The 230686-nt window shown below is 41.5% G+C and carries 180 protein-coding genes and 4 tRNA genes (2 of these 184 only partly in view); 92 read left to right on the top strand and 92 right to left on the bottom strand.

Features of this window, described 5'->3' with window-relative positions; translation table 11 throughout:
- The 5 genes from purB to H5123_RS04365 form a co-directional block, all read right to left on the bottom strand.
- On the bottom strand, positions 1 to 29 hold the 5' end (the start) of the coding sequence (purB, locus tag H5123_RS04345) for an adenylosuccinate lyase (protein ID WP_124015866.1). It extends 1342 nt beyond the left edge of the window; only the first 29 of its 1371 coding nucleotides appear in the window; the start codon lies at positions 27 to 29; its stop codon lies beyond the left edge, outside the window.
- A gap of 39 nt (positions 30 to 68) precedes the next feature.
- Positions 69 to 701, bottom strand: coding sequence for a high frequency lysogenization protein HflD (hflD, locus tag H5123_RS04350; protein ID WP_273057104.1), 633 nt, complete (start codon positions 699 to 701; stop codon positions 69 to 71).
- A gap of 3 nt (positions 702 to 704) precedes the next feature.
- A complete protein-coding gene (gene mnmA, locus H5123_RS04355; protein WP_182697141.1) occupies positions 705 to 1823 on the bottom strand; it encodes a tRNA 2-thiouridine(34) synthase MnmA in 1119 nt (372 codons plus the stop codon).
- 235 nt (positions 1824 to 2058) lie between these two features.
- On the bottom strand, positions 2059 to 2532 hold the full coding sequence (locus H5123_RS04360) for an NUDIX hydrolase (protein WP_182697142.1): 474 nt from the start codon (positions 2530 to 2532) through the stop codon (positions 2059 to 2061).
- 32 nt (positions 2533 to 2564) lie between these two features.
- On the bottom strand, positions 2565 to 3176 hold the full coding sequence (locus H5123_RS04365) for a pseudouridine synthase (protein ID WP_259395263.1): 612 nt from the start codon (positions 3174 to 3176) through the stop codon (positions 2565 to 2567).
- A gap of 437 nt (positions 3177 to 3613) precedes the next feature.
- On the opposite strand from H5123_RS04365, the gene H5123_RS04370 reads away from it, so the two are divergent.
- Positions 3614 to 5839 (top strand): NADP-dependent isocitrate dehydrogenase, encoded by a 2226-nt coding sequence (locus H5123_RS04370; protein WP_182697144.1) that lies wholly within the window; start codon positions 3614 to 3616, stop codon positions 5837 to 5839.
- 145 nt (positions 5840 to 5984) lie between these two features.
- On the opposite strand, the gene cspD is transcribed toward H5123_RS04370, so the two are convergent.
- On the bottom strand, positions 5985 to 6191 hold the full coding sequence (gene cspD / locus H5123_RS04375; RefSeq protein ID WP_011637711.1) for a cold shock domain-containing protein CspD: 207 nt from the start codon (positions 6189 to 6191) through the stop codon (positions 5985 to 5987).
- Between the two features lie 196 nt (positions 6192 to 6387).
- On the opposite strand from cspD, the gene clpS reads away from it, so the two are divergent.
- Both clpS and clpA read left to right on the top strand, forming a co-directional pair.
- Entirely contained in the window at positions 6388 to 6696 is a 309-nt protein-coding gene (gene clpS, locus H5123_RS04380; RefSeq protein ID WP_124015871.1) for an ATP-dependent Clp protease adapter ClpS, read from the top strand.
- Positions 6697 to 6738: 42 nt separating this feature from the next.
- Complete coding sequence (gene clpA, locus H5123_RS04385; protein WP_182697145.1) at positions 6739 to 8997, top strand: ATP-dependent Clp protease ATP-binding subunit ClpA; 2259 nt, start codon at positions 6739 to 6741, stop codon at positions 8995 to 8997.
- Between the two features lie 395 nt (positions 8998 to 9392).
- Here the strand turns inward: clpA and infA are convergent, their stop codons facing one another.
- The 3 genes from infA to aat all read right to left on the bottom strand — a co-directional run bounded on the left by infA (position 9393) and on the right by aat (position 11107).
- The gene (infA, locus tag H5123_RS04390; protein WP_011496276.1) at positions 9393 to 9611 is read right to left on the bottom strand and encodes a translation initiation factor IF-1; all 219 of its coding nucleotides are present in this window, start codon (positions 9609 to 9611) and stop codon (positions 9393 to 9395) included.
- A 79-nt stretch (positions 9612 to 9690) separates the two neighbouring features.
- Entirely contained in the window at positions 9691 to 10410 is a 720-nt protein-coding gene (locus tag H5123_RS04395; RefSeq protein ID WP_124015873.1) for an arginyltransferase, read from the bottom strand.
- Positions 10400 to 11107 (bottom strand): leucyl/phenylalanyl-tRNA--protein transferase, encoded by a 708-nt coding sequence (aat, locus tag H5123_RS04400; protein WP_182697251.1) that lies wholly within the window; start codon positions 11105 to 11107, stop codon positions 10400 to 10402. Before aat ends, H5123_RS04395 begins: the two co-directional genes overlap by 11 nt.
- A gap of 105 nt (positions 11108 to 11212) precedes the next feature.
- On the opposite strand from aat, the gene H5123_RS04405 reads away from it, so the two are divergent.
- Positions 11213 to 11647 (top strand): glycine zipper 2TM domain-containing protein, encoded by a 435-nt coding sequence (locus tag H5123_RS04405; RefSeq protein WP_182697252.1) that lies wholly within the window; start codon positions 11213 to 11215, stop codon positions 11645 to 11647.
- A gap of 100 nt (positions 11648 to 11747) precedes the next feature.
- Here the strand turns inward: H5123_RS04405 and H5123_RS04410 are convergent, their stop codons facing one another.
- Entirely contained in the window at positions 11748 to 12116 is a 369-nt protein-coding gene (locus H5123_RS04410; protein WP_182697146.1) for a hypothetical protein, read from the bottom strand.
- Between the two features lie 425 nt (positions 12117 to 12541).
- Here H5123_RS04410 and H5123_RS04415 point away from each other — a divergent pair, with 425 nt between their 5' ends.
- Positions 12542 to 13321: a Nif3-like dinuclear metal center hexameric protein gene (locus H5123_RS04415; RefSeq protein ID WP_182697147.1), complete on the top strand. Its 780-nt coding sequence runs from the start codon at positions 12542 to 12544 to the stop codon at positions 13319 to 13321.
- Positions 13322 to 13514: 193 nt separating this feature from the next.
- A complete protein-coding gene (locus H5123_RS04420; protein WP_182697148.1) occupies positions 13515 to 15440 on the top strand; it encodes a monovalent cation:proton antiporter-2 (CPA2) family protein in 1926 nt (641 codons plus the stop codon).
- Positions 15441 to 15576: 136 nt separating this feature from the next.
- On the opposite strand, the gene metG is transcribed toward H5123_RS04420, so the two are convergent.
- Entirely contained in the window at positions 15577 to 17628 is a 2052-nt protein-coding gene (gene metG, locus H5123_RS04425) for a methionine--tRNA ligase (RefSeq protein WP_182697149.1), read from the bottom strand.
- A gap of 156 nt (positions 17629 to 17784) precedes the next feature.
- On the opposite strand from metG, the gene apbC reads away from it, so the two are divergent.
- Genes apbC through H5123_RS04470 form a run of 9 tightly spaced genes read left to right on the top strand, consistent with a single transcriptional unit; the run spans position 17785 to position 24867 of the window.
- Complete coding sequence (gene apbC, locus H5123_RS04430; RefSeq protein ID WP_182697150.1) at positions 17785 to 18900, top strand: iron-sulfur cluster carrier protein ApbC; 1116 nt, start codon at positions 17785 to 17787, stop codon at positions 18898 to 18900.
- A gap of 9 nt (positions 18901 to 18909) precedes the next feature.
- Positions 18910 to 19548 carry a uridine kinase gene (gene udk / locus H5123_RS04435; RefSeq protein ID WP_124015879.1) on the top strand — a complete coding sequence of 213 codons (639 nt, stop codon included), beginning with the start codon at positions 18910 to 18912 and terminating at the stop codon, positions 19546 to 19548.
- Between the two features lie 21 nt (positions 19549 to 19569).
- Positions 19570 to 20154, top strand: a complete 585-nt coding sequence (gene dcd, locus H5123_RS04440; RefSeq protein ID WP_124015880.1) for a dCTP deaminase — start codon at positions 19570 to 19572, stop codon at positions 20152 to 20154.
- A complete protein-coding gene (gene pabC / locus H5123_RS04445; RefSeq protein WP_182697151.1) occupies positions 20154 to 20981 on the top strand; it encodes an aminodeoxychorismate lyase in 828 nt (275 codons plus the stop codon). Before dcd ends, pabC begins: the two co-directional genes overlap by 1 nt.
- Positions 20982 to 20985: 4 nt before the next feature.
- Entirely contained in the window at positions 20986 to 21996 is a 1011-nt protein-coding gene (gene mltG, locus H5123_RS04450) for an endolytic transglycosylase MltG (protein WP_404948298.1), read from the top strand.
- On the top strand, positions 21993 to 22640 hold the full coding sequence (gene tmk, locus H5123_RS04455) for a dTMP kinase (RefSeq protein ID WP_182697152.1): 648 nt from the start codon (positions 21993 to 21995) through the stop codon (positions 22638 to 22640). The genes mltG and tmk overlap by 4 nt, the downstream gene beginning before the upstream one ends.
- 28 nt (positions 22641 to 22668) lie before the next feature.
- Complete coding sequence (holB, locus tag H5123_RS04460) at positions 22669 to 23643, top strand: DNA polymerase III subunit delta' (protein ID WP_182697153.1); 975 nt, start codon at positions 22669 to 22671, stop codon at positions 23641 to 23643.
- Positions 23644 to 23697: 54 nt separating this feature from the next.
- Positions 23698 to 24024 carry a PilZ domain-containing protein gene (locus H5123_RS04465; RefSeq protein WP_124015885.1) on the top strand — a complete coding sequence of 109 codons (327 nt, stop codon included), beginning with the start codon at positions 23698 to 23700 and terminating at the stop codon, positions 24022 to 24024.
- Between the two features lie 54 nt (positions 24025 to 24078).
- Positions 24079 to 24867: a TatD family hydrolase gene (locus H5123_RS04470; RefSeq protein WP_124015886.1), complete on the top strand. Its 789-nt coding sequence runs from the start codon at positions 24079 to 24081 to the stop codon at positions 24865 to 24867.
- A gap of 363 nt (positions 24868 to 25230) precedes the next feature.
- Here H5123_RS04470 and rsmF read toward each other — a convergent pair whose 3' ends face one another.
- Positions 25231 to 26685 carry a 16S rRNA (cytosine(1407)-C(5))-methyltransferase RsmF gene (rsmF, locus tag H5123_RS04475; protein ID WP_182697154.1) on the bottom strand — a complete coding sequence of 485 codons (1455 nt, stop codon included), beginning with the start codon at positions 26683 to 26685 and terminating at the stop codon, positions 25231 to 25233.
- A 124-nt stretch (positions 26686 to 26809) separates the two neighbouring features.
- Between rsmF and H5123_RS04480 the strand changes: the two genes are divergently transcribed.
- Entirely contained in the window at positions 26810 to 28036 is a 1227-nt protein-coding gene (locus H5123_RS04480) for a nucleoside recognition domain-containing protein (RefSeq protein ID WP_182697155.1), read from the top strand.
- Positions 28037 to 28139: 103 nt separating this feature from the next.
- Here the strand turns inward: H5123_RS04480 and H5123_RS04485 are convergent, their stop codons facing one another.
- From H5123_RS04485 to H5123_RS04495, 3 genes are read right to left on the bottom strand one after another with little or no spacing between them, the layout of a single operon-like run.
- Entirely contained in the window at positions 28140 to 30785 is a 2646-nt protein-coding gene (locus tag H5123_RS04485) for a PqiB family protein (RefSeq protein ID WP_182697156.1), read from the bottom strand.
- The gene (locus tag H5123_RS04490) at positions 30772 to 31485 is read right to left on the bottom strand and encodes a paraquat-inducible protein A (RefSeq protein WP_259395264.1); all 714 of its coding nucleotides are present in this window, start codon (positions 31483 to 31485) and stop codon (positions 30772 to 30774) included. The genes H5123_RS04485 and H5123_RS04490 overlap by 14 nt, the downstream gene beginning before the upstream one ends.
- Positions 31478 to 32104 carry a paraquat-inducible protein A gene (locus H5123_RS04495; RefSeq protein WP_124015890.1) on the bottom strand — a complete coding sequence of 209 codons (627 nt, stop codon included), beginning with the start codon at positions 32102 to 32104 and terminating at the stop codon, positions 31478 to 31480. Before H5123_RS04495 ends, H5123_RS04490 begins: the two co-directional genes overlap by 8 nt.
- Positions 32105 to 32317: 213 nt before the next feature.
- Here H5123_RS04495 and H5123_RS04500 point away from each other — a divergent pair, with 213 nt between their 5' ends.
- The 13 genes from H5123_RS04500 (at position 32318) to H5123_RS04560 (ending at position 53385) form a co-directional block, all read left to right on the top strand.
- Positions 32318 to 32611: a YebG family protein gene (locus H5123_RS04500; RefSeq protein ID WP_124015891.1), complete on the top strand. Its 294-nt coding sequence runs from the start codon at positions 32318 to 32320 to the stop codon at positions 32609 to 32611.
- A 45-nt stretch (positions 32612 to 32656) separates the two neighbouring features.
- On the top strand, positions 32657 to 33115 hold the full coding sequence (locus tag H5123_RS04505; protein ID WP_124015892.1) for a GAF domain-containing protein: 459 nt from the start codon (positions 32657 to 32659) through the stop codon (positions 33113 to 33115).
- A gap of 276 nt (positions 33116 to 33391) precedes the next feature.
- Complete coding sequence (gene proQ, locus H5123_RS04510) at positions 33392 to 34003, top strand: RNA chaperone ProQ (protein ID WP_124015893.1); 612 nt, start codon at positions 33392 to 33394, stop codon at positions 34001 to 34003.
- A 21-nt stretch (positions 34004 to 34024) separates the two neighbouring features.
- The gene (prc, locus tag H5123_RS04515; RefSeq protein ID WP_165870072.1) at positions 34025 to 36076 is read left to right on the top strand and encodes a carboxy terminal-processing peptidase; all 2052 of its coding nucleotides are present in this window, start codon (positions 34025 to 34027) and stop codon (positions 36074 to 36076) included.
- Positions 36077 to 36394: 318 nt separating this feature from the next.
- Positions 36395 to 38956, top strand: a complete 2562-nt coding sequence (pepN, locus tag H5123_RS04520) for an aminopeptidase N (protein WP_182697157.1) — start codon at positions 36395 to 36397, stop codon at positions 38954 to 38956.
- 90 nt (positions 38957 to 39046) lie between these two features.
- Positions 39047 to 39262 (top strand): DUF2835 domain-containing protein, encoded by a 216-nt coding sequence (locus tag H5123_RS04525; protein WP_124015896.1) that lies wholly within the window; start codon positions 39047 to 39049, stop codon positions 39260 to 39262.
- 315 nt (positions 39263 to 39577) lie between these two features.
- Positions 39578 to 41626, top strand: a complete 2049-nt coding sequence (locus H5123_RS04530) for a DUF1302 domain-containing protein (protein WP_124015897.1) — start codon at positions 39578 to 39580, stop codon at positions 41624 to 41626.
- A gap of 13 nt (positions 41627 to 41639) precedes the next feature.
- Positions 41640 to 43004 (top strand): DUF1329 domain-containing protein, encoded by a 1365-nt coding sequence (locus H5123_RS04535; protein ID WP_124015898.1) that lies wholly within the window; start codon positions 41640 to 41642, stop codon positions 43002 to 43004.
- 55 nt (positions 43005 to 43059) lie between these two features.
- Complete coding sequence (locus H5123_RS04540; protein ID WP_182697158.1) at positions 43060 to 44070, top strand: YCF48-related protein; 1011 nt, start codon at positions 43060 to 43062, stop codon at positions 44068 to 44070.
- A gap of 49 nt (positions 44071 to 44119) precedes the next feature.
- Positions 44120 to 46426, top strand: a complete 2307-nt coding sequence (locus H5123_RS04545; protein ID WP_182697159.1) for an RND family transporter — start codon at positions 44120 to 44122, stop codon at positions 46424 to 46426.
- Between the two features lie 328 nt (positions 46427 to 46754).
- Positions 46755 to 51602: an NAD-glutamate dehydrogenase gene (locus H5123_RS04550; RefSeq protein WP_182697160.1), complete on the top strand. Its 4848-nt coding sequence runs from the start codon at positions 46755 to 46757 to the stop codon at positions 51600 to 51602.
- 61 nt (positions 51603 to 51663) lie between these two features.
- The gene (pyrD, locus tag H5123_RS04555) at positions 51664 to 52683 is read left to right on the top strand and encodes a quinone-dependent dihydroorotate dehydrogenase (RefSeq protein ID WP_124015902.1); all 1020 of its coding nucleotides are present in this window, start codon (positions 51664 to 51666) and stop codon (positions 52681 to 52683) included.
- Between the two features lie 168 nt (positions 52684 to 52851).
- Positions 52852 to 53385 (top strand): cell division protein ZapC, encoded by a 534-nt coding sequence (locus H5123_RS04560; protein WP_124015903.1) that lies wholly within the window; start codon positions 52852 to 52854, stop codon positions 53383 to 53385.
- A 268-nt stretch (positions 53386 to 53653) separates the two neighbouring features.
- On the opposite strand, the gene dsbB is transcribed toward H5123_RS04560, so the two are convergent.
- Both dsbB and nhaB read right to left on the bottom strand, forming a co-directional pair.
- Positions 53654 to 54172, bottom strand: coding sequence for a disulfide bond formation protein DsbB (dsbB, locus tag H5123_RS04565; protein ID WP_182697161.1), 519 nt, complete (start codon positions 54170 to 54172; stop codon positions 53654 to 53656).
- Between the two features lie 114 nt (positions 54173 to 54286).
- Positions 54287 to 55879 (bottom strand): sodium/proton antiporter NhaB, encoded by a 1593-nt coding sequence (nhaB, locus tag H5123_RS04570; RefSeq protein WP_182697162.1) that lies wholly within the window; start codon positions 55877 to 55879, stop codon positions 54287 to 54289.
- 590 nt (positions 55880 to 56469) lie between these two features.
- Between nhaB and fadR the strand changes: the two genes are divergently transcribed.
- A complete protein-coding gene (gene fadR / locus H5123_RS04575) occupies positions 56470 to 57189 on the top strand; it encodes a fatty acid metabolism transcriptional regulator FadR (RefSeq protein ID WP_124015906.1) in 720 nt (239 codons plus the stop codon).
- A 105-nt stretch (positions 57190 to 57294) separates the two neighbouring features.
- On the opposite strand, the gene H5123_RS04580 is transcribed toward fadR, so the two are convergent.
- From H5123_RS04580 to sodB, 4 genes are all read right to left on the bottom strand, one after another.
- Entirely contained in the window at positions 57295 to 58806 is a 1512-nt protein-coding gene (locus tag H5123_RS04580; RefSeq protein ID WP_182697163.1) for a SpoVR family protein, read from the bottom strand.
- A gap of 9 nt (positions 58807 to 58815) precedes the next feature.
- Positions 58816 to 60081: a YeaH/YhbH family protein gene (locus tag H5123_RS04585; RefSeq protein WP_182697164.1), complete on the bottom strand. Its 1266-nt coding sequence runs from the start codon at positions 60079 to 60081 to the stop codon at positions 58816 to 58818.
- Between the two features lie 63 nt (positions 60082 to 60144).
- Positions 60145 to 62079 carry a PrkA family serine protein kinase gene (locus H5123_RS04590; protein WP_124015909.1) on the bottom strand — a complete coding sequence of 645 codons (1935 nt, stop codon included), beginning with the start codon at positions 62077 to 62079 and terminating at the stop codon, positions 60145 to 60147.
- Between the two features lie 298 nt (positions 62080 to 62377).
- Positions 62378 to 62962, bottom strand: a complete 585-nt coding sequence (gene sodB, locus H5123_RS04595; RefSeq protein WP_124015910.1) for a superoxide dismutase [Fe] — start codon at positions 62960 to 62962, stop codon at positions 62378 to 62380.
- Positions 62963 to 63194: 232 nt separating this feature from the next.
- Here sodB and grxD point away from each other — a divergent pair, with 232 nt between their 5' ends.
- The gene (grxD, locus tag H5123_RS04600; protein WP_011637214.1) at positions 63195 to 63536 is read left to right on the top strand and encodes a Grx4 family monothiol glutaredoxin; all 342 of its coding nucleotides are present in this window, start codon (positions 63195 to 63197) and stop codon (positions 63534 to 63536) included.
- Between the two features lie 110 nt (positions 63537 to 63646).
- Here grxD and H5123_RS04605 read toward each other — a convergent pair whose 3' ends face one another.
- Positions 63647 to 64876 (bottom strand): uracil-xanthine permease family protein, encoded by a 1230-nt coding sequence (locus H5123_RS04605; protein ID WP_124015911.1) that lies wholly within the window; start codon positions 64874 to 64876, stop codon positions 63647 to 63649.
- A 238-nt stretch (positions 64877 to 65114) separates the two neighbouring features.
- Here H5123_RS04605 and H5123_RS04610 point away from each other — a divergent pair, with 238 nt between their 5' ends.
- Both H5123_RS04610 and hda read left to right on the top strand, forming a co-directional pair.
- Positions 65115 to 66212, top strand: coding sequence for a DUF2066 domain-containing protein (locus H5123_RS04610; protein WP_182697165.1), 1098 nt, complete (start codon positions 65115 to 65117; stop codon positions 66210 to 66212).
- Positions 66213 to 66366: 154 nt separating this feature from the next.
- On the top strand, positions 66367 to 67077 hold the full coding sequence (hda, locus tag H5123_RS04615; protein ID WP_124015913.1) for a DnaA inactivator Hda: 711 nt from the start codon (positions 66367 to 66369) through the stop codon (positions 67075 to 67077).
- A gap of 95 nt (positions 67078 to 67172) precedes the next feature.
- Here hda and H5123_RS04620 read toward each other — a convergent pair whose 3' ends face one another.
- The 4 genes from H5123_RS04620 to H5123_RS04635 form a co-directional block, all read right to left on the bottom strand.
- A complete protein-coding gene (locus H5123_RS04620; RefSeq protein ID WP_182697166.1) occupies positions 67173 to 69122 on the bottom strand; it encodes a hypothetical protein in 1950 nt (649 codons plus the stop codon).
- Positions 69123 to 69271: 149 nt separating this feature from the next.
- Complete coding sequence (locus tag H5123_RS04625; protein ID WP_124015915.1) at positions 69272 to 69649, bottom strand: DUF2069 domain-containing protein; 378 nt, start codon at positions 69647 to 69649, stop codon at positions 69272 to 69274.
- An 11-nt stretch (positions 69650 to 69660) separates the two neighbouring features.
- A complete protein-coding gene (gene arsC, locus H5123_RS04630) occupies positions 69661 to 70017 on the bottom strand; it encodes an arsenate reductase (glutaredoxin) (protein ID WP_182697167.1) in 357 nt (118 codons plus the stop codon).
- A 97-nt stretch (positions 70018 to 70114) separates the two neighbouring features.
- Positions 70115 to 71548 (bottom strand): M48 family metalloprotease, encoded by a 1434-nt coding sequence (locus tag H5123_RS04635; protein ID WP_259395590.1) that lies wholly within the window; start codon positions 71546 to 71548, stop codon positions 70115 to 70117.
- Between the two features lie 163 nt (positions 71549 to 71711).
- On the opposite strand from H5123_RS04635, the gene H5123_RS04640 reads away from it, so the two are divergent.
- Both H5123_RS04640 and H5123_RS04645 read left to right on the top strand, forming a co-directional pair.
- Entirely contained in the window at positions 71712 to 71933 is a 222-nt protein-coding gene (locus H5123_RS04640) for a sulfurtransferase TusA family protein (protein ID WP_124015918.1), read from the top strand.
- A gap of 23 nt (positions 71934 to 71956) precedes the next feature.
- A complete protein-coding gene (locus H5123_RS04645) occupies positions 71957 to 73039 on the top strand; it encodes an AI-2E family transporter (protein ID WP_124015919.1) in 1083 nt (360 codons plus the stop codon).
- Positions 73040 to 73190: 151 nt separating this feature from the next.
- Here H5123_RS04645 and H5123_RS04650 read toward each other — a convergent pair whose 3' ends face one another.
- From H5123_RS04650 to H5123_RS04710, 13 genes are all read right to left on the bottom strand, one after another.
- Positions 73191 to 73424 carry a DUF2897 family protein gene (locus H5123_RS04650; RefSeq protein WP_182697169.1) on the bottom strand — a complete coding sequence of 78 codons (234 nt, stop codon included), beginning with the start codon at positions 73422 to 73424 and terminating at the stop codon, positions 73191 to 73193.
- Between the two features lie 73 nt (positions 73425 to 73497).
- Positions 73498 to 74235, bottom strand: coding sequence for an 8-amino-3,8-dideoxy-manno-octulosonate cytidylyltransferase KdsB (gene kdsB / locus H5123_RS04655; RefSeq protein ID WP_182697170.1), 738 nt, complete (start codon positions 74233 to 74235; stop codon positions 73498 to 73500).
- Between the two features lie 87 nt (positions 74236 to 74322).
- Positions 74323 to 75393, bottom strand: a complete 1071-nt coding sequence (gene kdnB, locus H5123_RS04660) for a 3-deoxy-alpha-D-manno-octulosonate 8-oxidase KdnB (RefSeq protein WP_182697171.1) — start codon at positions 75391 to 75393, stop codon at positions 74323 to 74325.
- A gap of 71 nt (positions 75394 to 75464) precedes the next feature.
- Positions 75465 to 76649, bottom strand: a complete 1185-nt coding sequence (gene kdnA, locus H5123_RS04665; protein WP_124015923.1) for an 8-amino-3,8-dideoxy-alpha-D-manno-octulosonate transaminase KdnA — start codon at positions 76647 to 76649, stop codon at positions 75465 to 75467.
- Between the two features lie 169 nt (positions 76650 to 76818).
- On the bottom strand, positions 76819 to 77445 hold the full coding sequence (gene can / locus H5123_RS04670) for a carbonate dehydratase (RefSeq protein WP_124015924.1): 627 nt from the start codon (positions 77443 to 77445) through the stop codon (positions 76819 to 76821).
- 110 nt (positions 77446 to 77555) lie between these two features.
- Entirely contained in the window at positions 77556 to 78404 is an 849-nt protein-coding gene (locus H5123_RS04675) for an alpha/beta fold hydrolase (RefSeq protein ID WP_182697172.1), read from the bottom strand.
- Positions 78405 to 78438: 34 nt separating this feature from the next.
- The gene (locus H5123_RS04680) at positions 78439 to 79149 is read right to left on the bottom strand and encodes a M15 family metallopeptidase (RefSeq protein WP_310736133.1); all 711 of its coding nucleotides are present in this window, start codon (positions 79147 to 79149) and stop codon (positions 78439 to 78441) included.
- On the bottom strand, positions 79140 to 80273 hold the full coding sequence (gene dapE, locus H5123_RS04685) for a succinyl-diaminopimelate desuccinylase (protein WP_182697173.1): 1134 nt from the start codon (positions 80271 to 80273) through the stop codon (positions 79140 to 79142). Before dapE ends, H5123_RS04680 begins: the two co-directional genes overlap by 10 nt.
- On the bottom strand, positions 80273 to 80614 hold the full coding sequence (locus tag H5123_RS04690) for an ArsC family reductase (protein WP_182697174.1): 342 nt from the start codon (positions 80612 to 80614) through the stop codon (positions 80273 to 80275). Before H5123_RS04690 ends, dapE begins: the two co-directional genes overlap by 1 nt.
- 263 nt (positions 80615 to 80877) lie before the next feature.
- Complete coding sequence (crr, locus tag H5123_RS04695; RefSeq protein ID WP_124015928.1) at positions 80878 to 81387, bottom strand: PTS glucose transporter subunit IIA; 510 nt, start codon at positions 81385 to 81387, stop codon at positions 80878 to 80880.
- Between the two features lie 81 nt (positions 81388 to 81468).
- Entirely contained in the window at positions 81469 to 83190 is a 1722-nt protein-coding gene (ptsP, locus tag H5123_RS04700; RefSeq protein ID WP_124015929.1) for a phosphoenolpyruvate--protein phosphotransferase, read from the bottom strand.
- Between the two features lie 13 nt (positions 83191 to 83203).
- The gene (locus H5123_RS04705; RefSeq protein ID WP_124015930.1) at positions 83204 to 83461 is read right to left on the bottom strand and encodes an HPr family phosphocarrier protein; all 258 of its coding nucleotides are present in this window, start codon (positions 83459 to 83461) and stop codon (positions 83204 to 83206) included.
- A 277-nt stretch (positions 83462 to 83738) separates the two neighbouring features.
- Positions 83739 to 85355: a methyl-accepting chemotaxis protein gene (locus H5123_RS04710; protein ID WP_182697175.1), complete on the bottom strand. Its 1617-nt coding sequence runs from the start codon at positions 85353 to 85355 to the stop codon at positions 83739 to 83741.
- A 275-nt stretch (positions 85356 to 85630) separates the two neighbouring features.
- On the opposite strand from H5123_RS04710, the gene H5123_RS04715 reads away from it, so the two are divergent.
- The 3 genes from H5123_RS04715 to H5123_RS04725 all read left to right on the top strand — a co-directional run bounded on the left by H5123_RS04715 (position 85631) and on the right by H5123_RS04725 (position 88498).
- Positions 85631 to 86338 carry a DUF3334 family protein gene (locus tag H5123_RS04715; RefSeq protein WP_124015932.1) on the top strand — a complete coding sequence of 236 codons (708 nt, stop codon included), beginning with the start codon at positions 85631 to 85633 and terminating at the stop codon, positions 86336 to 86338.
- A 92-nt stretch (positions 86339 to 86430) separates the two neighbouring features.
- Positions 86431 to 87468 (top strand): LacI family DNA-binding transcriptional regulator, encoded by a 1038-nt coding sequence (locus H5123_RS04720; RefSeq protein ID WP_124015933.1) that lies wholly within the window; start codon positions 86431 to 86433, stop codon positions 87466 to 87468.
- A gap of 97 nt (positions 87469 to 87565) precedes the next feature.
- A complete protein-coding gene (locus tag H5123_RS04725; RefSeq protein WP_182697176.1) occupies positions 87566 to 88498 on the top strand; it encodes a DUF808 domain-containing protein in 933 nt (310 codons plus the stop codon).
- A gap of 103 nt (positions 88499 to 88601) precedes the next feature.
- Here the strand turns inward: H5123_RS04725 and H5123_RS04730 are convergent, their stop codons facing one another.
- From H5123_RS04730 to H5123_RS04780, 11 genes are all read right to left on the bottom strand, one after another.
- A complete protein-coding gene (locus H5123_RS04730; protein ID WP_182697177.1) occupies positions 88602 to 88997 on the bottom strand; it encodes a DUF805 domain-containing protein in 396 nt (131 codons plus the stop codon).
- A 149-nt stretch (positions 88998 to 89146) separates the two neighbouring features.
- Positions 89147 to 91618 carry a glucan 1,4-alpha-glucosidase gene (locus tag H5123_RS04735; protein ID WP_182697178.1) on the bottom strand — a complete coding sequence of 824 codons (2472 nt, stop codon included), beginning with the start codon at positions 91616 to 91618 and terminating at the stop codon, positions 89147 to 89149.
- Positions 91619 to 91695: 77 nt separating this feature from the next.
- Positions 91696 to 93246 carry an MFS transporter gene (locus tag H5123_RS04740; protein WP_124015937.1) on the bottom strand — a complete coding sequence of 517 codons (1551 nt, stop codon included), beginning with the start codon at positions 93244 to 93246 and terminating at the stop codon, positions 91696 to 91698.
- A 456-nt stretch (positions 93247 to 93702) separates the two neighbouring features.
- Positions 93703 to 95703, bottom strand: coding sequence for a glycoside hydrolase family 97 protein (locus H5123_RS04745; protein WP_259395591.1), 2001 nt, complete (start codon positions 95701 to 95703; stop codon positions 93703 to 93705).
- 817 nt (positions 95704 to 96520) lie between these two features.
- Positions 96521 to 96718: a CPXCG motif-containing cysteine-rich protein gene (locus H5123_RS04750; protein WP_124015939.1), complete on the bottom strand. Its 198-nt coding sequence runs from the start codon at positions 96716 to 96718 to the stop codon at positions 96521 to 96523.
- Positions 96719 to 97151: 433 nt separating this feature from the next.
- On the bottom strand, positions 97152 to 97748 hold the full coding sequence (gene trmY / locus H5123_RS04755; RefSeq protein ID WP_182697180.1) for a tRNA (pseudouridine(54)-N(1))-methyltransferase TrmY: 597 nt from the start codon (positions 97746 to 97748) through the stop codon (positions 97152 to 97154).
- Positions 97749 to 98123: 375 nt separating this feature from the next.
- The gene (locus tag H5123_RS04760) at positions 98124 to 98987 is read right to left on the bottom strand and encodes a delta-class carbonic anhydrase (RefSeq protein WP_182697181.1); all 864 of its coding nucleotides are present in this window, start codon (positions 98985 to 98987) and stop codon (positions 98124 to 98126) included.
- A 294-nt stretch (positions 98988 to 99281) separates the two neighbouring features.
- Positions 99282 to 101270, bottom strand: a complete 1989-nt coding sequence (locus tag H5123_RS04765; RefSeq protein WP_259395588.1) for an alpha-amylase family protein — start codon at positions 101268 to 101270, stop codon at positions 99282 to 99284.
- A gap of 97 nt (positions 101271 to 101367) precedes the next feature.
- Positions 101368 to 103287, bottom strand: a complete 1920-nt coding sequence (locus tag H5123_RS04770; protein ID WP_182697182.1) for a glycoside hydrolase family 13 protein — start codon at positions 103285 to 103287, stop codon at positions 101368 to 101370.
- A gap of 85 nt (positions 103288 to 103372) precedes the next feature.
- Positions 103373 to 104911 carry a tryptophan halogenase family protein gene (locus tag H5123_RS04775; RefSeq protein ID WP_182697183.1) on the bottom strand — a complete coding sequence of 513 codons (1539 nt, stop codon included), beginning with the start codon at positions 104909 to 104911 and terminating at the stop codon, positions 103373 to 103375.
- Positions 104912 to 105026: 115 nt separating this feature from the next.
- Positions 105027 to 107747, bottom strand: coding sequence for a TonB-dependent receptor (locus H5123_RS04780; protein WP_182697184.1), 2721 nt, complete (start codon positions 107745 to 107747; stop codon positions 105027 to 105029).
- Positions 107748 to 108254: 507 nt separating this feature from the next.
- On the opposite strand from H5123_RS04780, the gene H5123_RS04785 reads away from it, so the two are divergent.
- The 4 genes from H5123_RS04785 (at position 108255) to H5123_RS04800 (ending at position 115306) form a co-directional block, all read left to right on the top strand.
- Positions 108255 to 109886: an alpha-glucosidase gene (locus tag H5123_RS04785; RefSeq protein WP_182697185.1), complete on the top strand. Its 1632-nt coding sequence runs from the start codon at positions 108255 to 108257 to the stop codon at positions 109884 to 109886.
- Positions 109887 to 110056: 170 nt separating this feature from the next.
- Positions 110057 to 111322 (top strand): sugar MFS transporter, encoded by a 1266-nt coding sequence (locus tag H5123_RS04790; RefSeq protein ID WP_182697186.1) that lies wholly within the window; start codon positions 110057 to 110059, stop codon positions 111320 to 111322.
- Positions 111323 to 111603: 281 nt separating this feature from the next.
- Complete coding sequence (locus H5123_RS04795) at positions 111604 to 112818, top strand: RsmB/NOP family class I SAM-dependent RNA methyltransferase (protein WP_124015948.1); 1215 nt, start codon at positions 111604 to 111606, stop codon at positions 112816 to 112818.
- 220 nt (positions 112819 to 113038) lie between these two features.
- Positions 113039 to 115306, top strand: coding sequence for an EAL domain-containing protein (locus tag H5123_RS04800; RefSeq protein ID WP_182697187.1), 2268 nt, complete (start codon positions 113039 to 113041; stop codon positions 115304 to 115306).
- A 173-nt stretch (positions 115307 to 115479) separates the two neighbouring features.
- Here the strand turns inward: H5123_RS04800 and ald are convergent, their stop codons facing one another.
- A complete protein-coding gene (ald, locus tag H5123_RS04805; protein WP_124015950.1) occupies positions 115480 to 116595 on the bottom strand; it encodes an alanine dehydrogenase in 1116 nt (371 codons plus the stop codon).
- A 178-nt stretch (positions 116596 to 116773) separates the two neighbouring features.
- Here ald and lrp point away from each other — a divergent pair, with 178 nt between their 5' ends.
- The 6 genes from lrp to serS all read left to right on the top strand — a co-directional run bounded on the left by lrp (position 116774) and on the right by serS (position 123859).
- Positions 116774 to 117271 (top strand): leucine-responsive transcriptional regulator Lrp, encoded by a 498-nt coding sequence (lrp, locus tag H5123_RS04810; protein ID WP_124015951.1) that lies wholly within the window; start codon positions 116774 to 116776, stop codon positions 117269 to 117271.
- A gap of 272 nt (positions 117272 to 117543) precedes the next feature.
- Positions 117544 to 120192, top strand: a complete 2649-nt coding sequence (locus tag H5123_RS04815; protein WP_182697188.1) for a DNA translocase FtsK — start codon at positions 117544 to 117546, stop codon at positions 120190 to 120192.
- 11 nt (positions 120193 to 120203) lie between these two features.
- Positions 120204 to 120848, top strand: a complete 645-nt coding sequence (lolA, locus tag H5123_RS04820) for an outer membrane lipoprotein chaperone LolA (protein WP_124015953.1) — start codon at positions 120204 to 120206, stop codon at positions 120846 to 120848.
- 7 nt (positions 120849 to 120855) lie between these two features.
- Entirely contained in the window at positions 120856 to 122187 is a 1332-nt protein-coding gene (locus H5123_RS04825) for a replication-associated recombination protein A (protein WP_124015954.1), read from the top strand.
- On the top strand, positions 122180 to 122554 hold the full coding sequence (crcB, locus tag H5123_RS04830) for a fluoride efflux transporter CrcB (protein WP_124015955.1): 375 nt from the start codon (positions 122180 to 122182) through the stop codon (positions 122552 to 122554). The genes H5123_RS04825 and crcB overlap by 8 nt, the downstream gene beginning before the upstream one ends.
- Before the next feature lie 18 nt (positions 122555 to 122572).
- Positions 122573 to 123859 carry a serine--tRNA ligase gene (gene serS, locus H5123_RS04835; protein WP_182697189.1) on the top strand — a complete coding sequence of 429 codons (1287 nt, stop codon included), beginning with the start codon at positions 122573 to 122575 and terminating at the stop codon, positions 123857 to 123859.
- Positions 123860 to 124201: 342 nt separating this feature from the next.
- Here the strand turns inward: serS and H5123_RS04840 are convergent, their stop codons facing one another.
- The 6 genes from H5123_RS04840 to punR form a co-directional block, all read right to left on the bottom strand.
- The gene (locus tag H5123_RS04840) at positions 124202 to 124540 is read right to left on the bottom strand and encodes a TusE/DsrC/DsvC family sulfur relay protein (protein WP_124015957.1); all 339 of its coding nucleotides are present in this window, start codon (positions 124538 to 124540) and stop codon (positions 124202 to 124204) included.
- A complete protein-coding gene (gene tusB, locus H5123_RS04845) occupies positions 124534 to 124842 on the bottom strand; it encodes a sulfurtransferase complex subunit TusB (protein WP_182697190.1) in 309 nt (102 codons plus the stop codon). Before tusB ends, H5123_RS04840 begins: the two co-directional genes overlap by 7 nt.
- A complete protein-coding gene (gene tusC, locus H5123_RS04850; protein WP_124015959.1) occupies positions 124839 to 125195 on the bottom strand; it encodes a sulfurtransferase complex subunit TusC in 357 nt (118 codons plus the stop codon). Before tusC ends, tusB begins: the two co-directional genes overlap by 4 nt.
- Positions 125196 to 125214: 19 nt before the next feature.
- On the bottom strand, positions 125215 to 125604 hold the full coding sequence (gene tusD, locus H5123_RS04855; protein WP_124015960.1) for a sulfurtransferase complex subunit TusD: 390 nt from the start codon (positions 125602 to 125604) through the stop codon (positions 125215 to 125217).
- A gap of 65 nt (positions 125605 to 125669) precedes the next feature.
- On the bottom strand, positions 125670 to 126329 hold the full coding sequence (locus tag H5123_RS04860; RefSeq protein ID WP_124015961.1) for a Bax inhibitor-1/YccA family protein: 660 nt from the start codon (positions 126327 to 126329) through the stop codon (positions 125670 to 125672).
- Positions 126330 to 126533: 204 nt separating this feature from the next.
- Positions 126534 to 127436 carry a DNA-binding transcriptional activator PunR gene (punR, locus tag H5123_RS04865; RefSeq protein WP_182697191.1) on the bottom strand — a complete coding sequence of 301 codons (903 nt, stop codon included), beginning with the start codon at positions 127434 to 127436 and terminating at the stop codon, positions 126534 to 126536.
- 328 nt (positions 127437 to 127764) lie between these two features.
- On the opposite strand from punR, the gene H5123_RS04870 reads away from it, so the two are divergent.
- Together H5123_RS04870 and H5123_RS04875 are read left to right on the top strand one after the other, a co-directional pair.
- A tRNA-Ser gene (locus H5123_RS04870) sits at positions 127765 to 127854 on the top strand.
- A gap of 1110 nt (positions 127855 to 128964) precedes the next feature.
- The gene (locus tag H5123_RS04875; protein WP_182697192.1) at positions 128965 to 131523 is read left to right on the top strand and encodes an excinuclease ABC subunit UvrA; all 2559 of its coding nucleotides are present in this window, start codon (positions 128965 to 128967) and stop codon (positions 131521 to 131523) included.
- Positions 131524 to 132026: 503 nt separating this feature from the next.
- Here H5123_RS04875 and H5123_RS04880 read toward each other — a convergent pair.
- A complete protein-coding gene (locus H5123_RS04880; RefSeq protein WP_124015963.1) occupies positions 132027 to 133103 on the bottom strand; it encodes a PotD/PotF family extracellular solute-binding protein in 1077 nt (358 codons plus the stop codon).
- A gap of 506 nt (positions 133104 to 133609) precedes the next feature.
- Here H5123_RS04880 and H5123_RS04885 point away from each other — a divergent pair.
- From H5123_RS04885 to H5123_RS04895, 3 genes are all read left to right on the top strand, one after another.
- Complete coding sequence (locus H5123_RS04885; protein WP_182697193.1) at positions 133610 to 135763, top strand: M3 family metallopeptidase; 2154 nt, start codon at positions 133610 to 133612, stop codon at positions 135761 to 135763.
- A gap of 268 nt (positions 135764 to 136031) precedes the next feature.
- A complete protein-coding gene (locus tag H5123_RS04890) occupies positions 136032 to 136994 on the top strand; it encodes a DnaJ C-terminal domain-containing protein (protein ID WP_182697194.1) in 963 nt (320 codons plus the stop codon).
- 2 nt (positions 136995 to 136996) lie between these two features.
- Positions 136997 to 137314, top strand: coding sequence for a chaperone modulator CbpM (locus tag H5123_RS04895; protein ID WP_182697195.1), 318 nt, complete (start codon positions 136997 to 136999; stop codon positions 137312 to 137314).
- A 101-nt stretch (positions 137315 to 137415) separates the two neighbouring features.
- Here H5123_RS04895 and H5123_RS04900 read toward each other — a convergent pair whose 3' ends face one another.
- From H5123_RS04900 to H5123_RS04915, 4 genes are read right to left on the bottom strand one after another with little or no spacing between them, the layout of a single operon-like run.
- Complete coding sequence (locus H5123_RS04900) at positions 137416 to 138543, bottom strand: ABC transporter permease (protein ID WP_182697196.1); 1128 nt, start codon at positions 138541 to 138543, stop codon at positions 137416 to 137418.
- Complete coding sequence (locus H5123_RS04905; protein ID WP_182697197.1) at positions 138533 to 139450, bottom strand: ABC transporter ATP-binding protein; 918 nt, start codon at positions 139448 to 139450, stop codon at positions 138533 to 138535. The genes H5123_RS04900 and H5123_RS04905 overlap by 11 nt, the downstream gene beginning before the upstream one ends.
- A complete protein-coding gene (locus H5123_RS04910) occupies positions 139447 to 140388 on the bottom strand; it encodes an HlyD family secretion protein (protein ID WP_182697198.1) in 942 nt (313 codons plus the stop codon). The genes H5123_RS04905 and H5123_RS04910 overlap by 4 nt, the downstream gene beginning before the upstream one ends.
- Positions 140385 to 141041 (bottom strand): TetR/AcrR family transcriptional regulator, encoded by a 657-nt coding sequence (locus H5123_RS04915; RefSeq protein WP_124015970.1) that lies wholly within the window; start codon positions 141039 to 141041, stop codon positions 140385 to 140387. The genes H5123_RS04910 and H5123_RS04915 overlap by 4 nt, the downstream gene beginning before the upstream one ends.
- A 613-nt stretch (positions 141042 to 141654) precedes the next feature.
- On the opposite strand from H5123_RS04915, the gene H5123_RS04920 reads away from it, so the two are divergent.
- Positions 141655 to 143235 (top strand): BCCT family transporter, encoded by a 1581-nt coding sequence (locus H5123_RS04920; protein WP_182697199.1) that lies wholly within the window; start codon positions 141655 to 141657, stop codon positions 143233 to 143235.
- 70 nt (positions 143236 to 143305) lie between these two features.
- Here H5123_RS04920 and H5123_RS04925 read toward each other — a convergent pair whose 3' ends face one another.
- From H5123_RS04925 to H5123_RS04945, 5 genes are all read right to left on the bottom strand, one after another.
- Entirely contained in the window at positions 143306 to 144022 is a 717-nt protein-coding gene (locus H5123_RS04925) for a 3'-5' exonuclease (protein WP_182697200.1), read from the bottom strand.
- Positions 144023 to 144031: 9 nt separating this feature from the next.
- The gene (locus H5123_RS04930) at positions 144032 to 145906 is read right to left on the bottom strand and encodes a putative nucleotidyltransferase substrate binding domain-containing protein (RefSeq protein ID WP_124015973.1); all 1875 of its coding nucleotides are present in this window, start codon (positions 145904 to 145906) and stop codon (positions 144032 to 144034) included.
- A 488-nt stretch (positions 145907 to 146394) separates the two neighbouring features.
- On the bottom strand, positions 146395 to 147558 hold the full coding sequence (iadA, locus tag H5123_RS04935; RefSeq protein WP_182697201.1) for a beta-aspartyl-peptidase: 1164 nt from the start codon (positions 147556 to 147558) through the stop codon (positions 146395 to 146397).
- Between the two features lie 8 nt (positions 147559 to 147566).
- A complete protein-coding gene (yfcC, locus tag H5123_RS04940; RefSeq protein WP_182697202.1) occupies positions 147567 to 149039 on the bottom strand; it encodes a putative basic amino acid antiporter YfcC in 1473 nt (490 codons plus the stop codon).
- Positions 149040 to 149109: 70 nt separating this feature from the next.
- Positions 149110 to 151704 carry a TonB-dependent receptor gene (locus tag H5123_RS04945; protein WP_182697203.1) on the bottom strand — a complete coding sequence of 865 codons (2595 nt, stop codon included), beginning with the start codon at positions 151702 to 151704 and terminating at the stop codon, positions 149110 to 149112.
- 344 nt (positions 151705 to 152048) lie between these two features.
- Here H5123_RS04945 and H5123_RS04950 point away from each other — a divergent pair, with 344 nt between their 5' ends.
- The 4 genes from H5123_RS04950 to proX all read left to right on the top strand — a co-directional run bounded on the left by H5123_RS04950 (position 152049) and on the right by proX (position 157671).
- On the top strand, positions 152049 to 153782 hold the full coding sequence (locus tag H5123_RS04950) for a cyanophycinase (RefSeq protein ID WP_182697204.1): 1734 nt from the start codon (positions 152049 to 152051) through the stop codon (positions 153780 to 153782).
- Positions 153783 to 154536: 754 nt separating this feature from the next.
- Complete coding sequence (gene proV / locus H5123_RS04955) at positions 154537 to 155763, top strand: glycine betaine/L-proline ABC transporter ATP-binding protein ProV (RefSeq protein ID WP_182697205.1); 1227 nt, start codon at positions 154537 to 154539, stop codon at positions 155761 to 155763.
- 26 nt (positions 155764 to 155789) lie between these two features.
- On the top strand, positions 155790 to 156635 hold the full coding sequence (locus H5123_RS04960) for a proline/glycine betaine ABC transporter permease (RefSeq protein WP_182697206.1): 846 nt from the start codon (positions 155790 to 155792) through the stop codon (positions 156633 to 156635).
- Between the two features lies 1 nt (position 156636).
- Positions 156637 to 157671: a glycine betaine/L-proline ABC transporter substrate-binding protein ProX gene (gene proX / locus H5123_RS04965; RefSeq protein WP_182697207.1), complete on the top strand. Its 1035-nt coding sequence runs from the start codon at positions 156637 to 156639 to the stop codon at positions 157669 to 157671.
- Between the two features lie 98 nt (positions 157672 to 157769).
- Here proX and H5123_RS04970 read toward each other — a convergent pair whose 3' ends face one another.
- The 3 genes from H5123_RS04970 to H5123_RS04980 all read right to left on the bottom strand — a co-directional run bounded on the left by H5123_RS04970 (position 157770) and on the right by H5123_RS04980 (position 161746).
- Entirely contained in the window at positions 157770 to 158879 is a 1110-nt protein-coding gene (locus tag H5123_RS04970) for an NAD(P)H-hydrate dehydratase (protein WP_182697208.1), read from the bottom strand.
- A 218-nt stretch (positions 158880 to 159097) separates the two neighbouring features.
- The gene (locus H5123_RS04975) at positions 159098 to 160315 is read right to left on the bottom strand and encodes an HD-GYP domain-containing protein (protein WP_182697209.1); all 1218 of its coding nucleotides are present in this window, start codon (positions 160313 to 160315) and stop codon (positions 159098 to 159100) included.
- A gap of 549 nt (positions 160316 to 160864) precedes the next feature.
- Positions 160865 to 161746 carry a LysR family transcriptional regulator gene (locus H5123_RS04980; RefSeq protein WP_182697210.1) on the bottom strand — a complete coding sequence of 294 codons (882 nt, stop codon included), beginning with the start codon at positions 161744 to 161746 and terminating at the stop codon, positions 160865 to 160867.
- Positions 161747 to 161831: 85 nt separating this feature from the next.
- Between H5123_RS04980 and H5123_RS04985 the strand changes: the two genes are divergently transcribed.
- The 6 genes from H5123_RS04985 to H5123_RS05010 all read left to right on the top strand — a co-directional run bounded on the left by H5123_RS04985 (position 161832) and on the right by H5123_RS05010 (position 167658).
- Positions 161832 to 162257 (top strand): PACE efflux transporter, encoded by a 426-nt coding sequence (locus H5123_RS04985; RefSeq protein WP_124015984.1) that lies wholly within the window; start codon positions 161832 to 161834, stop codon positions 162255 to 162257.
- 761 nt (positions 162258 to 163018) lie between these two features.
- Positions 163019 to 164122 carry a flavin reductase family protein gene (locus H5123_RS04990; protein ID WP_182697211.1) on the top strand — a complete coding sequence of 368 codons (1104 nt, stop codon included), beginning with the start codon at positions 163019 to 163021 and terminating at the stop codon, positions 164120 to 164122.
- A 4-nt stretch (positions 164123 to 164126) separates the two neighbouring features.
- Positions 164127 to 165182: an acyl-CoA desaturase gene (locus tag H5123_RS04995; protein ID WP_124015986.1), complete on the top strand. Its 1056-nt coding sequence runs from the start codon at positions 164127 to 164129 to the stop codon at positions 165180 to 165182.
- Positions 165183 to 165305: 123 nt separating this feature from the next.
- Entirely contained in the window at positions 165306 to 165764 is a 459-nt protein-coding gene (locus H5123_RS05000) for a DUF2127 domain-containing protein (protein ID WP_182697212.1), read from the top strand.
- Positions 165765 to 166217: 453 nt separating this feature from the next.
- On the top strand, positions 166218 to 166688 hold the full coding sequence (locus H5123_RS05005; protein WP_011637305.1) for a Dps family protein: 471 nt from the start codon (positions 166218 to 166220) through the stop codon (positions 166686 to 166688).
- A 187-nt stretch (positions 166689 to 166875) separates the two neighbouring features.
- Positions 166876 to 167658 (top strand): hypothetical protein, encoded by a 783-nt coding sequence (locus H5123_RS05010; protein ID WP_182697213.1) that lies wholly within the window; start codon positions 166876 to 166878, stop codon positions 167656 to 167658.
- 94 nt (positions 167659 to 167752) lie between these two features.
- On the opposite strand, the gene H5123_RS05015 is transcribed toward H5123_RS05010, so the two are convergent.
- Positions 167753 to 168337 (bottom strand): TetR/AcrR family transcriptional regulator, encoded by a 585-nt coding sequence (locus tag H5123_RS05015; RefSeq protein WP_182697214.1) that lies wholly within the window; start codon positions 168335 to 168337, stop codon positions 167753 to 167755.
- Between the two features lie 455 nt (positions 168338 to 168792).
- Between H5123_RS05015 and H5123_RS05020 the strand changes: the two genes are divergently transcribed.
- From H5123_RS05020 to H5123_RS05030, 3 genes are all read left to right on the top strand, one after another.
- Positions 168793 to 170127, top strand: a complete 1335-nt coding sequence (locus H5123_RS05020) for a sensor histidine kinase KdpD (RefSeq protein WP_182697215.1) — start codon at positions 168793 to 168795, stop codon at positions 170125 to 170127.
- Positions 170128 to 170200: 73 nt separating this feature from the next.
- Positions 170201 to 170740 carry a response regulator transcription factor gene (locus H5123_RS05025; RefSeq protein ID WP_182697216.1) on the top strand — a complete coding sequence of 180 codons (540 nt, stop codon included), beginning with the start codon at positions 170201 to 170203 and terminating at the stop codon, positions 170738 to 170740.
- Positions 170741 to 171597: 857 nt separating this feature from the next.
- A complete protein-coding gene (locus H5123_RS05030) occupies positions 171598 to 172608 on the top strand; it encodes a substrate-binding domain-containing protein (protein ID WP_124015019.1) in 1011 nt (336 codons plus the stop codon).
- A 497-nt stretch (positions 172609 to 173105) separates the two neighbouring features.
- Here H5123_RS05030 and H5123_RS05035 read toward each other — a convergent pair whose 3' ends face one another.
- A complete protein-coding gene (locus tag H5123_RS05035; protein ID WP_182697217.1) occupies positions 173106 to 174167 on the bottom strand; it encodes a helix-turn-helix domain-containing protein in 1062 nt (353 codons plus the stop codon).
- A gap of 569 nt (positions 174168 to 174736) precedes the next feature.
- The gene (locus H5123_RS05040) at positions 174737 to 176524 is read right to left on the bottom strand and encodes a DUF4209 domain-containing protein (RefSeq protein WP_182697218.1); all 1788 of its coding nucleotides are present in this window, start codon (positions 176522 to 176524) and stop codon (positions 174737 to 174739) included.
- A gap of 1304 nt (positions 176525 to 177828) precedes the next feature.
- Between H5123_RS05040 and H5123_RS05045 the strand changes: the two genes are divergently transcribed.
- From H5123_RS05045 to H5123_RS05060, 4 genes are all read left to right on the top strand, one after another.
- Positions 177829 to 179592: a YdiU family protein gene (locus H5123_RS05045; RefSeq protein ID WP_182697219.1), complete on the top strand. Its 1764-nt coding sequence runs from the start codon at positions 177829 to 177831 to the stop codon at positions 179590 to 179592.
- Positions 179593 to 180378: 786 nt separating this feature from the next.
- Positions 180379 to 181125, top strand: coding sequence for a (Fe-S)-binding protein (locus tag H5123_RS05050; RefSeq protein ID WP_124015015.1), 747 nt, complete (start codon positions 180379 to 180381; stop codon positions 181123 to 181125).
- 8 nt (positions 181126 to 181133) lie between these two features.
- Positions 181134 to 182522 carry a lactate utilization protein B gene (locus H5123_RS05055; protein WP_182697220.1) on the top strand — a complete coding sequence of 463 codons (1389 nt, stop codon included), beginning with the start codon at positions 181134 to 181136 and terminating at the stop codon, positions 182520 to 182522.
- 1 nt (position 182523) lies between these two features.
- Positions 182524 to 183087: an LUD domain-containing protein gene (locus tag H5123_RS05060; RefSeq protein WP_182697221.1), complete on the top strand. Its 564-nt coding sequence runs from the start codon at positions 182524 to 182526 to the stop codon at positions 183085 to 183087.
- A gap of 229 nt (positions 183088 to 183316) precedes the next feature.
- On the opposite strand, the gene H5123_RS05065 is transcribed toward H5123_RS05060, so the two are convergent.
- Positions 183317 to 184216 carry a LysR family transcriptional regulator gene (locus H5123_RS05065; protein WP_124015012.1) on the bottom strand — a complete coding sequence of 300 codons (900 nt, stop codon included), beginning with the start codon at positions 184214 to 184216 and terminating at the stop codon, positions 183317 to 183319.
- Between the two features lie 302 nt (positions 184217 to 184518).
- Between H5123_RS05065 and H5123_RS05070 the strand changes: the two genes are divergently transcribed.
- The 6 genes from H5123_RS05070 (at position 184519) to H5123_RS05095 (ending at position 193887) form a co-directional block, all read left to right on the top strand.
- Positions 184519 to 185163: a GntR family transcriptional regulator gene (locus H5123_RS05070; protein ID WP_371698450.1), complete on the top strand. Its 645-nt coding sequence runs from the start codon at positions 184519 to 184521 to the stop codon at positions 185161 to 185163.
- Between the two features lie 55 nt (positions 185164 to 185218).
- Positions 185219 to 186097 (top strand): methylisocitrate lyase, encoded by an 879-nt coding sequence (gene prpB / locus H5123_RS05075; RefSeq protein WP_182697222.1) that lies wholly within the window; start codon positions 185219 to 185221, stop codon positions 186095 to 186097.
- A 105-nt stretch (positions 186098 to 186202) separates the two neighbouring features.
- Positions 186203 to 187327 carry a 2-methylcitrate synthase gene (gene prpC / locus H5123_RS05080; RefSeq protein WP_182697223.1) on the top strand — a complete coding sequence of 375 codons (1125 nt, stop codon included), beginning with the start codon at positions 186203 to 186205 and terminating at the stop codon, positions 187325 to 187327.
- Positions 187328 to 187456: 129 nt separating this feature from the next.
- Positions 187457 to 190051: a Fe/S-dependent 2-methylisocitrate dehydratase AcnD gene (gene acnD / locus H5123_RS05085; RefSeq protein ID WP_182697224.1), complete on the top strand. Its 2595-nt coding sequence runs from the start codon at positions 187457 to 187459 to the stop codon at positions 190049 to 190051.
- A 78-nt stretch (positions 190052 to 190129) separates the two neighbouring features.
- Positions 190130 to 191299: a 2-methylaconitate cis-trans isomerase PrpF gene (prpF, locus tag H5123_RS05090; protein ID WP_124015007.1), complete on the top strand. Its 1170-nt coding sequence runs from the start codon at positions 190130 to 190132 to the stop codon at positions 191297 to 191299.
- A 434-nt stretch (positions 191300 to 191733) separates the two neighbouring features.
- Positions 191734 to 193887 (top strand): sodium:proton antiporter, encoded by a 2154-nt coding sequence (locus H5123_RS05095; RefSeq protein WP_182697225.1) that lies wholly within the window; start codon positions 191734 to 191736, stop codon positions 193885 to 193887.
- A gap of 133 nt (positions 193888 to 194020) precedes the next feature.
- Here the strand turns inward: H5123_RS05095 and bcp are convergent, their stop codons facing one another.
- Together bcp and H5123_RS05105 are read right to left on the bottom strand one after the other, a co-directional pair.
- Positions 194021 to 194488, bottom strand: coding sequence for a thioredoxin-dependent thiol peroxidase (gene bcp, locus H5123_RS05100; protein WP_182697226.1), 468 nt, complete (start codon positions 194486 to 194488; stop codon positions 194021 to 194023).
- An 83-nt stretch (positions 194489 to 194571) separates the two neighbouring features.
- The gene (locus H5123_RS05105) at positions 194572 to 195108 is read right to left on the bottom strand and encodes a glycine cleavage system protein R (protein WP_182697227.1); all 537 of its coding nucleotides are present in this window, start codon (positions 195106 to 195108) and stop codon (positions 194572 to 194574) included.
- Positions 195109 to 195390: 282 nt separating this feature from the next.
- Between H5123_RS05105 and dapA the strand changes: the two genes are divergently transcribed.
- The 4 genes from dapA to H5123_RS05125 all read left to right on the top strand — a co-directional run bounded on the left by dapA (position 195391) and on the right by H5123_RS05125 (position 201994).
- Positions 195391 to 196275, top strand: a complete 885-nt coding sequence (gene dapA / locus H5123_RS05110; RefSeq protein ID WP_124015003.1) for a 4-hydroxy-tetrahydrodipicolinate synthase — start codon at positions 195391 to 195393, stop codon at positions 196273 to 196275.
- Positions 196276 to 196279: 4 nt separating this feature from the next.
- On the top strand, positions 196280 to 197377 hold the full coding sequence (gene bamC, locus H5123_RS05115) for an outer membrane protein assembly factor BamC (protein WP_182697228.1): 1098 nt from the start codon (positions 196280 to 196282) through the stop codon (positions 197375 to 197377).
- A gap of 442 nt (positions 197378 to 197819) precedes the next feature.
- Positions 197820 to 198902: an efflux RND transporter periplasmic adaptor subunit gene (locus tag H5123_RS05120; protein ID WP_182697229.1), complete on the top strand. Its 1083-nt coding sequence runs from the start codon at positions 197820 to 197822 to the stop codon at positions 198900 to 198902.
- Positions 198899 to 201994, top strand: coding sequence for an efflux RND transporter permease subunit (locus H5123_RS05125; RefSeq protein WP_182697230.1), 3096 nt, complete (start codon positions 198899 to 198901; stop codon positions 201992 to 201994). The genes H5123_RS05120 and H5123_RS05125 overlap by 4 nt, the downstream gene beginning before the upstream one ends.
- Positions 201995 to 202301: 307 nt before the next feature.
- Here H5123_RS05125 and H5123_RS05130 read toward each other — a convergent pair whose 3' ends face one another.
- Positions 202302 to 202733, bottom strand: a complete 432-nt coding sequence (locus H5123_RS05130; protein ID WP_124014998.1) for a PaaI family thioesterase — start codon at positions 202731 to 202733, stop codon at positions 202302 to 202304.
- 93 nt (positions 202734 to 202826) lie between these two features.
- Positions 202827 to 205274 carry an acyl-CoA dehydrogenase FadE gene (fadE, locus tag H5123_RS05135; protein WP_124014997.1) on the bottom strand — a complete coding sequence of 816 codons (2448 nt, stop codon included), beginning with the start codon at positions 205272 to 205274 and terminating at the stop codon, positions 202827 to 202829.
- 247 nt (positions 205275 to 205521) lie between these two features.
- Here fadE and H5123_RS05140 point away from each other — a divergent pair, with 247 nt between their 5' ends.
- The gene (locus tag H5123_RS05140) at positions 205522 to 206298 is read left to right on the top strand and encodes a class II glutamine amidotransferase (protein ID WP_124014996.1); all 777 of its coding nucleotides are present in this window, start codon (positions 205522 to 205524) and stop codon (positions 206296 to 206298) included.
- Here the strand turns inward: H5123_RS05140 and H5123_RS05145 are convergent.
- The 3 genes from H5123_RS05145 to H5123_RS05155 form a co-directional block, all read right to left on the bottom strand.
- Positions 206284 to 207090 carry a DUF3108 domain-containing protein gene (locus H5123_RS05145; RefSeq protein ID WP_182697256.1) on the bottom strand — a complete coding sequence of 269 codons (807 nt, stop codon included), beginning with the start codon at positions 207088 to 207090 and terminating at the stop codon, positions 206284 to 206286. The two genes, H5123_RS05140 and H5123_RS05145, sit on opposite strands and share 15 nt — an antisense overlap.
- A 229-nt stretch (positions 207091 to 207319) precedes the next feature.
- A complete protein-coding gene (locus tag H5123_RS05150) occupies positions 207320 to 207664 on the bottom strand; it encodes an MGMT family protein (protein ID WP_182697231.1) in 345 nt (114 codons plus the stop codon).
- A 147-nt stretch (positions 207665 to 207811) separates the two neighbouring features.
- Positions 207812 to 208495 carry a hemolysin III family protein gene (locus tag H5123_RS05155; RefSeq protein ID WP_124014994.1) on the bottom strand — a complete coding sequence of 228 codons (684 nt, stop codon included), beginning with the start codon at positions 208493 to 208495 and terminating at the stop codon, positions 207812 to 207814.
- Between the two features lie 254 nt (positions 208496 to 208749).
- Between H5123_RS05155 and H5123_RS05160 the strand changes: the two genes are divergently transcribed.
- Positions 208750 to 209364, top strand: a complete 615-nt coding sequence (locus H5123_RS05160; protein ID WP_182697232.1) for a hypothetical protein — start codon at positions 208750 to 208752, stop codon at positions 209362 to 209364.
- A 131-nt stretch (positions 209365 to 209495) separates the two neighbouring features.
- Here H5123_RS05160 and rrtA read toward each other — a convergent pair whose 3' ends face one another.
- Together rrtA and queC are read right to left on the bottom strand one after the other, a co-directional pair.
- The gene (rrtA, locus tag H5123_RS05165; protein ID WP_182697233.1) at positions 209496 to 210125 is read right to left on the bottom strand and encodes a rhombosortase; all 630 of its coding nucleotides are present in this window, start codon (positions 210123 to 210125) and stop codon (positions 209496 to 209498) included.
- Positions 210126 to 210307: 182 nt separating this feature from the next.
- The gene (gene queC, locus H5123_RS05170) at positions 210308 to 211015 is read right to left on the bottom strand and encodes a 7-cyano-7-deazaguanine synthase QueC (RefSeq protein WP_182697234.1); all 708 of its coding nucleotides are present in this window, start codon (positions 211013 to 211015) and stop codon (positions 210308 to 210310) included.
- 210 nt (positions 211016 to 211225) lie between these two features.
- Between queC and queE the strand changes: the two genes are divergently transcribed.
- Positions 211226 to 211894, top strand: coding sequence for a 7-carboxy-7-deazaguanine synthase QueE (gene queE / locus H5123_RS05175; protein WP_124014990.1), 669 nt, complete (start codon positions 211226 to 211228; stop codon positions 211892 to 211894).
- A gap of 85 nt (positions 211895 to 211979) precedes the next feature.
- Here the strand turns inward: queE and H5123_RS05180 are convergent, their stop codons facing one another.
- From H5123_RS05180 to H5123_RS05195, 4 genes are all read right to left on the bottom strand, one after another.
- Positions 211980 to 213041 (bottom strand): PLP-dependent cysteine synthase family protein, encoded by a 1062-nt coding sequence (locus H5123_RS05180; protein WP_182697235.1) that lies wholly within the window; start codon positions 213039 to 213041, stop codon positions 211980 to 211982.
- 337 nt (positions 213042 to 213378) lie between these two features.
- Positions 213379 to 213463, bottom strand: a tRNA-Tyr gene (locus H5123_RS05185).
- A 29-nt stretch (positions 213464 to 213492) separates the two neighbouring features.
- Positions 213493 to 213577: transfer RNA gene (locus H5123_RS05190), tRNA-Tyr, on the bottom strand.
- A gap of 88 nt (positions 213578 to 213665) precedes the next feature.
- Positions 213666 to 213750 (bottom strand) — tRNA-Tyr (locus tag H5123_RS05195).
- 125 nt (positions 213751 to 213875) lie between these two features.
- On the opposite strand from H5123_RS05195, the gene H5123_RS05200 reads away from it, so the two are divergent.
- The 3 genes from H5123_RS05200 to H5123_RS05210 all read left to right on the top strand — a co-directional run bounded on the left by H5123_RS05200 (position 213876) and on the right by H5123_RS05210 (position 217361).
- Positions 213876 to 214373 (top strand): VC2046/SO_2500 family protein, encoded by a 498-nt coding sequence (locus tag H5123_RS05200; RefSeq protein ID WP_124014988.1) that lies wholly within the window; start codon positions 213876 to 213878, stop codon positions 214371 to 214373.
- A 128-nt stretch (positions 214374 to 214501) separates the two neighbouring features.
- Positions 214502 to 214789 (top strand): DUF406 family protein, encoded by a 288-nt coding sequence (locus H5123_RS05205; RefSeq protein WP_124014987.1) that lies wholly within the window; start codon positions 214502 to 214504, stop codon positions 214787 to 214789.
- 340 nt (positions 214790 to 215129) lie between these two features.
- Positions 215130 to 217361: an EAL domain-containing protein gene (locus H5123_RS05210; protein ID WP_182697236.1), complete on the top strand. Its 2232-nt coding sequence runs from the start codon at positions 215130 to 215132 to the stop codon at positions 217359 to 217361.
- 208 nt (positions 217362 to 217569) lie between these two features.
- Here the strand turns inward: H5123_RS05210 and H5123_RS05215 are convergent, their stop codons facing one another.
- From H5123_RS05215 to H5123_RS05225, 3 genes are all read right to left on the bottom strand, one after another.
- The gene (locus H5123_RS05215; RefSeq protein WP_182697237.1) at positions 217570 to 219285 is read right to left on the bottom strand and encodes a methyl-accepting chemotaxis protein; all 1716 of its coding nucleotides are present in this window, start codon (positions 219283 to 219285) and stop codon (positions 217570 to 217572) included.
- A gap of 353 nt (positions 219286 to 219638) precedes the next feature.
- Positions 219639 to 220130 (bottom strand): YchJ family protein, encoded by a 492-nt coding sequence (locus H5123_RS05220; protein WP_182697238.1) that lies wholly within the window; start codon positions 220128 to 220130, stop codon positions 219639 to 219641.
- Between the two features lie 5 nt (positions 220131 to 220135).
- Positions 220136 to 220696 (bottom strand): DUF4440 domain-containing protein, encoded by a 561-nt coding sequence (locus tag H5123_RS05225; protein ID WP_182697239.1) that lies wholly within the window; start codon positions 220694 to 220696, stop codon positions 220136 to 220138.
- Between the two features lie 146 nt (positions 220697 to 220842).
- Here H5123_RS05225 and smrA point away from each other — a divergent pair, with 146 nt between their 5' ends.
- The 3 genes from smrA (at position 220843) to H5123_RS05240 (ending at position 225454) form a co-directional block, all read left to right on the top strand.
- On the top strand, positions 220843 to 221445 hold the full coding sequence (gene smrA / locus H5123_RS05230; RefSeq protein WP_182697240.1) for a DNA endonuclease SmrA: 603 nt from the start codon (positions 220843 to 220845) through the stop codon (positions 221443 to 221445).
- 1079 nt (positions 221446 to 222524) lie between these two features.
- A complete protein-coding gene (locus tag H5123_RS05235) occupies positions 222525 to 223166 on the top strand; it encodes a TetR/AcrR family transcriptional regulator (protein WP_124014981.1) in 642 nt (213 codons plus the stop codon).
- Positions 223167 to 223177: 11 nt separating this feature from the next.
- Complete coding sequence (locus H5123_RS05240) at positions 223178 to 225454, top strand: acyl-CoA dehydrogenase (RefSeq protein ID WP_182697241.1); 2277 nt, start codon at positions 223178 to 223180, stop codon at positions 225452 to 225454.
- 252 nt (positions 225455 to 225706) lie between these two features.
- On the opposite strand, the gene pyk is transcribed toward H5123_RS05240, so the two are convergent.
- The gene (pyk, locus tag H5123_RS05245) at positions 225707 to 227146 is read right to left on the bottom strand and encodes a pyruvate kinase (RefSeq protein ID WP_124014979.1); all 1440 of its coding nucleotides are present in this window, start codon (positions 227144 to 227146) and stop codon (positions 225707 to 225709) included.
- Positions 227147 to 227551: 405 nt separating this feature from the next.
- Complete coding sequence (locus H5123_RS05250) at positions 227552 to 228406, bottom strand: MurR/RpiR family transcriptional regulator (protein WP_124014978.1); 855 nt, start codon at positions 228404 to 228406, stop codon at positions 227552 to 227554.
- A 338-nt stretch (positions 228407 to 228744) separates the two neighbouring features.
- On the opposite strand from H5123_RS05250, the gene zwf reads away from it, so the two are divergent.
- Together zwf and pgl are read left to right on the top strand one after the other, a co-directional pair.
- Positions 228745 to 230214 (top strand): glucose-6-phosphate dehydrogenase, encoded by a 1470-nt coding sequence (gene zwf, locus H5123_RS05255; protein ID WP_182697242.1) that lies wholly within the window; start codon positions 228745 to 228747, stop codon positions 230212 to 230214.
- 9 nt (positions 230215 to 230223) lie between these two features.
- Positions 230224 to 230686 carry the 5' portion of a 6-phosphogluconolactonase gene (gene pgl, locus H5123_RS05260; protein WP_182697243.1) on the top strand. 236 nt of this gene lie beyond the right edge of the window, so only the first 463 of its 699 coding nucleotides appear in the window; the start codon lies at positions 230224 to 230226; its stop codon lies off the right edge, out of view.

Consider the following 230686-nt stretch of genomic DNA (forward strand, 5'->3'; position numbering starts at 1 on the left):
GAGATAGCAGTTAGTGCGGAAAGATCCATTTGAAGCTCCTTGATGAACTTGGTTGTAGGGTGATTCGATTAATTGTTATTTTGGCTTTGTTTTGCTGTGTCAAATATTGCCTTGCGAGCAAACACCAGATGGCGGCGTTTGCCACCTAATTGACGCCATAATACTGCACTGCGCATTGCTGCAAGCAGCAAAGCACGAATTTTATGTTGCACCTGAGGTTGCTTTAGGCAATCGGGATTACCCGATATTTGTAATTTAGGCCCTAATTCGCTGATGACATCACTATAAATACTGGCAAAATTGGCCAGGACTTGTTCATCGGTAATGGCAAAGTGTGCTAATTGGCGATGCACTTGATTGATGCGTTCAGCAAGCATGCCCAAACCATTTGGTGAGCGTGCAAGCTTTCGTTCCAGGGTTAACACGCCAACAAGGTAACGAGTGGTTTCGACATCTTTGTTGCTGCCATCCCCAAGCTGATTTTGGATCAATTGGTAACCATTATCTAAAATGGTTTTATCCTGATACACATCTGCCGTGGATTCTGGTTCGGTGACTAAAATAGTGTTAAGAGTTGCCGCTAAGGCGTCTTTGTCACTTTCACCGTGGCGGGCTAAATACTGCACTTGACCGATAGCTTGTAAAATACCGGCAAAAGCCATAGTGCGTTCAAACAAGATGTTGTCTGGAGTTTGGCTCACGGATTATCCTCGGATTAAGGTATCGATTATGCCGCCACCTAAACAGATGTCACAATCATAAAATACTGCTGATTGCCCTGGGGTCACTGCGGCAACGGGTTCATCAAACATCACGGTAATGTTTTCGGCGTCATCATAAGAGAGTGTGCAGCCGACATCACGTTGACGATAACGAGTTTTAACCGTGATATGGCAATGATTGGCGGGACCTTTTCGATCGACCCAATGCAGTTGATTAACTGTCATACCGTTGGACATAAGGCGAGGGTGATTACTCCCTTGCGCTACAATCAACACATTACGGACTAAATCTTTTTCAACCACATACCATGGGTCTTCATTACTGTTTTTAAGTCCACCAATACCAAGACCTTTGCGTTGTCCAAGCGTGTGGTACATCAAACCTTGGTGAGTTCCAATGACTTCGCCTTCAGAGGTTTCAATATCACCAGGCTGTGCAGGTAAATAGGTGGCTAAAAAGTCGGTAAATTTGCGTTCACCGATAAAGCATATGCCAGTGCTGTCTTTTTTGTCGTGAGTAATTAATCCCAGTTTTTGGGCTATTTCGCGAACTTGATGCTTTTCAAGTTCACCAACCGGGAATAAGCTGCGACTGACTTGTTCATGACTTAAGGTGTATAAAAAATAGCTCTGATCTTTATTACCATCAACACCGCGGAGCATTTCAACGCTGCCATCACTGTTATCTCGACGGCGGACATAATGGCCCATGGCGATGTAATCGGCGTCTAAAATGTCGTCGGCAAATTCAAGAAAGGCTTTAAATTTGATTTCTTTATTGCACATAATGTCAGGGTTCGGTGTGCGGCCCGCTTTGTATTCTGCTAAAAAGTATTCAAATACATTGTCCCAGTATTCTGCAGCAAAATTAACGGTATGCATTTTAATCCCGAGCTTATCACATACCGATTGTGCATCTTTTAAATCATCGGCCGCTGCGCAATATTCATCAGTGTCGTCTTCTTCCCAGTTTTTCATAAACAGACCTTCAACCTCGTAGCCTTGCTGCATTAACAAGTAAGCTGATACTGAAGAGTCTACGCCGCCGGACATACCGACAATGACTTTTTTACCGTTTGATGCTGGGTTGATTGATGTCATAAATCCTAAAAACCTTGAAGATAGATAGTGTGTATATGGTGCCGCAATGCCAATGTTTCAAGGCAATTGCACTCGATTTTTGTTGGTCGAGATGTTGGATATTGTTGCTTGCACGTATTGAACCGATTGATTCCGATAATGCTGAGTAAACATGACATTTGTGCGGCGCATATTCTATCACGCATTCGCTTAATGGGCTATCTTGAGGTGCAGGCAAATTGCCTGACACCAGTCATTAAAAGTAATCGACATTCAGCAGTGACAGAGGGGTGTGCTGTGATGGGTGGTTTTTATCGGCTTGCTGCACAAAGTCTGCAATACTTTTTACCACTAGCGGGCTACGAAGCTGGCTGCCAAGGGCAATGATTTCAGCTAGGCTTAGCCAGTGCGTGGTTATAATGGCACTGTCCAGAGGAAGCGCTTGGCGTTGCTCAGACAGTTCGATACAAAATGTATAGCGCACAAAGGCTAACTCGTCCGAGGCGCTAAATTGGTAGATGCCGACAATGGCTTGAGGTGATAACGCGAGTCCGGTTTCCTCGACTATTTCACGAGCACATGCTTCAATTATCGATTCATTTGCCTCTAAATGCCCAGCCGGTTGATTAAATTTAATGGCACCGTTAATGCGTTCTTCAACCAATAAAAATTTACCTTGGCAGTGGATCACGCAAGCGACAGTGGTATTAGGTTTATAACGTTCAGTCATCTTGTCCTCTTGTATACAGTGTCTGCCAGCGATTACTTTGCTGTGTTGATCAGTTTATATTCACCATTTGGTAAATCATCTAGACACCATTGGCCTATTTTATAACGGATTAGTCTTAAGGTTGGATGGCCGACATGTGCCGTCATGCGCCTAACTTGGCGATTTCGACCTTCACAAATTTGTACTTCTAGCCAGCTTGTTGGAATGGCTTTGCGCTCACGCACTGGTGGGTTTCTGGGCCAAACCGCGGGTGAGTCCATTAGACTGACTTTTGCAGGTAAGGTCATACCATCTTTTAATTCTACGCCATTACAAAGTGCGTTAATGGTGTCAATTGACGGCTCACCTTCAACTTGGACCCAATAGGTTTTGAAGGTTTTTTTAGCTGGATGAGTCAACTTTGCCTGCAATTGCCCGTCGTTGGTGAGTAACAGTAAACCTTCACTGTCGCGGTCTAAACGCCCGGCAGCATAAACATCTGCAACTGGAATAAAGTCTTTTAATGTTTGCCGGCCTGCTTCATCGGTAAATTGGCACAACACATCAAAAGGTTTATTAAATAACACAATGAGTGGATTTTCAGGTCGAGGTTTTTGCGGCGGACGCGATTTCACCCTGCTGCGATTGCCAGCTTTTGTCGACATGTCTGCTTTGTAGGGAGATGTTTTTTTGAATGGACTCAATTTACCGATTTTTGCCATAAAGGTATGGTTAACATCCTTTGCTAATACGAGTGAGTGATAAGTAAGCGAATATAAATCAATTTATGTTAGTTTACTGCGTATTCGCCCTTAGTGGAATTTGAAAATTATTAAGAATGATCTATGATGTCCGCCTAAAAATTGTGATCTGTGCCTAATTTATCATTCTGAGCTGGCGAATTTAACCGTCAAATCTCAGAGGTTTGAGAACAAAATATAATAAAAAATGGGATAGGGGATTTCACATACTTGGCTGATAACAAGTGGACCTAGATCGCTGATCTTGGCTTACTTATGCGAGTGTTATCCATCAAAGCCCGTCAAATGCTTACGCAATTTATTCTAATAAATTATTAATTTACAATAATGTAGGAAATAAAATGAAAGATAACACTCCAACGATCATATACACAGAAACTGATGAAGCGCCGGCACTTGCTACGCTATCTTTATTGCCTATTATCCGTACTTTTACTGACGCAGCAGGTGTGAAAGTTGAAACGCGTGATATTTCTTTGTCGGGTCGTGTTATTGCTAACTTCCCTGAAAAATTAACCGCAGAGCAAAAAATTGCCGATGCGTTAACAGAATTAGGTGAATTGGCTAACAAGCCAGAAGCCAACATCATTAAGTTACCTAACATCAGTGCGTCAGTGCCTCAGTTAAAAGCATGTATTGCTGAACTTCAAGCAAAAGGCTATGACATTCCTAATTATACTGATGAGCCTAAAAATGACGCTGAAGTTGAAGCGCAGTCACGTTACGACAAAATTAAAGGCAGTGCAGTAAACCCAGTATTACGTGAAGGTAACTCTGACCGTCGTGCACCAACCTCAGTGAAAAACTACGCCAAGAAAAACCCTCATTCAATGGGTAAATGGGCCAGTGATTCTAAGTCTCATGTTGCTCATATGAGCGAAGGTGACTTCTACGGTAGCGAACAGTCTGTAACCTTAGCAACTGCAGATAAAGTCAATATCGTATTGACTCAGCAAGACGGTAAAGACGTTGTTCTGAAAAGTGGTTTAGCACTATTGGCTGACGAAGTGATTGATTCTTCAGTGATGAGTAAAAAAGCCCTTGTAGAATTTTATACTCGTGAAATTGAAGCGGCAAAATCTGAAGATATATTATTATCTTTACACCTTAAAGCCACCATGATGAAAGTGTCTGACCCAATATTATTCGGTTTGGCAGTGAAAGTGTTCTTTAAAGATGTATTTGATAAGCATGGCGCATTATTTGCTGAGCTCGGCGTAGATGTAAACAATGGTTTTGGTGATGTCTATGCCAAAATTAGTACTTTACCAGAAGCTAAGCGCAACGAAATTGAAGCTGATATTGCTGCTGTTTATGCTGCTCGTCCAGCACTTGCAATGGTAGATTCAGACAAAGGTATCACCAACTTACACGTACCAAGCGACATCATTATTGATGCTTCAATGCCAGCAGCGATTCGCTCTTCTGGTAAAATGTGGGGCCCAGATGGCCAGTTGCAAGACACCAAAGCAATGATCCCAGATCGTAGTTACGCCGGTGTTTATCAAGAAACTATTTCGTTCTGTAAAAAGCACGGTGCATTTGACCCGACCACTATGGGCAGCGTGCCTAACGTGGGCTTAATGGCTCAAAAAGCAGAAGAGTACGGTAGTCATGATAAAACGTTTGAAATTAAAGCAGCAGGTACGGTTAATGTAATTAATCAAGCTGGCGATGTATTAATGAGTCATAACGTTGAAGCTGGCGATATTTACCGTATGTGCCAAGTGAAAGATGCGCCTATTCGCGACTGGGTTAAGCTAGCCGTTAAGCGCTCGCGTTTAAGCAACACACCTGCAGTATTCTGGTTGGACAGCAATCGTGCTCACGATGCTGAGTTAATTAAGAAAGTGACTGTATATCTTGCCGAGCAAGATACCGCTGGTTTAGACATCCAAATCATGACCCCAGAAGATGCGACTCGTTTTACTTTAGAGCGCATTATTAAAGGTGAAGATACTATTTCTGTAACGGGTAACGTATTACGTGACTACTTAACAGACTTATTCCCAATTCTTGAGCTGGGTACCAGTGCAAAGATGTTGTCTATCGTTCCATTGATGAGTGGCGGTGGCTTATTTGAAACAGGTGCCGGTGGTTCAGCGCCTAAGCACGTGCAACAAGTCGAAAAAGAAGGTCACTTACGTTGGGATTCATTAGGTGAGTTTTTGGCACTAGCGGCTTCTTTAGAGCACTTAAGCCAAACAACAAACAATGCTAAAGCGCAAGTGCTAGCAGATACCTTAGATGTGGCTATTGGCGTGTTCCTTGACACCAATAAATCACCTTCTCGTCGCGTAGGCGAACTCGATAACCGTGGTAGTCACTTCTACCTAGCGATGTATTGGGCACAAGCATTAACAGAGCAAACTGAGGATGCAGAGCTGGCAGCGCATTTTGCTCCACTCGCCCAATCATTGGCTATAAATGAAACGGTTATCCTTGCTGAGTTGAATGGTTCACAAGGTCCTGCAGTTGATTTAGGTGGTTATTACCGTTTAGATGCAACTAAAGCCGAACATGCCATGCGTCCTAGTGCAACATTAAACCAATTTGTTATTGGTTAAGGGCATAACCGCTCACTAAACGTGATTTTTGTTTAATGAATCCATCTTGGTATCAAGGTGTTAAATTGATAAATTTGACGTTTTTTAGATAATAAAAAAAGACAGGGATTAAAATCCCTGTCTTTTTGTTTTATAGTCTCACCAATTAAATTGTTGGCGAGATGGCTGAAGCATGCATTCCTTTAGGGCCTTCTTCAACTTCGAAGCATACAGGTTGACCTGCTTTTAAGGTACGATAACCTTCCATTTCGATAGTTGAATAGTGCGCAAATACATCTTCACCACCCTGATCAGGGCAAATAAACCCGAATCCTTTGGCGTTGTTGAACCATTTAACAGTTCCGTTTGCCATACTTCCACTTCCTTCTGTTGTCTACTTACCAGTAAGATAGTAAAACTTATTATCCAGCGGTCTAGTATTCGCCGCCTAGCAAACAGAATGAAATTTGTACGAAAAGAAGTCAAGAGCTAATTAACAAAAAGGCAACATTTAATTAATTTAACAATATCAAGTGGTCGGGAACCAAACGAGAGGCTAGTATTAAACAATGGCTAAATTAGGCAACGTAGAACATATTGCGGAAAAGGTTGAATCTGAACTACAACCGCCCAATATGTATAAAGTGGTGTTAAATAATGATGATTACACCCCAATGGATTTTGTGGTAGAAGTATTACAACGATTCTTTGAGAAAAATGAACAGCAAGCTGTTGATATAATGTTAGCTATTCATAATCAAGGTAAAGGATTGTGTGGTGTATTTCCATTTGGAATAGCAGAAACAAAAGTTTTTCAAGTAAATCAGTTTGCAAGAGAAAACCAACATCCGTTACTGTGTACGTTAGAGAAAGCATAATATCGATTTCTCATAGTCTGTGGTTAAATTTAAGAGGTGCTTATGCTGAACAAAGACCTGGAAGTCACCTTGAACCTAGCGTTTCAGCAAGCTAGAGATTCACGTCATGAATACATGACGGTAGAACATTTATTATTAGCGCTGATCGACAATCCCTCTGCCTACGAAGCATTAATTGCTTGTGGTGCGGATGTGAATCGTTTACGTGAAGAAGTGGCTAATTTCATTCAACAAACCACGCCGATTATTGCTGAATCGACTGAAGAACGTGAAACTCAACCCACCTTGGGATTTCAACGTGTTCTGCAGCGTGCGGTGTTCCATGTGCAATCATCTGGTCGCAACGAAGTCTCCGGTGCCAATGTACTGGTGGCTATTTTTAGTGAGCAAGAATCACAAGCGGTTTATTTGCTGCGCCGCTGTGATATTACTCGCCTAGATGTAGTGAATTTTATTTCTCATGGCATGGCTAAAGAAGATGATTCTGGTGAATCACCAGATGAAGAACGTGTTGAAGACCAATCTGAAACTGCCGAAGATCGTAGCATGTTGGCGCAATTTGCCGCCAATTTAAACCAACTTGCGCAAGACGGTATTATCGATCCACTTATTGGGCGTGATGCTGAAATTGAGCGTGCAATTCAAACCCTGTGTCGTCGCCGTAAGAATAATCCCTTGCTTGTGGGTGAAGCTGGCGTCGGTAAGACGGCTATTGCAGAAGGTTTGGCTTATCGGATTGTCAATAAACAAGTGCCAGATGTGATGGCTAATGCCACCGTGTACTCGCTAGATTTAGGCTCGTTATTAGCGGGCACTAAATATCGTGGTGATTTTGAAAAGCGTTTTAAAAGCTTGTTGAAAGAATTGGCTGCCGATGAACATGCGATTTTATTTATTGATGAAATCCATACCATTATTGGTGCTGGCGCCGCGTCTGGTGGTGTCATGGATGCCTCTAACTTACTCAAGCCATTATTGTCTAGTGGTAAGTTACGCTGCATGGGATCTACTACATTCCAAGAGTATCAAAGTATTTTTGAGAAAGACCGCGCTTTAGCTCGTCGCTTCCAAAAAATTGATATCAATGAGCCTTCTGTGGCCGAAACCACCAAAATATTGATGGGGCTTAAATCCAAGTACGAAGAATATCATGGTGTGCGTTATACCCAAGCTGCTATCAGCAGTGCGGCTATTTTGTCGGCGAAACACATCAACGATCGTCATTTACCTGACAAAGCGATTGATGTGATTGATGAAGCCGGTGCTCGTATGGTGATGATGCCGCAAAGCAAACGTAAAAAGACCATTGGCCAAGCTGAAATTGAAGCCATCATTGCTAAGTTAGCCCGTATTCCTGAGAAGTCGGTATCGTCGACTGACAAGGATATGCTGCGCAACCTTGAACGTAACCTTAAGATGGTTGTATTTGGTCAAGACAAAGCGATTGAGAGCCTCAGCGCTGCCATACGCTTATCGCGCAGTGGTTTAGGTTCTGAGAAAAAGCCAGTAGGAAGCTTTATGTTTGCAGGCCCAACAGGGGTAGGTAAAACAGAAGTGACCAATCAATTGGCCAATTGTCTTAACCTCAAGCTGATCCGCTTTGATATGTCTGAGTACATGGAACGTCATACCGTGTCACGCTTAATCGGTGCGCCTCCTGGCTACGTTGGTTATGATCAAGGTGGCATGCTCACCGATGCTGTGATTAAAAATCCGCATTGTGTGGTGTTGCTTGATGAGATTGAAAAGGCACACCCTGATGTATTCAATTTACTATTGCAAGTCATGGATCACGGGACATTGACCGACAACAACGGTCGCAAAGCTGATTTTAGAAATGTCACCTTAGTGATGACCACCAATGCTGGTGTACAAGAAACTATTCGTAAATCGATTGGTTTTAGACAGCAAGATCACACCCAAGATGCGTTAGCTGAAATCAATAAGATGTTTTCACCTGAGTTCCGTAACCGTTTAGATTCAATCGTCTGGTTTAACCATTTAGACATGACAGTTATTGCCAAAGTGGTGGATAAGTTCTTAGTGGAATTGCAGGCACAGCTAGATGATAAACGTGTCACCCTGGATGTCAGTGATGAAGCGCGAACCTTGCTGGCTGAGAAGGGCTATGATAAATCAATGGGTGCGCGCCCAATGTCACGTGTGGTGACAGAATTGATTAAACGTCCGTTAGCCGATGAAATCTTGTTCGGTGTGCTTGAACGAGGTGGTATTGCGCATATTGACGTCAAAGATGGTGAGATCAACATCGATTGCGAGTCGTTGGAAAAAGTCTCGTAATAATCAATTTGATTCACAATATGCTATTAAAAAAGATGACCCATGGGTCATCTTTTTTTATGCGTGTTAATTGCGCCTATTACCGTTGCTTCAATAAATCAGTCATCAAGGTAAAGCATTTCTTACTGTTCAATTCAATGGGTATTGATAACAAAATGGGTGTCCCCTTTTAAATCAATAAACATAGCAGTGGATCGTATGAGGTGCTTCTGCAAAACGGATTACAACCATCGCGATGCTTGGTTGAATGTCTGATAAAAGGGTTACCCATTACGTTGAACATTCGTCTTGTTTGATGCGTGTTGCGTTACGTTGAATACACTGTATTTATGCAGTTTGGTATAACAACAAAAAAACCGACAGGCAGTCGGTTTTTACATTGTTGAGGCTAGCGATTAACGTGCGCGGAAGACGATACGACCTTTAGATAAGTCATAAGGTGTCAACTGTACAGTGACTTTGTCACCCGTTAAAATACGGATGTAGTTTTTGCGCATTTTGCCAGAGATGTGGGCTATCACCACATGTCCATTTTCAAGCTCTACGCGGAACATTGTATTTGGCAAGGTCTCAAGGATAGTGCCCTGCATTTCAATGTTGTCTTCTTTCGCCATTAATTAGTTATCCCATTAGCCTTCAAATATGAAAAAATCGGGCGTATCATGCCCCAAAAACGCCGAACTGTAAAGGCCGTTAACAAGAAAGAGGCGTAAGATTTTCGCCAACTTGCCAACCAAGAGCCGTTAAAATTTGATATGGACGATATTGGCGTTTGTAACTCATTTTTCTATTTTGATCAATTTGATAGCCCAAATACAAAAATCGTTTACCTAATGACTTAGCCAATTGGCATTGAATTAAAATCATCAACGAACCCAGTGATCGTTCTGCGTAGTCTGGGTCGAAATAGCTGTATATGGCCGAGAAACTTTGCGCCATCTCATCGGTCACCGCCACGCCAATTAATTGGTCTTTATCAAACAGTTCAATAAACATTGGCGGTAACCAATCTGATAGTAAAAAATCATCATATTGAGCTTGTGATGCCGGGTACATAGGGCCATCACTATGGCGTTCATTGATATAGCGTTGGTATAAGTCATAGTGCTCTGGCCGTGATGTATGACTGATTTTCCAATGCAAGTCTCGGTTGTTTTTTAAGGTTCTTTTTTGGCGTTTGGACAACACAAAATCATTCACATTCAGTCGAATAGATTGGCAAGATTGGCAACTCGGGCAGCGTGGTTTATAAATTGCGTTACCGTTGCGACGAAACCCCATCGCAAGAAGTTGTTCAAACAGCGATGGGTCTATTTGTGGTTCTTGGATCACCAATAATTGCTCTTTATTGCCTTCAATATAGTTGCAATCAAAAGGTTGGCTTATGCCGACACTAACCGATTTAGAATTCAATAAACACCTCTTGTTTGATCCATATGGATGCTGACTTTGTTTGATCTCGGCCGCAGTGAAGTATGGATAAAAACTCACTTCTTGGTATCGCCTTAGCCCCAAGACTTAATAAATGTGGATTCATTACTTGCGCGTCAATTAGTTGAAAATCATGTTTCACCAAGTGTTGATTCAGTATAGCAAATGCAGCTTTTGATGCATTAGTTTGCCGATGAAACATCGATTCACCGCAAAAAACATTGCCCACTGGAATACCGTAAAGCCCACCCACTAAATCGTCGCCATCCCAGACTTCAACAGAATGCGCAAGACCTTGCAGATGAAGTTCATAATAAGCCATTTGGATTTCGGCAGAAATCCACGTGCCATCCTGTGAACTTCGTGGCTGAGCACAACCGGCTAAGACATCTAAAAATGCATGATTGATAGTGTATCGCCAGGTGGATTTTTTAAGAAACCTAATCAAGCTTTTGCTGCCAAATGGATGACGAGGTTCAAATACCGCTCGAGGATCTGGTGACCACCATAAAATGGGATCACTGACATTAAACCAAGGGAAAATACCTTGATAATAGGCTTCTGCTAAGCGCTCTGGACGTAAATCTCCCCCAATGGCTAATAAGCCATTGGGATCGATAAGCGCCAGCTCTGGTGGCGGGAAGTCGATGGATTGATTTAAATAAGACAGTGAGTTCAAAATGAGTATATTATTTGGCATACCTTATCGTTAACTTAGCGGATATTGATCATGTTTAAAATCATAACTGTCAATGTGAAGAGTATTTTTGTAGTTTTACTGACTATGTGCTTGTTTTGTGGTCAAAGCCAAGCTGCTTATGAGCGAAATCAAGCCGTACCCGTGGAAAAAGTCATCTATGGTCAGATTGAATCGGTCAAAAACATCACTGAAAAACAGCTCGTTGAAGACAGCCATAGCGGCTGGAAAACTTTTGGTGGCGCCTTAGTCGGTGGAGTTATAGGACATCAGTTCGGTGGCGGTTCAGGCCAAGATGTTGCTACCGTTTTAGGGGCATTAATTGGTGGCGGTATAGGCAGTCAGCATGGAAACCAACAGTATTATCTTGAAACTAAATTAGTTGAACTCATGATAAAACAAGAAGATGGAAGCCAAGTTATGGTTATCCAAGATGCAGATCCGGGGATGCGTTTTACTGCCGGTGATGAAGTGAGAGTGGTTTATTTAAGCGGTTATGTCAGGATTGATTTGGCGATGTAATAGCATACGCAATAAAACAAAAAGGAGCCTAGGCTCCTTTTGTGTATTACAAGGGCAAAATCCATTTGCAACAGTACATTGGCTACTTTGCTAAAGGTGATTAAAACCCACGAGGTAATGTTTGCTTACCTGAAGTGTGCTCGAGCTTTTGACGCCATAACTGCTTAGGCGTTAAACCGCCTGAAGTTATTTGAGCTTGGCGATTGGGTGATTTTTTTGCTGCCGCATTGTTGATTGGCATGGCTGCAGGTTTAGCGATAGGTTTGTGCATCTCTGCCACAGGCTGTTTATTTGTCGTAGAGGCAGTAAGTTGTGCAAGCATTGTTTCAAGTTCGCTAAAGCGCACAGATTTCTGGCCGTCAATTTTGTACCAACTGCCTGCTTGCTCAATTGATACTGTGTTACCAGATTGTCGTTCTAGTGCCGTTTGTAGTTGGCTGATGACCTCTTCTTTAGTCAATGTTGTCATAGTAAATAACCTATTGGTTGTCATGTTAAATTAAGGTTGTCACTAATTTTAAAGTGTTAATGCATCAAAAGTCCAATTGAGCTATAAATTGGCGGATTTTCCATCCGAAAGTTGATTTTATCAGCGGGTAGAGTGATATTTTCTGCATCATTAGGTTTCGATTTAATCTGGATTGAATTTGACAATCGACTGTACTTATTGGCGGCTCAAGTCTAATTTTTTTGGTGGTTATTTTTGTTTTTTTAAATTAATTTTTAGCTTGGATATTCTTCGCGAGAGCGACAGTATTCGGTTAAACTGATGATATCGCCATGGCGTACAGTATGGATCGCTATCGTCTGAGTGAATATCGGTTAAGTCCGCATGGTTTATACGAATAAGTTTATATTTTTGTTGCTTAAGATTAGTTAATTTCTAGGGGTTTTATGTCCACACATCATCAGACATCAGTTGTTTCTCGCCAAGCATTAGCGTCTTATCTTGATAGTTTTTTAAATGTCTCTGCCTTTAAAGACTACGCACCAAATGGGTTACAGGTCGAAGGCAAGTCGGATATTCGCACCATTGTCACCGGTGTCACTGCATGCCAAGCATTAATTGATGCGGCGATAAAGGTCAACGCTGATGCTATTTTGGTTCATCATGGTTTTTTTTGGAAAAATGAGCCCGAAGTGATCATCGGCATGAAATATCGACGGATCAAGGCCTTAATAGAAAATGATATCAGTTTATTTGGTTATCACTTACCGTTAGATGCTCATCATGGTGTTGGTAACAATGCTCAGTTAGCCCAACAGTTAGGCATTATTAGTCCAAGAGTTTATGAGCAGGTGGCTCAAGATTTATTATGGCATGGTCATTTGGAACACCCAATGACGGTTGCAGAGTTTAGCGAGTTACTTAATACAGTATTAAACCGTAAACCTTTGCACATCGGGGATGAAACCAAAATGATTTCGACCTTGGCTTGGTGTACTGGCGGCGCGCAAGACTATATTGATTATGCTGCACAAATGGGCGTTGATGCGTTTATTAGCGGCGAAGTATCAGAGCGCACATTTCACACCGCAATCGAGCAAGGTTTACATTATTTTGCTGCTGGTCACCATGCGACTGAGTTATTTGGCATTCAAGCTTTAGGTGATCATTTAGCGGAAAAATACAATATTGAGCATCATTTTATTGATATTGTAAATCCGGTATAGCTGGATTAATAACTTGGCGCTTAGCGGTGTTGACTGTGTTCTGCATGTTTTTTAAAGACTTTGCTATCGTGTAGATAACAAATGGTTGTAGCGACGCTCTGGCAAGGTTACTGGGTCATTGATATTGAATGTGGCCGGTATCATTGATGATAGAGCGTGTGCGGATGATATTGCTTTCATTGAGATTGGGTAAATGACCGAGTATTTTTTACAAGCCTTTATTTATTTAACCGCTGCCGTTATCGCCGTCCCTTTAGCAAATAAATTGGGATTGGGTTCGGTACTCGGCTACCTCATTGCTGGGGTTGTTATTGGACCTATTATTGGTTTAGTAGGCAGTGAAACCAACACTATCCAACATTTTGCTGAATTTGGTGTTGTGATGATGCTATTTTTGGTCGGTTTAGAACTTGAACCGAAAATGTTGTGGGCGATGCGAAATCGTTTACTCGGACTGGGTGGTCTGCAAGTTGTGGGTTCGGTTGTGGCGGTTATGGCCTGTGCCATTTATGCTGGCTATCAATTGAGTATTGCATTAACTATCGGGTTAATTTTTTCTCTGTCTTCTACCGCAATTGTATTACAAACGTTATCTGAAAAACGTCTCAATAAGACTCATGCAGGTAAAAATGCCTTTTCGGTATTGTTGTTTCAAGATATTGCCGTTATTCCCATGTTGGCCTTTATTCCGTTATTGGCTTTACCCGAATTAGTTGAGCAAGCCCAAGCTGCTGTAAGCAGTATGAGTGAACAACACGAGCAGCTAAGCTTAGTGGCATCTTTACCTGGGTGGGCGTATGCGATTGTATTGTTGTTAGCCATTAGTGTCGTGGTGTTGGGCGGCCATTATTTAAGCCGACCTTTATTTAAAATCGTTGCTGAGTCTGGTGCGCGTGAAATATCAACAGCTGCAGCACTTATGTTAGTGATAGGCATTGCCGCATTAATGAGTTTGGTGGGGATCTCGCCTGCATTAGGTACCTTTTTAGCGGGCGTGGTGCTGGCAAACAGTGAGTTTAAGCATGAGCTTGAAGCAAATATAGGTCCGTTTAAAGGCTTGTTGTTAGGCTTGTTTTTTATCACCGTGGGTGCCGGGATAGATTTTTCGGTGTTGTTTGCTGATTTTGCTGAAATCATTGCCATCACCTTAAGTGTGATGTTGATAAAAGCGATGGTGTTGTACGTGCTAGCGTTGATTTTCAGGATTAAAGGCAGCGATCGTTGGTTATTCACCTTATGTCTAGCTCAAGCGGGTGAGTTTGGCTTTGTATTGCTAAATTTTAGTGTGCAACAACATGTTATTCCAACTGACTTAGCTCAGACCTTGTCTATCGTAGTAGCACTATCGATGTTTTTAACCCCTGGACTATTCATTTTATTTGATAAAGTCATTTACCCGCGCTTTCAAGTGAAAACCAATCAACGTGAGCAAGATAATATCGATGATGAGGGCACTGTGATTATTGCGGGTATTGGCCGTTTTGGCCAAGTGGTCAATCGTTTTTTAATATCAAATAATATTAAAACTGTCGTGCTCGATTATCAGGTATCGCAAGTGGACACTATTAGGCGTATTAATACCAAAGCCTATTATGGTGACGCCACTCGACCTGACTTATTAAAAACAGCAGGTATAGAACAAGCATCGCTTTTTGTGGTGGCTATCGATAATCGCGAAAGCAGCGTCGAATTAGTCAAATATTTGCATCAAACTTACCCAAAACTGAAAATTGTCGCCAGAGCCTTCGATCGAGGCCATGGTCATTTGTTAAAAGATGCTGGTGCTGACATCGTCGAATCAGAAACCCATCATTCAGCACTTGAACTGAGCGTGTCCTCGTTACAGTTACTTGGTAACAGTGAAGAATATGTTTTAAGACGAAAGGCAACCTATAAGCGTGTTGAAAAAGAAGCCTCAAAACGTTTATATGATTTTTGGTTGAAAGAATCAGCAGGTGAGCGCTACAGTAACGATTTTATTAAACTGTTTATGTTGTATGAAGAGCGATTGAAACAAGCAATGGATGAAGATAATGCCGCTCATCATGCTGATGTTGATCTTCAGCATGCTATTAAGCTAACCCAAAAATCTGACGGTGATGTTAGCGTTAATGATTAATGGATGATTTTATTATTGTCGCTGAACCTGCTAACTAGCTGCAATGGCTTTGATAATTAATAATTGCTTATTGATTTGATGAACGTGCAAACTAAAAAAAAGACCGCCGCAGCGGTCTTTTTTATGAAGTTAAGTGTTATTTAACTCGCATACCTGGCTGCGCACCTTCATGAGGTTCAAGTATAAATAAATCTTTACCACCTGGGCCAGCCGCTAATACCATACCTTCTGAATCACCAAACTTCATCGTGCGTGGGGCAAGGTTTGCCACCATTACGGTGAGTTTACCCACTAAGTCTTCAGGCGCATAAGCCGATTTTATACCCGCAAATACTTGCTTAGTTTCGCCGCCTAAATCTAATTCTAGACGCAGTAGTTTATTGGCTTTCTCGATATGTTCCGCTTTGCTGATACGAGCAATTCGTAAATCAATTTTTGCAAAATCTTCAAAGCTTATTTCTGGGCTGATAGGATCTTGCTCTAATTGATTAACGGCTTGTGTCGGCGCATCGGTGTTAGGAGCGTCCGTATTAGTGGCTTGCAAGTTTTCTTTAGAGGCATCGATGATAGCTTCAATACTCTTAGGTTCGATACGTTGCATTAAGGCTTTAAATGGTGCAATTTCATGGCCTGATAAATCTTGGGCCAAATTATCCCATGTTAAGGTTAACTGTAAAAATCCTTCAACATTTTCGGCAAGCTTAGGTAATACAGGCTTAAGATAAGTCACCAAAATTCTGAACAGATTTAATGCATTACTGCAAACCTGATGTGCTTCTTGTTGTTTATCTTCATGCTTAACTAATTGCCAAGGTGCGGCGTCAGCAACATAAGCATTAGCAATATCTGCTAGCGCCATGATTTCACGCATCGCTTTACCAAATTCGCGGGTTTCATATAATTCAGCAATAATCTCGCTTTTGGCTAAGAATATGTCGCTTAGGCTGCTGTCAGTAACCTTGGCTAATTTACCGTCAAAACGTTTACTGATAAAACCAGCGGTACGAGAGGCAAGGTTAACTAATTTTCCGACCAAGTCAGAGTTAACGCGTTGGGCAAAATCTTCTAAGTTTAAATCTAAATCATCAATACGGCTGTTTAATTTAGCGGCGTAATAATAACGTAGGTATTCAGGATCCAAATTGTCTAGATAAGTGCGCGCTTTGATAAACGTGCCTTTTGATTTCGACATTTTTGAACCATTAACCGTGACATAGCCGTGAGCATACACGCTAGTCGGTTTACGAATACCAGCGCCTTCAAGCATGGCAGGCCAGAATAAACTGTGGAAATAGACAATGTCTTTACCGATGAAGTGATACACCTCTGCCGTTGAGTCTAGGCCCCAAAAATCGTCAAAGTTTAAGTCATCACGCTTATTACATAAGTTTTTAAATGACCCCATATAACCAATAGGTGCATCTAACCAGACATAGAAAAACTTACCTGGAGCGTCAGGAATTTCAAATCCAAAGTAAGGTGCATCACGGGAGATATCCCATTGCTTTAGGCCTTGATCAAACCATTCATTAAGCTTGTTGGCCATTTCTTGTTGCAAGGAACCTGATTGGATCCACTCTTTTAACATACCTTCAAATGCAGGCAGGTCAAAAAAGAAATGTTCGGTGTCTTTCATTATCGGTGTTGCGCCAGATACGGCTGACTTAGGATTGATTAAATCCGTAGTGCTGTAGGTTGCGCCACAATTATCACAGTTATCGCCGTATTGATCTTCAGACTTACATTTTGGGCAGGTGCCTTTAACAAAACGGTCTGGTAAGAACATTAATTTTTCAGGGTCATATAATTGTGAAATGGTTTTGGTTTTGATGTAACCACCATCACGCAGTTTTAGGTAAATATCACAGGCTAAGGCGCGATTTTCTTCGCTATGAGTGCTGTGGAAATTATCAAACTGGATATTGAAGTCGGCGAAATCTTGCTGATGTTCCTTTTGAACCTGAGCAATCATTTCTTCTGGTGTAATACCCATTTGCTGCGCTTTGAGCATGATCGGTGTGCCGTGAGCATCGTCGGCGCAAATGTAGTGGCATTCATGACCACGTAATTTTTGAAAACGTGACCAGATATCCGTTTGGATGTACTCAAGCATGTGGCCTAGGTGGATCGGGCCATTGGCATAAGGTAGGGCACTTGTGACCAGTATTTTACGCTGTGATTTTGTCATTTTGTCTCGATATCAAATTACACCAAAAATATTGCCTGATACTAACTGATTTGCAGACTTTTTTCACCAAAACATGACTTAAAAAAGCTTAATAGTCGCTATTTTTTTACCAAGTTCTGATACACTTGAGCAAATTTCTACTTCGGAGTTGCCGTTTTGGTCAATACACATACAAATTATCAATTAAGTGATGAATTATTGTCACCAGTGTTAGATATTTTAGAAGCATTTGAAGACCCTTATTTGCGTAAAGGCTTAGTGAGTGCAGGATGTGTAACCGCACTGTCGATAGAAGGAAAACGCCTACAATTAGGCTTAGTTTATCCTTATCCGTGCATGACACAATATCGCGATACTGTGATGGCTGTGACCAATAAATTGGCTGTACTTGACGCGATTGATGAAGTGGAGTGTGAAATTGATTTTCAGCCTCGAGTTTATTCAGCACTGCCTGCTATTCCACCTATTCCTAACGTAAAGCAAGTTATTGCCGTGGCATCAGGTAAAGGTGGTGTGGGTAAATCAACTACCGCAGTGAATCTTGCATTAGCTTTAAAAGCTGAAGGCGCTGAAGTGGGTATTTTGGATGCCGACATTTATGGCCCGTCTATTCCATTGATGTTAGGTATTCCTAATTTTCGTCCACAATCGCCAGATGGCAAGCACATGACGCCCGCGCTAGTTCATGGTATTTCTGCGCAATCAATTGGTTTTATGTTAAGTGGTGATGAAGCCGCGGTATGGCGTGGTCCTATGGCAGCGGGTGCATTAGCACAGTTACTCAATGAAACCCAATGGCCTGAATTAGACTATTTGATTATCGATATGCCACCTGGAACCGGTGACATTCAATTAACCTTGTCGCAAAAAGTGCCAGTAAGCGGTGCCGTCATTGTTACCACGCCACAAGACATTGCCTTAGCGGATGCTAAAAAAGGCATTACCATGTTTAACAAGGTCAATATCCCAGTACTTGGGATTATCGAGAACATGAGTTTCCATCTTTGTCCTGAATGTGGTCATAAAGAACACCCATTTGGTACTCATGGTGGTAGTGAAATAGCTAAACGCTATAACGTGCCGTTGTTAGGCGCACTGCCACTGCATATCAATATTCGTGAATCAATGGACAATGGTACGCCGAGCGTAATGAGCGAACCAGAAAGTGAAGTGTCAGGGATATATCGCGAAATTGCCCGCAAGCTTGGGGCTGAGTTATCACTTCAACAAGTACAATCAACCGTAAAAATTAGCATATCAGAAGACGAGTAAGGTTAAGAGATGAATTCTCAGCAGTGTGTCATTATTGGGATTGCCGGTGCGTCGGCTTCAGGTAAAAGTTTAATTGCTAAAACAATTTTTGAAGAATTGTGTCGTGATTTAGGAACCAATCAGATTGGTGTGATCAATGAGGATGCCTATTATCGGGATCAAAGTCATTTGACCATGGAAGATCGAGTCAAAACCAATTACGATCATCCAAAAGCATTGGATCATCAATTATTAGCGACTCATTTAACTCAGCTAAAACGAGGTGAAGCCGTTAGTATTCCTTGTTATAGCTATACTGAGCATACGCGTACCAGTGAAACGCTTAATATGCAGCCTAAAAAAGTCATTATCCTTGAAGGTATTTTGTTATTAACCGACCCTAAGCTGCGTGAGTTAATGGATGCCAGTGTGTTTATGGACACGCCATTAGACATTTGTTTTTTACGTCGGTTAACCCGCGATGTTGCTGAGCGCGGCCGCACAATGGAAACCGTTATTGCGCAATATAAACGAACAGTACGTCCAATGTTTTTACAGTTTATCGAACCGTCAAAGCAATATGCCGATATTATCGTTCCTCGTGGTGGTAAAAACCGCATCGCAACGGATATTTTAAAAACTAGAATTCAGCATTTATTGGCTAGATAGCCTTATTTAAGAGAGTGCCGCATGCGTTTAACCGATATAGAAATTGAGCAATGTTTAGATAATGGTAGCATTATCATCGATCCTCGTCCTGGTATAGAAGCCATTTCTGGTGTCAGTGTCGATGTCCGTTTAGGCAGCCAATTTCGGGTATTTAAAGACCATACGGCACCTTTTATTGATTTAAGTGGCCCCAGTGCAGAAATGCAAATAGCCCTTGATCGAATTATGAGCGATAAAATTGAAATCGCTGACGACCAAGCTTTTTTCCTCCATCCTGGCGAGTTAGCTTTGGCTGTGACCTATGAAAGTGTCACTTTACCTGCCGACGTTGTCGGCTGGTTAGATGGTCGCTCATCGCTTGCGCGCTTAGGTTTAATGGTGCATGTGACTGCGCATCGTATTGATCCTGGTTGGCAAGGGAAAATCGTGCTTGAGTTCTTTAACAGTGGCAAGTTGCCATTAGCATTACGCCCAGGCATGACCATCGGCGCGCTTAATTTTGAGCGCTTAAGTTCAGCGGTCGCTCGCCCTTATAACACTCGTAAAAGTTCCAAATATAAAGATCAACAAGAGGCTGTCGCAAGCCGGATCAGCCAGGATAAATAATGGCGCCAGTTTGGGTTAATCATCACGAGAACGGCACGATAAATCCATTTGATCGTGCTGTTGCTTATGGTGATGGTGTGTTTGCAACTATGCGCACCGCAGCAGCTGATATGCCGGCAGGGATTTTATTCCTTGATGGTCATATTTGTCGTTTGCAGCAGGGCTGTGAACGCTTGGGTATTGAGTGGCATGCCAGTGATTTATTAATAGAGCAACTGCAGCAACTCGCAAGGCAATACCCACAACATTGTATTAAGCTTTTGCTCACGCGCGGAGTCGGCGGCCGTGGTTATCAAGCACCGTCAAGCTCAAACGTGACTGAAGTCGTGTCAGTTAATGCCATTCCAGATCATTATCTGGATTGGCAGCAAAGTGGCATTTCGTTAGCATCATCATCGATATGTCTAGGCAGACAACCACTTTTAGCGGGCATAAAACATCTTAATCGGTTGGAACAGGTGCTAATTAAGTCTCAAGCTCTAGTTGACACTTATCAAGATTGGTTGGTGTTTGATTGTGATGGTTATGTGATTGAGTCATCAATGGCTAATCTTTTTATCGTCAGAAATAATCAAGTACTTACTCCTGCAATAACGCATGCGGGCGTCAGCGGCGTGATGCGCGAAATCATCATTGATACGCTGCTTTGTCATGGTATTGCTGTGATGGCAACACGACTTACGTTAAGCGATGTTCAAGCTGCTGAGCATATATTTATAACCAATAGTTTATTTGGCATGATTGATGTTACCGCCATTGACGATTTTCAATTTAGCCGTTGGACGCAAACACCGCGACTCAGGCAAATTCTAAGTGTGAATTTATAATATGATTAAAAAAATAAAAACATTTATATTAGCTAGTTTAATTCCTTTATTCACCTTGACTTGTATTGGTGGCTATTGGCTAGTATCTGGCCTAATGACTTATCAAAAACAGCCATTGCAGTTAACTGAAAGCCAGACGCTGACAGTAGAGCCTGGCACATCGGTGATTAAGCTTGCGCAACAGCTTGAGCAACAATCATTGATTACTGATAGTTGGAAAGTTAAATACCTGGTTAAACTTGAACCAAAGTTTGCCAATATTAAGACGGGCTTATACCAATTGATCCCCGGCGATACATTAGAAGCATTATTAAAACGTTTGTATTTAGGCCAACAAGTGGTTTTCAGTGTGACTCTAATCGAAGGCAAAACCATTGCTGAGTGGCAACAAACTCTGGCAACGACTGAACATTTAGCAAAAAACGCAGATGACTTTAACCAAGTGTTATTACAACATGGTGATACATCTGGCTTGCCTGAAGGTAAGTTTTATCCGGAAACATTCCATTATCATGCGGATGATAATTTACAGACCATATTAAATCGTAGTTACAACATGATGCAGGAGAGCTTAGCCCAAGCATGGGAAGGACGTGATCCTGATTTAGCTTTATCGTCACCCTATGAGCTATTGATTATTGCTTCTATTATTGAAAAAGAAACTGGTAAACCTGAAGAACGTGATTGGGTTTCAGCAGTGTTTAATAATCGACTCAAAAAAGGCATGCGCTTGCAAACCGACCCGACGGTTATTTATGGTATGGGTGAGCGTTATAAAGGCAATATTACCCGTAAAGATTTACGCCAAGCGACTGCATTTAATACTTATACTATTGATGGTTTACCACCAACGCCAATTGCTGCCCCTAGCCGAGCATCACTCTTTGCAGCGGCCAATCCTGCTAACGTAAATTATTTATATTTTGTGTCACGTAATGATGGTAGCCATGTGTTTTCATCCACGTTAAAAGCACATAACAATGCCGTAAATGAATTTCAGAGAAAAAGAAAATGAGTCAACAGCAAGGCAAGTTTATTGTCATTGAAGGATTAGAAGGTGCGGGTAAATCAAGCGCGATAGCCCTGGTTAATGATATTATTCAGCGCCATATTGGTCAGGCTCCTGTGTGTACCCGTGAGCCAGGCGGCACACCATTAGCAGAAAAAATGCGCGATTTAGTTAAAATTGCTGATGAGACTGACCCCTTATGTGACGAAGCAGAGTGTTTGCTTATTTATGCTGCCCGATCACAGTTAATCGCTAATGTTATCAAACCGGCATTAGCTGCAGGTAAGTGGGTGCTGGGTGATAGGCATAACTTATCTTCACTGGCTTACCAAGGTGGTGGCCGAGGATTAATGCCCTTAGTCAAAGCGGTCAGTGATGCTTGTTTGAGAGGCTTTAAACCTGATCTCACCTTGTATTTAGATATCGATCCAACACTCGGCTTAAGTCGTGCGGCAAGTCGCGGCAAACTTGATAGAATTGAGCAGCAAGCGATTGATTTTTTCGAACGAGCCAGGCGTACCTACTTACAATTAGCCCATGAGGATGACAGCATAGTGGTTATCGATGCTAGTCAATCTATGGCGCAGGTTCATCATGATATACAGATGCAATTGCAACATCATTTGCCCGTTCTTATGGCAGAGCTGTGATTGTTATAAAAAAGGATAATGTGGCGATATGAGTGATTATCAGATTGACCAATTACCTTGGTTAGCCGAGCCGCATCAGCGCTTTGTTGATCAACATTATCGCGGTAAAACTAGCCATGCCCACTTGTTCAATATTGATAAAGCGCTTGGGGGGGATAAGCTCGCTAAAGCTGCGGCACAAACAATACTTTGCCAACAACTGACCCCAGTTGGTGCTTGTGGTCAATGTAAAAGCTGTTTGCTATTGGCTGCTGGTAATCATCCAGATCTGTATATTATTGAGCCAGATGGCAACCAAATTAAAGTTGATCAAATTCGTCAGCTATGTCAAAAATTAACGCAAACGGCTCAACAAGGTGGGGCGCGCGTGGCGATAATCGTTGATGCTGAGCGCTTAAATTTAGCCGCAGCAAACGCATTACTCAAAACACTTGAAGAACCTGGTGATGATGTTGTGCTCATTTTGCAAACCAATACATCAGCTCAGTTACTCGCGACTATTACTAGCCGTTGCCAAACTCTTAAATTTATTGGACCGACTAAGTTAGATATCCAACACTGGCTAGCTGCGCAGCAGCTGTTGCCTGCAGCCAATGCCGAGGGTAAAACTCACGATGTGACTTGGTGTCTTAGTGTTGTGGGTGGTCCTTTGGCGTTAGCAAACAGTTTAACCAGTCAGCATTATCAACAATTGCTAACATTTCGCCAAGATTGGGCTCACAGTTTAAAAACGGGCCATTTAAGTGCTAGTTTACTCAAGGTGTCGGAACAACAAATTGTTGATGCACTTAATGTTTTGTATTTGTACTTACGTCAATATGTGTTAAAAAGTAGTAAAGTAAAAGCGGATCGTCAGCCATTAAATCCGTTAGTTCAAGCTAAAGTGATTGATCTTGGCGGGCAAGTGATGAAGATGTGTCATAAGCTTGAAACTATGCCCAGCGTGAATACTCAAGCATTGTGTCAACAATATGTTCTCGCATTTAGGAAGCTAACCAATTAACGCTATTTGGTTATACTAACATCTAACCTATTTATGGAATGAAAATAATTACTTATGGTCGATCTTGTTGTTCACTACGATACATTACATAAACTCTATCGTGCTTATATGCCGTTTATTAAGCCTGCTGGTTTATTTATTGCGACTACAGAAAGTCATTTTTTAGGCCAAGAGCTTACGATTGCTTATCGATTACCTGATGCAACCCAGGCCACAGAATTTAAAGGCACTGTGGTATGGATTAATCCATTAGGGGCATCCGGTGGGCGTCCTGCTGGTATTGGGGTTAAAATTAAAACGGATGTTGAAAGCCATAAACACCATATCGAAAAGTTATTATCGAGCGAACTTTCCTCTAGCGATTTGACCTGCACTATGTAGCTAGGTATTCTTGCGCATCTGTTTTATTTTTAATGTAGTTGCGAAAGAATTCCCATGCTAATTGATTCACATTGCCACCTTGACCGTTTAAAAGCGGCCCCAGACTCAGCCAGTTTACAATCTATTATGGACAATGCCAAAACTCAAGGTGTTGACTATTTATTGTGCGTCAATGTCCGCCAACAAGGCTTTGAAGCCATGCGCGACAAGGTGTCAGCCTTTGATAATGTTTTCTTGTCTTCTGGTGTACATCCTCTCGATGTGCAAGAAGGCTTGAATATTGAAGACATTAAACGTTTTGCTGACGATCCTCGCGTAGTGGCTATTGGCGAAACGGGTTTGGATTACTTCTATTCAAATGATACTAAAACCTTGCAACAACAGTGTTTTGAACAACAAATTGCTTTAGCTGTAGAGGTGAATAAACCATTAATTGTTCATACTCGTGATGCCCGAGAAGATACCATTAATATGCTTAAAGCTGGAGGCGCTGACAAAGTCGGCGGCGTATTGCATTGCTTTACTGAAAACTGGGAAATGGCTAAAGCGGCCATCGATTTAGGTTTTTATATTTCTGTTTCAGGTATTGTGACCTTCAAAAACGCGGGTGATCTTCGCAGTGTAATTCGTCAAGTGCCTAAAGACAGATTACTGGTAGAAACTGATTCTCCTTATTTAGCGCCGGTGCCACATCGTGGCCAAGAGAATCAGCCAGCCTATGTTCGAGATGTAGCTGAGTTTGTTGCAGAATTACGCGGTGAAAAATTTGAAGCGTTAGCGCAGTACACCACCGATAACTTTTTTAATTTATTCAAAGATGCTGCTAAGTTGATCGGTCGCTAACTAGATTCTGGCAATAATAATCCATTTCCCATATTAAATGACTTTTAAATCAATATAATGGGGTAATGGATTGCTGCTTGTTGATTGGAAAATAAGATAAAAAAAGACCCAAAACTATCCAATTGTTCTGGGTCTAGGGAAAGGGCTCGATTAAGAGCCTTGCGCTACTGTCGTGGCTGCTTAAGATTGCTTAAGCAGCCAAATAGTGAATCAAACATTGATTAACTATAGTCAGGTCGATTGGTTTTTGCATGAAATTTAATCAAATAAATCACTATTAATTTGATATTAAATTCATCTTTACATCAAGCCACTGATTATAGGGTTTATCGTCATGATTAAAAATGACTTGGTTACAAGTCGTTATAGGCTTAGATTGACGTTATCGCGGACTAACTCTCGCGGTAAATTGTTTTTCAGTCTATGGCCTAAATGCTTTACTACGCCTAATACTGCGTGATGATAACTGACTAACATTTCGCCTTGTGTCGTGATAGCCAAACGTTGTTGTATGGCATCATCAAAGCTGTTGCTGGCAATATCGCGTCCCATCAAAAAGTCTTTAGCTTGTGATGCTGTCAACTCAATGGTTCTTGGGGCGTCGTATGTTGATGCTGATAAGGCAATGATGGCTTCATGTTTCGCTTTGTAGCCCTTCTTCATTGCGTCTGCGAGTTTCAGTCCAATACGCTGAAAACGCATTTTACCAATAAAAGGCATAAACTGAGCTGGGAATAACCAGTACTCGTCATCCCGTAACATAATGATGTCGTCGGCGGGGATATTGATTGAAAAACTTTCTTTAAAATAATGCCTTAACTCTATTTGTTGTTTATCGTTTGCGACCGTAAAAGGGAAGTTTTTTTGCAACTTAGGCTGTTTTTTTCGACGTTCAACCGAGGCTGTTTTGCGGATTTTGGCGACAAAGAATCCTTCACTGTCGTAAATTTGCGGCCAAACATGTAGAAAACCTTCTTCTGTACATGCTTTGTCTGCGCCATCAAATAACTGCGCCAATGAGATAAACTCAACTGCATCAGGAAAGGTTTGTTGTAAATGTTGGCAAATATGCTGGTTTTCTAACTGGCTCAGAGTACAGGTTGAATACACTAAGGTCCCGCCGGGTTTTAGCGCTAAAAATGCCGATTCGATCAAATCTTTTTGAGTTTCGCCTATGGCGGTAACATCCTCAATATCCCAATGTTTTAAGGCCAATGGATCTTTACGAACCGTACCTTCACCGCCGCAAGGTGCATCAAGTAAAATGGCGTCAAATGCTTCAAATAAATACTCGCCAAAGACTCTGCCATCAAAATGGGTTAGAGCCGTGTGGCTAGCGCCCATACGGAGCACGTTGGCGTGTAATACCTTTACTCGGCTGGCAGAATATTCATTGGCCACTAACAAGCCACTGTTATTCATTAAGGCTGCGATTTGAGTGGTTTTAGAGCCGGGGGCAGAAGCCACATCTAAAACAATTTCAGGGTTGGCTTTACTTGAAAACAATGCCGTCGGTGGCAACATAGAACTGGCTTCTTGAATATAAAACAAGCCTTGGATATGTTCTATGGCATTACCTAGTTGAACATCGTCTTTACCTTCAATCCAAAATCCATCTTCACACCAAGGGATCGGCGATAGCAGCCAACCTGCTTGGCTCATGATATTGACGAACTGTGCGGTGCTAATTTTTAGTGTATTCACCCGAATAGATTTACGAAGCGGTTTGTCGCAATAGGCGATAAACTCTTCTAAAGATAAGTGAGTTGGTAACTCTTTCTCAATATGATTGATAAAGTTTGTATTTAATTGGGCCATAATAATAAACGATAAATTATTTTTGCAGTCATTGCAGCGATCATATCACGGAATTGTGCGCCCTGATCGGCAATGATTACTGTATATTGACGTTAGTAAAACTGACTAGATGATGGAGATATGCGTGTTAAATAGAGTGTGGTTATTATTTTTTATCATTGCAGCCTTGTCTATCGTAATCCAATTAGTGAATGGCAACGTCAATATATTAAGTGAGTCGGTTACGGCATTGTTTGCCAGTGCTAAATTAGCCGCTGACATTTCAATCGGGTTAATTGGCGTATTAGCCTTGTGGATGGGCTTGATGCAAGTAGGCGAAAAGGCCGGTGTTGTCGGTTTGTTTGCGCGGATATTCGAGCCATTGCTGTCTAAGTTGATGCCAGAGGTGCCTCGTGGTCATGTCGCTTATGGCAGTATTAGCATGAATTTGACTGCCAATATGCTGGGGCTAGATAATGCCGCTACGCCTCTTGGCTTAAAAGCTATGCACGATCTACAAACCCTTAACCCTGTCAAATCAGTTGCAACCAACGCCCAAATTTTATTTTTAGTGTTAAACACCTCGTCAGTCACCTTAGTACCCGTCACCGTATTTCTATATCGTGCCCAACAAGGGGCGGCCAATCCTGCAGATATCTTTCTACCAATCTTATTGGCCACGAGTGTCTCTACTGTAGTGGGGCTATTGGTTGTTGCCTTAGTGCAACGGATTTCGTTATTTAACAGTGTTATTTTAGCGTATGCAGCTGTCATTATGAGTGTATTCATGGCAGCAATAGCTTATTTGGTAACATTGTCGGCAGATGCAATAGGGCAAGTGTCTATGGTGTTAGGCAATGGCATATTGTTGTTACTGATTTTAAGTTTTATTTTGGTTGCAGGCTATCGCAAAATTGCTGTTTATGATGAGTTTGTCGACGGCGCTAAGCAAGGCTTTGGCCAAGCCATTCAGCTGATTCCGTATTTGTTGGCAATGTTATTAGCCATTGGCTTTCTTAGAGCCTCTGGCGCACTAGATTATGCGTTACACTTGTTGGCAAGTGGCGTTAGTGCATTGGGCGCAGATACGCGCTTTATTGATGCAATGCCAACTGCATTGATGAAACCCTTTAGCGGCTCTGGCGCGCGTGCCATGATGTTAGAAACCATGAGTCATCATGGGGTTGATTCGTTTGCGGGTCGTCTAGCGGCTATTTTACAAGGCAGCACTGAAACGACGTTTTATGTCCTTGCTGTGTACTTTGGTTCTGTTGGTATTCGTAATGGTCGCCATGCGCTAGGTTGTGGATTAGCAGCCGACTTTGCCGGTATTACTGCGGCAATTGCTGTGTGTTATTGGTTTTATGGTTAATGATTAACATTACCTCCTGATACTTAAGAGTGTTAAACATCAAAAGGCCGATACATATATCGGCCTTTTGATCTTGCTATATCGCGAGTATTTCGAGATAAGACTACTTAGTTTGTAAAGGTTGCCATTGTATCCATTCATCTTGCATATTTTTATGCAATGGAAAACGGCTCGATGCATCAATACCATTGCTGTCAGAGGTTGTATCACGCGTTGCAAATGCAATGCCGCCAGCCAGTATGGTTTCTAGTGAGCCCGTTTCTAACTGTGCGCCAGAAAATAAACCGATATCTAACTTGATCCCAGAAGCATCCCAAAATTGGCTGCTTTGGTTTATCAAGTGGCTGTATTCAGCATTGACATGAGCAAACAGGGTAATTTCAATGCCTGATTTATCTAGTTGATAACCATCAATTTGACCAACCTTAATACCGCGGAAAAACAGCGGAGTGCCAACCTTAATAGAGCCTAACTGATCATCAACCAATTGGAATGATAAAGAATCTTTAGGCACCGAAGCCTCAAAGTTGGCGTGAGGTTGAGCAACAAAGCTATCGATCAATTCCAAACTATTACCAGGGATTACCCCAATGTAAGGCCCAGTGAGTAGCGTTTCTGGAGCATTAATACCGGCTAAAGAAATTTGCGCATCAACAATAAAATATTCACTGTCACTGGCACTAAAATGGTTTGCATATTGGCCATAAATATACGCTTGCGCATTAATTGTGGTTAAATCTTGGTTTAGCTTCACATGTGATATTTCACCAATTTTATGACCTTGATAGCGAATAGCGGCTTTCTCAGCCACTTTAGAACTCACAGGCAAGATAAGGTTAATCACCTTAGCCTGCATCAGGGCGAGTGACTTGGTCTCATATAAACGCAGATTAGGTTGTGTGATCTGCGGATTCGCGGTCTCGTCAATGTGTCCAAGGGCAATACTGCCATTGATTGCACCTTTTAGAGGCGCCACATTAATATCGACACCGGCTAAACTGGCATTGATGGCGACAGCATCATTGCGCCAAAAAACAGTATTGGCTTTGACCAGAGCAACAAATTTATTGTCGATACTAATATCAATATTAAATTTATCTGTCTTAGCAAACCAATTGATTTTATTGACCGAACCTATTTGCATTTTCTTATAATAAATCGGTGACCCTTCAGTTAAATCGGCGCCATCAATACTGGTCAAGGTAAAGTTTGTCATCTGTTGCTGGGCGTAAAGCACCTGTGCTGACTCGATTGATTCATGTAAGGGTAAGGTGCTGTTAGGTGCAATCAAGGTAGCGCTATTACTTGGAATTAAGCTAATCGCACCTTCAAGCATAGTGGTCACGTCGCGAGTCTTAACCTTAATCCCGGCTAATGAAGCGTCAACGGCTAAGGCGCTTTCTGGAATAAAGAAACTCCCCTTTGTGAGTAAGTTTTTAAATTCCGGGAGAATTTCAATTTGATACTCAACGGTTGAAAAGTCTTTGCTTAAATTAATACTGGTAATTTGCCCAATAGGGAGTTGCTTATATCTAACTTGCGCGCCATTACTGACTCCCGTATGCGTATTGGCCACTACGGTGAGCTTAAGCTTAGCTTGAGTGAGTAAATCTGGGGCCTCAGAGGCTAACTCAAATTGCATTGCTTTATCAGATGCTTGAGTACCAGGTAACACATTAATTACACTACCAGTGACCAGTCGACTGAGGTTTTTAATGCCTTTTAATGATAAGTCAGCTCCACTTAACCAAAATTGACTATCGCTGGTGATCAGCCCTTGGTATTGATGCTCAACTCGAGCGCTAAACTGCACTCCAGTGTCGGTCAAACTCACTTTTTCTATTTCACCAATAGCAATACCGCGGTAGATGATAGACGTGCCTTCATTTACACCATCGTTGTCGGTCGCGGTTAAACTAAAATGTACCCCTCCAATAGCAGAAAGCTCATCTTGGTAAAGAATATAAGCATCACCATTTTGCGCTTTTTCAGTATAGCTTCCGGTATCAAAGCTGATCCCGCCAGCCAAAATAGATGCAATACTCTCAGTACTGACTTTAATACCCGCTAAAGAGGCATCAATCTTCAGCCCAGATACATTCCAAAAGTGTGAGTCTTTGTTAACTAAATGGGCATATTGTTCTTGAACAAAAGCGCTGATAATAATTTGCTTATTACCATCTAAGCGATAGCTGACAACGCTGCCAACGGGTGCTTGACGGAAAAAGACTGGTGAACCTACATCAATAGAACCCAGTTTAGGCGATTTAAGCTCGATCATTATGCCTTCACTGCCGGGGAGAATTGCGGGTGCTTCGCGCTGTGCTTCAAATTCAGTTGCCGAACGGCCATCTCCGGGCTGGATGGCAATATAATTACCCGAAAATAGCGTATCTAAGCCTTCGACTCCGGTAATACTGGCTTTGGGTTTGACTAACCAAAACAAGGTGTTTTTATTCAAAAATGGGTCGGCGCGATAATCCATTACCACTTTGACATTAACACCTTTAAGGTCATCATCAATACCAATATCGGTGACTTTACCGACCGATAAACCTTGGTATTTTACTAATGTTTTACCAATATCAATGCCTGCGGCACTGGGAAAGTGGATTAAAATTTCAATGCCTGACTCTTTAATGCTTTTTACCCCTAACCAAGCACCCAATATTAAGGCGACAATAGGCAATAACCATATTGGCGAGAATAATTTTTTCTTAACAATTTTCGGTGATTCAATTTGTGTCATCGGTGTTTTCCAAGCGGTCCCAGAGTAAACGAGTATCTAACACTTTTGCCGCAAGTTGTGTCAGTAAGATCACTAACGCAAATGCAGTTGCAGCAGGTGCAGGTTTAGCATCTAACAGTTGTCCCATATTCACTAAAGCAACGGTTAATGAGATAACGAATAAGTCGAGCATCGACCAACGGCCAATCCATTCAATAATGTGAAAACCAACCATTAATTTTCTTTTTGATACCGGCAAGTTAAAACTGATGGCGGTTAAATAAGTGGCTAAGCCAAAAATCTTAAGCCAAGGTACTAAAATACTGGCAGTAAAAACAATTACCGCTATCGGCAACATGCCTGTTTGCACTAAATGGCTAATACCACTAAAAATAGTATCCTTAGTGACCACCCCGCGGTTTGTCAGGAGGGTGATAGGGTAGATGTTAGCGACGATAAGTAAAATAGTGGCTGTAATCAATAAAGCCCAACTCTGCTGGATACTGGCATAATTACGATTGCTCAATTGGCTAAAACAGCGCTGGCAATGATTTTTGCTGGTTAAATTCAGCTTGCGACAGACAGGGCATAAACATAAGCCTAACTTTTGCCCTTGCAAAGAGGCTTGAGCTTTTTTTGGGGCTTCCTGGTTAATATTTACATGAGGCTCTTCACTTGCTGAGGATAGCTCATTAGCGGGATTCATTGGAGTTTTAGGCATCAACATAACTCCACATGTGCTCAAGTTTATATTCACGTTGTAAAAAAAGAATGATGACAAACAGCATGGTAAAACTGAATGTCCCCATACCAAAATAGACATCAGAAAAATCAGATAGTTGGAATGCAGATACCAAGAAGCTGATGACATAAATTTCTAGCATGGTCATTTGTGATATCAAACCATGATTTTTTAGCAATGTCGTATAAGTTCTTTGCCAAAATGAGCTGTGCAATTCTAATTTGACAATAACAACTTGCGCCAGTATCGACAATATTAATAATCCAGGGGCGATAACAGCCGCAACCATTACCGCTAAGCCTACGACCCAATATCCTTCGGCCCAAACCGTCATAGCAGCCTGCATTACGGTCGTGGTTCTGACACTGCCAAGAAAGTGAATTTCGAGTACTGGTAACAAATTAGCGGGAATGAAAATAATTAACGCGGCAACGCATAGCGCCAACATACCATTGATAGAGCAGTACGGTGAATCATAGAGAACAGTATGACAACGCGGACAAATAGCGCGAGAACTAGAGGGTAACGCTCGTTTTCTCACTGCCAAATCACATGATCGGCATAGTATTATAGAATCATGATCATCAAATTCATTCATGAAAAATTAATCTAATCCATAGTGAAAATCATTATCGGGTAGCTAAGAGGTAAACCTCTCAACTTTGCCTCATATTGGCAAATAAATGTGTCATTTGTTAAAAGAAACTCATTAATGTGTATTTGATAATATCAGAATAATCAGAACACTTGCATCATAAGTTAACTATGTGAGATTCTATGCACTGTATATAAAAACAGTGAGGATTACATCATGGCAGTGATAACCCAATTTGTCGTGGTCAGAGAAGGGGTGGAAAAGATGACATTTATATCGAAAAAAGAGGCTGATGCCTACGATAAGATGCTCGATATTTCCGATAACCTAGTGCCTTTTCTTATAAAGGCAGATCTTGGACTCGATGAAAATAAGTGCGAACAGTTGGCATTTTATCTCGCAAACAATAAAGATGAGCTTTCTAACTTGCTAAAAGGCGTAGTACAGGTTAAAAACGCTCCTGCAGTTAAAACCAAAAAGACTACGGCTAAAAATACCGCTGCAGAATAGCCGTATTTCAAACTTTTGAAGTAGATACCAGCTTAAGGAATGGAAATGAAAACCGAATTTTACCAAACATTAAATCGTCAAGCTCAAGCGTTACTTGAAGGCGAAGATGATTTGATTGCGGCAATGGCAAATTTTTCAGCGTTGTTAAATGACAACCTTGAGGATCTCAACTGGGCTGGTTTTTACATCAAGCGTGGTGAACAGCTCGTCCTTGGTCCTTTCCAAGGTAAAGTTGCGTGCACTCGAATTGATATGGGCAAAGGTGTTTGTGGCACCGCTGCTGCAGAAAATATCACCCAACGCATCGCCGACGTGCATCAATTTGATGGTCATATAGCATGCGATTCTGCCAGTAATTCCGAAATAGTCATTCCTGTAAGGCAGGGCAATGAAGTGGTGGCAGTGTTAGATATTGACAGTCCATTACTCAATCGTTTCGATCAAGATGATCAAATTGGCTTAGAAAACATGGTAAAAAGTTTCGAAACTTGCCTATTTGGTTAAATAGCGAACAAAATAGATTAAATCATGGTCGCATTCGCTGTCGCGGGCTTTATAATATGCCGCTAAACGCATTTGTGCTGGATTTACTGATGAGCGATGATTAAGCTGAGAGTAAGTTTGGTTAAATTGTTAAGGTTTGTTTCAATGACTTTAGCAAACTGGCGGATAGTGATATTTTGTACGTTGAGCCTTAACGGTAAGGTTTAACGAAAGATGAACGACTGCATGGCAAATTTCTGCCGCATAATCAGTCCCTTTATTAACGTGGAAGTAAAAATGGAATCAACAGACAAGTTGACCGACACCAACGCAATTTTAGCGTATTTATATGAAACCTTTCCTTTATGCTTTATTGCAGAAGGTGAAACTAAGCCATTAAAAATTGGTCTGTTTCAAGATTTGGCTGAACGGTTAGCTGATGATTCTAAAGTCAGTAAAACACAACTACGTGTAGCGCTTCGTCGTTACACCAGCAGCTGGCGCTATTTGAAAGGCGTTAAAGCGGGCGCTAAACGTATTGATCTTGACGGTAATGAATGTGCTGAATTAGAGCAAGAGCATATTGACCATGCTATTTTGACGCTCAAAGAGAGCCAAGATAAAGCCAAAGCAAAACGTCAAGCTTTAGCACCCAAAAAGCCGGCTAAGAAAGTGGCACCTAAACGCGCTCCAGCTGTCAAAAAAGAACGTCCAGCGCCAGTCGTTGCTCCTGTGATTCAACTTGTGCCAGCTAAGCTTGAAGATTTAAAACAAAAACAACGCGTTAATGTTAAGTTAGGTGCTACCCCAGTACCAGGTGTTGTGACTGATATTAATAAAGAAGATGTGCATGTTCAGTTAGATTCTGGCTTGTCCATCAAAGTACGTGCAGAGCACATACTATTATAGAAATTTAAGGAGTACTTGTTGATGCGAAAACTTACCTTGGCCGCGTCAATTGCCAGTTTATTTGTCGGCTTTTCGGCATGGGCAATTTCACCAACGATTCAAATCAGCGAGTTACCTAAACTAGCACAAGAGCCACAACATAAAGTGGCTAGCAAGCGAGTGACAACATTGTTCACTCGCTCGCATTATCATCGCTTTAATCTTGATAATGCATTTTCTGAACAAATATATTCCCGCTTTCTTGAGCAGCTTGATTATCGTCGAAATGTACTAACTGCGGCAGATATTGCGAGCTTTAGTCAGTATAAAGAACAGTTTGATAATATGGTCGAGTCTGGCGATATTAGCCCCGCCTTTGCTATGTATGAAGTTGTGCAACAACGTCGCTACGAACGTTTTGCTTATGCTTTATCTTTGCTCGATAAAGAGTTTGACTTTACCCAAGCAGGCGATGCTTATGAATTTGATCGCAAAGATGCACAATGGCCAAAAGATGAAGCTGAAGTTAATGAGCTTTGGCGTCAGCGGGTTAAGTATGATGCATTAAATCTCAAGTTGACTGGTAAAAAATGGCCTGAAATTGTTGAAGTGCTCGAGAAACGTTACAACAATGCCATTAAACGTTTAAGCCAAACCCAAAGCGAAGACGTATTTCAAACCGTAATGAATGCGTTTGCTCGCAGCGTTGAACCTCACACCAGTTACTTATCTCCACGTAATGCTGAACGTTTCCAAATGGAAATGAACCTAAGCTTAGAGGGCATTGGTGCTGTGTTGCAAATGGATGATGATTACACTGTTATCAAAAGTTTAGTGGCAGGAGGCCCTGCTGCCAACAGTGATAAATTATCGCCAGAAGATAAAATTGTTGGTGTTGGTCAAAAAGACGGTGGCATTGTTGATGTTATTGGCTGGCGTTTAGATGATGTGGTTGATTTGATCAAAGGTCCAAAGGGTAGCGAAGTTGTATTACAAATTTTACCCAAAAAAGGTGGCGCAAATGCTAAACCTTTTGAAGTGGTCATTACCCGTGACAAAATTCGTTTAGAAGATCGCGCAGCTACCTCAAAAGTAATTGAACCTAAAGAAGGTCAGTACGCCAATCGTAAAGTCGGTGTGATTCAAATCCCTGGATTTTACATGAATCTGTCGCAAGACGTGGCTAAAGAAATCGCTAAACTTGAAAAAGACAATGTTGAAGGCATTATTATTGACCTTCGTGGTAATGGTGGTGGGGCGTTAACTGAAGCCACATTATTGACCGGATTGTTTATTGATCAAGGGCCTGTTGTGCAAATTCGTGACGCCAATGGTGGTATTAATCAAAATCGTGATAATGATGGTATTAGTGCATACAGTGGTCCACTGACTGTGATGGTAGATCGTTACAGTGCATCTGCATCAGAGATTTTTGCTGCGGCTTTACAAGACTATGATCGCGCTTTGATTGTGGGTGAATCGACTTATGGTAAAGGCACGGTTCAGCAGCATAAAAGTTTAGGTCGAATTTATGACATGTATGAAAAACCAATTGGTCATGTTCAGTATACCATTGCCAAGTTTTACCGTATCAATGGTGGCAGCACACAACGTAAGGGTGTTACCCCAGATGTGCGCTTGCCTACTGCTTTAGAAGCGGGTGAATATGGTGAATCGGAAGAGAAAAATGCGCTTCCGTGGGATAAAGTTCCTGCTGCTCAATACACTACATTAGGCAATATTACACCTATGTTGATAAGTTCTCTTGATGTTAAACATCAAGCGCGGATCAGCAATGACGAAGAGTTTAGTTATATTTATCAAGATATAGCTGAATTCAAAAAGCATCACAATGACAAAACCATCTCGCTTGTTGAAAGTGAACGTCTTGCTTCTCGTGAAGATGATGACAAGCGTGCACTCGATCGAGAAAATGCCCGAAGAGAGCACGATGGTTTAGCAATTGTTAAGTCACTAGATGATATAGAAAAGACCGATGACAGTAAGTTACCGGATGCCTTTTTAGATGAAACGGCTTATATCACGCTTGATATGGCGGATGCAGAGAAATTGGCAAAAACAAACTCAAAGTGATTTTGTGTGACAGTTAACAAACGCGCTTAGGCGCGTTTTTTCTTAATAATAACAACCTCAGCTCTGGATATAAACGGTTGCAAACAGTCCTTCGCATCTCTAACTGCGTTGTGTCGACTTGCAGTAGGTTAACTGCGGTCGATTCGGCTTGTTAGTAAAATGACCTTTTTGAGGTGGAATAGGCAGCATATTGATATTTTATCCCATTTATCCAATCACTTAACCACGGCTGAAGTGAAATAAAAACAATACCAATTCGATAACGTTCCCACACAAGTTTAATCATATTGGCATGAGTACCATTGAAAAGGATCCTGTATGAACCAAGCGCAAGAGAAACACCTCAAAGATTATACTAAGCCTGCATTTACCATTTCTCATGTAGATTTAAACGTTATTCTTGATGGCAAGAATACCAAAGTAACGGCTGTTAGTAAGGTGATCCGTAATGGCCAACATCAGCATGATTTAGTGCTTGATGGTGAACAACTCTCTCTGAGCTCAGTCAAGCTTAATGGTACAACGGCAAACTATCGTCAACACGAAAGCCAATTAACGATCACCACTGAGCTAAATGAGTTTGAATTAGAGGTGGTTACTTTACTTGACCCTGAGGCAAATTCGAGTCTTGAAGGTCTTTACATGTCTGATGGTGCTTATTGCACGCAATGTGAAGCCGAAGGATTTCGTCGCATTACTTACTTTTTAGACAGACCCGATGTTTTGGCTATTTATACCGTACGTATTGAAGCCGATAAACATGCTTTTCCTTTTTTGTTAAGTAACGGTAATTTAATTGATAAAGGCGAGATGCCACGTTCTGGACGTCACTTTGTTAAGTGGCATGATCCATTTCCAAAACCAAGTTACTTATTTGCAGTTGTCGCTGGTGACTTTGATTTGCTTAATGACAGCTATACCACTCAGTCTGGTCGAGAGGTGACACTGCAAGTTTTTGTTGATAAAGGTAATTTACATAAAGCCGATCACGCGATGGCGTCATTGAAAAAATCGATGAAATGGGATGAAACCCGTTTTGGTCTTGAGTACGATCTCGACATCTATATGATTGTGGCAGTTGATTTTTTCAATATGGGAGCGATGGAAAATAAAGGTTTGAATGTGTTTAATACTAAATACGTTCTTGCTGATAAAGCCAGTGCTACTGACGAAGATTATCACGGCATTGAGTCAGTTGTTGGTCATGAGTACTTTCACAACTGGACGGGTAACCGAGTAACCTGTCGTGATTGGTTTCAACTGAGTTTAAAAGAAGGCTTAACCGTTTTTCGCGATCAAGAATTTAGTTCTGATGTGGGGTCTCGCGCTGTTAATCGTATCCAAGCCATTCGCGTGATGAAAAATCAACAGTTTGCTGAAGACACCGGTCCTATGTCTCATCCTATTCGTCCTGAAAGTGTGATTGAAATGAACAATTTCTACACAGTGACGGTTTATAACAAGGGTGCTGAAGTGATCCGCATGATGCACACTATTCTAGGTGAGGCCGGTTTTCAAGCGGGGATGAAGTGCTATTTCGAACGTCATGATGGTCAAGCTGTAACTTGCGATGATTTTGTTAATGCCATGCAAGATGCCAGCGGTAAAGACTTAACCTTATTCCGTCGTTGGTACAGCCAAGCGGGTACACCAGTCGTCACGGTCAAAGATCATTTCGATGCAGACAAGGGCGAATATCATTTAACTGTTACTCAGCAGGTGGTATCACAAGGTGTAAAGGGCCAAACACTGCATATACCTTTTAGTGTGGAGTTATTGGACCGAGCGGGACAGTCCATTGTCAATAAAGTACTTGATGTGACACAAGCCAGCCAAACATTTGTGTTTGATGGACTGGACAGTGCGCCTACAGCCTCCTTGCTTCAAGATTTTTCTGCACCGGTGAAACTCGTTTACGATTTTAGCATTGACCAGCTTGTTCATCTTATGCGCCATGCATCGAGTGAAGTTGCACGCTGGGAAGCATCGGTGCAATTAATCAGTCAAACCATCTGGGATAACGTTGCACAATTACAACAGCAACAAGTGATGATGATTGACACCAGGGTGATAGAAGCCTTTAGAGGTGTTATTTTAGATGCTAATCTTGATCAAGCTTTAGTCGCTGAAATTTTGTCTATCCCGAGTGCTTCAGCACTTATTGAGCAGGTAGATCATGTTGATTTAGATGCATTGGCAAAAGCCAGAGAATTTGTTGTTGAAGAACTCGCCTCTGCTTGCGAAGATGAGCTGTTAGTGTGTTATCGAGCGCTGATATTAATCGATAATCCAGCTGCCAGAGCATTTAAAAATATTGCCTTGTCATTATTATGCCAAGTCTCCGATACCCATGAATCGTTAGTTGAAAAACAATACTATTCAGCCAGAAATATGACCGACAGTTTAGGTGCTTTGAAAGCGGCCGCGATGGCAAAGTTAGCGTGTTTGCCTATGCTATTAAGTGACTTTGAGTCCACATGGAAATCAACCCCACTAGTAATGGATAAGTGGCTTACTTTACAAGCTTTAGTTAACAGTGACGATGTGATTGAACAGATTAAGACACTTACTAAACATAGCAGCTTTAGTTTCTCTAATCCTAATCGCATTCGGTCATTGATTGGAGCTTTTGCTGCGGCAAACACTTACCAATTTCATCGTGCTGATGGAGAAGGTTACCGTTATTTAACTAAAATTTTAGTTAAATTGAATAAATCTAATCCACAAGTTGCTTCGCGAATGATTACCCCATTAATTCAGTTTGCTAAATTTGACCAAGAACGTCAGCAATTAATGAAACAGTGTTTGGTCGAGTTAAAATCATTACCAGATTTGTCGAACGATTTATATGAGAAAGTGACTAAATCATTAGCTGAATAAAGTCTTAAATTACTATTTATCCAGTAGGATTAATCAGTCTGTTTAGTGTGTTAAAAAGGAGAGCTTGCTCTCCTTTTTATGGAGTGATTTATGGAGTTATTTTTTTCTCTTAACGTAAGTTATGAAGCTTTTTTGCCATATTACCAAGGGGTTGCAGAAAAAGTGCAAGTAAGGGACCACAAAGGTCGTGTATTGCACATCAATGGTAAGTATTTTAGACCTTATTTAACCCCTAATGGCATCCATGGCGAGTTTAAATTAGTCCTTTGCCCTGACGGGAATTTCAAATCCCTTAATAAATTATAGAGCATTTACTTCAAACGTTTGATTGATTAATCATGTGTGAAGTAGCAAGCTGTTAACATTTATAAGTACATGAAAATAAACTTTTTTCGTTAGTGGTTAAATGATTGTATTTTTATCGCCTGTGTTAATTCAAATATAGGCAGGTTTTATTTAGCCATTTTTACCCCGACATCGTTAATTTTCTTAAACATTTTCTTTTTTTTGACCTTGCTCAATATAGTTAAATGCTGTAACAATGGTGTTGCCTGTGGGCTAACAAGATGTTGGTTAAATTCCTATAACAACTAATCCAACAGGTTACGGAGATGAACTAAAATGAATATTGTTAAAAAAAGATTTAACAAGTCGGCTCTCGCTTTGGGGGTGGTGTCGGCATTATGTTTGGGAATGAGCACTTCAGCCTCAGCTGCTTCTTTTCAATGGGGTGATGTACGAGGTACGTTTGACTCTACTTGGACCGCAGGTGCCAGTTGGCGTGTGTCAGATAGAGACTGGAGTGGTCAAATTGGTAAGGTGAATCAGCCACAATTTGATTGGTCAGGTTACTCAGCATTTGGTGGCGCATTTGGTTCAACCAAATATACGTCAGCCGAAATTTGGGCTCAGCCTGGCTCATATTCAAGCAACAATGACTTAAGTAACTTATTGTATGCAAAAGGTGATACGACTTCAGAGATCGTTAAAGGTCTTCATGAGTTATCACTTAAGTATGAAAACTACGGTTTGTTTTTACGTGGTATGTATTTTTATGATCGCAAACTCAATGATGGTGACTATGGATTTAATGACCCATTAACCGGTAAAGAGTTCGATCCTTGTGCAGACAGCAAAGCATCAGAAGTGCAATGTAAAGACATTCGCTTATTGGATGCATTTGTCTATGCCAACTGGGATTTAAACGACGGCGCGAATCCATTAAGCGTTCGTGTCGGTAATCAAGTGGTTTCTTGGGGGGAAAGTACCCTAATTTCTCATGGTATTGCTGAAATCAATGCTGTTGACTTAAACATTCTCAATGCGCCAGGTGCTGAACTTAAAGAAGCATTCCGTCCACAAGGGATGGTTTGGGCATCGTTAGGGTTATCTGAAAACTTAAACCTAGAAGCTTTTTATCAATATGATTGGCAGCCTATTTGGGTACCAACGCCCGGTTCAAACTTTGCGACCAATGATTTTGCGGGTTTTGGCGGATACAACCAGAATGCGCAGTTAGGTTTCAACTCTAATCCAGATATGAACCAAGATTTCCTTATTTCTGAATACACACGTCTATACGAAGCTGCCGCAGCCAGTGGATTTAATTCTGCTTATGCCGCTTATATGACAGCGTATTCAACTAAAGCTGCCTTAGTTCAGGATGCTGCAGACCCAAGTAATGATGGCCAATTTGGTGTTAAGTTAGGATATTACTCTCCAGAACTTGGCGAAACTGAGTTTGGTTTTTATTACATGAATTACCATAGTCGTCGCCCACTTATCAGTGGAACAGCGTCTAATTTCACCACAGAGGCCATTGGTCGTGATTATGGTCGTTTAGCACAAAGCGGTGGCGTGATTGACCGTGATTTATTGCTGAGCATGGAAACCTTTACCAAGTCGCAAATTGTTTATCCTGAAGACATTCAGTTATATGGCTTCAGTTTTAACACTTTAGTGGGTGATACATCTGTTGCCGGTGAAATTTCTCACCGTGTAGATGAGCCATTACAAATTGATGATGTTGAATTACTTTTCTTAGCTATGCCTCAACAGCTAGCAAATGCAGGCATTCGTCCTGACTTAGATGGTATTTCACAAATGGATAATGTGGCGCCTGGCGAAACAGTTGATGGGTATATACTTACCGATACGACTCAAGCACAGATGACATTTACTCACCTATTTGGTCCAACACTTGGTTTAGACAACTTAACTATGCTTGCTGAAGTGGGTGGTGTGTGGATCCATGACATGCCTGGTTTTGACGAATTACGCTTAAATGGTCCAGGTACTGCGCGTTCTGGTGGCAATCCAGATATGCCTGGCATTATTGAAGCATTACATAATGGTCCAGAAACCAATCCATTCCCGACTGATTTTGCTTGGGGTTATCGTTTAGTGGCCAAAGCTGACTTTAACAACGTGTTTGCTGGTGTGAACATGTATCCAAGAGTAATTTTCTCTCATGACGTTGATGGCATTACGCCTGATCCAATGTTCCTGTTCACTGAAGGCAGAAAGTCTGTTGCTTTGGGTGTCAATTTTGATTATCAAAGTCGCTGGGGCGCAGATATTTCTTACAACAGCTTCTTTGGTGGTGTAGGAACAACAAATGCGATGACAGACAGAGATTATATTTCTTTCAACGTCAAGTATTCGATCTAAAAGGATAATTATAATGAAGAAACTGACGATATTATCGGCAGCAGTGATGATCGCACTAAGTGCACCTGCTGCGCTGGCGAAAGTATCACAAGCTGATGCAGATAAATTGGGTACAACATTAACCCCTCAAGGTGCAGAAAAAGCGGCAAATGCAGATGGTTCAATTCCTGCTTGGACTGGTGGTATCACCAAGCCTATCGCTGGTTACACCAAGGGTATGCATCATCCAGATCCGTTCCCAGATGACAAAAGCTTATTTACCATAACCAATGCAAATAAAGCCCAATATGCTGAGTTTTTAACTCCGGGTCAAAACAAACTATTTGAAGTCTATCCAGATACTTACAAAATGAATGTTTATCAGACTCGCCGTACAGCGGCTGTGCCTCAATATGTTTATGATGCAACTAAAGTCAATGCTGTTGGTGCTGAGTTAATTTCTGATGGTAATGGTATTAAAGGGGCCACAATTGGCGTTCCGTTTCCTATTCCTGCTAATGGCCTAGAAGTCATTTGGAATCATATCCTGCGTTTTCGCGGTGTAGATGTCGAAACGTATCGTAGCCAAGCTGCACCTATGGCGAATGGTTCTTATACTCTAGTTGAAAACTCTGAGGAAATTCGTTTCGAATATTCGCGTCCTGAAGTGACTTTAGAGAAACTTAAAGAAACCAACACCTTGTTTTACTTTAAGCAAGTTGTGACTCAACCAGCACGATTAGCCGGTACTGCATTGCTGGTTAAAGAAACCATGGACCAAGAGGCGCTTCCACGTCAAGCTTGGACCTATAACACAGGGCAACGTCGCGTTCGTAAAGCACCTAACGTCGCGTTTGATACTCCAGGTACTGTTTCTGATGGTCTAAGAACAACCGATGATTTCGATATGTTTAACGGTTCTCCAATGCGTTATAACTGGGAACTCGTAGGCAAAAAAGAAATTTATATTCCGTACAACGACTATCGATTACATTCAGACAAACTTAAGTATGACCAAATTTTAAAACCGGGTCATATCAACCCTGAATTTGTTCGCTATGAAAAACATCGTGTATGGGAAGTGAAGGCAACATTAAAAGAGGGCATGCGTCATACTTATAAAACTCGCGTGTTTTATATTGATGAAGATTCATGGCAAGTGGCAGTAACGGATATATATGACAACCGCGACGAGCTTTATCGTGTTGGTGTTGCTCATCTTATCAATTACTACGAAGTGCCTACGTTGTGGAGTACCTTAGAAGTATTCCATGACCTTCAATCACGCCGTTATTTAGCGATGGGTTTAGATAACGAAGGTCGTATGTATAATTTTGATGCATCACTTTCTGAAGCTAACTTCACACCAGACGCATTAAGACGTGCCGGTATTCGTTAATAGCCATAATAAAATGGGGCGCCTAGCGCCCCTATAAATTTTAAAGGAAGTTTGTATGACGTTTAGCATGCTTCGCAGTATTGTGGCGATTGGGATTAGTGCATGTTTATATACTGCTTCAGTAGATGCCCAACTCGATCCGCTTTCAGTTCAAATTCAACCCTTAGCTCAATCCTCTTTATTACTTGATATTGCCAATGCGGGCGACAAACTTGTTGCCGTCGGTCAACGTGGCAATGTGTTGATATTGGAAAATAATCAATGGCATCAAGTCGCCACTCCCGTTTTGTCCCAGTTAACCAAAGTGTTTTTTTTCGATGACAAACAAGGTTGGGCTGTCGGTCATGATGCCACGATTATTCACACACAAGATGGTGGTGAGACCTGGTCAGTGCAGATGCAATCAGCTGAAATTGAGAAGCCATTTTTAGATGTACGCTTCTACACTCCTGAAGATGGTATTGCGGTTGGGGCGTATGGATTATTTTATCGCACCGCTGATGGCGGTAAAACTTGGCAAGATGAGTTTCACCAAGAATTGCTCTTTGAAGATGATGTTGCTTATTTAAATGACCTTAAAGCAGAAGATGAAGCCTTGTATTTATCGGAGCGTGCGTCTTTATTACCTCACTTTAACCGTTTGATTCGTCTTGAAGATAAACGCTTATTATTGGTCGGTGAGCTTGGTATGGTGGCGGTATCTGATGATAATGGCCATACATTTACTAAAACCAATTTTGACTATGATGGCTCGATGTTCAATGCCATTTCGGTTGGTGATGATGTTTATGTAATGGGACTTCGTGGTCATGTATTTAAGTCAGATTTAAGTTTATCTGCATGGGAAGAAGTAGAACTACCGGTCCAATCATCAATCAATGGTGCACTTGTTACATCTAATAATGACCTATACCTAGTTGGTAATGCTGGAATTGTATTATCAGTTGATGATGGTAGAGCAACTATTGTTGCTAGGCGTCAAGGTGAAAACATTGTGGCTATTGCTAAAGACAGTAAAGGCCAATTATGGTTTGCCGGTTCTAAGGGACTGTTTCAGCTTGATTAACCTTTTGGTTAAATTGGACAATTAAAACAACAATAATAAGGCCGAAAAGATGTTAGAAAAACTGGTCAATGGATTTGAATCTCATTTATTTCGTAATCGAAAATGGGTCATAATTTCATTTATTTTTATTACTATTTTTTTAGGTTACCAAGCCAGCCAACTAAAAATGGATGCGGCTTTCAGTAAAAATATTCCTCTTAATCACTCTTATATGCAAACCTATACCAAGCATCAGAAAGACTTTGGTGGTGCCAACAGCATTATGGTTGCAGTTGAAGATACGAGCGGCAATATATTTAATCCGGAATTTTTTGATGCACTGAAAAATGTCCACGATCAATTATTCTTTATTCCTGGGGTAGAGCGTTCACAGGTTAAGTCACTTTTTTCGCCTTCAACGCGTTTTACCGAAGTCGTTGAAGATGGTTTTGCTGGCGGCCCAGTTATCCCTGCTGATTTCAGCAACGATGAGTATGGCCTTAAAGTGGTACGAGATAATATCGAAAAGGCTGGCATCGTAGGTCGTCTTATCGGTAATGATTATACTTCTGCCATGGTATCGGCCCAATTGATGGAGTTTGATCCGCAAACGGGTGAAGCCATTGATACAATTGCATTTGCCAATCAACTTGAGCAAGAGCTTCGCGGTAAGTTTGAAACCGATAAGATTAAAATTCATATCATTGGCTTTGCTAAAATGGCTGGTGATGTAGCAGAAGGCGCCAAAGGCGTACTGTTGTTTTTCTTAATCGCCATAGCCATTACTGCAGTGATGGTGTATCTATTTTCAAAATCGATAGTGCTGACTATTTTACCATTGATGTGTAGTTTGGTTGCGGTATTTTGGCAATTAGGCTTATTGACGGTTATCGGATTTGGCTTAGACCCAATGTCGATTTTGGTGCCATTTTTGGTATTTGCCATTGGTGTCAGTCACGGGGTACAGATGATCAATGCTGTGCGTCGTCGCGTGCTAGATGGCCAGACGACGAAAGCGGCATCTGCATCGGCTTTTCGCAGCTTGTTAGTGCCGGGCGGCGTTGCGTTACTATCTGATACAGTGGGTTTTTTAACCTTACTTTCGATTGATATTGGTATTATTCGAGAGCTGGCAATTTCTGCATCATTAGGTGTTGCAGTGATTATTCTCACTAATCTTATTTTGCTTCCTTTAGTGATTTCATATTTCGAATTGCCAACTAAGCAAGATAACCCACAGAAACGTCAACAAATAGAAAATATTTGGCGTTGGCTGTCTAAGTTTGCCACTCCGAAATATGCTGTAGTGGTATTGATTTCAACAGCAATCCTTTATGCCGTTGGTTTTCAGCAAGCGTCAAAAATGCAAATTGGTGATTTACAGGGTGGGGCGCCAGCGCTGCATCAGGACTCTCGCTATAACCAAGATACTTTCTTCATTACCAAACATTTCTCTATAACAACCGACGTTATGTCTGTGATTGTAGAAGCCACTCCTGAAGCTTGTACATATCATTCTGTGTTATCGCAGATAGATCAGTTTGAGTGGATGATGGCTAATACACCTGGGGTTGAGTCAACCGCGAGTTTGGCATCGATTGCCAAAAAAGTGAATGCCGGTTTTAACGAAGGTAACCCTAAGTGGGAGATTTTACCGCGCACCACAGCCAGTCTAGTTCAAGCCGTGGGTCAAGTTCCAACCACATCGGGTTTATTAAATAGCAACTGTTCTGTTATGCCGGTTTACTTGTTCTTAAAAGACCATAAAGCAGAAACCATTGAGGTGGTTGTTGATAAAGTTAAAGCTGTTGCTGCTGAGCTTAACTCCGACACGTTACAATTTAAGCTAGCTTCGGGTCCGGTTGGCGTTATGGCTGCAACCAATGAAGCTGTAAGTGAAGCTCAGCTGCCAATGATGTTGTACGTTTACGGTGCAGTGTTTGTCTTATGTTTAATTAGCTTTAAGTCACTCAAGGCAACGATAGCAGTGATTATCCCACTTTATGTGGTATCGACGTTAGCACAAGCCTTAATGACTTTGCTCGATATTGGTCTAGCAGTCAGTACCTTACCTGTTATCGCCTTAGGGGTGGGTATTGGTGTTGATTACGGGATTTATATCTTATCGACCATGTCCAACAAGCTCAGTAATGGCATGCCTGTGCAACAAGCGTATTTCGAAGCATTGGTTGAGCGTGGCAGTGCGGTGATATTTACCGGGCTAACTTTAGCGATTGGAGTGAGTACTTGGTTCTTCTCCGACCTGAAATTCCAAATGGATATGGGAATTTTGCTGACTTTCATGTTTTTAGTGAATATGTTGGGGGCAATTATTATTCTTCCCGCACTTTCAGCTATGTTTTGGAGAAAAAAGTAACTAAAACATGCAATTAAACAAAAAAGGGAGCTTAGCTCCCTTTTTTGTTTTGCATAGTTACTCTATGCAAACGACTTAAATGTCATTTTAAGTACCAATCTATGCTGTCGAGTGGATTTATAGAGGATGTACCACTAAAATTTTCCTCGATATAGCAGCAATTTAGTAATAAACTTTGCATCAGATCTCAATTATGAGTTTCTTTTGTTAAACTAAAAACAGTTATTTACGTGATACACACAAAATGACTCGGACCTACAGAATCAACAAGCCGAAGCATCCATATAATGATAAGAGCGCTGCCATAGACGCTTAAGGAATCTGCAACATGGCCTTGAAAGATGCAATGCCTTCAGTACTACTGGAAAATGTAGTCAATTTAATTCACACAAAAATCCCTCATTCTCAAGCCAAACAAGTTGAGCAATTTGCTAATTGCCTCTACGCCCATATGTCAAAAGACGATCTCAATGCTCGTAATGACAGTGATTTATATGGTGCCGTATTGAGCCTTTGGAATGCGCTGAATAAAACCGCGCAGGACGAAACTCACATCCGAGTGTTTAATCCTAGCCAAGCAAAACATGGCTGGCAGTCAACTCACAGCATTATTGAGATTATTCAACTTGATATGCCTTTTTTGGTTGACTCGCTCTCAATGGCGTTAAATCGAATGGGCATTACCGCTCATGTGATGTTGCATACGCCATTAGCGGTCGTGCGTGCTGCTAACAACAATGTCACTGATGTGTCATTTGTTAATGAAGCTACAGAAGGCAGCAATAATGTTGCGGTTTTCTTAGTCGAAATTGACAAGCAAAATAGTGATGCCGACATCAAGGCGATTGAGAAAGAGATTCAATCTGTCTTAGCGGATGTATCAGCATCGGTCAATGATTGGCAATTAATGTCAGACACATTAACCGATACCATTAAACAGTTACCTTCACGGCCATTTCCTGGTGAAAAAGCGGAACTTCAAGAGTCTGTTGATTTCTTAAACTACTTGAACAACCACCATTTCACTTTGCTCGGTTATCGCTATTATGATTTAAAACGCGTTGAAGGTGATGTTGAGCTTGTCCCTAATATTGAATCTAGCTTAGGACTAATGAACCGTTCAAAAACCTCACACAGTGAGCGCGGTTTGTTACTTTCAAGTTTATCTGATTCTGCCCGCAAAGAGGCATTAGATGAAAGCTTACTTGTTCTGACCAAAAGCTCTGCCAAAAGCCGTGTGCATCGTCCAGCTTACGTAGATTATATTGGCGTTAAACGCTTTGACAAAAAAGGCAACGTAATTGGTGAAGATCGCTTCATCGGTTTATATGCTTCTAATCTTTATAACCGTAGTCCACGCGAGATCCCATTGTTGGGTGAAAAAGTTCAGCGCATTCTTGATAACTCAGGTCTAGCGCCGCGCTCTCATGACTATAAAGCGTTAATGAACATCCTTGAAAACTTACCTCGTGATGAGCTAATCCAAGCTAAAGACCATGAGCTGTCTAATATCGCTTATGGCATATTGGAAATGCAAGATCGCGATAAGTTAAAGTTGTTTGTTCGTAAAGATGGCTATGGCCGCTTCTTATCGTGTTTAGTGTATGTGTCTAAAGACCGTTATAACACTAAGTTACGCCAAGATACTCAACGCATTCTAGCGCAACACTTCAAGAGCAATGAAGATGTTGAGTTCACAACGTATTTTTCTGAGTCTACTCTGGCTCGAACTCATTATATTATCAAAGTTGATAATAACAATATGGATGTTGATGTGGCCGCTATTGAAAAAAATCTTATCGAAGCCGCTCGTTCGTGGGATGATAAATTGCACACAGCGTTAAATAATACTGTCGGTGAACAAGCTGGTACAGGACTGACAAAACGTTATTTAAATGCTTTCCCACCTAGCTATAAAGATGATGTTCTTCCAAGCTCAGCTGTAGTTGATATGCAGCATCTAGAAGCATTGGATGATGAACATAAGTTAGGCATGTTATTTTATCAGCCACAAGAAACAGCATTAAACGACAATAAAGTGCGTTTAAAATTGTTCCATAAAGATGAGCCAATTCACTTGTCTGACGTATTACCAATGCTAGAAAACTTTGGTTTACGTGTGATCAACGAACGCCCATATGAAGTGAAAACTAATGATGGTGCTACGTTCTGGATCTTAGACTTCTTAATGACAGTGCAAGGCGCAGCGACAGAAAACCTTGCTGATAGTCAAGATCGTTTCCAAACAGCCTTATTACAAGTGTGGCAAAAGAAGTTAGAAGACGATGGCTTCAACCGTATGGTACTTTCAACGGGCTTAAGTGGCCGTGAAGTGTCTATTTTACGTGCATATGCTAAGTACATGCGCCAAATTGACGCTACATTCAGTCAGTCTTACATTGAAGAAACCTTTAGCCGCTATCCAAAACTTGCGGATTTATTGGTTAAGATGTTCATTCGTAAGTTCAATCCTAAGCTAAAGACACGCACCTTGAGTAAATTCCTCGAGCAAGTGAATATTCAGCTTGATGACGTTTCAAGTTTAGATGATGACCGAATTATTCGACGTTATTTAGATTTAATTAATGCCACGTTGCGTACTAACTTCTATCAAACTGCGATTGGCGGCAAATCAAAGGATTATATCTCGTTTAAATTTGCACCGAGCTTAATTCCAGAAATGCCTAAGCCGATGCCTAAGTTTGAGATCTTTGTGTATTCACCTCGTGTTGAAGGTGTCCATCTACGTGGCGGTAAAGTGGCTCGTGGTGGTTTACGCTGGTCAGATCGTCGTGAAGATTTCCGTACTGAAGTGTTAGGCTTAGTAAAAGCACAACAAGTTAAAAACACCGTGATTGTGCCTGTAGGTGCAAAAGGTGGATTTGTGTGTAAGCAACTGCCAACAGAGGGTGGTCGTGAGGCTTTATTCACCGAAGGGCAAGAGTGTTACCGTATCTTTATTCGCGCATTATTAGACATTTCTGACAATATAATTAACGGTGAAGTTGTTCCGCCTGCAGATGTTGTCCGTCATGATGAAGACGATCCTTATTTAGTGGTTGCAGCCGACAAAGGCACCGCGACTTTCTCAGATATCGCTAACGCAATTGCGATCGAATACAACTTCTGGTTAGGCGATGCGTTTGCCTCTGGTGGTAGTAATGGTTATGACCACAAGAAAATGGGGATTACCGCACGTGGTGCTTGGGAATCGGTTAAACGCCATTTCCGTGAAATTGGTGTAGATTGCCAAACCACTCCATTTAGCTGTGTGGCGATTGGTGATATGGCGGGTGATGTATTTGGTAACGGTATGTTGTTATCTGAGCAAACTCAATTGGTTGCTGCATTTAACCATATGCATATCTTTATCGACCCAACGCCAAAAATTGCCGAAAGCTATGCTGAACGTCAGCGTTTGTTTGTCTTGCCACGCTCAAGCTGGGAAGATTATAACGCGAAACTGATTTCTAAAGGCGGCGGGATCTTCTTACGCTCTGCCAAGTCAATTAAATTGACCCCAGAAATTAAGCAGATGTTAGCGACTGATAAAGACACCATGAACCCAACCGAACTGATGAAAGAACTACTGAAAATGCCAGTAGACTTGATTTGGAATGGTGGTATCGGGACTTATGTTAAGTCGAGCAAAGAATCTCATGCTGAAGTTGGCGATCGTGCTAATGACACTTTACGCGTTAACGGTAAAGAAATTCGCGCCAAAATTATTGGTGAAGGCGGTAACTTAGGTTGTACCCAATTAGGCCGTATTGAATACTGCGCTAATGGTGGCCGTATGAACACCGACTTTGTTGATAACGTTGGTGGTGTTGATTGCTCAGACAACGAAGTTAACATTAAAATTTTCTTGAATACCTTGGTGGCAGAAGGCGAGTTAACGGTTAAACAACGTAACCGTCTACTTGAAGACATGACAGACCAAGTTAGCGAGATTGTCATTCAAGACTGTAAAGATCAGACTCGTACTATCTCTGTGACTCAAGTCGATGGCGTGTCGCAGTTGAAAGAGCAGATTCGTTTTATTCAATATCTTGAAAAAGACGGCAAGCTTGATCGCGCGCTTGAGTTTTTACCTACTGATGACGATTTAGCTGAACGGTTAGCCAATGGACGAGCGTTAACTCGCCCTGAAATATCGGTATTAGTTGCGTACGCTAAAATGGTATTGAAAGAGCAATTAGTGACCCCTGAAATCACTGAAGATGCATTTTTAAGTAAATTGCTAGTGGCTTATTTCCCTAAAAAGCTTCAAGCAAAATATGCTAGTAAAATGACCGCTCATCCTCTTCGCGGTGAAATTATTGCTACATCATTGGCCAATGAATTAGTTAATGATATGGGCTTTAATTTTGTACAACGTATGCAAGATGAGACCGGTGCAACAGTTGCTGAAGCCGCCATTTGTTACACTATGGCCCGAGAAATCTTTGGCCTTGATGACTTAACCACTTCAATTACTGATTTAAGTGGCGTCATCCCTGCAGTGGTGCAGGGTGAAATGTTGCATCAATTACGTCGCAGTATGCGTCGCGCGTGTCGTTGGTTTATCCGCCATCGTAATCGTGCTCATGATATTGACCAAACTATTGCGTTCTTTAAGCCAGTGTTTGAACAGCTTAAAGCCAATGTTGACCAATACATGATCGATGCTGAAGTGAAAGTAATTTCTGCTGAGATTGCTGCGCTAACCACCGAAAATGTTCCTCAAGCTGTTGCACAAGTTGTGGCTAAAATGAGTACATTATTCTCAGCGTTAGACATTGCACAAATTGCTCAAATCGAGAACAAGTCAGTTGAACTGGTATCTGAAACTTACTTTAAACTCGGTGCCAAAGTTGAGTTACATTGGTTCTTAGAACAAATCAGTGCTCAACCTGTTGCTAACCATTGGCAAGCACTTGCCCGTGCAGCATTCAGAGAAGAACTTGATTGGCAGCAACGTGCATTAAGTTCTGCTGTATTACGTACTTGTACCGAGACTTGTGATGCAGATAGTGTGATTAATCAGTGGATTGAACAAAATAAGCCTTTACTCGAAAGATGGTATCACATGCTAGCGGATTTCAAGGTTTCTCAAACCCATGAATTTGCGAAGTTCTCAGTCGCCTTACGAGAACTGAACTTACTGATTTTACATTGCGTAGGTCAGAAGTAGTTTTTATAATGTGAATAAGCCCTGGCGATTGCTGGGGCTTTTTTTAGGTCTAGGAGAAAACATGTTTTACAAACTTGCACAGAAAGTAATGTTTCAGATGGACCCTGAGTTAGCTCATAATCTAGCGATTGGTAGCTTGAAAATTACCGGAAATAACCCATTAAACTGTTTCTATCGTCAACAGGTTAAATCCGCTCCTGTAACCTGTATGGGTCTGACGTTTCCTAATCCTGTTGGCTTAGCAGCGGGATTAGATAAAGACGGCGAGTCAATTGATGCTTTTCATGCGATGGGGTTTGGCCATGTTGAAGTCGGAACCGTAACACCACGCCCGCAACCGGGTAACGATCAACCAAGATTGTTTCGATTAAAACCTGCTAAAGGGATTATTAATCGGATGGGTTTTAACAATAAAGGTGTGGATAATCTGGTTCGTAATTTAATGGCCAAAAAGTCTGACATTATGGTTGGTGTGAATATAGGTAAAAACAAAGATACTCCAGTAGAGCAGGGTAAGGATGACTACTTGATCTGCATGGATAAAGTGTACCCATACGCCAGTTATATTGCGGTGAATATCTCTTCACCAAACACCCCAGGTTTACGTTCAATGCAATACGGTGAGTTACTTGACGACTTACTCAGTTCAATTAAAGCGAAACAAACAGAATTAACCGCTAAACACGGCAAATATGTCCCGGTTGCGCTCAAGATTGCGCCTGATTTAAGTTCAGACGAGATTAAAGCGATTGCGGATTCGTTACTGAGTAATCAGTTTGATGGTGTGATTGCGACTAATACAACATTAAGCCGAGATACTGTTACTGGTTTAAAACATGCCGAAGAAATGGGCGGTTTAAGCGGTAAGCCTTTGACTGATTTATCGACTCAAGTGATCAAACAATTAGCGATCTGTTTGCAAGGTAAGATCCCGATCATTGGTGTTGGTGGGATCAATAGTGCCGCAGATGCGATAGCTAAGTTTGATGCAGGCTCAACTATGGTGCAGATATACTCAGGTTTTATTTATCAAGGACCTAAATTAGTTGATCAGATCGCAAAGGCATATTGTTCAAAATAGCGCCTAAAACAGCTTTGTATTGATCAAAAATCATGCCGCGATCGAAGTTTTGATCGTTCGATCGCGCTAACACTCTGAAATTTATGTTATAATTTATAATTAAATTTTGATATTGAGTGAAAAATCATCTAATATATACGCGTGTTCAATATTTAGGTGTAAATAGTCATGTTATTAATGCCAAATAAGGACTGGCATTGGGAATACAATGAAAGCTTGAAGCAATTAAGTATTTCGTTGGGTTCTGAGATGGAGTTCTTAACGCCATATAAGACAAAATTGTTAATTCCAGATGCTCTTAAGGCAGCTGAATTTAACCTTGAACACGCCAAATTTTACATTAAAATGCTCGAAACCCTTCCTAAAGTGTTGCATATCTCCGATGCAGGTATTGTACAAACTGCACTGAACGCAACTGCCGCGCATTTTTTATTACAATCACAAATGCCTAAATCTTGGTTTTTTGACGTCAGTGATGAGTGTGTTTATTGTGATGTGGGTAAGTTGTTTCAGCTCAACTGCGGTTACTCTAAAGTATTGGCATTAGTTATTGCAAATGGCTTACAAGCAGCAACTGTGATGATTTTGTCACAATACTGTCAGCTATCTGAAAATAAATCATTAGCACAATTTGATATCATAAAAGTGATGCATAATCGTTTACATCCACTGCGTAAAGCTAAGCAAGTTGTCGCTGCATAAAAGAGTTGAATAGATAAGACACTCGAATCAATTTGTTCACTAGCTAGCATGTGCGGTTAGCGTATAAAAATAGTTCGAGTCTACTTCTATTGATAAACTTGCTAAAGTTTAATCCGCATGTATTATTCAAATCGCTATTTTATCAGGCGCGTCCGCCTCAATATTAAGCATTCATCGCTTATTCAGCCCTTTATTTGGCCTGTTATTCGAGCCGATTTTTAATCAACAATACTTAATCTAGTGCAATGGAATGACTCTAAGGCATAAATTACTGACTCTTATTAGTCGGTTTAAGTGCTGGTAACAAGACGATTAACCAAATCAAACCGTAAACAGCAAATCCAACCATCATCCACTGCGCCATACTGACAGACAACCATGACCAAGGTGAGTCGCTACACATGCCTGTCGGTGAAAAGACGGAAGGTAACCAAGTGTCTAACGGCATAAAGCTTGGGAACTCAGGATAAAAGGAACACGTTTCAAATGGTGATGGATTAACTTGCATCTGGTTTAGCTCATATGCTAATTTAAATCCCCAAATAGCTGATACTCCCCAGCTAACGATTCCGACCAAACGTAAAAACCACACTTTGGGTTGTAGTATACCCACAAGCCCAGTCAATATAAGACCCAATACCGCTACACGAATGTAAATACACATCACACACGGAGCGAGATCCATTCCATATTGAAAAAAGAGTGCCGCCAACTCTAGTCCTATGGCGGAGAATAACAATAAACCCCAAGAAAGACGGCTATGACTAAACTGCTGTAATGGTGACAATGTCGGATTCCTAAGTGTGCGAAGAGATAAAAAAACACCCTCAAATGAGGGTGTTTAAACAAACTATAGTGACTTTAAAATAATTTATCAGCTAAGTCCATTAAGCTGATGTAATTAATGTCCCATTGCCGCGCCACTTAAGTCTTTAGCTGAGTGGTGAATAATTAATTGGCTCTCATATAATGTGTTAGTCATGTCGGTTAAGAAACCTGCCTCAATCGCCATTACCCCCACAATCGATAGCACGATAGTATAGGGTAGTGCCATCCACACCATGCGGCCATAAGACAAGCGAATAAGTGGCGCAATAGCAGATGTTAACAAGAATAAGAATGCCGCTTGACCGTTTGGTGTCGCAACCGAAGGTAGGTTAGTACCGGTATTAATTGCTACAGCTAGTAAGTCAAATTGGTCTCGAGTAATTTGGCCACTCATTAACGCAGATTTTACTTCATTAATGTAGACTGTACCCACAAACACGTTATCACTCACCATAGACAGTAAGCCGTTAGCAATGTAGAAAATAACTAACTGCATATTGCCTTCATAACTCAATGCCCATTGGATCACTGGAGCGAATAAATCTTGATCAATGATGACACCTACGATGGCAAAAAATACAGCAAGTAACGCAGTGAAAGGCAACGCTTCTTCGAATGCTTTACCTAATGAATGTTCGTCTGTGATGCCATTAAATGCTGTAGCTAAGATGATGACAGATAATCCAATCAAGCCAACAGAAGCTAAATGAAGTGCTAAACCGGCAATTAACCACACACCAATAAGAGCCTGAACGACGAGTTTCATTTTATCTTGGTTGGTTCTGTGTGAGTCTTCATGAGCAGCGTAATCAGATAAGATCCTATGAACCGCATCTGGTAATTGGGCTCCATAACCAAATACTTTGAATTTCTCGACAAGAAAACACGTTAATATACCAGCAATCAATACTGGCATAGTCACTGGTGCCATACGTAAGAAAAACTCACCAAATTGCCAATGGGCCTGCGCCGCAATGATTAAGTTTTGCGGTTCACCCACCATAGTACATACGCCACCCAGTGCAGTACCGATACCTGAGTGCATTAATAAATTACGTAAAAATGCCCGAAACGATTCTAATTCGTCATCATTTAATTGTCCGCTAGACTCAGACGTATGGTCGTGACCGTTACTATCACTAAAACTCTTACCCGATGCGACTTTGTGGTAGATAGAGTAAAAACCGACGGCAACAGCAATGATCACCGCAATCACGGTTAAGGCATCTAAGAAGGCTGATAAAAAAGCTGATGCAGTACAAAACATCAAAGACACGATAATTTTTGAGCGTACTTTAGTGATCATTTTGGTAAATACAAACAGCAATAGCTGTTTCATAAAGTAAATACCAGCGACCATAAATACCAATAAGAGCAATACTTCTAAATTAGCTTCTATTTCATGTAGCACTTGTGAGGGCGAAGTCATTCCTATGATGACGGCTTGAATGGCTAAAAGACCACCCGGTTGCAGTGGATAACATTTTAATGCCATAGCTAAAGTGAAAATAAATTCCACCACTAGCACCCATCCAGCGACAAAAGGATTTACATAGAAAAAGAGCAGGGGGTTGATGACTAAAAATGCCAAAATTGCGTATTTGTACCATTTAGGTGAATTACCTAAAAAGTTAACAAACAGCGCCTGACTTTTGGTTGCCTGCATAGCAGCCTCTCCGATATTGTGATTGTTACAGTATTGGTACCATTTTTGATGCTAGCAACACATTATTATTTTCAACAGAACTGGGAGAATAGAAGCAACTTCATATTAAAAACTTGATGGATATCAACTTTTCATTAATTTGCGCCAAATAACCTATCGAGGCAAATTGAACATTACCGTCTATTTATTGTTGTGAAATTATAGTGTCTTGATATAGCAAACAATGTGTTAGCCTACATAATTATGCGGCAAACTCGATATGGCTCTTGTATTTTCGCTGCTAGTGTAGCTCAAACAAAATTGAATTGTAATGTCGTTATTTGCTCCCAAAAATACTACATTACATCAACAAGCTAGCTACATGAGTATATACTAAACTTGTGTTATTTTATCGATAAAATTGCTATAGGTTTATGATTTTAGTAATTTAATGTGAATAGTATCTGATTATTGAAGTTGTAATGGCTCATAGTAGGTTAAAAAATAGTCGTAATGAGCGTCCTGAATAAACAATGGTTTTTATTTTCCACCGCTCTGGTATGATCAGTGCAATAGTTTCGCCATTGTTTAGCAATAGGATATGAAGGCTGATGATCATCAATGCCAAAGGGCCAGCGAGTTTTGCCGAGAAATATATTGTTCGTTCCATTTGGGAAAATAAATTTCCACCCGGATCAATTTTACCTGCGGAACGTGAGCTCTCAGAACTTATCGGTGTCACTCGTACGACGTTAAGAGAAGTTCTGCAGCGTCTTGCTCGAGATGGTTGGTTGAAAATTCAGCATGGTAAACCTACCCAAGTGAACAACTTTTGGGAAACCTCTAGTTTAAATATTTTAGAAACCATTGCTGATTTGAACCCTGATGGTTTTCCATTACTCGTCGATCAACTCATGGCTGCTCGTGGTAACGTAAGCAACATTTATTTTCGTGCATCCATTCGCCACAATCCTGAAAAAGTGGTTGAAGTCTTGGCCGACATTCACAGTTTAGAAAATAACGCTGAAGCCTATGCTGCATTTGATTATAAGTTGCATCACACATTAGCATTTGCATCGGGTAACCCATTATATGTATTGATTTTAAATGGCTTTAAAGGCCTTTATAATCGTGTGGGTCGTTATTATTTTTCCAGCCAAGAAGCCCGTGAATTAACCCTAAGCTTTTATCTTAAGCTGGAAAAACTCGCCCAAGCTAAAAATTATATTGATGTACCAGCATTGATGCGAGCCAATGGTATTGAAAGTGGCAAAATGTGGCAAAAGCTGCGTGATGACCTGCCTGCTGAAATGGGCCATGATAATACTTAATTTACAGTGATGAGTTGAGCATTTATCGTTAAATGAGAATACCGATTTATTTACCTCGGATATTGAATCTCAATTTGAAAAGCCAATCAAGTCGATTGGCTTTTTTTATGCTGTCGCTTCAGGACAGCTTGATAATACCCTCACAATATCTACATCGTCTACTTGCTCTAAGCTGACATTGAAACCCCATAGCCGATGTAAATGCTTCAACATCTCTTGATGGTTATCTGCAAGTGGGATGCTGTCATAGGGGATGTAGCGTAAGGTGATAGAACGATCGCCATTCACTTGCACTTGTTGCACCTGAATATTGGGTTCTATATTGGATAAATTATATTGTTGTGACAGAGTGTTGCGGATATCTTGATAACCTTGTTCATCATGAATGGCCGAAATGGAAAGTTGGCTACGTTTTTCATCATCTAAAATAGCAAATAATTTAAAATCACGGATCACTTTTGGTGATAAATATTGGCTAATAAAACTCTCATCTTTAAAGTGCTTCATCGCAAAGTGAACCGTTTCAAGCCAATCGCTGCCGGCAATGTCGGGAAACCACTTTTTATCTTCATCGGTTGGTGTTTGGCAAATTCGTTTTATATCGACAAACATTGCAAAACCTAAGGCATAAGGGTTTATGCCATTATAGTAAGGGCTATTGTAGGCAGGTTGCGCAACCACAGCAGTATGATTTTGCAAAAACTCCATCATAAAACGGTCAGTGACTTTACCATTATCGTATAAATGATTGAGTATGGTGTAATGCCAAAATGTCGCCCAACCTTCATTCATCACTTGAGTTTGTTTTTGTGGATAAAAATATTGCGCCATTTTACGAACAATTCGGACTAATTCACGTTGCCATGAAGCCAGTAATGGGGCATTTTTTTCAATAAAATATAAAATGTTTTCTTGGGGCTCACTTGGGAAAATAGTACTTGTTTCTGGCGTTTCTTTTTGTGGTGATGTTGGCAGAGTTCGCCACAAGTCATTGACTTGGCTCTGTAAATAATCTTCACGTTGCTGCTGTTTTTCTTGCTCTTGCTTCAGTGACACTTCTGCTGGACGTTTATAGCGGTCAACACCGTAATTCATCAATGCATGACAAGAGTCGAGAATTAACTCAACTTGTTCAACCCCATAACGTAACTCACATTCGCGGATATAATTTTTAGCAAAGACTAAATAATCGATAATCGAGCTGGCATCGGTCCAAGTATCGAATAAATAGTTATTTTTAAAAAAACTATTATGACCATAACAAGCGTGCGCCATGACTAATGCTTGCATGGTAATGGTATTTTCTTCCATTAAATAGGCAATACATGGGTTTGAATTAATCACAATTTCGTATGCCAAGCCCATCTGGCCACGCTTATAGCCTTGCTCTGTTTGGATAAATCGCTTGCCAAATGACCAGTGGGTATAACCAATGGGCATACCAATGCCAGCATAGGCATCCATCATTTGTTCAGCAGTAATAATTTCAATTTGATTTGGGTAAGTTTCAAGTTTAAAAAATGTCGCTGCATTTTCAATTTCATGTTGATATTGTTGCAGTAAGTCAAATGTCCACTCGGGTCCATCATCTAATGGGCTACGTTTTATATTCACCATGATCACCCCCTACATAGCTTGTTTTTTAAAGAGTTCACGAAATACTGGGTATATGTCTTCTACGTGGGTAATATTCTGTACTGCAATGTTGTCAAATTGCTGTTGCAGTTTCTCATATTGGTGCCATAACGTCTGATGAGCGCGATGGGTTATTTCTATGTAACTAAAATAGCGAACCTTTGGCAAAATATGTTTTGCTAAAATGTCATAGCAGGCAGGCGAGTCATCGGCCCAATTATCACCGTCAGAGGCTTGAGCGGCATAAATATTCCATTCATTTTCTGGGTAGCGTGCTTGCTGTATTTCATGCATTAGCTTTAATGCACTTGATACGATAGTCCCGCCAGTTTCTTGTGAGTAAAAAAACTCATGTTCGTCGACTTCTTTAGCCTGTGTATGATGGCGAATATACACCACCTCAAGATTTTGATAACTGCGCGTCAGGAAGAGGTAAAGTAATATATAGAAACGCTTAGCCATATCTTTGGTTTCTTGATCCATTGATCCAGATACATCCATCAGACAAAACATTACCGCTTGGCTAGAAGGGATTTCACGTTTGGCATAGTTGTTAAAGCGCAAATCAAAAGTATCGATAAAAGGTACTTTTGCGATTTGCTGCTTGAGTAATAATATCTGTTCCTTTATGGCTAAAATTCTTTCTGCTTGAGCACCTGGCGTGTCCTCCAGCATGACAAGTTCGGCTTCCAATGCCTGTAGCGCTTTCTTTTTGCCACCGCTCATGGCAATTCGTCTCGCCAAAGATGAACGCAACGATCTGACAATATTAATGTTAGCGGGCACGCCATCATTGGTAAATCCCGCACGATAGGTTTGATATTCAACTAATTTATTTAGCTGATTTTTTTGTAAATTAGGCAGTTCGAGATCGTCGAACAGTAACTCTAGATATTCGTCTTTTGAGATCGTAAATACAAAATCATCATCACCGTCACCGCTATTTGATGCATCACCTTGCCCAGAACCGCCTTGGCCAGATTTAGGTCGTTGAACTTGGTCACCGCGATTAAATTGATCATTCCCAGGGTGTACTCTGTCCCTTCTGCCACCTTGACCTTGTCTGAAAACTGGTTCACTAAGGTCTCGAGTCGGAATGCTAATCTGTTCACCTTTATCAATATCAGTAACACTGCGACGAGTGACTGCTTCTCCGACAGCTTTTTTGATTTGTTTTTTATAGCGCTCAATAAAACGCTGCCGATTGACGGTGCTTTTTCCTTTTGCATTGAGTCGTCTATCAATAAAATTTGCCATACGCCTCTCCCAAGTCTAATTCATGGCAAAGTCAACAAGGGCTGACTCTGCCAACCTGGCGTTTTACGATGATTTGCGCACTCGTAAATACCATTCTGACAATAATCTGACTTGTTTTTTGGTGTAGCCTTTTTCCATCATACGATTAACAAAATCGTCATGCTTACGCTGATCGTCATTGGATGTTTTGCCGTTAAATGAAATCACTGGCAGTAAATCCTCAGTGTTAGAAAACATTTTTTTCTCTATCACAACGCGTAATTTTTCATAACTGGTCCACAAAGGATTATTGCCTTCATTGTTGGCGCGAGCTCGCAGAACAAAGTTAACAATCTCATTACGGAAGTCTTTTGGATTACTAATTCCAGCAGGTTTTTCTATTTTTTCCAGTTCTGCATTGAGTGCCCCACGATCGAACAGCTGTCCTGTTTCGGGATCTCGATATTCTTGATCTTGAATCCAAAAATCGGCATAAGTAACATAGCGGTCAAAAATATTTTGGCCGTATTCTGAATAGGACTCAAGGTAAGCGGTTTGTATTTCCTTGCCAATAAATTCAACATACTTAGGGATTAAATAACCTTTAAGGAACTCTAAATATTTTTCACTTACTTCATTCGGAAATTGTTCTTGTTCAATTTGTTTTTCGAGTACATAAAATAAGTGCACTGGATTTGCGGCTATTTCTGCACTGTCAAAGTTAAACACTCTAGATAGAATTTTAAAGGCAAAGCGGGTGGATAGTCCTTGCATTCCTTCATCTACGCCAGCGTAGTCACGGTATTCTTGGTAGGACTTTGCTTTTGGGTCGGTATCTTTTAAGCTTTCACCGTTGTATACACGCATCTTGGAATAAATAGATGAGTTATCCGGTGCTTTTAAGCGAGAGAGCACACTAAATTGTGCCAAGGTTTCTAAGGTGCCTGGGGCACAAGATGCGTTTGATAATTCTGAATTGGCTAAAAGTTTTTGGTAGATCGCCATTTCTTCAGAAACCCTCAAGCAGTAGGGCACTTTGACGATATAGACGCGATCTAAAAATGCTTCATTGTTTTTATTATTTCTAAACGTTGACCATTCTGATTCATTCGAATGGGCTAAAATAATGCCGTTGTACGGTAGTGCTGATAAGCCCTCTGTACTGTTGTAATTACCTTCCTGGGTTGCAGTCAATAATGGATGTAATACCTTAATTGGTGCCTTAAACATTTCGACAAATTCCATTAAGCCTTGGTTTGCTCTGCATAATGCACCTGAGTAGGCATAGGCATCAGCATCATCTTGTGAGAAATGCTCTAATTGACGAATATCGACTTTACCGACTAAAGCTGAAATATCTTGGTTGTTTTCATCACCGGGTTCTGTTTTAGCAATGCCGATTTGGTCTAGCACCGATGGATACACTTTTACTACTTTGAACTTTGAAATATCGCCACCGTATTGGTGTAAACGTTTTACTGCCCATGGAGACATGATTGTTTTGATATAACGACTGGGGATCTGGTATTCATTGTTCAGTAACTGACTGTCTTCTTCGGGATCAAACAAGCAAAAAGGATGGTCGTTAACCGGACTACGAACCCCATCAGCACTTAGTATGTAAATAGGCACATGCTGCATAAGTACCTTGAGTTTTTCGGCAATGGACGATTTACCGCCACCAACAGGACCGAGAAGATACAAAATTTGTTTTGATTCTTCTAAGCCTTGAGCAGAATGCTTTAAATAAGCCACAATCTGTTCAATCGCGTCCTCCATACCATAAAAGTCTTTGAATGCTGGATAGCTTGCAATAACACGATTAGAAAAAATACGGCTTAAGACAGGATTTTTTGCTGTGTCGATAATCTGTGGTTCACCAATGGCCATTAATAAGCGTTCGGCAGCAGATACATAGGCACTTTTGTCTTGTTTACAAATATCAAGAAATTGCTCCAAGGTATATTCTTCGTCGCGTTTTTGTTGATATCGTTGTTGATAATGCTCAAAAATACCCATAATAACCCCCTCAAAACATGCAGTTGTATTACGTAAAACGCCTCTGTGGCTAACGCAATGGTTTGACTATATTACTGGACCAATTAGCGCAATATTAGGCTTTACGAGTAAAGTGTAGGACAGGGTAAATGACTTGGCGAAGTTTTAATGGAAAATAAATTAAATAAAAACAAAGACAAACAGTAGCATTTGCAATAGTTGCAAAAATAGAAGTGTGATGTGAGTCATACTTTGTGGCAAGAAAAGATTTAAAAAAAGGAGCCAAAAGGCTCCTTTAGTTTTTTGCAGCTAATGAAGATTAAGCAGCAAAGTTCTTGTTAACAAATTCCCAGTTAACAAGTTGCCAGAAGTGCGCTAAATACTCTGGACGTGCGTTACGGTAATCAACGTAGTAAGCATGTTCCCATACGTCTACAGTTAATAAAATAGTCACTGATTCATCTGTTAACGGTGTAGCAGCATTACTGGTGTTAACAATGGCTAATGAACCGTCAGCTTTTTTAACTAACCAAGTCCAAGCACTACCGAAGTTGTTGACTGCAGAATCGGTAAATTTAGCTTTGAATTCTTCAAAAGAACCAAAAGATGCATTGATAGCAGCAGCGATATCGCCAGTTGCTTCACCGCCAGCGTTAGGCGCTAAACAGTTCCAGTAAAAAGTGTGGTTCCAAACTTGAGCGGCGTTGTTGAACATACCACCAGTTGAAGTTTTAACAACTTCTTCTAGCGTCTTGTTAGCAAATTCAGTTCCTTCAACTAAACCGTTTAGTTTTACCACGTAAGTGTTGTGATGCTTACCATAATGGAACTCAATGGTTTCTTGAGAAATGTGTGGTTCAAGTGCGTTCTTTGCATAAGGTAAAGCTGGTAGTTCGAAAGCCATTAGTATCTCTCCATGGATTCAGGTTATCGTTTTGTTTACCAATCAGGTAACATTGCTCTACTTCTATTGTACTGATTATTTTTGTGATGTGAATCATTGTTTGGGAATTATCTGGATTGCTGTAGCTATTTAATGGATTTTAGATAAACCCTACAAACTGTGGCATTTTGTTCTTTGTCTAGGTGTCGTACAATAGTCGTTATGTGTTCATTCGTCGTACTTAGGAAATCCAATGGAAACTGTAGAAAAGATTAAACAGCAAATTAGCGAAAACCCAATTATTGTGTACATGAAAGGTTCACCTAAGCTACCAAGCTGTGGATTTTCATCTCAAGTTGCTCAAGTGATGATCAATTGTGGTGAACAATTTGCCTTCGTAGATATTTTACAGCACCCAGATATTCGTGCTGAACTACCAAAATTTGCTAACTGGCCAACATTCCCACAGCTATGGGTTGAAGGCGAGTTGATTGGTGGTTGTGACATCATCACTGAAATGTTCCAAAAAGGTGAACTTCAGCCAATCATTAAAGCGACTGCTGATAAATTCCGCACCGAAGACGCTGCAGAGTAATGAGTATTGATTGAGTGTTTAATGCACTGATTAAAAAGCCCCAATCGCAATTTGCGATTGGGGCTTTTTTATAGCGCCTTACTGATTAAGCAGCTTCTATGTTAAAGAGGTTATGCCTCAGTTGGTGGCTTTTTTATCGCTGGTAAAATCAAGTTCATCAAAATAGCCACAATCCCGCATAAGCTGATACCGGTTAAGCTAAATGAGCCAATGCCAAATGCCATGCCACCAATACCGAACACTAACGTTACCCCAACAATACTGAGATTACGGGGTTCAGACAAATCGACTTGATGACGAATTAGGGTGTTTAATCCCACTGCGGCAATTGAGCCAAAGAGTAGGCACATTATGCCACCCATGACGGGAACGGGAATTGTTTGCATCATGGCGCCCAGTTTGCCAACAAAAGCTAAGGTAATTGCGGTAATCGCTGTCCACGTCATAATGCGAGGGTCAAAACTTTTAGTGAGTGTCACCGCGCCAGTTACTTCACTGTATGTGGTGTTAGGTGGACCACCCAATGCTGCTGCAGCAATCGTGGCAATACCGTCACCAGTCAGGGTGCGATGTAAGCCAGGCTTTTTAAAATAATCTTTACCTGTCACATTTGAAATAGCCAAAATATCACCAATGTGTTCAACGGCAGGCGCAATGGCCACTGGGATCATAAATAAAATAGCTTGCCAGTTAAACTCTGGGGCAACAAAGTTTGGCATAGCTAACCAAGCGGCTTCACTTACGGGCGTAAAATCAACAACACCAAAGGCTAAGCTAGTGCCATAGCCGACTAAAATACCGGCCAGAATAGGCATTAAACGAACTAATCCTTTAGCAAAAATCGCCACGATTATGGTAGTCGTTAAGGCTGAAAGAGAAATTATTAGGGCAATATTGGGCTCAACGATGACTAAGCTACCATCACCACTTTTACCTAATGCCATATTGACAGCGACTGGCGCTAAGCCTAAACCGATGATCATAATTACTGGGCCGACAACCACAGGGGGTAACAGGGTATGAATAAATCCTGTGCCGCGCAGTTTTACCGTTAGCCCAAGTAGCATGTAAACTGCGCCAGCAGCCATTAAACCACCCATGGTGGCTGGAATACCCCATGTTTGCACGCCATATAAAATGGGGGCGATAAAGGCAAAGGAAGAAGCGAGAAATACAGGAACTTGGCGTTTAGTGACTAATTGAAACAGAAGGGTACCGAAACCGGCTGTAAATAAGGCGACACTGGTATCTAAACCCGTCAATAACGGCATTAGTACAAGCGCACCAAAAGCGACAAATAACATTTGTGCGCCCTGTAGCGGAATTAACACGCGTTTCATATTGTTCTCCATCAGTATTTAGAAAGTTAGCGTGTGCTCAAACGGCGCGAATTGTCACATAAAAGCTATCATATGCATAACAACTTTGAGGACGCTGTAGCGATTAATGTTATTTGATATGGCTACAATATAGGGTCAATTTGGCAGTAGTAAAAAAGAGTTTTCGTTATCCATTACTCGATAGAATTTTATTATGATATAATTTGTTCACTTATATTTGCTGCGTTTATGTTATCTGATGCTGAAAAAACTAATTAATCTCATTGTGTTACCGATAATTGCATTAACCTCTATTGCGACTGTGTATGCTGCTGAAGTCGGCAAGTTAGATGAAGCCGATATTGCGGTGAGTTCACGTGCAAATGATGTTAAAGATAATGCGCTAAAAGAGGCATTAGCTGCTGTTTTCTTGAAAAATTCTGGTTTACCTAGTGTGGTGCTTCACCCCCTAGTTAAAGCTCAAATTAATGCTCCTGAGGTCATTTTGACTCAATATGGTTATTATGAGTCAAATGGTGAGTTGATGCTCAAAGCCAGTTTTGACCATCAGCGGGTGATTTCAACATTACGCGAAGCCGGTTTACCTGTTTGGGGGAGCCAGCGGCCATTAACCTTGTTGTGGATATCCGTTGATGAAAATAATCAGCAAACTATTTTAGCTGATGATTCGGCCACAGATATACGTACTGATTTAGCCCAAGAGTCTAATAATAAAGGCATTCCATTATTGTTGCCTATTATGGATTTAGATGATGTTATGCAAGTGAGCATTACTGATGTGCGTGGTATGTTTACCGATGTATTAGCCAAAGCATCAACCCGTTACCAAGCTGATTACTTTGCTGTTGCCAATATTGATACCCAAGGTAGCAACCTACATTACAGCATTAAGTTATTCGATAAAAACAGAACTAATGGTGTGTTGGTGGCTTTAATTTCTCAACAAGGTGATGCCACCGATTATCAACAAGCAACCAAAAGTATGATGAGTATTCTGGCGGATTATTATATTAGTCAATATGCTATTGCTTCTACAGGCGGTGACCTTACAACACAAGTCAGATTTACCGGATTAAATAATATGACTCAAGTGGTGAATGTTGAACGTTACCTTCGTCAGCTTAGTGCCGTTAAGTCGATAACATTAAGCCAGTTTAAGGGCGATTCTGCCACTTATACTATTGACTTGTTTAGTAATTTAGATGATTTGCAGCGGTTGCTTAATATTGATAGCCGCTTATCACAATTAGATACTGTGGGCAGTGTCGATTCATTTTATGAGTCAACTACTGACAACACTAAACCTAAGTTGATTTATCAATGGTTGGGTCAATAAGTATGATCAATCGGTGCGCTATACTGCTTTATCGTATAGCGTGAAATGCTGTATCTGAGGCATCTTTATGTTGAGGCTTATTGCCTATATTCGCATAATGGACTCACTCAGGTATAATGATGTTAGTTCGTTTATGATTTTGAGACCTATCTGAGTGACACAAAACTCACCAAGACAATTATCTTTACCCGTTTATTTACCTGACGATGAAACTTTTCAGAGTTATTACCCCGCTTCGGGTAATGACGAGTTGATCCAAAAACTTCAAGCCAGTGCTGAGGGATCCTTGGCTTCTTCTTTATATCTTTATGGTCCCGAAAAGTCAGGCAGAACACATTTAATGCATGCTGCTTGCGCACATGCTAACGACTTAGACCGCCGTACTTTGTATATCCCACTTGGCATTCACGCAAGTATTTCTCCGGCCTTGTTTGAGGGCCTAGAATCGCTTGACTTGATTTGTATTGACGATGTTGAAGCGATAGCGGGTCACCCTGTATGGGAAGAAGCCATTTTTCATTTGTATAATCGTATTGCAGAGCAACAAGATTGTCGTTTGATTGTGAGCGGTAAAGCCTCACCTTCAGAAACGGGTTTTTTACTGCCCGATTTGGTTTCTCGAATGCAGTGGGGACTCATATATCAACTGCAACCTATGGCTGATGATGAAAAACTGCTTGCATTACAACGCCGTGCGGCAATGCGTGGCTTGCAGTTATCTGATGAAGTAGGGCGTTTTTTACTCACACGTATGGCTCGTGATTTACGCACCTTGTTTGATGTGCTCGATAAACTCGATAAAGCCTCTATGGTACATCAGCGAAAACTGACTATTCCCTTTATAAAAGAGATGCTTAGGCTATAATTCCTTATAAAAATTATCGTTGTCAGTCTATCCTATTAGATAAACAAAAACGCCAAATGAATTCATTTGGCGTTTTTGTTTAGTGAGTTAATAACTTATTGCTGCAGATGATCATTGCCACTAAATTGTAATGGTCGAGAGTCAACAGCATTTTGTTCAGCTTGAGATGAGACTTTCTGTGATGATTTTGATGGATCAGTTGTTAGCACTAAATTTTGTGCCCAACTCAGACCTTTAATTAACGCTACAGGTGCGGGCAAACCATCCATCACTTGTGTTACCCCTATTGCAGGTAACATTTGGCTCACAACATAGCTAGCACGATCATATAACTCAGGTTGGCCGATACGGCCGCGCTGACCCCATTCAACCACAATGGTTGAACTTGTGGCAACTTCTGGTTTGTCAGTAATCGCGATATCACGCAAAATACCATATCGATGGCTCATCATCACTTCTTCAAATAGCATCGCTGCATCTTCTCGTGTTGATGAATAAGCATAGTCATCGTTGGCAAGATCGTTGGCAAAAAATTGTGCGACGTCACTTGGTGTATAAGCTTTTTGGGTATTATTTGCTGACTCGCCAGCGTAATTAACGTTTGCAAGACCATACATCTCAGTACTGGTTAATGGGTAGCGGATGTTGAGTTGATCAGAGGTCATCGCATTAGCCTCATAACGACGTTGATATTCTTCTTTTAAGGTTGGACCTTGAATATTGGCATGTATGCTTTGTGGGTAATAATCATTTGCATGAGCAAGTTCGTGATATAAGAGCCTGGCTAGATTAGAAGACATATTCTCCATGGTACGGTTAGTACGATTGCCTATTTCTATATATTGACCAGCATAATCGTTGTTTTTGACATAACGATATGGCGAGAGATAATTAAGCTCTTCACCAAAGTTGCTACGATAATCAGGCGTTTCATTAATCGTATCTCGCTGTGCTGAAGTTAGCCACAGGTATTCAGGGTCTAAATATATTGCTCCTATATAACCAGCATAAAAGGCCGGTCTAATATCGTAACTGATGACGATAGCAGTCACTGATTGCAGCAATTCTACAAAATCATTGTGAGTTTGTGCACGTAAATAGGCTTCAAAGTTTGCTGCCATCCAGTCGTGTGAAACGAGTACTCTGTCCATAATAGTATCAATCGGGTCTGGCTCAGCATCTTGGCTAATGAAGGGCAGCACATTAACAATATTGCATGGCTCAACGAATTGATTCGAGTAAACACAAGAGGCCAGTTGGTTAGCATAAGGTGAGTCAGGCTTGTAAGCGTGCGTTCGTGCAACGGGGTAACTGAAGTAGGCGTCCGCTGGGGCCGCTTTTTCTTTGGTTACGAGTAAATTGACGTCATCACTGATCGTTTGGCCATCAAATGAGGCTGTGGCTTTAAGACTGAAGAGTTGATCGGTATCGACATTTGGCGCAACAAACAGTGGCCTAGTAATGTCACTTAAATCCACGTTAGTAAAGGCTTTATTATTATCACTAGGATACATGCACCAGCTAATATTTTCAGGTACTTGGCCGTTAATATTCTGTATACGTAAACTCGCATCAGTTCTATTGACCATTTGATGATCGCTGTTAATACGTAAAATATTGTCACCTGAATCGGCAGTAATGGATACCGTTTCTTCAATACTGATGTTATCGCCAGAGACAGTCACCTTAAAAGCGTAATCTTGGTTACTTGTCGGTGTGAATGCTAAAACTTGGCTATTGACTGCTGTTAGTTCAAGGCTTGGTCCTGAAATCTGCTGCCACAAAAATGTTTTACCAATACTGTCTTGTTGATTGAGATTGGCAATAATGCTACCGGGTTTGTCTTTGGCATAATGGTGTTCAACAATAAAAGTCAGTTGAGAGTTTGTGTCGGCAATAGAGTAAGTGATATTTTCACTGCAAATTTCGAAAGCGGATGAGGTAGGCGTACCTTGATCGTTATTGTTTGAATCTCCTCCGCATGCGCTAACTAACATGGCACAGGCTAAAAGGCTGTAGGGCCCTAATTTTCGCGATAACGTCATTAAACCACTCCATGATTATTTTGTTGTTATTAAAAAACACACTATGCAACATCTTGTTAACGAATAAATGTAGCATGCTGTCTTGTTTAAATGCAATCAACAAAAAAGCGCCCGAAAGCGCTTAGATAAACAACAAAAATGAAGGTGGTTTATTGTTGCTCAGACTTTTTCTTTAGCCCTAATCCTAGCTCTCTACCTCGCTTGCGGGCATAAAATGGAAAAGTGATTAATAGAATGCCAATCAGTACTGATTCAATCACCGCAAATACAAACGCATCGGTAGTGATGTAAGCCAGGGTTAAGCCATGCAATAAATACACACACAGAATAAAGCTGGCCCATGCATAAGTATAAGGATTACCAGTTAAAATACCTTTTAGCGGAAATAATAAAGGTACAATCCATATTAAGCTGAACCCTAGCGAATAGGTGCCATTGATGCCTTGTTGAATAAACCAACCGCTAAGCAGTAGGAGTAACGCAAGGTAACCGATTCGGCTTAGTTGAAACAAGGTTTGGGAAGTCATTATGGTACTCGTTACAGAATAGACAAAACATTTTCAGGAGGACGGCCAATAGCAGCTTTGTTGTTGGCTAGCACAATTGGGCGTTCAATTAACTTAGGTGTTGCTACCATAGCAGCAATAAGGTGCGCTTCTGATAAGGATGCATCTGCTAAGTATTGGCTTTTATATTCATCTTCTTTGGTTCGCATTAGCTGGCGCGCCGTTAAACCCAGAAGCTGTAATATGGTCTGTATTTCCGTGGCGGATAGCGGCGTCTTTAAATATTCAACGACTGTGATATCGGCGTTATTAGCCTGCAGTAATGCTAAGGTTTCACGGCTTTTTGAGCAGCGCGGGTTATGGTAAATAATTGTTTTTGCAGTTGTCATGTTTAGAGTCCGTCATTAAAAAATGGCAAACAATAAATTCATTTATTGTTTGCCATCATTCTATCAAAGAATGGCTTGTAAGGTTAAATTATTGCGGCTACTTTAACGCCTCCATTTCCCTATCAGCTTGTCTAAATTGTCTTATTCTTGCTTCAATTCTTGCCAGTTGTAAGGTTTTACCATCTGAATAGCGATAAGCATAGTTGAGTTGGTCAATCGCTCCCTTGTAGTTAGCTGATAAGGCCATAAATTCAGCATTACTGTAATACTCGAGGGCTTTGTTATCTAACTTGCGGTACGCATCAGCCATAATTTGATAAGGCAGCATATTCTGCTTATCGAAAAATATCAGTTCCTCTAAAAGCGGAATGGCTTTTTGGGGCTGATCAGCCTGCACATAAATATTGGCTAAGTTAGTATTGATCACCTGTGAAGTTGGTTTTATTTTCCGTTGCGCTTCTAATAATGCGATGGCATTTGTATAGTCTTTTTTCTGATCTAATAAATCTGTTTTGGTATCGATATAAAACAAATTATTGTCATCTTGTTTAAGCAAGTCATCAATGATGACCTCAGCTTGATCAAATTTCTGTAAACGGAAAAGTGCCAGCGCTTTGCCGTAGAGAGCAGCCTCTTTAAAAGTATATTCATTCTTTTTGAGTTGTTGTTCAAATAAAGATAATGCCGCATCGTCACTTAAACTTGAAAAACGCACTTGGATACGCGCTTTGGCTAATTGAAAGTTAAGGCTGTTAGGTACATATCGTTTAGCGTATTGAGCCGCACGGTTACGGGCTTCTGTAATTCGAGACTCTGGTAATGGATGCGTCAGTAACATTTGTGGTGGGGTGGTGGTAAAACGATAACGAATAGCCAGCTGACCGAAAAATGTGGCGGCAGCATTGGGATCGAACCCTGCATCAACAAGAGTTTGCATGCCAATACGGTCGGCCTCTTGCTCATTTGAGCGGGTATAGTTAATTTTTGCTTGTGTTGATAGTGCTTGGGTTGTCGCTAGTGCAGCCATACCTGCTTGAGGGGCTGCTATGGTTAATAAAATAGCGCCTAACATACCCACAATCGTAGCCGTAGAACTTTTCTCTTGTGCTTCAAGTGAGCGCGCAAGATGACGTTGAGTTACGTGAGTAATTTCGTGTGCAAGTACTGATGCCAATTCACTTTCGTTGTCAGCATTTAAAAATAAGCCTGTATGAACGCCAACATGACCACCGAAAAATGCAAATGCGTTAATTTCATCATTGCGCAGTAAAAAGAAATAAAACGGTGTTTTGACTCCGGTAGCATTAGCAACCAGCTTATTGCCCAGTTCTGATAAATACTGACTTAGCACCGGATCACTTAATACGGGGGCAGAAGAACGAATAACCCGCATGTATGCGTCACCGTAAACGGTTTCTTTTTCTAAACTAAAGGTATTAACTGCAGCCGTACCCAGATCTGGAAGATCATTATTGGCAAAACTGTGGCCAATACTGGCGGCAAATAGTACGCTAATTGCGCTCGCGGCCAGTGTTTTTGAAAAGGTCGATAATGATAATTTGCTCAAGCGAAACCTTTAATGATGATTGAATTGAAAATTTAAGCTTAACCAACAAGTTTGCTTAAGTTACATTGCTTGTGGTTTATTGTTCAAGCTAGGATAATAGCCCTAGATTGTTTAAAGCAAGTTGATAATGATTTTAATTGATTTAACACCTTATGTTTGTCCCTATCCTTTGGTAAAAGTAAAACTTTTACTGAGGCACATGGATGTAGATGAAAAATTACATGTACTGTTATCAGACCCCGGTTCACGCCGAGATGTTCCCTTGTTGATAAAAAAAATGGGTTTTGATATTGAAATCATTGCTGATCAACCGCACTGTTTATCATTTATCATCACCAAAACAAATTGAAATTGTATATATAAGGTTCTTCAATGCTGGAATTTTTAACTGATTGGTGCAAAACCCGTTTTAGTGACCCGCAAGCCATCACCTTAGTGTTTATCATTGTGGGAATTGGTTTGGCATTATACTTTGGTTCTGGTCTGCTTGCGCCATTGCTCGTTGCTTTGGTACTAGCCTTTTTACTTGAATGGCCAGTAGCACAAATGTCGCGATTGGGAATAAGCAGAACGATGGCGGCATCAATCGTCTTGGTGGTGTTTTTAGGCTTAATGATTATTTTGATGTTTGGTTTAGTGCCCAGTATATGGCGCCAAGGGGTGTCATTGGTAACTGATTTACCTTCTATGATCGATAAGGGTATGTTACTGGTTAGAGAATTTAGTGCCGATTACCCTCAATTTATCAGTGCTCCGCAGCTTGATTCAATGATGGAAGAAATCAAAAAGATGCTCGATACGCAGCATATTATTGATTTAGGTAAACAAATTCTTGGTTATTCAGCGTCATTACTGGTGTTAATGGTGTACGCCATTTTAGTACCATTGTTGGTATTTTTCTTTTTGAAAGATAAAGATTATTTGATAAATGGTAGTAAACGATTTTTCCCCACTAACCGCGGTTTAGCGCGAAAAGTGTGGTTTGAAATGGATCAGCAAATTTTTAACTATATTCGCGGCAAAGTAATTGAAATTGTTATTGTTGGCGTAGCCAGTTATATTTTCTTTGCGATTATGGGACTAAGTTATTCTGCGTTACTTGGCGTGTTGACCGGATTATCTGTGTTGATCCCTTATGTCGGGGCAACATTGGTGACCTTACCGATTGCGTTAGTGGCATTTTTCCAATGGGGCTTTAGTGCTGAATTTGGTTATTTAATGTTAGGTTATGGCATTATTCAGGCGTTGGACGGTAATGTTTTGGTACCGTTATTGTTCTCTGATGCCGTTGATTTACATCCGGTAATGATCATTGCGGCTGTATTAGTCTTCGGTGGCTTATGGGGGGTATGGGGCGTGTTCTTCGCAATACCGCTGGCATCATTAGTTAAAGCGGTCATCAATGCCTGGCCCAATAACCAACAGCAACAACGAGTCTCGTTCGACAGTGAATAATCCCTGAAGATCCTCAATTTAGTGAGAAAAAAAGCTAACCCGTTATGGTGTTAGCTTTTTTTATGGACTAAGTACGCTGTGCTGATCAACGATGAAAATAGCAGTATGCGGTGCAGGAAAACCGCGCTTAGATGACGTTATTGTATTCGCACTATAGGGGCTTATCTTTACTGTCTATATCGTCTTCGCTAGAAGGTTGTTGATTAAGTTTATCAGTTGCTTGTTGTGAGCTGTCTTTAGGTGCAGTTTTATCGGCGCTGTCTTTTTGTGCTCCAAACTGAGGCATCTTAAATTTGGCTGAATATTTTAATACTGCAATATTACTCGCGATAATCCCGATGACTAAAATAATAATTAGCCATACTTCATAACCTTCTAAACTCATGGAAAACTCCTGTTTAACCTTAGTATTTATCGCCTTATTGCTTTAGTACTCAGACTAGATTAACACATGTTAGTTAGTCGACAGCTAAGCGCAATTCGCATTTGCGAATATCTTCAGGGGTATCAACTTCTGGTGAGTCAAATGCGCTGATAGCAATTTTAATTTTATGGCCGTATTCAAGAGCGCGAAGCTGCTCTAATTTTTCCAGATCTTCAAGTCTACCTAAAGGTAACTTAGAAAAGGCATTCACAAAACGTTTTGTGTAAGCATAAACACCTAAGTGCTTATAGACAGGGTAGTCGTTGGTATCACGGCCAAAAGGAATCCGAGCCCGTGAGAAATACAGTGCATTATAGTCATTATCAAAGACCATTTTAACGTGCATTGGGTCATCTAGTTCTCTTTTATCGACAATTTCAAATCCTAACGTCGCCATTTCAAACTCACCAGGATGACGTTCAAATAGGCTAATGATTTGCTCAATTGAGATAGGATCAATCAGTGGCTGATCACCTTGTAAATTAATCACTAAATCGTCATCGCTAAGACCGAGTTGCTCAATAGCATCATTAATACGATCGGTTCCAGAAGCAGCTTCAGGGCTAGTCATAACAACTTTACCGCCAAAAGATTCTACCGCCTGTTTAATGCGGTCATCATCAGTGGCAACATAAATATTATCGACACCTTTGGCTAAAGAAGCACGTTCGTAAACATGTTGGATCATGGGTTTACCATTAATCGGGGCCAGCGGCTTGCCCGGGAAACGGCTTGAACCATAACGTGCCGGGATTAATAGAGTAACGTTCATTAATATGACCTATTTGTGTAGTGATTATGGTGTAGACAATAAATAAAAGGGCTCATAAGAGCCCTTTATGATTGAATCTATCGTGTATTATATACGACGGAACAACTTAGTCAGCATTTCGTCGGTAACTTTTTCTTCCCAGCCTTTACCATACACGTTGTCCCAAAGTGGGCCCATGCTCTTGGTCACAGCAACCATCTTAGCGATAGTCTCATTCGGTAAGTCTTTACAGATGTTTTTAGGTAAAGTGATGTTATGAATTTTCATCATTTTACGGAATTCAGTTACGCCTTCTGGGTAGAATTCTTCTAACACATCAAAAGCTAAACAGTTACCAATGCCGTGATGATAGCCCAGCACATAACCTAAGCCGTAAGACACCGCATGACATGCCCCCACTTGACTATAAGCAATGCTCATACCGCCCATATAAGATGCCATCATTAGCTTGTCATCTTTTTCTGCGTGGTCGTCTAAGAACACCTGACGGCATAAATCCATCGATTTTTCAGCGAATGCTTTAGCGAACTCATTTAAATAAGTCCCCTGTAATGATTCAACACAATGGATAAAGCAATCCATACCAGTATAGAACCATTGATCAGTAGGCACTCCGGCAATAAGTTCAGAGTCCATAATGATTTGATCAAATACAGTGTAGTCCGAGTTTAGTCCGAGTTTACGCACCGGGCCGCACAATACTGCTGTACGTGATGCTTCAGCACCCGTACCAGAGACTGTTGGAATACCAATATGGTGCACAGCAGGATTTTTAATTAAATCCCAACCTTGGTATTCTGAAGAACTGCCTGGGTTAGTTAGCATTAACGATACCGCTTTAGCTAAATCCATGGTTGAACCGCCACCTAGACCGACTACGCTTACAGGCAATGTCGTGTTGAAGGCTTTAACTTGAGCCGTTAATCCATCAACTTGTTCGGTGGTGGGCTCTTCATCTACGTTTACGTAAATCAGTAAGTCGTGCGCTTTAGTTGGGACGCGGTCAGCCAGTGGCTTACCTTGGTGAACATCATCAACTAAAAAGACCACAAAATCGTTAGCTTCTTTGCGTTCTTGACCTAGTACAACATCAAGTTGCACGAATGAGCCACGGCCGAAAATCATTTTTGGTACGCATTTAAAATTTTTAAAACTCATTACAACAGTCTCCATTGAGATAAGTACTGTAAAAAGTGCTCTGAGCCATTACAGGCTCAGAGGTGTTTAGACTAGGCAAAAGCACGTTTGATGTTTTCAATACGCTCAGCAATTTGCTCATCTGTCCAAGATAACTTGATCAGCATAGAAATTGTGCGGCTCATGATAGCGTCAGACTTAGGTGTCAGCACCTTAGTATAATCTGGGCGATCAGCAATTAGCATGATCGGTAACGCCGCCGGTGCTTTGAGTTCTTGGATGTGCTTCCAGTTTTTAAGGTAATGCCAGTTGTTAACATACCAGTAAAAACAGCCATCAACTTTGTTGGCAGCCAGCTTTTGGTTAATTTCTTGGGTACGCGCTTCTGTTGGCATCATAAATGTTAAGAAGCCAGCAGAATCGCCTTCAGGATCAGGAATTTCACGGAAAGTGATTTCTGCAATAGAAGCCATAGCATCTTTGATGGTTTTTTTGTTTTTACGCTGAATGGCAATGATTTTATCAAGCTTACGTAATTGCGCTAAACCCATGGCTGCATTCATTTCAGAAATACGGAAATTCAACCCCATAATAGGATGTGATTCTGCACCACGATCACTGCCGACGTGGTCATGACCATGGTCAGAAAACATGTGCGAATGGTTATAAATATCGCTGTTGTTAGTGACAATTGCGCCACCTTCACCACAGGTGATGGTTTTGACTGAGTCAAAAGAGTAACAACCCACATCACCAATTGTACCTAATGCTTGACCTTTATAACTGCCGCCGATAGCTTGACATGCGTCTTCTAAAATCACTAAGTTGTGCTTCTTACACACGGCTTTGATTTCGTCCATTTTCGCCATAGAGCCGCACATATGAACAAGGTTTATTGCCTTGGTTCGTGGTGTGATAACGGCTTCAATGCCCTCTGGAGATAAACATAATGTTTCGTCAATTTCAGCAAAAATAGGCACAGCACCGGCCATAAACACGGCTTCAACAGAGGCGACAAAGGTAAATGGAGGCACAATAACTTCATCACCAGCACCAACGCCTGCTGCTGCCATTGCAGTTTGTAATGCAGCAGTACCACTTGATACTAAATGAGCGTGTTTTACGTTCATCTTTTCGCAAAGTAGTTGCTCCATGTCGCGGGTTTTCCAGCGATCATTGCGCATATGGTCGAAGTTATAACGGAAGGTAAAACCGTTCTCCATTACATCAGCAACTTCCTGCTTTTCCTCAGGACCAAATAATTCAAAACCAGGCATGGAAATCATCTCCTAAAAATTCTGCGCATAGTAGCGCTAAATAAACGGCTTGATTATAACGTTCTTCAGTAGTGGTTCGCGACTTTTATTGCATATTTTTAATAACAATAAACAAAGGCCTGCTAAATAACAGGCCAATTAAAACAGCAGATGAAGATAGATTAAACAGTTATGCTAGATTTTGCCCATTAACACGGCCATTTGTACGGTCAATGGTCACGTCTAAATCAGTAAGCAATCCGTTATCAATCCCATAAATCCAACCGTGTATTGCGACTTCTTGACCACGATCCCAGGCTTCTTGAACGATATTAGTCGATACCACATTTGACACTTGTTCGATGACATTAAGCTCACACAGACGATCAAAACGTTGTTGCTCAGTCATTGATTCAAGGTCGTCTTGATGAATACGGTATATGTCGCGTAAATGACCAAGCCAATTGTCAATTAAACCTAATCGTTCTTTATTCATTGCAGCCCTAACACCACCGCAGCCGTAATGACCAACAACCATTATGTGCTTTACTTTCAGCACATCAACAGCATATTGCAATACAGATAAGCAATTTAAATCAGTGTGAATAACCATGTTAGCAATGTTACGGTGAACAAATACTTCACCGGGCAGGAGGTCGATAATTTGGTTTGATGGCACACGGCTATCTGAGCATCCAATCCACAAGTACTCTGGGTTTTGCTGCTTTGCCAGTTGAGCAAAAAAGGTAGGATCTTCTCTACTGATCCGTTCTGCCCAACGGCGATTATTATCAAATAATGGTTTAAGAAGTTTCATTGATGCTCGAATTAGGTCGTTTTTAAACCTGTAAGTCATTACAGGCTATATGTCATTTTGTTACGAGTATATCAGCAATGCCTATCGATCTGGTCTATCCATTGATGTGATTAATTAAAATTAACTTTACTCAAAAAATCAATAAGATGCTGATTGAAAATGGCTGGCTTTTCGATGTTAGCAAAATGACCCGCTTGTTCAATGTGCAATAATTGACTGCCATCGATAGAATCATGCATTAAATAACTTTCCAATGCGGTACGCAAATAGCCACTTAAGCCAACTGCGATTAATGTGGGTAAAGTCAGTAACTCAACATATTCTAAGGTATCGCGTTTAAAGATAGCCATGTTGGCCATGTTAAGTAATACCGCAAGTTGTGCGCTTGAATAAGTGGTTAGTTGTGTATTGAATTGCGCCACTACAGTACTAAGGTTAGCATCTTGTTGACTCAAATGCTGGATCTCTTTACTGAAAAATAACCCGCTAATAGTTTGTGCAAGTTCAGCTGAGATCGTTTGTTCATTGGCAATTTTTGCCATGAGTCCTTGGTATTTGATGCAGTTAACTTGTGGCTCGAATCCGACAAAACTGTTCAACATCACTAACCCATGGATACGTGCAGGTGCTTGTAAAATAACTTCTGCAGCAATCGCGCCGCCACTACCATGACCTATGATAGCTGCCGATCCAATATCAAGCATATCCATTAATGTTAATACCTGCTGGGCCACATCTTGTAGGTTTTGGGTATTGTCAGGGACTGTGGTTGTTTGACCATGGCCCCAAAAGTCGATGGCGATACAACGATATTGTGACGATAATTTATCAATTTGTCCTTGCCACATGGCACTGGAGGCGAGTAAACCATGGCAAAAAATAACCACAGGCCCATGGCCTTGATCCACGTAATACAGAGGTTGATTATCAATCATTTTATGGGGCATTAAAGTGGACATAACAGACTCATATAAAGGGCTGTGCGCGCAGACATTACGTCGGAGAAGGCGCAACAAAGAAAACATAATGATCAACTAACTCAGTTAGTCGTTCAAGTAGCGGTAATTTTAATGATATTTCTGCAGCAGACAATACTTTTGCTAATTCCAGCGCGCTAAATTCAACTAATAACTCATTTGCCACAGGATAATAACTCATGTGCCAAGGTTCAGGACTGACACCGCTTAAATTGGCTTGATATGGAAAGTAAAATCCAAATTCGGCTGCGTGTAACTTGAGCCAGCGATGCAGCGGGGCGCAAGGGCCGTCGTTTGTGTATTCTGCGGTGACTAATTGTAATGATTGTTGGCTAATACCATTGGCATCATATACATCGAGGTCAGTGCCCCAGTGGTGTCTTGACGCCCCAGGTAATGCAGACCATATCAAAATAGTATCAATCAGTTGTTGTGGTGAAAGACTATGGAATACCACAGGGGTTGAGGTGTTATCTAGCAACGGCCGTTGACCATTGGCTTTGGCATTCCAAATGTTCAATTGACGATCAAACGGCCGATATGCCGAGCATATCTGGACATCAAATCCAGCTATTGATGCCGCGACCTGCAGCTGTTTAAATGCAGTTGCAGTTCGCTGCTCTAGTAAATACTGCCCAATAGAGACCAAATGATGATCGCCTAAACCGTATAGCTTAGCGTGTTCGCTAGGGATATCGATTAAAGGCGATTGGGGCTTTATTTGCACAAGAGTTTTTCCAAAATACGCTCATAGCAATTGGCTAATATCTCTAAGTCAGCCACGTTGACACACTCGTTAACTTTATGAATAGTGGCGTTTACTGGGCCTAGCTCCAGCACTTGGGCGCCAGTTGGTGCAATAAAGCGTCCATCTGAAGTACCACCAGAGGTTTGTGGATCGGTTTCATAACCAGTCACTTCTCGAATGGCTTCGCGTGTGGCGTCAAGCAGTGGGCCATCTCCGGTTAGAAACGGTAGTCCATTAAAAATCCAATTGATATCATAATCTAAGCCATGGGCATCAAGAATACTCACCACTCGTTGGATCAGCTCTTCTGCTGTGACTTCTGTGGAGTAACGGAAGTTAAACATGACTTGTAAATCGCCTGGGATCACATTTGACGCACCCGTACCCCCATTAATATTAGCAATTTGGAAACTGGTTGGGGGGAAAAATTCATTACCACTGTCCCAATGCATTTGCGCCAGTTCTGTTAGTGCAGGAACCGCCTTATGAATTGGGTTGTCTGCAAGGTGAGGGTAAGCGACATGACCTTGAATACCATTAACGGTCAAATTACCGGTTAAGCTTCCACGGCGGCCATTTTTAACCACATCACCTAATTTATGGGTAGAAGAGGGTTCGCCAACTAACGCCCAAGTCATTTTTTCATTACGAGCTTCAAGGGTATCAATCACGCGGGTGGTACCATTGATAAACGGACCTTCTTCGTCACTGGTAATTAAATACGCGATAGAACCATGATGGTCGGGATGCTTAGCAATAAAGCGTTCAGTTGCGACAACCATTGCAGCTAACGAGCCTTTCATGTCTGCCGCGCCGCGGCCATGTAAATAGTTATCTATGATGGTCGGCTCAAATGGCGGTGTATGCCAGCGGTTCAGGTCGCCAGTGGGGACGACATCGGTATGGCCGGCAAAGCAAAATACAGGATCGCTGTTTCCTCGTCTTGCCCACATGTTAGTGGTGTCTTCAAAGACCATAGGTTCAATATTAAAACCAATGGCAGCAAGACGCTTGGCCATCAGGGTTTGGCAACCTTCATCCAGTGGTGTTACCGAGGGACGTGAAATCAGATCTTTTGCTAATTCAACTACATCGTTATTCATTATGCAAACCACGCTTGGTATTCTGCGACGTTAAAGCCAATCAGTATTTTATCATCATTAACTAACACAGGGCGCTTTACCAACGTTGGATATTGCACCATTAAGGCGATGGCTTTGTCTTGGCAAATATCCGTTTTTTCAGCGTCAGTTAACCCACGAAAACTGGTGCTGCGCTTATTAAATAGCGTTTCCCAACCGGCAATATTAGCCCACTGTGCAACGGTTGTTTCACTCAGGCCATCTTCACGAAAATCGTGAAACGTGTAATCAATCTTTTCGGCTTCAAGCCATTTGCGCGCCTTACGAACTGTATCGCAATTTTTTATGCCATATAAAGTCAAAAGAATACTCCATTAATGTCTATTGGGTTGTGACGTTAAGCTTTAGCTCTCAAAATGAGCTTTGAAGACAGCCTAGTGCAAACTGGATATTAGCAACATTGTGGCATTGTGGGGCGGCTTGAACAAGCCGAAGAAGCTGTTTTGAAAAGATTTCATAATATGCAACCTACGATCGCTTAAGGTGAAGGTTGCATATTATTGTGGCGCGAATGTTTACGACAACTATTGAACAGGGTTGTTAAATAGAACGAGCCAATTTGATGTTACATTTGTACGGTAAAAATAATATCTTTACCAGCAACTACACTACCTTGGGCTTTATCGAGTTGTTTAACATCTTCCATATTAGCCAGTACCACTGGGGTCAGCAGGCTGTCGACCTTGCCACGTAAATAGGCTAAATCAAAAGATAAGATTGCTTCACCGGCTTTAACTTGTTGACCTTCTTCGGCCAAACGTTTAAAACCATTGCCCCTGAGCTCAACGGTGCCAACACCAAAATGGACAAACAATTCAAGCCCTTGTGGTGATTCAATACTAAACGCATGATTAGTCTCAAAAATTTTACCAATAGTGCCATCAATTGGAGCAACAATAAATTCGCCCTTGGGATCGATAGCAATACCATCGCCAACAATTTTTTCTGCAAATACCACGTCAGGTACTTTTTCGATTGCGACAATATCACCCGATACAGGTGCATAAATGGCAATACCACCCGTTAGCGGTGGTTGGCCTGAAATCAGTCGTCGAATGCGGCTTAAAAATCCCATAAGAACTAGCCCCTTTTATTAATATTTTTATGCGGTTAATTGTAAACGGCTATACTCACTTTACCAACATTATTTGTGTGATTAAACGCAATCTTGTGCAAAAGCGTTAATGGCTTTACGAATATCAGTAATGCGAGTTAACTGTGTGATGTGTTGTGCATGGTGAACAAAATGACTGTAATTACCCTCGATTAATGCCACTTTCACGTCTAATAAATTGGCCGGATTGATACTCAATTCATCAAGACCGAGTCCGACTAATAAAGGTAAGACTTGTGGGTCGCTGCCAAGTTCACCACATAAAGATACCTTAACCTGAGCCTGTTTACAGTGACTTACTGTCATAGAAATCAGCTGGATCACAGCTGGCGATAATGGAGGGTATTGTTTGGCTAAATTCGGATTGGTGCGATCGGCCGCTAAGGTATATTGAGTTAAATCATTTGTACCAATACTGACAAAATCAAGCATTGGCAACATGCTGGGTAAATTAAATACAGCAGCAGGAGTTTCAACCACAATACCATAGCTCAGTGTTCCGAAGCCTTTTTCTTGCTGATTTAATTCTTGTTTAGCACGTTCAATTAATAAGAACGCGGCGTCAAGTTCTTCGACTTGACTGACCATGGGGAACATTAATCGAACTTGGCCATGATTTGCAGCCCTCAGTATCGCTTTTATTTGAGTGATGAAGGTTGCTGGGTGCGCCAAACTATAGCGAATACCCCGAATGCCAAGGGCAGGGTTATCTTCATTGGTTTGCGGCAAGCAAGGAATTTCTTTATCGGCGCCAATATCAAAGGTTCGAATGGTCAGTACTTCACCTTGTAAGCTGTGAAGGGCATCACTATAAAGTTTATATTGTTGTTGCTCATCTGGCAGTGCTTTGGCATTCATTAGTAAAAATTCGGTGCGAAACAAACCAATGCCTTGAGCCCCTACATCGGTGATGTGAGATATTTCGCTTAAGTTACCCACATTTGCGAGTAAAGTGACTTGATGGCCATCACGAGTTTGACTGGGTCTATCTTTGTAAATCATCAAGGCTTGGCGACGGACTACTTCTTGTTGTTGTTTTTGTTTTAATTGCTCAAAAACTTCCGTTGAAGGTGCAACATGTAACTCGCCTGACATGCCATCTAAAACCAGTTGTGCTCCATCTTCAATAACATCATTGGTTTGCGAAAATTGGTAATTAAGCAATGCAGGAATACCTGCTGCACGCGCCAAAATTGCGGTATGGCTGGTTAGTCCGCCTGATTCGAGGATCAGTCCGGTAATGTGGGTTAATGGTAATATCGCAAATTCAGCAGGGGTTAAATCATCAGCCAGTAATATGGTGTCTTCGGTAAGAGCGGATAAGTCCCACTGTAAATGTCCATGTAACGCACTGGTGAGGCGCTTGGCTAAACAAATAATATCAATGCTACGATTTGCTAAATATGGGTCGTCTAATGCTGACATTTCTGCAGCATGTTGATTAAATATACGATCAACCGCCACCGCAGCACATACTCTAAATTGGTGAATATGTTGATGCAGTTGTTGCTGCAGCTCCTCGTCTTCAAGCAGGATAATATCACTATCAATCAGTTGAAAATGATCACACTCAGGACACAGATGATGTTGGCAGTGTTGCAAATGAGCAATAAGCTGATGAATAGCTTGCGTTAATTTCTGCTGCTGATCGTCAATTTGTTCAATAGAAAGCAGTTTAAAATCAAGTGGCGGCAGTTGATTGGTGATAGTCAGTGCTTTACCAAAAGCGATACCAGCAGAAACAACGATTCCATTGATTGACATTAAGTTGTCCTAATTAGCTAAGCGTAACGAGCAGTGAGGCAATTTTATCAACCGCCGCTTGCTCATGCTCACCAGAAGCAAATACCGTGACAGACACACCTTGGTATAGGCCTAATGTTTGTAACTTAAACAAACTTTTGGCACTGGCTTGTTTGCCATTGCACTCTACCATAACGTCACAAGCAAATGCTTTAGCTTCTTTGACTAACAAAGCCGCAGGACGTGTATGAATACCATGAGGAGCAACAATGGTGACCGTTTTTTGATACATAGATAAAATACTCAGTAACGAATGACAACTAAATACTCATTTAACTAAACCATTCAAATAGACTGACTAAAAATACGATTTAGCTTAGGCCATATTTGAGTTGAAGTGTTTAGGCATTTAATCTGATGGCCATAATATACCCTAAAGTGATCAGCGCTAAAAGTGATGCTCGGCGCAAAGTCTTTAGCTGTTTCGATATTACACCATTAAGTTGGACAATTAGATGTGCTCTGAGGCTGCCAGTGATTTACTCGACTGGCAGCAAGAGTGAAAGGGACTAGATTTTGAACTGACCTAAGGTTTGGCTCATGTCGACACTAATAGTCTGTAATGATTGCGCTGCCTGGCTGTGGGTTTCATTTGCCATTAATGACTGTTCGGTGAGTTCTGAGATAGTACTGACGTTGACATTAATGTCTTCGGTGACTAATGCTTGCTCTTCTGTAGCACTGGCCAGTTGTGCTGTCATGCTGCTGATATTATCAATTAACGCTAAAATTTCGCTAATGGCATCACTAGACTGCATCGCTTTTGATTGTAACTGGGCAGACTGCTGTTGTGTGCTGGTAATACTCTGAATAACCGATTGAATACCAGTCTGAATTTCACTAATAATGTGATTAATTTCATTTGTTGATGATTGCGTTCTATTTGCGAGCGCTCGCACTTCGTCTGCTACTACAGCAAAACCTCGACCATGTTCACCTGCTCGTGCCGCTTCAATGGCAGCATTGAGTGCCAGCAGATTAGTTTGATCGGCAATACTGCCAATCACATCAAGAATACTGCCAATTTCAGCAGATGATTGGCTCAAGGTTAACGATACCGTTTCTGCTTGATGTAATTCATTAACCAAACTTTCTGTTTGTGCAACGGTTTGCTGCATTAATTGTTGGTTTTGTTTGGCTTGATGCTTCACATTTGTTGCACCGTCAGCCGCATCCTGAGTGTTACGAGCCATTTCTTGGCTAGTGGATAACATCTGATTAATTGCCGCAGCAACACTTTGGGTTTCACTGTGCACTTGGTTAGCACTTTGATTGGACATGTTAACCGTGTCTAACAAATGCACCGCTTCATTATTCAAGGTATTCCCAAGCGGTTGTAGCGTTGCAACCATATTGGCAATTTTAATCACAAATTGATTAAACCCATGTGCTAATTTGGCCACTTCATCATTACCTTCAGTTGACAAGCGCTGGGTCAAGTCACCTTCACCTTTAGCAATTTGCTCCATGGCATCAATTGTCACGTTCAGTGGCTGGGTAATTGAGTGGTTAAGTAATAAAAAGAACCCAAAAATAGGCACCGAAATAATCATCATAATAATGAAATAATCAATGATAATTCCCGTCATGCTGTTATTAACACTGTTGACGTTAACTTGAGTGATAATGATCCAATTCATTGCCGGATAATACTTTGCTGCGGCTAATACGGTTTGAGATTGATTTTGTTGATTAATTATCTCAAATTGTGCCTGAGCAGTTTGCTGTTGTTTAGCTGTGCTAATAAGCTGTTGGTAAGATCTTGCTCCATCAACGGCCCCTAAGTTACTGATTGGCTTATTGATTGAGTCAGGATTTAGTGGATTAACAATAATATTATTTTGATTATCAATAATGATAAAAGCTTGATCTTCAGATACCTTAATGTCGCTGGCAAACTGAGTGATTGCTTGGACACTGGTATTAGGATCTGCGAGCTTGAATGCATCAAGTGTGCTATTTAACAAGGTCACTTGGCCAGTAACCTGCTTGAATTGCTCCTCGATTAAATGATTGTATTGTTCCTTTATTGAAAAAGAGCCAAAAACGACTGTGCCGACAGCGGCCAAAGCTAGCATTATAAATAAGCGCTTTAAAATGGTTAAGCGTCGCAATAATCCAATCATTGTCTATCCTAGTATCATATATCCATTTAATGTGGCGAAATTATAGTGATTTTATCAAAAAACTTAAGCCTAAATTATTATTTTTGTGAGCAAACAGTGGAATTTAGTTATTGATAAAAATAATGTTTGTTTATATAAAAATGTATTGATTATCAATTGATTAGTTGGTTTATAAGTTTGATCGATTAATTAACATGCTAATTGATTGTTTTAATTTTGATTTTTTTTCTATTTACCCGCAAGATTAGGGTAATTAACGAAAAGGTATTAATACGATGAATTTATCTTCTACAGTAAAGAATGACGATATTTTACTAAAGCTTTGTCATTCTGTTTCTCATGTTCTTTCTAGTACAAGTGCTAGCCATATTAGCCATGCTGGGATGGTTCAAAGTATTTCTCGTACTCGCTTAAAACCTGATTTGGCGTGTTTTTCTATTTTCGATGGCGGCTTTTCAGGTTTAGTTGTGATCAACTTTTCTGCCACCGCAGCAATTGAAATTTATCGTCGTTATATGCTCAACATGGGCATGCCAGAAACTGAATTAGCTTTTTCACATACTTCTGATGATGTCAGTAATGTGATGGGCGAATTAATGAACCAAATTTTGGGCGACTTTATTGGCAAAATTTCAAAAGAATTACAAACGTCAATTAGCCAGAGCCAGCCAAAAATGTTGGTTATTAATAAAGAGTTGACGATTTCAATTGATACTAACCTTGATAATGCTGTCGCAAGACGAGTGACTTTTAAAACCGAAAATAATCATATTTTTTATCTTGAATTTGCTATGGATAAAACAGAATTCATTCGTTCTGCCGATTTTGAAATGGACGAAGAGTTTGATCTTGATTCATTAATTGAAACTCACGGACAAAAACAGCAAGCTCAATCAGAAGCCTCAAAATATGTACTTGATCCTAATGTAAAAGGCATTGTTGTTGATGATGCTGATGATTTACTCAGTGAGCTTGGGTTATAAGCACACAGAGTTAATGAAAAAGGCCAGTTAATTCATTTAGCTTGGCTTTTGTTTAGTAATGCGTATCACTTATACAAGGCTAATCATCAAAAATGGCATCTAAAGCGACTTCTATTGATATAGCTTACCGCGCAGGCGTGTCGCAATCGACCGTATCACGTGCGTTGAGAAACAGTCCATTGGTTAATCTAGAAACGCGTCAGCGTATTCAAGCTATTGCCAAAGAGCTTAATTATAAAGTTGATAAAAATGCCAGCAATTTACGGACACAAAACAGTCATACATTAGCTTTACTGATCTGTGAAGATCCTACCAATGACGACTCAATGATTAACCCTTTTTTTCTATCGATGCTAGGCTCCATTACGCGTGCTACTGCACGACAAGGCTATGATTTACTGGTCTCATTTCAGCAGCTTTCAAGTGATTGGCATGCAGATTACGAGGATAGTAACAAAGCCGATGGCATCATTTTATTAGGCTATGGCGATTATATGGACTACGCACACAAGCTGGATAAATTGATAGAGAAAGAAACCCATTTCGTTATTTGGGGGGCAGAGCATAACAACAAATCTGTGTTGTCGATTGGCTGTGATAACCATCAGGGTGGAGTCATTGCCACTGAGCACTTACTCGGATTAGGCCGTAAACACATCGCATTTTTAGGTGATTCGTCCAGTCGCAGCCCTGAGTTTCGCGATCGATATTTAGGTCACCTTGATGCCTTAAAAGCGGCTGGAATTTCAATCGATAAACAGCTCCAGCATGATGCGATTAATACTGAAGGTTCTGGTTATGATGCCACCAACCAGTTATTAGACAGCGGTATAGTATTTGATGCCATTTTTACTGCCAGCGATCTTATTGCTATAGGTGCCATTCGGGCGCTGAAAAAGCGCGGAGTTTCCGTTCCAGAGCAAGTTGCTGTAGTCGGATATGACGATATCCCAGTGGCGAGCTTTGCTAATCCGGCGTTGACCACGATTAAGCAAGATACTCAGTTTGCGGGTGAAATTCTTGTTGAAAGTGTATTGAAATTAATCCGGGGTCAAGAGGTCAGTCAGCGGTTAATCAAAACAAATTTAGTGGTGCGTAGTTCTTGCGGTGCCAATGTAGAAGACAACTAGTTTACCTATTACCCAGTAGTTATAAATGTAATCGAATGGGGTTTTAGATGATTGCTATTGATATTAATTTTTTGCTGTTAAAAGGATAAGTCGATTTATGGCAGGAGCCAGTCTATTAACCCTATTAGATGATATTGCCACCATTTTGGATGATGTGGCGGCAATGAGTAAAGTTGCTGCACGTAAAACCGCGGGGGTTCTAGGGGATGATTTAGCGTTAAATGCGCAGCAAGTATCAGGTGTTGCCTCTGAGCGAGAACTGCCTGTGGTGTTCGCTGTGGCTATGGGCTCTTTGCGTAACAAAGTCATTTTAGTGCCTTTAGCAATGCTGATCAGTGCCTTTATTCCTTGGGCTATTACGCCATTATTGATGTGTGGCGGTTTATTTTTATGCTACGAAGGCTTTGAAAAAGTTTACCATTCAATGACCCATAAGCAGACTCATTTGGTCGATGACGATACTGTCGTCGCGAAAGCACAAGCAGACATCGATGATTTAGGCGCCTATGAAAAACAAAAAATTAAAGGTGCCATTCGTACCGATTTTGTTTTATCTGCTGAAATTATCGCAATTAGCTTAGGCGTCGCAGCTCATATGGACTTAATGGCGCAATTTTTAACCTTATCGGTTATTGCTATTGTGATGACATTTGGGGTGTACGGCTTAGTGGCTGGTATTGTCAAAATAGACGATCTCGGTTTATATCTTGCTAGGCGTAAGCCAAGTGGAGTGGGGCATAAATTGGGATTAACTCTCGTGTCTGCCGCCCCTTATTTAATGAAAACTCTCACTTTTGTCGGCACTATTGCCATGTTTATGGTCGGTGGCGGTATCTTAACCCATGGTATTCATTTGGTATTTGAATGGATTGAGCATGCACAAGCCGTGGTGACTCAAATCAATGTTGTGGGTGGCTTTCTAGGATTGCTTACACCCAGTATACTCAATGCATTATTTGGCGTGGTTGCTGGTGGCGTTGTAGTATTAGCCATCAAAGGTGTGAGTAAGTTAATGCCCGCTAAAAGCTAGTTTAATAGTGATAAAGCCGGCTGCAAATACTAAAAGAGCATAGTCAATGACTATGCTCTTTTTTGATCTGTGATACTAACCTCTGTTAGTGAATCACTTGAGATTAAACGGCTAAGTTGTCACTCTCACCAAGGTTTGGTTCCGCTTTTGGATTCGGGCCATATTCGTTGTCATCTTTACTGTTAAAGCACATCACGACGAGGAGAATTAATGCACCTAACAGCGGGATAAACATTAATAGTAACCACCAACCAGAATGGTCAGTATCGTGAAGACGACGGACACTCACTGCGATGCTTGGAATGACGATGGCGAGTGAATAAATAGAACTCAATAATCCAGCACCATAAAGTTCACTGTATAAGCCTACACCCATATCCAATAAGGTCAGTACAATACTAATGATCATGCTGATCAGTGCAAACATCCAGTATTCTTTACGACGTGCTCGGCCGCTAAAATCGAAATACTGTTTTAAAACCTTTAAATACCAATCCATTCGTTATTCCTTAACGTTAATGTTTTTTAATCTAGTGCATTTGTAACAAGATAGCCTTGAATTAACAAGATTTTATTTCAAAATCTATACTAAAAATAAAGCCGTTGTAAACGACAACGGCTTTATTAATCGTAAAATGGCGATTGTGTTTATCGAGCTAATTGCTGCTTAACTACTGGGTAAAAGTCCCATACTTGTTCGTCGGTCATTGAGCGAACCAGTTTAATGTACTCAGCATGAGTCCATGCCAGTGGTGTCGCAGAATTAGTACCTTGACCCATTTTGTAGTCATAACGAGTAGCATTACCAACACCATCCCAAGCTTGTTCTGGCAACATAAGCCCTTGGTTGGCAAAAGTTTCCATGCCTTGAACATACGTATTAATTAGTGCTTGCTTGGTGTCAGCCGATAAAGTGCCATTTGCCTTGGCTAGCGCTAATTCATAATGGCCACGCTCGCCAGTAAAGAATGGCCAAACTCTGCCACGTTGATCTTCGGTATTGCCTTTTTCGGCATAGCTAAGGCCCGTGACAGTATCTTCACCATAACCATCGTTACCATAACGACGATAGCCAGGGATTGTGCTGCCATCTTTAGCACTAAATTCATACTTAACTCGCAGATTGTCTGCAAGACTTTGATCATCAATCAGCATCACGCTGTTTTTAATCACTGGATCTTGTGCATCAACTACGCCATAGCGAACTAATTCTAAAAAACCACCGTCTAAAATCATCCGCTGATCTAGCCCTGGTTTTCCATTGTTATCCAGTAGTTTATCTGTAGTGTTCGGATTACCATTTGGGCTAATACGCACATAGTAAGGGGCTGATGAAGTATCGTTTGTTTGTTTACCAAGCGAGCCTGTTGTCGTCACCATAGTGCTTTCGAGCTGACGTTGTAATTTACGTGCTAAATCGGTATACACAGATGCTTGTTCATCTTTTACCAGTATAGCGATGTCACTGGCGGCAACTAAACCGGCAATGATAGCCGCAGTTGTTGATGGTGAAAATCCTGTTTGTTCTTCCCAACGTTCTTGTTGAGTGCTTGGCGGATTGATTGCCGTGTCATTCCAGCCCAGTTTTACCTTGCCACCGTTTACTAAAAAATCCGCCGCAGGTTTAAGCATGTCTTGATACCACTGACTGATCTCAGCATCGTTTAGTATGCCAGCTTGCCATAATTTCCAACCAAGCATGATAGGCATGGCAGTTTGATCCAGTTGTACGCCAACCCACTCAATTTCACCATCAACATGGGTTTTTTGTAAAAACCACCCTGGGGTACCAATAAAGCCAGGTGTTTGTTGCTGAACCTGTACCTGTTTTAAATATTCAAATGCCACTTTTGGGGTTTGGGTATCGCCCATGGCTAAAAACGCCATCGCACATTGGTAAAAATCACGTGGCCATACGGCTTTATAACCGGTACTGCCAACCGTTGCTGAAACCGTATCGCCCCAAGGGTTAGACAGCGAGGCAATCAGGGCACCCGCATGGGTTTTATCTTCTTGTGCTTTTAACACTAATGCACTGGCATAAAGAAGTTTGCCGTTATCTGTGGTGTTTGCGCTCATATTATTTAATGGCGCAAGTGACGCTAAATAGTCTTTCCAACCAAGATGGGTTTCGTCACCTAAATAAGCTTGTTTAACTGCATCGTAACCAGAATTTAATGTTGCTTGAGCGGTGGCTAAGCTGCTGGCTTTGTCTTGTCCAAAACCAATGACCAAATTAAAGCTTAGGCTGTCGTTTGCTTTCGTCAGGGTAGGGTATTGCGCAGTTAGTGCGACGTTACCGCCTTGATTAGTATCACTGGTTGTGCGGTAGTGCCAATCCAATGTTCCATTATCTTGTAAATCAACTAGGCCATCAGATGTGCCGACAAAGCCAGCACTGGCAGCAACAAAGTCAACATCGGTTTTAATTGTCATTACGGTTGAATTAGCATCGCTGGTGTGGGCAACGAGTGTTTGCCCTTCAACGCTGGCAATGTCATTCGCGCCGCTGTTATCGATATGTGGATTAACATAAAGATGTGGGGTTATGCCTGCTTCAAATGCGGTAAAAGTGACTTTCATCATTAAGCTATTTCTATCGGGGTCGGTAAAAATATGCTTTTCGATTTGGTATTTACCTTGAATATCTTTATTGATAATTTTATAAGCCAAAGATAAAGGGCGGCCCGTTTCATCTGTGTCTAAATATTCAATAGTGCTAATGGTGTGGTCTTTTTCTGTATCAACAAAGCCATTACCGGTAATAATAAATTGCAGTTCTTTAAGTTGAGCGTTATGAATTAGGCCAAACATGGTTTCGGTTAACACACCTTGTGCAATCGAAAACCACACCTTACTGACAGGATTTGTCGCTTGGTCCTGGTATTGGCCATTTACATAGGGCTCATAGGATGTACCTATACCGGTTTTACCTGAAAAAGCCCAAGTGGGTTCGACACCCGGTGCACCAGGAGCAAGCTTAACGACTTCAGTGGTTGTTTCGGTTGATGCATCACTTTGATCCTCAGCAGGAGAGCATGCGCTTAACGATAAACCGAGAAAGCTAGCAGTTATCGCAGCCGCTATGGTGCTGCGATGGGTGAGAAAAGGCTTTATCATGGAATTCCCCAAAATAGTCTTAAGCAAAATTAAACGTGAGTCGCTACCTGTGACAAAGACAGATAATCGTAAGAGAGTTATTTTTCTTGTTTAACGAATAACACTGCAATACCCGAAATCATCATAGATACGCCGCCTAAAATCAGTGCATAAATTGGTTCGCCATCAAAAAACGTCTTGAGTAGTAAACCTAAAATACTGGCTGCAAGTAGCTGTGGGATAACAATGAAAAAGTTAAATATGCCTAAATACACTCCCATTTTTTGAGGAGGAAGTGCGGCTGATAACATGGCGTAAGGAACTGATAGGATAGATGCCCAAGCAAAACCAACACCAATCATGGGGATCCACAATTGAGTGGGATCTTGAATAAACATAAAGCTAATTAGCCCAAGTCCACCTAAAAACATATTGATGGTGTGGGTTAATCTAATGCCAACCGCTTTGGCTAAAAATGGAATAATAATCGCGGCAATGGCGGCAAAGCCATTATAAGAAGCAAACAACATACCGACCCAATCCGCACCGTCGTTATAGGCTTGGCTAAGCACATCTGAGGTATGGTAATGATGTGACGTTACGGCAGCAGTGGTATAAATCCACATGGCAAATAAGGCGAACCAGGCGAAAAACTGCACCACAGCAAGCTGTCGCATGGCTTTGGGCATATGAAATAAGTCATCGACCACATTAAATAACATGCCAAAACTTTCACGTTGTTGGGTTGACACGGGAGCGTTTGTTGTCGTTTTCGCTAATTTACGCGCACAAAATAGTTGTAATGGGCCAAAGACAAATATACCTAAACTTAATATGTACAATTGTTTATCAAGGTCTTGGATCATAATGGCAGCAGTAAACAATGCGCCAATGACTATCCAAATAATAGCGCCAGTTTGATATTGACCGCTGGTGCGAGTATTCGCGCGAGTTGCCTCATTGTCTGTGGTGTCATGTTGGTGAAACGCTGCCAGTTGTTCCGGCGAATATTCCTTGGTCGAAATAATGGTCCAGCCAACCGCGATAAATAAAATGGCCCCACCAAAATAAAATGAATAACGCACCGAGTCGGCAATTTCACCAGCAGGGGCAGTATTAGCTACATCAAACACATTGGTTAACATGTATGGCATGGCTGAAGCGACCACTGCGCCAATGCCGATAAAGAAACTTTGCATGGCGTACCCTTGGGTACGTTGGCTTTTAGGCAAATTATCACCAACAAAAGCGCGAAAGGGCTCCATGGCGATATTGATTGAGGCGTCCATGATCCACAGCATACCCGCAGCAATCCATAATGTCGGCGAGTGCGGCATTATAAACAGTGACAAGGTAGTAAGAACGGCACCAATTAAAAAATACGGGCGACGACGACCAAGGCTATTCCAAGTGTTGTCGCTTAAGTAGCCAATGATGGGCTGGACAATTAGGCCTGTAAGTGGGGCGGCAATCCATAGAATGGGAATGTCGTCGATAGACGCGCCTAAGGTTTGAAAAATACGACTGACATTGGCATTTTGTAGGGCAAAACCAAATTGGATCCCCAAAAAGCCAAAACACATGTTGAAAATTTGCCAAAAATTTAGCTGCGGTTGTTGGGTGACGTTTTTATGATTATGGCCAGACATGTGACATCCTTTTTGGTAAGTCGTTGTGCTTACTTCTTTTAATTCTAATCTTGATCTTATTTGTTGTTAGTCTTACTGGTTTTTGGCTACCTTTTTAGCCCAAGGGGTTCCCGCTGGTTTGTTGCTGATCGCGATGAAGATCCCGTTATTAATAGCTAAAAAAATAGCGAATACGCATCTCCCTAAGACGGGTATTCGCCAAGACCTACGCTTTATTCTCTGTCGACTTATATTAAATCAGCAATTAATAAAGATAATGAAGGTACTTTAAAGCTGATGCTCTCTATGAACCAAGATACATCAGAAACGACCTAACCCATTTCATCCTGCAATCACAGACGAAATAGCTTGGTTTATAGTATCCCTGAGCGAGAGAATGGTACAACTGAATACATACGTATTCATGCCATTCAAGTAACCTGATACAAACACAGATGCAACATTCGTTTTAACACATCACAGTGCCTTAAAACGAATGGCAGTACCGCCGCTGGCTGCTAATGATAAATCGAGAGTATCTTTTGCTGTGACGGTTTTAGTTTCAATCACATAATCATAAGGGCTGGTTAACCAATCAGCTTTGCTACCGTCACGATATATTTGCGCTTCATAACGTTTACCTGTAGTTAAAAAGTCTAGCTTTAAGCTTAATTTACGGGGTTGTTCATCAGTTAACGCGCCCAAATACCAATCTTCAGCGCCGCGTTGTTTGCGTGCAAAAGCTACGTAATCGCCAACTTCTCCGGCAAGGGCGATACTGTTACTCCAGTCAGTCGGCACATCTTGAATAAATTGAAATGCATCCAAGCGTTGTACATAGTTACGGGGTAAATCTGCCGCCATTTGGATCGGGCTATACAGCACAACGTACAAAGCCAATTGCTTTGTTAATGTGGTTTTAACTCGATTGACTGCATCTAAACCCTCAGGGGCTAAATTAAAAATCCCCGGGGTGAAGTCCATCGGACCGGCTAGCATACGAGTATAAGGTAATATTGCCGTATGCTCAGGCGTATTGGGTGGATTACCCCATGCATTAAACTCTTGCCCACGAGCACCTTCGCGGGCGATCCAGTTTGGATAAGTACGGCGCAGGCCGGTATCTTTAATGGGTTCATGGGTGTTAATGCTAATACCACGCTTAGCGGCTTCGGTCACACTGTGCAAATATTCATTAACCATAAATTGGCCGTCGTGCCATTCGTGTCGCACAATGCCGTTTTCGTCAACCCGCTTAATATCGCCACCATCGGCCACATAACCAGTTTTTACTTGTGTCACGCCATGCTTTTGATACAAATCATAAGCATCACTCATTTGCTTACGGTAATTGGTTACCGAGCCCGAGGTTTCATGATGACCAATTAAGCGAACATGTTTACTTTGACCGTATTCAGTAATCGCATCCATATCAAAATCTGGGTACGCTTTAGTAAAACTAAACACGTCGCCATTATCGAACCAACTGCCATCCCAGCCTTCATTCCAACCTTCAACCAATACCCCATCAAAACCATATTGGGCGGCAAAGTCCATATAACGCTTGGTTTCGCTGGTGGTGGCGCCATGCTTAGGGCCGCTTCCCCAAGTGTTTTCATTTAAATGCATTCCCCACCAAATTCCGACGTATTTACCCGGTTGCACCCAAGACACATCGCCGAGCTTGTTAGGCTCGTTAAGGTTTAGAATTAAATCAGAATTTAATAAACCAGGGGCATCTTTAGCAATTTGAATGGTTCGCCAAGGTGTAGAAAATCCCGGTTGGGTTTTAACTCGTATTCCGTCTGACCACGGGGTTAAATCGGCACGTAAAATACCATCTCTACCTTGGTTTAACACCATGGCGGCATAGTCGGTTAGGGCCGCTTCATGAATACTTAAATGCACGCCATCTGCCGTTCGAAACGTCATGGGTGTATGAGCTCTATCGATTTTATCAAGCGAGGTAGTACGATATAAATATTCGTATCGGTTCCAACCACGACCAGGGATCCACCATGCGGTCGTGTGCTGCGGATCAGGTATCGCAAACTCGGTTAATTCGTTAGTAATATCCAGCTTAGGCGTGTTAGCAAGCCCTGCTTGTTTTGGTACTAAGTAGCGAAAACCAATCCCGTCATTAAAGGCTTTAAATTCAATATCGAAATCTACCTGGCCATTACTGAGGGTCGCTACGATGCGATTGTAATGATCACGCACGTTTTCACGTTCACCCCAAGGTTGCTGCCAAGTTTGATCAACGCTGTTGTTGGTTACATTTTTTATGTTGAAATCCAGCCCTAATTCACCTAATTGCTGGAATACCAGACCTAGTTTGCTTGGGTTAACTACGGTTTTACCGTTAAATTGAACTTGGTATTCAGGACGACCATTGTCATCAGTCAAACTGATGGCAATGTGTTTATCTGGGGAGGTCACATTAACCGTTTTAGCTTGCACTATGCTAGGCATTGCCATTGCTGCCAGTGCCAGAGCACATGAAAAACTAATTATGTTGGGAGTAAAGCTTATATGAGTTGTTGAGGCAGTTGAGTTAGCGTACGTCATACGAAGTCCTTGTTTATTATTTTATTTATTCAGCAATCAATATATGACGTTTTTAGATTTTGCAGCAAAGATCTGCATACGTATTCAGGATGTCCGCTCGCAAAAGATAATCGTTTATTAGCTAACTCATTTTCGGATAAAAAGCGTTAATGCACTACCACTTGGTCGATGGCGCTGATAACTCAAAGTGATAAAGCCGCGTATGGAATCCTCAAATGATTGTGCTGTTTCAGCTTTGGGCTGGTATTTTAATACAAGGTTAAAGGTTGAGCGGTAATGCTCAATACGCTCGGCATTAAATTAAAATAGTGCGCAATAAAGCTGATTTAAAGCAGGAACAGTGGCTTGATATCATGCCAGTAGGGATGTAGTGCTAATTTGATAACTCTTACTAGAGTAACTTTAGCGCCAGATAAACTTTAGCCGATACGGGCCTGTATTGAATACAGGCTTACATCCCTGAAAAACGCCTAAAATATGAAGTTTAATAGCCCTAGATTGACTCCTCGGTTCAATTGAGACTACATCGAAGAAAATACTATTTGGTACGCATGTATTTAAAAGGAGCTAAACCTGTACTTTAACCGACCCCCAATGGATGGGGGCACTGTGTGTTTTAGCTGCATATGTTCTACAGTCTGGGCCAGACAATTGATAACACAAATTTTTAACGAACTTTTTAAATATAAGAATCTATACAGTAAAAGCCCAAGTGATTTAATATTGATTAAAATGCCTCATCTTCACTATAAACATTCACCGTAATCTCACCATTAACACTTTCAGTAACCAAGAAATTTATCGGTTTGCAACATACTTGGCAATCTTCAATATACTGTTGTCCTGCATCTGATGAATCAATAAGGACTTCAATTGTTTCACCACAATAGGGGCAATCTATAAGCTGCTCTGTTAATTGGTTCAAATTTGTAACCTCCTAAATTATATTAATTTATATCGGCTTATAAATGACTGATATTATAAAATCAGCCGCTTAAGTTATTCGCCAAACTGTTTAACCCCTCTATATCGACGGTTTATAGAGCATCGTTATCAAGCTTGCCGCTATGATTGTAGCAGGAACGCGTCCATCGATTGTCGCAGCTAAGTGAGTTGAGACCACTAAATATTGAACAGTTTAGGGCGCTTTGTCTGTTCAGTTTAGCGAGAAATACAATATTGGTTGAGGTGTTAGAGAATTTTTTAGCTCTGTAGAGTGGTGGTGGTTATTTTTGTGATGATTTGCAAGAAGCGATGAGACGACAAAGATAAAATCAAACTCCACTCTACAAGCATTAGCGGAATGATGGCAAAATTGACTGACCCACAATTCAATTAATCACTGCAGGCCATATCGATTACAATCTCATATCTAATTCATTGTGGATTAACACCACACACTGAGATGCGAACAACATTTTTGGCCCTAAATTGATATGTTGGGTACCAAGACGCTTCAAGCTGTTAAAGCTTTTTTTAGGCATAGGAATATGATCTGTTAGTAAAAAGCATGGATTAGCAGCAAACTCTACATCACGTACTGGGGTGCCTTTTTTCTCCAACATATACAGTTGATAATCTTCAGCTAATTCTTGTATTAACTTTTCAAAACTCACTGTGCGCACCGTAATTCCAGGCTCTACTTCACGTAACTGTTCTTTGGTCATCCCTTTTGATGCGCTTAAGGCTTTAGCAATTTTATTGGTTAGGTTTTGCTCATGAAACCCACCGATATGACCTAATTCGCTTGAACGAAAACAGATGGTACGTGAAAAATCAAGAGTGCTCTCTAACACCAAATATACCACGACATCGTCGCGATGGGATTGGGCGACAAAAATGGTGTTCATTAAGGTGTGGGCTAAAATTTCAGTATGAGCCGATTCGCCAATACCCGCTAAAAACTGCTGACTATCAACTGGAGCAGCTCTGGCTCTAACTACAAAAGCGCGCATCGGTATATCCTATTTGAAAGTAAATTAAGCATAAAGCGGATAACGTAGTCGAATAATCAATCAGTTACAGCTTTTATTGTCGCTATTATCCCAGTTTTAAGCTTGACTGTAACCTGATTAATCTAATGGTTGAGTTTTAGCTGGCATAGACAAGCACAATTGAGCAATACGCTTGTTAAAACAAGCGCTAAGCGTGATGTGATTGAGCATGCTGAAGTGAGATTTATTCAACTATTGATGCCGCTCATCAGGCCAATAAAAGGCTGTTTAGTCCTAATATTATTGATAGGTAAAATAATAAGGCCAAAAATAAAAAGTCACAGAGGTTAGCTGAGACTTTTTGATTTGACCAATTAAGGTTATTGATTATACAGCTTATTTCATCGGTGACAGTAGTGCAGGATTCGTGACTAAGTTTCTCACACCATGAGGATGATCTTCTTTGAACACGTTACCCTCACACCATTTACCGACAGTGTCAATATTCACTTTCGCGACTTTAGGATGAACACTCCAAGACACTTGAAATGGCGAGCCGACTTGATTGTAGCTTGGGCCTGTTGTTGAGCCGAGATATTGAATCGCTTCGCCAGTATTACTAAGCATATTCAGTGCTTGGTGAAGTCCATTTTTGATATCTAATGCCGTTAATGTTGAAAAATCTAGCGCTTTAGCGTCATTGACTAAGACAAAGACTTGCGTTTCAACTCGTAGCTGTGGGTTATTGATTGCCTCGTTTAAGCAAGCGCCTAATGTTGGGCCAGGGCTAACCTGTGCACTTGAATATACATAATGGACTTCTATGGTATCACCAGAGATTAAAGCGCCGTGTTCACTAGAGCAAACAGCATGGTCCACTGGCATCAATTCGGCTTTAGTTAATTTGCCTGAATATTGATAGCCAGATGTCACGCCTTGGCCATTGCCGTTACCGGCATAGGTAGTAAATTCACCTCCTGAATGTTCAGCATTTTTATGGAAATGGATGTTACATAAATTCATTTCTGTATAAGCTGGCGCAGGAGAAAAATTGATTGGATTGGTTCCTACCAGTGAGTTTAAATCTCGGGGTGATTGAGGCCCAAAACCTCTACCTTTAGTACTAATTGCAAGGTTTGCCCTTTGTGTAGCAATAACATTATCAGCTATCGAGATCTGATGTTCGCTGTGGTTTTCCTTCGCAATCGCACTCATAGAAAGCGATAGTGTTGTTATTGTTACGATAAGTGGTTTGATCATTGTTATGTCCTATAACACGATGATGTTCATGTATCGCAGATAACATTAGTTGGCTAATCATTAATACGCCAGTGCAGGTCTATGATCAGTACTGTTATGTGTCGCTATTAGCGAATTGATTTAACGCGTATTAGAGAATAATTGTTTTTTGAAACGGATGAGGAATATCTGCGTACAGAGAGGGATGGGTAAATTGCAGGGCCGATAGCTTGAGTACAATCATTATCCTCCCTAAATTGTCAGAGGATAATGATTGTTATGTGTCTGGGCAGCCTAGGATCGCTACGCCCGATGTTAGTTTTTTAGTTCAAGGATCACTGATTGCAGTGGTTGCAGGTTAATATCAACACTGGCACCACCTTGGTTATTTAAAATAAGTTGCTGACTTATTGTGTTATTTGTTAATAAGTTCGTCAGCGTTTTATTGCCTGTAATATGCCAGTTTTGTATTAACGTCTTTGGTAACACAAGGGTAAATTGTTTGCTTTGTTTTTGGCTGAAATTACTGACAATGATCAATTGCTGGTTGTGGTTAAAACGGCTAAAAGCAAATACTTGGTTATCGTAACCTTGAGTATTCAGCTGGCGCTGTAGGGTGTCTAATTCCATGTAATCACCGCTTAACGCCGATGCTGTATGGCTTAGGCTTAATAGCGTTTGATAATAGGTGCGCAGGGCTTTTTCATCGGCTGTGGATTGGCCGCCATCATACTTGCCGTTATTCATCCAACGTTGATGGGCTGGCACGCCCACATAGTCAAAAATACTAGTGCGAGTCGGTTGGCCAAAGCCTGCTATTTCAGCGCCTTGTTCGCCCACATCTTGGCCAAAATACAATAAGGTAGGTGAGCGACTTAACGTGGTCGATACCACCATAGCAGGTAAGGCGTTAAATGGATTGCCGGCAAAATCGCTGGTATTAATGCGTTGCTCATCATGGTTTTCTAAAAAGTGCAGCATATGCTGGTCAATGTCACTGACTTTTGCTTGAACTGTCGCAATGGCTGCTGTACTGGCCTTACTTTGAATGATGGCTTTTAAGGTGTCGTATAAATCGACTTTATCGTAAAGATAATCCATCTTGCCTAAATGAATATAATCACGGTATAAGTCGGGGTTATACACTTCTGCAAGGATAAATGCATTTGGATTAGTGTGCTTGATGTGACTATTGAGATAGCTCCAAAATTCCACAGGCACCATTTCGGCCATGTCATAACGAAAACCATCTACGCCTTTGGCTAACCAATATTGGGCGATATGTTCAAATTTACGCCATGAATCGGGAATGTTGTTTGCATCTTGAGCTTGCCAAAAGGCTAAATGCTCTGCAGCAGATTTAGTCGCATAGTCACGCGGTAGCGTTGGAAAGTCATGTCGGCCATCGGGTTTAACGCCATAGTTAATTTTAACGGTTTCATACCAATCATTGGCGTCGGGTTTGGCTAAACGCGAACCATTTCCGGTCCATTTAGCGGGCGATTCTTGAAACTTACCATCACTGAGTGGCTGAGCTTCACCACCTAATGCTTGATAGCCATTTGACGCATCAGGGACTTGAAAATCTTCACCGACCACATAGTAAAAATTGTTGTGCCTACTGTATACCTGGGTTTTATCGTCATTAGCACCAAAGTCTAGTTCACCTTTGGGCGCTGAAATAGAGTGATAATTTCGTGCAACATGGTTTGGCACTATATCGATGATAACTTGCATGTCATTGGCGTGAGTTCTGGCGATCAGTGCTTCAAACTCTGCCAAGCGGCTAGCCGGATTATTAGCCAAATCAGGATTGACGTTGTAATAATCTTTTACGGCATAAGGTGAGCCCGCACGGCCTTTGACAACATCAGGATCATCATTACTAATGCCATAGGCAGTATAATCATTGATCAGTGCATGATGTGGTACCCCAGTATACCAAACGTGAGTGGTACCTAAGGATTTGATATCTTGTAATGCCACATCCGTGAAGTCGCTAAATTTACCCACACCATTAGTTGCAATTGTGCCCCAAGGTTTATTTGTAGTGTTAGTGTTGCCATACAGACGTGTGAATACTTGATATACCACAGGTTTGCCCGTTGCAGGTATTTGGGTGGTTGGAGTAACTGATAGTTTATCGTTATCGATTTTTATTGATGTATTCGTTTGTTCAACTTTACTAGGTTGGCAAGCACTCAATCCTAAACCCAGCATACAGGCGATAACCAACACTTTTACGCTTGGTAACGGTAGGTGAATGTGAAGTTGGCTTACTAACGGTTTGGTGATGGGGCCCATGAGTCTCTCTTTTATTGTTTTTATTGGCGTGTTTGTATTGAAGACAATAGAAACACGCCATAATTTGCAGTACCTTAATGATTGAATCGTCTACATATCAGCGTTCAAGTTTAAGTATAGTGACACCTTTGTTAGCCAACGAAAGTGGCTTGGATAATGAATACGATTGTTTGCTGATAATATCAACGCCGATAGTATTGTCATTAATAGCAGGTTTAAAGGGCTGTAAATCAAGCTCAACGGCTTGGGTATTTTTATTGTAGATGACCAGTAAGGTTTCATTGCCTTGATGACGGCTTTGGACATAAATACCGTCTTGTGGCACAAAGTGCTGCAATTTACCTTGTTGAATCGCTAACGAGTTTTTACGGTAATTGAGTAATGTACGCACAAAGGTCAGTGCTTCAGTTTGTTGCGGATCCAAGCCTTTTCCTGTAAACACATTGACACTGTCTTGTGGCCAGCCACCCGGAAAATCACCCCGAACAGCGCCGTCGTTACGGCCTTCTGCAGGGCTTTGCATGACTATTTCTGAACCGTAAAATATTTGCGGAATACGGTTGCTGGTGAGCACATAAGCCATGGCCATTTTGTACAGTTCAATGTCGTTTTTCATTAAACTATAAATACGGTTAGTGTCGTGATTACCTTCAAATAACACTAACTGACTTGGATTGGCATACACCACGTCGTTAGCCAACATTTGATAAAGGTCGATAAAGCCGGCTCCCCAATCTTCTTCTTTAGTTAAGCTGGCTATGAGCGTGTCGTAAAGCGGGAAATCCATCATGCTGGGTGCAAAAGATTGATAACCATCGGCATTTTTCTTTCCTGCCTGCCAGTAGCTCACCGTCACTGGATTACTGCTCCATTCTTCACCAACGATATTAAAATGAGGGTATTCATCCATAATGGCTTTTGACCAAGCAGTTAAAAACGCTTTATCTGCGTAAGAGTAAGTATCTTCGCGAATACCGCTCAGCCCTGCATATTCAACCCACCAGAGACTATTTTGGATTAAGTATGTTGCCATGTGTGGATCGCGTTGATTGAGGTCTGGCATGGTGACGTCAAACCATCCGTCGCTAAAATCAGTTTTGTCTGCATTCACAGAGTAAGGATCTTGTACTGTAGTGCGTCTATGGCTTGAGTAACTGACATCGGTTGGATCTTTTAGCCAACGTGATTGGCCATTAACCCAGGTGTTACTCGGCATACTGCTCATCCACTGATGGCCTGATCCCATATGATTAACCACGACATCCTGAATGATCCCAATACCAAATGATTGCGCTTCTTCTACGAGTGATTGGTATTCTTCATTGCTGCCAAAACGTGGATCTATGCGATAGAAATTGGTGGTGGAATAACCATGATAAGAATACTTTTGTTGGTTATTTTCAAGCAGTGGATTTATCCATAACTGGGTTACACCTAAGTCATGTAAGTAGGGCAGTGCTTTGCGGATCCCCAAAATATCACCGCCATGGCGACCGCCATCAAAACTGCGGTCAGCTTTTTCAAGCATGTCTGGCTGATTATCATTGTCTGGATTACCGTTAACAAAACGATCCGGGGTGATTAAGTAAATCACATCTTTATTACTAAAGCCTTGGCGATCTCGTGAGCCTTTTTTGCGGGTTTGTAGCTCATAATCAAATTGTTCAATTAACTGATCATCTTTAAATAAGCCTAAGATCAATTGTTGTGGTTTAGCTTGGCTTAAATCCAAATTAACGAATAGATGATTATTGCTATCAGTTCTCTCGACATTAATCAGCGTGACACCTTGAGCCTTAATTAATTTAACTTGGCTTTCACGAATATTTTCCCCCGTAAGCAATAGTTGTAGCTGGGGTTGTTGCATGCCTGCCCACCATGACATTGGCTCGACACTGAGTGTTGCATTGGCCGACATGGCATATGTGCTCAATGCACAACCGAGTAAGAAGCTTGATGCTAACCTGCCCAGGTGTTGTTGGTAGGCTTGTGCTAAATGGGGGTAATGAAATGACATAGTTACTCATCCTGTATTTTTTTGTTTATTGATGACGGTTAATTAGTCGCTTAAGATAATTAAATCAAGTTGTTATATAAACCAGTTACAGCGCTGCAATATAGTCTTTATGGCTCGGCATTTGACTCACAGTGGTGGTAATAACCTTACGGATATTAGTTAAGTAGTCGGTTAAATCATCTTGGCTGACCGCTTGTGTAAGCGGATGATAATCCTCTGGAATAATGCCTTGTCCTAACATTACCTGGATCCAGGCTGCTTCAGTAAACAATTCATCTTGATGCCTGAAAACTGTTGCTGTGGCTTTAAATAAATCGATTTTATATTGCAAGCTTTCGGGAATGTCCATATCGCGACATTGCTGCCATAAACCGCGTTCATTGTCGGCAGATTGTTTTGCATTAAGATGGTAATGCAAAATAATAAAGTCGCGGATTTGCTCAAACTCAGTTTGAGATTGGCGATTAAATTCATCAATGTGCTGGGGTTGAATACCGTTTCGTGGAAATAATTTAGTTAAACGAATGATTGCTGATTGGACTAAATGTAAGCTGGTGGACTCTAACGGTTCTAAAAAACCACTCGATAAGCCAATAGCCACGCAGTTTTTATGCCATTGCTTGACGCGCCTGCCAGTGGTGAAGTTTATTTTACGCGGCTCGGCTAAGGGTTTTCCATCTAGGTTGGCTAATAAATGCTGTTTTGCTTGTTCGTCGCTCATATGTTGGCTGCTATATACAATGCCATTGCCTGTGCGATGTTGCAGTGGAATACGCCATTGCCAACCAGCATGGTGGGCAGTGGCTTTAGTGTAAGGCGTAAGGGGAGAGGTGCTTTCACAAGGCACTGCATATGCGCTGTCACAAGGTAGCCAATGCTGCCAGTTTTCGTATTCAACGCCTAATGCCTGTTCAATTAACAATGCACTAAAACCCGAACAATCAATAAATAAGTCGCCACTAATACAAGGACCATTTTGTAAGGTGACACTTTTTATACTGCCATCGGTGCTAAGTTCGGTGCTGGTAATAATGCCTTCAACTCGATTGATACCACGTTGAACACTGTATTGGCGTAGCAAGTTGGCATATAAGCCTGCATCAAAGTGGTACGCGTGGGTAATACCGCTCATTTGCGCTTGAGCAATGGTTTGAATGGGTTGAAATTTGTTGTGTTTGGCCGCTTGATAGTTAAGCGAGTATTGCCAAAAGTCATTGGCATTATATTGACTGCCATTGGCTTGAGAAGGATTGCTTTGAGAAAGATTGGCCTGAGCACTAAGCCAATAATGATGAAATGAGGTAAAGCCTAGGTCACGGCCAATATTACCAAAGGCGTGCATATAAGCTTCGCCTTGTTGATGCCAATTTTGAAATTCAATACCCAATTTATAAGTGGCTTGGGTGGCTTTGATAAAATCAGTTTCACTAATCCCAAGTACACTGTTAAATATCTGCAGTGGCGGGATAGTGGCTTCACCCACACCAATAGTACCTATGGCGTCGGATTCAATAAGGGTGATATTGAGTTGTTTGTTAAACAACTTGGCTAACATGGCTGCGGTCATCCAGCCCGACGTTCCGCCGCCTACAATGACAATGTTTTTTATTATCGTTTGATCCATTGTTATCGCCTTTTAACTATTTAGGATTTATTTTTACTGAACCCGATAAAGTAAAAAAGCCCCTGTAACAGGTTACAGAGGCTTTTTTGTCGGTTTAGTGCATTCTACAAGCCCATTAGAACTTGTAGTTTGCGCCTAACATAAAGTTACGACCGTAGTTTTGATAATCACGCACTAAACGTTGGTCATCACCAGTGTAAGACGTAAATGGCTCGTTGGTTAAGTTATTCACTTGGAACTGTACTGATAAACCGTATAGCGCATCGATGCCGCTTTCAGTAAAGTCATAGCCAATTTGCGCATCAACAACCGTTTCTGCTTTGATGTTAACGTTTTCACGTTGAAGACTGATTTTAGTCACTTCACCTAAGAAGTCACTGCGGTAACGAGAGCTGATACGGGCTTCGAAACCTGAGTTTTCATAGTAAACAGTGGCATTGAAGGTTTTTTCAGAAAGACCAGGCAGAGTCGTTGGATCGCTGTCTGCAGTTTCTTTTACTTCGCTGTCGTTGTACGAACCACTTAAGATAGTACCAAAACCACTTAGAGAATCAGCAAACAAACCAAAGTCGATTGATAACGAGGCCTCAATACCTTGTACATAACCGCCATTACCATTTAAAGGTTGGCTGACATTACCAATTGGGTTGTCACCTGGGTTCTGTGGCAAAATAGTGCTGAAATCAAAGTTAGTTTGTTGATCATAAACGTAGTTTTCTAAGTCTTTGTAGAACACTGCTAATGAGAAATAACCTTGGTCACTAAAATAGTTTTCATAGCTAATGTCGTATTGACGCGCTAACCAAGGACGTAGTTCTGGATTACCAGCGCCACCAGACCAGTTAACACCATCATTAGGGTTTTGAGTGTAGCTAAAGTTAACGTTAGCGTTCATTTTGTCCATACGAGCACGGGTTAGCGTACGCGCAGCAGCAAAACGTAACATTTGACCATCGGCAACTTCAAAGCCTAAGTTCATGCTAGGTAACCATTCAAGGTATGAGTCACCCGCAGTGCGAGGCGTTAAAGTCACAACGCCATCTTCAACTGTGGCCACTGTACCGTCTGAGTTTTGGTTTGTGTTTACAGCTTGAATACCGACGTTACCCGTTAAAGGAAAACCGAACAATTCAGATTCTATATTGGCTTTAACATAAGTCGTGGTGACTTCTTCTGATACAGCCCAAGAGTTAGTCGCACGTGATAAATCCACATCGGCTACGTCTGTTTCGGTATAACCACCAGCATTATAAAACGCTAATGAGTCATAACTTAGTACGTCACCCATGCCAAAGAAATCAAGTGAAGTTGGTGATAGTAAATACTGTTCAGGAACGGTCTCTAAGTAATTATCAGATCCGTCATAGCCCGCTAAAGTCAGGTAATAACCTTTATCAAGTTTGCTTTTATCGCGATTAGTGCGGTTAACACCAAACTCAACACTGCGCACTGCACCTTCATCAAACACGTATTCTGCTGTTAAACGGAATGATTTAAGCTCATCGTCAATTTCAGGCTTGTTAATAAAACCGTCTTGAGTATTAGCGCCCAGTGGGCTGCCCCAACCGAGTGGATCACCTAATTTAATGACATTAGGATCTGCATAGTTAAGGCTATGAGTAAAGTCATAGCCGCCATTTCCATTGTAGTTAAAACCTAAGTCATCCACTGCGCCGACGCCGGTTCCACGGCCTGTGCCACTGTAGCTTTCCATACCAATATCGGTACGTTCTGCTTTTGATAGGGCAATATCAGCTTCTACGCGCCAGTTATCATTGATGGTAAACTTGTTGTTCCAACCAATCGCAAGCGATTTAGCATCTCGTTTGTTAACATCGTTACGCACAACGACTTCGGCACCATTAATGGTTCCTTGAGTGACTAAACCGTCTTCAGCAGTGGTCGATGTTACGCCACCATTAGTGCCCCAAGCAGCAGGGATTTCGATACCACGTAAACGTTGATCATCAGTAAATTTTGTATAGTAAATATCAACAACTGAAGTGAATTTTTCGTTAGGTGCGTATTCAAATACTGCTAATACACCATCACGTTCTAATTCGCTTGAACGCACAAATGGTTTTGCGCCACCTAAAACACTGTCACCAGCATCATTTTCTGGGTAACCCCATGCCTGCCAGCGTTCTTCTTGGTTAGGCGACATCATGCGTGCATAACCTAGGGCAATACCTATGGTGTCATCAGCAAACTGGTCAATATATGAAATACTGCCACGGTAACCGGTATCGCTTGAACCACTATTAAGTGAGCCTAAGTCGTTCATTTCGCCGCGAAGCGACATGGCTATCGTTTGTTCGCCATGAGTTAACGGGCTAATCGTTTGCATATCTACCGTGCCGCCGATGGCTTGCGCCATGACAGAAGCATCTGGTGTTTTGTATACCACCACACGGTTTAATAATTCAGAAGGGTATTGGTCAAACTCAACACCACGGTTATCGTTTACCGAGGCTTGCTCGCGACCATTTAATGTTGCAGTAGTGAAATCTGGACCTAAACCACGGATAGAGATAACGTTAGCTCGGCCATCAAGGCGCTGTGCTGATACGCCAGGTAAACGGGCGAGTGATTCTGCAATACTAACATCGGGTAATTTACCGATGTCTTCGGCTGAAATGGCTTCAACAATTGATGACGAAGACATTTTTAGTGATTGTGATTCTTGTAAGCTGCGACGAATACCTGTGACTTTTACCACTTCAATATTTTCGTCGGCAGTTGCCGTAGTATTTACGTCATCAGCAGCGTAAGCAGTCATGCTTGCACCAGCTGCAACTAACGCCAGCGTGAGTAGGCTCGGTTTAAATAGCAACATCAATATTTCCCCTTTTGTGGATACTTAACAATGTAAAGTACAAGTTGAGTGTTAGTATCCTTTTGATTTTTGGTTACATTCTTTATTGTGTTTTTACCTCAGCATGCTTAATTAACTTTTGTAAGTGACTGCATAAGTGCTGAAGTTATGACCAAATTGTTGCACAACAGTGACGATACTACTCCCAGTTCAGTTTTGCCGACAATATTATGCATACGTATTCAGCGCTAATCATGGCTAATTAGTGACAGTTTTTTACAATTTTGAAACAACTGAGTGGGGCTTTGTATCATACTTAATTCGTTGTATTAATGAGGCTTATAGCGTTTTAGTTGTATGTTGCAAGCTAATTATTTCTTTGCATACGTATGCAGGTGTATTGAACCTGATTTCCTTATTCACGTATCCTCGGGGTAATAAAAAAACACTAGCGAACTGTTACGCAGTCGCAACATCAAGGTAACTCGTCGATTTATTTCAGGGTTAACTTACTTCTAAGGGGATGCAATGGGTCAGGTCAGTTGGTGGCGCGGCGGAGTGATATATCAAGTTTATCCTCGCAGTTTAATGGATACTAATGGTGACGGTGTTGGTGATTTACAGGGCATCATTGCTAAACTTGATTATATTGCCAGCCTGAATGTTGATGCAATTTGGATTTCGCCGTTTTTTAAGTCGCCAATGAAAGACTTTGGCTATGACATCAGCGACTATCTCGAAATTGACCCGCTGTTTGGCACCATGGCTGATTTCGATCAGCTTATCGAAAAAGCCCATCAGTTAAATATCAAGGTCGTGATTGACCAAGTGCTAAGCCATACTTCAGACCAACATGCTTGGTTTGAGCAAAGTCGTCAAAGCCGAGACAATGACAAAGCAGACTGGTATGTGTGGGCTGATCCTAAAGACGATGGCAGTGCGCCTAATAACTGGCTCGCCATTTTTGGTGGTTGTGCATGGGAGTGGGAACCTCGTCGTCAGCAATACTATCTGCATAACTTTCTCAAAAGTCAGCCGGATGTAAACTTCCACTGTCCTCAGGCTCGTCAAGCGGTATTAGACAATGTTGAGTTTTGGCTCAAAAAAGGCGTTGACGGTTTTCGCCTCGATGCGATTACGTTTTGTTACCACGATGAACAATTACGTGACAACCCTGCTAAACCCAAAGATAAGCGCCAAGGCCGTGGCTTCAGTGAAGATAATCCTTATGCTTACCAATATCATTATTACAATAATACTCGGCCGCAAACGGTTGGCTTTATTGAACAGCTGCGGGCGTTAATTAATCGTTATCCTGGCGCCGTCACCTTAGGTGAAGTGTCATCTGAAGACTCGTTAGCCACTATGGCTGAATACACTCAAGGTGATGACCGATTACATATGGCCTACAGTTTTGAGTTGTTAACCGATGATTTTAGCGCGGCTTATATTCGTCAAACCGTTGAAGAGCTAGAAGCTAGTATTGGTGATGGCTGGCCATGTTGGGCCATAGGTAATCATGATGTTAAACGGGTTGCGTCTCGTTGGGGTAAAGCCAGCGTGAACCCAACAATGGTGAAAATGCTCAATGCGATGTTATTTTCACTACGTGGCAGTGTGTGCAGTTATCAAGGGGAAGAGCTGGGGTTAACGGAAGCCTCAATCGAATATGACCAGCTACAAGATCCTTTTGGCATTGCCTTTTGGCCGATGTTTAAAGGTCGTGATGGATGCCGTACCCCGATGCCTTGGGTAAAAGGGGCTGCTAATGCAGGCTTTACTGAAGCAACGCCTTGGTTACCTATTGATCCTGCGCATAATAATAGTGCTGTGGATGTGCAAGAAGCTGATCAAGATTCGATTTTGCAAAGTTACCGTCATTTTTTACAGTGGCGCAAAAAGCAACATTTACTGATTGAGGGTGATATTACCTTTATTGACAGTCATCCTGATGTGTTAGCCTTCATCCGCAGTCAAGATGATCAGCGCATGCTAGTGTTGTTTAATTTGTGTGGTGAGCAACAAACTTTTGCATTAAATGAGTTACGATTGTCTTCAATTATAGACGATCATGGGTTACTCTGTGGCGCGCAAGATATACTGGACCCTGCAACTATTGTGTTGCCAAGCTTCGCCAGTTTTTATGGCCTACTTGGGTAGCATGACGAAGCCGAAATACTGCTGTATTTCGGTTTTTTTTGGTTTATTTTTTGATTGAACTATTTTCAGTATATCGGCGATAAAGTTTTACACTATCATAGCGGATGTGATAGTGAGTTTAACGATTAAAAACAGTAGTATAACAATAATCATTAAGAAGAGATCTCCCTATGGCTACAGCAATTCACAGTACCCTTGAAACAACAGAAACAGGCAATAGTGGTAATTACCGCTTTGCGCTCGTGTCACTGACATCATTATTTTTCATGTGGGGATTCATTACCTGCTTAAATGATATTTTAATTCCTCATTTAAAAGCTGTATTTTCGTTAAATTACACTGAAGCCATGTTGATTCAATTTTGTTTCTTTGGCGCCTATTTTTTAGTTTCATTACCAGCCGGTAAGTTAGTCAAAAAATTAGGCTATCAAAAAGGTATCGTCACTGGGCTTATTATTGCCTGTATCGGTTGTTTACTGTTTTATCCTGCTGCTGCATTTGCAACTTACGGATTATTTTTAGGTGCATTATTTGTATTGGCATCAGGGATAACTATCTTGCAGGTGGCAGCTAATCCGTATGTGAATGCGTTAGGATCAGTTGAAACAGCCTCAAGTCGTTTAAATTTAACCCAAGCCTTTAATGCCCTTGGCACCACGGTGGCCCCCTTTTTTGGCGCGGTATTAATTTTGTCGGTAGCGTCAGGTGCATTAGATGGACTGGATCACGCCCAAGCCGAAGCTGAAGTGGTTAAGCTGCCCTATTTAATTCTTGCTGCAATGCTCGGTTTGCTGGCTTTAATTTTTGCCAAGCTTAATTTACCTAAGATTACCGAACACAATGATACTTCTGATACTGGTGTGGTAACTCACAATGGTAAAACTAGCGCATTACAAAGCATTCACTTGGTCCTGGGAGCAATTGGTATTTTTGTATATGTTGGGGCAGAAGTCTCAATTGGCAGCTTTTTAGTAAGTTTTCTAGGTGAAGAGCAAATTGCAGGTTTGCAAGAAGCTGATGCCGCTAAGTACATTACTTACTACTGGGGCGGCGCCATGGTTGGCCGTTTTGTGGGCTCTGTGATTATGCAGAAAATTCCTGCAGGGACCTTATTAGCATTTAATGCTTGTGTCGCAGCGACTTTGGTTTTGATTGCTATGAACAGCAGTGGTGCCGTAGCCATGTGGTCAATTTTAGCTGTAGGTCTATTCAATTCAATCATGTTCCCAACCATCTTTAGTTTAGCACTACGAGATTTAGGTCCTCATACCTCTCAAGGAAGTGGTATTTTATGTTTGGCGATTGTCGGTGGCGCGATTTTGCCACTGTTACAAGGGGTGTTGGCCGATAATATGGGGCTGCAATTGGCGTTTATTCTGCCGGTTGTATGTTATGCCTTTATTATCTTTTATGGTGCTAAAGGCTCAAGAATGTAGTGTCGTGTAAACACTCACTTATGTCATGATAAATAAGCGGCTTCGGGCCGCTTTTTTATTTAAAGCAATATATCATTGGTCTGTGGTTTATCTTGAGGATAACTCGCAAACAGAGTCCGAATGAGTTAAAGCGATAAACTGACGTTAAATGGATTAAAGAAATGACTGATTTAATCAGCCAACTGAAGGGACAAAGGCCGATATTGCCTTGCTATCAAGTGTTTTAATCCCTATGATCAGCACGTTTTTAAATTGAACGTAATCTTAGATAGAGAGCCCCCATGTTGACTTATCCGTTGTCAGGCAGTTCATCAGAGTTAGTCTTAAATGTACTTACTATGGTGTTAACCCGAGGAAAACCATTAGATAGAGCTTATTCAGAGCATTTTTCTGGTTTAACGCTTAACCCATCAGAGCAAGCGCGGATCACGCAGGTCACTGGCGATATTTTACGTCGATTAAACTTATATTGTTTTCTGGTGGATATTGAACCGGAAGAATTCGATCGTTTAGGATCGAAGTTACTTAACGGTTGGCACGTCTTTCACGGTTTAGATTTACCCAAAATGCAGTATTCATTGCAGATTGAGCAAGCGAAATTTGATGCTAACCTTGAACAGGCCAAAATGGATCCTGTGCTTTGGGACGGTTGTCCACAATGGCTAGACTTACTTGGACAAGCACAATTAGGTGATAAATGGCCAGCTGAACGTGCAGCACTTGCCGAGCAACCAAAACGTTATTTACGCGTTAATGAGCTTAAATGTGACCGTGAAAAATTGATCAGTCGCTTACAAAAAGAAGGTGTAACAGCTGTGCCTTTGGATGATGTGGCTTCTGCAATTGAGGTCACTTCTGACTCTGCACTGTTTCGAACTGACGCCTTTAAAGACGGCTGGTTTGAACAACAAGATGCCGGATCGCAATTGGTTGCCGATGCCGTTGGCGCAAAACCGGGTATGCGAGTTGTTGATGCTTGTGCTGGTGCGGGTGGTAAAACCTTACACATTGCTGCACAGATGCAGGGCAAAGGCCGTTTGTTAGCCATGGATGTTGAGCAATGGAAACTCGATAATCTTAAAACACGCGCTAAACGTGCAGGTGCTCATAATGTTGAAACGCGGATTATCGCCAGTTCGAAAACCATTAAACGCTTAAAATTAACCGCAGACAGGGTATTGTTAGATGTCCCTTGTTCTGGGCTTGGGGTATTGAAACGAAATCCGGATTCAAAATGGCGTGATACTCCAGAGCGCTTGCCAGTATTGATTGAATTACAAAAGCATATTTTACAAAGTTATAGCCGCATGGTGAAAGTGGGCGGCATGTTAATTTATGCAACTTGCTCAATTATGCCTGAAGAAAATCGTCATCAAGTGGATGCTTTTCTAGCTGAAAATCCGCAGTTTTCGCTGATAGAAGATGAAAATATTTTAGTGTCGGAACGTGGTTTTGATGGCTTCTACCTAGCTAAGATGGAACGGATAGCAGAATAGTTATTCATCATTACTCTTTTTTACAACCACGCCATTGATTATTAATCACTTAAAAACAGCGCAAAAATATTGTGCTGTTTTTTTATGGGGAATATTTAGGGTTTAGGTGTAATTAATTTATTAAAAAAACGTTAATATATTGATAATATTCTCACAAATGCATAATCTTATGTGTATTATAAAAAGTATGTCGAATCATTCGTTGTGATGTTGGAGTGTTATGGATATAGGTCCGCATATCAATAAATTCATAGAAGATACGCCTCAAGCCGATTTTCGTGAATCGAGTATTGAGCGTTACAGTGCAATACTTGATATGGTACTAAAGGGCCTTCCATTAGGCGAAATGCTTCACGCCTTAATATTGTTGATTGAAGCTCAAAAGATAGGCACTCGAGCATCTGTGCTGTTATTGAGTGATGATGGTAAACGTCTACTATTCGGGGCGGCGCCAAATCTGCCTGAAGAATATAATAATGCCATTAACGGTGTTGAGATCGGCGCTGATGTCGGTTCTTGTGGAGCCGCGGCATATACCTGCGAAAGAGTGATTGTTGAAGATATTGAACATCATCCCAATTGGACAAAGTATAAAGAATTACCGCTTAAAGCGGGATTAAAATCGTGTTGGTCAGAACCGATAAAAGACAGCAATCAAAAAGTACTCGGCACGTTTGCCATGTATTATGACACGGTTAAATCGCCTTCAGAGCTAGATTTATACTTAATTCAAGAGGCGGCACGTTTGGCCAGTTTAGCCATTGAACGCAGTCGTGGCATGCATATTCAACGTTTAAGCAGCACAATATTTAACAGTTTGCCTATCTCGCTAGTGATCACCAGTGAAGATAATGTCGTTTTGTCTGCTAACCCTGTTTTTAAGTCGTTAACATCTACCTATTATGCCAATCTTAATTTATTCGATGTTCATCGCTTTTTAAGCCACTCCAAAGCGGAGGAGGTTGCAGATTTATTTGAACATTTAAAACGCGGGCATGCTTGGAAAGGGGAGTTAAAAGGACTTAAAACTGATAATGATATCATTGATATAGCGCTCAATGTGACGGTTATTAGAGATACCTTTACTCAACAAAATTGTTTTGCATGGCTAATTACTGATATTTCTGCACGTAAAAATGCTGAGAAAATAATAAGTTTCCAAACTAATTATGATCAATTAACCGGATTGTCAAACCGCAAGTACTTGTTTGAAACTCTGCAAGCAATGAAGTGCAAAAATAGTATTGATGGTAAAAAGCAAGAATTCAGTTTGATGCTGATGGACATTGATCACTTCAAACAAATTAATGATACGTTTGGCCATGATAACGGTGATCTGGTTCTCAAATTAGTCGCGCAACGTTTGTTAAATACAATTCCCGAGAATGTCCTTATTGCCCGTATTGCCGCTGATGAATTTGCCTTGGTCATACTGGGAAAAATGTGTACTGAGTCATTGATAAGTATGTTTAACAACATCACTGATGAGTTAAAAAAGCATTTTATTATTGCCGACCAAGATATGATGTTATCAATGAGTACCGGTCTTGCTCGTTATCCTTATGATGCTGATAATGTTGAACAGATATTAAATTGTGCCACTCAAGCTATGTACAGTGCCAAAGCGCATGGCCGTAATTGTATGCAGTTTTTTAATCAACAAATTCAAAAAGATGCCGAAAGAAATGCGGAACTGCATCTCTATCTCAAAACCGCATTAATCCAAAATGAATTTCAGTTGTATTATCAACCAATTGTTAATCCTTTTACCGCTCAAATTACCAAAGCTGAAGTCTTGTTACGCTGGATACATGATGACCAGTTTATTTCCCCAGATGAGTTCATTCCTATTGCAGAGGAGTCTGGGCTAATTGTCCAAATCGGTGAGTGGGTAAGAATGCAAGCGTTAACAAGTATTGTCGCGATGCAAAAAAGTGATTTTACTATCCCGTTATCCATTAACGTGTCCACTATTGAGTTTTGGAATACTGATTTACAACATCGTTTTGCCGCTTACTTTGATGTGTTACAGCAACAATTTGGGCTTGACGTTTTTCCTTACTCTCTGCTTACTCTTGAAATAACAGAATCATTAATGATGACGCAACAAGACAGCATAAATCAGTTACTGACAGATCTAAGGCATCGCGGCATGCAGATTTCGGTAGACGATTTTGGTACCGGATATTCTTCTTTATCGTATTTAGTTAACTTCCCCGTTGATCAAATCAAAATTGATAAATCATTCATTCAACGAATTTCATCAGGTTCACGTCACAAATCCTTAATTGAAGCCATTGTTAGCATGAGTCGCGCATTAGACTTATCGATTGTTGCTGAAGGAGTGGAGACCGAAGTAGAGCTTGATTTTATTAAGCAGCAAAACATAGACGCTGTACAAGGTTACTACTTTCATAAACCGATGCCACAAGAGGCGTTTTTCGATTTGTTAGCTAAACAAGCCGAATCAATAGCAAGATTAAAATAGAACGGCAGAACGTCAATTACCCAGAATGATGAGTAGAATGGTGCCAGCAAGTTAATATATTCATATCCTGGTTGATAAGTTCATTTTCTTAATCTGAATAGTGAAGTAAAAAAAATGCCGCATCAATTAATGCGGCATTTTTATTTAGTAAGTCAATGTTAGGTCAAAATAAATTAAGCCAACATGCTCTTAGGTTCAGTAAATTCAAGGCTTAATGCTTCAGCCACTTCTTTACAGACTAATTTTCCGTGGATAACATTTAAGCCATTAAGTAAATGCTTGTCATTTAATAATGCTTGTTTGTAACCTTGGTTCGCCAACTTGATAATGTAAGGAAGCGTTGCATTGTTTAATGCAAACGTCGAAGTGCGGGCAACTGCACCTGGCATATTTGCCACACAGTAATGCACAACGTCGTCAACAATATACGTTGGGTCTTGGTGCGTTGTTGCGTGTGATGTTTCAACACAGCCACCTTGGTCAATTGCCACGTCAACAATCGCGCTACCAGGCTTCATACGCTTAACCATATCTCTGGTAATCAATTTTGGTGCCGCTGCACCAGGAACCAATACACCACCAATCACAAGATCGGCTTCTAATACATGGCGTTCAATGGCATCCGCTGTTGAGTAAATCGCTTTTACAGCAGAACCAAACTGAATATTCAAGCGACGTAATGCATCGATACTACGATCTAATACAACAACGTCAGCACCCATACCTACAGCCATTTGTGCAGCATTAGTACCTACCATACCGCCGCCAATTATGACAACTTTAGCAGGTTCAACACCCGGTACACCACCAAGCAACATACCACGTCCACCTAATGATTTCTCAAGAGCACGAGCACCAGCTTGGATTGACATGCGCCCAGCCACTTCTGACATAGGTGCAAGTAATGGTAATCCACCACGGTCATCTGTTACGGTTTCATAAGCAATACACACAGCACCGCTGGCGATTAGCTCATTTGTTTGTGTTAAATCTGGTGCAAGATGTAAATAAGTAAATAAAATCTGGTCGTGACGTAGCATTGCACGTTCAACGGTTAGCGGCTCTTTTACTTTTACAATCATCTCTGCTTTAGCAAAAACTTCAGCTGCAGTGGCTAAAATCGAGGCACCAGCGTCTATATAATCTTGATCGGTAAACCCAATCCCCACACCCGCTTCTGATTGTACAAAAACATCGTGACCTTTTAAGGTCAATTCACGTACGCTTGAAGGGACCATGCCTACACGGTATTCGTGGTTTTTGATTTCTGTTGGAACACCAATAATCATTTTTGAGCCTCGATTGACATAAAACCCACTTCAAATGGGTATAATTGTTATTAATTGTGACCTGAACGTGCTTATTTCAAGCCACTCTAGTATAGTGCTGCTTTAGCAGATTATGCTGCTGAAATTGCACTTTTTATAGACAAAAATATTGTTTTAAGTACAAAGCAAGGTTAAATATATGGCAAATAGTAAAAGCTTTTCAGTAAAAGATTTAGACCGTATAGATCGCAATATTTTAAATGAGCTTCAATTGGATGGTCGCATTTCGAATGTTGAACTATCAAAACGAGTGGGGTTGAGTCCAACTCCATGCTTAGAAAGAGTGAAAAGGCTTGAAAAACAAGGTTTTATAAGTGGCTACACTGCACTGGTTAATCCACATTTCCTTGGTGCTTCTTTATTAGTATTTGTTGAAATCACCCTTAATCGTGATACTCCTGATATTTTTGACCGCTTTAATCGTGCAGTACAATTACTCGATGATATCCAAGAATGCCATTTGGTCTCTGGTGATTTCGACTACCTATTAAAGACTCGAGTATCAGATATGTCTGCTTATAGGCGTTTATTAGGTGAAACATTGCTGAAACTGCCCTCAATTTCAGATACTCGTACTTACGTGGTAATGGAAGAGGTCAAACAGACGAATAAGGTCGCGTTATACAACTTAGGCTAATCCTACAGTTTAATCTCCCATCAAGTCTTTAGCCGCTGATTGATGAATATAGATGACCATTGTCCACTTATATTCATCATCTAATCAAATAGAACTAATCTTTGTATATAAAATCATCATCTTGAGAGTAATCGTTAAGGCTTTTTTGTTTCTGGATTAATTCGGTATAACAATCGATTGAGCTTGACTAATTCAAGGTGCATAATCACTGCAAATACAGTGATATTCTGTTATCTTAACCCTTATTTTTCACTTTTTATGGATTCTTTCGTTTGACTCAGGAAAATAGTCTAAAAACACTCAGTGGCCTTCAACGATTGCTTGAAGGTGGCCTTATTTTATGTTGCATGATCGCGACATACATTCTATTGGCATTATCCAGTTTTAATCCAAGTGATCCAGGCTGGAGTCAGTCGCATTTCCAAGGTGAAATTCACAACTGGACTGGTGCTGTTGGCGCTTGGACTGCAGATGTGCTGTTTTACTTCTTTGGTTTCATCGCCTTTTTAATTCCTATTATGATAGCCACCACGGGTTGGTTTATTTTCAATCGTGCACATCGTTTGTTTGAAATAGATTATTTTTCAGTTGGATTAAGAATTATTGGTTTTATTTTGATGTTGTTAGGCTTAGCTGCATTGGTCAGTATGAATGCCGACAATATGTACGTCTTTTCAGCCGGTGGGGTAGCCGGTGATGTGATTGGTCAGGCGATGTTGCCGTACTTTAATAAGCTAGGAACCACATTATTGCTAATGTGTTTTTTTGGCGCAGGCTTCACTTTAGCGACTGGGATTAGTTGGTTAACCATTATTGAATTAACCGGCTTAGGTTCTATCTGGTGTGCCAAGAAAATATGGCATTTACCTAAATTATTTAAACGAGAAACAGAAACCGAAGATACTAAAGGCTTCCTTTCATTAGTGGATAAATTTACCCAACGTCGTAACGAAATGGATGATCAACATCAGCCAACAAGAACTCAATCTAACAAGCCGGTTAAAACGCCAATCCATATTAAACAAGCAGTCGAGACACCGCCGGTTGTAGAAAAGAAACGTAGCTTCTTTAGTCGCAAGCCTAAACCCACTGAAGATATTGCGGTTTCAGACATTGATGACCAACAGTTTGATAGTGACGATCGTCAAGAACCGTCAATACAATTTGATCATGAAGACACGCCATTTGCGCCTTGGGTCGCGACAAAAGACGACGTTGACTTCAATCTTGACGACGACAATGATGACCTCGATATTGCTCAGAGTATGAATCACTCTGATAGTGATGAGCCATTTGAGGAAGCTTTTGCCAAACCTCATTCAAAGGGGGCATTAGTTGCACAACAAAAACCGAAAAAAGAAGCCAGAATTGTTGACGGCGTAGTGGTAATCGATGGTCAAACCACGCAACAAGCTCGCCAGAAAATGGATCCTTTACCAAGCATTACCTTGCTTGATGTGCCTGATCGCAAGAAAAACCCTATTAGTGAAGCCGAACTTCAGCAAGTAGCTCGATTAGTTGAAGCAAAGCTGGCGGATTTTAATATTATCGCCAATGTTGTTGGCGTTTATCCTGGCCCGGTGATTACTCGCTTTGAGCTTGAATTAGCCCCTGGGGTTAAAGCATCTAAAATTACCAATCTCTCGAAAGACTTAGCCCGCTCATTATTATCTGAAAACGTGCGGGTCGTTGAAGTGATTCCTGGTAAAGCTTATGTCGGTTTAGAGTTGCCAAATAAATTCCGTGAAACCGTATTTATGCGTGATGTGCTCGATTCCGCCGCTTTTAAAGACAGCAAATCAACATTATCTATGGTGCTGGGTCAAGACATCGCCGGTGAACCTGTGGTGGTTGATTTAGGTAAAATGCCTCATCTATTGGTTGCCGGTACGACAGGTTCTGGTAAGTCTGTGGGTGTGAACGCGATGATCACCAGCTTATTGTATAAATCAGGCCCGGATGATGTTCGCTTTATTATGATTGACCCTAAAATGCTCGAATTATCTGTGTATGAGGGGATCCCACATTTACTCTGTGAAGTGGTTACCGACATGAAAGAAGCCGCTAATGCATTGCGTTGGTGTGTCGGCGAAATGGAGCGACGTTATAAATTAATGTCTGCATTAGGGGTTCGTAACCTTAAAGGTTACAACATCAAAATTAAAGATGCTGCTGCAAAAGGGGAGTACATTCCCGATCCATTATGGAAGTCATCAGAAAGTATGTTAGATGATGCGCCGCCGCTTGAAAAGCTACCATCTATCGTGGTGGTGGTTGATGAATTTGCTGACATGATTATGATTGTTGGTAAAAAAGTTGAAGAGTTAATTGCCCGTATTGCTCAAAAAGCTCGTGCTGCAGGGATCCACTTAATATTGGCCACTCAGCGGCCATCGGTTGATGTGATCACTGGTCTGATTAAAGCTAACATTCCAACCCGTATTGCGTTTCAAGTGTCATCACGTATTGATTCTCGTACCATTCTTGATCAGCAAGGTGCAGAAACCTTATTAGGTATGGGGGATATGTTGTATCTTCCACCTGGTACCGGTTTACCTAATCGTGTTCATGGAGCGTTTATTGATGATCACGAAGTTCATAAAGTGGTTGCCGATTGGTGTGCTCGAGGCAAACCGCAATACATTGACGACATTCTTAACGGCGCCACCGATGGCGAGCAAGTATTGTTACCCGGTGAAACCTCAGACAGTGAAGAAGAGTTAGATGCGTTGTATGATGATGCCGTTGCGTTTGTTACCGAAACGCGCCGTGGCTCTATTTCTAGCGTACAGCGTAAATTTAAAATTGGTTATAACCGTGCCGCCCGTATTATTGAAATGATGGAAAGCCAAGGTATTGTGACAGCTCAAGGTCATAATGGTAATCGTGAAGTATTGGCTCCACCGCCACCGAGATCATAATAGGAATGATAATGAATAAACGTTTTGCTGTATTAAGCCTATTATTAACCACCAGCGTAACTTGCTTTGCCGCGATGGCCGATGACGCCACTGAGCTACGAGCAAAACTGTCTAACATTGATAGTTTGCATGCGACATTTTCCCAGCAAGTTACCGACATTAATAATAAACCAATTCAAACTGGCAGTGGCGTATTTGCCCTGGCATATCCCAATCAATTTTACTGGCATTTAACTCAGCCAGATGAATCTTTGATTGTGGCCGATGGCGCTAATTTATGGATTTATAACCCCTTCGCCGAAGAAGTAACCGTAATGGATGTTGCTCAAGCGGTTGATGCATCGCCGATGGCTTTGTTAGTGCATCGAGATGAAGCCACATGGGCTAAATATTCAGTCACCAAACGGGTTATTAATGCGACATCTAGCTGTTTTGATATTCAGCCTAAGAAACTCAACAGTAACGTTATTGCTGTTAGTGTATGTTTTGACGCCAAGCAGTTAGTCAAATTTAACTTAACCGACGAGCAAGGTAATTTAAGCCAATTTTCGCTCACTGAGCAGCGCAGCGTAAAAGCAGACGAGACCAATATCTTTAATTTTGCTGTACCTGATAACGTCGATATAGACGATCAACGCTTAAAGCAAGCTCACTAAGCAGTTTATGGCTAACTTAGGTTTTGATTTCGCCCCAGACTTTCGCCCCTTGGCTGCGCGTATGCGCCCAAGGGATATTAGTGAATACATAGGTCAGGCACACTTATTGGGTGAGGGCCAGCCACTGCGTAAGGCGCTAGAGGCAAATCGAGCCCACTCAATGTTACTGTGGGGCCCGCCCGGTACCGGGAAAACCACCTTAGCTGAGCTTATTGCCCATTATGCTAACGCCCATGTTGAGCGTATTTCTGCAGTGACTTCTGGGGTGAAAGAGATCCGTGCGGCGATTGAACAAGCCAAAGCCGTGGCCCAAAGTCGCGGTCAACGTACCTTATTATTTGTCGATGAAGTACACCGTTTTAATAAAAGCCAGCAAGACGCATTTTTACCCTTTATTGAAGATGGCACGGTTATCTTCATTGGTGCTACCACTGAAAACCCCTCATTCGAACTTAATAACGCCTTGTTATCCCGGGCGCGTGTTTACCTTATTAATCGCTTAAGCTCCGATGAAATCAGCTTAATTGTGACTCAAGCGTTAACTGATGTTGAACGTGGTTTAGGCAAACGCCAATTAACATTACCTAGCGCAGTGGCTAAGCAATTAGCCGACATTAGCGAGGGCGATGCACGTAAAGCACTTAATTTAATCGAGTTAATGAGCGATTTAGTTGCAGATGAAAGTGCGTTTACCACCGAAATGCTCACTCAAGTTGCGGGCCATCAAGCTGCGGGTTACGATAAAAATGGCGATCAATTTTACGATTTAATTTCTGCAGTACACAAGTCTGTGCGCGGCTCGGCGCCCGATGCGGCGTTATATTGGTATTGCCGCATTTTAGAAGGTGGTGGCGATGCCTTATATGTTGCTCGTCGTTTATTGGCCATTGCCTCAGAAGACATTGGTAATGCCGATCCTATTGCCATGACAGTTGCACTTAACGCATGGGATTGTTATCACCGTATTGGACCCGCTGAAGGCGAACGCGCAATTGCTCAAGCCGTGTTGTATTTAGCCAGCGCGCCCAAAAGTAACGCCGTTTATAGTGCGTTTAATCAAGCCCGTGAGCTTGCTAAGCAAACTGGACACGAGCCTGTGCCTAATCATCTGCGTAATGCGCCGACAAAATTGATGAAAGAAATCGGTTTTGGTAAAGAATATCGCTATGCTCATAATGAACCTGCGGCCTATGCTGCCGGCGAGAACTACTTCCCTGAATCATTGCAACACAGCCAGTTTTATCAGCCAACCAACAGAGGTTTTGAAAAACGTATTCAAGATAAATTAGGGCAATTGCGTCAGCTTGATCAACAAAGCGAGGACAAACGCTATGACTAATGTGATCTTGGTGGCATTAGGTGGTTCAATTGGTGCAGTTTTACGCTATCTTCTATCAATTTTTATGATCCAGCTATTTGGAAGCAGTTTTCCTTTTGGTACACTGTTAGTCAATCTACTGGGATCGTTTTTAATGGGTGTAGTTTATGCGCTAGGGCAGTTAAGTCATGTTAGCCCTGAAATTAAAGCGCTTGTTGGCATTGGCCTATTGGGTGCATTAACTACATTTTCAACTTTCTCGAATGAAACCTTACTGCTGTTGCAAGAAGGCTTATGGCATAAAGCTATTTTAAATGTGTTGTTGAATGTCACCTTATGTCTATTTATGGTGTATGTAGGTCAACAACTTATATTTTCTCGCGTTTAACTAAAAAGAACTCACAACATGCTAGATCCAAAATTTTTGCGTAATGATCTTGACGTCACCGCCGAGCGTTTAGCCACTCGTGGCTTTATTTTAGAGGTTGATAATTTGACCAAACTTGAAGAAAAGCGTAAATCGCTTCAAGTAGAAACAGAAGACTTACAAGCGTCGCGTAATGCGATCTCCAAGTCGATTGGTCAAGCTAAAGCTCGTGGCGAAGATACCAGTTCCATTATGGCGCAGGTAGGGGATTTAGGTGTGCAGCTTGATGCAAAGAAAGCTGAACTTGCTGAGTTATTGCAACAAATCAATAGCATCGCCATGAGCATACCAAACTTGCCTGATGAATCTGCGCCAATTGGTGCCGATGAAAATGACAATGTAGAGGTGCGTCGTTGGGGTACACCTAGAACATTCGATTTTGAAGTGAAAGATCACTTAGATTTAGGTGAAGCTCTCGGTGGATTAGATTTTAAAAGTGCCGTTAAAATTACTGGTTCACGTTTTATTATCATGCGCGGCCAAATCGCCCGTTTAAATCGTGCTTTAGGTCAGTTCATGCTAGACCTACACACCACTGAACATGGCTATAGCGAAACCTATGTACCGCTATTGGTTAACGAAGACAGCTTATTAGGTACTGGTCAGCTTCCTAAGTTTGGTGAAGATTTATTTCACACCAAACCAGCAACAGAAGAAGGTCAAGGCTTGTCACTTATCCCGACCGCAGAAGTGCCATTAACTAACTATGTGCGCGACATGATTGTTGATGAGAGTGAGCTACCCATAAAAATGACCGCATTAACGTCATGCTTCAGAAGTGAAGCGGGCTCTTATGGTCGTGACACCCGTGGTTTGATCCGTCAGCATCAATTCGACAAAGTCGAATTAGTGCAAATTGCTCATCCAGACAATTCAATGCATGCGTTAGATGAAATTACCGCACATGCTGAAAAAGTATTGCAGTTATTAAACTTGCCGCACCGCACTATGGTGTTATGTACTGGTGATATGGGCTTTGGTTCAAGTAAAACATTTGATATTGAAGTGTGGTTACCAGCACAAAATACTTACCGTGAAATTTCATCGTGTTCAAACATGAAAGACTTCCAAGCGCGCAGAATGCAAGCTCGATACCGTAGCAAGGTAGATAACAAACCTGCGTTATTGCACACTTTAAATGGTTCTGGTTTAGCAGTGGGACGGACATTAGTTGCCGTGCTTGAAAATTATCAGAATCAAGATGGCACTATCACAGTACCTGAGGTATTACGTTCATACATGGGCGGCTTAAGCGTTATTGGCTAGGTTCTCTAATTACTCTGTGCTTATTGCTATGAGCACAGAGTGAGGTAACAACGCATTATATTTGGGCTTACTTAGAGTATTTAAATTGGTGCCACTTTGTTTAAGTTGAGCATTATTGATAAGGATTGGTACAACCAGCAATGGGTTCAAGTCGGCGTGATAATCGTAGGCTTATCTATTTATCAGTTATCTTCTTTTTTATTTTGTTGGTAATTGTTGAACTAGCTCAAGCAGCATTGATAGTGGTAGAAAACATTTTCCCTAAATAACCTTTATTGAGGTTAATTATTTAAAAGCCCGCTTAAGTTATCTTAAGCGGGCTTTTTTGTAGGCTTTGATTAACTATAAACATTTAGCTGGTTTGGGCAGCCCAGCAATTTTGGTTGCTTGCTTAGCCGGGCCCCCAGGAAATAAGGTATACAAATATTTAGAGTTACCTTTATCGGCTCCTAATCGTTGACCGATAGCTTTAACCAGCACACGAATAGCAGGACTGGTTTTGTACTCTAGATAAAAATCACGCACAAAACGAATAACTTCCCAGTGTTGCTCGGTTAACTCAATGTTCTCAGTGGCGGCAATCACAGTTGCCATAGGTTCTTGCCAGTCATTGATATTTTTTAAATAGCCTTGATGATCGGTTTCAATTTGCAGGCCATTAAATTCAAAAAAGTTTACCAAGTTATCACCTTATCGTGTCGCAAAGATTGTTCAACAAATTGTGAATAGTCAATAATATCAAAATCACCCGCAGCTTTATTGGCTAAAATAATCATCAAGCGTTCGGATAACCCCCTAGCGACAACATCATCTTGTAGCACAAACAGTGCAATATTTGCTAAACGCTGTTGCCATTGAGGTTGTAATAAACAATTCACCGCATCGCTAGACAATAAAATACTGTCTTTAGGGTGAATATAGCGCAGGCATGTACTTAAGGCATCGTCACTCATTACTGATGCTTGGATATGATGTAATATCAAAATACTAGCACCTCATCAGCCGATTGCAGGGTTTGCCTAATCATCTCTGGCGTCGCTACCGTTGCCGCAATACTGAGGTCATTGGGCTGCAATCCTAATGTGTGCATTGATTCAGCGCAAACCAATACGGTATCAATATCGTAAAGAGATAGCGCTTTAAATGCCGACACATAATCTTTCGATCCTGCTTGCTCAGGTGTTTGGCCTGCCAGCAAATGCAATACAGCTTCATTGGTAAACACAATACTCACCTGTTGTTCAAAGCTGGCACTGAGCATAGCAAAATCAAGCCCTTCACGAGTACTCGTGGTGCCTAAAGGTGCATGTCTAAAAATAATCACCAGTGATTTCATTATCTATTCCACAAATATCTTAAAAGCTAATTAATCTGTCAGCTTGTTCAATACCGACCACTAATTCACCTAAGCCGCCCATGGTAAATGCGTCACTGCTATTCCATTGTGGCTTACCATTTTCTGATGCATCTTGTGGTGAGAGTATGCCACGACGCAATGCTGCTGAAACACAATTGGTTAATGGTATTGCGTGCTGCGCTGACAAATTTTGCCAATGTGAGTGCATATCTATTTCATCAGATGCCGGACAAGTAAGGGCATTACTGTTGGTTACGCCATCTTGATAGAAAAAGACATTGATGATTTGATGACCGTTAGCTAATGCGCTTTGGCAAAAAGATAACGCACGAAAGCTGGCTGTTGAGCCATAAACACTTCCGTTTACTTGAATGATGAATTTGCTCATTATAAAAAAAATGACCCTAATGTAGGGTCATTTTAACGTAATTTACCAATGAACTCTATCGACGATTAATCGTCGTTGCCCATACCTAACAAATGTAGCAGGCTCATGAACAAGTTCAAAAAGTCTAAGTACAATGAAATGGTCGCGCGAACATAGTTGGTTTCGCCGCCATTCACGATACGACTAGTGTCGTAGAGGATGAAACCGGTCATAAGCAATGCAATACCCGCATTCATTGCCATAAATAATACTGAACTACCGACGAAAATATTAATCACTACAGCACCGATCATCACTAGCATACCGGCAAATAGGAAACCGCCCATAAATGAGAAGTCTTTTTTGGTGGTTAAAGCATAAGCCGACAGTGATACGAAAATCACTGAGGTTAAGCCCAACGCCTGCATGATAAGCCCTGGGCCGTTCGCCATACCAACATAATGATTTAAAATATAACCGAGTGACGCACCTTGCATACCCGTAAAGGCAAATACCCAAAATATGGCTGCAGCACTATCGGCTTTTTTTAGGGTCACAAATAACAATACTAAGCTACCAAGCGATAAACCTAATGACATCATTGGGCCAAGGTTAATCGCCATGGCTAAACCAGCAGTAACAGCAGAAAATGCCAATGTCATCGCCAGAAGCATGTAGGTGTTTTTTAGCATTTTATTGACATCAGTCGTCGATAGACTGGGTGATATAACTGATTGTTGATTCATTATCGTCTCCAGGTGTTAACTCAATGATTTGCTCAACGAGAAAAGAATCTTTCTCACTATGAAGCTAAATCTTTTTCTATAGCGTAAGCAATGTACATTAAACAAAAATTAATTCATAACAAACATCATCTTAATAGGCGCTAATTTATCATAAACTATTCGATAAGTAATGTTATTAACAAAAACATATTTTGCATAATCTGTTTAGCTAAGCCATTCTTTTTTCAGTTTTTCAGTGTCACCTAAGTGATCTAATACCCACTTTAGAGCAGGGCTCATATTGGCAGTATTCCAAGCTAAACAGCAGGCGGTGTCTTGTTTGGGAGTAGCGAGCTGTTTTTCTATTAGCGCACCAGCTTTGATAAAGATATCGGCTAAATGATATGGCATATACCCCACACCTAAACCTTCTCTAAAGCAATTTATCGCTCTGATCCAATCGGGTACCACAATTCGACGTTGATTATTCAATAACCAATTCGGTCGATGAGCAATATTATGCGCTGTGTCTTGCAGGCAGATTGACGGATATTGTAATAACTCTTCATCGGTTAACGCGTGCTCAGCTTTAGCTAAAGGATGATTCTTCCCAACTAAAAAAGACCACTGGATCATCCCCATATCGCGAGATTTAAAGGTGCCACCAACAGGAATGCTAGAGGTAGCGCCAATCGCGATGTCACTTTTTCCTGTAGACAGTGCTTCCCAGACGCCGTTATATACTTCTAAGCGAATAATCAATTCAATGTCGGTAAAATGCCGATAAAAATCAGCTATTAAGCCACTTATTTTGTCGGCGCGAACCATATTGTCAATCGCAATCGATAATGAAGGGCGCCAGCCATTAGCCACTTTTTGTGTATCACGCTTAATATTATTAAGTTTGGTCATGATCTCACGAGACTGGGCGACAAAATGTTCACCAGCAGGGGTTAAACTCACGCTGCGATGATGACGTTCAAACAATATTACCCCTAAGTCATCTTCAATCTGCTTAATGGCATAACTCACCGCAGAGGGTACTTTATTTAATTTATTTGCAGCGGCGGTAAAACTGCCTACGCGGGCCACAATATCTATCATTTCGAATGCTTGTTCTGAAAGCATCTCGCTATCCTTGGCATTAGCAACATTACTTGCAGTAAAGGTAAACATTAACCTAAATCAAATCAAGCAAAGTCGCCGTTATCGACCGTTTAATCACATTTGCATTAAGCTAATGGCTATTTGTTGTGACTTAAACAGGTGTTATTACAAATAGTGGGTTATGGGTGTTTATTGAGTCAATACCATCAAGCAAGCTGAGCTTTGTAAGCTATGTTTAATAGCAGATGTGCAAAGGGGATTTGAACTTGGGCATAAAATAGCCACTTAACAAATTATTTGCAATTTACTCTTTACACCATAGGGGCATTATCATATTATTCGCCCGCTCGGAGGGATGGCAGAGTGGTCGAATGCACCGGTCTTGAAAACCGGCAACGGTTTATCCCGTTCTAGGGTTCAAATCCCTATCCCTCCGCCACATTTAATGAAAAGGCCTTATCGAAAGATAAGGCCTTTTTGTTTGGGCAAAAGATAGAGATTTAAACCCAGGGTTCTTCTTTATTACAAGCAAGCTACCCCTCCGCCACATTAAAGACGAAAGGTTCATCAGAAATGATGAGCCTTTTTTGGTTAGGCAAAAGATAGAGATTTAAACCCAAGTGTTCCTCTTTATTACAAGCAAGCTATCCCTCCGCCACATTTAACGGGGAAGCCTCATCAGCAATGATGGGGCTTTTTTGTATTTATAACATTTAAATCCAAGATTCATAGTTTTAAGATTGCTATATCTTTGCCATATTGAATAAATAGATAGGACTTTAATCCCACTAATTCTTGTTTGTTATAAATATGGTCATCCATCAATGTTGTTATCTTGAAAATGGCTGGCATAGTCAATTATTTCTAGATGTAGTAATTAGAGTTGATGTTGACAACCTGAAATACTGGCGGATAAGCATAGCGCCATTTATTTTTACTAGATTGAATATTACTGCTGAAAACTGCTTAAAAATCACAATAGAGTTTGGCGCGTTATTCAAAGAAGAAGTAGGGGGCTTTGCCCATATTAAAAGACATTACAGCATTTAGACCGAAAACGACGACAGAGCACAGCTAAATGCCAGCGTTGGAAGTGTGCGTATACAATCACTTCTGAATTCCACAAACTATTTTCTACTTGATCGATATCAAGCTTTTCTGTTGTCTTGGTTTTAGCTAATGTGTCATTTTTTAGCCATTGAGCGCACATATTTTAAATCACTCGGTTGAATCTGTGCGTTTATAAAATGAGCGCAGGTGTTGGCAACTCAAAAACGAAAGGCGTTATGTGTTATCTTAAAAATAGCTGGAATATTTTGATGGAGATAGTGATCTTATGCTCTCGGTTAAGAGCATGTCATGAGTTCTGTTCATCCTGACTGAGTATGCTAGGCCATTTATGGCTTGATTATTGTTATTTTTGAGCCATGAAATAAATGGCAATTTAGGCTGAGAATTCCACATTAATGCCAGTAGAGGCAATCATATTCTGCACGTCCCATCATATCCTGCATATCTAGACAAGAATTAACCTAAGGGGTCTTTAAGCATGAATAAAGCAAAGAATAGCGGCAGCCATCATTTGCCAGTTGACACTTTCAGTAGCCACACCCCGACAGCAACATCCGTTTCCCACTCCATACCCACGGGGTTTGTGCACGTGCGCGGCGCCCGAGAAAATAACCTGCAGAACGTTGACGTGGATCTACCCCGGGACTCGATAGTTGCTTTCACCGGGGTGTCCGGCTCTGGCAAATCCTCGCTCGCTTTTGGCACCATTTTCGCTGAGGCCCAGCGACGTTTCTTCGAGTCCGTCGCGCCGTACGCCCGGCGCCTGATCCAGCAAGGCCATTCGCCTCAGGTGGATGAAATTACTGGATTACCGCCAGCCGTCGCACTGCAACAGCGCCGAGGAACACCCAACTCACGCTCAAGTGTAGGCACAGTTACCACCCTCTCAAATTCCCTGAGGATGCTTTATTCTCGAACAGGAGTCTATCCTGATGGGGCTTTGCGCCTCGAGTCAGACTCCTTCTCACCCAACACCGCCATGGGCGCATGCCCTAAATGTCAGGGACTTGGAACCGCGCACACAGTCACCGAGGCATCGCTGGTGCTCGACCCTTCACTGAGTATTCGCGAAGGTGCCGTCACGGCTTGGCCTGGGGCGTGGCAGGGTAAGAACCTGCGTGACATTCTTACAGCGCTCGGTTATGACGTGGATAAACCTTGGGAACAGCTGTCCCGCGCCGATCGCGATTGGATCTTGTTCACCGAGGAACAACCCGTAGTCAACATCATGCCGGAGCGGGAAAGGCCCCGACCTTACAAGGGAAAATTCTGGAGTGCGCAGAGTTACGTGATGCACACGCTTGCCGATTCAAAAAGCACCTCGGTGCGTAACCGTGTATTGAAATATGTTGAATCAGGGCCATGCCTAATGTGCGCGGGCAGTGGACTGCGCAGCGAAGCTCTCGCGGTTACCTTCAACGGCCGCACCATAGCCGAGCTTAACAGCTTGTCGCTCACCGAGCTCCGCCGTGTGCTTGACCGTCCGGCGGCCGGCAATACCCCAGGTGAAACTATCACCAAGGATCTCACTCGCCGCCTTGATGTGCTGCTCGATCTCGGCCTCGGATACCTCAGTCTAGGCCGCGCAACACCCACGCTCTCTCCTGGTGAAATGCAGCGGCTGCGCATTGCCACCCAGCTGCGCTCTGGGCTTTTCGGTGTAATCTACGTACTCGACGAACCTTCCGCTGGGCTGCACCCAGCAGATGCCGAGCCGCTCCTTGCCGTACTTGAGGAGCTCAAATCTAGCGGTAACTCAGTTTTTATCGTGGAACACAATATGGACGTGGTGCGCCGCGCTGACTGGGTCATCGACGTCGGCCCATATGCGGGAGAGCAGGGCGGAGTTGTCCTCTACAGCGGACCGACGGCGGGACTCAAAGATGTACCCGCCTCGATCACGCGAAAATTTCTCTTTGCAAGCGAGCGTCCCGTTCCGGCGGCACGCGAGCTACGACATCCGCTCGGCTGGCTTGGCCTGACGGGGATAACCCGCCATAACCTACGCGGCCTTAATGCCAAGTTTCCGCTCGGCATACTGACCGCGGTTACAGGTGTATCGGGCTCTGGCAAGTCCACCCTAGTGAGTCAGGTGCTCGCCGAGACTGTAGGCTTGTACCTTCATCCAGATCTAGACCCCAGTACCGGGATCGCATCCACAGCCTCGATGAATGGCGAGAAGGATGATCAACCCGAGCCTAAACCCGTTGAAATCACCACGGTTGAGACGATCACTGGGGCGGATCTGATCGATCGACTGGTGCGCGTTGACCAGAAACCGATCGGTCGCACACCGCGTTCCAACCTCGCCACCTATACTGGCCTGTTCGATGCAGTGCGTACCACATTCGCCGCGACCCCCGAGGCTCGAAGCCGAAACTTCGGCGCCAGCCGGTTCTCGTTCAACGTGGCGGGCGGCCGCTGCGAGACCTGCCTTGGCGAGGGATTTGTGGCGGTCGGTCTGCTTTTTTTACCAGGTAGTTATATGCCCTGTTCCGACTGCGACGGCACGCGATATAATCCTGAGACCCTCGAGGTGACGTACTGTAACAAGAATATAGCCGAGGTGCTTGGGCTTACCGTGGATGCGGCAATGGTGTTTCTCGCCGATGTGCCCTCGGCATTGCGCAGTCTTAAGACCCTTAGTGAGGTGGGGCTCGGCTACCTGCGACTCGGCCAACCCGCCACCGAACTTTCCGGAGGCGAGGCGCAGCGCATCAAGCTTGCGACCGAGCTGCAGCGGGCACGCCGCGGCCATACGCTGTACATTCTCGACGAGCCCACAACTGGGCTCCATCCTGCCGACGTGCTATTACTGCTCGCTCAGCTCAACCGCCTCGTCGATGCTGGCAATACCGTGATTGTGGTGGAACACGATATGGACGTAGTTGCCGCCGCCGACTGGGTTATCGACATTGGCCCTGAAGGCGGTGACAAGGGCGGCTGCATAGTGGTCGCCGGCACGCCCCATGCAGTGGCCGCTCACCCAGCGAGCCGAACGGCGCCTTACTTGGCCCAGTGGGTCTCTACCAACTGAGTTTACTGTTTGCCGTGGCAAATTCAGTAAACCTGACGCGCTGGGGCGCCGATCCCAGCGCCAGTTGATAAGCCGCAATAGTTCCTACGCGGGTTCGACAGTGCAGCACAACGAGTAGCAAAGTAGGCAGCATAAATCTATCTGTAATAACACACTAAACCATCACTTTAGTATTCAAACCGATTACATTTTAACCGCGACAGCAAATAGAGAGGCAGTGCGAAATAGCACTGTCTCACAAACTACCGTTATTTTACTGATCCAAAAGCGTATTGTTATCATGGAAGTTAAATCTGATAAGTGTTTTTAAGCGGTTGTAATGGTTAACTCATATTTTGATGGTTAAAAAATTGACTTTTTAATTCAGGAATAAAGCCAGTTTCAGTTAGCAATTGCAGGGGTGATTTTAGCTTGTGAAACTAACCAATTGAAACAGAATGATTAATTTAATATTTAACGGGATGGCCTCGGGTGTAAACTCTTTTGGGAGCATTGCGGAGGCTTTATTTATCCATGGCCTTATTCCACATTTGCTTATAGGTATTACGGGTTCTTGAGCTTAGAGGGCGCCATAAATATTGCTCAGAGAAAAATGTCTCATCTCCGACTCTGGCATCTTTAACTAATTGTGGGTCGAGTAACTTAGCCGTAGCGCCATTTACAATAATAGAACCATACATTTCTAATATGCGTTTTTGCACTGGTTCGCTGATCATAAAGTCGATTAGTAAATAGGCCGCATCTAGCTTTTCACCTTTAACATGCCTTCCTATAGCTAAAGTATCTAGCCACACAGTTTGGCCTTCCTTAGGGGTTGCTAGTTTCCAGTTTTGTCCGCTTTTATTGGCAGCTGCTACCCCAAACCAATATGTGGTGGCCAATTCTAGATCTTTCATGCGCTCTACATCAGCCATACCGTTCCAAAATGAGTCTGCATTTTGGACTAGGCTCGTCAGTTTAGCTTGCACTTTAGGTTTATCAAACTCTATAGCATCTATGTCGTAGAAAGATTCTGGTGGGTAACCTAAAACCAGTAGCGTGGTATAGATGTTGGCTTCAAATTGATCACCTGTGATAGCAAATTTAGCTTTATTTTCCGGTTGCCACAATTCTTCCCAGGATTTTGGCTCATCTCGCTTTGCTGCATTGTAAGCCAGGCCATATGAGCCTCCAAGTAAAGGAACTGAATATTTTTTGCCTTTAAATTCATCGTATTGACTGTTTCTTAATGAATTTAGTACTTTGGGGTAATGACTCAGGCGACTAAAATCTATGGGTTGTAATACCAGAAGTAACCTGTTTTTATTCATCTTGTAGTAATTGTGTGTTGGGGTAGTCACATCAGCGGCTCTGGCTCGCAGTTTGTTGAAGATAAGTTCAGGATCTGTGATATAGGGATCCATAATATTTAGCTCAACTTCCATCCCCTTAGATTTAGCATAGACCTCAAAATCTTCTTTAAATGGGCTGATATAGCCTTCCCATTCTAGTATGTTCAATGTCACGGCTAGGGTATTTGTCGACATCAATATACCAGTTAAAAACAGGTTGTTTACTCTTAAGTATTTACCTATTTTCACTATGTGTATCCTTATTTAGTCACGAGCTTTGATTTATCGAATCAGTAAAGCGGTGAGTTCATCTAACCATGCATCTCATGTGTTATAAGGATTGTTCATAACAAGGAGTTTAGCCAGTTTGGCATAGCGTTTTTATTTGATACTTTGTGTTAATAATCTCATAAACCAACCACGACAAACTAAAATAAACCCGCTTCAGTTGGTTAATTGCCGATACAAGTAACAGGTTTTTATCCGGTGTTAACTTAATTAAGTCTAAAAAACATCAATATGATATTTTCAAATAACATCATATTTTTATTCAATTTCCCGCTTACAAAAAGTGAAGTTTTACAGACCAAACTGGCTAAATTTACAGACTTTTATTAGGTTTTTTATGTTTTACCCACCAATGTTGATTATTTCAGCCTGACTTAAGCCACAAATAATAAACTAGTCGATAACGTATTCAATGAGTTGTTTACTATGAAAAATAACAAATATTAAAAGAAGGAAGTCGTTGTTATATGAAAATCAATCTTATCGCGCTAGCCGTTGCAGGTACACTTTCAACCACCCTGTTTCTCACGGGATGCCAATCAGCATCAGAAGCTGACAACAAGCAACAATTACAGGTTAGTCCACTATCCGCAAATCCTTTATTTGTTGCTAGCACATTGCAATATCAAGCTCCCGATTTTAACATCATTAAAGATGAGCATTTTCAGCCAGCACTTGAGCAAGGTATTAAAGAGCATTATCAACAAGTACTGATGATTGCTAATAATAATGATAAAGCCACTTTTGCCAACACCATAGTTGCACTGGAAACTAGCGGTGAACTACTCAATAGAGCAGCGAATGTGTTTTATAATTTAGCGAGCACAGACAGTAACCCAACACTGCGAAAAATTCAGGGTGAAATGGCACCAAAAATGGCGGTTCACTCGGATAATATCCAACTCAACTCGGCATTGTTCTCTCGTATTGACTCACTTTATCAACAACGCCAGCAGTTAGGCTTGAGCGCCGAAGAGATCCGCCTGATTGAGGTTTATCATCAGCGCTTTATCATGGCTGGCGCTAAGCTAACCGATGAGCAAAAAGCCCAAATTAGATTACTCAATGAAGAGCAATCAACACTCACCAATGAATTTAGCCAACGCCTACTCAGGCTGACGAAAGAGATTGCAGTTGTTGTTGATTCTGAAGAAGAGCTTGCAGGATTATCTGTAAATGAGCTCCGAGCAGCGAAAGCAGATGCGAGTGCACAAGGTCTTGAAGGTAAATACCTGCTAAGTATTACTAATACCACCCGCCAACCTGTATTAGCCAAGCTTGAAAATCGCGAATTGCGCCAGCGTGTTTGGCAGGCTTCATCGACTCGCGGAATGAGTGGTAATAACGAAACCGCATCATTGGTGTCACGTTTAGCCCAGCTTCGTGCTGAGCGTGCAGCGCTATTAGGGTACGATAGCTGGGCAGATTATACTCTGGCACCGCAAATGGCTAAGACGCCAGAGGCGGTATATGAAATGTTTGGATCTATGGTGCCCGCTGTTGTCGCTAATACCGAAAAAGAAGCCGCTGATATTCAAATGATGATCAACAAGACTGGCGCTGATTTTACCCTAGCACCATGGGACTGGGCTTTCTACGCTGAAAAAGTACGTAAAGAGAAGTACGATCTCGACGCCGCTTCAATCAAGCCTTACTTCGAATTTAACCGTGTATTGGAAGATGGTGTTTTCTTTACCCTTGAAAAACTCTACGGCGTCACCTTCAAGCCACGTCCAGATTTACCGGTTTACCATAAAGATGTAAAAGCCTATGAAATGTTTGATGTCGATGGCAGTTCGATGGCCATCTTCTATGCCGATCACTTTGCCCGAGAAGGTAAGCGCGGCGGAGCATGGATGAGTGCATTTGTCACTCAATCGACATTACTTAACAGCAAACCTGTCGTTGTTAATGTAATGAATATCAAAAAGGCACCTGAAGGTCAGCCTACGTATGTTAGCTATGATGAAGTGACCACAATGTTCCATGAAATGGGCCATGGCACCCATGGAATGTTTTCAAAAGTCACTTATCCAAGTCTTTCTGGCACGGCTGTTACCCGCGACTTTGTTGAGTTCCCATCAACCTTCGAAGAAGATTGGGCCGCGCACCCTGAAGTACTGGCAAATTACGCTAAACACTATCAAACTGGCGAGATGATCCCCGATGAGCTACTCCAAAAGTTACTTAAGTCGCGCAGCTTTAATCAAGGTTTCGACACTCTTGAGTATATGGCGGCCGCACTGGTGGATTTAGAGTGGCATTCACTGCCGGCAGATGCGCCGCTTCAAGATGTCGCGCAGTTTGAAGCCGCTGCGTTGAAAAAGCATGGTGTTGATATCGCTGCAGTGCCGCCACGTTATAAATCGACTTACTTTGCTCACGCATTCCCTGGTGGATACTCAGCAAGTTACTACGCCTACATGTGGAGTGAGATCTTAGCTGCTGATGCATTTGCTTATGTACAAACTCAAGGTGGATTAAACCGTGAGATTGGCATGAAATACCGCAAGACCATTCGTGAAGTGGGTAACAGTGTGCCACCGATGGAAGCTTATAAAGCCTTCCGTGGACAAGAGCCGACAACTGAGGCTCTCCTCAAGCGACGCGGTTTGAACTAAGCATTCACATTGCATCGAAAAAAATGCCGCTAATTTAGCGGCATTTTTAATTAAATCAATTAAATATTCTGTTTGTGTTTTGTACATCAAGCCTCAGTAAGACCTTTGTTTTTTAATCAACTAATGCTGATTAAGTAACCTAAGCATAGTGTGTTAGTGTTGATCAAGATCAAGCATATTGTTGCTCTGTAAGTCTACACTCATTAATGTAGCTGTGTTTAAAGCAGTCCGACACTCCGTTGCAAACGTGTTTTTGTTAGGGGATAACATGAATTTTAAAGACTATTACACGGTATTAGGCATAGATCCTCAAGCGGATGATAAGGCGGTAAAAGCCGCTTATAAAAAACTCGCGGTCAAGTATCATCCCGATGTGAGCAAGCATGATGATGCAGAGGCAAAATTCAAAGAAATTGGTGAAGCTTACGCGATATTACATAACGCTAAAAAGCGTGCTGAATACGATGAAGTGCGTCAGCATCATTTAAACCGAAGCCAAAATCAATATGCAAATCACGCAGCTGGCGGCCAAGATTGGGGCCAACAGCAAAGCGATCCTCAAACGGATCAAGAATTCTCTGATTTTTTCAATTCAATTTTTGGTGGCAGGCATACAGGCTTTGATCCTCGTGGCCAATATCAAGGTCGACAGACTCAACCTGCAAAAGGCCAAGACATTGAAATGGAGTTCCCGATGTTTCTTGAAGAAACATTGGCCGACACGCTTAAGCCTGTCTCGTTTACTCTTCAACAACGCGATGCAGATGGTCATATTGTTGAACACCCCAAATCGCTAAAAGTTAACATTCCTGCCGGTGTAGCCAATGGTGAACGTATTCGTCTTAAAGGCCAAGGTGGACCGGGGCAAACCAAAGCCGACAACGGTGATTTGTATTTGAAAATTCGTTTTGCGCCTCATCCTTTGTTTGATGTCGACGGGCGAGATTTAACTATTGTAGTGCCTGTAGCACCTTGGGAAGCCGTGCTGGGCACTAAGGTTAAATTACCAACATTAACAGGTCACATCCAATTAAGTATTCCTGCTAATAGTCAATCTGGACAGCGATTACGCATAAAAGGTAAAGGGTTACTGAGTAAAAAACAGCAAGGCGATTTATTTGCGCTGCTGAAAATTGTGGTGCCGACGGTATCAGATGAAACAAGCAAAAATTTATGGACTGAATTAGCCGAAAAAAATACATTCGACCCTCGTGCCAGTTGGAGTAAATAATCATGCTGCAGATTAATATAAGTGAACAAGATAGTTGGTTGAGCAGTGATGAATTGTGTGAATGCAGCGATATTAGCCTGGCACTACTACTGGAGCTTGTGGAGCATAGTATTGCCATTCCACAGCAGGGGGAGGTGATAGAGCAATGGCAATTTAGTGTCGAGAATTTACATCAAGTTAAAAAAGCCACTCGTATACAACGTGATTTTGCACTTGACTGGGGTGGCGTCGGTTTAATTTTACAATTACTCAATGAAAGAGACAGATTAGAGCATGAAGTGTATACGCTAAAACAGCAACTTAACCGTTTTAAGGTATAGCCTTATGCCGCTGCCTTAGTAAGGTTAACGCGCTTTGTGCCTTTATTTGTAGATGCAAAATAAGCGCAGGCTATGTAATGCCCAACGCTTATTTTGAGTCTTTATAGATGCTTATTAAACCGTTTTGCCGCTAATAGTACCCCAAGACAGGTAAAGCCCAGTAGCCACAGTGCATCCTGGCTTAATGACATGACTTCCGCTTCTCTAAGCACAATGCCTCGTACCATACGAATAAAATGGGTTGCAGGTAAAGCTTCCGATACCCATTGTGCTCCAATCGGCATGGCTTCATAAGGAAACATAAATCCAGATAATAAAATTGAGGGCATCAACACAAAAATGGTTAATTGCATGGCTTGAAGTTGAGTTTTCGCAATAGTACTTATCACTAAGCCTAGTGATAAACTGGCACAGATAAATAAGAAAGACGCCAGTAACAAAGAGTCTAATCCACCGCGAACCGGAACAGCAAAGATCCAGTGCCCAGCGCTAAGAATAATCGCGACTTGGATGAGTCCTACCAAAATGTACGGAATGATTTTACCCAGCATCAGTTCCAGTGGCCGAACCGGAGTTGCAATTAAAAACTCCATATTTCCCAGTTCTTGCTCACGTACAATGGCCGCAGATGTAAACATAATCATTGTCATTGTTAGGATAACTGCCAGTAATCCAGGAACAATATTAACCACAGATCGCTGCTCAGGATTAAAGTATTCGACCACTTCAAATGTCGGCACACTCATGCTGGCTGAGCGGTTAGCCACTTCGTCCAACGGTAAATTCCTCAATGAGCGAATTGTTGCGGCTACCATAGTATCGGAACCGTCCAAAAGCCATTGACCTACCGGACGCGTGATTTGCGATGAACCTTGTTTGGCATCAAATGCAGGATGGATGAGTAAACGTTGAGGCAAATCAAGGGGTAAATAAAGTACGGCTTTGACTTCACCATTGGTAATCGCTTTCTCCGCTTGCTCGATAGAATAATATTGATATTGAAAATCCACTGCTTGAGTTGCGATTATCGTCTGAGTGACGGCTCGGCTATAGGTGGTTTGACTCATATCGATGATGCCTGCGGGCACATGGCGAATGTCGGTGTTAATGGCATACCCAAATAGCATTAACTGCAACAATGGGATCATCACTATCATGCCAAATGTCATCCGATCTCGAGACAGTTGCTTCATTTCTTTGACAACAATCGCCACTAATCTATCCCACATTGCGACCTCCGGTGCTGGTGACAAATACGTCTTCAAGACTCGGACGAACAATTTCAAGCTGATATTGCTGACAAATAGAACTCAGGAACTGCAGAGGCTCCGATATCGACTCATTCACCAGGACCCTTAAGCGCGTACCAGATTGAGACGCAGAAATAATTGCATCAACAGTCGACAGTTTCTGTTTTAACTCTCTTATATTATTGCCACTGACTTCAATAACCGTGGCTCCCATTGATTGCATTAAGTCACGCGGCGTGCCATTTGCTCGTCTGATACCATTTTCAAGAATGGCTAAGTGATGACAGCGCTCAGCTTCATCCATATAGTGCGTCGATACCAAAATCGTTGTGCCACTATTACTCAGATCAAATAAATGCTCCCAAAAATCACGTCGGTTTTGTGGATCAACAGCTGATGTTGGTTCGTCAAGAAACAGCAGTTCAGGGCGGTGCATAGTGGCACAGGCCAGCGCCAAACGTTGTTTTTGTCCACCGCTCATGGTGCCTGCTAGCTGCTTTTGTTGCTGCTCGAGACCATATTGGCCCAGTAAGTCGGTTATGCGTTTTTTGTCTTTAACACTGTAGATAGCCGCCACGAAACGCATATTTTCCAATACCGTTAAATTGTCGTATAAGGAAAATTTCTGCGTCATATAGCCGATTCGGCTTTTAAGTAATTCTTCATTTCCTTGCAACGGTAAACCTAAAATGGTGGCTTCGCCCGCAGTAGGCTTTAATAACCCAGTTAACATTCTAATTAAGGTTGATTTACCACAGCCATTGGGGCCAAGAAAACCGTAAATGCTGCCTTTAGGTACCTGTAAATCGAGTTTATCTACCGCGACTAAATCGCCAAACTGACGGGTTAAGCCTTGTGTTTCGATCACATTTTCGAAGTCATTCATGGTAAACGAACCTCAACACCCAGACCATTAGGCAAGTTTGCATCAATAGGTAAGTCTATTTCAGTTAAATACATTAACCTTGCTCTATCTCGTTCATTTAGAGCAAAGTAAGGTGTAAACGCTGGGCTACTTCTGATATTGCGAACCGTCCCGGTTACTGGGTGTTCATAACCATCAACCCACACCGCTACAGTGTCACCGCGGTTAATTTTACCCAGAGCCGTTGCGGGCAAATATACTCGCGCGTAAAGTCGATCACTGGCTAGCAATGTCACTAATTGCACGTTCGCTGCGACTCGATCGCCAAGTTTCCAAGGTAAAACATCTACCACTCCAGCTTTAGGGGCTCGAATGCTTAATTCGGCTAGAGATTGCTGGGCATCGGCCAATGATGCTTGTGCCGCATCAGCTTGAGCTTGTGCTTGGACAACTTCTTCGCTGCGGGTACCATTTTTAAGCTCTAACCATTGCTGTTTTGCTTGGGTTAATTGTGCAGCTGTTTGATCTTTTATTGCTTTGGCTGAATCAAAATCGGCTTTGGCGACAATTTTTTTAAACCAAAGGTCTTTCATGCGCACATAGTTTCGTTCTGCTTCTTGGGCTTGAGCTTGTTCGGCAAGCATTGCTGCATTAGCGGCGGCAAGTTGCTCTAACCGAGTCCCGGTTTGCAATTGCTTAAGTTTTGCTTGGGCTTGAGTCAGCGTCGCTTGTCGTTGGTTAATAAGCCATTGCGCGTGCCGAGGATCAAGTTGAAGTAACAAGTCTCCTGCGTTGACTTGTTGTCCTTCTTTTACCTGTATCGAGCTAATCTGCTCTGTAACCGGTGCTGAAAGCATGATCCGATCCCGTTCAATTAAACCCATTGCGCGGTTACCTTCTTCAGCGGTACAGCCCGCGAAGAGCAAAATAATCGGCAAGTAAATTAGATGAGGTTTCATTTTTGGACTCCTGGTCCTGAAGATTCTAGAGGTGGAACTTGAAACAGTCCTTGATTCATCACCAGCATATTGTGGGCAATCAGTTGGTCTAACATAGACTCGCTCAGGGGGAGATTCATTTGTTTGAGTAACACTTTGGGAGCAATTAATGGAAAGACCATTAAGCTAATAAAGCTTAAGCGGACCCATTTGGGATCGAGCTGTGGGTTGATTTTTTGTTGGTCGGATAATTCTTTAATCCAGTCGCCTGCATAACCGAGCATTTCATGAATAACATTCGATACTATGATGAATGCCTCATCACTGGCCTGTTGATTTAATGATTGGAAAATTAGCCGAGGCAGGGCGGGGACATGTTCCATTATGCGATAATAAGCGCGCATTAATGCTTCTGGTGAGTTCTGTTGTTTTTTTAAATCATGCTTGAATACACTGGCCACAGGAGCAATGGTTTCTCTCACCATGGTTTCAAACAAACCAGCTTTAGAATCAAAGTAATAACGGATCATTGCTGCATCTACGCCAGCACGCCGAGCGAGTTCGCGAATAGACACACGATCGTAGCTGTTATGAAGAAAGCATCCTTTTGCCGCCTCTATCAGTGCCGCGCGAGTTTGTGTCTCCCCTTTGGGTCTTCCCGGTTTATCAGCCATATCAAACTCCGTTAATTCATCTATTGATGAATAATAACAAATACTGACTAAGAGAATAGGATATTAATTCCCCAATATAGGATCTCGTGCGGAATTATATTAATAAGCCGTATTTTGGTAAGACCAATAATTATCGTGCAGCAAGCTCAATAATTCATTTTATCAACTAAGCTATAATATGGTTTAAGTAATTATATTAGCGTAAAAAAATGGCCTGAATAATAATGAATATGATTAAAAGCTAACTCTCTAATGGCGCAAGAAATGAATATATTTTTCGCGTATCTTGCTGTGTGTAAAAATTAATCTTGTTGAGTTTTTAGCAGGCAAAAATCTAATAATAGTCTACTGAGGCTAAATCAACTCTTATATCCTCATAAGATCAACTATTACAATATTGAATAAAGATAATTTATAGGGAAATATATTTAATATACAGCAGTTTATTTATAATTATTTTTGATTCAGTTGATTGTTTTTAAAGAGGATTATTTTTGTAAATATGCTTGATTTCTAAATAATCCTGAAATGATGAGCTTATTTTGTTAAAATCCCCACCAAGAACTGAATTGAGTGTCAAATTTACAGGGCTGGCGGCTCTAACAGAGGATTTATGAAGATAAATAAGGACAAATACAGTATAGATAATACCGATTATACTGTGGGGCAGGATAATATCCAAAAATGGGGCTTTGATATTCATAATTCCGTTTTTGGTATTAGTGCAGGTCTAATAGCGACCTTTTTAATTGCAATTTTAATTATTGATCCGGCAACATCAAAAGAATTTTTGGACGGTTTGAAATGGCAGATTATAGGCGCTTTTGACAGTCTATTTATGTGGTCTGCGAATTTTTTCGTGCTCTTCTGTATCGGATTAATTTTATCTCCTTACGGTAAAATTCGTTTAGGTGGCGATGATGCTAAAGCGGACTATTCTAGGCTTTCTTGGATAGCAATGCTCTTTGCTGCTGGTATGGGGATTGGTTTGATGTTTTGGGGGGTTGCTGAGCCCTTAGCGTATTACACTGGTTGGTATGAAACGCCACTGAATGTGGTTGCTAATACACCTGAAGCGGCAGAGCTTGCTCTTGGTGCAACTATGTTCCATTGGGGATTACACCCATGGTCAATTTATGGAGTTGTTGCTTTGTCTATGGCTTTCTTTGCTTATAACAAAGGTTTGCCACTTTCAATACGCTCTGCTTTTTATCCTATCTTGGGTGACCGTACTTGGGGTTGGCCTGGACACATTATTGATATCTTAGCGGTATTAGCCACATTATTTGGTCTTGCAACGTCATTAGGTTTAGGTGCTCAACAAGCCGCTGGCGGATTCCAACATGTTTTTGGTATCGAAGCTGACTTAACCTTACAAATCACGATTATTGTGGTTGTCACATTACTTGCTGTTATTTCTGTGGTACGTGGTCTTGAAGGCGGTGTTAAAGTGATCAGTAACATCAATATGTTACTTGCGGTTGCTTTACTTGTGTTTGTTGCACTTGTTACTTTTGCCGTTTCCATGGGGACGATTCCGACCACGGTAATGGGCTATGTGAAAAATATTATTCCATTGAGCAATCCTATCGGTCGTGAAGATGAAGCTTGGATGCATGGTTGGACTGTGTTTTATTGGGCTTGGTGGATTTCTTGGTCTCCGTTTGTGGGTATGTTTATTGCCCGTATTTCACGCGGAAGAACCGTTCGTGAATTTCTGGCCACTGTATTGATTGTTCCAACTGTAGTAACCATTTTATGGATGTCTGTATTTGGTGGTATCGCTATCGATCAAGTGATCAATAATGTCGGTACATTGGGCAGCAAAGGGCTAACAGAAGTGCCATTAGCGATGTTCCAAATGTTTGATTCGTTGCCATTAGGTAATCTGTTATCAATGCTGGCGGTACTTTTAGTGTTGGTGTTCTTTATTACCTCTTCTGATTCAGGTTCACTTGTTATCGACAGTATTACAGCTGGTGGCAAAATAGATGCTCCGATCCCACAGCGTATTTTCTGGGCTGTCATCGAAGGTGCTATCGCTGCGGTATTATTGTGGGTTGGTGGTACTGAAGCGATTGAAGCATTGCAGGCCGGCGCGATATCAACAGGATTACCTTTTACCATTATTCTGTTAATCATGTGTGTCAGCTTGCTGTTAGGCATGCGCACCGAGAAACATAATAAAGGCTAGTCTTAATCTGTAATAAAAAGCCGATGATTAATTCATCGGCTTTTTTATGGGTTAATGGTTATCGGTGGGACTATAGCCACAATTTTCGAATTTCAGTATCAGAGCTAAAATGATAGTTAATTTGTGCCTGTAGTAACTCGGCAGTGGCAATCGCGTCGGTTAGGGCATCATGAGGTGCATAAGCGGGTAAGTTGTAACGCTCTCGAGTATTAGCCAGTCGAATTGACACCTTGTGTTTGGGTTTAAAAAAACTCAATATTCCCTGAGATTTAGCCCGTTGTAAATTAGCTTCAATTTGCATGGTATCAATCACTGGGAAGACAATGCCTTCATTAATCAACAGTCGTAAAGCGTGATCCAGAAAATCACGTTCAATATGGCGATAATGTACCACGACCACTTTACCTGCCAGTTCATCTAAAAGCTGTTCTAAAATAAGCAACAGATCAGGTGCTCCTTGTAAGTCGGAGTGAGTAATACCGTGGATAATAATCGAGTTTTCTTGGAGTTTATCTTGTGGATTTAGATACCATTTTTTGGCTTTACGGCAAAAAATTCGCCGTAAATTAAACGGCACTAGACCAATACTAATAATGCTATTTTGCTGCGAATCTAGGCCAGTAGTTTCAAAATCAAGCGCGACAAATTCAATGTCGCTCAATGGAGTTTCATTGCAGTAGGTACCCGCTTGATAAAAATCATATAGTCGTCGATCTTTACTATTTTTTGCTTTTAATTTAAGCAACGCTGCCCAGTTTAAAATTTCGTTATCGCTGAAATTGGTCATGAGTTAGCCTTAAAGTTTGTTGGCTGTATAACGATATTTTAAAAAGTTTTGCGCATTACTTAACACTAAAAAAGCATCTTTAAGGTTACGTCGCTCAAAATCAGACATACTTTCTGGTTCAATATTATTATCAGGTTCAATACCAGATTCGATATCTGACGACTGATGGCGCAAGCGAACCAGAGAGATAAGCTCCATGGCATGTTGTAAATCCTCACCTTTTGAGGTGGGCAGAATACCCGCTTCGATAATATCTTCTAAGCGTTCAAATGAGTTTTGTGATTGCGAACCGATGGCTAAGGCATGTACTCGAATTAAATCCGCCAATGGTGCAGTACCACGACGTTTTAAATTAATCGAGTTATTGTGGCGACCATCTTTTTCCATTACAAAATCTTTAAAAAATCCCAGCGGAGGTTTACGGTTAAGAGCATTGTGTGCCAAGCAGGCTAAGAAGCGGTTGTTTTTCTTTGCTTTTCTAAGAATAAATGCATTTAACTGCTCAGCCCATTTGATGCGGCCATAGACACCGGTAAGGTCAAAGAAAATTGAGCAATTTAATAACGCTTGTGGATTAGGATTGTCTATCCAGTCACCGAAACATTCTTCCCACTGCGCACGTGTTTTGCGGTTCTCTGGGTTGCTGGCCATAATATCACCGGTGCAATAGCTGTAGCCGCAGGCGGCTAAACCATCACAGACAAAGTTTGCTAGCTGTTCAAAGTAGGCACCATGCAAGGCGACTTGATAACTATTGTCGAGAATAATGGCATTGTCTTGGTCGGTGACCATCAGCTGCTCATCACGGGCCATCGACCCCAGTGCTAAAAAGCAGTAGGGCACAGGTGGCGGGCCAAATTTTTCTTCCGCCAGTTCTAACAAACGCTGTTTAAAGTTACGGCCAATTTCTGACATTGCCCGACCAACCATGTGGGAGTTGGCATCTTCATTAACCATACGCACAAAACAATTTTTCAGCTGTGCAGAAAGAAACACTAAATCTTCGCTACTTTTTTGCTGAAAAATACTGCTGACAAATAACAAACTATTTTGTGATTCGTAACGGATAATATCCGCAACTTCGATCAGTCCAATGGGTTTTTTATTCTTTAAAATAGGCAGATGGTGAATGTTATTACGCAACATAAGCAGCATGGCTTCAAAGATATATGCGTTATGATCCAGTGAAAACAACTGAGTCGTCATGACTTGTGAGATAGGATTGTCAACATTGATGCCTGCAGCAATTACATTTGCACACAAATCGTGCTCAGTAATAATGCCAACGAAACTGCTGTCTTGTTGATTTTCTATCGTCGGATCATTAATTAATACTGCAGAAATATTCTCGTCGGCCATAATTTTGGCCACGGCTTGGATTGTCGTATTACAGGGAAGCACCAGAGCTTCCCGAGTCAGTAAGGTTTTCACCTTAGATGTGGTCAGCGCATTGTCACTGGTTTTACCTTTTACAGCCTGTTTTAAACGCGTGGTATCTTCAACCTCTACAAAATCGGCGAAATCGTCGTAATGTTCGCACAAATCAGTAAATACTGACTCTGGAATACAATATAGCAGGGTATCTTTTACCGCTTTGGCTGGGAAACGAACTTTATTATTAGTCAGTAAACCCATTTGGCCAAATAATTGCCCTTGATCGAGGCGATTATACAATTCACCTTTACGGCGATATAGCTCAACCACTCCGCTGCGGATCATATACAGTTCGGTAATGTTATCGGTGAAATTAACTATCATGCTATCGGTACGGTAATAAGAAATTTCAACGCTTTTGGCAACTTCAATGATGACTTGTTCAGGAAGCTGATCAAAGGGAGCGTACTGGGCAATAAAGCTTTGAATTTCGAGTAGTTCGGCTGACATAAATAGGCCTGCTAATATGTGATGACTGAGCTTCGTTGATAGTATTTAAATGCAAATCTATCAACGCGAAAATAGTGGCGTCTATCGTTGTTGATGATTATTGAGTCTGCTTAGTGGTGATGTTATTGCAGATAATAAGTAAACAATAGGTAAAGACAAACGATAGTCAATTTGGAAGTCTCATTCTATCACTGCTGTGCTTGTGTTGTAACAAAAGCTGCTACCTGCTGTTGAACAATACCGATATAGCTAACCGTACTGGGTTTGCTTGATTGTATTTTAAGCACCTTTGTGGTGATTGATACCTAGGTTGCTGCTTGTTGAGTTAACATGATGGGACAAAAAGATCACTAAAATATAAGTTCTCTAAAATATGAGATCACTAAAACATGAGATCACTAAAAACATAAGATGAATCACGCGACTCTTATACTTACTGTGCCCGGGTTAACAGGCACTGTGTTATTGATATAGATATTTATAATCGCTTAAAACGGTATTTTCAATTGAGATACGCCGTCACAATAGACTCGTTCGCCTTTACTGTATACCGCCTCTATTGCCAATGTATGTGCATTAAGTAGATTAATATCGGCATCCAACCCAGCTGCGATACAACCTTTAGCCTTAAGCTGCAAAATGCTCGCAGGGGACAGAGTTATCGACGTCAAAGCATCTTCAATTGACACGTCAAACTGTTTTACTGCGTCAACCATAGCTTGATGAAGACTGCAGACTTGACCCACTTGTAAATCGATTAATTTACCTAAGTGATCAAATACCGGCAAACTCGCATTACCATCGGAGCTCATGGTGATTTGGTGCACAGGTACTCCCTGTTTTAACGCTAAGGCTAATGCTTGTGCGGCCGGTATTTCGCCTTGCTCAATAATTTGCGCTGTTGTACTGGTAGTAAAGTCGATATAACCCCCTTTGGTGGTAAATTCAATCCCAGCTTCAAACAAGGCGCGACTGCGATTAATATGGGTTGGATAGTACTGGGTGATGGGAATATCAAATTGTGCAATAACATCATGAAGCAAATCTAGGCGACTGTTTTCATCGCCTAAATGCACACTTACAATTCCTGCTTTTCCCGCTAACATGCCGGCCACTCTTGCTTCAGATGTTAACCTTGCCATTTCATGAGCGGTTAATTGAGAACTTCTGTGATCAGCAATGGCCACTTCTCCAACACCAATAAACTTCTCAATAAGCATGATATCGTGTTTCATGGATTGAGTGACTGTCACCATAGGATAATGGTAAGAACCTGTATAGCAGTAAACCGATATGCCTTGCTCTTCTAAGGCATAGGCTTTGGCGAGTAAGTTCTCTAAACTTCGGGTTTGTGCATCTGTTCCCAGTACTCCAATTACAGTCGTTACGCCACCTTTTATGGCTTCATTAATATGCATCTCCGGGGTGCGAGTGGTATAACCGCCTTCACCACCACCACCGGTAATATGCACGAGTGAATCAACAAAGCCTGGAGTTAAAATAAGTCCATCAGTTTGGATTACTTCAATAAATGAGTTGGCGATTAAGTTGATGTTGTCTTCAACGGCAATAATTTTATCACCAGCAATCAGCACATCTTTTTGACCAAGATATTGGGGTGCATAAACGTGAGCAGATTTAAATAATTTCATGAAATTCCTTAACTGAGATTAATGCTTACGGCAATCACGATGAATGAGATTGATATCACTGCCAGTAACAACATAAATCGCCATATAAATTTAGCCCACACAAACCAGTCTACTTTTGCAACACCTAGACAACCAATTAATGCAGCGGATGTGGGGATAATAATATTAGTGAGACCGTCACCGAGTTGAAAAGCTAATACTGCAATTTGCCTTGGTAAGCCTAAAATATCTGATAACGGTGCCATAATGGGCATGGTTAACGCAGCTTGGCCTGACCCCGAAGCGATGAAGAAATTAAATACCGATTGAAATAAGTACATACAAACGGCGGAGATTGTTTTTGGCAAATCGCCTAAAAACAAGCCGGTATAGTAAAGCAGGGTGTTTAACACTGAGGGTGTATTGGCTTGATCGCCGCCTAATATAATGACAATGCCTTTTGCCATCCCGACAATCATTGCTGCTGGCAATAATTCCATTGCGCCTTTTTTAAATGCATCAGCAACAGCATTGACCTTAAGTCGGCCGCTAAAAATAGCAATAATGCCAACTAAGCAACCAAGAGTAAAAAACTGGCTTGCCAGTTCAGGAATATAGTATCCACGGGCGATAACCCCCCAAATAACCCAAACAATACCGAGTGCAAAGGTGGTTAAGATAAGGATATCGGTTAGAGTGATATTTGCTTTTAAGGTATTTTCAGCGCTGGAGTCAGTGTCGCTATGGATTGTTAGATGACCATCAAGATGATCATCTAATAACCCACTATTATTCTTTACCTGTTTGGCATACCGCATCGTAAACACCACACCAACAAGTGTGAAGATACACCACATGACGACTCTAAACTGCAAGCCAGACATTAAAGGTAAATCAGCGATACCCTGTGCTATGGCAACACTAAATGGGTTCATCCACGAGGCGGCAAAACCAATTTGTGTCGCGACATAAGTGACTAAAACGGTCACAATACCGTTGTAACCAATCGCCCGCATTAATGGCAGCAAGACGATACAAAATGCTATGGCTTCTTCACCCATACCAAAAATAGCGCCACCAGCAGAAAACAGTACAAATAAAATAGGAATAAAGGCTAATTCAAACTTTTGCGTTTTAGCGATGAGCGCTAAAATACCATTGTCTATGGCCTGTGTTTGCATGATGATGCCAAAGGCTCCCCCGGTAATAATGATAAACATCATTACGCCAATAGACGATCCCCACTTATCTCCAGAAACCATGCCTTCAAAGGCAAAATTTAGAAATCCAATTTCGCCATGTTCAGCAAATAAAGGCACACCTTGGTACTGGCTTGCAAATTGAAAACTCCCGGCAACTAATTCAGATTTGTTTGTGTGTGGATTGATCGTAACTTCAAAAAAACCGGCTGGTATAAAGTGAGTTGCGATTGCTGCAAACATCACAACAAAAAATAAAATGATAAATGCATCAGGCATTTCTCGAACAGTTTGTGGCTTCATATTGTTATACTTTTTCACCGAAAAGAGAGAAACGTTGGTCGTTTATCGACAACGACCAACGCAGATTTACTTAGAATTTAAAAGTATATCGGACATTCCAACGACGGCCGAGCCAATCATGAATTGAACTGGCGTAACCGTTAGTCGGTGACGATGCATAGGGTGGTTGTTCATCAGTGAGATTACGAACCGAAAACAACAGTGCATGCTGTGGCGAGAAATCATACCCCAAGCTGGCACTAAAGGTTAACCAATCATCCACGGTTTCGTTATCAAATTTAAAGTCACCATCACCAAGTGAACTAATATAGTGGCTCGACACACTGGCATTCCAATCATCTAGCTGCCAATCAGCGCCAAAATCAAGTACGCTTTCTGGTCTGGCTATTTCAGATGCACCACTGAGTTTACCCAGTAAATCTTCAACAGGGGTTGTCGGAGACACTTGTCGTTCAAATGAGAAAGTTTCAGTACCCGTGAAATAGAATGAAAAATCACCCATATTGCTCGTTTGAAGACGATAGTTAATTTTATAATCTATGCCATCGGTACTTTGGTTACCAACGTTAAAGTAACCAGTGCGTAAAAAGCTAATGTCGCCTTGAGCATCGACAACACAACCAAAATTATCACCTAAGTCACCGATATTACTCACCACATTAGCCGGGTTTTTAATACACGAATCTAAGGTAGTATTGGCATCAATATCAACAATGTCATCGTGTTCATAGCGCCAATAATCAAGAGTGAATTGTAAATCATCTGTGGTATTCCAAGACAATCCTACATTCATCGCCTGTGATTTTTCAGCCTGCAGATTTTTATTGCCTATGGTTTCTTGATCAAATTCTAACTCGCCGTAATCAGCCCCCGCAACACCACAAAGTGCATTATATGGCTCGCCTGCACCACAATTAATATATTGGCTACCCAAAGATGTTCCCGCACCTAACTGCGATAGAGATGGTGCCCGAAAACCTGTACTCCATGAAGCGCGCAAGACAAGGTCATCAAAAGGATTGTATCTCAGTGATACTTTAGGATTAATATCGCCGCCAAAATCACTGTAATGGTCATAACGCAAAGCCGCGATGACATCCAGAGAATCGAAAATCGGGAAGTTAAATTCACCATATGCTGCATATTGTGTTCTGTCTGCAGCTGCATCACTGGCTCCAAGACCAATAATGTTGTTATTAACCGCATTGAGTGACGGTGTGTCTGAGATATCTTCTTTTCTAAATTCGCCACCAAAAACAGAGCTTATTACGCCCGCGGGTAATTCGAATAAATCGCCTGAAAAGTTAAAGTCGACAGATAATACCTCTGACTCACCTTTGCGCACGCCAGGATCCCTTAATGCAGCAATTTGTTGTTGTGTATTATCAAGCCCAAGATTAAACGGATTAAAACTGCCATTTGCGATTGCTGCATCGAGTAAGTCGCCATTCATATAACCAGAAGTATTGCTAATCTCGTTAATCGACTTTCCGTAACTCAACGCCGTTTCCCAGCTCCAATCGTCCCATTCTCCGCGAAGACCAGATAACACACGATAACTTTGAGTATCATATTGCTGAATTCGACGTTCAGGGAAGCGGGTTCTTACGGTAATAGAATCACTTACTGTGCCATCAAGTAAGTCTATATCGCGCAGATACTGTGGAACATTAGTGGAATTACCATCGATATAAGTAGTATAGCCAGCGGGGGCTTCGTAAGATGATCCGGTATTTTTCTGATACATTGCTTCGGCAAACAATGTCATCCCATTATCTAATCGATAAAGGTGATTTAACGTGGTGCCTATATTCTCATAATCTGGTTGAATTGCTCGTTGGATAACATAGTCATAATTACATCGACTACCATCTTGTTGAGTATCGTCACCACACCATGATTCAGCATAATCATTACCATCTATCGACACTCGTGTACTTGATTCATAGGTAACATTAACCGCTCTGTCGCTATTAAATATGGCATTACGAGTCGCATAATCTACCACTACTGTGGTGTTGCTATTGGTTGTTTCAAAGCCTCCAGCATAGGTAAGGTTGGTGCGACTTGCATCGTGGCTTGATGTGTCGTCTCCATACTGAGCGCTAAATTCATGACCGACAAAATCTTTACGTAAGATAAAGTTAATCACCCCAGCTATAGCGTCAGATCCGTAAATGGATGATGCGCCATCTGTTAGCACATCAATACGTTCAATGGCAGACAGTGGAATGGCATTAACATTCACAAATGAATCAGAACCATTGGAGAATGAATCAACCGCAACACGGCGGCCATTAATTAATACTAGGGTAGAACTTGATCCAAGACCGCGTAAGCTGACACCAGACGAGCCTGCAGGGGCACCATCTGCACCGGCAACGCCACCGGTTTCTGAAAAGGTCCCAGCGCTGGAGGCTTGTGGTAAATCTCGGAGAAATTCGCTGACCGATCCATAGCCCTTTTTAGTGATGTCATCGTGAGTAAAGCTTTGTAATGGATTAGCGCCTTCCATATCAACGCCTTTTAACCTTGATCCGGTAACACTGACCCGTTCTACTTTATTGACCTCTGTTTGAGTGTCATTTAATTCATTGCTAACAGCACTTGCAACAGGTGATAACGCTACGCCAAATGCAGCGCATAATAATACTGAACTTCTCATGATAAGCTCCCGAGATATCTCTTATTGTATTTTTTTAGATGCAGACAAACTGCGCGTGAGTCAATACGCGTGGCATGTAAGAATATGCAGATGCACTACATCAATTAAGTTTTGAGAGGGGAGTAATGACAGCAAGACAAGACTCCACCGAACACTATTGTATTCAGTGGTTTATTCGTCCCACCATTCAGACAAATACCATGTGCGGTAATGGTATCTTTGGAAAATTGTTGCAATTAGAATCATGTTATAAACTATGAGCTATTGTTGTTGACCTGTTAAGAGGCTATCCGTAAGATAGGTGCTGAGTCAATACATGGCAGAAACTTTTTTTGAGTACTACCATGAAAATTTCGATTAAACCTAATTTCAATGCCTTATCTTGTCTATTATTTAGCTTGTTAATCAGTACTTTGTTGCTGTCGTTATACAGTTCAATGGCGCTGGCTAGTACTGCTGTCAATACCGATGCTACTCCGCCGGTTCAAACTTTCGATTTAATGATGGTTGGCGGTGGGTTGGTCACTTGCAGTTCTTTATCTAGACAAAACTGTGTGCCTGGCAGTCAATTTACTGCTGATGCAAAACAAACCTCTGTTTATCGATTAACGCATTCTGCACTCGAGCGAGCCTTTAAACATCCGAGTTTATCTGGGTTAACAGCACCTCAAAAAGCTATATTGCTCCATGCCAGTCAGCAGCAGGGTAATGCGGGTTCTAGTTTGAGCTATCAAGCATTTTATGATGCCATCTCTGCTGTTGAAAAAGATTTTTTAACGGATTTAAACGATCAAGTTTATTATGCTTTATTGGATTTACTTGAAGACGAACAAGCAATTACCTCGGGTATCAATCGCCAAGAACATGTGATGCTGAGTGCGACCCAGAACCAATATGGCGCGCAGATATTCTCTTTGTTTACTCAGCAAGCATTGCTAAAAAAACAACAACGGCAGCCGCAAGCTAAGCGGCCATTAATCGCCGTAGTTACCGCATCTGCAAGAGATCCTTTTGAATCAATTGATTTCTATACTCAAGTTTTTGAGCAAGCCGGTGCGGATGTTATCTGGCTGCCTTTAGATAGCGCATTGCAAGCCGCTATAGCACAACAACAATGTGATCAGTTACCTGCATTGCGCGAAAAAATTCAAGGTAATGTCGATCGCGCGCGATTGTATCCGGTTGCTACCGCATTACAACAATCCATGTGTGTATCTCCTGATTCTCTTTACCAGCAACTGCTTAATATTGACGGCTTATTTCTTAATGGTGGTGATCAACGTTTAACATTATCAGCTTGGTTAACACCACATAAAAAGCCAAGTAAAGCGCTTGATATTATTAAAAATAGATTACAACAACATCAAATTGTGATTGGTGGCACGAGTGCAGGAACGGCAGTAATGACAGCTCAATATATGGTCACAGGCTGCACAAGTCATGGTGCATTAACCTATGGCGTGTTGGCTGCCGAGGCGCCAAGTGAGCGATGTGAGGAGAGTCATTGTCAGTCAGACATTCCGGCTACTGCGGTTACGTATTCCACCGCGGGAGGATTAGGTTTTTTTCCATTTGGAGTCACTGATACCCATTTCTCACAGCGTGAGCGGCAAGTGAGATTATTCATGCTAAGTGCCTTGTCTGAAAATAAATTAGGCTTTGGAGTCGATGAAAATACCGCACTGTTAGTTGATCTTCGCAATCACACAGTATCTGTTGTTGGCGAGCATGGTGTTTGGGTAGTGGAACAATCTCATGTAACTCAAACACCACTATCTTACTCAGGAGTCATGCATTACTTAACCGCGGGCGATAACGCAAAAGTAGATGAAGTCACGCAATCGTTAAACCATATTCAATTATTAAGCGCTGATAAGACGATCAATAAGCAAGCCGATGTTAAGCGAGAGTTTAATGCTTGGGTTGATAAAGCCTGTGTAGATGGCCAAAATGATATTGATCTTGGCCAAGCTAAATTGATTATTAAACCCCAATCACAACAAGAATGTGATCAAATTAAGCGTAATGGTCAACATTATCAAAATATAAATATACAGCTCATTTTAGTTAATCATTAATCTGTTTTTATGCCCTTTATTTAAGCCATATTTTGGACTTAATTGGGTTATGTTAGCGAGACTGATAACTAAATTTCTACATATAATCTATCAAGGTTTTTATCCCCCTTAAAGGTTAGCTAACCTCATCTGTTGATGTGAATCCCTAGCAGTATTGTGTTGGGGATTTTTTTAGACAAAATTCTGATTTTATTGGCTGATATTTAAGTTAATCCATTTTTGATGCTGCTATCAAAGCGAAATTGCGACAATGAATCACGTTGTTTTAACTTACTGATCAATAAGCTTTCATCCTCATTGTCGCAGTAGAGGCCATATCAATTATTGGATCAAATCGATTCGTCATCACCGCATAAGACACTTGCTCTTGTAAACAAAAATAAGCACCGACTGCATTCAATTTTACAGCGCTATCTGCCTAGCGGTTAACCAGTCAACACTAAGCCAAAATGCTTAACACAATAGTGACAAATAACGCCCATGAAGAAAGTGATACCGGTGAGTGAATCAGTAGCAATGATCATAAGTTAAAACGTTGTCAATCTGCTCGGAATTTTTACAATTAAATTCAATGATTTATGTCTACTTTTAAAAACGCTAACGTTGACAGGGCGATCGCTTAGGGACTACTGTATAAAATATACCACGAAAGTGTGTGGTAAATATTTAACAGCGCAGGATCTATTCATGTGCTTTTTATGTAGCGTTAGTGCAAAAAAGCCGAACGGCGTAAAAAAGCGTCATGGAAATTGGTATGGAAAAAATAGAGATAAAAAACCTTTATAAGGTTTTTGGTTCTGAGCCTCGCAAGGGGGTGAAATTACTTGAACAAGGGAAAAGCAAAGAAGAGATTTACGAACAAACAGGACTAACGGTTGCCGTACAAGGTGCCAGTTTTGTTGTCAATAAAGGTGAAATTTTTGTGGTTATGGGGCTATCCGGCTCAGGAAAATCAACCCTAGTAAGAATGTTAAACAGGCTTATTGAACCCACATCGGGAGAGGTGTTGGTTGATGGCCAAAATATCCTCGACATGAATAAGGACGAACTGGTCAAGTTTCGCAGAAGTAAAACCAGTATGGTGTTTCAATCCTTCGCGCTTATGCCCCATCAAACAGTGTTAGAGAATGCCGCGTTTGGCCTCGAACTTGATGGCATGGATAAAAAACAGCGTGAAGAGCGAGCCCTAGATGCTTTAAAACAAGTCGGACTCGAAGGCTTGGAGAAGGCCTATCCCAATGAGTTAAGTGGCGGTATGCAGCAGCGAGTAGGATTAGCGCGAGGCTTAGCGGTAGATCCTGATATCTTGCTCATGGATGAGGCATTTTCGGCGCTTGATCCGCTTATCAAGACAGAGATGCAAGATGAACTGCTGAAACTGCAAGATCGTCATGAGCGCACCATCATTTTTATCTCCCATGATTTAGACGAAGCATTACGCATTGGCGACCGAATTGCCATTATGCAGGGCGGCCGAGTGATTCAGGTGGGGACACCAGAAGAAATTCTGCAAAATCCAGCAGATGATTATGTGCGCGCATTTTTCCGAGGTGTGGATCCAACTGGTGTTATCTCCGCTGGGGACATTGCCCGCGACAGTCAACCAACCGTTGTTTGGCATACTAAAGCCGGTAGCCCACGCGCCACCCTAGAAATGTTGAGTATTAAAGATCGCGAGTTTGCCTATGTACTTGACTCAGAGCACCGCTTTTTAGGTGTGGTCTCTTCAGACTCCCTGCGCGACGCTATTGACCAAGGAAATGGTGCCAGCAAACTTGAGCATGCTTTTCTAACAGATGCTAAATCAGTTCAAGAAACAGATAGTCTTCAGGATATCTTATCCCTGGTCGCCTCCCATTCTTGGCCTATTCCAGTTGTAAACTCAGAAAGTAGATATCGCGGCGTTGTTTCTAAAAATCTGTTTCTTCGTACCTTAAACCGTGCAGAGAAGGGGACTTATTTTGAGCAGTCAGCATCTTAGAATATTAGCTTCAGGAGTTTTAAATCATGTTCAGTTTTGATGAAAGAGTGATTCCTTTAGATGTTTGGATCACCAATTTAGTTAACTGGTTGGTTGAAGGCTATCGATGGTTTTTTCAACTGATCAAATGGCCTGTCGACTTTATTTTGTCTGGTGTGTCAGATGGTTTACTGGCAACTTCACCTCTGCTTGTTATTGCCCTGTTTGGTGTCATTGCTTGGCGAGTGTCAGGTCTAAAGCTGGCTGCCTTTACGCTGTTATCATTGGTGCTCATCGGTCTACTCGGTTTCTGGTCAGAAACCATGATAACCCTCGCCATGGTCTTTTCATCCGTGGTGTTCTGCACCCTTGTTGGTGTGCCATTTGGGATATGGGCTGGACGCAGTGATCGTGTTAACAACATTCTACGACCCATTTTGGATGCGATGCAAACGACACCAGCCTTTGTCTATTTGGTCCCCATTGTGATGCTTTTTTCTATTGGCAACACAGCGGGCGTTCTGGCGACCATCATTTTTGCCCTGCCACCCTTGGTGAGATTAACCAGTCTCGGTATTAGGCAGGTACACCCAGAGTTAGTCGAGGCTGCGCTCGCCTTTGGGGCAACAAGCTCGCAGGTTTTACTTAAAGTTCAGATACCACTTGCTTTACCGACCATCATGGCGGGCCTGAATCAGACCATCATGATGTCGCTCTCCATGGTGGTAATCGCCGCAATGATTGGCGCTGGTGGCCTTGGGGCACCTGTCGTTCTGGGCTTAAATACACTTGATATTGGTTTGGCCACGGTGGGCGGTCTAGCGATTGTTTTATTAGCAATCATTCTCGATAGGATCACCCAATCAATGGCAACCAAAAAAATAAGGACGTAAAATGATACTTAAAAAAGTAATACTGAGTGCAGCGTTAGCTGCAATGACAGTGACGGGATCAGCAGCGCTTGCTGATACTCTCAAGCCAGGGGAAGGGATAACCGTTAAACCCGCTCGTGCGACATGGGACACAGGTTTTTTTCAGGAAGCACTTGTTCGCCGGGGTCTTGAAACGCTTGGGTATGATGTCGAAAAGCCTAAAACCCTGGTTAACCCCATTTTTTACAAAACCGTTACACTCGGTGATATTGATTACTGGACCAATGGTTGGTTTCCAATGCATAACGATCAGCTACCGAGCAATTTCGACGAGAAAGCCGAAAAGGTTGGTTATGTTATTAAAGCCGGTGGATTAGGCGGATATTTAGTCTCTAAAAAAGAAGCCGATAAATATAATATTACCTCTCTTGCAGATTTTAAACGCCCTGAAGTTAAGAAAGCATTCGATACTAATGGAGATGGTAAAGCGGATTTGACTGCATGTCCTCCTGGTTGGGGATGCGAGAAAATCATCACCCATCATATGGATGTTTACGGTCTACAAGATTCGATTAATCCGGTGAAAGCAGCTTATGCAGCTGGGATGGCATCCGCTATGGCGGGTTATAAAAATGGTGGTCCGATATTTTTCTATACTTGGGCGCCTAACTGGACCATTTTTAAAATGAAGCCAGGTAAGGACGTAGTGTGGATAAACGTGCCTGAAATTAATCCGACTAAAGCTCAAAGTCCAGCTGTTGAACGAATGACGGTACAGGGGCTTGAAGGCGCGGTTTCTGATCCGGTAAAACTGGGGTTTGTTGCTTCTGATATTCAGATTGTTGCCAACAAAAAATTCACTAAACAAAATCCTGCTGCAAGGAAGTTTTTTGAGGTATTTACACTGCCATTGGCTGACATCAATGAGCAGAATACTCGTATGAACGATGGCGAAAAGAGCAAGAAAGATATTCAACATCATGTAGATGGGTGGATTACTAACAACCAAGAAAAATGGAACGGTTGGCTTACTGAAGCACGAAATGCGGCTAAATAGTCTCAAGCTTTAATAATATATAAGTAACCCGGCGTACACCTATTGTACTTCCGGGTTGTTTTTTATACTTATGATTAAACCGTTAAACCGTTAAACCGTTAAACCGATAGAACTTGCAAGATAGCCCTAGGAATATAGTTGATTAGGTCACTGGCTAACATGCCATATTGACTTAAGTCCTCTGCAGCAATATCACCTGCTAAACCGTGTAAATAGACACCTAAACATGCGGCATCTATAGGGCTGACACCTTGAGCACAAAAACCAGCTATCATTCCGATTAACACATCGCCGGTTCCGGCTTTGGCAAGCGCGCTGTTTCCTGTTGGGTTGATAAATACCTGCTCGCCATCACTAATCACAGTATGTTTGCCTTTAAGTACAACGACTGCGTTTAATTGCTTAGCGGCCATATTGGTATAGTGCACCCGTTTGGCTTGGATTTCGCTAACATCAAGATTCAATAATCGTGATAACTCTTTGGGGTGTGGCGTGATAATGCTGTGTTTTGGTAGGGTTATCGATGTGGTTGCGATATTACCTGGGTGAAGTAAGCGACTGATAAAATTCAGTGCGTCAGCATCGAATATGACCGGATTAGGATTAGCTTGTAACTGAGTTAAGAGCGCGTAAAAAAATTCACTATTACCATTAGGGACAGATAAGCCATCTGAATCGCTGTTGTGATGCTTTTTGTTACCCAGAGAGTTGTTGTTGATAGAGTTGTTGTCAAGATAATTACGCCTACAGCTAAAGTTAACGCTGAGTTGGTCAGTACTTTGGCCAATACTTAATCCACTGCCTATTGAAATCACACTGGCTTGGTTAAGTTTATCGTCAAGTTGTAACACGGCCATTTTATCAATTGCTTGTAGATCAATTGTCTGCCAACGAGCGGTCTGTATTTGTGTTGCTAATAAGTCAGTATTTGGGGCGTTATTATCATATTTTGCTGTCATCTGAGTCAGCAGCGGTAAGGTAACAACATTTGGCGTTAATGCACTCACACTGTCACATACCGATGGGCTGCTGGCTAAGGTGACGTAACCCGCGCCAACCCGCAATGCCGATATACTCGACAGGTAAGCCGCACCGCGATAATGAATCGAACCTGCAATATTCAATACATGGCCAAAAGTCATTTTATGGCTGTTATCTGGCCGAGGCGGTAATAGAGCGTTGATATGGTCATGGGTGAGATTTTGCATAGTGGCCAGCGATTATGATCAATGTTTATATCATAACTTATCACAGCAACCACTAAGATTGATGCCTGCAACAAAAAATGACAATACTGAAGGTATTGTCATTTTATTTATGGTGATACTAAAACTGGATTTAATCGTGATGATATTTTTTAAGCAATGACATGCATATATATCTTTAACATAGTGGCTAAGTTTTTCGGTTAACTTCTTTGTTGGGATTAGCCTTCTTGCGCCAGGTATTCAATAATTTGTTCCATGTTCAGATTAAAATCATCAGCACGCACACACTTTACAATTAAGTCATCAGTGACGGTTGCCAAATCAATTTTTTTATCAGATGCAAAATGATCCGGTTTTAGATGATAAAAGGGTTTCACAAGAGGACGTATTGGATCTTGAGGATTATGGCCTTCAACGATAGCCAGCCTATTTGATTCAAGTTGTACCACAGAGCCAACAGGATAAACTCCCATACAGCGAATAAATTGGTCGACTAAATCTTTATCTAATTCATTGTTGTCTGCTAACGCACGTAAAATACTAAAGGCTTTTACCTGAGCATAGCCTTGTTTGTAGCAACGATGAGAAGTGAGCGCATCGAAAATATCACAAATGCTGATCATACGGCCATAAAGGGTAATTTTATCAGCCGTTACGCCGAACGGGTAACCCAAACCATTGAGTTTTTCATGGTGTAGGCTCGCCACTTCTAAGCTCAGCGCACTGATCCCAGGAGTATTTTTCATGATCTCAATAGAGTAACTGGCGTGAGTTTTCATAATATGAAACTCTTCTTCAGTCAGTCTATCTGGTTTGTTGAGAATGCGATCGGGGATCATGATTTTACCAACATCATGTAAAAAAGCCCCGATGGCCAGTTGATTAACAATCTCTTTGTCGATTTTCTTGTATACGGCAAACATCGTCATGAGTACTGACACGGACACTGAATGCTCAAGTAAATATTCATCTTTATTACGAATATTAATCACACATGATAAGGCATTGGGATTATTAAAAATTAAATCTGTTGATTCTGTGGTAATTTTTTCTACCGGATCCATGTCTAACGGAAGACCGTGCTGCGCATTATGAAACAGCTTTTTTTGAATGTCTTTTGACTCATTGAATACTTGGCGCGCTCGTACTATTTCTTGATTAAAGAAATTTGCTGTCACATCGGTGCGCGCAGGCGTGACTTTCTGAGGCGCTTGAGGCTTAGGCACATTGACCTTAAGATCAACTTTTTCAACAATAACTTCACTTTTACTGGTATCAATGAGCAGCTTAGTAACCGACTTTTGTTTTAATGCTTCGATAACACGCTTGCTTTTAATCACACCTGGCTTAGTTAATGAAAACATGTCTTTAGGTTCAGTGATTTCAACTACATACATTCCAACATCAACGTCAGTAATGTTATGTTCAATCAGCATATATCGGTTCCTTGGGTATTTATTTGCATCAAAGATAAATCAGTTACTCGGTATTTATTCATACAGCATTGCATAAGATAGTTCATTTAACATTGTAATATAAGCAAAAATGCTAAGAACATCAGCCTGTAGCACAATCTTTAGCATTATATTGTTCAAAATGTTTGTGCAGTTAATCAATAATGTGACAGGAGTACTATTTGGATATTATGCCTAATTAGCCGTGAGGTCCAATGGCTTTGAACAATCATTATTTAATCGTGTTATTTTAGCCCGATTTATAGAGTTTATACCGTTAATACAACCCTTTAAATACAGGTGTGAATATTGGCTAATGGCACATTAGCCTGAGTTAAGACACTGGTAATGTTCAACAATAGAGATTCTGGTCATTGAGAAAATAACGCTATGCTAAGAGTTACTAAATATCATAAATGATTTGAGTCGCGTGAAACCTGTACGTTAACCCTTGGGCATACATCCATATATCGCATATTTTCGCTTATGCTTTAGCATATACATCAGCCGATATTGCTCATTTTATTAATGTTATGGCGTTAGTAATTGCCGTAATGAGTGCCTTAGCTGTTTAAATACTGGTTCGCTGCTATAGCGATGATGTTGAATGACATCGACATTTGCTTGCCAACCAATTTCTTTGAATTCAGAGGGCAACAGCACTAATTGGCCATTATCTACATAGCTGTTGGCAATATGATTAGGCAGCAAGCACCAACCATGTCCCTGTAATGCCAGTTCAAGTAAAATATAATAATTGTCGGCATACCAAACATCAGGACTAATGGCTAACTGAAAGCTACTGGATTTGGTATTGCGTGAGCGCATTAATAATTGGCGGTGCAGCTTTAAGCTGGCTAAGTTATCACATACTTGTTGTGCTAGCGCATGGCTACTGGCGACATACATATCAAACTTAATTGAGCCAATGGATTCAAAATCAATTTGCGTTGGAATAACCAGTTCACTGAAAATAATTCCAGTGACGGCTCGGTCAGTGTCAATCATATCGATAATATCAATGCTTGAAGCGGTTAAAAATTCTAAGGTGACATTTGGGAAATTTGCTTCTAACTCATTAATAATATTTGACAGTTTTTGCAGTGGAATGCCTTCATCTAAGCCAATGGTTAACTCTGAAAGTGTTTGCTGTTCTAAGGTTTGGGCGCAATAGCGTAAGCGTTGATGCTGCGCTAATAAGACTTGGGCATGTGGCAACAGCTTTTTACCGGCCGAGGTTAACTGCGGATATCGTCCTCTACGATCAAATAAGCTAGCGTTGCAGTCTATTTCGAGGTTTATCACATGCTGGCTGACCACCGACTGCGCTTTATGTAAGGATCTTGCAGCAGAAGAGAAAGACCCAGTTTCTACTGTCGCCACAAAGGCCTCAAGTTGCTCAATACTATACATATCGCTTTTCCCGATGTTATCCAACTATTATGTATCCCTATTCTGGATGACAATAGTTGAAAGGTCACGATATATTGAGTCTATTATGCAAGGTAAAGAAAGAGTGTTTCAGGCGATAACGTTTGAGCTGCTGGCAATGGCGCTTATTGTGCCGACAAGCGCGTTAATGATGAAGCAAGAGGCCAGCGATATGTTGGTTGTGAGTATTGGTTTGTCGTTATTTGCTATGTTATGGAATTACATTTATAACGTGTGGTTTGATAAAATAGTTGGTCCAAATAGGATTGAAAGAACGTTACTGATCAGGATTGTGCATGCATTGTGTTTTGAAGGCGGCATGTTGTTGGTCACTATTCCATTAGTATCATGGTATCTGTCATTAAGCCTTATCGATACCCTGATATTAGAAGCTGGAGTGTTGATTTTTATTTTAATTTATACCGCGGTCTTTAATTGGCTTTACGATATATATCAACCGTATCAAAAATGGTTTGCTAATTTTGCCCAATAATTTGGTTTATTAAATTGGCTCAATAATCGTTAACTTATATTACTTGTATAAACTAATGATTACCTGTGTGGTCTATTAACGCCTAAGCGGAGTTTGTTTATATTACTGTCATGATTATTGTCATGATCACAGTGCCATCTTAGCCCGTCAATAATTATAAGCTGGATGTGAATGTGAAACATGACTGCCTAGGTTGCACATCTTATTTACGCAAACCCTTTTGCTGGGGTTATGGCTGGTCGTATCCTAGAGATTACGGCTCGTTAACTGTCGATGAGCTTAAGCAAGTTGAGCAACTGTCACAACCCTTATTAGTATCACCATTCTAGTTCAACTCAAGAGGGGGCAATATATGGGGCTACCTAGCCAAAATGATACATTTGCGTTTTGAGCTTACACGCGAACACTATTTGTGTTTTCTTGAGAAAAAGTGAGCGATTGTTTTCTTCGTAACCACTCAGATGTCTCTGGTTTTTAATATCACTTATCGGCTAGTGTTAACATTTCAGACCGATTAACTCACGCTTTGCAGCTTATTACTTTCAGCTGGTTATTTCAGTTTTTTAATTGATGCTATGTCTTTTATAAACCCATCATCATCAACTAAGTCCGCTAAAATTCATCCACGGTCATGAGTGATGTTGTACCATCCATCACGCTATATTAGGCTTAAGCGATATAGTTAACATCACTACTTGCACCACAATATAATTTAAGAGTACAATCGTGCGCTGAAATTGAGCTAACACTTGTGCGCTAAAATGAATCTATTGACCCGGCTTAACCAAGTCACCGCAAAAACCTTATTCCATACTGACTCTCTTGGCAGTTATTTCGAACCTATTATGCAACGCATAAAGCCGGCTTGGCGCACCCATTGGTTTCGCGCCCAAGTGTTGGGGCATCAATTACTTCGTGCCGATGTTGTGCAACTAGACTTGTCTGCAGATAAAGCCTGGCCGCAAGCCATAGCAGGCCAGCACGTGTTATTGACGGTAGAAATTAATGGCCGTTTAATGACCCGACCTTTTTCAATCTCCTCTGCACCCGACCAGTTCCATAGCCAATACCCTAAAAAGCGCGTGATTCGTTTAACCATTAAGACCCATGTTGACGGTGCTTTTACGGCAAAATTATTGGCGAATATTACCGCGGGTAGTTACGTCAATTTAAGTGCGCCACAAGGTGAGTTTGCAGTAAGTGACCGTATCCAACCATCAACACCATTATGGTTTGTGGCGGCTGGCAGTGGCATTACGCCATTTATGGCGATGCTAAACCAACTGGCGTTGCTACCACAACAACCACACAATCCCATTAATTTGGTTTACTTTGCCAAGCCGGGTGAGCATTTGTATGTTGACGAACTCATGGCGTTACAGCAGCAGTTAAACCAATTAAAAGTGCAATTGCTTATTCGTAAAAATGGCGACAATTTAGCGGATGCTCTGAGTGACTGCACCGTGCAAAGCCAAGTGTTGGTATGTGGCCCAGGCCAGTTTAAGCAGGATGTTGATCGCCAATTAGATGCCATTAATCACCCGTTAAAGCAGCGGCAAGCGGAGTATTTTCAAGCTCCGGTTATGTCGCAAACACACAGCGGCGAGCAGCATATTCAGTTAACCCAGCGTGGTAAACAAACCCAGCTAACATTAGCAACCAACAACTCTTTACTCAATGGCTTAGAGCAACAGGGGATCAGTGCTAATTTTGGTTGCCGTATCGGTGTGTGCCATCAATGCCAGTGTATTAAAAAATCTGGTGTGGTGAGGAATATGCGTACCGGTGAGATATCACAGCAAGGTGAGCAATTAATTCAATTATGTATTTCTCAGGCGGTGACGCCACTTGAGTTGGAACTGTAAAGTGATGAATAAGAATATTAATTTTGATCTGTTAGCTAACGAGTTAGATGAGTTGAAACGTCAAACGTTAACCGAAGTTGGCACAGCCGATGCGGCCTATATTCGTAACGTCATTGTGTGGCAACGAGCTTTAGAGTGGGGCGGGCGTGTGTTATTGATGTTGGGGGTTATTCATCCACTATGTTGGATAGTGGGTGTGTTGAGCTTAGCCAGTGCCAAAATTCTCGACAATATGGAAATCGGTCATAATGTGTTGCATGGACAATACGATTGGATGAACGATCCTCATATTAACTCGCGTCAGTTTGATTGGGACATAGCCTGTGATGGTAAAAGTTGGCAACGGATCCACAATTATGAGCATCACACTTATACCAATGTGATTGGTAAAGACCGAGATTTTGGTTATGGTTTGTTGCGTTTGTCGAATGACTTTTCCTGGCGGGTTAAAAACCTGTGGCAATTTCTCACTTACCTAAATTTAAGCATGCTATTTCAGTGGGGAGTTTCTTATCATGAACTCGCTGCAGAACGTGTTTTTATGGGCAAAAAGAAACAAGACCGTCCATCAAAAATTGATCCAAGCGAACTGAAACGACGTTTTTTTAGTAAAGGCGGTAAACAATTATTCAAAGATTATCTGCTATTTCCCTTGCTCGCGGGGCCGCTATTTTTGTGGGTGCTATGTGGTAACTTAATCGCCAATTTAATTCGTAATTTATGGACATCGACTATCATATTTTGTGGTCATTTTACCTCAGATGTTCATACCTTTAGCCAAGCTGAGTGTGAAAATGAAACTCAAGGTCAGTGGTATTATCGCCAGGCATTAGGTTCGTCGAATATTCTCGGCGGCAAATTATTCCATATATTCACTGGTCATTTGAGCTTTCAAATTGAACATCATTTGTTTCCCGATCTGCCATCGTCACGCTATCAGCAAGTGGCGCCAAAAGTGCAAGCTATCTTTGCCCGTCACGGTATTGCTTATCATACGGGACCTTTTTTACGTCAATATAGTCAAGTGGTTAAACGAATACTGCGTTATTCGCTACCTTAAATTATCTTCAGGTTAACGGATAAGCACTTCAACTGAATTGCTTTTTTATCAGTAAAATAGTCATTGGCGTCATTGTTGTGAGCCGCTAATATAGGCTAATCGGTTTAGAGTGGATATGCGAAAATGATTGCGTCAGGCAAAGGTGTACGAGCGGTTGCGGTATTAGAAGCCAGTAAAGGAATGTTGGCTTTATTGGTTGCTATCGGCCTGCATGCATATGCTGGGCAAAACCTGTCGGCGCTGGCAACACAATGGATGACTCATCTGCACTTAAATCCTGCGAGTCACTATCCCGGTATTTTTATTTCGGCCGTTAGCGCACTATCATCATCGAGTTTAACGTTAATGGCAATAGGTGCTGCAGCATATACCTTAATTCGTTTTATTGAAGCTTATGGTTTATGGCATAACTTACGCTGGACTCAATGGTTCGCGTTGGTCAGTGGCGCGATATATCTGCCTTTAGAGCTTTATGAAGTGGTTAATCACTTTAACTTAATGAGTGTGGTGGTGCTGATAATTAATCTACTGGTGGTGGGGTATATGTATGTGGTGTTATTTCCTCGTCGCGTTTCAATATGAGCTGTATTTCAAAATTTTTATAAAGCGATTAAGTTGAACTATTAACATAAATTAATCGTTGAGAGTTGATCCTTTATATCATGATGTTAGTATAAATACATTAGTAACGTTAACGATGAGTTAGCCACAGCGCTATTCATCAACAGCAACTATATGGTGTGTAATATATTGTTAAGGCATCGGTTAAGATGTTATTGGTTTATTTTTAAATGAGACCTATGAGTTGAGTAATAATGTTAATATATAGACTCTATTAATAGGTTTAACACATAGGTTTAATACTATACACTGATGCAATACTATATTAGTTAAGTTGGTATATGCATTAAGGTCAATATATTGTTATTCGATTTTGTGCTTATTTTATTAAGCGACTTATGAATAACGTGTATTCACCATTTATACAAATGCTGTAATGTTATGACTAATTAATTCTACTCTGAGAGGAATAAAATGACAGACATCGATATTGGTATAAAAAAAGACGACCGACTAAAAATTGCTGAAGGCTTAAAAAGTTTATTAGCAGATTCATATACACTTTATTTACAGACTCATAATTTTCACTGGAATGTAACAGGCGTACACTTTCGTGAGTTACACCTGATGTTTGAAGAGCATTATACTGAGCTTGCGGTGGCTGTTGATGATATTGCTGAACGCATTCGTACATTAGATGTAGCAGCACCGGGGACTTACAAAGAGTTTGCTCGTTTAAGTTCAATAAAAGAAGTTGAAGGTGTACCAAGTTCTGCAGATATGGTTGATTTATTAACCCAAGGCCATGAGCAAGTGGTCAAAACATCGCGACAAGTGCTTAAATTAGCTCAAGCGGCTGATGATGAATCAACCGCTGCATTAGTGTCAGATCGGATGCGCATACATGAAAAAACTGCATGGATGTTAAGAGCGACACGCAAGTAAGCTGCTGTATGAGATCAACCGCTTCTGGTTGGCGTTATATAGCTAATAAAGGCTAATAACTTGCAGTAAAATCAAACCGCTGTCTTTGCTACAGCGGTTTGTTGTTTTTGGCTTTCGGATACGAAATTTATCGATCTCATTAGCCAAAAACGATAATCTATCGTTTTGATTTTTTGACGATGCTATTGTGACCGATAAAGCCCTTAATAAACTTGCTAAGCATTTATATGCTCAGCGTGCTATTCCTCATCCTAACTCAAACTATTTAGCCTTTGTGCCCCAAAGTATTGAACAGGCTATTGCTGTCCAACAATTGATGATAACTCAACATGGCACCATTGCGGGTTGGAAATGCCTAGTTCCGCAAGCTAATGGTCAGTTAATTGTTGCGCCAATATTATCAACAGCAGTGAGCCAGACTATTGATTGCGGCATTATACCCAGTATTAAAGACGGGCAGCCAACCGCGCTGATAGAGCCTGAAATTGCGTTTATTTTAGGTCAGGACATTGAGCCTTATCGCCATTACAGTAGTGATGACATTGACCAAGCTATTAGTGCTACACACATGGCTTTAGAATTGATTCAAAATCGTTTTAGTCGTGAGATACAACCCAGTTTTTATCAAAAACTTGCCGATGGCTTGAGCAATCAAGGTCTGTACATAGGTCCAAAAATTGACACATCGATTGCTTATCAAGCCAGCCATATTGAGGTGGTGGTCAGTGACGGTGAACGCACCGCAAGATTACAGCAATTTTCTGGGGTACACCCTTGTGAATTACCCCAAAACCCTGTGTATTGGTTAATTAATTACTTAGCAAAATTGGGCATTAAGCTCATTGCTGGTCAAGCCATTATCACGGGTTCATATTGCGGTGTTGTCAAAGTCCCCATGGCAACAGAAGTGAATATTGAATATACAGGTATCGGTCAATTTAATATCAAGTTTTATGACTTACTTGCCTAGTGGAGTTGCTGGCGGATTTAAAGCTGTCGTTAAATAATACGACATATTTTAGTTATCATTTGTTAAAAATTAAAAAAGCGCTCAAGGCGCTTTTTTAACTTTCTAATTGAATAAAGAACTCTTCTAGTTCTCTGTTTACTGTGTCTGTATCGCCGGTGGCTTTGAGATAAGATCGTAAACCAATAATGTGTACTTGTAGCTTTTTCGCCACTTGAGATTTATCTAATTTGCTTGGTAAATCACCATCATGCTGAGCTTTTTCTATGATACTGGCAAAGCGATGCTCAACTTGAGTCAGCAGATCTTTAGCTATGTTCAGTGTTTCTTGATGAGACTCATCGAGTTCAGCTAAGGTGCGCACAACCATACATAATTCGCTTGGCACTTCGGCACAGCAAGGCACGATAATACTGCGTAAATATTGCTTAAATCCATTCCAGGCACTGTCACTTTGGGCTATTTTTTCATTTAAATCACCCGTGGAGGTTTGCACGTAATGAATCAACGTTTGGTGAAATAAATCGGCCTTACTACCGAATGCGGCATATATGCTGCCAGGCCGCATATCCATGGTAGTTTGAATTTCTCGGGTCGAAGTCGCCAAAAAACCTTTTTGCCAAAATAGATTTTTTGCTTTTTCAAGTACTTCTTCACGATTAAATTTGGAAATATTAGCCATTAGTGCCTCTTTTAGTTAGATCACTATTTTACGACAAGCCGGTAACCTAAGGCCAGCCTATTGTGCTAAATATTAATTATCAAGCGTAACAGTTATCTATTGTTAACCTTAAAATAGGCACCATATAAGTGACTCAATACAGCCATTGATGCGTGTTATCATTTAGCGTTTTTATCGTTAGCATGAATCAAGTTAACGTTAAACAGCAGTAATTCATTTATAATAAATGACTTCAATATTATGTTTTGTCGTCATTATCTGCTCACTTATTTCAAAGGTGAGGCTAAACTTGCTTGCCAATAATCACGTCAGTGTGTTGTTGTGAATTAAATGGTCAATATTGGCATCACAATGGTGAAATAGTTTGATAAAGTGATTTGCTATTATGGCAACGTCAGAATAGTGGCAGCAGGGGATTGAGCTGAATATATCATCAACATTAGGATCGCAATAGTATGGCAAATGTGAACATGCCTTTTAACGCAAGTCAGCAACAATTGGCCTTACTACGACTGGTTAATTGGGGTTTAAAAATTGGGCTGATCTTGTTTGCCACAGACTTATTTGGGTTAACAACTCCTCCAATAGCTTTATCATACGTGCTAATTATTGAAGCTTGTTATGTTGGCTTTAGTTATCGTTTTCATCGACTGAGCATGAACAACAATGGTTTGTTGTTTTTAACCTTATTGTTAGACACTTTGTTTTGGGCAACCTGGTTATATTTTACCGGCGGGGCGACCAATGCTTTCGTATCATTACTGTTATTACCGATAGCTATTTCTGCCATTACCTTGCCTCGTTGGGCGCCTTGGTACTTAACTATAGTATCAACCGCATTTTATACCTTAATGATTGTCGATATTTCAGATGAAATGCGCGATCCCGCTATGGCCCATGACATGAGCCAAATACCAATGACCCATACGATGCAAGCCAATCAGGCTATGCCTGTAAGCCACAGTATGGATATGGGCTCGCACTATTTAGGCATGTGGTTTAATTTTGTGATTTCTGCATTGGTGTTAACGGTTACCGTAGGTTTTATCGCCAAACGGATACGTCAAAAAAATGCAGAGCTACGCTATTTACGCGAAGCCCAGTTACGCCAAGAAAAGATTTTGGCGTTAGGCACCGCATCAGCACAAATGGCTCATCAGCTGGCAACACCATTGGCAACATTACGCTTATTGGTTGATGAACTGTTCGAATCGGCCAATGATGCTGAACAAACAGAATTGATTAGTGAGATGCAACAAGCGCTTAATCGATGTGAAGTTACCTTAAGCGATTTACGCCTCGCCACAGAGTCGATACGCGAGCATAAATTAACCCACCAACCGGTTAATCAATTAGCTGATATGTTGATTGACCAAGTGAATTTATTAATGCCAGAAACTCAATTAAACATCACCTTAACGCCACAAGTCGAGCAGGGGATCTTATATACCGACATGAGCTTATTACCTGCGTTAATGGCCCTGATCCAAAATGGCGCTCAGGCAAGTCAAGATAACCAGCACTCAGCCGTTGTTGATATCAATATCAGCCTGTCACAGCCACAAGAATTGAGCATCACTATTCGCGATTACGGTGTCGGCATTGCTACTCATTTGCTTCATACCTTAGGTAATAATATGGTAAAAAGCCCTAAAGGGATGGGCATCGCGGTATTATTAAGTCACACCAGTTTTGAGCGTTTAGGCGGTAAGTTATTCCTTAAACCGCACCCAGATTGTGGCACCGAAGCCATAGTGACATTACCGCTTAGTGTACAAAAAGCGAGTTGAAGCTAGTTTAACGAATAGAAGCGAATCGAAGTAAACAGAAGTTGAAATAAAGATAAGCTGGATTGAGATCACTATGAACAAGCTATTGATTATTGAAGATGATTTGGCCCTAGCTGCCATTTTAGCCCGCCGCCTCGGCAAGCATGGGTTTGAGTGTAAAACCTGCCATCACGCCAGTGATAGCTTATTAATGGCAAGGCAATTTGTGCCCACCCATATCGTGTTAGACATGAAATTAGCCGAACATAATGGCTTGTCGTTAATTAAACCCTTAAGACAACTTTTACCCCAGGTACACATGGTATTGCTCACTGGCTTTGCCAGCATCGCCACCGCCGTCGAAGCCATCCGCCTTGGAGCAGACAATTACCTCGCCAAACCCGTCGATACCCAAACGTTATTAAATGCATTATCCGTCTCGGCTGAAACCACAACCACTTATGATGATATTGTAGAACAGCCACTTAACCCCAAGCGCGTTGAATGGGAACACATTCAACAAGTGCTCGCCAACAACAACGGCAACGTATCAGAAACCGCACGACAATTGGGCATGCACCGCAGAACCTTACAGCGGAAGTTATTGAAAAAGCCTACGGCAGATAATCGGTAGGAAAGGTGGCTAAACCAAGTGTCATTCCGGTAATGCTTTTGAGCCGGAATCTAGGGTTGTTCTTTTATGTTTTGTGCTTTATGGCTTAAGGCCGCTATCGTCGTGGCGCTTCGCTCACACCAGATCAAAAGGGTAAAGCGCATTCTTATTTATAAATCAGCCTTTGCAAACCCTCAGCGTTCCGGCAACATTTTCAAAAATCTAAAAGGTCGCGACTGAAATAGATCACGCTTTTAATTTCGTTTGAATTCCGCTTTGGCCCATCTTGTCATAAAGAGTGAAAATGCTAACGATTGTTATGGTGAATGGATTCACGAATGTCGTGGTGGCATGTATGCCAAAGAACGACTTGTAACTCGAAAGCTAGTGGGGATCTGATATGCAGGATGCCTTGGAATACGTGAAAGGCTATGGTCAGCTCACTGACTCTTTTATAAAGAGTCTTCAATGGCCTCAAGTTCAGAGTTGAATTTACCCATTTACAGGTACTCACTCATTTTTGGACAGAATTTTTAGAGAAGCTAGTGTTTCAGTTTAATTTTATAAAAGTTTACTCTGATTCGATTGAGTTATTAATATCCCCACCCAGTTTCATTTGAATGTCTGCGAAAGCGCTTGATGCTTGGAATGAGCCAAAAGCAAGCAATAAAATTATGACAGGCATTCAAAAATTAGAAACAATTGGTTACTTGTATGGTGTTGCCATGCTGACGCATGGGGGAGTTCAAAACACAACAATATCGATTAGCTCACACTGATAGGTTCAGCAATACCGTTTCAGCTCACATTTTTAAATGAGTTTTTTTGCTATGTTTTATTGTAAGCTGAGTCGCAATATGATTATTTAAGGAGGGAGTATGGGGAGATCACTTGTATTGTTTGTTGCCTTTAGTCTAATACCCATATCTTCTGTCTATGGAAAAGAATTAAGACTTGCCGTGGTACCTAAATTTCATAGTGTTTTTTTTGAGCGAAGCAAAGCTGGCTGTATAGATGCAGCGGCTCAAATAAAAGGCGTGGAATGCATATATCGGGGACCAGATATAAGTAATGTTAGGATGCAAGATCAGGTAATAAATCAACTTATTGATGAAGGTATAGACGGTATCGCAGTAGCCGTTACACAATCTAAATATCTCGTTAAAAATAGCCTTAAGAGAGCTAAAGAAGCAGGTATTCCGGTTATTACCTATGACTCTGATATTGATGTTTCAATCAATGAAGATCCTAATAGTTTACGCCTAGCCTATATAGGCACTGACAATTTTGAATTGGGTAAGTCATTAGGTGAAGAGTTAAAAAAACTTCGGCCCAATGGGGGAACGCTAATAATGCAATCTGGGCGACCAGATTCTCCCAATCTGAATTTAAGATTGATGGGTGTCCGTTCCGCATTATCGGGGAAAAAATACGATGTACCTCCTGGAGAATTGCTTAATAACGATTCGGGATGGACTGAAGTTAGAGAACCTTTCTTTAATTTTGATCAATTGGATCAATCTATTAATCAAATGGAGTCTGTAATGAAAGGTAAGCCTGTAAAAGCAGACTCTTTTATTGCTGTTGGTGGTTGGCCGCAAAATGACCAAGCACTTTATCGTAAAATGATTGCCCCGTACCAGGCAAAAATTAATAACAACAAGGTCATCATTGTTATTACTGACACATCCTCTGAACAATTAGCTATGTTGGAAGATAATCTTGTTCATATCAATATTGGTCAAGCCCCATATGAAATGGGAAGACTAGCCATTTTGACACTGTATAAAATTGTAACAGAACAAAAATATGAGAAAACAATTTACACACCTATCACAGTTTGCACACCAGAGAACGTTGATACATGTACCAAGATTACGGGATTGTAATCATATTTAAACAGCATGGTATAAAAGCTAACGAATAACTATTTATAATATTTCCCAAATATCTTTGAACAAAACTTTGTTTAAGGTATTAATTAACTCAGCTTACTTGGTATTAGTTTAGCTTGATTTATAATGTAGCTTCATTTGAGCTTATTGCCTGCAGCATGCTAATGTGCAGATGATTAAGCGAGACGCCACGAGCACATCCCTGTGGGCTTAACCAAAACATCCCTGTTTTGGATACTCGCTGACTCATCTACACCTGTAATTTAACTCTCTTCGATTTAGCCGCATAGTTGTCTATAGATGAAAGCTAAATAGAAAAAGCTCAAATCTAATTAGCTGACTTACTTTGGGGCTGATTAGTGTCAGCCTAGATACCCCGTATCGACACGTAGATGGACAGAAGCGAGCTACAGTAAAAGAGCTAACTCAGTTACTATGACCATTGAATACATGAACCAAAGTAATGGATTAATGTATTGCTCTATTCAATTTCATGATAATCCCTGGAACTCCCCAGACTTTTCAAACCTACTGCTAGTATATTCGAAGTACTCTTTTTTAGAACGGACTCTATCGCTTGAAGCATTATTTCTTACAAAAAATTCATTAGTATTGTGCCAACAAGGAAACGGGGAAGGGGTTACTTCTACTATAAGTACCTTCTTACTCACATCTACCTCTTCTAGTGACCAATCGACATTGTTAGATACGCTGATACCTAGAGAATTTTTCACCGCCTCTTTGAAGTTGAGAACAAACTTATCGTCGCTATTATTCGAATACGATAGATCATTTGCCAGTCCAAGTATTTTCCCATCGTCATCAACACCTACAAGTAGTGTGCCACCTTGTGAATTCAGAAAACTAGCGATAGTTTTGGTACATTCCTTTTTTAGAGCGGTATTTTTAGATTTTTTCTCGACGTCATATGCAAAAGAAGACTTGAATTCTAAATTTTTACTCTCTTTTTGATTTGCAAGATTGAGGACTTTAATTGCCTTCTTTGTCAGATTTAACACATCCATATCTAATAATTTTTGTAGGTTTTGTGAACTACTCATCCCACCTTGGGCGCTTAAACTAGCTCCAAAGTCAGCAGCTTTAGTTATCGTTGGGCATCCAGCTGGATAAAGTTTACAAATATGACCGATCTTATTGAACCCATCAACACACAGTTGATAGTATCTAGGAACATCTTTACTGTAGTCTCCACCTTCACTTAAGCGCTTAATTAAAATGTTGATGGTCTTTTTACTATTGTTGATTTTCACATCAAGACAAAGCTTAGATATATCGTTAATCCAAATTTGTAAATACTCTGGATATACTTTTTCAGTTGGCAAATCTATAGACTTTTCTATGGCTGTCAGAGCTTGGTATACCTTAGGGTAATTATACGACTTATTAAATATTTCCGAACGCATGAATCGAAACTCTCTAATTTTAAGGAGTATCGCCCATTCGTAGTAAAAATATGGCCAATTGCTCGTGGAGATTAGTTTTTCATATGACGCTAGAAATTTATTCGCCATTTGAGTTAATTCTCTTTCCATACAATACCTTAATAAGATTTTATCTTTTAAATGATATGAGGTTAACTTACGTATTTTTCAAATTAGAGAGGGAAAAAGCTTACATTTTTAACCATTAAACACAATAGTATTCAGTGTTTCCTTATTGTTCTTCGTTCGTATGATTACAAGCTCGCGTGGAGTATAATTAAGTTAGCTTTTAACTGACAACGCGAATCAAATGTAACCAAATCTAAGAGATAAAATGACCCAGTATAAACGGGATCTGGCTCCTGGCAGCATCCATGCCGCCGTGGAACGTATTGGATATATTCACAGCGTTCCAAAAGAGTGCTTACAAATTCCCCGCCGGAATGGCGATCAGTAACAATGAAAGTTCGACCTTCAAACCCAATTAACCAATCCTATCCAACACTACTCAAGTAAATACAGAAATGCCAAACCTTCATTCGAAAGCCAACAAACTTTGGGGCAGAAATGTGTTAGTCCTTAATACGCTTCCTCATCAAAAGCGCCAAAAAATATCAAACTATATTATAAACGCACAATACTTCCCCTTAATGGCTTTGTGTACGCCTTTGCGCATTAGATTACTCAACAGACTCTTCTACTTTGTAGTTTTCTTTCCAATGCCTCGCGAGAGGCAGCATTAAAATGTGAAGAACAAGCCACCATAAATACTTCGGAGCAGTTCCCCAATAGTTTGATGCAGGCACATACCCATGCGATAGCTGGTTTCTGAGGTCTCCGTACATTTTATCTAACAGGATCACTTGCAAGTTACTTGTAATATCAGAACCAAGCGTATCTATAATGGCTTGGTGGCCTAGCAATGCTTTTATGCCACTTCTCTCTTGAGAACCATCGCCATGCAATGTAGAAGGCTCTTCTCCTCTTTGTCTTGCTAGGTAGCGAAGAGAGTTTTCAATTTGCGGCACTAGTAAGTGACATGCAGTCATAAAGTCTCTATTGAAGCCTGCCAATAAACCTTTAACGAAGAACTCTTCATGACCGTCGGGAATAAAAGGATGGTTATGACAAATATGTTCTAGTGCCAACTCATTGATGTTGTACTTGGCACTAACTTCATTCATAGCAGGGAAAATTTGCCCTTCTACTGACAATTGATGATGTATTCCAATATTACGCATCATGATTGACCAGCACTGTAAGCCTTTTTCGTCTTCTTCTATCCCAAGGCTAGCCGGAATAACAGCTGTAGTCATCCCCTCGTGATCCATATGTGTTGTACCAAACATCCATGCAAAGCTAGAGCGCATTTGCTCTAATGCTTGCTCTTTCAATGGCTGCATTTGAACGGGAGACGCTATTGTTCCTAGCCTAAACAGAGCGTCGAACCAATCCTTGCTTTGTACACGAGCAACGGCATTGTGGACCAACTCTCTTATATCCTGAGGCTCAGAGACCATCAGATTTAGATCGTGCAATGACTCAATTTGTTGCTCTCTCATTTCTTCATAAAGCGCTAAGCGTCGGTCTTTAGTTCCTGGCACTTTTGCAAGAGCATCGACGGCTTTTAGCAATCGTCCCGCAGCAAACATTCCAGTCGGGCCTTTTTCTGCTGCTTTCTCATGACAATTGGAAATAGCCTCCCAAGTGTCGATTTTTTTTTGTTTTTCTCGCAAGGAATTGGCGGCATCCAATGCGACCTCGTATGCACTTATTGATAAGTTAAAGTCAGCGACTTCTAATGCGGCGGCAGCCAATTGAGTTGCTTCATCGAAAATCCAATTGCTCTCGTTGATTCCACACTCAAGGCATAGTGATAGTAATTTCAAAGAGTAGTAAGAGCGCACTTCTCCTTTATGGTATTCGTATTCTTCTAGTAGGTAATCAGAGACACTTTGAAAAAGGTCTGGCCGTTGGTTCTCTCTTCTGAAGAAGCAGCTAAGGCGCAAAGCTCGCTCAATTCTTTCGTATGGGATAACCCATGAGTCGGAAGACTGTGTAAGTTCTTTTGCTGACTCTAGGTAAGCTTCAATTGCCATGTAAGCATGCTCAACTGATCCTGATTTAGTTATCCATGCAATATCAGCCAATCTAGCTCTCAATTCATGGTTTTCAACTTGATCGCAAAAATCCTTAATAGCAGTCAAAGATTCTTTGCTAAAATCACTAGCAATCAAACCTCTGCGATCTTCGAATACAAATTTTGGTGAGAAAGGTGCTCTTGAATCTTTGGGATTGAAGTGCATCGAGCAGGCGGCAGCAAGTAGCTGTGCAGCTGGAGAGTCTTTTTTAGAAGTAAAGGCTGACTCAATGTTCGTGTAGGTGTTTTCTTTGATTTCAGAGAATAGGGCAGCAAGGTCTAATTGCTGTAATTCCTCTAAAGTCACGACAGTTTCTTGGAAAGACATTTGCACCTCGGTATTTGTTTTTTATACATTTTATCGTTTGTATTGTACCGACTCTTTGCTTTCCGTCACGATCAATTCATTCGTGGTAATGCATCATCTTGTTCCTGTGGTGCGTGAAGCGCAGCACCTAAACAGCTGATATTGCTCTCAACGTACTGAACCTTTGAAACTCCACATACTTAGGAAAAACTTGTTTGTATTGATGGATTAGAAATAATATCGCAATTTACAAACGAATAGCTTTCTATGCTTCAGAGCTCTAAATCGTTTTGGGGCAAAACCAAGTTAGCTGTTAACTTAACATTCGTACCAAATGATGCTAAATCGAAGAGATAGCATGAACCAGTGCAGATGCGACTGAGGGTATCGAAAACAGGGACGTTTTCGTTAAGCGGCCATAGATGGCGTAAAGCGTCCCGAAGCAGTATCTGCACATAAGCTCATAGCAGGTGATTGACTGCATTGAAGCTACAAGCTTCAAACCCATTTTACCAATATCCACTCATCCAAACACGGTTCAACCAAACATAAAAAATACCAAACCTTCATTCAAAGGCTAACAAACTTCGGGGCAAAGATGAGTTAGATTTTTGGCTTTTAAAGTACACATTCAACTCTGAACTTGAGGCCGTTGAAGACTCTTTATAACAGAATGCGTGAGCCTGACAGGACATCAGGCTAGTTTTCGCTGTACAGGTCGTTCTTTGCCTTCCATGCCACCACGACATTCGTGAATCCATTCACATCAGATTCCCATCGCAAGCGTTAGCATTTTTACTCTTTATGACAAGATGGGCCTAAGAAGGTTACAAATCAAAGTTAAAAGCCAAACTTATTTCCGTCGCAATTTTTTCGCAGCTGTTGTTTTTTAGATAGCTAAAATGTTGCCGGAACGGCAGGGGCCAATTCTTTTATAAACAGCAAAGGGCAGATTGCTGTTTATAAAAGAATTGGCCGGTGTAGGGTGGAACCTTGCGATCTTAATTCAAACGAAGTTTGATAACTCGGTATGGGCGAAGCGCCCGACGTTAGTGGCCGCAGGCAATAAGTCAGAATAGATACCTATTACAAGCTATCGATTTTACAGATTCAGCAAGCTAAGCTTTCCATTATTATAAGCAGAAGTTACCATGGATGCGGGTTGTTTCCGTTTCTCTCAGGCTCTTTCAAATTACCCTGCGCAGGCCTTCGACATCAAAGGATGAAATGATTCGACTCCAGACATCGAACACATTGAACAATCATCGATACGACATATCACGCAGCGGGGAATAGCCCTTCTACTTAATCAATAAGGTATCCCTATGACTAAGCAACTGTCCCAGCATACATCCGCAACTGTCGAGACAGTTGACGATCTTGCTAAATTGGCCAATTACTCTTTGATGGACACGCTTAATAGTGATCCTGACGCAACAACAAATGGCGACGACCATAGAGCACGACAAGTGTTTTCGGGGCACTATGTCCCTGTTAAGCCGACGCCTATTGAAAACCCTGAGTACGTAGCACACAGCCAACGCTTTTTTAGTGAGTTGGGTTTTGCAGACAGCATGGCGCAGTCTGCCGATTTTATTAGCTTGTTCTCTGGCGATATTTCGCAGGTTCCAGAGCCTATGCGCAAGGTCGGTTGGGCGTGTGGCTATGCACTGTCAATCTTCGGCACCGAATACATCCAGCAATGTCCGTTCAGAACGGGCAATGGCTACGGCGATGGTCGTGCGGTTTCGGTGCTTGAGGCTGTCATCAAAGGCAAACGTTGGGAAATGCAGCTTAAAGGGGGAGGTCGTACGCCATATTGTCGCGGCGCTGACGGCCGTGCTGTATTGCGATCGAGTGTGCGGGAGTTCCTCGCACAGGAACACATGCACGCGCTTGGTGTGCCAACGTCACGTTCGCTAAGTTTGTATGTGTCTAAAACTGAGACGGTCCAGCGGCCGTGGTATTCCGAGGGCTCTAACTCACAAGATCCTGACCAAATGATCACCGAGGCTGTGGCTATCTCAACTCGTGTGGCACCCTCGTTCATTCGGGTCGGCCAGCTTGAGCTATTTGGTCGCCGCGCTCGCAAACAAGAACACCCACAAGCGATGGCAGAGCTTGAACAACTGATGCTGCATTTAGTTGATCGAGAATACGCTGATGTTATCGATCCGCTACTCACCAATGCCGAAAAGGTATTGGTGCTGGCGGGCGAGTTCCGAAGTCGTTTAACTTCATTGATAGCGAACTGGATCCGTGTCGGCTACTGTCAGGGCAACTTCAACAGCGATAACTGTGCCGCAGGTGGCTTTACACTGGATTATGGTCCATTCGGATTTTGTGATGTGTTTAACCCGCAATATCAGCCTTGGACAGGTGGCGGACAGCACTTTGCATTTCTTAATCAAGGTGTGGCAGCGGAACGCAATTTCTTGATGTTTTGCACAGCATTAAGCCCATTACTGGCGTCTGAGCCAGATTATATCGACCAGCTGCAACAGCTGGTTAATGGTTTTTCGGCCGAGATGCAAGCAAAAATGGAGCAGATGTGGGCCGCCAAACTTGGGCTTGGCACTTTTAACGCGGCGCTATTTGATGAACTTGAAACGCTCATGCTGCAAACACCAGTGGATTACACTCTGTTTTTCCGCGAGCTTTCGGCGTTACCGAATGATATTGGCCCACTGAAAAAAAGTTTCTACCGAGACTTAGCACAAGCCCCCGCAGGACTTGAGCAGCGCTGGTCAGCTTGGCTGACACAATGGCAATCTCTGCTCGACAGTACTGTGGTTGACAGCTCTGAGGTTGGCAGTACAGGTGACACAAATACGCAGGCGCGCAGTCGTGATGAGATTTCTGCACAGATGAAGGCTGTTAACCCTAAATATACCTTGCGCGAGTGGTTGCTAGTGCCTGCTTATCAGCAAGCCAGCGTCGGTAATTATGCACCGGTTAGAGAATTGCAGGCTGTTATGACCCACCCTTACGCAGAGCAGTCCCAGCAAGTTGAGGACAAATACTATCGAACCAAGGCATCTGAATTCTTTGGTGTTGGTGGTTGCTCGCATTTGAGCTGTTCATCGTGATTTTTTAGGCTATTGTCACCGCCTGTCTAAATGATTCTATTTACATGGGCTGGCTGGCAATGATTTGATCAGTAACAGGGCTTGTTGTGGGTCCCATTTTCGGTGCAGCTCGGCAGTTAGCTATTTCTGTCTGGCAAAATCAAGCGTCACTAGGTTAGTGGCCACAGGTCATAAAAAAAGGGCCTCTATTGATAGAGGCCCTACAATCTTAATAAGATTAAAAGTGATACCTTTACCCAGTATTTATCCCCATTCCCATAGCAAATAAACACTGAGTAAAGTTACACATGCATTGTGTAGACATTTGATTGAAACCTCAAAGTATGCAATCAAACAATGCTAACGTGTTGTATCAAAATGGATTAACGTCATGAGTTAATGGATCATTCTTAACAGGGGATCTCATTGACGTCATTCAGTAAATTCAGTGTGCTTAATCGCTGCGATTGTGGCAATCAATAAAGTCCAAACTGCGACACATTGTCGCAGGCATTGTCTATTAATCCTCCTATGCATAGGTATTAGCCTGGTGTATGCAATGAAATGTAAGATATTTATCATCACGATTTAATCCTTCAGTATCAAAACTCTGCCTCTGAGAATCATCAAAATAATCTTGCTATCAAAAATGGAAAAGTCTGCGGCGATATTTACTAAATAAGCACTACATATTGTAAGGATATTGGCATACATTGGTTGCACGATTATGAGTCGTTAGTCATGACATTGAATCAATAAGTGTTGATTGAGTGCCATGTTTAATAACGCTTTGGGGATACATCGCTTATGAAAATAGCATTATTTATACCTTGTTTAGTCAACCAAATGATGCCAGAAGTGGCCATCGCAACCCTGACATTATTAGAAAAATTGGGTCATGAGGTTTTTTTCCCTGCAGGACAAACCTGTTGTGGACAGCCAATGACAAACTCAGGTTGTTTTGACGAAGCTAAAAATACTACCCTTAAATTACTCAATGCCTTCAAAGGGGTTGAGTGCGACGCCATTGTTTGTCCTGCAGCCAGTTGCTTAGTCGCTGCGAAAGAAAACTTCCATGAGTTTGATGGCAGCAAAGAAGCTCAAGATGTGATTAATAAGCTTTATGAGTTGACCGAATTTCTACATGACGTTGCTCCGATTAAATCCTTTAAGCGTCCCGTGGCAGCTAAAATAAGTCTGCAAATGAGCTGTCATGGTATCCGTATGCTTAATTTAGCCACGCCCACGGAAGAAATGGGCAAACAACGCTTTAACAAAGTAGAAGCGGTACTGGGCAACATTGCCGGGCTTGAAATTGTCTACCCAGCACGTATTGATGAGTGTTGCGGCTTTGGTGGTACATTTGCGGTTGATGAAGGTGCTGTGTCAGCCAAAATGGGTAAAGATAAAGCCCAAGCGCACGCCGCAACCGGTGCTAAATATGCAGTAGGGTTTGATCCCTCATGTTTATTGCATTTAGATGGCATGATCCGCCGCCAACAATTACCGATAGAAACCCGTCACATTGCCCAAATCATTAATGACGCACTTTAGGAGCCACTATGTCCGAACTATATACCGCATCGGGTTCTAAGGTGCATGCCCATAAAGCTGATATTTTTTGTCGCGATGAAACCAGAGTTGATTGGCATTCTAAAGCCCTGTGGGCATTACGTGAAAAACGTGATCGTGCCGCGGGCAGTTTACCTGAATGGGAGCAACTAAGGCTGCTAGGCTCACAGCTTAAACTGCACACCTTGAGCCATTTAGCGCAGTACCTTGAACAATTTGAACAACAATGCATTAGTAATGGTATTAAAGTGCATTGGGCTAAAGATGCCCAGCAACATAATGAAATTGTCCACGGTATTTTAGCTCAACATCAGGTTAAGAAGCTGGTTAAGTCTAAGTCGATGTTAACTGAAGAATGCCATATGAATCCGTATCTAGAACGTCACGGCATTGAAGTGGTTGATACCGATTTAGGTGAACGGATTATACAGCTAGCACATATGCCACCTTCGCATATTGTGGTGCCGGCCATTCACATGAAAAAAGAAGAAGTGGGTGAGTTATTTCACCAACAATTAGGCACTAAGGCTGGTGAGTCGGATCCCTTATATTTAACCCGTGCTGCTCGTGCGCATTTGAGAGAGAAATTCCTCAGTGCCGATGCGGCCATGACGGGGGTGAATATGGCGATTGCCGATCAAGGCGCTATTGTGGTGTGCACCAACGAAGGTAACGCTGATATGGGCGCTAACTTACCTAAGCTGCAACTGCACTCAATGGGCATTGATAAAGTACTGCCTGATATGGATTCTGCTGGGGTGTTATTGCGCACCTTAGCCCGAAATGCCACTGGGCAACCGATCACCACTTATTCTTCATTTTATCGCGGTCCGCAAGATGGCGGCGAGATGCATGTGATTATTGTTGATAATGGCCGTACTGAGATGATGAAGGATAAAATTTTAGCCGAATCGCTAAAGTGTATCCGTTGTGGCGGCTGTTTAAATACTTGTCCGGTATATCGCCGTTCAGGTGGGTATAGCTATAACTATACGATTCCTGGTCCTATTGGCATTGCTGTGGGGGCTAAGCATGATGATACCAACTCTATCCCTTGGGCATGTACTTTGTGCGGTAGTTGTACCTATGTGTGTCCAACAATGGTGCCATTAGATAAGATTATTGCTCATCATCGTCGTTTAAAAGCCGAGGCTAAGACTTTGCCTTACGGAAAAGGTGGCTATATGCCGTTAGTGGGGCGCTTTATGGCCAGTGAAACCTTAATGAATACCTCTATGTCGGCAGCAAGGTTAGCCTTACGGGTGTTACCGGGGAGTTTACTTAAGCCATTTAGTGGTGCATGGGGTAAGTATCGCGAATTACCAGTGGCACCAGAATCAAGCTTTGCTAGCTGGTATAACAATAATCGGAGACGTTAATATGTCGAGTAAACAAACCATTTTATCAGCATTATCACAGTCGGCATTGGATAATCATGCCATGCCTGAGATCGATGTTGTGGCAAATAATGATGATCTTGTCGGCCAGTTTAATGCCAGTTTACAGTCTGTTGCAGCTACGCTTCACACTGACGGCGGTTTAGCCTCGCTCCAGCAAGCTGTAGATGATCTGATAAAGCAAAATATGCAGGTGATATCATTAATTGAGGGCATTAAAGGTAATCGTTCAGTGCCAACAACTGCGCATCTTTTAGCGGATATTGATTATGCTGTGATTCCAGGCGATCTCGGTGTGGCCGAAAACGGCGCGATTTGGGTCAATCAACCGAGTCATAGAGTGACGCCATTTATTTGCGAAAACCTGATCTTGGCATTATCCAAAGACAATATTGTCGCCAATATGCATCAAGCCGTTAAACAGGTATCGCTGCAACAAGGTGATTTAGGATTATTTATATCGGGTCCGTCTAAAACGGCTGATATTGAGCAAGCATTAGTGGTGGGCGCTCATGGTGCCTGTAGCTTAAATGTGTATTTGTATTAATTTATATGAGCCAAGAGTCGTGAGTAATGTTTAACTCATGACTCATTAACACTAGCTTGCCGTGATGCCATTGACTAAGTCAGTGGCATCACTGTAACTGTTTGTCAGATTGAATCGATATCATCAAGCCATTGCAACAGCAAAAACCGCAACTCAAATCAGTAAAAATAGCCATCCACTGCCTTATAAAAGCGTTCAATCATTCCAAGTAGTTAAACCCAAGTACAGCTTAAAAATAGTCGAAAATACTCGCGGCTCGCTGCTGCAGAAACTCAATAAACAATTTTACCTTTAATGGCTGTTGTCGGCGTTGATGATACAAGATGCTGATACGGCGATGCTCGCCGGCCCATTGTGGTAATACTGTGATCAGCTCACCGTGTAAAAGCTGTTGTTTAACGAATAACTCAGGTCCGTATAAAATCCCGCCATCACCAACGGCTGCCCGCACTGCGCCGTGTAAATCACCTAAAGTTAACTTTGCCGGTCCATCGTAATAATATTGCTCACCGTCGCAATGTTTTAAGCTCCAGTTAAACAGTGGCCATACTTTAATTAATTGGTAATCAACCAGCTGCTGCGGGTGCTGTAGTTCAATCAGTTGCTTGGCATAAGTTGGCGATGCGTAGAGTCCGTAGTTCAACACCCCTAATGATGTTGACACCCAAGATGAGTCTGGTTGCGCACCACCTACTATCGCGACGTCGACACCTTCATCGATTAAATCAATGGTGCTGTTATTTTGGGTGATATGCAGTTGAATGTGCGGATGTTGTTTTGAAAAGTCATTAATCGCTTCAATTAAGATCATCGAGGTAATAGAGACGGGTGTTGATATCCGCAAAGTGCTTTGGGGTTCATTGAGTGCTTGGCCACAAATCGTATCGAACTGTGCCACCACATGATGATAACGGTCGAATAACGCTCCGCCTTCTTCTGTTAATCGCAGTTTACGTGTGCTGCGCATAATTAACTGAGTATTAAGGCTCTGTTCTAGTTTACTGATTTTGCGACTAACGGTGGCAATAGGTAACTGTAATTCTTGCGCAGCAGACGAAAACCCTCCGGCATTGACCACGTGAACAAATAGATGGATCAATTCAAGATGACAGGCTAAATGTTGGCTCATTAAGAAACCCTTATTTTATTATTCGACTTATCCATTGTTTGCTCAGCATTGAGTAAAACGGACAGTTGGGTGAGCATCTGGGCATCATATTGATATCAATAATGCCATTTTGGCTAATATTAGCATGGGCTGACTTAAGGCATTACCGAGTGATTGCATAAATTAGTGATAGGTAACACTTTAGGAGGGGATTTTATTTATTGTCGACAAAAAGTCTATTTTGGGGTTGTTATACGTCTTAAAGGTGCTATATTGTCGACAACTTGTTTTGAGTTATCCCATTTTATATTCAAGGTATGAGCATGATCCAGCCGATTACTTCAGCAGATAAGACCTTTATAGCCCTAAGAGACGATATCGTCGAAGGTCGTATTGCAGCGGGTTCTAAGTTGAGTGAAACTGAATTGTCGACAAAGTATGCCGTCAGCCGTGCGGTGATCCGTGAAGCCATTAATCGCTTAGAGTCGTGCCATATTGTTGAGCGTAAAGCGAACGTCGGTGCCAGAGTCGTAGCCTTGTCACCTCAGGGACTTATCGAATTATACCAAGTGCGTGAATCACTTGAAGGAATGGCAGCACGGTTAGCGGCAAAGAACATGACCGACGATGAAATAGCCGATTTAAACCAGTTATTGCAATCTCACTTTGACGAGGTCAAAGGTGGCGAGTCTTATTATCAAGAAGCTGGCGATGTAGATTTTCATTACCGCATCATCTTAGGCAGTAAAAATAAACACCTAATTTCAATGCTATTTGATGGCATTTATCACTTGGTACGCATGTATCGAGTGCAACTTGGCATGGCGGGTCCGCGTGTAACGACTGCTTATGATGAACACAAACATATTGTTCAAGCCATTTTAAATCGTGACGCAGAATTAGCCGAAATGCTGATGCGCCGCCATATTTTGTATTCTAAAAATAGTATCGAACATAAATTATCGTAACGACTATTCTGTAGCGTTTCGCGTTTACAGTATTTATTGCAGAGAGGGAAATATCATGAGTGCAGGTAAAAAATTTCGTCAAGCATTAGCCAATAACAAACCACTGCAAATAGTGGGTGCCATTAATGCTTATTCAGCAATGATGGCTAAGCAAATTGGCCATCAAGCCATTTACTTATCCGGTGGTGGCGTGGCTAACGCCTCTTATGGTTTACCTGATTTAGGCATGACATCGTTAAATGATGTGTTGGTTGATGTGCAACGTATTACATCTGCTTGTGATTTACCTTTGCTGGTGGACATTGATACTGGTTGGGGCGGGGCATTTAATATTGCCAAAACCATTCGTGATATGGAAAAAGCGGGCGCAGCCGCTGTGCACATGGAAGACCAAGTGGCGCAAAAGCGTTGTGGTCATCGTCCTAATAAAGAAATTGTCCCCGTAGAAGAAATGGTTGACCGCATTAAAGCGGCTGTTGATGCCCGCACAGATCCTGACTTTTTCATTATGGCGCGCACAGACTCATTTGCTCAAGAAGGCCTTGAAGCAGCAATTGAACGTGCTAAAGCCTATGTTGCAGCGGGTGCTGACGGTATTTTTGCTGAGGCAATTAAAACCGAAGAGCATTATCGTGCTTTTGCAGCAGCACTTGATGTGCCTATTTTGGCTAACATTACCGAGTTTGGCCAAACTGAACTGTGGAATAAACAGCAATTAGGCGAGTGGGGCGCATCTATGGTGTTGTACCCATTGAGCGCATTCCGTGCGATGAATAAAGCAGCCGAAAATGTTTACAGCGCTATTTTAGTTGATGGCGACCAAAAAGCGGTGGTTGATACCATGCAAACGCGGATGGATTTGTATGACTATTTAGGCTACCACGATTATGAACAAAAATTAGACAGCCTATTTGCCGAAGGCAAAAACAAATAGCCAGCCACTCTAAGAGTGTGGACTGCTTTTATAATCAAAATAAAAATACCCTACAATCGCGATTAAGTACTGCTCAATCGCGACAAGCACAATAAGGAAGAGATCATGGTTGACAAGAAATTATCAGGCGCAGGATTACGCGGTCAGAGTGCTGGCGAAACTAAATTATGTACTGTGGGTAAATCAGGTTCAGGTCTGACTTATTGCGGTTACGATGTATCAGATTTAGCCGATAATGCGACCTTTGAAGAAGTCGCATATTTGTTATTTAATGGTGAATTGCCGACTCAAGCACAATTAAGTGCTTATAAAGCCGAATTGAAAGCGCAGCGTGATTTACCCGCTGCCCTTAAAGCCGTATTAAAACTGATCCCTGCTGATGCACATCCGATGGACGTGATGCGAACAGGTTGCTCGTTTTTAGGTAACCTTGAACCAGAAGTTGATTTTACTCAGCAACATAAGGCCTCGAACCGCTTGCTTGCCGCGTTCCCAGCTATCATGTGTTATTGGTACTGTTACAGCCATGACGGTGTTGAAATTGATTGCACTACAGATGAAGACTCTCTTGGTGGCCATTTCCTTAAGTTACTTCGTGGTGAAACGCCGTCAGAGCAACATCGCCGTGTAATGGATGTGTCGTTGATTCTTTATGCAGAGCATGAGTTTAACGCATCTACCTTTACTGCGCGCGTATGTGCATCAACCTTATCAGATATGTATTCGTGTGTGACTGGCGCGATTGGTTCATTACGCGGCCCGCTGCACGGTGGTGCTAACGAAGCGGCGATGGAGATGATCCAAAAATTTAGCTCGCCTGCCGACGCTAAAGTGCAAATGGCCTTGATGCTTGAACGCAAAGAAAAAATCATGGGCTTTGGTCATGCTATTTATAGCGTGTCAGATCCACGTAATGTGATCATTAAAGCATGGTCTGAAAAATTGGCTCATGAAAACGGTGATACATCTTTATATGACATTTCTGTCGCCTGTGAAGAGTTTATGTGGGACACCAAAAAGCTATTTTGTAATGCCGATTTCTTCCATGCTTCTGCTTATCATTTTATGGGTATTCCAACTAAGTTATTTACGCCAATCTTTGTTTGTTCACGTTTAACAGGTTGGGCGGCACACGTAATGGAACAGCGTTCGAACAATCGCATTATTCGTCCAAGTGCTGATTATGTTGGTAGTGAGCCACGTAAAGTGGTTGCTATCAGCCAACGTTAATCTGATTAGCCGAGTATCAATATGATGGCTCGGCTTTTTTCAATTAACGCATATCAAATGCGGTGATGTCTTAACTTAGCTGATATCAACAACCGCTCACCGATCACCAAATTTACTGTGGGTCTTACTATGAATACTGATTATCGTAAACCTTTACCCGGCACAACTTTAGACTACTTTGATACCGAAGAAGCCGTTGATGCCATTGAGGCGGGCGCTTATGCCAAACTGCCTTATTGTTCTCGCGTGTTTGCCGAGAACTTAGTGCGTCGCTGTGCGCCAGAGACGTTGACTGATTCGTTAAAACAGCTGATTGAGCGTAAAAATGACCTCGACTTTCCGTGGTATCCCGCTCGCGTGGTGTGTCACGATATTTTAGGTCAAACCGCTTTAGTTGATTTAGCCGGTTTACGTGATGCCATTGCAGAAAAAGGCGGTGACCCATCAAAGGTTAACCCTGTTGTACCGACTCAATTGATTGTCGATCATTCGTTAGCGGTAGAACATGCCGGCTTTGATAAAGACGCGTTTGAGAAAAACCGCTCAATTGAAGACCGTCGTAATGAAGACCGTTTTCATTTTATCAACTGGACTAAAACGGCGTTTAAAAATGTTGATGTTATCCAACCGGGTAACGGCATCATGCATCAAATTAACTTAGAACGTATGTCGCCAGTGGTGCATGCTCAAAATGGTGTGGCGTTCCCTGATACCCTAGTCGGCACCGACAGCCATACACCTCATGTAGATGCGTTAGGTGTTATAGCCATTGGCGTAGGTGGTTTAGAAGCGGAAAGCGTGATGCTCGGCCGTGCATCTTACATGCGTTTACCGGAAATTGTTGGTGTTGAAATTACCGGTAAACCACAACCAGGCATTACCGCTACCGATATTGTATTAGCTTTAACCGAATACTTACGGGCGCAAAAAGTCGTGTCATCGTATCTTGAGTTTTATGGTGAAGGTACCACCCATTTAACCTTGGGCGATCGCGCCACCATTACCAACATGACACCTGAATACGGTGCCACCGCGGCGATGTTTTATATCGATAAGCAAACCATTGATTATTTGACATTAACCGGTCGTGAAGACGCACAAGTTAAATTAGTCGAAACCTACGCCAAACAAGCCGGCTTATGGGCTGATACCTTAACGAATGCTGTGTATGAGCGTGTTCTGCACTTTGATTTGTCATCGGTTGGCCGTAACATTGCCGGTCCTTCAAATCCGCATTCTCGGGTTCCAACCTCTGAGCTTGCTGCTCGCGGCATTAGCGGCGTAGTTGAAAACGAGCCAGGTAAAATGCCCGATGGTGCCGTGATTATTGCCGCCATTACTAGCTGTACTAACACCAGCAACCCTCGCAATATGATTGCCGCGGGGTTATTAGCACGAAATGCCAATGCACGTGGTTTATTACGTAAACCTTGGGTGAAATCATCGCTTGCGCCTGGCTCTAAAGCGGTGCAGTTATATTTAGAAGAAGCGGGCTTGTTACCTGAGCTCGAAAACTTAGGTTTTGGCATTGTCGGCTTTGCCTGTACCACTTGTAACGGCATGAGTGGCGCACTCGATCCGGTTATTCAACAAGAAGTGATTGATCGTGATTTATACGCAACGGCTGTGTTATCGGGTAATCGCAATTTCGATGGACGTATTCACCCATACGCTAAACAAGCATTTTTAGCCTCACCGCCATTAGTGATAGCTTACGCGATTGCCGGTACCATTCGTTTTGATATTGAAAAAGATATCTTAGGTATTGATAACCAAGGTCAAGCGGTCACATTAAAAGATATTTGGCCTACCGACGAAGAAATCGATGCGGTTGTTAAAGCTAGCGTTAAACCTGAACAGTTCCGTAAAGTGTACGAGCCGATGTTTGACATCAAAGTAGAATATGGCAGTCACGTTAATCCACAATATGAATGGCGTCCACAAAGCACTTATATTCGTCGTCCACCTTATTGGGATGGAGCCTTAGCGGGTGAGCGTTCGATGCAAGGTATGCGCGCATTAGCGGTATTGGGCGACAACATCACCACAGATCATTTATCGCCATCAAACGCGATTATGCTCGACAGTGCAGCAGGCGCCTATTTACATAAAATGGGTTTACCGGAAGAAGACTTTAACTCTTATGCCACTCACCGAGGCGATCACTTAACCGCCCAGCGTGCGACATTTGCCAATCCAAAACTGTTTAACGAAATGGTGCAGGAAAACGGCAAAGTGAAACAAGGATCGCTGGCGCGTTTAGAGCCAGAAGGCAAAGTCACTCGCATGTGGGAAGCCATTGAAACCTATATGGAGCGTAAACAGCCACTGATTATTATTGCTGGTGCTGATTATGGCCAAGGGTCATCTCGTGACTGGGCAGCAAAAGGCGTGCGCCTTGCGGGTGTTGAAGTGATTGTTGCTGAAGGTTTTGAGCGTATTCACCGTACCAACTTAGTCGGTATGGGCGTGTTACCGCTTGAATTCACAGCAGGTCATAACCGTCATACTTATCAGATTGATGGCACAGAAACCTATGATGTGGTTGGCGAGCGTAAGCCGGGTGCTATGTTAGATGTGATCATGACGCGTAAAAACGGTGAGCAAGTGACGATTGCGGTGAAGTGTCGTGTCGACACGGCTGAAGAACTGTCGATTTATGAAGCTGGCGGTGTATTACAACGTTTTGCGCAAGACTTTTTAGCCAATGAAGTGGCTAACTAGCCTCATATTCGTCTAGCTTAATCGGTAGTTTATAACGCATAAGCTACCGATTTTTATGTTTTATAATAGGATGAAGTTATGGCACATTTACCACAAATAAAGATCCCCGCAACCTATATGCGTGGCGGCACCAGTAAAGGTGTGTTTTTCAGCTTAACTGACTTGCCAGCAGCGGCCCAAGTAGCGGGTGCAGCGCGTGATGCATTGTTGCTGCGCGTGATTGGCAGCCCTGATCCTTACGGTAAACAAACCGATGGTATGGGCGGTGCAACCTCTAGCACCAGTAAAACGGTAATCTTATCTAAAAGTACTCAAGCCGATCACGATGTTGATTATCTATTTGGCCAAGTGGCTATTGATAAACCGTTTGTCGATTGGAGTGGTAACTGCGGTAATTTAACCGCAGCAGTTGGCTCATTTGCAATCAGCAACGGTTTAATTGATCCCAGCCGAGTGCCACACAATGGCACAGCTGTTGTGCGGATTTGGCAAGCCAATATTCATAAAACCATTATTGCCCATGTGCCGATAACCAATGGTGAAGTGCAGGAAACGGGCGATTTTGAACTGGACGGAGTGACATTTCCTGCCGCTGAAGTTCAAGTTGAGTTTTTAGACCCCGCAGATGGTGAAGGCGCTATGTTCCCAACGGGTAATGTGGTCGATGAACTTGAGGTACCTGGTGTGGGAACGTTTAAAGCCACCATGATTAATGCCGGTATTCCTACCATTTTCATCAATGCTGCTGACATTAATTATCTTGGCACTGAACTACAAGATGACATTAATAATGATGATAAAGCCTTAGCCATGTTTGAAACTATTCGAGCTTATGGTGCTGTTAAAATGGGGTTAATTAACCATATTGAAGAAGCCGCTGCTCGTCAACATACCCCCAAAGTCGCCTTTGTTGCACCGCATGCTGAGTATGTTTCTTCCAGCGGTAAAACCGTGACCACAGATGATATTGATTTAGTTGTACGTGCGTTGTCTATGGGGAAATTACATCACGCTATGATGGGTACTGCTGCTGTTGCAATTGGTACGGCTGCGGCAATTCCTGGCACCTTAGTTAATTTAGCTGCTGGCGGTGGCGAAAGAACCGCAGTCCGTTTTGGTCACCCTTCAGGCACGCTCAGAGTCGGGGCACAAGCGCAGTTGCTTGATGGGCAGTGGCAGGTTAAAAAAGCCATAATGAGCCGCAGTGCTCGAGTATTAATGGAAGGTAATGTAAGAATACCGCAATAGCCAATATGACTATGTTTTGTGTCAAATAGAAAAAGCCTTGGTCATGCCAAGGCTTTTTTGTCGATTATTTAGCCTGTAAGATTAAGCTAATATCGTTTGCAGACATAAAAATTTAACAATTAAATTATAGACTTAATATGTTACTTTGTTATCGGTATAAAATGTGATGACCGTCAAAAACGCTTGATCCTACAGTTAAAGTAGTATGTTATATGCTGAATTTACGACAACGATAAGTATTGTTAGCCTGACTAGATACTATTTTGGCGCCGTGAATTAACAAGATTCAGACTTCGATTACTCGTCAACATCTGAATAACTTTTGGGTTAGGTTATAAAATATTAAGCCTGATGGATATTACAGTTCACGTATGATCGTGAAGCGCATTGCATAGATGTTATCTTGTGGTGTATCGAAAAAGAAGGAAACAAATATGGTTGAACACATTACAGGCATGCTGGCATTAATCGGTGTGTTGTCGCTTTTGTGTCAATGGATAGGTTGGAAATTACGTCTGCCAGCAATTTTACCACTGTTGTTGTGTGGTCTATTACTCGGGCCCGGATTAGGCATATTAGATCCAGATGAAATTTTTGGCGATTTATTGTTTCCTATCATTTCCCTCGGTGTTGCTGTCATCTTGTTTGAAGGTGCATTAACACTTAACTTTAAAGAAATTAAAGAACACGGACGAATGGTGACGCATCTCGTGACCATTGGCGCTTTCATTACTTGGGCGTGTATTGCCCCAGCAGCACATTATCTGCTCGGTTTTGATTGGGCAATAGCCATGTTGTTTGGTGCATTGGTGGTCGTGACAGGACCAACCGTTATTGTGCCTATGTTGCGTACCGTGCAACCCAAATCCAATTTAGCCAGCATTTTGCGTTGGGAAGGTATTGTTATTGATCCCATTGGCGCTCTATTGGCCGTACTGGTGTTTGAGTATATTGCCGTGGCTGCCGATCCCACCACTCATGTATTAAATGCCTTAGGCCTGACCTTACTCCTTGGTTTTGGTTTAGGCGCAGCAGCAGGGTATTTAACCGGTCTGGCGATACGTAAGAACTTGTTTCCACATTATTTACGTAATACCGCAGTACTTACCATTATGCTGGGTATCTTTGTTGGTTCAAATATTATTCAGGAAGAGTCTGGTCTATTAACTGTGACCGTAATGGGTATTTGGCTCGCCAATATGCGCGGGGTTGATATTGCTGACATTCTCGAATTTAAAGAGACCCTTACAGTACTGTTAATTTCGGCATTATTTATCCTACTGGCGGCGCGTCTTGATTCTGGTGCTATGCTCGACCTTGGTTTCGGTGGCCTTGGCGTGTTGTTGGTGGTGATGTTTATTGCACGGCCATTGAGTATATGGGTTTCAGGTTTAGGCACGAATTTATCATCTAATGACAAGTGGTTTTTAAGCTGGGTTGCCCCTCGCGGTATCGTTGCGGCAGCGATTTCATCCTTGTTTGCGATAAAATTAGAGTCAGTGGGTTTAGAAGGGGCCAGTTCAATCGTGCCGCTAGTGTTCTTAATCATTATCGGCACTGTGGTTATTCAGAGTTTAACCGCGGGCCGTTGGGCTAAGTTTTTAGGGGTAAAAGAAGGTTCTAACCAAGGCTTATTAATCTTTGGTGCATCTAAGTTTTCCCGTGAATTGGCATCAATTTTAATGTCTAAAAATATCAAAGTTATTTTAGCTGATAACAACTGGGATAGTATTCGCCAAGCTCGAATGGAAAACATTCCTGTGTATTTTGGTAATCCGGCATCGGAGCATGCTTCAAATTACATGGATTTAAGCGGTATTGGCCGAGTATTAGTGATGTCGCCATATCGTCAGTTAAATCCTTTAGTGACATTTCATTTTCAAGATTTAATGGGCACTGAAAAAGTATATGGTTTAAACAATGCCGACAGCGCTAGTGCGCGTCATCAGCTATCTGAATCTTATCTAAAGCGTTTATGTTTATTTGGTGAGAATATTTCTTACGCTAAAATTGCTACGTTAATGGCAAAAGGTGCGGTACTCAAAATTACCAACATTACTGAAAACTTTACCTTTGAGCATTTTAAAAAACGCTATGGTGAAACCGCTTTGCCGCTGGTTTATTTAACCAAAGAAGGTAAGGTTAAAGTGCTATCCGGTGTTGAAGCTATTGTGTTGCCAGTGGGCATAGAGCTTATTAGTTTATTACCACAAGAGGCGCAAGATCAGGCGGTTATTCAACGTGCATTAGACGATGAAGCTGATCGCCAAGCGAAAGCTCTAGCAGAGGCAGAAGCCAAAGCTGCAGCTGAAGCAAGAGCTATTCGAGAAGCGCAAGAAGCTGAGCAACGTGCCATTGAAAAAGCCCGCCGTAAAGAGGAAGAACTTGCACTGTTTGAAGAACAGGAAAAAGCGCGCTTATTAGCCGAGGAGGAGGCGACACTGATTAAGCAAGAAACCTCTGAATTGGCGAAAGAGCTGGCTGCAAATGAGAAAGCCAAAGCTGCCATGGCATCGGCCTCTACAGACAAAGAGCCGCAATCGACTGACACTATATCTGAAGAAAAATCAGATCCTAAAACTCTTTAAGCCTCAGCGTTATTTGAGTCGTCATTGAGTTAATCGTAAATACGAAAAAGGCTTAGCAATTAAATGCTAAGCCTTTTTATTGTCTACTGAGTGATACAGGCTAATGTCGATTAAGGCCTGTTAACTCAATCCACTATTGAGCAAGAGTGTCTAACACAACTTGGTGATGATCTTTGGTTTTAAACTTATTGAGTAAATGGCTAATTTTGCCATCAGTACCAACGATAAAACTCAAACGGTGAATCCCGTCATAAATTTTACCCATAAATTGCTTTTCGCCCCATACTCCAAAGGCGTCGGCAACGGCATGGTCTTCATCACTTAGCAGAGTAAAGTTGAGCGCTTGCTTTTCAGCAAATTTGGCCAGTTTCGCCACAGGATCAGGACTAATACCAAAAACAGTTACATTTAAGCCATCAAGTTGTGCTTTGATATCGCGCAGACCTTGAGCTTGTACTGTGCAACCTGGCGTTGCCGCTTTAGGATAGAAATAGACTAAGACAGGGCCTTTGGTGAGTGCGTCTTGCAAAGATATGGTTTCGCCAGCTTGATTTTGTAATGAAAATTTTGGTGCTGTATCACCAACTTGTAGTGTGTTCATCATGTTTCCTTTAGCGGATAAAAGTGAGTTTATTACGTCAATGTCAGTAACAAAGTTCACTACTATCTGATGTGAATATTGGATTAAGGTGCAGCAATGCCCTGCATACGCTTAATGCTGCACTCTAACGACATCGATTCTGCCAGTTCATGAATACCCTGTTCAAGTTTTAATAGGTCGACTTTTTCTGGAATATTAATGGCTAATAAAATCGACTGGGTTTTAAGACTATCGTTATCATCAGCGTGGGAGCGGACGGCCGCTAAATCGAGGCCTCTTTCTGCTAAAAACTGAGTAATACTCTTCATGGTTCCACGTTGGTCTTCGCCATTAAAAATGACTTCAATACGTGAGACAAAGTTTTTCGGCGTATGTTTTGATGTTCGTTTCATGACGGTCATGAGTTCAAGTTCAACACTCAATGCCGGTAACAAGCTTTCAATTTTTGTTATCGCTGTCCAAGAGCCCGATATCATCATAATTAGGGTAAATTCATTACCAAATAATGCCATACGACTATCTACAATATCGCAATCACATTCACTTGCTAAACGTGCTAGGCGACTCACTAACCCAGGACGGTCTGCGCCCATTGCCGTAACGACCAGGTAATTGGTCATGGATTTTCCTCACTTGTCGATATCTTTGAGCGAAAACTTACGCTAAGCATGTAAGTTTTGGTGCGGGTGTTTATGTTATCATTTTTCATTAAAACACCTCAATATACTAACCTATATCACTCACATAAATATGATTATTTTTTAGCGCAATGGCTCTAAAGATGCTAGGTTACGTGCATTAAATAGCATAAATGACTTATTTCAGTTTATGGTTACCGAAGAGCTTGTCATTAGTTGTTGGCATCAGTAACATAGCGAATCCTGAAACCGTGGGGAAGATAGATGATAAACGGAAGCATCGTAGCCTTAATCACTCCAATGAACAGTGATGGCACAGTAGATTATGCAAGTCTTGAACGACTTGTTGAGTTTCATATTGAACAAGGTACTGATGCCATTGTCGCGGTCGGTACTACTGGTGAGTCAGCAACATTGCCTATGGCAGAGCACGCCGCTGTTGTCAGCCAAACTGTTAAGTTTGCCGCAGGTCGTATCGCCGTTATTGGTGGTAATGGCGCCAATGCAACGGCTGAAGCTATTGACTTAACCAAAGCCATGCAAAAATCAGGTGTTGTCGCCATGTTGGGTGTCACGCCTTATTATAATAAGCCAACGCCTAAGGGCTTAATTGCCCATTATACGGCCGTTGCGGCAAGTACTGATATTCCTCAAATTCTATATAACGTACCAGGTCGAACTGCAGTTGATATGAAGCCTGAAACTGTGGCTGAGTTATCAAGTGTCAGTAACATTATTGGTGTAAAAGAAGCCACTGGTGACTTGAGCCGTGTGGCACGTTTACGTGAATTGTGTGGTGATGACTTTTTACTTTATAGCGGCGATGATGCCACTGCCCGCGAGTTTTTATTGTTGGGTGGTAATGGTGTGATTTCCGTAGCAAATAATATTGTTCCACATGCGTTTAAAGCCATGTGTGATGCTGCGTTAGCCAAGAATACACAATTAGCTGAATCAATCGATAAACCACTCATGGGCATCTATAGCTCGTTATTTTGTGAAGCCAACCCTATCCCAGTGAAATGGGCTGTTCATAGAATGGGTTTGATTGCTAATGGCCACATTCGTTTACCTTTAACTGAACTTTCTGAGCAGTTTCATGGTCTGTTAATAGAAACAATGAAACAAGCTCATATTGAGGTAAAATAAATTCATGTTAAAGAAAGTCACTCCGTTACTCCTTGTTGCAGCTGTTTCAGCTTGCTCTACGCCATTAGACCGCCGTCAGGCAAATGGTAATGATGATTTCATTAATGCTGAAACTGCACCATTATTGACTATCCCACAAGGGCTAAATACGCCAACTTATAGCAAGGAATATGATATTCCTGCGGTAAGTAACAAGGTCAATAAACAACTCGTTGGTAAAAATCTTGATATCCGTGCGCCATTACAAGTGTTACCTATGGCCGAAGGTACTCATATCGAAGAAAGCAGTGACAATATTCGTGTTGTGATTGAATCGATTGAAAGCACCACAGATTTAAAACAAGAAATTTATGACGTTATCAACGGTTATCTAGCGAAGAGCAATATCCCTGTTCGTAGTGAAGATATGAATGCCGGTTTTATTGAAACAGATTGGATTGAAAATGATGAAATCATTGAGTCTAATTGGTGGAGCAGTGACAAAGTGTATCAACTGCGTCAGCGTTACCGTTTTCAAATAGACGTAAAACCCCACGGTCGTTCAGGTACTGTAGCGATAGATTTAATTGAACACCAAGAGTTCTATGACGATAAAGATCAGCAAATCTTATTAAGCGGTGAAGATAAGCGTCGTTATACCACTGACATGCTTAATAATGCTATTGCTTACATGAGCATCAAACGTGATCAAGCGATTCGTGCTGCACGAATTGAGCAAAGCCTTGGGATTAAGGTCGACTTAGTCACAAATACTGACGAAGCGGCTTATTGGTTAGCTGACGCAAGTTACAAGTCAGTATGGGATCGTTTGCGTTTAGTATTACCGGAAATGGGTTTTGATGTTGTTGATACCGATAACAGCCAAGGTTTGTTTTATATTAATCTAGAAGAAAGTGGTGGTTTCTGGAGCTCGTTGTGGAGCGAAGAGAAATTAACACTGAAAAAAGGCAATTATCGTTTATTGCTTAAAGAAACAGATGATGTCAATCAGACTAAAATTTTACTTCGTGATGCAGAAGATAAACCTCTTCCTGATGAGTCTATTACTGAAGTGTACAAAATTATCTCTGACTTAATGCAAGAAGACCGAAAAGTTCGTTAAGTTTCATGCATAGCTTGGACTAAAAAAGAGACGCTTAAAGCGTCTCTTTTTTTTGCTCTTCACAAGCCCTCAATACCATTTTTTGTCCAGGCGTTGGCAAGTTGTTAATTGTTGTTTTGACAGTTAACGCAGCAAATTTGCAAATTTGAGCCCGATCACTGGCGTCATGATGTTAAGCAATTTGTCACAGCATGTGTCGACAATCAGGCTGTAATACTTTTTTTTACTCAAATACTGCCTAAAATATTCATAAAGCGCTTAAACCTTGGTTAAAACAGCCAATTAAGTGAATATGGATAGGATATGATCTAATTGTTGGATATGTTCGTAATTTGTAAGCAAAAGTAAAACGACTTGATGTCGAATCATTGCTAAGTACAATCACATAAGCTCATTAATCCTATACATAATTCATTTAGCCTTTAATGGTTTTGGACTCAAAATGAAAAAGATAATCGTACTGATCGTCATAGTGCTAGCGGCACTGTTGGCGTACAACTTAATGTCTCCTGAAGAAGCTATTGCTCAACGCCCACGGCCTATACCTAATGTGGTGGTTGCTAAAGTGGCGATTATGCCTATTCGTGATGAAGTAGAAGCTTTGGGTACTGGTAAAGCGTACGAGTCTATTATCGTGACATCCAAAGTTACTGAAATTGTCACTAAGATTGATTTTAATGACGGTGATTTGGTCGAAAAAGGTGCACTGCTCGTGCAGCTCAGAAACGAGGAACATAAAGCCAAGCTGGCCGTAACCGAAATCAAGCTAGTTGAAAATTTACGTGAATTAGATCGTATCCGCTCATTGGTCACCAGTAAAACCATTGCCGAGTTAGAGCGTGACCGTTTACAAAGTTTAATTGATACCACTCGTGCAGAAGTGCAACAGGCAAAAGCGGCCCTAGAAGACCGTGCAATTAAAGCTCCATTTGCGGGTAAACTTGGTTTACGTCAAGTTAGTGTGGGCAGCTTAGTTACCCCAGGCGAGCAAATCAGTACTCTGGATGATGTGAGCAAAATTAAATTAGACTTTTCTGTACCAGAACGTTTCATTCAAGAATTACAGCCAGGTAAACTCGTAGAAGCCCGAGCTGTAGCTTACCCAGAGCAGATATTTAAAGGTGTTGTTACCTCAATAGACACCCGTGTTAATCCAGATACTCGCGCGGTAATCGTACGTGCTGTTATGCCAAATGATGATTATAAATTACTGCCCGGCATGTTAATGAAGGTGCGTTTAATTAAGCAAAGTCGTGAAGCATTATTGTTACCCGAAGCTGCTATTATCCCAATTCAAAACAAGCACTTCGTTTATTTCGTTAATGCAGAAAACAAAGTAGAACAAATTGAAGTAACTTTAGGTACACGTTCCCGAGGTTGGGTTGAAATAGCTAAAGGCCTTGACGTGGGCCAACAAATTATCATTCGTGGCATTCTCAAAGTTCGTCCTGGTGATACTGTTAAAGTGCAGCAAGCCGAAAACTTCACCTTCGCTCAAGTCGAAGGAATGGAGACATCGGCATGATATTAACTGACTTATCGGTTAAAAGGCCGGTCTTAGCATCTGTAATCAGTATTTTGCTGATTGTATTGGGTCTGGTGTCTTTTGGTAAATTACCGCTGCGTGAATATCCCAATATCGATCCACCGATTGTGTCGGTGGAAACCAGTTATCGTGGTGCCAGTGCATCGGTAGTTGAAAGCCGGATTACTCAGCTGATTGAAGATCAAATTAGTGGCGTAGAAGGCATTCGTCATATCAGTTCATCCAGTAGTGATGGGCGCTCAAGTGTGACCATTGAGTTTGATATTAATCGTGATATTGAGGCCGCAACCAATGATGTGCGTGATCGCATTTCTGGTTTACTTGAAAGGCTTCCTATAGAAGCGGACGCGCCATCGATTTATAAAGCGAACGGCGGCGATGAAGTGATCATGTGGCTCAATTTGGTATCAGACCAAATGGATATTTTGCAGCTCACTGATTATGCCAACCGTTATCTAGTGGATCGTTTTTCGGTGATTGATGGCGTATCAACACTGCGTTTAGGTGGCGGTAAGGTATATGCCTTACGGATCTGGATTGACCGTCAAGCATTAGCCTCACGTAACTTAACGGTATCAGACGTTGAAGCAGCATTGCGGGCAGAAAACGTAGAATTACCCGCCGGTTCAATTGAATCAAAAGAACGTATTTTTACCGTGCGTTTAGACAGAGTATTCAAAACCGCGGAAGATTTTTCAAACTTGGTGATAACCCAAGGTGAGGATGGCTACTTAGTTAAACTTGGCGATGTAGCTAAGGTTGATATTGGTTCTGAAGAAGAACGGATTATGTTCCGGGGCAACAAAGAAGCAATGATTGGTTTAGGTGTCAGTAAGCAATCAACAGCCAATACTTTAGAAGTGGCGCGAGCGGCCAATGCCTTGGTCGATAAATTAAATCCAACCCTGCCAGCAGGGATGCACATTAAACGCTCCTACGACAGTTCAGTGTTCATTGAAGCTTCCATCGATGAGGTGTATCAAACCCTCTTTATCGCCATGGTGTTAGTTATTGTGGTGATTTATTTATTCTTAGGTTCGGTCAGGGCCATGCTTATTCCTGCCATTACGGTACCGGTATCTTTATTGGCTACCTTTATTGTGCTGTATGCCCTTGGTTATACCATCAATTTATTAACCTTACTGGCGATGATATTGGCGATTGGTATGGTGGTCGATGATGCCATCGTCATGCTGGAAAATATTCACAGGCGTATTGAAGATGGCGATTCACCATTGAAAGCCGCTTTTTTGGGGGCTCGTGAAGTTGCTTTTGCTGTGGTGGCGACAACTTTGGTGCTGGTTGCTGTGTTTATGCCGATCACCTTCCTCGAGGGCGATTTAGGCAAGCTGTTTAAAGAGTTTGCGGTCACCATGAGTGCTGCGGTGATTTTTTCCAGTGTTGTTGCATTAACACTGACGCCGATGATGTGTTCTAAGTTACTTAAACCGGCCGATCAAGATCCGTGGTTAGTTAAACAAGTCGATAAGATGATGAATATTTTATCTGGCTGGTATTTGACCACCCTGAAAATAGGCATGAAAAGTCCTGTTCTAGTATCGCTGGTTGTATTAATTGCCTTTGCATTTAGTGGTTTTTTACTCAATAAAGTGCCACAAGAGTTCGCGCCGCAAGAAGACCGTGGTTCCATGTTCTTGATGGTTAATGGTCCGCAAGGGGCGAGCTTTGAATATATTGAAAAATATATGGATGAAGTAGAAGGACGCTTAATGCCATTGGTTGAAAGCGGTGAAATTAAGCGTTTATTGATCCGTGCTCCACGTGGGTTTGGAGGCTCCTCTGATTTCTCCAATGGTATGGCGATTATTGTTCTTGAAGATTGGGCGGAACGTCGAAGTGCTAACGAGATCATTGTTGATATTCGCAGTCGTTTATCTGACTTAGCCGGTATAAGAGCCTTTCCTATCATGCGCCAAGCATTTGGCCGTGGTGTGGGGAAACCAGTGCAGTTTGTGATTGGTGGCCCTAGCTATGAAGAACTGGCTCAGTGGCGCGATATCATGATAGAAAAAGCCAAAGAAAATCATAAGCTCATTGGCTTAGATCATGATTATCAAGAGACTAAACCACAGTTGCGGGTAGTGATAGATCGTGAACGAGCAGCAGACTTAGGTGTGTCAATTTCTCATATTGGTAGAACACTCGAGTCGATGTTAGGTTCTCGTTTAGTGACCACCTTTATGCGCGATGGTGAAGAGTACGATGTTATTGTAGAAGGTAATCGTGAGAATCAAAGCACGGCTACCGATATGGAAAATATCTACGTGCGTTCAGATCGTTCTCAAGAATTGATCCCTTTATCTAATTTAGTATCAATTGAAGAGTTCGCCGATGCCAGTTCGTTGAACCGTTATAATCGAATGCGCTCAATTACCTTAGAAGCTAATTTGGCAGAAGATTATAGTTTAGGGGAAGCGTTAGACTACCTGAATGATTTGGCTGCAACCTATTTGCCTGCCGAAGCGGTCATAAGTTACAAAGGTCCATCACTTGACTACCAAGATTCTGGTAGCTCGATGAACTTTGTCTTTTTATTGGCGTTAGGGATTGTATTTTTGGTTTTGGCGGCTCAATTTGAGAGCTTTATTCATCCTATGGTCATTATGTTAACCGTGCCACTAGCCACCTTAGGTGCACTCGTGGGGCTTTGGTTAACAGGTCAAAGTCTGAATATATATAGCCAAATTGGTATTATTATGTTGATAGGATTAGCAGCTAAAAATGGTATTTTGATCGTTGAGTTTTCAAATCAGCTGCGCGATCGCGGAGTTGAATTTCAACAAGCCATTTTACAAGCATCAACACAACGACTCCGACCTATCCTAATGACAGGTATTACGACAGCAGCAGGTGCGATTCCGTTAGTGATGGCGTCTGGAGCAGGTGCTGAAACTCGCTTTGTTATTGGTGTTGTTGTGTTATCGGGGATTTTATTAGCAACATTCTTTACCTTGATTGTCATCCCGGTTGCATACAGCTTATTTGCCCGTAACAGTAGCTCTCCTGAAGCGGTGGCCAAACAGTTGGAAATCGAATTACAAGACGATTGATCCTCGTTTGACACGATAATAAGCACAACAAAAAGCCAGTCATTTTCATGACTGGCTTTTTGTTTACTCATCTCAGAATAATCTAGTCTATTGTAAGTTAATTCAAGGTGATTGGCAGTGCAAGCTGCTGTTTGCAAGTCGTTTTCATACTAATTTGAGGTGGCTTATTGTATTAGGTTACATTGGCTGGCGTGAACAGTTCAGTACACCTTGCCAGCATGAATATCCGCGCGGCTATAGATTAAACCCAAGTGAAGTAATATTTTGAGATTAACAATCTGTTCATCCTAACGCGGTCAAATATTGACTATTTTCCACGAAGAATAAGGCAGCTTGCGGTGGCTGTGGCCAATAGTTTACCGTCTTCGGTGGTTAAGGTTGCTTCTGCAATGCCCAGAGATGTAGACAAGTTCATTACGCTGCCTTTAGCCAATAAGCGTTGCTTTTGAGGCACAGGGCGGACCATTTTAATATTTAAATCTATGGTTGAATAACCGACACCTGCGGGTAATGCAGAGTGCACAGCACATGCTGTAGCTGAATCAAGAACCGTTGCAGCAAAACCCCCATGCACGCCGCCCATTGGGTTGAGATGGCGCTCATCAGCGAAAGCTTCAAAGGTGACACTGCCTTCGCTTACCGCAATCGCGTTCATTGGCATAGTTTGGGTGATTGAAGGGGCAGGGATGTCGCCATTAAGCATGGCTTGCATCAATTGTAATCCAGTAAGGTGTTTCATCTTAGTCCTTTAGTTATCTGAATAATTTATTACTATAAAAAAGGGTAAAGCTTACGCTTTACCCTTTTTATTTTTAGGTTTTAAACCTAGCAGCTAAGCTGCTTTCTCTTGCTTAGCTTTTGGTGCAAGTTGTGCTTGAAGCTCATTGGTATCGAAGTCATCAACGTTAATTGATTTCAAACGTCCAATTTCAGCTCGTTCAAGTAAAGCGATTTCGCTGTCGCTTAACACACCAAGCGCTTTACCTTCTGCAGCAACTTTATCTAACCACATAAATGGTAGACGTTTACCAGCAGCTTTACAGACTTTGTCATAGAGTGGTTCTGCCGCTAGGATATCTTTGAACGTCTGTTCTTGGATACCGACTGGATTGAACTCAGAAGCAGTCCAGAACTGGCCTTTACCTAAACGATCACGACTCGCACAAGGCGTTTGCATGATCTTAGCCACTTTATGATCTAACACATCACTAGGACGCTTAATTGGGCGACCGAATGGGAAGATTACCGCACGTAGTGCAATGCCTAAACCCATTGGGAAGTTGTTAAGCAAGTCATCTAATGAATCTTGTAACTTGTATAATGAATCTTCAACAGCCCATTGCACTAAAGGTAAATCTTCAGTTAAACGGCCATCGTCTTCATAACGCTTAAGCGTGGCAGAAGTGAGATACAATTGGCTCAGTAAATCACCTAAGCGGGCAGAAATACGTTCTTTGCGCTTTAGGTTGCCACCCAGTGTCGCCATGGCCAAATCAGATAATAGCGCTAAGTTTGCACTGAAACGGTTCATCTGTTGATAATAACGTTTTGTTTTATCTGAGTAAGGGCTATTGGTGAAGTAAGATGAGGTAACACCCATCCAGAAACTACGAATAAAGTTCGACGTTGCAAAACCAATATGACCAAAGATAGCTGAATCAAAGTTAGCTAAGCCACGGTTTGCATCAGTATCAAACGCTGATTCCATTTCGGCCAATACATATGGATGACAGCGGATAGCACCTTGTCCATAAATAATCATTGAACGCGTTAGAATGTTTGCACCTTCAACAGTAATGGCGATTGGAGCAGCTTGATAGCCACGACCTAAATAGTTATTTGGGCCAAGACAGACGCCTTTACCACCATGAATGTCCATTGCATCAATAATACATTTCTGCATTCTGTCGGTTAAGTGATACTTAACGATGGCAGAGATAACTGAAGGTTTTTCACCTAAATCGATGGCAGTTGTGGTTAAGGTTGCAACGGCATCCATTAAATATGCGTTACCGCCGATACGGGCCATTGGCTCTTCGATACCTTCTAATTTACCGATAGGTAATTTAAATTGGCGACGAATACGTGCATAAGCACCTGTCGCAACAGCGGCAGTTTTAACGCCACCGGCTGAGTTTGAAGGTAAGGTAATACCACGACCAACAGACAGACACTCAACCAACATTCTCCATCCTTGGCCGGCCATTTCTGGGCCACCAATAATGAAGCTTAATGGTACAAACACTTCGTTACCGCGTGTAGGACCATTTTGGAACATACAGTTCAATGGGAAGTGACGACGACCGGTTTCAACACCTGGAATGTCAGTTGGAATAAGGGCACAAGTAATGCCTAATTCTTCTTTATCACCTAGTAGGTGCTCAGGGTCGCGTAGTTTAAAGGCCAGGCCTAATACAGTCGCGACTGGTGCTAACGTAATATAACGTTTGTTCCATGTTAGCTTCATACCAAGCACTTCTTCGCCTTGGAATTCACCTTTACACACAACACCAAAGTCTGGAATTGAGCCAGCATCACTGCCTGCTTCAGGGCTAGTCAGTGCAAAACATGGCACGTCTATACCTTTAGCTAAACGAGGTAAATAGTGATCTTGCTGCTCTTTGGTACCATAGTGCTGTAAAAGCTCGCCAGGGCCTAATGAGTTAGGAACACCAACAGTAGAGGCTAATTCACTGCTGACGCCAGCAAGCTTTTGTAATACGCATGACTGGGCATAAGCTGAATATTCAAGACCACCAAATTTCTTCTTGATGATCATCGCGAAGAAGCCATGATCTTTTAAGAATTGCCAGATTTCTGGAGGCAAATCGCCTAATTGATGTGATACCTGATGTTGATTAGTCATTTTACAGACTTCTTCAACAGGACCATCTAGGAATGCTTGTTCATCGGCAGTTAAACGCGCTTTAGGATAGTTGTGTAATTTGCTCCAGTTAGGGTTACCGGCAAATAAATCAGCTTCCCACCACGTTGTACCTGCTTCAATGGCTTCTTTCTCTGTAGAAGACATTTCAGGCATGATACCGCGATACACTTTTAGCAGCGGACGACTGATAAAGTTTTGTCTGAATGATTTAATATTGAGTGGCAGTGCAATAACAAGGAATACAATCCATGTAATTACACCAATAATGTCCAAGGTGCTACCGACGACTAACACAATTGCCGCAGCAATCGTGGTTGATAATAGCGATACTCTTAAGTATGCCATAGCGCCGAGCACAAAGATCATCGCGATGATCCAAAGTAGGGTGGTCACTGTACTTCTCCTTAAAGCTATTATGTAGGCAAAATAGCTTATTTATTGTTGATCTCATTCACAGGAATGATCGTGGTCGGACCTGTGTCACATAAAAGTTAACCTTATGCCGCCTCGATTACAAGCCTTTTTCAAACAATTGTTTAAATATTTGTGTGTCAGAAATATTCCACTCAATTGGCTTACTCGATACAATACGCTTATGAAAAGTGTTTAGCTCAATATAGCAACAGAAAAGGCAAGGCTAATGTGTGAATTACTGGCGATGAGCGCGAATGTGCCAACGGATATTGTTTTTAGTTTTACAGGCTTAGCTGAGCGTGGTGGGGTAACGGGTCCTCATGTTGATGGCTGGGGAATTACCTTTTATGAAGGTAAAGGAAACCGCACATTTAAAGACGCTTGTCCTAGTAGTCAATCACATATTGCACAGCTGATAAAGTCATATCCAATTAAAAGTGAAATTGTCATTAGTCATATTCGCCAAGCGAATCGAGGCTGCGTATCCTTAGTCAATACCCATCCTTTTAGCCGTGAGTTATGGGGCCGTTATTGGACTTATGCCCACAATGGCCAATTGACGGATTACCACTCAAGATTCATCGTTTCTCGATTTCAACCTGTAGGTGATACAGACAGTGAATTAGCTTTTTGCTGGATTTTAGAATCTGTGGTCAATAAGTTTGGTGAGCATGAGCCTGATAATCTCGATGATGTGTTTGATTATATCAGTCAACTTGCTGATGAAATAAGACAGTTAGGTGTGTTTAATATGTTGTTGAGTAATGGCATTGATTTGATGACATATTGTACCAACAACTTATGCCATATCACGCGCCGTGCACCGTTTGGAAAGGCAACTTTAATTGATACCGATGTGGTCATTGATTTTAGTCAAGAAACCACGCCAAACGACGTGGTAACCGTTATTGCAACTAGGCCACTGACCAATAACGAAAATTGGGTTGTGTTACAGCCAGGTGAGTGGAAGTTATTTAGAAAAGGTGAGTTAATCCTCCGCTAATTGCTTTATTTCATCTAATTCTGACTCTGTGATTTGAGCACTAGTTTCAGGGTCTGTATCCAGTTCATCTACCGCCGTTGAACTTTGCTTGTTAGAGCCATCAATGAGTGTCGGTGTCATAGGTGGTAGAGGTTGCTCAAATTGGTAGCTTGCTAGCTGTATATCCAGTTGTTTACTGCCTTTTGAGAAATGGCTTAACCTCACTGGCAGATACGCTAAAGTCGGTGCCATCCAGAAAAAGGTTTGTCTTTTAGTACTGTCGCGGACAACTTCAACTTTTACGGTATCGTAAGTACCGCTTTCTATAGTGACTTTTTCTTTACCTAAGACTCGAAACTGATAGTCATCAATTTCTTTTTCTTTCACCATTTTATAATCTAGTGGTCGAATATTGGCCGCTAAATCCATTCTAAATTGTAATTGCACCATCAAAGGGTCAAATACTTTCTCTTGGTATGGCAGCTTTAATGCTTCTTGCTTGTAGATGGTGTGAATAAATTGTTGCCCTTTGACAAAGGCGGTTTGTTCAGTGTAATCACTACCTGTACCAGTGCGTTCTTGTATGTATCGAAATGGCACTAATTTACCGTTTTCTAGGGTAAATTCGCTTTTAAGGTGGCGTTGATCAGATAGCATTAATAAGCTGACATCACTGTCGAAATGATAGCTGTAAAATCCGCTATCGGTTGCAGGTAAGCGATAATTTGCTACACCTAACTCGAAGCTACCATAAAACACCTTATAGCTAGCAGTATGGGCTGTTAAGGGCGATAAAATGGCTGCTTGTTCCATGTCACTTAATGCCGCAGCTGGATTAACTTGTGCAAATTTTTCTGTTATGACGGTGGTTTCTGATTGATGTAATTTAGGCGTGGTTTCGCTATCAGCAATAGGTTGTTGATTGTCAGTTGCGTGTGCGTGGATCACCGGGCTAATACACAAGATTAACGTGGATAAGCGAGTTAATTTATTGACCAAAGTATTGTTACCTTCAATTTTGATAATAGTTAATAGCTTGATATTAAAAGGGTAAAGTCATTACTAGGGTGGCGATATCAGGTTTCCATTGATATTGAGACAATGAAATCTTGCCTGCGTTCACTTCTATTCCATCTAATCTTAGTAATTGTTGTTGAGTTTGAAAAGCATCAGTGTTGTTAGCAAACGAGATTTTACCCTGGCTATTAATCACTCGATGCCAAGGTAAGGTTAGATTCTGTGGTGCTAATTTTAACGCCCTAGAAACGTAACGTGCTCTGCCTGGTAATCCTGCAAAGTCAGCAACAACGCCATAAGGTAACACATTGCCTTTTGGGATAAGGTTAACAACAAACCAAATGCGCTCAATTGAAGATAGGGTAGACATTAGATCCCAAATAAACCCACTATAGACACAATAGTGATTAGATGTTGAATATTAGGCAAGGATAATAAAACATTTTCAAAAGTACAATCGTAATCAAGCTGATTACGATTGTAGTGTATTTTAGTTGGCGATTACCTTAGCTCACTTTTACAGTACGGTTAAGTAGATACACAAAAAGTGACTAATCGCACCGCCAAGAACAAATAAGTGCCATATAGCATGATTATATGGGATACGTTTACCTACATAAAATACCACGCCTAAACTATAAAATAAGCCGCCTGCGAATAATAAGCCCAAGCCTAAATCACTCATTTTAGTGTTTAAGTCGCTTATTATGGTGACACATAACCACCCCATGGATAAATACAGCAGTACACTAAAAGCTTTAAATCGGCCAATGAACAAGGTTTTAAATATAATTCCTCCTAGAGCTAATGTCCAAATAGCCACAAGGATAATCGTGGCCTGAGAACTTTGAAGGCTAATCAGCATCATTGGAGTGTAGGTGCCTGCTATGAGCGCATAAATGGCGCAATGATCAGCCATTTTAAAGCGTTTTCGCCACAGCGCGCTTTTACTTGAGTGATACAAGGTCGATGCTAAAAATAACGCAATAATACTGACCCCATAAATCGTTACACCTGTGATTTGTAGCAAGGTTAAATGATCTGGAGCTTTTATAAGCATCAGAATTAACCCGACAATACCTGCTATCACGCCAAGCGCATGCGATAATGCATTGGCTTGTTCTTCCCTATGGCCGTAATCTGAGCCAGAAGAAACGGTAGATGTTTGCTCAGATGTCGAGATGTTTGATAGTGAATTCATAATATCCTGTGAATAACGCTGAAAGGATTTTGAGCAAATTGAGTTTATCAGCCCTAATATTAAATAGCTATATTTAGGTGAACACGTGTAAGCTGAAATTTAAGTCTCATACATCATGGCGTAGATCGTCTTTTTACGCTTTATTGGGTTAAGCTTTATTAATCTCATTGAGGGGTTAACCGCATAAATAAGGTGCTATTCAATAAGGCGGTTGACGTTATACTTAGGCAATCATTATTGGCAGATTAGACTTTATGTTTAAAAATAACCAACAATCCCATTCGAGTATTTCAGCATCAACTCGCCATCACTCGCGTTGGGGAAATAAATCATTACCGCAAGCAGATGCTGTTAGTATTGATTTTGACAAAAACGTGACACCTTTTGTAGAGTCAGAAGATGATGTTGTGGATGAACATGAGTTACAACGGCATCGCCAGCAAGTCGCTGATGATATCCAACTGCAGTTAACGGGTGTAACAAGTTCAGTCAATGGCAACGAACCTTTGTTACAGCCTGATGAGCCAAATGCTAATGCCTTGCAACGGGCTTTGGCTGTTGTGAGTAGGAGTCCTTATCTTGCTTTACTCGTGGTATTTGTCCACCTGCTTGTGATTACATTAGTTGTGTTATTTGGACGAGTTGATATTAGTGGAATGTCAGATATTCCCGTGACTGAACCGGCGACAAAATCGTTACCCGCCTTAAAAAGTTATCTTATTACCCAAGCAGAATACGATAAATTAGTTGAGCGAGCACAAGCCAATGCCGCGAGCCAGGTGACACAACCCAATGCTGGGATAGCTGCAGAAATGGATCAATCCGAGGTTACGCCCGTACCAGAAGTTGAGCCAATAACGACACAATGAGTACCTTAGTGTACTCATTGTTTATCATTAATGTCTGATAGTGAAACGATTGTCTGTGAAACTATTGTCTGTGAGGATATTGTCTGTGAGGATATTGTTAGTGAGATTATTGCAGTAAGACAGACACAAGCTTATGCCTCATTATGGTGTCTTAAGCGATTATCCATTATCGACCAACACAACACGCACAATAGACCGCTTATAAGGCCAACAAGATGTGATTCAGTGGCAACCCGTGCATTGATTAATTGAGTCACGCTGTCACTGGCACCAAATACTTGCTCATAACCGACTTTTAACATGACTCCTATCACGAGTAAGTATCCCGACTTGTAGCCTTTACGTATATCCATCACAGCACCAAATACAAATAATCCGTGCAATACGCCACTTAGACCCACATAGGCCTTTAAGGTAGGGTAGAACAGGTATAAACCTATGCCTTCAAATAAACATAAGCTCAAAAACAGTAGCAACAACTTGCCTGAATGATTTTTGTAATGTACTTCATGTAAAAAAACAATTACCCAAAATCCAGCTAAATTCATTAGCAAATGCCATAGATTGGTATGCAACAGGTTTCCGGTGACTAAGCGCCAAACCTGACCACTGGCAATTAAGTCATACTGATAGCTAAAATACTGATCAATAGGTAAAAATGCAGGAGAGGGAATATCTGCTGCAAACAGAGCAATACAAATAAGACTGATCACCACAAGAAAATGATACAGGCCAATTGTGTTTGAATTATGTTTTAGCAAAATATCCTCTATATACTTCTGTTCACGACTAATTAAGCCGATTTACCTCAATACAGAATTAACTGTAGACTAAAAAGACTTCACTAGGTTAATAGTGTGTTTTCATATTGATTAAGCAATCTTAAAGAAAATAAAAATCAGATGGTTAACTTTACACTACAGGCTAAATATCAATAATAGGCTTACAGCTTACTGTTTAACGAGTCCATCACGAGTTGGCTGTTTTGTAAATAATCATCTAAACCACGTTGACGAAGTACACAAGCAGGGCAATCGCCACATCCTTTGCCTACAATTCCGTTATAGCAAGTTAAGGTTTGATGTTGTACTAAAGCCAATTGGTGATATTTGTCTGCCAATGCCCATGTTTCTGCTTTATTAAGCCACATTAAAGGTGTAATAATTTTCAGAGGTTTATCCATGCCTAATGCTAATGAATGTTGCATAGATTGCACAAACTCATTGCGGCAATCTGGATAACCAGAAAAATCGGTTTCACATACGCCAGTAATAATGTCATTACAGCCTAATTGATACGCGTAAATTCCTGCTAAGGTTAAAAATAAAATGTTACGGCCAGGAACAAAAGTATTTGGCAAACCATTGTTCATCAATTCATGTGAAACCGGAATTGCATCACGCGTTAGCGCCGAAATAGCTAATTCGTTTAATAAGCTAGTATCCATGACTTTATGACTGGCTAATTTCAACTCAATTGCCAATGATTTTGCCACTTCTATTTCTTGTCTATGACGTTGGCCATAATCAAAGGTGATCCCATGTACTTCATCGTACTGTGATAATGCTTGGATAAGACAAGTGGTTGAATCTTGACCACCACTGAAAACAACAAGGGCTTTAGTCGGTGTGTTTAGCTTTGTATCTGACATGGATATACTCTTAACGTACTGAACTGACTTGCAAGATCGGGGTGATCAACGCCCAGTGGTTCAGGTAAATAGAATGGATATTTTACCTAAGGCAGGCTCAACTGCAAAGCCATAGCGGTAAATACTTGCAGCTAATGGCAAAATACTCTATAAATGCCGGCCCGTAATTCGTCAGCCGGTTACTGCTGGTCACTACAAGTAAGGTAAACAATGAAATATCCCGTTAACGAAGTATTTGAAACCATACAAGGCGAGGGTACCTATACTGGTGTTCCTGCGCTGTTCGTTCGCTTGCAGGGTTGCCCTGTTGGGTGTTCATGGTGCGATACCAAGCAAACGTGGGATGTGTTACCTGAGAATAACGTGACCGCAGAGCAAGTGATTCAGGTCGATGGCACCATAGGACGTTGGGCTGATCATAATGGTCACACATTACTGCAAGCATTTCGGGACAAAGGTTTTACCGCAAAACATATCGTGTTAACTGGTGGTGAGCCGTGTTTGTATGACCTAACGGAATTAACTAACGATTTTGTTGAGGCGGGTTATCAGATCCAGATTGAGACCAGTGGTACGTTTGAAGTGAAATGTCATCCTGATGTGTGGGTGACGGTATCACCTAAAATTAATATGAAAGGTGGCTACAAGGTACTTGATCAAGCCTTAAATCGTGCTAACGAAATTAAACATCCTATTGCGACAGAACGTCATATTGAAGAATTAGATGAGCTGTTACAACACATAGATATCAGTGCCAAAACGATTTGTTTACAACCGATTAGTCAAAAGGCGCGGGCAACCGATCTTGCAATGAAAGTGTGTATTGCGCGTAATTGGCGTTTATCGATTCAAACTCACAAATATTTGAATATCGACTAATGTGTATTTAGCAACGTTTCCCCTTGATGCTGAGCCAATAATGAAAGCCGTTGAATCCAGATTCAACGGCTTTTTTAATGTTTAGTTAACTGATTAAACCACAAACATTAAAGGCAGACAGTTTCTCGCGATAGTGCTGAAAACAACCGATATTATTTTCGATCCACTCGGGGTTGTAGTAGGTATCGAGATAACGTTCACCAGCATCACAAATTAACGTCACAATTGAACCGGTTTGGCTTGCATGTCGCATCTGTGTTGCCAGCAATAACGCCCCATACAAGTTTGTGCCAGTGGACGCGCCCGTTTTACGACCAATTAATTGTTCTAGCCATTGAATGGTTGCGATTGACGCGGCATCTGGGATTTTAATCATGCTATCAACCACCCCTGCAATAAACGATGGTTCAACCCGAGGTCGGCCAATACCTTCAATTTTACTGTATTTATCACTCACAATCGTTGCATCACCACTGTGAAAATAATCATAAAAGACTGAGTTTTCTGGGTCAACGACGCACAGTTGGGTTTTTTGTTGTTGATAGCGAATATAGCGACCAATAGTGGCACTGGTGCCGCCAGTTCCTGGACTCATCACAATCCAACTTGGGATTGGATGTGGTTCGCGTTCCATTTGGTTAAAAATAGAATCAGCAATATTGTTGTTACCCCGCCAATCTGTTGCACGTTCAGCATAAGTGAATTGGTCCATATAGTGACCTGTTAACTCAGCAGCCAATCTTTCTGATTCTGCGTACATCTGACTGCCATTATCAACAAAGTGGCACTTAGCCCCATAAAATTCAATTTGTTCAATTTTCTTTTTAGCGGTGTTTTTAGGCATTACCGCAATAAAAGGTAAACCGAGTAATCGAGCGAAATAGGCCTCTGAAACGGCAGTGCTGCCAGAGGATGACTCAATGATAGGGGTATCTTTTTTTATCCAGCCATTACAAAGGGCATATAAAAATAATGATCGAGCCAAACGGTGCTTTAAGCTGCCGGTAGGATGTGTACTTTCATCTTTTAGATAAATGTCTATGCCATCAAGTTGTGGCAAGTCTAATTTGATTAGATGTGTATCAGCAGAACGTTGATAATCGGCTTCTATTTTTGCAATGGCCTGATTGACCCAAGATGATGACATGCAATAATACTCGTTATTCCAAAAAGGAATAAATAATAACTAAAATACAAAGTTAAGAGTAGTGTTTATCGACCCATATAGGTATTTATTGTTCAATAATGGCAGTAAAGGATGAAATAGAGCAGATAAAGACAAAATACCGTAAATAATGGCATCAATAATGTTGACCGGCGAAATAACCAATTAACAGCAGCAGAAAAGATTAAGCAAAAAATTAGTATCGATAGGGGGTAAACTTGTCGTGTAGGAATTGAGAAAAAACGATCTTTATAACGAGGAATTGTGGACAGATATTTAGCTAGTATCACGATATAAATTGATAAAACAAAATGTAAAATGGTGGAGGGAGAAGGATTCGAACCTTCGAAGGCTGAGCCGTCAGATTTACAGTCTGATCCCTTTGGCCACTCGGGAACCCCTCCACAGCAAGATAATATGAATAAAAGAAAGATGGTGGAGGGAGAAGGATTCGAACCTTCGAAGGCTGAGCCGTCAGATTTACAGTCTGATCCCTTTGGCCACTCGGGAACCCCTCCACATATTTTCTTTTTTCTTACTCTCTTTTTACATTCTAACGCTTTACAACTTTAACGCTTCACAACAAACACTTTATAACAACGCAAATGGTGGAGGGAGAAGGATTCGAACCTTCGAAGGCTGAGCCGTCAGATTTACAGTCTGATCCCTTTGGCCACTCGGGAACCCCTCCTCAATTGCGGTCGCCATAGTAGTCAGAAACCTTTTGTATGTAAAGTGTAAAGTTGAATAAATTACTAAAGTTTATGACTGTTTGGTCGATAAAATAGCATCGAGCAGTAGTTGTGATGTTTTTATATGCAAATTGAGTCAACATTAGTCAATGAATTACAAATAGGGAACCGATTAAACGTCGCGATTGAGCATAATCGTCGCGGTGAATTTGGCTTGCTATTGGCTATGCTGTCTGTAGATGCTCGTGATATGGCACAGTTTCAATTAGAAACTGACACTGATAACACGCAAAAGTTACGCAACAAATTTTCTGTACCGCAACCGCAGTTATTAGTTGATGATATTTCTGTCCATCCAGACACCTTTGATCACGCGATGATATTTCAGCAACAAGGTGCCAGACAGTTTCAACTGCAACAAGCATTAACACCTGAAGCTCTGGTCATCAGAGGGTCGCAATCTGATGCTATGGTCGAAGTATTAAGTAACTGTGATTACCTCACTAAAAATAAAGCGATTAATGCCTACCAGCAACATACTCCCATAGAAGACATGCATTTTTTAGATCAACTCAGCACGCAGCGTAAGATATCAAACACGTTAGCACTTCAGCTAGCATAAGCCTGTAATGCGGTGATCTTGTTTAGATTAAGTGAATACTTTTAGGATTTGTGAGCATGGCAAATAAATGGCAGCTTGATCTACGTTATATTGATAAGTGACCGTTAAATTAACTAGTGGGTGAAGTCATGATTAAACAAATTAAACAGCAGCAAGGCCTTGTAAGCGATAGTTGTACCGAATGCGGAAGTTACGTCGATATTGGTGCCGTAGTTGAGGCAGAAGATACATTATTAGTGCTTAGTTTTGCTGGTGATGATGCATTGTCACAAGCTCAAGCGATGCAGGAAATTGCTCAGCAACGTTTTGCTGATACAAAAGCTGTCATTATTGATGCCGATAATACCATTGAACTCAAGCTTGATTTCGCTTTTAGTGTAGAGAAAATGATTTTTCAACTTGAAAATCAACTGTAGATCTATCTGCAGTGTAATGAAAAGAAATATTGGTTATATGTTTGTTGTTAAAGATTTTTATCCGAGTATACCTCGCGTAATATTAATCCTAGTAAAGCGTAACAATGTATTACCAAAGGATTGCTGTTTTTAAGTATCGCGTGTAATCTGCGTTACTTAACTAAAGTCATAGTAGCTTTTGCTAATGTAACTTTATGATGCCTTTAACGCGAGTTTTGCTCTCTAAGTATTGCTATAACATGTTGACTCACACTCAGAATACCAAAACCAATAATGATAAGTATTTTGAGTTACAAACGTTATAGATTTAGGAAATGAAACCATTTTTTTCGGGATGTAAATGAGTCGAAGAGAACACCAGCACTTATTGGAATTAATTGTAAATTCCAGTGCAAAACAACAAGGTGATTTCACCAAAACCGCAGAGCTGGTTTGTCAATTGCTGCGGGATTATTTTAAAGCATCATTTGTGTCTGTTTGGTCATTACGACATAAAAATAATGATGGCTTGCTGGTTGATGAATGCCTTATTTCTGAGCATGCATTGGTTGCAAGTGATGTGGACCAGACGCTGGTGTATATCTCCCATTTGAAACAAATGACCATTGATCCACAGTACATCAACGAACTACGTTGTCATCGCTACATATTATCTACTGACAATGCTCATATTAACCTCGTCGACACTTTTTCTGATTACTACCAACACCACAATATTGTTACCAGTATTGATATTGCCATCCGAATTAATGGCCATATCGAGGGCGTATTATCGGTGGAAAGTTGCCAACAGACTCAATGGGGTAAATTAGACATTCAGCTTGCAATCCAATGTGCAGATCAGCTGGCGTTAGCCTTGTCTACACGTTATACCTATGACAGTAATGAACAAATTCATTTGTTACGCAATGCCACAGAGCAATCAGAACATGTTGTTATGCTGGTCAATATCGATAGTCGTATTATTGAGTACGTGAATAGTGCTCATCAAAAAATGACTGGATTGCTTCGCAATAACGTTGAACATCATAGCGTTTCTAATCTCGATATTTTTAGAAACGCTCCTAAACTACTTGATCATATCATCGAAAAATTACGCGCTAGTGAAGTTGTGGAAGGCGAACTTAAGCTGACACGCACCGATGGCAGTGAATATTGGCTAAAGTATCATATTAAGCCGTTTGTCACTGAACAAGGTAAACATTATGCGCTAGTTTCCAGTTATGATAATTCCGCAGCATTTTTACATAAAGTGGCATTAGAACGTTTGGCTTGGCATTGTGCGTTAACCGGTTTGCACAATCGTAGCCATTTTACCCCTATACTTGATCGCGCTGCTGATGGCATATTAATCCTCATTGATTTATTGGGCTTCAAGCGTTTTAACGATACTCATGGCCATGAAGATGGCGATGCTTTACTGATTGAGATAGCACGACGATTAAAACATTTTGCAACGTCTGCCAATGCGATTGATGTCGCAAGGATCGGTAGCGATGAGTTTGCTGTGTTACTGCCTCTAGTGACTTCTGAAATCGAAGTCGAAGCCATTATTAGCCGTTTGTATATGAATTTGGCGGCGCCATCAATGATCTCCAGAGCGAAAATACAACCTAACCCCGCCATTGCCGTGGTAGACATCAAGTCTGTTGTGGGCTTATTTACTCCGTTATCCTGTGCGGATATTACCTTGCAATATGCCAAGAAGAAAAACGATAATAATTACCAATTTTTTAATGAAGCGTTACTTGAAACATTTACCACTAAAGCGGAAATTGAGCGAGATTTGCAGCATGCGATTCGCGGCCGTGAGTTTGAGCTGTACTATCAACCTTTGATGGATCTCCAGCATCATCAATACATTGGTGCTGAAGCATTAATTCGCTGGAATCATCCTAAAAAAGGGGTGCTGTATCCAGGCACGTTTATTGAAATAGCAGAACAAACCGGGATGATTAATCAAATTGGTGAATGGGTATTAGAGGCGGCCTGTAAGCAATTAAATTTATGGCAACATAAAAACGTTAACATTACCATGCATGTCAACGTGTCAGCGCGACAATTTTTTAGTGGCAATTTGTATGAACTCGTATGGCTATTAATCACCCGCTATCGAATTAAGCCCAATACATTGATCCTTGAAATCACTGAGACTGAACTCATGGGTGACATTCGCTATGCGATTAATTTATGTCATGAGTTGGCAGAATTAGGTGTTGGCTTAGCGATTGATGATTTTGGTACTGGTTACAGTTCGATGAAATACCTTAAACAGTTTCCTATTTCCAAATTAAAAATAGATCGATCATTCATTATGGATATATCTTCCAGCCGCGAAAGTCGTGAGATTGTCAGTGCCATCATCGCTATGGCGAAAGCACTGAACATTTCATTAACCGCTGAAGGGGTGGAAACGACAGAGCAAGAAGCCTTTTTAACCCTAAGCGGTTGTCATCAAGCCCAAGGATTTTTGTATAGCCCTGCAATACGGGTGAATGATTTTGGTTTATTCATTAATAACCACCAGTCTGCGACTACAGTTAACATGCAACCTGAATCATTTATCGCTTAGTTTTAGATTTTGTTAGTGTTTATCTTTCATGTGACATTAAGACATTTTCTAGTTCAGTAACACATTAAGGTAAGTTGGAGAGCGTCTTTTTTACTTATACACTAGGGCGGTTCCAAGCGATGTTGAACTAAAGCGGTGAACGATTTGCATCAATTAAAAAAGGAAGTCATGCATCTAACTTCCTGTTATTTAACTGAGTCGTTAAGCCTTAAAGTCTAAATTTTTCAATTTCTGCTTTCATCGTTTCGGCTAACTTAGCTAATTCATTACTGGCGGCACTGCTTTGTTCCGCTCCGGCAGCGGTTTGATTGGAAATGTCACTGATACTCGTAATGTTGCGGTTTATCTCTTCTGTCACCGAACTTTGTTCTTCCGCTGCTGTGGCGATTTGTGTATTCATGGCATTAATTTGATCAACACTGTCAGTTATTTCAGCTAATGCATCACCCGCTTTTTGTGCTTCCGTTGCCGTTTGTTGTGCATTTTCAGCCCCTTGCACTAAACGTTGAGTCGCATCTCGGCTAGCTTTTTGTAAGTTTTGAATCGTTTTCTGTATTTCTTGGGTAGACTGTTGTGTACGACTGGCCAAGGTTCTAACTTCATCCGCTACCACAGCGAATCCTCGACCCTGCTCACCAGCACGAGCCGCTTCTATGGCCGCATTTAATGCTAATAAATTCGTCTGTTCAGAGATGGCTTGGATCACGTCGACAACACTGCCAATATCTTCAGCATGTTGTGCCACTGATTTCATTGCTGAGACTGACTCTTGCATTTCAATCGATAAGCGTTCAATTCTGGCAATACTCTCTTTAACCACCTGTTGCCCTTTAGACGCAGCATTATCTGTATGTTCAGAGGCTTGAGCAGCCGAACTGGCACTCTGGGCCACATCATGTACCGTTGCGGAAAACTGATGGATAGCGCTAGCAATACTCTGAGTTTGTTGTTGCTGTTCGAGAATATTTAGTTTTGTTTGCGCCGCAACTGCCGAGTTTTCTTCTGATGCGCTTGCCAACAAGAATGTAGATTGGTGCATTGATTTAACGATACTTTGAAAACTATAAACAATCTGATTTACGTAAGTAGCTATGTGGGTAAATTCATCGTTCCCCGTCAAATGGATACGTTGGGTCAAATCACCCAAGGAAATTTTATTCGCGCTATCTTCTAAATGCTTTGATGCTAATTTGATGCGTTTAATAATCACTAAGGATAAAAAGGTGACAATTATCATACTCAACAGCACTGCTATGATTACCTTTATCCGGAACGCACTAATATTCTTCTCTGATTGTTCAAAATTAGCTTTTGCTTCAGCAATTTGTATATCCAGAAAGCCTTGGGCCTCTGCAGAGACTAATTTGAAAACAGGATTAATATCCTTTAATAGAATCATATTTGCTTGTCTGAATTTGCCCGCATTTAATTCTACCAATGCCCGATTAAAACCGTTATCTGTGATGACATCAAGTTGATGAACCAATCTGTTAACTTGGGCTCTTTCATCGGTATTTAAATTGGAGCTTAGAATTTCATTATCAATAATATCATGGAGTATTTTCAACGATTGATTAATATCATTAATGTGTATGTCAGTTGGGTGATCATGGAGTTTGGCAAATTCTGATGAGGGATCATGCTGCAAGGATAACAACAAGGCACTTCTTGCATTGCCTAACTCATCTAATACTTTGCCTGCTCGAATGCTATGTTGCATGCCCTGCGAGTATAGGTCATCAATTGAGTTTGTGGCTTGTTGCATACCTGATATACCTTGATATGCTAAAAATAATAGTGCGCCTAAAGTGATTAACATGCTCAATGTCAAGCGAGCACTAACTGATTGCATTTTTTCAGTAAACTTGGATGGCTTAGCTTGGCTTGAATCTTGGCTAGGCTGCTGGCCAGATAATGATGTCATACAATATCCTTTATTTTCGACACAACCGAGTGTGCTCAATATAAATAAGATAAATAAAACGAATATTACACATTAATTAAATTTATATATGAGAGCTAGCTAACATATTATCAACAACAGCTAATCAACGCTGCTTAACCGATAATAATTAGACTTTTTAACTGAGTTAATGACGAAAAGACAAGCGTGATCAGATAAGATTTATTGAGTATGAAGGCGAGGTCATTTCTGCCATATTGGTTACATCTCGGAAAAATACATCAGGTTATTCATCAGCTAAAAAGTGCATCTATGCACTTTTAGCTGATGATATGGCACAGTGATTTTTAAGCGGCATTATTGGTTTTGCTGTTTTAACTCATGAGCTTGGCACAGCACAGTTTAAACTTTTTGCCGCTATGGCAAATACAAGCATCATTTCGACCGGGTAAACGATTGTGCATTTGTGTTCCACTAGTATAAAACCAATGGCCATCTTGTTGGATAAACGACGAACGCTCATATATCGCATCGATCTTTTTATCTTCGATAAACCATGCTTTAAAAATCACTTCACCTTTTTCAGCGCATTGTGTCGAAGAAAGCACTTCTAATCCCAACCACTGCGTTTTAAATTGTGCCAGCTGCTTCTCGGTTAATCCCTGTAAATGATCCGCATGATGAGTCACAATTAAATAATGAAATTGCTTTAACACAAAGGCGCTATAACGAGAGCGCATTAATCGCTCTGGTGTGTCAGCCACAGCCTGATTTAGATGAAATGGCTGACAACATTGAGCATAGTCGACGGCGCTGCCACAAGGGCAATACGTGCTGTTAGTGTCTATTAAATCATTATGGTTCATTGAGTTTATTCTTTTGCAGCGGTAATAAATTGGCGACCGTAATAAAGATTGGGGACGGGTTTGGCATCATAGTAAAAATGGGGCGCAGCATGGGTGTTCGAATCAACACTAATTTTCCATTGCTGTTTGTTATCTTTACTAAAAACAGTCACAAATTTACCAGCAAATTCACTGACAGGTTCTCCAGAATCTTTTCCTGGATGAAAACGCACTAAATAATAACCCACATCAGTTGCGCTATTGGGCTCGTTGTGTCGTACCAGTACTCTAAAGTCGACTTCAAGTTTGGCATTTTTTCGTTTAATTTTGTTAAAAAATTGGCTGTACAGGCTAAGAATATTTTCTTTACCGCTAATGATACCTCGGTCTTGTGTTTCAGAGATATATACAGCATCGTCGGTATATATTTGTTCTATCGCGGCAAGATCTAACTGTTCAAATGCCTGCGTCAATTTTGTAAAATTAGCATTCAACGTTTTATGGGGTATAGATTCTGTTGCATAAACGTTCATGGTGCTTAGGCACACACTAACGGTTAGCAATATCAATAACCTGAGCGTATTCATTAAGGATAATATTCTTTTCAAGGAATGGTTCTCTTTTTTATCTAGTGTAAATCAATAATGGCAAGCGATACCGTAACGATAACTATAAATTAATCATCCACTTTGCTAAAGCATAGAATCTTTACAAAGTATGTTGGAGGTGGCACATGTCGTTAAGTGATGACGAATTATTTTTACAAGAAATGGCCGATGTTAGTCCTCTTAAGCAAGAACATCAGTCGCATACAGACCCAAGATGGCTTAATCCGTTAAGTGTAACAGATGCTCAATTGGCAAAGCGAGCAGCAGCGGAACAACATGAGTTGTTACAGTTATTGCCTACCGATCCTTATTTATTTACAGCGGTTGAGCCCGATGATGTAGTGAGCTACAAAATGGATGGGATTCAAGATGAAGTATTTACCCAACTGCGCCTTGGTAAATACCGATTTAATACAGTGTTGGATTTACATCAATATAGGCTACCGCAGGCCCGTGAAAGTTTACTTAGTTGCGTGCTAGGTGCTTATGAGCGCGGTGAACGTAATATTTTGGTTATTCATGGCAAGGGTTATAAAAGTAAACCTTATCCAGGGTTAATGAAATCAGCGGTATGCCATTGGCTAAGATTTATTGAACCCGTTACCGCTTATCATTCGGCCACAAAAGAATGTGGTGGAGTAGGTGCGGTATTTATCATGCTAAAAAAATCACCGCAAAAAAGAATTGAAAATAGTGAACTGAATAGAAAGGGTCGTGGTTTTAGGTAGTTTTTATCGGGTGTGTGTTGCATCGAAAAAGCCAGTCATATTATAAAAGCAAAAAATAATCCCAAAAATTTAACTGCCGATGTTGTTTGGTTGAAAAAATTTGATGGCAAATAACTTTTTCAACTAAGTACTAATTAGCGCTGACATTTGTATTTTGACGATATTTTTTATTCATACTCTTAGTCGCTCAAGTCAGCATTACCAGTTTCGCTGTTGGCTTGCTTTGTGCGTTTTGCATACCTAGTGATATTTGTAGTGGAGCAAAGCCATATCGTTAAGCTTTTGCAGTCATGTTATCTCAGCTGTCACCACTGAATGCTTCAGGCCAAGGTTAACAGGCAGCGATTTTGAACACATACTTGTGTTTGCCTCAAGCGTCTTTACTTCTATAAATACTTACGTAATGAATGGGCTAGAGTATTGGCAATATCACACTAGGTTTGTATAACGGCAATGTATAGATTAGGCGTTACATAGACTCTGCGTTGGCATTAATCTCTGCTTCACACTGCTCCGTTGGTTCTTTAACACCTCGATGCTTTTCTTCTAGATCCCACCGAGCTTGGTTTTATTTCTACGGTTTAGTGGTATCGGTGAATACTTGTCTGTGCAATAGAGCAATCAATAAACTCACAGGCCTAAGGCAATGTTATTTCTAATCGTTTTCATCATAAGCCAATGTCTCTGACGTATTGGGTAGCGTTTAGAGTAAACCCATTATCTGTCAGTACATAGTGGTATTAGAAAGTGCAATAATGGCTTGATTAACACTGTCTATGGTGGCGTTTTTTAAAAATAAATCCATTTGTGCAATTACAGTGACCGAATTCTCATGTCATAAAGGCGCAGGATCAATTTGAGACGGTCGTTTTAAAGGCAAGTGTATCTAGTGTGTGTCCTTTCTAACTGTTGATGTCTGCCAACCACAAAATAGCAAACTTTGTATAATAGTTAACAATTTGGCAGGTTTATTGCTGTTTGTGATGTTGATGTTGTTAAAGAAAGCTAACAATTTCGATTGACATCTGTTCGCTCAATGATTAATTTAAACGGGTGTTTAAATTAACTTGGGTCTTGGAATGGCAAGTCGTACTGATACAAAAACAAGAATACTCGACGCAGCTGAAAAGTTGTTTGCTGAAAGAGGTTTTTCTGAAACGTCGTTGCGACTGATCACCAGTAAAGCTGAAGTCAATTTGGCATCGGTCAATTACCATTTCGGTTCGAAAAAAGAATTAATTCGCGCAGTACTCGCAAGATACTTAGATGTATTTATGCCAAGCGCTGCGATAGAAATTAAACGCATACATCATGCGCCTGAAGATGCGTCACTAAATGAAATTTTTTCTGCTTTAATTAAGCCATTACTCGAGCTTAACAAAGTGCGCAATGGCGGCACGATTATTTTCTTGCAGCTGTTGGGTCGTGGTTACATTGAAAGCCAAGGGCATTTACGTTGGTTTATCACCACGCATTATGGCGAACATTTAGCGACTTTTGTGCAAGCCGTATCGGCCAGTGCACCGCATATTCCCGCAGCTGAAATGTTTTGGCGTTTGCATTTCACCCTCGGGACGATAGTATTTACCATGGCTTCTGCAGATGCGTTAAATGAAATTGCCGCTGCTGAGTATGGTGAACATAACAACATTGAAGCGATTCTTCGTAAAGTCATCCCCTACATGGCAGCAGGTGTTGCTGTTCCTGTGTTAACAAACTAAGAAGGTATAAAATGAGTATCGTCATATTGCTAGTTATAGCGATCATTGTCCTCTTTGGCGTACGTAATATCAGGATGCAATTTATTACGCGTCCAGTATTTTCGTTCTTCAAAAAAGTGTTACCTCCTTTGTCGAGTACCGAGAAGGAAGCAATGGAAGCGGGTGATGTTTGGTGGGAAGGTGAGTTATTCCGTGGTAAGCCAAACTGGAACACCTTACACGGCTACGGTAAGCCAACGTTAAGTGCTGAAGAGCAGGACTTTATAAATAATCAAGTTCAAACCGCATTAACCATGATCGACGATTTTGATATTGTTCATAATCGCAAAGATTTACCGCCAGAGTTGTGGCAGTACTTTAAAGAGCAAGGTTTTTTTGCGTTAATTATTCCTAAAAAATTTGGTGGTCGTGAGTTTTCTGCTTATGCAAACTCAACCATAGTAGCAAAAATTGCTACGCGCAGTGTCAGTGCGGCGGTTACCGTTATGGTGCCTAATTCTTTAGGCCCTGGTGAGTTACTTACGCATTATGGTACTAAAGAACAAAAAGAACGTTGGTTACCTTCACTGGCTGTGGGTAAAGATATTCCATGTTTCGCATTAACAGGTCCAGAAGCGGGCAGTGATGCTGGTGCTATTCCTGATGTCGGTATTGTGTGTCGCCGTGAGTTTGAAGGCGAAGAGACATTAGGCTTAAGTTTAACCTGGAACAAGCGTTACATTACTTTGGCTCCTGTCGCGACGGTTTTGGGATTGGCCTTTCAAATGCGCGATCCTGACGGATTGTTAGGTGATGTTAAAAATATAGGGATCACCTGTGCGCTTATCCCAACAGATCATCAAGGTGTTGAAATCGGTCGTCGTCATAACCCATTAATGATGGCGTTTATGAACGGGACAACCAGTGGTGAAGATGTATTCATTCCATTGGATTGGATTATTGGTGGACCACAGTTTGCCGGCAAAGGTTGGCGTATGCTGGTTGAATGTTTGTCTGCTGGGCGCGGTATTTCATTACCTGCACTCGCTACGGCATCTGGCCATGTGGCGACCAAAACGACCACTGCTTATAGTTATGTTCGTCAACAGTTCGGTATGCCAATCGGACATTTTGAAGGCGTACAAGAAGCTACAGCGCGAATTATCGCTAATACTTACCAACTTGAAGCTGCTCGTCGTTTAACTACCCAAGGTATCGACTTAAAAGTGAAACCTTCTGTGGTGACCGCGATTGCTAAATACCACATGACCGAGTTAGGCCGTGATGTATTAGAGGACGCGATGGATGTTCAGTCTGGTAAAGGTATCCAATTAGGACCTAAAAACTATCTAGGTCATGCGTATATCGCCACACCTATTTCAATTACGGTAGAAGGTGCAAATATCCTGACTCGTTCATTGATGATTTTTGGTCAAGGAGCAACGCGCTGTCATCCATATGTTTTGGCGGAAATGGAAGCCGCAGCAATGGAAGATGAAACATCAGCTTTAGATCGTTTCGATTCATTGTTACTGGGTCATATTGGTTATGCCATTGGTAATGCATTACGCTCATTTGGTTATGCATTAACCGGAAGTCGTTTAGGCAGTGCACCAGTTAGTGGTCCGACTCAACAATATTATCGTGATATGACGCGGATCTCTTCATCGCTTGCGATAATGACTGATTTGTCGATGTTGATTATGGGTGGCGATCTTAAACGTAAAGAAATGATTTCTGCGCGAATGGGTGATGTATTAAGCCAGTTATACCTAGCATCTGCGACATTGAAATTGTTTGAAGATAATGGCCGTCAGCAAGATGATTTACCTGCTGTACATTATGTGATGACAGAGCGTTTACATCTAGCGGCAAAAGCACTTAATGATGCTATTCGTAACTTCCCGAGCAAAATCGCTGCGGTATTGCTACGAGTATTGATATTCCCATTAGGAAATCATTTCAATGCACCAAGTGATAAATATGCGGTTGATTTAGTTACTGGTATGCTCAAACCTGGACCTGCTCGTGATCGTATTACCTTCCTATGCAGTGATGTTGAAGGTGATGAAAGTGGTATCGCTGAAGTAGAGCAGGCTTTCTTGGCAAAATATGCTGCGAAAGATTTGTATAAGAAGCTAAAGAAAGCGCAACGTAGTGGTCATTTAAAATCTAAGCTGCCAATGCTTGAGTTATTTGAGCAAGCACTAGAAAAAGACATTATCACCAAAGCGGAACATAAACAGCTTGTTGAGGCAGATGTATTGCGTTTAGCGGCTATCAATGTTGATGATTTTGATAAAATTTAATCAGAATTAATAAAACCCTTTAATGGTTTTATAAAACCTTTGTGTAAATAGCCCTGACTCTGTCGGGGCTTTTTTTTACTATGGCAAACTAAATTAACAAGTTATCGGTCTGAGAAGGGAAATATCAAAGTGCATAAAGCAGAATATCTTAAAATACAGCCATAAAAAAGCCAATCCGGAGATTGGCTTTCAACTGCCGAGTCTACTGCAATATACCTGCTATTGAGTATGCCTCATGACATGCAATATCAATTAAGCAACGATCAATACTTTGCAAGTGTTAGTGCCACCAATGGTTTCCATCGCGTCACCTTTAGTCATCAGTACCATATCACCACTGACCAAATAACCTCTGCTAACCATACAGTTTAATGCTTCTTTAGCGAGCTCATCTGCAGGATATGCTGTTGAGTCAAACTCAATTGGCTGTACACCACGGTACATTGCCATGCTGGCCAATGTCTTTTGATGACGAGATAAAGCAAAAATTGGTAAACCAGAGCTGATACGTGACATTAATTTTGCTGTCGCGCCAGATTCAGTTAACGAAATAATGGCTTTAACGCCAGGCAAGTGGTTAGCCGCATACATGGTTGAAAGCGCGATAGTTTCTTCAACTGAAGAGAAACGCTGATCCATACGGTGCTTAGACACATTAACACTAGGATGTAATTCTGCACCTAAACAAACGTTCGCCATTGCCATAACCGTTTCTTCAGGGAAGTCACCAGCAGCGGTTTCCGCTGACAGCATTACCGCATCGGTTCCGTCTAACACAGCATTCGCCACGTCCATGACTTCAGCTCGTGTTGGCATCGGGCTTGAAATCATCGATTCCATCATTTGTGTAGCAGTGATCACGGCTTTGTTTAGTTGGCGAGAACGCTCAATTAAACGTTTTTGCACAGCAACAAGTGCAGCATCACCAATTTCAACACCTAAATCACCACGAGCAACCATCACAACATCTGAAGCGCGGATAACATCATCCATTGCTTCATCAGTTTCAACCGCTTCAGCACGTTCAACCTTAGCAACGATTAATGCGTAGCTACCGGCTTCTTGTGCAAGCTTACGTGCTAGGTCTAAATCAGCACCTGTACGAGGGAACGACACAGCAAGGAAATCAACATTGATCAATGCAGCCGTTTTAATGTCTGCCATGTCTTTTTCGGTAAGGGCAGGAGCGGTTAAGCCTCCACCTTTTTTGTTGATACCTTTGTTGTTCGATAACGGGCCAGCAACAGTAACAGTAGTAAAGACTTTATGGCCTTCAACACGGTCAACTTTCAGCTGCACACGACCATCATCAAGCATTAAGATATCGCCAATGACAACATCATCAGGCAGTTGCTTATAATCAATACCCACTTGATCCTGATCGCCTTCGCCTTTAGCTAAGTCAGCATCGAGGATAAAGTTATCACCCAAGTTAAGTTTGATTTTTTTGTTATCTTTAAAGGTAGAAATGCGAATTTTAGGACCTTGTAAGTCTCCTAAAATAGCGACATGTTTACCCAATTCTTTAGCAATTCTACGAGTATCCGTAGCACGCTTTAGATGATCTTCTGGTGAACCGTGTGAGAAGTTAAGTCTAACGACGTTAGCGCCTGCTGCGATAATTTTTCGTAAATTGTCATCGCGGTCAGTTGCTGGCCCAAGTGTTGTAACGATTTTAGTTCTGCGGAACATGAGATACTCCGTTAATGATAAGAAAGATTTTGTGTTAAATAGAATTTGGTTATTAAAGTGCTCTTGTGATCTTGGCACTAAAATGATGTCACTATATTAACAGACATTCTCAGTAAATGTAGTAAAGTTACCAACAAAAAGATCGTTTTTAATGTGTAATTTATGTGACAGTTTCGCGGTTTTTACAATAAAAAAGGCCAAACAGAATAAAGTGTTTGGCCTAGTGAACAATAATTGATGGCTATTTATGAGCATTTACGCGATCAAATAGAACTTAATTGTGTAATTATTTACCAGTTCTTTGGTAATCTTGGTGCAAAAGTCAGTTTAAAAGGTGGTTATTGTTGTTCAAACGAGCATAAAAATGACGGCTGTACATGAGTGTTAATTTAACAACCCATCAATTTAGATAGTCATATCCTTGTTTACCCGAGATTCTTTCAATACTTCTTTTACGCGTTTTAAATTATCACGGAAACGCGGACCACGGCGTAAGGTAAACCCTGTCGCGAGTACATCTATGGTAACCAATTGCGCTAAGCGTGACGCCATAGGTAAGTACATGTCAGTGTCTTCTGGTACTTCCATAGTGACAGGCAATGTACATTCAAAAGACAGTGGCGAGTTACGTGCCGTAATGCCGATGACTGCAGCGCCGTTTTCTCGAGCAATACGCGCTATTTCAATCAGTGATTTAGTTCGGCCAGTATGCGAAATTAATACCACTACATCGCCTTCATTACAGTTAATGCAGCTCATTCGTTGCATTAATACATCATCAAAACAAATCACTGGCACGTTGAAACGAAAGAACTTGTTTTGCGCATCATGGGCCACAGAAGCAGAGGCACCAAGGCCAAAAAACGAAATAGTCTTGGCTTGAGTGAGAATATCAACCGCTTTATTAATTGCCGAAGTGTCTAAACTCTGACGAGCCGTATCCAGCGATGCCATTGAAGATTCGAAGATTTTTGTTGTGTATGACTCTGGGGTGTCATCTTCTTCAACGTGTCGACTAACATAAGGTGTGCCGTTAGCAAGACTTTGAGCCAAATGTAACTTAAAATCAGGGAATCCCTTAGTGTCTAATCGACGACAAAATCGATTGACCGTAGGTTCACTAACATCGGCCATCTTTGCTAAGGTGGCAATACTTGAATGTATCGCTGTTTGCGGTGAGGCTAATATGACTTCGGCAACTTTACGTTCAGATTTACTAAATTGGGTAAGGCTTTTTTGAACCTTTTCAAGGGTATTCATAAGCAAGCATCCGCTAGAAAGTAGCTAAAAAGTAGGTAATGTAATTTTATATCATAACTTACAGGAATTACGTGAATTAAGTTATTTATTTACCGTTGATTATCAACTGTAGTTATTTTTCACGACATCGATCACGATTAAATGATTTGTAAGCCTTGGTGTTGGTGGAAAATCATAGCAGATAATAGATACTTGTGACTAGGTTAACAACAATACAAAAATTGCAAATTAAAGATGCAATATTCAAATTCTGTTGTTATATTACAACAAAAGTGTGCTTTTATTCATCTACCGAATTCGAACATGACACACACATATAATTAGGAGAGCTTTCAGCAATGGGCAAATCAATTGGAGCTAAGGCTTGCGACTTCGTACTTTTCGGTACTAAAGGCGATTTAGCTAGGCGTAAATTATTACCTTCTCTATATCAGTTAGATAAAGCAGGATTGCTTGATAAAGAAACCAAGGTAATCGGAGTAGCAAAAGACGCATTCACTCAAGAAGAGTTTGTTGCCCTAGTTACTAAAGCATTAAATACATTTGTTAAAGACGAACTTTGCCCCACCACGTTAGCGCGCTTCCTGAGTCGTTGTCATTATATCGGTACTAATTTTACAGATCCTGAAGGTTATAGTGCCTTCCACGATTTACTTGAACCAAGTAAACGCGTCATGGTGAATTATTTCGCAACTCCTCCTTCTATTTTTGGTGCTATCTGCCGTTGTTTACACGAGCAAGACCTTATTCAATCTGATACCCGTGTTGTGCTCGAAAAGCCAATTGGTACTGATTTAGAATCATCGCATGTGATTAATGACCAGGTTGCCGAGTTCTTTAACGAGAATCAGGTTTACCGAATCGATCATTATCTTGGTAAAGAAACCGTTCAAAATCTCATTGCCCTGCGTTTTGCTAACTCTTTATTCTCTTCTAAATGGGATAACCGCACCATAGATCATGTCCAGATCACGGTTGCTGAAGAAGTGGGTATTGAAGGGCGCTGGGGCTACTTTGATGGCGCAGGCCAAATGCGTGACATGATACAAAACCATTTATTACAAGTGCTGACCTTGGTTGCCATGGATCCTCCCGTCAATTTAGATGCTGACAGTATTCGTGACGAGAAAGTGAAAGTGCTTAAGTCACTGCGGCCAATTAACCAAGACAATGTGTATGAAAATACCGTTCGTGGTCAATACAGTGCAGGTTTCTTAAAAGGTTCACCTGTTCCTGGCTATCTTGAAGAAGAGGATGCCAACACTCAATCCCACACAGAGACCTTTGTTGCTATCCGTGTTGATATTGATAACTGGCGTTGGGCTGGAGTGCCATTCTATCTACGCAGTGGTAAGCGTATGCCCTTTAAGAGTAGCGAAATTGTGGTGTACTTTAAAAATCCACCTCATAACTTGTATCGTGCAAGTTACCGGAATCTGCCACCGAACAAGCTAACCATTCGTTTACAACCTCATGAAGGGGTTGAAATTCAGATGATGAACAAGGTTCCAGGGCTTGAGCAAAAGCAGCGTCTACAAACGACTAAGCTCGATTTAAGCTTCAGTTATACCTTTAAAACCGAACGTATTGCAGATGCATATGAACGTTTGTTGTTAGAAGCCATGCTCGGAAACCAAGCACTGTTCGTTCGTCGTGATGAAGTTGAGCAAGCCTGGAAATGGGTTGATGGCATCATTCAGTCATGGGAACAAAGTGGTGAAAAGCCTAAATCTTATCCTGCTGGCACATGGGGACCTGTGGCATCGGTCGCATTAATAACCAAAGATGGCCGTTCTTGGGACGAGTAGGGAGCTGACATGATTAAAGATACTGTATTTAAATCCTTCGACAATCCAGCAGATTTAGAAGCCAAACTAGCTGAGAAAATTGCCCAGCAACTACAAAATGCTGTGGATACTCGAGGCAAAGCCAGTTTAGTGGTTTCTGGTGGTTCAACACCATTGAAATTATTTGATTTACTTAGCCATAAAGTAGTCGATTGGGCTGACGTTTATGTCACTTTAGCTGATGAACGCTGGGTTAACGCTGATGAAAAAGATTCAAACGAAAGGTTGGTTCGCCAGCATTTACTGCAGAATCGTGCCTCCAGTGCCAAATTTCGCGGCTTAAAAAATATGTTTGCGACCCCTGAAGCGGGTTGTGATATGACCAGCGAGTCGTTAGCTAATTTCCCGCGTCCCTTTGATGTGGTGATATTAGGCATGGGCACTGATGGGCATACATGCTCTTGGTTTCCTTGCAGTGCTGAACTCGATAATG

The sequence above is a fragment of the Shewanella sp. SR43-4 genome (assembly GCF_014163845.1).
In the GTDB taxonomy this organism is placed as follows: Bacteria; Pseudomonadota; Gammaproteobacteria; order Enterobacterales; family Shewanellaceae; genus Shewanella; species Shewanella vesiculosa.

Excerpts from the sequence above, each read along its gene's own strand:
- proV (WP_182697205.1), top strand. The coding sequence starts at position 154,537 with ATGGAAAAAATAGAGATAAAAAACCTTTATAAGGTTTTTGGTTCTGAG.
- queC (WP_182697234.1), bottom strand. The coding sequence starts at position 211,015 with ATGTCAGATACAAAGCTAAACACACCGACTAAAGCCCTTGTTGTTTTC.
- kdnA (WP_124015923.1), bottom strand. The coding sequence starts at position 76,649 with ATGCCTGGTTTTGAATTATTTGGTCCTGAGGAAAAGCAGGAAGTTGCT.
- metG (WP_182697149.1), bottom strand. The coding sequence starts at position 17,628 with ATGACAAAATCACAGCGTAAAATACTGGTCACAAGTGCCCTACCTTAT.
- H5123_RS04860 (WP_124015961.1), bottom strand. The coding sequence starts at position 126,329 with ATGAATCAACAATCAGTTATATCACCCAGTCTATCGACGACTGATGTC.
- H5123_RS04705 (WP_124015930.1), bottom strand. The coding sequence starts at position 83,461 with ATGTATCAAAAAACGGTCACCATTGTTGCTCCTCATGGTATTCATACA.
- H5123_RS04610 (WP_182697165.1), top strand. The coding sequence starts at position 65,115 with ATGCTGAAAAAACTAATTAATCTCATTGTGTTACCGATAATTGCATTA.
- H5123_RS05235 (WP_124014981.1), top strand. The coding sequence starts at position 222,525 with ATGGCAAGTCGTACTGATACAAAAACAAGAATACTCGACGCAGCTGAA.
- H5123_RS05005 (WP_011637305.1), top strand. The coding sequence starts at position 166,218 with ATGACAGACATCGATATTGGTATAAAAAAAGACGACCGACTAAAAATT.
- rsmF (WP_182697154.1), bottom strand. The coding sequence starts at position 26,685 with ATGGCCCAATTAAATACAAACTTTATCAATCATATTGAGAAAGAGTTA.
- H5123_RS04985 (WP_124015984.1), top strand. The coding sequence starts at position 161,832 with ATGCAAGGTAAAGAAAGAGTGTTTCAGGCGATAACGTTTGAGCTGCTG.
- trmY (WP_182697180.1), bottom strand. The coding sequence starts at position 97,748 with ATGCGCGCTTTTGTAGTTAGAGCCAGAGCTGCTCCAGTTGATAGTCAG.
- nhaB (WP_182697162.1), bottom strand. The coding sequence starts at position 55,879 with ATGCAGGCAACCAAAAGTCAGGCGCTGTTTGTTAACTTTTTAGGTAAT.
- H5123_RS04590 (WP_124015909.1), bottom strand. The coding sequence starts at position 62,079 with ATGGGTATTTTTGAGCATTATCAACAACGATATCAACAAAAACGCGAC.
- H5123_RS05160 (WP_182697232.1), top strand. The coding sequence starts at position 208,750 with ATGTTTAAAAATAACCAACAATCCCATTCGAGTATTTCAGCATCAACT.
- arsC (WP_182697167.1), bottom strand. The coding sequence starts at position 70,017 with ATGACAACTGCAAAAACAATTATTTACCATAACCCGCGCTGCTCAAAA.
- H5123_RS04770 (WP_182697182.1), bottom strand. The coding sequence starts at position 103,287 with ATGTCATTTCATTACCCCCATTTAGCACAAGCCTACCAACAACACCTG.
- H5123_RS04545 (WP_182697159.1), top strand. The coding sequence starts at position 44,120 with ATGTTAGAAAAACTGGTCAATGGATTTGAATCTCATTTATTTCGTAAT.
- H5123_RS05220 (WP_182697238.1), bottom strand. The coding sequence starts at position 220,130 with ATGAACCATAATGATTTAATAGACACTAACAGCACGTATTGCCCTTGT.
- H5123_RS05200 (WP_124014988.1), top strand. The coding sequence starts at position 213,876 with ATGCAAATTGAGTCAACATTAGTCAATGAATTACAAATAGGGAACCGA.
- sodB (WP_124015910.1), bottom strand. The coding sequence starts at position 62,962 with ATGGCTTTCGAACTACCAGCTTTACCTTATGCAAAGAACGCACTTGAA.
- H5123_RS04740 (WP_124015937.1), bottom strand. The coding sequence starts at position 93,246 with ATGTCTGGCCATAATCATAAAAACGTCACCCAACAACCGCAGCTAAAT.
- H5123_RS04580 (WP_182697163.1), bottom strand. The coding sequence starts at position 58,806 with ATGGTGAATATAAAACGTAGCCCATTAGATGATGGACCCGAGTGGACA.
- crcB (WP_124015955.1), top strand. The coding sequence starts at position 122,180 with ATGACTAATGTGATCTTGGTGGCATTAGGTGGTTCAATTGGTGCAGTT.
- H5123_RS04710 (WP_182697175.1), bottom strand. The coding sequence starts at position 85,355 with ATGATTGGATTATTGCGACGCTTAACCATTTTAAAGCGCTTATTTATA.
- yfcC (WP_182697202.1), bottom strand. The coding sequence starts at position 149,039 with ATGAAGCCACAAACTGTTCGAGAAATGCCTGATGCATTTATCATTTTA.
- pabC (WP_182697151.1), top strand. The coding sequence starts at position 20,154 with ATGGCGCCAGTTTGGGTTAATCATCACGAGAACGGCACGATAAATCCA.
- H5123_RS04905 (WP_182697197.1), bottom strand. The coding sequence starts at position 139,450 with ATGAATGACTTCGAAAATGTGATCGAAACACAAGGCTTAACCCGTCAG.
- H5123_RS04620 (WP_182697166.1), bottom strand. The coding sequence starts at position 69,122 with ATGACGTTATCGCGAAAATTAGGGCCCTACAGCCTTTTAGCCTGTGCC.
- crr (WP_124015928.1), bottom strand. The coding sequence starts at position 81,387 with ATGGGATTTTTAAGCCGCATTCGACGACTGATTTCAGGCCAACCACCG.
- bcp (WP_182697226.1), bottom strand. The coding sequence starts at position 194,488 with ATGAACACACTACAAGTTGGTGATACAGCACCAAAATTTTCATTACAA.
- H5123_RS05120 (WP_182697229.1), top strand. The coding sequence starts at position 197,820 with ATGAAAAAGATAATCGTACTGATCGTCATAGTGCTAGCGGCACTGTTG.
- H5123_RS04490 (WP_259395264.1), bottom strand. The coding sequence starts at position 31,485 with ATGCCTAAAACTCCAATGAATCCCGCTAATGAGCTATCCTCAGCAAGT.
- H5123_RS04825 (WP_124015954.1), top strand. The coding sequence starts at position 120,856 with ATGGCTAACTTAGGTTTTGATTTCGCCCCAGACTTTCGCCCCTTGGCT.
- H5123_RS05000 (WP_182697212.1), top strand. The coding sequence starts at position 165,306 with ATGATTGCGTCAGGCAAAGGTGTACGAGCGGTTGCGGTATTAGAAGCC.
- mnmA (WP_182697141.1), bottom strand. The coding sequence starts at position 1,823 with ATGACATCAATCAACCCAGCATCAAACGGTAAAAAAGTCATTGTCGGT.
- H5123_RS04675 (WP_182697172.1), bottom strand. The coding sequence starts at position 78,404 with ATGTCCACTTTAATGCCCCATAAAATGATTGATAATCAACCTCTGTAT.
- H5123_RS05040 (WP_182697218.1), bottom strand. The coding sequence starts at position 176,524 with ATGTCTTTCCAAGAAACTGTCGTGACTTTAGAGGAATTACAGCAATTA.
- pepN (WP_182697157.1), top strand. The coding sequence starts at position 36,395 with ATGAACCAAGCGCAAGAGAAACACCTCAAAGATTATACTAAGCCTGCA.
- H5123_RS04910 (WP_182697198.1), bottom strand. The coding sequence starts at position 140,388 with ATGAAACCTCATCTAATTTACTTGCCGATTATTTTGCTCTTCGCGGGC.
- H5123_RS04790 (WP_182697186.1), top strand. The coding sequence starts at position 110,057 with ATGGCTACAGCAATTCACAGTACCCTTGAAACAACAGAAACAGGCAAT.
- H5123_RS05015 (WP_182697214.1), bottom strand. The coding sequence starts at position 168,337 with ATGGCTAATATTTCCAAATTTAATCGTGAAGAAGTACTTGAAAAAGCA.
- H5123_RS05155 (WP_124014994.1), bottom strand. The coding sequence starts at position 208,495 with ATGAATTCACTATCAAACATCTCGACATCTGAGCAAACATCTACCGTT.
- H5123_RS04970 (WP_182697208.1), bottom strand. The coding sequence starts at position 158,879 with ATGCAAAATCTCACCCATGACCATATCAACGCTCTATTACCGCCTCGG.
- acnD (WP_182697224.1), top strand. The coding sequence starts at position 187,457 with ATGAATACTGATTATCGTAAACCTTTACCCGGCACAACTTTAGACTAC.
- H5123_RS04920 (WP_182697199.1), top strand. The coding sequence starts at position 141,655 with ATGAAGATAAATAAGGACAAATACAGTATAGATAATACCGATTATACT.
- H5123_RS05030 (WP_124015019.1), top strand. The coding sequence starts at position 171,598 with ATGGGGAGATCACTTGTATTGTTTGTTGCCTTTAGTCTAATACCCATA.
- H5123_RS04950 (WP_182697204.1), top strand. The coding sequence starts at position 152,049 with ATGAAAATTTCGATTAAACCTAATTTCAATGCCTTATCTTGTCTATTA.
- H5123_RS04530 (WP_124015897.1), top strand. The coding sequence starts at position 39,578 with ATGAATATTGTTAAAAAAAGATTTAACAAGTCGGCTCTCGCTTTGGGG.
- H5123_RS05210 (WP_182697236.1), top strand. The coding sequence starts at position 215,130 with ATGAGTCGAAGAGAACACCAGCACTTATTGGAATTAATTGTAAATTCC.
- zwf (WP_182697242.1), top strand. The coding sequence starts at position 228,745 with ATGGGCAAATCAATTGGAGCTAAGGCTTGCGACTTCGTACTTTTCGGT.
- H5123_RS04720 (WP_124015933.1), top strand. The coding sequence starts at position 86,431 with ATGGCATCTAAAGCGACTTCTATTGATATAGCTTACCGCGCAGGCGTG.
- H5123_RS05240 (WP_182697241.1), top strand. The coding sequence starts at position 223,178 with ATGAGTATCGTCATATTGCTAGTTATAGCGATCATTGTCCTCTTTGGC.
- H5123_RS04995 (WP_124015986.1), top strand. The coding sequence starts at position 164,127 with ATGAATAAGAATATTAATTTTGATCTGTTAGCTAACGAGTTAGATGAG.
- H5123_RS04795 (WP_124015948.1), top strand. The coding sequence starts at position 111,604 with ATGTTGACTTATCCGTTGTCAGGCAGTTCATCAGAGTTAGTCTTAAAT.
- H5123_RS04730 (WP_182697177.1), bottom strand. The coding sequence starts at position 88,997 with ATGGATTGGTATTTAAAGGTTTTAAAACAGTATTTCGATTTTAGCGGC.
- H5123_RS04640 (WP_124015918.1), top strand. The coding sequence starts at position 71,712 with ATGATTTTAATTGATTTAACACCTTATGTTTGTCCCTATCCTTTGGTA.
- tusD (WP_124015960.1), bottom strand. The coding sequence starts at position 125,604 with ATGAGCAAATTCATCATTCAAGTAAACGGAAGTGTTTATGGCTCAACA.
- H5123_RS04745 (WP_259395591.1), bottom strand. The coding sequence starts at position 95,703 with ATGGCAATGCCTAGCATAGTGCAAGCTAAAACGGTTAATGTGACCTCC.
- H5123_RS04885 (WP_182697193.1), top strand. The coding sequence starts at position 133,610 with ATGAAAATCAATCTTATCGCGCTAGCCGTTGCAGGTACACTTTCAACC.
- H5123_RS04365 (WP_259395263.1), bottom strand. The coding sequence starts at position 3,176 with ATGTCGACAAAAGCTGGCAATCGCAGCAGGGTGAAATCGCGTCCGCCG.
- H5123_RS04360 (WP_182697142.1), bottom strand. The coding sequence starts at position 2,532 with ATGACTGAACGTTATAAACCTAATACCACTGTCGCTTGCGTGATCCAC.
- H5123_RS05035 (WP_182697217.1), bottom strand. The coding sequence starts at position 174,167 with ATGGAAAGAGAATTAACTCAAATGGCGAATAAATTTCTAGCGTCATAT.
- clpA (WP_182697145.1), top strand. The coding sequence starts at position 6,739 with ATGCTGAACAAAGACCTGGAAGTCACCTTGAACCTAGCGTTTCAGCAA.
- H5123_RS04735 (WP_182697178.1), bottom strand. The coding sequence starts at position 91,618 with ATGATAAAGCCTTTTCTCACCCATCGCAGCACCATAGCGGCTGCGATA.
- iadA (WP_182697201.1), bottom strand. The coding sequence starts at position 147,558 with ATGAAATTATTTAAATCTGCTCACGTTTATGCACCCCAATATCTTGGT.
- H5123_RS05215 (WP_182697237.1), bottom strand. The coding sequence starts at position 219,285 with ATGACATCATTATCTGGCCAGCAGCCTAGCCAAGATTCAAGCCAAGCT.
- pyk (WP_124014979.1), bottom strand. The coding sequence starts at position 227,146 with ATGTTCCGCAGAACTAAAATCGTTACAACACTTGGGCCAGCAACTGAC.
- H5123_RS04410 (WP_182697146.1), bottom strand. The coding sequence starts at position 12,116 with ATGACAACATTGACTAAAGAAGAGGTCATCAGCCAACTACAAACGGCA.
- H5123_RS04525 (WP_124015896.1), top strand. The coding sequence starts at position 39,047 with ATGGAGTTATTTTTTTCTCTTAACGTAAGTTATGAAGCTTTTTTGCCA.
- H5123_RS04960 (WP_182697206.1), top strand. The coding sequence starts at position 155,790 with ATGTTCAGTTTTGATGAAAGAGTGATTCCTTTAGATGTTTGGATCACC.
- H5123_RS04725 (WP_182697176.1), top strand. The coding sequence starts at position 87,566 with ATGGCAGGAGCCAGTCTATTAACCCTATTAGATGATATTGCCACCATT.
- dapA (WP_124015003.1), top strand. The coding sequence starts at position 195,391 with ATGATAAACGGAAGCATCGTAGCCTTAATCACTCCAATGAACAGTGAT.
- H5123_RS04650 (WP_182697169.1), bottom strand. The coding sequence starts at position 73,424 with ATGAGTTTAGAAGGTTATGAAGTATGGCTAATTATTATTTTAGTCATC.
- H5123_RS04485 (WP_182697156.1), bottom strand. The coding sequence starts at position 30,785 with ATGACACAAATTGAATCACCGAAAATTGTTAAGAAAAAATTATTCTCG.
- H5123_RS04930 (WP_124015973.1), bottom strand. The coding sequence starts at position 145,906 with ATGTCAGCCGAACTACTCGAAATTCAAAGCTTTATTGCCCAGTACGCT.
- kdnB (WP_182697171.1), bottom strand. The coding sequence starts at position 75,393 with ATGAGTTTTAAAAATTTTAAATGCGTACCAAAAATGATTTTCGGCCGT.
- dapE (WP_182697173.1), bottom strand. The coding sequence starts at position 80,273 with ATGAATAACGATGTAGTTGAATTAGCAAAAGATCTGATTTCACGTCCC.
- lrp (WP_124015951.1), top strand. The coding sequence starts at position 116,774 with ATGGCAAATAGTAAAAGCTTTTCAGTAAAAGATTTAGACCGTATAGAT.
- H5123_RS04420 (WP_182697148.1), top strand. The coding sequence starts at position 13,515 with ATGACCGAGTATTTTTTACAAGCCTTTATTTATTTAACCGCTGCCGTT.
- H5123_RS04900 (WP_182697196.1), bottom strand. The coding sequence starts at position 138,543 with ATGTGGGATAGATTAGTGGCGATTGTTGTCAAAGAAATGAAGCAACTG.
- infA (WP_011496276.1), bottom strand. The coding sequence starts at position 9,611 with ATGGCGAAAGAAGACAACATTGAAATGCAGGGCACTATCCTTGAGACC.
- H5123_RS05045 (WP_182697219.1), top strand. The coding sequence starts at position 177,829 with ATGACTAAGCAACTGTCCCAGCATACATCCGCAACTGTCGAGACAGTT.
- H5123_RS04775 (WP_182697183.1), bottom strand. The coding sequence starts at position 104,911 with ATGGATCAAACGATAATAAAAAACATTGTCATTGTAGGCGGCGGAACG.
- can (WP_124015924.1), bottom strand. The coding sequence starts at position 77,445 with ATGAAACTTCTTAAACCATTATTTGATAATAATCGCCGTTGGGCAGAA.
- H5123_RS04405 (WP_182697252.1), top strand. The coding sequence starts at position 11,213 with ATGTGCTTGTTTTGTGGTCAAAGCCAAGCTGCTTATGAGCGAAATCAA.
- H5123_RS05065 (WP_124015012.1), bottom strand. The coding sequence starts at position 184,216 with ATGAGCCAACATTTAGCCTGTCATCTTGAATTGATCCATCTATTTGTT.
- prpF (WP_124015007.1), top strand. The coding sequence starts at position 190,130 with ATGGCACATTTACCACAAATAAAGATCCCCGCAACCTATATGCGTGGC.
- H5123_RS05095 (WP_182697225.1), top strand. The coding sequence starts at position 191,734 with ATGGTTGAACACATTACAGGCATGCTGGCATTAATCGGTGTGTTGTCG.
- prpB (WP_182697222.1), top strand. The coding sequence starts at position 185,219 with ATGAGTGCAGGTAAAAAATTTCGTCAAGCATTAGCCAATAACAAACCA.
- H5123_RS05105 (WP_182697227.1), bottom strand. The coding sequence starts at position 195,108 with ATGACCAATTACCTGGTCGTTACGGCAATGGGCGCAGACCGTCCTGGG.
- H5123_RS05025 (WP_182697216.1), top strand. The coding sequence starts at position 170,201 with ATGAACAAGCTATTGATTATTGAAGATGATTTGGCCCTAGCTGCCATT.
- bamC (WP_182697228.1), top strand. The coding sequence starts at position 196,280 with ATGTTAAAGAAAGTCACTCCGTTACTCCTTGTTGCAGCTGTTTCAGCT.
- H5123_RS05250 (WP_124014978.1), bottom strand. The coding sequence starts at position 228,406 with ATGAATACCCTTGAAAAGGTTCAAAAAAGCCTTACCCAATTTAGTAAA.
- H5123_RS05205 (WP_124014987.1), top strand. The coding sequence starts at position 214,502 with ATGATTAAACAAATTAAACAGCAGCAAGGCCTTGTAAGCGATAGTTGT.
- H5123_RS04500 (WP_124015891.1), top strand. The coding sequence starts at position 32,318 with ATGGCAGTGATAACCCAATTTGTCGTGGTCAGAGAAGGGGTGGAAAAG.
- udk (WP_124015879.1), top strand. The coding sequence starts at position 18,910 with ATGAATTCTCAGCAGTGTGTCATTATTGGGATTGCCGGTGCGTCGGCT.
- H5123_RS04645 (WP_124015919.1), top strand. The coding sequence starts at position 71,957 with ATGCTGGAATTTTTAACTGATTGGTGCAAAACCCGTTTTAGTGACCCG.
- H5123_RS04785 (WP_182697185.1), top strand. The coding sequence starts at position 108,255 with ATGGGTCAGGTCAGTTGGTGGCGCGGCGGAGTGATATATCAAGTTTAT.
- H5123_RS04890 (WP_182697194.1), top strand. The coding sequence starts at position 136,032 with ATGAATTTTAAAGACTATTACACGGTATTAGGCATAGATCCTCAAGCG.
- proQ (WP_124015893.1), top strand. The coding sequence starts at position 33,392 with ATGGAATCAACAGACAAGTTGACCGACACCAACGCAATTTTAGCGTAT.
- prc (WP_165870072.1), top strand. The coding sequence starts at position 34,025 with ATGCGAAAACTTACCTTGGCCGCGTCAATTGCCAGTTTATTTGTCGGC.
- H5123_RS05060 (WP_182697221.1), top strand. The coding sequence starts at position 182,524 with ATGTCGAGTAAACAAACCATTTTATCAGCATTATCACAGTCGGCATTG.
- H5123_RS04505 (WP_124015892.1), top strand. The coding sequence starts at position 32,657 with ATGAAAACCGAATTTTACCAAACATTAAATCGTCAAGCTCAAGCGTTA.
- H5123_RS04875 (WP_182697192.1), top strand. The coding sequence starts at position 128,965 with ATGAATAAAGCAAAGAATAGCGGCAGCCATCATTTGCCAGTTGACACT.
- H5123_RS04780 (WP_182697184.1), bottom strand. The coding sequence starts at position 107,747 with ATGTTGCTATTTAAACCGAGCCTACTCACGCTGGCGTTAGTTGCAGCT.
- ptsP (WP_124015929.1), bottom strand. The coding sequence starts at position 83,190 with ATGTCAATCAATGGAATCGTTGTTTCTGCTGGTATCGCTTTTGGTAAA.
- H5123_RS05150 (WP_182697231.1), bottom strand. The coding sequence starts at position 207,664 with ATGTCTACCCTATCTTCAATTGAGCGCATTTGGTTTGTTGTTAACCTT.
- punR (WP_182697191.1), bottom strand. The coding sequence starts at position 127,436 with ATGCTTTCAGAACAAGCATTCGAAATGATAGATATTGTGGCCCGCGTA.
- lolA (WP_124015953.1), top strand. The coding sequence starts at position 120,204 with ATGAATAAACGTTTTGCTGTATTAAGCCTATTATTAACCACCAGCGTA.
- H5123_RS04715 (WP_124015932.1), top strand. The coding sequence starts at position 85,631 with ATGAATTTATCTTCTACAGTAAAGAATGACGATATTTTACTAAAGCTT.
- smrA (WP_182697240.1), top strand. The coding sequence starts at position 220,843 with ATGTCGTTAAGTGATGACGAATTATTTTTACAAGAAATGGCCGATGTT.
- H5123_RS05125 (WP_182697230.1), top strand. The coding sequence starts at position 198,899 with ATGATATTAACTGACTTATCGGTTAAAAGGCCGGTCTTAGCATCTGTA.
- H5123_RS04990 (WP_182697211.1), top strand. The coding sequence starts at position 163,019 with ATGAATCTATTGACCCGGCTTAACCAAGTCACCGCAAAAACCTTATTC.
- holB (WP_182697153.1), top strand. The coding sequence starts at position 22,669 with ATGAGTGATTATCAGATTGACCAATTACCTTGGTTAGCCGAGCCGCAT.
- H5123_RS04560 (WP_124015903.1), top strand. The coding sequence starts at position 52,852 with ATGTTATTAATGCCAAATAAGGACTGGCATTGGGAATACAATGAAAGC.
- clpS (WP_124015871.1), top strand. The coding sequence starts at position 6,388 with ATGGCTAAATTAGGCAACGTAGAACATATTGCGGAAAAGGTTGAATCT.
- H5123_RS04605 (WP_124015911.1), bottom strand. The coding sequence starts at position 64,876 with ATGAAACGCGTGTTAATTCCGCTACAGGGCGCACAAATGTTATTTGTC.
- H5123_RS04370 (WP_182697144.1), top strand. The coding sequence starts at position 3,614 with ATGAAAGATAACACTCCAACGATCATATACACAGAAACTGATGAAGCG.
- H5123_RS04535 (WP_124015898.1), top strand. The coding sequence starts at position 41,640 with ATGAAGAAACTGACGATATTATCGGCAGCAGTGATGATCGCACTAAGT.
- H5123_RS04550 (WP_182697160.1), top strand. The coding sequence starts at position 46,755 with ATGGCCTTGAAAGATGCAATGCCTTCAGTACTACTGGAAAATGTAGTC.
- H5123_RS05140 (WP_124014996.1), top strand. The coding sequence starts at position 205,522 with ATGTGTGAATTACTGGCGATGAGCGCGAATGTGCCAACGGATATTGTT.
- grxD (WP_011637214.1), top strand. The coding sequence starts at position 63,195 with ATGGAAACTGTAGAAAAGATTAAACAGCAAATTAGCGAAAACCCAATT.
- prpC (WP_182697223.1), top strand. The coding sequence starts at position 186,203 with ATGGTTGACAAGAAATTATCAGGCGCAGGATTACGCGGTCAGAGTGCT.
- tmk (WP_182697152.1), top strand. The coding sequence starts at position 21,993 with ATGAGTCAACAGCAAGGCAAGTTTATTGTCATTGAAGGATTAGAAGGT.
- H5123_RS04915 (WP_124015970.1), bottom strand. The coding sequence starts at position 141,041 with ATGGCTGATAAACCGGGAAGACCCAAAGGGGAGACACAAACTCGCGCG.
- tusC (WP_124015959.1), bottom strand. The coding sequence starts at position 125,195 with ATGAAATCACTGGTGATTATTTTTAGACATGCACCTTTAGGCACCACG.
- H5123_RS04975 (WP_182697209.1), bottom strand. The coding sequence starts at position 160,315 with ATGCTGATTGAACATAACATTACTGACGTTGATGTTGGAATGTATGTA.
- H5123_RS04625 (WP_124015915.1), bottom strand. The coding sequence starts at position 69,649 with ATGACTTCCCAAACCTTGTTTCAACTAAGCCGAATCGGTTACCTTGCG.
- dcd (WP_124015880.1), top strand. The coding sequence starts at position 19,570 with ATGCGTTTAACCGATATAGAAATTGAGCAATGTTTAGATAATGGTAGC.
- serS (WP_182697189.1), top strand. The coding sequence starts at position 122,573 with ATGCTAGATCCAAAATTTTTGCGTAATGATCTTGACGTCACCGCCGAG.
- kdsB (WP_182697170.1), bottom strand. The coding sequence starts at position 74,235 with ATGAACGTTACTCTATTAATCCCGGCACGTTATGGTTCAAGCCGTTTC.
- pyrD (WP_124015902.1), top strand. The coding sequence starts at position 51,664 with ATGTTTTACAAACTTGCACAGAAAGTAATGTTTCAGATGGACCCTGAG.
- cspD (WP_011637711.1), bottom strand. The coding sequence starts at position 6,191 with ATGGCAAACGGAACTGTTAAATGGTTCAACAACGCCAAAGGATTCGGG.
- H5123_RS04945 (WP_182697203.1), bottom strand. The coding sequence starts at position 151,704 with ATGAGAAGTTCAGTATTATTATGCGCTGCATTTGGCGTAGCGTTATCA.
- H5123_RS04585 (WP_182697164.1), bottom strand. The coding sequence starts at position 60,081 with ATGGCAAATTTTATTGATAGACGACTCAATGCAAAAGGAAAAAGCACC.
- H5123_RS04980 (WP_182697210.1), bottom strand. The coding sequence starts at position 161,746 with ATGTATAGTATTGAGCAACTTGAGGCCTTTGTGGCGACAGTAGAAACT.
- ald (WP_124015950.1), bottom strand. The coding sequence starts at position 116,595 with ATGATTATTGGTGTTCCAACAGAAATCAAAAACCACGAATACCGTGTA.
- proX (WP_182697207.1), top strand. The coding sequence starts at position 156,637 with ATGATACTTAAAAAAGTAATACTGAGTGCAGCGTTAGCTGCAATGACA.
- H5123_RS05050 (WP_124015015.1), top strand. The coding sequence starts at position 180,379 with ATGAAAATAGCATTATTTATACCTTGTTTAGTCAACCAAATGATGCCA.
- H5123_RS04765 (WP_259395588.1), bottom strand. The coding sequence starts at position 101,270 with ATGGGCCCCATCACCAAACCGTTAGTAAGCCAACTTCACATTCACCTA.
- fadR (WP_124015906.1), top strand. The coding sequence starts at position 56,470 with ATGATCATCAATGCCAAAGGGCCAGCGAGTTTTGCCGAGAAATATATT.
- H5123_RS05130 (WP_124014998.1), bottom strand. The coding sequence starts at position 202,733 with ATGAAACACCTTACTGGATTACAATTGATGCAAGCCATGCTTAATGGC.
- H5123_RS04470 (WP_124015886.1), top strand. The coding sequence starts at position 24,079 with ATGCTAATTGATTCACATTGCCACCTTGACCGTTTAAAAGCGGCCCCA.
- H5123_RS04760 (WP_182697181.1), bottom strand. The coding sequence starts at position 98,987 with ATGATCAAACCACTTATCGTAACAATAACAACACTATCGCTTTCTATG.
- queE (WP_124014990.1), top strand. The coding sequence starts at position 211,226 with ATGAAATATCCCGTTAACGAAGTATTTGAAACCATACAAGGCGAGGGT.
- H5123_RS04540 (WP_182697158.1), top strand. The coding sequence starts at position 43,060 with ATGACGTTTAGCATGCTTCGCAGTATTGTGGCGATTGGGATTAGTGCA.
- H5123_RS04465 (WP_124015885.1), top strand. The coding sequence starts at position 23,698 with ATGGTCGATCTTGTTGTTCACTACGATACATTACATAAACTCTATCGT.
- H5123_RS05145 (WP_182697256.1), bottom strand. The coding sequence starts at position 207,090 with ATGGAACAAGCAGCCATTTTATCGCCCTTAACAGCCCATACTGCTAGC.
- H5123_RS04495 (WP_124015890.1), bottom strand. The coding sequence starts at position 32,104 with ATGAATGAATTTGATGATCATGATTCTATAATACTATGCCGATCATGT.
- H5123_RS04895 (WP_182697195.1), top strand. The coding sequence starts at position 136,997 with ATGCTGCAGATTAATATAAGTGAACAAGATAGTTGGTTGAGCAGTGAT.
- H5123_RS04800 (WP_182697187.1), top strand. The coding sequence starts at position 113,039 with ATGGATATAGGTCCGCATATCAATAAATTCATAGAAGATACGCCTCAA.
- H5123_RS05055 (WP_182697220.1), top strand. The coding sequence starts at position 181,134 with ATGTCCGAACTATATACCGCATCGGGTTCTAAGGTGCATGCCCATAAA.
- H5123_RS05180 (WP_182697235.1), bottom strand. The coding sequence starts at position 213,041 with ATGTCATCATCTTGGGTCAATCAGGCCATTGCAAAAATAGAAGCCGAT.
- H5123_RS05070 (WP_371698450.1), top strand. The coding sequence starts at position 184,519 with ATGATCCAGCCGATTACTTCAGCAGATAAGACCTTTATAGCCCTAAGA.
- H5123_RS04415 (WP_182697147.1), top strand. The coding sequence starts at position 12,542 with ATGTCCACACATCATCAGACATCAGTTGTTTCTCGCCAAGCATTAGCG.
- H5123_RS05225 (WP_182697239.1), bottom strand. The coding sequence starts at position 220,696 with ATGAATACGCTCAGGTTATTGATATTGCTAACCGTTAGTGTGTGCCTA.
- H5123_RS05020 (WP_182697215.1), top strand. The coding sequence starts at position 168,793 with ATGGCAAATGTGAACATGCCTTTTAACGCAAGTCAGCAACAATTGGCC.
- H5123_RS04925 (WP_182697200.1), bottom strand. The coding sequence starts at position 144,022 with ATGACCAATTTCAGCGATAACGAAATTTTAAACTGGGCAGCGTTGCTT.